The organism is Martinezella tropici (genome assembly GCF_008370325.1).
Taxonomy (GTDB): Bacteria; Pseudomonadota; Alphaproteobacteria; order Rhizobiales; family Rhizobiaceae; genus Rhizobium; species Rhizobium tropici_B.
On sequence record NZ_VNIP01000011.1, the window covers coordinates 55,829 to 284,782 of the forward strand.

At 60.1% G+C, this 228,954-nt stretch carries 214 protein-coding genes, 4 tRNA genes and 1 pseudogene (2 of these 219 only partly in view); 109 read left to right on the forward strand and 110 right to left on the reverse strand.

Translation table 11 applies throughout. The features are described 5' to 3' along the window. Nucleotides 1-121, forward strand: partial view of a L,D-transpeptidase family protein gene (locus tag FP026_RS21195; protein ID WP_149636583.1) — the 3' portion only. It extends 1,151 nt beyond the left edge of the window; only the last 121 of its 1,272 coding nucleotides appear in the window; its start codon lies beyond the left edge, outside the window; its stop codon occupies nt 119-121. Nucleotides 122-220: 99 nt separating this feature from the next. On the opposite strand, the gene dnaE is transcribed toward FP026_RS21195, so the two are convergent. Then, nucleotides 221-3,715, reverse strand: a complete 3,495-nt coding sequence (gene dnaE, locus FP026_RS21200) for a DNA polymerase III subunit alpha (RefSeq protein WP_149636584.1) — start codon at nt 3,713-3,715, stop codon at nt 221-223. A 360-nt stretch (nt 3,716-4,075) separates the two neighbouring features. Further along, entirely contained in the window at nt 4,076-4,282 is a 207-nt protein-coding gene (locus tag FP026_RS30860; RefSeq protein WP_348642324.1) for a hypothetical protein, read from the reverse strand. 38 nt (nt 4,283-4,320) lie between these two features. Between FP026_RS30860 and FP026_RS30865 the strand changes: the two genes are divergently transcribed. Together FP026_RS30865 and FP026_RS21210 are read left to right on the forward strand one after the other, a co-directional pair. Further along, nucleotides 4,321-4,665, forward strand: coding sequence for a hypothetical protein (locus FP026_RS30865; protein WP_348642325.1), 345 nt, complete (start codon nt 4,321-4,323; stop codon nt 4,663-4,665). 75 nt (nt 4,666-4,740) lie between these two features. Continuing rightward, nucleotides 4,741-5,208, forward strand: coding sequence for a DUF5680 domain-containing protein (locus FP026_RS21210; RefSeq protein WP_149636585.1), 468 nt, complete (start codon nt 4,741-4,743; stop codon nt 5,206-5,208). A gap of 101 nt (nt 5,209-5,309) precedes the next feature. On the opposite strand, the gene FP026_RS21215 is transcribed toward FP026_RS21210, so the two are convergent. From FP026_RS21215 to FP026_RS21340, 26 genes are all read right to left on the reverse strand, one after another. Next, nucleotides 5,310-5,993 carry an ABC transporter ATP-binding protein gene (locus tag FP026_RS21215; protein ID WP_149636586.1) on the reverse strand — a complete coding sequence of 228 codons (684 nt, stop codon included), beginning with the start codon at nt 5,991-5,993 and terminating at the stop codon, nt 5,310-5,312. A 14-nt stretch (nt 5,994-6,007) separates the two neighbouring features. Beyond that, on the reverse strand, nt 6,008-7,318 hold the full coding sequence (locus FP026_RS21220) for a lipoprotein-releasing ABC transporter permease subunit (protein ID WP_149636587.1): 1,311 nt from the start codon (nt 7,316-7,318) through the stop codon (nt 6,008-6,010). A gap of 27 nt (nt 7,319-7,345) precedes the next feature. Next, a complete protein-coding gene (gene proS / locus FP026_RS21225; protein ID WP_149636588.1) occupies nt 7,346-8,668 on the reverse strand; it encodes a proline--tRNA ligase in 1,323 nt (440 codons plus the stop codon). A 618-nt stretch (nt 8,669-9,286) separates the two neighbouring features. Further along, nucleotides 9,287-9,562: a DUF1467 family protein gene (locus tag FP026_RS21230; RefSeq protein ID WP_149636589.1), complete on the reverse strand. Its 276-nt coding sequence runs from the start codon at nt 9,560-9,562 to the stop codon at nt 9,287-9,289. A gap of 203 nt (nt 9,563-9,765) precedes the next feature. After that, on the reverse strand, nt 9,766-10,170 hold the full coding sequence (mce, locus tag FP026_RS21235; RefSeq protein WP_149636590.1) for a methylmalonyl-CoA epimerase: 405 nt from the start codon (nt 10,168-10,170) through the stop codon (nt 9,766-9,768). Between the two features lie 29 nt (nt 10,171-10,199). Then, the gene (locus FP026_RS21240; RefSeq protein ID WP_149636591.1) at nt 10,200-11,873 is read right to left on the reverse strand and encodes a ribonuclease J; all 1,674 of its coding nucleotides are present in this window, start codon (nt 11,871-11,873) and stop codon (nt 10,200-10,202) included. A gap of 14 nt (nt 11,874-11,887) precedes the next feature. Next, the gene (locus FP026_RS21245) at nt 11,888-12,652 is read right to left on the reverse strand and encodes a biotin--[acetyl-CoA-carboxylase] ligase (protein ID WP_149636592.1); all 765 of its coding nucleotides are present in this window, start codon (nt 12,650-12,652) and stop codon (nt 11,888-11,890) included. Beyond that, nucleotides 12,652-14,094 carry an NADH-quinone oxidoreductase subunit NuoN gene (gene nuoN / locus FP026_RS21250; RefSeq protein WP_149636593.1) on the reverse strand — a complete coding sequence of 481 codons (1,443 nt, stop codon included), beginning with the start codon at nt 14,092-14,094 and terminating at the stop codon, nt 12,652-12,654. The genes FP026_RS21245 and nuoN overlap by 1 nt, the downstream gene beginning before the upstream one ends. A gap of 18 nt (nt 14,095-14,112) precedes the next feature. Continuing rightward, nucleotides 14,113-15,624: an NADH-quinone oxidoreductase subunit M gene (locus tag FP026_RS21255; protein WP_149636594.1), complete on the reverse strand. Its 1,512-nt coding sequence runs from the start codon at nt 15,622-15,624 to the stop codon at nt 14,113-14,115. Continuing rightward, on the reverse strand, nt 15,624-17,618 hold the full coding sequence (gene nuoL / locus FP026_RS21260) for an NADH-quinone oxidoreductase subunit L (protein WP_149636595.1): 1,995 nt from the start codon (nt 17,616-17,618) through the stop codon (nt 15,624-15,626). Before nuoL ends, FP026_RS21255 begins: the two co-directional genes overlap by 1 nt. Nucleotides 17,619-17,625: 7 nt before the next feature. Then, nucleotides 17,626-17,934 (reverse strand): NADH-quinone oxidoreductase subunit NuoK, encoded by a 309-nt coding sequence (gene nuoK / locus FP026_RS21265; RefSeq protein WP_034507513.1) that lies wholly within the window; start codon nt 17,932-17,934, stop codon nt 17,626-17,628. A gap of 31 nt (nt 17,935-17,965) precedes the next feature. Further along, nucleotides 17,966-18,580, reverse strand: coding sequence for an NADH-quinone oxidoreductase subunit J (locus FP026_RS21270; protein WP_149636596.1), 615 nt, complete (start codon nt 18,578-18,580; stop codon nt 17,966-17,968). A gap of 148 nt (nt 18,581-18,728) precedes the next feature. After that, nucleotides 18,729-19,220: an NADH-quinone oxidoreductase subunit NuoI gene (nuoI, locus tag FP026_RS21275; RefSeq protein ID WP_149636597.1), complete on the reverse strand. Its 492-nt coding sequence runs from the start codon at nt 19,218-19,220 to the stop codon at nt 18,729-18,731. 39 nt (nt 19,221-19,259) lie between these two features. Continuing rightward, a complete protein-coding gene (gene nuoH / locus FP026_RS21280; protein WP_092710914.1) occupies nt 19,260-20,303 on the reverse strand; it encodes an NADH-quinone oxidoreductase subunit NuoH in 1,044 nt (347 codons plus the stop codon). Nucleotides 20,304-20,315: 12 nt separating this feature from the next. After that, nucleotides 20,316-22,397 (reverse strand): NADH-quinone oxidoreductase subunit NuoG, encoded by a 2,082-nt coding sequence (nuoG, locus tag FP026_RS21285; RefSeq protein ID WP_149636598.1) that lies wholly within the window; start codon nt 22,395-22,397, stop codon nt 20,316-20,318. Between the two features lie 241 nt (nt 22,398-22,638). Next, nucleotides 22,639-23,394, reverse strand: a complete 756-nt coding sequence (locus FP026_RS21290) for a 5' DNA nuclease (RefSeq protein ID WP_432444139.1) — start codon at nt 23,392-23,394, stop codon at nt 22,639-22,641. 6 nt (nt 23,395-23,400) lie between these two features. Continuing rightward, on the reverse strand, nt 23,401-24,705 hold the full coding sequence (nuoF, locus tag FP026_RS21295) for an NADH-quinone oxidoreductase subunit NuoF (protein ID WP_149636600.1): 1,305 nt from the start codon (nt 24,703-24,705) through the stop codon (nt 23,401-23,403). Nucleotides 24,706-24,715: 10 nt separating this feature from the next. Further along, nucleotides 24,716-25,852, reverse strand: a complete 1,137-nt coding sequence (locus FP026_RS21300) for an NADH-quinone oxidoreductase subunit E (RefSeq protein WP_149636601.1) — start codon at nt 25,850-25,852, stop codon at nt 24,716-24,718. A gap of 15 nt (nt 25,853-25,867) precedes the next feature. After that, nucleotides 25,868-26,185: a hypothetical protein gene (locus FP026_RS21305; RefSeq protein ID WP_149636602.1), complete on the reverse strand. Its 318-nt coding sequence runs from the start codon at nt 26,183-26,185 to the stop codon at nt 25,868-25,870. After that, nucleotides 26,185-27,375 (reverse strand): NADH-quinone oxidoreductase subunit D, encoded by a 1,191-nt coding sequence (locus tag FP026_RS21310; RefSeq protein ID WP_149636603.1) that lies wholly within the window; start codon nt 27,373-27,375, stop codon nt 26,185-26,187. Before FP026_RS21310 ends, FP026_RS21305 begins: the two co-directional genes overlap by 1 nt. A gap of 60 nt (nt 27,376-27,435) precedes the next feature. Continuing rightward, entirely contained in the window at nt 27,436-27,831 is a 396-nt protein-coding gene (locus tag FP026_RS21315) for a four helix bundle protein (RefSeq protein WP_281408612.1), read from the reverse strand. 30 nt (nt 27,832-27,861) lie between these two features. Then, on the reverse strand, nt 27,862-28,464 hold the full coding sequence (locus tag FP026_RS21320; protein WP_149636605.1) for an NADH-quinone oxidoreductase subunit C: 603 nt from the start codon (nt 28,462-28,464) through the stop codon (nt 27,862-27,864). A 17-nt stretch (nt 28,465-28,481) separates the two neighbouring features. Continuing rightward, nucleotides 28,482-29,063: a NuoB/complex I 20 kDa subunit family protein gene (locus FP026_RS21325; RefSeq protein WP_015339504.1), complete on the reverse strand. Its 582-nt coding sequence runs from the start codon at nt 29,061-29,063 to the stop codon at nt 28,482-28,484. Then, nucleotides 29,054-29,419 (reverse strand): NADH-quinone oxidoreductase subunit A, encoded by a 366-nt coding sequence (locus FP026_RS21330; protein WP_112344271.1) that lies wholly within the window; start codon nt 29,417-29,419, stop codon nt 29,054-29,056. The genes FP026_RS21325 and FP026_RS21330 overlap by 10 nt, the downstream gene beginning before the upstream one ends. A 258-nt stretch (nt 29,420-29,677) precedes the next feature. Continuing rightward, nucleotides 29,678-29,754: transfer RNA gene (locus FP026_RS21335), tRNA-Asp, on the reverse strand. A 50-nt stretch (nt 29,755-29,804) separates the two neighbouring features. Next, nucleotides 29,805-29,881 (reverse strand) — tRNA-Asp (locus FP026_RS21340). 392 nt (nt 29,882-30,273) lie between these two features. On the opposite strand from FP026_RS21340, the gene FP026_RS21345 reads away from it, so the two are divergent. Continuing rightward, nucleotides 30,274-30,349 (forward strand) — tRNA-Val (locus tag FP026_RS21345). 346 nt (nt 30,350-30,695) lie between these two features. Here the strand turns inward: FP026_RS21345 and FP026_RS21350 are convergent. The 8 genes and pseudogenes from FP026_RS21350 to FP026_RS21385 form a co-directional block, all read right to left on the reverse strand. Next, nucleotides 30,696-31,994, reverse strand: coding sequence for a capsule biosynthesis protein (locus FP026_RS21350; protein WP_149636606.1), 1,299 nt, complete (start codon nt 31,992-31,994; stop codon nt 30,696-30,698). After that, nucleotides 31,994-33,571: an LTA synthase family protein gene (locus FP026_RS21355; protein ID WP_149636607.1), complete on the reverse strand. Its 1,578-nt coding sequence runs from the start codon at nt 33,569-33,571 to the stop codon at nt 31,994-31,996. The genes FP026_RS21350 and FP026_RS21355 overlap by 1 nt, the downstream gene beginning before the upstream one ends. 132 nt (nt 33,572-33,703) lie before the next feature. Continuing rightward, entirely contained in the window at nt 33,704-34,558 is an 855-nt protein-coding gene (locus FP026_RS21360) for an SDR family oxidoreductase (protein ID WP_149636608.1), read from the reverse strand. 18 nt (nt 34,559-34,576) lie between these two features. After that, the gene (locus FP026_RS21365; RefSeq protein WP_149637167.1) at nt 34,577-35,995 is read right to left on the reverse strand and encodes an aminotransferase class I/II-fold pyridoxal phosphate-dependent enzyme; all 1,419 of its coding nucleotides are present in this window, start codon (nt 35,993-35,995) and stop codon (nt 34,577-34,579) included. Between the two features lie 2 nt (nt 35,996-35,997). Continuing rightward, a complete protein-coding gene (locus FP026_RS21370) occupies nt 35,998-43,461 on the reverse strand; it encodes a type I polyketide synthase (RefSeq protein WP_149636609.1) in 7,464 nt (2,487 codons plus the stop codon). Nucleotides 43,462-43,804: 343 nt separating this feature from the next. Continuing rightward, nucleotides 43,805-44,017 (reverse strand): annotated as a pseudogene (locus tag FP026_RS21375) (polysaccharide biosynthesis/export family protein); the annotation flags it as partial. A 32-nt stretch (nt 44,018-44,049) separates the two neighbouring features. Then, entirely contained in the window at nt 44,050-47,505 is a 3,456-nt protein-coding gene (locus FP026_RS21380) for an ATP-binding protein (RefSeq protein ID WP_149636610.1), read from the reverse strand. Beyond that, the gene (locus FP026_RS21385; protein WP_149636611.1) at nt 47,505-48,740 is read right to left on the reverse strand and encodes a metallophosphoesterase family protein; all 1,236 of its coding nucleotides are present in this window, start codon (nt 48,738-48,740) and stop codon (nt 47,505-47,507) included. Before FP026_RS21385 ends, FP026_RS21380 begins: the two co-directional genes overlap by 1 nt. A gap of 224 nt (nt 48,741-48,964) precedes the next feature. Here FP026_RS21385 and FP026_RS21390 point away from each other — a divergent pair, with 224 nt between their 5' ends. Together FP026_RS21390 and FP026_RS21395 are read left to right on the forward strand one after the other, a co-directional pair. Then, nucleotides 48,965-49,951 carry an aldo/keto reductase gene (locus FP026_RS21390; protein ID WP_149636612.1) on the forward strand — a complete coding sequence of 329 codons (987 nt, stop codon included), beginning with the start codon at nt 48,965-48,967 and terminating at the stop codon, nt 49,949-49,951. 147 nt (nt 49,952-50,098) lie between these two features. Beyond that, nucleotides 50,099-50,836, forward strand: a complete 738-nt coding sequence (locus FP026_RS21395; protein ID WP_149636613.1) for an SDR family oxidoreductase — start codon at nt 50,099-50,101, stop codon at nt 50,834-50,836. A gap of 176 nt (nt 50,837-51,012) precedes the next feature. Here FP026_RS21395 and FP026_RS21400 read toward each other — a convergent pair whose 3' ends face one another. Beyond that, nucleotides 51,013-51,591: a flavodoxin family protein gene (locus tag FP026_RS21400; RefSeq protein WP_188112649.1), complete on the reverse strand. Its 579-nt coding sequence runs from the start codon at nt 51,589-51,591 to the stop codon at nt 51,013-51,015. 182 nt (nt 51,592-51,773) lie between these two features. Further along, nucleotides 51,774-52,124, reverse strand: coding sequence for a DoxX family protein (locus tag FP026_RS21405; RefSeq protein ID WP_246665404.1), 351 nt, complete (start codon nt 52,122-52,124; stop codon nt 51,774-51,776). 154 nt (nt 52,125-52,278) lie between these two features. Between FP026_RS21405 and FP026_RS21410 the strand changes: the two genes are divergently transcribed. Next, nucleotides 52,279-52,851, forward strand: a complete 573-nt coding sequence (locus tag FP026_RS21410) for a TetR/AcrR family transcriptional regulator (RefSeq protein ID WP_149636616.1) — start codon at nt 52,279-52,281, stop codon at nt 52,849-52,851. 207 nt (nt 52,852-53,058) lie between these two features. Here FP026_RS21410 and hupB read toward each other — a convergent pair whose 3' ends face one another. The 4 genes from hupB to clpP all read right to left on the reverse strand — a co-directional run bounded on the left by hupB (nt 53,059) and on the right by clpP (nt 58,580). After that, complete coding sequence (gene hupB / locus FP026_RS21415) at nt 53,059-53,334, reverse strand: DNA-binding protein HupB (protein WP_149636617.1); 276 nt, start codon at nt 53,332-53,334, stop codon at nt 53,059-53,061. A gap of 200 nt (nt 53,335-53,534) precedes the next feature. Beyond that, entirely contained in the window at nt 53,535-55,955 is a 2,421-nt protein-coding gene (gene lon, locus FP026_RS21420; RefSeq protein ID WP_112344191.1) for an endopeptidase La, read from the reverse strand. Between the two features lie 420 nt (nt 55,956-56,375). Further along, nucleotides 56,376-57,653 carry an ATP-dependent Clp protease ATP-binding subunit ClpX gene (gene clpX / locus FP026_RS21425; protein ID WP_037153527.1) on the reverse strand — a complete coding sequence of 426 codons (1,278 nt, stop codon included), beginning with the start codon at nt 57,651-57,653 and terminating at the stop codon, nt 56,376-56,378. A 294-nt stretch (nt 57,654-57,947) separates the two neighbouring features. Continuing rightward, the gene (gene clpP / locus FP026_RS21430) at nt 57,948-58,580 is read right to left on the reverse strand and encodes an ATP-dependent Clp endopeptidase proteolytic subunit ClpP (RefSeq protein ID WP_149636618.1); all 633 of its coding nucleotides are present in this window, start codon (nt 58,578-58,580) and stop codon (nt 57,948-57,950) included. A gap of 412 nt (nt 58,581-58,992) precedes the next feature. Here clpP and FP026_RS21435 point away from each other — a divergent pair, with 412 nt between their 5' ends. Further along, entirely contained in the window at nt 58,993-60,237 is a 1,245-nt protein-coding gene (locus FP026_RS21435) for a GGDEF domain-containing protein (protein WP_246665423.1), read from the forward strand. A gap of 198 nt (nt 60,238-60,435) precedes the next feature. Here the strand turns inward: FP026_RS21435 and pstB are convergent, their stop codons facing one another. From pstB to FP026_RS21460, 5 genes are all read right to left on the reverse strand, one after another. Then, a complete protein-coding gene (gene pstB, locus FP026_RS21440) occupies nt 60,436-61,272 on the reverse strand; it encodes a phosphate ABC transporter ATP-binding protein PstB (protein ID WP_149636620.1) in 837 nt (278 codons plus the stop codon). Nucleotides 61,273-61,301: 29 nt separating this feature from the next. Then, on the reverse strand, nt 61,302-62,156 hold the full coding sequence (pstA, locus tag FP026_RS21445) for a phosphate ABC transporter permease PstA (RefSeq protein WP_149636621.1): 855 nt from the start codon (nt 62,154-62,156) through the stop codon (nt 61,302-61,304). A 10-nt stretch (nt 62,157-62,166) separates the two neighbouring features. Next, nucleotides 62,167-63,138, reverse strand: coding sequence for a phosphate ABC transporter permease subunit PstC (gene pstC, locus FP026_RS21450; RefSeq protein ID WP_149636622.1), 972 nt, complete (start codon nt 63,136-63,138; stop codon nt 62,167-62,169). Between the two features lie 76 nt (nt 63,139-63,214). Next, the gene (gene pstS / locus FP026_RS21455) at nt 63,215-64,186 is read right to left on the reverse strand and encodes a phosphate ABC transporter substrate-binding protein PstS (protein WP_246665424.1); all 972 of its coding nucleotides are present in this window, start codon (nt 64,184-64,186) and stop codon (nt 63,215-63,217) included. Between the two features lie 314 nt (nt 64,187-64,500). Next, on the reverse strand, nt 64,501-64,845 hold the full coding sequence (locus FP026_RS21460) for a cupin domain-containing protein (protein ID WP_149636624.1): 345 nt from the start codon (nt 64,843-64,845) through the stop codon (nt 64,501-64,503). A gap of 202 nt (nt 64,846-65,047) precedes the next feature. Here FP026_RS21460 and FP026_RS21465 point away from each other — a divergent pair, with 202 nt between their 5' ends. Further along, nucleotides 65,048-65,596, forward strand: coding sequence for a phosphatase PAP2 family protein (locus tag FP026_RS21465; RefSeq protein WP_149636625.1), 549 nt, complete (start codon nt 65,048-65,050; stop codon nt 65,594-65,596). 152 nt (nt 65,597-65,748) lie between these two features. Here FP026_RS21465 and FP026_RS21470 read toward each other — a convergent pair whose 3' ends face one another. Both FP026_RS21470 and FP026_RS21475 read right to left on the reverse strand, forming a co-directional pair. Continuing rightward, complete coding sequence (locus tag FP026_RS21470; RefSeq protein ID WP_149636626.1) at nt 65,749-67,032, reverse strand: O-acetylhomoserine aminocarboxypropyltransferase; 1,284 nt, start codon at nt 67,030-67,032, stop codon at nt 65,749-65,751. Nucleotides 67,033-67,202: 170 nt separating this feature from the next. Then, nucleotides 67,203-67,631, reverse strand: a complete 429-nt coding sequence (locus FP026_RS21475) for a CoA-binding protein (protein ID WP_149636627.1) — start codon at nt 67,629-67,631, stop codon at nt 67,203-67,205. Nucleotides 67,632-67,742: 111 nt separating this feature from the next. Here FP026_RS21475 and FP026_RS21480 point away from each other — a divergent pair, with 111 nt between their 5' ends. The 9 genes from FP026_RS21480 (at nt 67,743) to FP026_RS21520 (ending at nt 75,513) form a co-directional block, all read left to right on the forward strand. Next, nucleotides 67,743-68,069: a hypothetical protein gene (locus FP026_RS21480; protein WP_149636628.1), complete on the forward strand. Its 327-nt coding sequence runs from the start codon at nt 67,743-67,745 to the stop codon at nt 68,067-68,069. Between the two features lie 846 nt (nt 68,070-68,915). Then, on the forward strand, nt 68,916-69,758 hold the full coding sequence (locus FP026_RS21485; protein WP_149636629.1) for an EamA family transporter: 843 nt from the start codon (nt 68,916-68,918) through the stop codon (nt 69,756-69,758). Nucleotides 69,759-69,989: 231 nt separating this feature from the next. Beyond that, nucleotides 69,990-70,454 (forward strand): 50S ribosomal protein L13, encoded by a 465-nt coding sequence (rplM, locus tag FP026_RS21490; protein ID WP_004122374.1) that lies wholly within the window; start codon nt 69,990-69,992, stop codon nt 70,452-70,454. A gap of 2 nt (nt 70,455-70,456) precedes the next feature. Then, entirely contained in the window at nt 70,457-70,924 is a 468-nt protein-coding gene (rpsI, locus tag FP026_RS21495; RefSeq protein WP_112344181.1) for a 30S ribosomal protein S9, read from the forward strand. Nucleotides 70,925-71,064: 140 nt separating this feature from the next. Then, nucleotides 71,065-71,328, forward strand: coding sequence for a hypothetical protein (locus tag FP026_RS21500; protein WP_149636630.1), 264 nt, complete (start codon nt 71,065-71,067; stop codon nt 71,326-71,328). A gap of 66 nt (nt 71,329-71,394) precedes the next feature. Further along, on the forward strand, nt 71,395-71,772 hold the full coding sequence (locus FP026_RS21505; protein ID WP_149636631.1) for an antibiotic biosynthesis monooxygenase family protein: 378 nt from the start codon (nt 71,395-71,397) through the stop codon (nt 71,770-71,772). Continuing rightward, nucleotides 71,753-72,706: an agmatinase gene (gene speB / locus FP026_RS21510; protein WP_149636632.1), complete on the forward strand. Its 954-nt coding sequence runs from the start codon at nt 71,753-71,755 to the stop codon at nt 72,704-72,706. Before FP026_RS21505 ends, speB begins: the two co-directional genes overlap by 20 nt. Nucleotides 72,707-72,843: 137 nt before the next feature. Next, nucleotides 72,844-73,776, forward strand: coding sequence for an N-acetyl-gamma-glutamyl-phosphate reductase (gene argC / locus FP026_RS21515; RefSeq protein WP_149636633.1), 933 nt, complete (start codon nt 72,844-72,846; stop codon nt 73,774-73,776). 426 nt (nt 73,777-74,202) lie between these two features. Continuing rightward, nucleotides 74,203-75,513: a DUF2778 domain-containing protein gene (locus FP026_RS21520; RefSeq protein ID WP_149636634.1), complete on the forward strand. Its 1,311-nt coding sequence runs from the start codon at nt 74,203-74,205 to the stop codon at nt 75,511-75,513. A gap of 22 nt (nt 75,514-75,535) precedes the next feature. Here the strand turns inward: FP026_RS21520 and FP026_RS21525 are convergent, their stop codons facing one another. After that, nucleotides 75,536-76,639 carry a COX15/CtaA family protein gene (locus FP026_RS21525; RefSeq protein WP_149636635.1) on the reverse strand — a complete coding sequence of 368 codons (1,104 nt, stop codon included), beginning with the start codon at nt 76,637-76,639 and terminating at the stop codon, nt 75,536-75,538. Nucleotides 76,640-76,752: 113 nt separating this feature from the next. On the opposite strand from FP026_RS21525, the gene FP026_RS21530 reads away from it, so the two are divergent. Further along, nucleotides 76,753-76,962 (forward strand): DUF2842 domain-containing protein, encoded by a 210-nt coding sequence (locus FP026_RS21530; RefSeq protein WP_047627098.1) that lies wholly within the window; start codon nt 76,753-76,755, stop codon nt 76,960-76,962. A 135-nt stretch (nt 76,963-77,097) separates the two neighbouring features. After that, nucleotides 77,098-78,354, forward strand: a complete 1,257-nt coding sequence (locus tag FP026_RS21535) for a GNAT family N-acetyltransferase (RefSeq protein WP_149636636.1) — start codon at nt 77,098-77,100, stop codon at nt 78,352-78,354. On the opposite strand, the gene FP026_RS21540 is transcribed toward FP026_RS21535, so the two are convergent. Then, complete coding sequence (locus FP026_RS21540) at nt 78,355-80,598, reverse strand: exopolysaccharide transport family protein (RefSeq protein WP_149636637.1); 2,244 nt, start codon at nt 80,596-80,598, stop codon at nt 78,355-78,357. It abuts the gene before it with no gap. A gap of 191 nt (nt 80,599-80,789) precedes the next feature. Between FP026_RS21540 and FP026_RS21545 the strand changes: the two genes are divergently transcribed. The 6 genes from FP026_RS21545 (at nt 80,790) to FP026_RS21570 (ending at nt 87,005) form a co-directional block, all read left to right on the forward strand. Continuing rightward, a complete protein-coding gene (locus tag FP026_RS21545) occupies nt 80,790-81,365 on the forward strand; it encodes a polysaccharide biosynthesis/export family protein (RefSeq protein WP_112344270.1) in 576 nt (191 codons plus the stop codon). A 12-nt stretch (nt 81,366-81,377) separates the two neighbouring features. Continuing rightward, on the forward strand, nt 81,378-82,523 hold the full coding sequence (locus FP026_RS21550; protein ID WP_149636638.1) for a glycosyltransferase family 4 protein: 1,146 nt from the start codon (nt 81,378-81,380) through the stop codon (nt 82,521-82,523). 76 nt (nt 82,524-82,599) lie between these two features. After that, nucleotides 82,600-84,159 carry an undecaprenyl-phosphate glucose phosphotransferase gene (locus FP026_RS21555; protein ID WP_149636639.1) on the forward strand — a complete coding sequence of 520 codons (1,560 nt, stop codon included), beginning with the start codon at nt 82,600-82,602 and terminating at the stop codon, nt 84,157-84,159. After that, nucleotides 84,156-85,418: an O-antigen ligase family protein gene (locus FP026_RS21560; RefSeq protein ID WP_149636640.1), complete on the forward strand. Its 1,263-nt coding sequence runs from the start codon at nt 84,156-84,158 to the stop codon at nt 85,416-85,418. The genes FP026_RS21555 and FP026_RS21560 overlap by 4 nt, the downstream gene beginning before the upstream one ends. After that, nucleotides 85,415-86,650: a glycosyltransferase family 4 protein gene (locus FP026_RS21565; protein ID WP_149636641.1), complete on the forward strand. Its 1,236-nt coding sequence runs from the start codon at nt 85,415-85,417 to the stop codon at nt 86,648-86,650. Before FP026_RS21560 ends, FP026_RS21565 begins: the two co-directional genes overlap by 4 nt. A 64-nt stretch (nt 86,651-86,714) precedes the next feature. Continuing rightward, nucleotides 86,715-87,005: a helix-turn-helix domain-containing protein gene (locus tag FP026_RS21570; RefSeq protein WP_149636642.1), complete on the forward strand. Its 291-nt coding sequence runs from the start codon at nt 86,715-86,717 to the stop codon at nt 87,003-87,005. Between the two features lie 74 nt (nt 87,006-87,079). Here FP026_RS21570 and FP026_RS21575 read toward each other — a convergent pair whose 3' ends face one another. Together FP026_RS21575 and FP026_RS21580 are read right to left on the reverse strand one after the other, a co-directional pair. Then, nucleotides 87,080-88,102 carry an extracellular catalytic domain type 1 short-chain-length polyhydroxyalkanoate depolymerase gene (locus FP026_RS21575; protein WP_246665405.1) on the reverse strand — a complete coding sequence of 341 codons (1,023 nt, stop codon included), beginning with the start codon at nt 88,100-88,102 and terminating at the stop codon, nt 87,080-87,082. Nucleotides 88,103-88,327: 225 nt separating this feature from the next. Further along, on the reverse strand, nt 88,328-88,540 hold the full coding sequence (locus FP026_RS21580) for a hypothetical protein (RefSeq protein ID WP_112344167.1): 213 nt from the start codon (nt 88,538-88,540) through the stop codon (nt 88,328-88,330). Nucleotides 88,541-88,781: 241 nt separating this feature from the next. Between FP026_RS21580 and FP026_RS21585 the strand changes: the two genes are divergently transcribed. Continuing rightward, nucleotides 88,782-89,174, forward strand: coding sequence for a hypothetical protein (locus FP026_RS21585; protein ID WP_188112651.1), 393 nt, complete (start codon nt 88,782-88,784; stop codon nt 89,172-89,174). Between the two features lie 91 nt (nt 89,175-89,265). Continuing rightward, nucleotides 89,266-89,964, forward strand: a complete 699-nt coding sequence (locus FP026_RS21590; protein WP_149636643.1) for a thermonuclease family protein — start codon at nt 89,266-89,268, stop codon at nt 89,962-89,964. 38 nt (nt 89,965-90,002) lie between these two features. On the opposite strand, the gene FP026_RS21595 is transcribed toward FP026_RS21590, so the two are convergent. Beyond that, nucleotides 90,003-90,079, reverse strand: a tRNA-Pro gene (locus FP026_RS21595). A gap of 87 nt (nt 90,080-90,166) precedes the next feature. Further along, on the reverse strand, nt 90,167-90,571 hold the full coding sequence (locus FP026_RS21600) for a BA14K family protein (protein ID WP_149636644.1): 405 nt from the start codon (nt 90,569-90,571) through the stop codon (nt 90,167-90,169). A 174-nt stretch (nt 90,572-90,745) separates the two neighbouring features. On the opposite strand from FP026_RS21600, the gene FP026_RS21605 reads away from it, so the two are divergent. Beyond that, nucleotides 90,746-91,003: a hypothetical protein gene (locus FP026_RS21605; protein WP_149636645.1), complete on the forward strand. Its 258-nt coding sequence runs from the start codon at nt 90,746-90,748 to the stop codon at nt 91,001-91,003. Between the two features lie 174 nt (nt 91,004-91,177). Here FP026_RS21605 and FP026_RS21610 read toward each other — a convergent pair whose 3' ends face one another. The 8 genes from FP026_RS21610 to FP026_RS21645 all read right to left on the reverse strand — a co-directional run bounded on the left by FP026_RS21610 (nt 91,178) and on the right by FP026_RS21645 (nt 97,750). Continuing rightward, nucleotides 91,178-91,504 (reverse strand): hypothetical protein, encoded by a 327-nt coding sequence (locus tag FP026_RS21610; RefSeq protein WP_149636646.1) that lies wholly within the window; start codon nt 91,502-91,504, stop codon nt 91,178-91,180. Between the two features lie 250 nt (nt 91,505-91,754). Further along, nucleotides 91,755-92,861, reverse strand: a complete 1,107-nt coding sequence (locus tag FP026_RS21615; RefSeq protein WP_149636647.1) for a porin — start codon at nt 92,859-92,861, stop codon at nt 91,755-91,757. Nucleotides 92,862-93,206: 345 nt separating this feature from the next. Then, nucleotides 93,207-93,746 carry a MerR family transcriptional regulator gene (locus tag FP026_RS21620; RefSeq protein WP_188112652.1) on the reverse strand — a complete coding sequence of 180 codons (540 nt, stop codon included), beginning with the start codon at nt 93,744-93,746 and terminating at the stop codon, nt 93,207-93,209. A gap of 236 nt (nt 93,747-93,982) precedes the next feature. Further along, complete coding sequence (locus tag FP026_RS21625) at nt 93,983-94,321, reverse strand: integration host factor subunit alpha (protein WP_112344160.1); 339 nt, start codon at nt 94,319-94,321, stop codon at nt 93,983-93,985. Nucleotides 94,322-94,428: 107 nt separating this feature from the next. After that, complete coding sequence (locus tag FP026_RS21630; RefSeq protein ID WP_149636649.1) at nt 94,429-95,400, reverse strand: beta-ketoacyl-ACP synthase III; 972 nt, start codon at nt 95,398-95,400, stop codon at nt 94,429-94,431. Between the two features lie 19 nt (nt 95,401-95,419). Beyond that, nucleotides 95,420-96,466: a phosphate acyltransferase PlsX gene (gene plsX, locus FP026_RS21635; protein ID WP_149636650.1), complete on the reverse strand. Its 1,047-nt coding sequence runs from the start codon at nt 96,464-96,466 to the stop codon at nt 95,420-95,422. 101 nt (nt 96,467-96,567) lie between these two features. Further along, nucleotides 96,568-97,125, reverse strand: coding sequence for a YceD family protein (locus tag FP026_RS21640; RefSeq protein WP_149636651.1), 558 nt, complete (start codon nt 97,123-97,125; stop codon nt 96,568-96,570). Between the two features lie 10 nt (nt 97,126-97,135). Continuing rightward, on the reverse strand, nt 97,136-97,750 hold the full coding sequence (locus FP026_RS21645; RefSeq protein ID WP_188112667.1) for a ubiquinol-cytochrome C chaperone family protein: 615 nt from the start codon (nt 97,748-97,750) through the stop codon (nt 97,136-97,138). Nucleotides 97,751-97,972: 222 nt separating this feature from the next. Between FP026_RS21645 and FP026_RS21650 the strand changes: the two genes are divergently transcribed. Further along, on the forward strand, nt 97,973-98,482 hold the full coding sequence (locus FP026_RS21650) for an outer membrane protein assembly factor BamE (RefSeq protein WP_112344155.1): 510 nt from the start codon (nt 97,973-97,975) through the stop codon (nt 98,480-98,482). A 92-nt stretch (nt 98,483-98,574) separates the two neighbouring features. Here FP026_RS21650 and FP026_RS21655 read toward each other — a convergent pair whose 3' ends face one another. The 3 genes from FP026_RS21655 to FP026_RS21665 all read right to left on the reverse strand — a co-directional run bounded on the left by FP026_RS21655 (nt 98,575) and on the right by FP026_RS21665 (nt 101,902). After that, a complete protein-coding gene (locus FP026_RS21655; protein WP_149636653.1) occupies nt 98,575-100,713 on the reverse strand; it encodes a sodium-translocating pyrophosphatase in 2,139 nt (712 codons plus the stop codon). A gap of 247 nt (nt 100,714-100,960) precedes the next feature. Then, complete coding sequence (gene nusB / locus FP026_RS21660) at nt 100,961-101,443, reverse strand: transcription antitermination factor NusB (RefSeq protein ID WP_149636654.1); 483 nt, start codon at nt 101,441-101,443, stop codon at nt 100,961-100,963. A gap of 3 nt (nt 101,444-101,446) precedes the next feature. Next, entirely contained in the window at nt 101,447-101,902 is a 456-nt protein-coding gene (locus FP026_RS21665; RefSeq protein WP_075852228.1) for a 6,7-dimethyl-8-ribityllumazine synthase, read from the reverse strand. 196 nt (nt 101,903-102,098) lie between these two features. Here FP026_RS21665 and FP026_RS21670 point away from each other — a divergent pair, with 196 nt between their 5' ends. The 3 genes from FP026_RS21670 to FP026_RS21680 are packed head-to-tail and all read left to right on the forward strand — an operon-like array spanning nt 102,099 to nt 103,669. Next, nucleotides 102,099-102,608 carry a cupin domain-containing protein gene (locus FP026_RS21670; RefSeq protein WP_149636655.1) on the forward strand — a complete coding sequence of 170 codons (510 nt, stop codon included), beginning with the start codon at nt 102,099-102,101 and terminating at the stop codon, nt 102,606-102,608. Between the two features lie 40 nt (nt 102,609-102,648). Continuing rightward, nucleotides 102,649-103,167, forward strand: coding sequence for a GNAT family N-acetyltransferase (locus tag FP026_RS21675; protein ID WP_149636656.1), 519 nt, complete (start codon nt 102,649-102,651; stop codon nt 103,165-103,167). Nucleotides 103,168-103,186: 19 nt separating this feature from the next. Beyond that, on the forward strand, nt 103,187-103,669 hold the full coding sequence (locus FP026_RS21680) for a GNAT family N-acetyltransferase (protein WP_149636657.1): 483 nt from the start codon (nt 103,187-103,189) through the stop codon (nt 103,667-103,669). Between the two features lie 150 nt (nt 103,670-103,819). Here the strand turns inward: FP026_RS21680 and FP026_RS21685 are convergent, their stop codons facing one another. From FP026_RS21685 to FP026_RS21715, 7 genes are all read right to left on the reverse strand, one after another. Then, nucleotides 103,820-104,440, reverse strand: a complete 621-nt coding sequence (locus FP026_RS21685) for a riboflavin synthase (RefSeq protein ID WP_149636658.1) — start codon at nt 104,438-104,440, stop codon at nt 103,820-103,822. Further along, the gene (gene ribD, locus FP026_RS21690; protein ID WP_149636659.1) at nt 104,440-105,549 is read right to left on the reverse strand and encodes a bifunctional diaminohydroxyphosphoribosylaminopyrimidine deaminase/5-amino-6-(5-phosphoribosylamino)uracil reductase RibD; all 1,110 of its coding nucleotides are present in this window, start codon (nt 105,547-105,549) and stop codon (nt 104,440-104,442) included. Before ribD ends, FP026_RS21685 begins: the two co-directional genes overlap by 1 nt. Nucleotides 105,550-105,551: 2 nt before the next feature. Further along, nucleotides 105,552-106,028 (reverse strand): transcriptional regulator NrdR, encoded by a 477-nt coding sequence (gene nrdR, locus FP026_RS21695; protein ID WP_120663528.1) that lies wholly within the window; start codon nt 106,026-106,028, stop codon nt 105,552-105,554. A 9-nt stretch (nt 106,029-106,037) separates the two neighbouring features. Next, nucleotides 106,038-107,336, reverse strand: a complete 1,299-nt coding sequence (glyA, locus tag FP026_RS21700) for a serine hydroxymethyltransferase (RefSeq protein ID WP_149636660.1) — start codon at nt 107,334-107,336, stop codon at nt 106,038-106,040. A gap of 272 nt (nt 107,337-107,608) precedes the next feature. Beyond that, nucleotides 107,609-108,922 (reverse strand): L,D-transpeptidase family protein, encoded by a 1,314-nt coding sequence (locus FP026_RS21705; RefSeq protein WP_149636661.1) that lies wholly within the window; start codon nt 108,920-108,922, stop codon nt 107,609-107,611. A gap of 546 nt (nt 108,923-109,468) precedes the next feature. Then, nucleotides 109,469-109,984 (reverse strand): transcriptional regulator LdtR, encoded by a 516-nt coding sequence (gene ldtR, locus FP026_RS21710; protein WP_149637170.1) that lies wholly within the window; start codon nt 109,982-109,984, stop codon nt 109,469-109,471. Between the two features lie 133 nt (nt 109,985-110,117). Continuing rightward, nucleotides 110,118-110,558 (reverse strand): DUF6163 family protein, encoded by a 441-nt coding sequence (locus tag FP026_RS21715; protein ID WP_149636662.1) that lies wholly within the window; start codon nt 110,556-110,558, stop codon nt 110,118-110,120. Between the two features lie 149 nt (nt 110,559-110,707). Here FP026_RS21715 and hemB point away from each other — a divergent pair, with 149 nt between their 5' ends. The 6 genes from hemB (at nt 110,708) to FP026_RS21745 (ending at nt 114,776) form a co-directional block, all read left to right on the forward strand. Then, nucleotides 110,708-111,721 carry a porphobilinogen synthase gene (hemB, locus tag FP026_RS21720; RefSeq protein ID WP_149636663.1) on the forward strand — a complete coding sequence of 338 codons (1,014 nt, stop codon included), beginning with the start codon at nt 110,708-110,710 and terminating at the stop codon, nt 111,719-111,721. A 77-nt stretch (nt 111,722-111,798) separates the two neighbouring features. Continuing rightward, complete coding sequence (locus tag FP026_RS21725) at nt 111,799-112,257, forward strand: RDD family protein (RefSeq protein ID WP_149636664.1); 459 nt, start codon at nt 111,799-111,801, stop codon at nt 112,255-112,257. Nucleotides 112,258-112,439: 182 nt separating this feature from the next. Continuing rightward, nucleotides 112,440-113,219, forward strand: a complete 780-nt coding sequence (locus FP026_RS21730; RefSeq protein WP_149636665.1) for an arginyltransferase — start codon at nt 112,440-112,442, stop codon at nt 113,217-113,219. Beyond that, nucleotides 113,220-114,116, forward strand: coding sequence for a DMT family transporter (locus FP026_RS21735; protein ID WP_149636666.1), 897 nt, complete (start codon nt 113,220-113,222; stop codon nt 114,114-114,116). Between the two features lie 49 nt (nt 114,117-114,165). Then, nucleotides 114,166-114,387, forward strand: coding sequence for an AbrB/MazE/SpoVT family DNA-binding domain-containing protein (locus FP026_RS21740; protein WP_149636667.1), 222 nt, complete (start codon nt 114,166-114,168; stop codon nt 114,385-114,387). Beyond that, a complete protein-coding gene (locus FP026_RS21745) occupies nt 114,384-114,776 on the forward strand; it encodes a type II toxin-antitoxin system death-on-curing family toxin (RefSeq protein WP_149636668.1) in 393 nt (130 codons plus the stop codon). Before FP026_RS21740 ends, FP026_RS21745 begins: the two co-directional genes overlap by 4 nt. 103 nt (nt 114,777-114,879) lie before the next feature. Here the strand turns inward: FP026_RS21745 and parC are convergent, their stop codons facing one another. Further along, a complete protein-coding gene (gene parC / locus FP026_RS21750) occupies nt 114,880-117,138 on the reverse strand; it encodes a DNA topoisomerase IV subunit A (protein WP_149636669.1) in 2,259 nt (752 codons plus the stop codon). 231 nt (nt 117,139-117,369) lie between these two features. On the opposite strand from parC, the gene FP026_RS21755 reads away from it, so the two are divergent. Continuing rightward, a complete protein-coding gene (locus FP026_RS21755; protein ID WP_149636670.1) occupies nt 117,370-118,557 on the forward strand; it encodes a hypothetical protein in 1,188 nt (395 codons plus the stop codon). Between the two features lie 378 nt (nt 118,558-118,935). Here the strand turns inward: FP026_RS21755 and FP026_RS21760 are convergent, their stop codons facing one another. Next, on the reverse strand, nt 118,936-119,601 hold the full coding sequence (locus FP026_RS21760; RefSeq protein WP_188112653.1) for a TetR/AcrR family transcriptional regulator: 666 nt from the start codon (nt 119,599-119,601) through the stop codon (nt 118,936-118,938). A 66-nt stretch (nt 119,602-119,667) separates the two neighbouring features. Here FP026_RS21760 and FP026_RS21765 point away from each other — a divergent pair, with 66 nt between their 5' ends. Beyond that, a complete protein-coding gene (locus tag FP026_RS21765; protein ID WP_149636671.1) occupies nt 119,668-120,837 on the forward strand; it encodes a serine hydrolase domain-containing protein in 1,170 nt (389 codons plus the stop codon). A gap of 180 nt (nt 120,838-121,017) precedes the next feature. Here the strand turns inward: FP026_RS21765 and aspS are convergent, their stop codons facing one another. Continuing rightward, nucleotides 121,018-122,808, reverse strand: coding sequence for an aspartate--tRNA ligase (gene aspS, locus FP026_RS21770; RefSeq protein WP_149636672.1), 1,791 nt, complete (start codon nt 122,806-122,808; stop codon nt 121,018-121,020). 646 nt (nt 122,809-123,454) lie between these two features. Here aspS and FP026_RS21775 point away from each other — a divergent pair. The 4 genes from FP026_RS21775 (at nt 123,455) to FP026_RS21790 (ending at nt 128,927) form a co-directional block, all read left to right on the forward strand. After that, a complete protein-coding gene (locus FP026_RS21775; RefSeq protein ID WP_149636673.1) occupies nt 123,455-124,846 on the forward strand; it encodes a multicopper oxidase family protein in 1,392 nt (463 codons plus the stop codon). 170 nt (nt 124,847-125,016) lie between these two features. Next, nucleotides 125,017-126,162, forward strand: coding sequence for a ribonuclease D (gene rnd / locus FP026_RS21780; protein ID WP_149636674.1), 1,146 nt, complete (start codon nt 125,017-125,019; stop codon nt 126,160-126,162). Nucleotides 126,163-126,352: 190 nt separating this feature from the next. Beyond that, complete coding sequence (locus FP026_RS21785) at nt 126,353-127,405, forward strand: adenylate/guanylate cyclase domain-containing protein (protein WP_149636675.1); 1,053 nt, start codon at nt 126,353-126,355, stop codon at nt 127,403-127,405. Between the two features lie 163 nt (nt 127,406-127,568). After that, nucleotides 127,569-128,927 carry an esterase-like activity of phytase family protein gene (locus FP026_RS21790; protein ID WP_149636676.1) on the forward strand — a complete coding sequence of 453 codons (1,359 nt, stop codon included), beginning with the start codon at nt 127,569-127,571 and terminating at the stop codon, nt 128,925-128,927. A gap of 50 nt (nt 128,928-128,977) precedes the next feature. On the opposite strand, the gene ppx is transcribed toward FP026_RS21790, so the two are convergent. The 4 genes from ppx to FP026_RS21810 all read right to left on the reverse strand — a co-directional run bounded on the left by ppx (nt 128,978) and on the right by FP026_RS21810 (nt 134,633). Continuing rightward, nucleotides 128,978-130,498, reverse strand: coding sequence for an exopolyphosphatase (gene ppx / locus FP026_RS21795; RefSeq protein WP_149636677.1), 1,521 nt, complete (start codon nt 130,496-130,498; stop codon nt 128,978-128,980). Nucleotides 130,499-130,509: 11 nt separating this feature from the next. Next, nucleotides 130,510-132,711, reverse strand: coding sequence for an RNA degradosome polyphosphate kinase (locus FP026_RS21800; RefSeq protein ID WP_149636678.1), 2,202 nt, complete (start codon nt 132,709-132,711; stop codon nt 130,510-130,512). Between the two features lie 75 nt (nt 132,712-132,786). Further along, entirely contained in the window at nt 132,787-133,500 is a 714-nt protein-coding gene (gene hdaA / locus FP026_RS21805) for a DnaA regulatory inactivator HdaA (protein WP_149636679.1), read from the reverse strand. A gap of 2 nt (nt 133,501-133,502) precedes the next feature. Beyond that, nucleotides 133,503-134,633, reverse strand: a complete 1,131-nt coding sequence (locus FP026_RS21810) for an AI-2E family transporter (RefSeq protein ID WP_149636680.1) — start codon at nt 134,631-134,633, stop codon at nt 133,503-133,505. A gap of 222 nt (nt 134,634-134,855) precedes the next feature. On the opposite strand from FP026_RS21810, the gene purM reads away from it, so the two are divergent. Beyond that, on the forward strand, nt 134,856-135,929 hold the full coding sequence (gene purM / locus FP026_RS21815) for a phosphoribosylformylglycinamidine cyclo-ligase (RefSeq protein WP_149636681.1): 1,074 nt from the start codon (nt 134,856-134,858) through the stop codon (nt 135,927-135,929). After that, complete coding sequence (gene purN / locus FP026_RS21820; RefSeq protein ID WP_149636682.1) at nt 135,926-136,597, forward strand: phosphoribosylglycinamide formyltransferase; 672 nt, start codon at nt 135,926-135,928, stop codon at nt 136,595-136,597. Before purM ends, purN begins: the two co-directional genes overlap by 4 nt. A gap of 53 nt (nt 136,598-136,650) precedes the next feature. Here purN and FP026_RS21825 read toward each other — a convergent pair whose 3' ends face one another. The 3 genes from FP026_RS21825 to FP026_RS21835 form a co-directional block, all read right to left on the reverse strand. Then, nucleotides 136,651-137,820 carry an alpha-D-ribose 1-methylphosphonate 5-triphosphate diphosphatase gene (locus FP026_RS21825; RefSeq protein ID WP_149636683.1) on the reverse strand — a complete coding sequence of 390 codons (1,170 nt, stop codon included), beginning with the start codon at nt 137,818-137,820 and terminating at the stop codon, nt 136,651-136,653. Between the two features lie 150 nt (nt 137,821-137,970). Next, a complete protein-coding gene (locus tag FP026_RS21830) occupies nt 137,971-138,564 on the reverse strand; it encodes an NUDIX domain-containing protein (RefSeq protein ID WP_149636684.1) in 594 nt (197 codons plus the stop codon). After that, nucleotides 138,561-140,684, reverse strand: a complete 2,124-nt coding sequence (locus FP026_RS21835; RefSeq protein WP_246665406.1) for a molybdopterin-containing oxidoreductase family protein — start codon at nt 140,682-140,684, stop codon at nt 138,561-138,563. Before FP026_RS21835 ends, FP026_RS21830 begins: the two co-directional genes overlap by 4 nt. 81 nt (nt 140,685-140,765) lie before the next feature. On the opposite strand from FP026_RS21835, the gene FP026_RS21840 reads away from it, so the two are divergent. Together FP026_RS21840 and FP026_RS21845 are read left to right on the forward strand one after the other, a co-directional pair. Next, entirely contained in the window at nt 140,766-141,617 is an 852-nt protein-coding gene (locus FP026_RS21840) for a 23S rRNA (adenine(2030)-N(6))-methyltransferase RlmJ (protein WP_149636686.1), read from the forward strand. Nucleotides 141,618-141,646: 29 nt separating this feature from the next. Continuing rightward, on the forward strand, nt 141,647-142,240 hold the full coding sequence (locus FP026_RS21845) for a glutathione S-transferase (RefSeq protein WP_149636687.1): 594 nt from the start codon (nt 141,647-141,649) through the stop codon (nt 142,238-142,240). An 11-nt stretch (nt 142,241-142,251) separates the two neighbouring features. On the opposite strand, the gene FP026_RS21850 is transcribed toward FP026_RS21845, so the two are convergent. Further along, nucleotides 142,252-143,154, reverse strand: coding sequence for a LysR family transcriptional regulator (locus FP026_RS21850; RefSeq protein ID WP_149636688.1), 903 nt, complete (start codon nt 143,152-143,154; stop codon nt 142,252-142,254). Between the two features lie 123 nt (nt 143,155-143,277). Between FP026_RS21850 and FP026_RS21855 the strand changes: the two genes are divergently transcribed. After that, entirely contained in the window at nt 143,278-144,120 is an 843-nt protein-coding gene (locus FP026_RS21855) for an oxidoreductase (RefSeq protein ID WP_149636689.1), read from the forward strand. Nucleotides 144,121-144,194: 74 nt separating this feature from the next. Here FP026_RS21855 and FP026_RS21860 read toward each other — a convergent pair whose 3' ends face one another. Continuing rightward, a complete protein-coding gene (locus FP026_RS21860) occupies nt 144,195-144,827 on the reverse strand; it encodes an outer membrane protein (RefSeq protein ID WP_149636690.1) in 633 nt (210 codons plus the stop codon). A 364-nt stretch (nt 144,828-145,191) separates the two neighbouring features. Between FP026_RS21860 and FP026_RS21865 the strand changes: the two genes are divergently transcribed. The 5 genes from FP026_RS21865 to FP026_RS21885 all read left to right on the forward strand — a co-directional run bounded on the left by FP026_RS21865 (nt 145,192) and on the right by FP026_RS21885 (nt 149,653). After that, nucleotides 145,192-145,959 carry an SDR family oxidoreductase gene (locus FP026_RS21865; RefSeq protein WP_149636691.1) on the forward strand — a complete coding sequence of 256 codons (768 nt, stop codon included), beginning with the start codon at nt 145,192-145,194 and terminating at the stop codon, nt 145,957-145,959. Then, nucleotides 145,956-147,995 carry an excinuclease ABC subunit UvrC gene (gene uvrC, locus FP026_RS21870; protein WP_149636692.1) on the forward strand — a complete coding sequence of 680 codons (2,040 nt, stop codon included), beginning with the start codon at nt 145,956-145,958 and terminating at the stop codon, nt 147,993-147,995. The genes FP026_RS21865 and uvrC overlap by 4 nt, the downstream gene beginning before the upstream one ends. A gap of 211 nt (nt 147,996-148,206) precedes the next feature. Continuing rightward, on the forward strand, nt 148,207-148,794 hold the full coding sequence (pgsA, locus tag FP026_RS21875) for a CDP-diacylglycerol--glycerol-3-phosphate 3-phosphatidyltransferase (RefSeq protein ID WP_149636693.1): 588 nt from the start codon (nt 148,207-148,209) through the stop codon (nt 148,792-148,794). Then, nucleotides 148,794-149,048 carry a molybdopterin converting factor subunit 1 gene (gene moaD, locus FP026_RS21880; RefSeq protein ID WP_149637172.1) on the forward strand — a complete coding sequence of 85 codons (255 nt, stop codon included), beginning with the start codon at nt 148,794-148,796 and terminating at the stop codon, nt 149,046-149,048. Before pgsA ends, moaD begins: the two co-directional genes overlap by 1 nt. 140 nt (nt 149,049-149,188) lie before the next feature. After that, entirely contained in the window at nt 149,189-149,653 is a 465-nt protein-coding gene (locus FP026_RS21885; protein WP_149636694.1) for a molybdenum cofactor biosynthesis protein MoaE, read from the forward strand. Between the two features lie 6 nt (nt 149,654-149,659). Here the strand turns inward: FP026_RS21885 and FP026_RS21890 are convergent, their stop codons facing one another. After that, nucleotides 149,660-150,556 carry a branched-chain amino acid ABC transporter permease gene (locus tag FP026_RS21890; protein WP_149636695.1) on the reverse strand — a complete coding sequence of 299 codons (897 nt, stop codon included), beginning with the start codon at nt 150,554-150,556 and terminating at the stop codon, nt 149,660-149,662. A 67-nt stretch (nt 150,557-150,623) separates the two neighbouring features. Here FP026_RS21890 and FP026_RS21895 point away from each other — a divergent pair, with 67 nt between their 5' ends. Both FP026_RS21895 and FP026_RS21900 read left to right on the forward strand, forming a co-directional pair. Then, on the forward strand, nt 150,624-151,172 hold the full coding sequence (locus FP026_RS21895; protein ID WP_149636696.1) for a CGNR zinc finger domain-containing protein: 549 nt from the start codon (nt 150,624-150,626) through the stop codon (nt 151,170-151,172). Continuing rightward, on the forward strand, nt 151,169-151,678 hold the full coding sequence (locus FP026_RS21900; protein ID WP_149636697.1) for a hypothetical protein: 510 nt from the start codon (nt 151,169-151,171) through the stop codon (nt 151,676-151,678). The genes FP026_RS21895 and FP026_RS21900 overlap by 4 nt, the downstream gene beginning before the upstream one ends. A gap of 73 nt (nt 151,679-151,751) precedes the next feature. Here FP026_RS21900 and ndk read toward each other — a convergent pair whose 3' ends face one another. Continuing rightward, a complete protein-coding gene (gene ndk, locus FP026_RS21905) occupies nt 151,752-152,174 on the reverse strand; it encodes a nucleoside-diphosphate kinase (RefSeq protein WP_149636698.1) in 423 nt (140 codons plus the stop codon). Nucleotides 152,175-152,364: 190 nt separating this feature from the next. On the opposite strand from ndk, the gene FP026_RS21910 reads away from it, so the two are divergent. From FP026_RS21910 to FP026_RS21930, 5 genes are all read left to right on the forward strand, one after another. Then, on the forward strand, nt 152,365-152,874 hold the full coding sequence (locus FP026_RS21910; protein WP_149636699.1) for a DinB family protein: 510 nt from the start codon (nt 152,365-152,367) through the stop codon (nt 152,872-152,874). 156 nt (nt 152,875-153,030) lie between these two features. Continuing rightward, entirely contained in the window at nt 153,031-153,531 is a 501-nt protein-coding gene (locus FP026_RS21915; RefSeq protein ID WP_149636700.1) for a hypothetical protein, read from the forward strand. A 49-nt stretch (nt 153,532-153,580) separates the two neighbouring features. Further along, the gene (locus FP026_RS21920; RefSeq protein ID WP_149636701.1) at nt 153,581-155,470 is read left to right on the forward strand and encodes an ABC-F family ATP-binding cassette domain-containing protein; all 1,890 of its coding nucleotides are present in this window, start codon (nt 153,581-153,583) and stop codon (nt 155,468-155,470) included. Between the two features lie 105 nt (nt 155,471-155,575). Next, nucleotides 155,576-156,466, forward strand: a complete 891-nt coding sequence (locus FP026_RS21925; RefSeq protein ID WP_149636702.1) for a polysaccharide deacetylase family protein — start codon at nt 155,576-155,578, stop codon at nt 156,464-156,466. A gap of 153 nt (nt 156,467-156,619) precedes the next feature. Continuing rightward, nucleotides 156,620-157,729, forward strand: a complete 1,110-nt coding sequence (locus FP026_RS21930; RefSeq protein ID WP_149636703.1) for a TRAP transporter substrate-binding protein — start codon at nt 156,620-156,622, stop codon at nt 157,727-157,729. Nucleotides 157,730-157,820: 91 nt separating this feature from the next. On the opposite strand, the gene FP026_RS21935 is transcribed toward FP026_RS21930, so the two are convergent. Together FP026_RS21935 and FP026_RS21940 are read right to left on the reverse strand one after the other, a co-directional pair. Continuing rightward, nucleotides 157,821-159,587: a TRAP transporter large permease gene (locus tag FP026_RS21935; RefSeq protein WP_149636704.1), complete on the reverse strand. Its 1,767-nt coding sequence runs from the start codon at nt 159,585-159,587 to the stop codon at nt 157,821-157,823. Then, nucleotides 159,587-160,162 (reverse strand): TRAP transporter small permease subunit, encoded by a 576-nt coding sequence (locus tag FP026_RS21940; RefSeq protein ID WP_149636705.1) that lies wholly within the window; start codon nt 160,160-160,162, stop codon nt 159,587-159,589. Before FP026_RS21940 ends, FP026_RS21935 begins: the two co-directional genes overlap by 1 nt. A gap of 230 nt (nt 160,163-160,392) precedes the next feature. Between FP026_RS21940 and FP026_RS21945 the strand changes: the two genes are divergently transcribed. Both FP026_RS21945 and FP026_RS21950 read left to right on the forward strand, forming a co-directional pair. Further along, a complete protein-coding gene (locus FP026_RS21945; protein WP_149636706.1) occupies nt 160,393-161,316 on the forward strand; it encodes a Gfo/Idh/MocA family protein in 924 nt (307 codons plus the stop codon). 75 nt (nt 161,317-161,391) lie between these two features. Next, nucleotides 161,392-161,937, forward strand: a complete 546-nt coding sequence (locus tag FP026_RS21950) for a GrpB family protein (protein WP_149636707.1) — start codon at nt 161,392-161,394, stop codon at nt 161,935-161,937. An 88-nt stretch (nt 161,938-162,025) separates the two neighbouring features. Here FP026_RS21950 and FP026_RS21955 read toward each other — a convergent pair whose 3' ends face one another. Further along, nucleotides 162,026-162,475 carry a DNA polymerase III subunit chi gene (locus tag FP026_RS21955; protein WP_149636708.1) on the reverse strand — a complete coding sequence of 150 codons (450 nt, stop codon included), beginning with the start codon at nt 162,473-162,475 and terminating at the stop codon, nt 162,026-162,028. Between the two features lie 134 nt (nt 162,476-162,609). Next, nucleotides 162,610-164,106, reverse strand: a complete 1,497-nt coding sequence (locus FP026_RS21960; protein ID WP_149636709.1) for a leucyl aminopeptidase — start codon at nt 164,104-164,106, stop codon at nt 162,610-162,612. 208 nt (nt 164,107-164,314) lie between these two features. On the opposite strand from FP026_RS21960, the gene FP026_RS21965 reads away from it, so the two are divergent. From FP026_RS21965 to rsmA, 7 genes are all read left to right on the forward strand, one after another. After that, complete coding sequence (locus FP026_RS21965; RefSeq protein WP_149636710.1) at nt 164,315-165,097, forward strand: phosphatase PAP2 family protein; 783 nt, start codon at nt 164,315-164,317, stop codon at nt 165,095-165,097. Nucleotides 165,098-165,199: 102 nt separating this feature from the next. Further along, nucleotides 165,200-166,381 (forward strand): LPS export ABC transporter permease LptF, encoded by a 1,182-nt coding sequence (gene lptF / locus FP026_RS21970; protein ID WP_149636711.1) that lies wholly within the window; start codon nt 165,200-165,202, stop codon nt 166,379-166,381. Then, nucleotides 166,378-167,463 (forward strand): LPS export ABC transporter permease LptG, encoded by a 1,086-nt coding sequence (lptG, locus tag FP026_RS21975; protein WP_149636712.1) that lies wholly within the window; start codon nt 166,378-166,380, stop codon nt 167,461-167,463. The genes lptF and lptG overlap by 4 nt, the downstream gene beginning before the upstream one ends. Continuing rightward, complete coding sequence (locus tag FP026_RS21980) at nt 167,464-169,857, forward strand: LPS-assembly protein LptD (RefSeq protein WP_149636713.1); 2,394 nt, start codon at nt 167,464-167,466, stop codon at nt 169,855-169,857. Nucleotides 169,858-170,063: 206 nt separating this feature from the next. Continuing rightward, nucleotides 170,064-171,008, forward strand: coding sequence for a peptidylprolyl isomerase (locus tag FP026_RS21985; RefSeq protein ID WP_149636714.1), 945 nt, complete (start codon nt 170,064-170,066; stop codon nt 171,006-171,008). Between the two features lie 6 nt (nt 171,009-171,014). Continuing rightward, nucleotides 171,015-172,040 carry a 4-hydroxythreonine-4-phosphate dehydrogenase PdxA gene (pdxA, locus tag FP026_RS21990; protein ID WP_149636715.1) on the forward strand — a complete coding sequence of 342 codons (1,026 nt, stop codon included), beginning with the start codon at nt 171,015-171,017 and terminating at the stop codon, nt 172,038-172,040. Further along, nucleotides 172,040-172,867 carry a 16S rRNA (adenine(1518)-N(6)/adenine(1519)-N(6))-dimethyltransferase RsmA gene (gene rsmA / locus FP026_RS21995; RefSeq protein ID WP_149636716.1) on the forward strand — a complete coding sequence of 276 codons (828 nt, stop codon included), beginning with the start codon at nt 172,040-172,042 and terminating at the stop codon, nt 172,865-172,867. The genes pdxA and rsmA overlap by 1 nt, the downstream gene beginning before the upstream one ends. Nucleotides 172,868-172,910: 43 nt before the next feature. On the opposite strand, the gene gmk is transcribed toward rsmA, so the two are convergent. The 7 genes from gmk to fabD form a co-directional block, all read right to left on the reverse strand. Then, a complete protein-coding gene (gene gmk / locus FP026_RS22000; RefSeq protein ID WP_113347447.1) occupies nt 172,911-173,573 on the reverse strand; it encodes a guanylate kinase in 663 nt (220 codons plus the stop codon). A gap of 3 nt (nt 173,574-173,576) precedes the next feature. Then, complete coding sequence (locus FP026_RS22005; protein WP_149636717.1) at nt 173,577-174,464, reverse strand: YicC/YloC family endoribonuclease; 888 nt, start codon at nt 174,462-174,464, stop codon at nt 173,577-173,579. Nucleotides 174,465-174,574: 110 nt separating this feature from the next. Next, complete coding sequence (gene mltG / locus FP026_RS22010; protein ID WP_149636718.1) at nt 174,575-175,789, reverse strand: endolytic transglycosylase MltG; 1,215 nt, start codon at nt 175,787-175,789, stop codon at nt 174,575-174,577. A gap of 211 nt (nt 175,790-176,000) precedes the next feature. Continuing rightward, nucleotides 176,001-177,263, reverse strand: a complete 1,263-nt coding sequence (fabF, locus tag FP026_RS22015) for a beta-ketoacyl-ACP synthase II (protein ID WP_149636719.1) — start codon at nt 177,261-177,263, stop codon at nt 176,001-176,003. Nucleotides 177,264-177,377: 114 nt separating this feature from the next. Beyond that, nucleotides 177,378-177,614: an acyl carrier protein gene (locus FP026_RS22020; protein WP_004122114.1), complete on the reverse strand. Its 237-nt coding sequence runs from the start codon at nt 177,612-177,614 to the stop codon at nt 177,378-177,380. Between the two features lie 288 nt (nt 177,615-177,902). Further along, on the reverse strand, nt 177,903-178,640 hold the full coding sequence (fabG, locus tag FP026_RS22025) for a 3-oxoacyl-[acyl-carrier-protein] reductase (protein WP_149636720.1): 738 nt from the start codon (nt 178,638-178,640) through the stop codon (nt 177,903-177,905). A gap of 24 nt (nt 178,641-178,664) precedes the next feature. Continuing rightward, complete coding sequence (fabD, locus tag FP026_RS22030) at nt 178,665-179,609, reverse strand: ACP S-malonyltransferase (protein WP_149636721.1); 945 nt, start codon at nt 179,607-179,609, stop codon at nt 178,665-178,667. A gap of 194 nt (nt 179,610-179,803) precedes the next feature. Between fabD and FP026_RS22035 the strand changes: the two genes are divergently transcribed. Together FP026_RS22035 and FP026_RS22040 are read left to right on the forward strand one after the other, a co-directional pair. Continuing rightward, nucleotides 179,804-180,847 (forward strand): aldo/keto reductase, encoded by a 1,044-nt coding sequence (locus FP026_RS22035; RefSeq protein ID WP_149636722.1) that lies wholly within the window; start codon nt 179,804-179,806, stop codon nt 180,845-180,847. 135 nt (nt 180,848-180,982) lie between these two features. Then, nucleotides 180,983-181,471: an AAA family ATPase gene (locus FP026_RS22040; protein ID WP_149636723.1), complete on the forward strand. Its 489-nt coding sequence runs from the start codon at nt 180,983-180,985 to the stop codon at nt 181,469-181,471. Between the two features lie 43 nt (nt 181,472-181,514). Here FP026_RS22040 and FP026_RS22045 read toward each other — a convergent pair whose 3' ends face one another. Then, nucleotides 181,515-182,261 carry a histidine phosphatase family protein gene (locus FP026_RS22045; RefSeq protein WP_149636724.1) on the reverse strand — a complete coding sequence of 249 codons (747 nt, stop codon included), beginning with the start codon at nt 182,259-182,261 and terminating at the stop codon, nt 181,515-181,517. A 388-nt stretch (nt 182,262-182,649) separates the two neighbouring features. On the opposite strand from FP026_RS22045, the gene rpsF reads away from it, so the two are divergent. The 4 genes from rpsF (at nt 182,650) to rplI (ending at nt 185,099) form a co-directional block, all read left to right on the forward strand. Next, nucleotides 182,650-183,096: a 30S ribosomal protein S6 gene (gene rpsF, locus FP026_RS22050; protein WP_149636725.1), complete on the forward strand. Its 447-nt coding sequence runs from the start codon at nt 182,650-182,652 to the stop codon at nt 183,094-183,096. A 13-nt stretch (nt 183,097-183,109) separates the two neighbouring features. Beyond that, nucleotides 183,110-183,358, forward strand: coding sequence for a 30S ribosomal protein S18 (gene rpsR / locus FP026_RS22055; RefSeq protein ID WP_004122103.1), 249 nt, complete (start codon nt 183,110-183,112; stop codon nt 183,356-183,358). 164 nt (nt 183,359-183,522) lie between these two features. Continuing rightward, a complete protein-coding gene (locus FP026_RS22060; protein ID WP_149636726.1) occupies nt 183,523-184,500 on the forward strand; it encodes a DUF2232 domain-containing protein in 978 nt (325 codons plus the stop codon). 20 nt (nt 184,501-184,520) lie between these two features. Then, nucleotides 184,521-185,099, forward strand: a complete 579-nt coding sequence (gene rplI, locus FP026_RS22065; RefSeq protein ID WP_149636727.1) for a 50S ribosomal protein L9 — start codon at nt 184,521-184,523, stop codon at nt 185,097-185,099. 96 nt (nt 185,100-185,195) lie between these two features. Here the strand turns inward: rplI and FP026_RS22070 are convergent, their stop codons facing one another. Genes FP026_RS22070 through FP026_RS22080 form a run of 3 tightly spaced genes read right to left on the reverse strand, consistent with a single transcriptional unit; the run spans nt 185,196 to nt 188,379 of the window. Beyond that, nucleotides 185,196-186,263 carry an HlyD family secretion protein gene (locus tag FP026_RS22070; protein WP_149636728.1) on the reverse strand — a complete coding sequence of 356 codons (1,068 nt, stop codon included), beginning with the start codon at nt 186,261-186,263 and terminating at the stop codon, nt 185,196-185,198. A 17-nt stretch (nt 186,264-186,280) separates the two neighbouring features. Next, nucleotides 186,281-187,927, reverse strand: a complete 1,647-nt coding sequence (locus tag FP026_RS22075; protein WP_149636729.1) for an MFS transporter — start codon at nt 187,925-187,927, stop codon at nt 186,281-186,283. Nucleotides 187,928-187,935: 8 nt separating this feature from the next. Next, nucleotides 187,936-188,379, reverse strand: a complete 444-nt coding sequence (locus tag FP026_RS22080; protein ID WP_149636730.1) for a MarR family winged helix-turn-helix transcriptional regulator — start codon at nt 188,377-188,379, stop codon at nt 187,936-187,938. Between the two features lie 348 nt (nt 188,380-188,727). Here FP026_RS22080 and FP026_RS22085 point away from each other — a divergent pair, with 348 nt between their 5' ends. Beyond that, nucleotides 188,728-190,224: a replicative DNA helicase gene (locus FP026_RS22085; RefSeq protein WP_149636731.1), complete on the forward strand. Its 1,497-nt coding sequence runs from the start codon at nt 188,728-188,730 to the stop codon at nt 190,222-190,224. Between the two features lie 113 nt (nt 190,225-190,337). After that, on the forward strand, nt 190,338-191,501 hold the full coding sequence (gene alr / locus FP026_RS22090; protein WP_149636732.1) for an alanine racemase: 1,164 nt from the start codon (nt 190,338-190,340) through the stop codon (nt 191,499-191,501). A 23-nt stretch (nt 191,502-191,524) separates the two neighbouring features. Here the strand turns inward: alr and FP026_RS22095 are convergent, their stop codons facing one another. Continuing rightward, entirely contained in the window at nt 191,525-192,160 is a 636-nt protein-coding gene (locus tag FP026_RS22095; protein WP_149636733.1) for a LysE family translocator, read from the reverse strand. A gap of 154 nt (nt 192,161-192,314) precedes the next feature. Between FP026_RS22095 and radA the strand changes: the two genes are divergently transcribed. From radA to rarD, 12 genes are all read left to right on the forward strand, one after another. Then, nucleotides 192,315-193,718: a DNA repair protein RadA gene (gene radA / locus FP026_RS22100; RefSeq protein ID WP_149636734.1), complete on the forward strand. Its 1,404-nt coding sequence runs from the start codon at nt 192,315-192,317 to the stop codon at nt 193,716-193,718. 91 nt (nt 193,719-193,809) lie between these two features. Further along, entirely contained in the window at nt 193,810-194,433 is a 624-nt protein-coding gene (locus FP026_RS22105; RefSeq protein ID WP_149636735.1) for a CvpA family protein, read from the forward strand. A 164-nt stretch (nt 194,434-194,597) separates the two neighbouring features. Further along, on the forward strand, nt 194,598-196,082 hold the full coding sequence (gene purF, locus FP026_RS22110) for an amidophosphoribosyltransferase (protein ID WP_149636736.1): 1,485 nt from the start codon (nt 194,598-194,600) through the stop codon (nt 196,080-196,082). A 67-nt stretch (nt 196,083-196,149) separates the two neighbouring features. Then, the gene (locus FP026_RS22115; protein ID WP_149636737.1) at nt 196,150-196,890 is read left to right on the forward strand and encodes an SDR family NAD(P)-dependent oxidoreductase; all 741 of its coding nucleotides are present in this window, start codon (nt 196,150-196,152) and stop codon (nt 196,888-196,890) included. Nucleotides 196,891-197,114: 224 nt separating this feature from the next. Further along, entirely contained in the window at nt 197,115-198,506 is a 1,392-nt protein-coding gene (gene cysS, locus FP026_RS22120; RefSeq protein ID WP_149636738.1) for a cysteine--tRNA ligase, read from the forward strand. Nucleotides 198,507-198,754: 248 nt separating this feature from the next. Further along, nucleotides 198,755-199,075, forward strand: coding sequence for an endonuclease domain-containing protein (locus tag FP026_RS22125; RefSeq protein WP_246665407.1), 321 nt, complete (start codon nt 198,755-198,757; stop codon nt 199,073-199,075). Further along, complete coding sequence (locus FP026_RS22130; protein ID WP_149636739.1) at nt 199,072-199,554, forward strand: GFA family protein; 483 nt, start codon at nt 199,072-199,074, stop codon at nt 199,552-199,554. The genes FP026_RS22125 and FP026_RS22130 overlap by 4 nt, the downstream gene beginning before the upstream one ends. Next, nucleotides 199,551-200,042: a GFA family protein gene (locus FP026_RS22135; RefSeq protein WP_246665408.1), complete on the forward strand. Its 492-nt coding sequence runs from the start codon at nt 199,551-199,553 to the stop codon at nt 200,040-200,042. The genes FP026_RS22130 and FP026_RS22135 overlap by 4 nt, the downstream gene beginning before the upstream one ends. Next, on the forward strand, nt 200,035-200,511 hold the full coding sequence (locus FP026_RS22140; protein WP_149636741.1) for a GFA family protein: 477 nt from the start codon (nt 200,035-200,037) through the stop codon (nt 200,509-200,511). The genes FP026_RS22135 and FP026_RS22140 overlap by 8 nt, the downstream gene beginning before the upstream one ends. Continuing rightward, complete coding sequence (gene pip, locus FP026_RS22145) at nt 200,508-201,467, forward strand: prolyl aminopeptidase (protein ID WP_149636742.1); 960 nt, start codon at nt 200,508-200,510, stop codon at nt 201,465-201,467. The genes FP026_RS22140 and pip overlap by 4 nt, the downstream gene beginning before the upstream one ends. Nucleotides 201,468-201,595: 128 nt before the next feature. Beyond that, entirely contained in the window at nt 201,596-203,212 is a 1,617-nt protein-coding gene (gene cimA, locus FP026_RS22150) for a citramalate synthase (RefSeq protein ID WP_149636743.1), read from the forward strand. Nucleotides 203,213-203,320: 108 nt separating this feature from the next. Further along, a complete protein-coding gene (rarD, locus tag FP026_RS22155; RefSeq protein ID WP_149636744.1) occupies nt 203,321-204,232 on the forward strand; it encodes an EamA family transporter RarD in 912 nt (303 codons plus the stop codon). Between the two features lie 28 nt (nt 204,233-204,260). Here the strand turns inward: rarD and FP026_RS22160 are convergent, their stop codons facing one another. Continuing rightward, nucleotides 204,261-204,884 (reverse strand): TIGR00730 family Rossman fold protein, encoded by a 624-nt coding sequence (locus FP026_RS22160; RefSeq protein ID WP_149636745.1) that lies wholly within the window; start codon nt 204,882-204,884, stop codon nt 204,261-204,263. Between the two features lie 155 nt (nt 204,885-205,039). On the opposite strand from FP026_RS22160, the gene FP026_RS22165 reads away from it, so the two are divergent. From FP026_RS22165 to FP026_RS30300, 6 genes are all read left to right on the forward strand, one after another. Further along, nucleotides 205,040-207,088, forward strand: a complete 2,049-nt coding sequence (locus FP026_RS22165; RefSeq protein ID WP_149636746.1) for a LysM peptidoglycan-binding domain-containing protein — start codon at nt 205,040-205,042, stop codon at nt 207,086-207,088. A gap of 200 nt (nt 207,089-207,288) precedes the next feature. Further along, nucleotides 207,289-209,175 (forward strand): ABCB family ABC transporter ATP-binding protein/permease, encoded by a 1,887-nt coding sequence (locus tag FP026_RS22170; RefSeq protein WP_149636747.1) that lies wholly within the window; start codon nt 207,289-207,291, stop codon nt 209,173-209,175. A gap of 129 nt (nt 209,176-209,304) precedes the next feature. After that, a complete protein-coding gene (locus FP026_RS22175; protein ID WP_149636748.1) occupies nt 209,305-210,003 on the forward strand; it encodes an acid phosphatase in 699 nt (232 codons plus the stop codon). A 411-nt stretch (nt 210,004-210,414) separates the two neighbouring features. Continuing rightward, a complete protein-coding gene (locus FP026_RS22180; RefSeq protein ID WP_113250699.1) occupies nt 210,415-211,113 on the forward strand; it encodes a phosphatidylserine decarboxylase in 699 nt (232 codons plus the stop codon). 122 nt (nt 211,114-211,235) lie between these two features. Further along, nucleotides 211,236-212,096: a CDP-diacylglycerol--serine O-phosphatidyltransferase gene (pssA, locus tag FP026_RS22185; protein ID WP_149636749.1), complete on the forward strand. Its 861-nt coding sequence runs from the start codon at nt 211,236-211,238 to the stop codon at nt 212,094-212,096. Between the two features lie 314 nt (nt 212,097-212,410). Beyond that, complete coding sequence (locus FP026_RS30300) at nt 212,411-212,551, forward strand: hypothetical protein (protein WP_188112654.1); 141 nt, start codon at nt 212,411-212,413, stop codon at nt 212,549-212,551. A 78-nt stretch (nt 212,552-212,629) separates the two neighbouring features. Here FP026_RS30300 and FP026_RS22190 read toward each other — a convergent pair whose 3' ends face one another. Beyond that, the gene (locus tag FP026_RS22190; RefSeq protein ID WP_149636750.1) at nt 212,630-213,394 is read right to left on the reverse strand and encodes an SOS response-associated peptidase; all 765 of its coding nucleotides are present in this window, start codon (nt 213,392-213,394) and stop codon (nt 212,630-212,632) included. A 37-nt stretch (nt 213,395-213,431) separates the two neighbouring features. Continuing rightward, nucleotides 213,432-213,752, reverse strand: a complete 321-nt coding sequence (locus FP026_RS22195) for a YnfA family protein (protein WP_149636751.1) — start codon at nt 213,750-213,752, stop codon at nt 213,432-213,434. 160 nt (nt 213,753-213,912) lie between these two features. Between FP026_RS22195 and FP026_RS22200 the strand changes: the two genes are divergently transcribed. From FP026_RS22200 to FP026_RS22230, 7 genes are all read left to right on the forward strand, one after another. Further along, nucleotides 213,913-214,332: an NUDIX hydrolase gene (locus FP026_RS22200; RefSeq protein ID WP_149636752.1), complete on the forward strand. Its 420-nt coding sequence runs from the start codon at nt 213,913-213,915 to the stop codon at nt 214,330-214,332. Nucleotides 214,333-214,426: 94 nt separating this feature from the next. Then, nucleotides 214,427-214,861, forward strand: coding sequence for a TIGR02301 family protein (locus FP026_RS22205; RefSeq protein ID WP_149636753.1), 435 nt, complete (start codon nt 214,427-214,429; stop codon nt 214,859-214,861). Between the two features lie 104 nt (nt 214,862-214,965). Then, nucleotides 214,966-215,223, forward strand: a complete 258-nt coding sequence (locus tag FP026_RS22210) for a hypothetical protein (protein WP_068385602.1) — start codon at nt 214,966-214,968, stop codon at nt 215,221-215,223. Nucleotides 215,224-215,239: 16 nt separating this feature from the next. Continuing rightward, a complete protein-coding gene (locus FP026_RS22215) occupies nt 215,240-216,001 on the forward strand; it encodes a hypothetical protein (protein ID WP_149636754.1) in 762 nt (253 codons plus the stop codon). Nucleotides 216,002-216,074: 73 nt separating this feature from the next. Beyond that, nucleotides 216,075-216,914: a YgfZ/GcvT domain-containing protein gene (locus FP026_RS22220; RefSeq protein WP_149636755.1), complete on the forward strand. Its 840-nt coding sequence runs from the start codon at nt 216,075-216,077 to the stop codon at nt 216,912-216,914. Continuing rightward, nucleotides 216,911-217,528: a YfbR-like 5'-deoxynucleotidase gene (locus tag FP026_RS22225; protein ID WP_149636756.1), complete on the forward strand. Its 618-nt coding sequence runs from the start codon at nt 216,911-216,913 to the stop codon at nt 217,526-217,528. Before FP026_RS22220 ends, FP026_RS22225 begins: the two co-directional genes overlap by 4 nt. After that, on the forward strand, nt 217,525-218,043 hold the full coding sequence (locus FP026_RS22230) for a tyrosine phosphatase family protein (RefSeq protein ID WP_149636757.1): 519 nt from the start codon (nt 217,525-217,527) through the stop codon (nt 218,041-218,043). Before FP026_RS22225 ends, FP026_RS22230 begins: the two co-directional genes overlap by 4 nt. A gap of 116 nt (nt 218,044-218,159) precedes the next feature. Here the strand turns inward: FP026_RS22230 and FP026_RS22235 are convergent, their stop codons facing one another. Continuing rightward, a complete protein-coding gene (locus tag FP026_RS22235) occupies nt 218,160-218,672 on the reverse strand; it encodes a superoxide dismutase family protein (protein WP_149636758.1) in 513 nt (170 codons plus the stop codon). A 150-nt stretch (nt 218,673-218,822) separates the two neighbouring features. Continuing rightward, the gene (locus FP026_RS22240; protein ID WP_149636759.1) at nt 218,823-219,164 is read right to left on the reverse strand and encodes a hypothetical protein; all 342 of its coding nucleotides are present in this window, start codon (nt 219,162-219,164) and stop codon (nt 218,823-218,825) included. Nucleotides 219,165-219,455: 291 nt separating this feature from the next. Between FP026_RS22240 and FP026_RS22245 the strand changes: the two genes are divergently transcribed. From FP026_RS22245 to FP026_RS22265, 5 genes are all read left to right on the forward strand, one after another. After that, nucleotides 219,456-222,212, forward strand: a complete 2,757-nt coding sequence (locus FP026_RS22245; protein WP_432444140.1) for a DUF2339 domain-containing protein — start codon at nt 219,456-219,458, stop codon at nt 222,210-222,212. 70 nt (nt 222,213-222,282) lie between these two features. Continuing rightward, nucleotides 222,283-222,936, forward strand: coding sequence for an HD domain-containing protein (locus FP026_RS22250; RefSeq protein ID WP_432444141.1), 654 nt, complete (start codon nt 222,283-222,285; stop codon nt 222,934-222,936). A gap of 9 nt (nt 222,937-222,945) precedes the next feature. Continuing rightward, nucleotides 222,946-223,794, forward strand: coding sequence for an MOSC domain-containing protein (locus FP026_RS22255; protein ID WP_149636761.1), 849 nt, complete (start codon nt 222,946-222,948; stop codon nt 223,792-223,794). Nucleotides 223,795-223,916: 122 nt separating this feature from the next. Continuing rightward, a complete protein-coding gene (locus FP026_RS22260; protein WP_149636762.1) occupies nt 223,917-227,162 on the forward strand; it encodes an adenylate/guanylate cyclase domain-containing protein in 3,246 nt (1,081 codons plus the stop codon). A 73-nt stretch (nt 227,163-227,235) separates the two neighbouring features. Further along, nucleotides 227,236-227,916: a peroxiredoxin-like family protein gene (locus tag FP026_RS22265; protein WP_149636763.1), complete on the forward strand. Its 681-nt coding sequence runs from the start codon at nt 227,236-227,238 to the stop codon at nt 227,914-227,916. Between the two features lie 73 nt (nt 227,917-227,989). On the opposite strand, the gene recO is transcribed toward FP026_RS22265, so the two are convergent. Together recO and FP026_RS22275 are read right to left on the reverse strand one after the other, a co-directional pair. Continuing rightward, nucleotides 227,990-228,769 carry a DNA repair protein RecO gene (recO, locus tag FP026_RS22270; protein WP_149636764.1) on the reverse strand — a complete coding sequence of 260 codons (780 nt, stop codon included), beginning with the start codon at nt 228,767-228,769 and terminating at the stop codon, nt 227,990-227,992. A 58-nt stretch (nt 228,770-228,827) separates the two neighbouring features. Next, nucleotides 228,828-228,954, reverse strand: partial view of a response regulator gene (locus tag FP026_RS22275; RefSeq protein WP_246665409.1) — the final stretch only. It continues 383 nt past the right edge of the window; 127 of the gene's 510 nt are visible here — the last part of the coding sequence; its start codon lies beyond the right edge, outside the window; it ends in the stop codon at nt 228,828-228,830.

A 228,954-nucleotide genomic window follows, 5' to 3' on the forward strand; every position in this document is an offset into this window, starting at 1 on the left:
GGATCTGCTGACATCAGGTTCTTCGCTGACGATATCCGACACCGGCGTTGGACCGGAAACCGGCAACGGCACCGATTTCATTACCATCACCAACAATGGCGCGCTGGGCAAGAAGGGCTAGGAGCACTTCCGCTTTTCCTCGCCTCGCGGAAGCGCTCTATCCTTTTGTTTTTACGCAATTCCAGACGGAAAACCGCTATGCAGTTTTGCGGGAATTGCTTTAAACCAGCTCCACATCGATCACGCCCGGCGCCGTACGCAAAGCGGCGGCGATTTCCGGCGTGATGCGATATTTCTCGGGCAGCGCCACCTCGACCTCGCGCAATCCTTCCTCCTTGATGACGATGAAGGAAACGAGGCCGTCGCCCCTGGCGTTCAGATGCGCGGCAACGGCCTTCAGCGGCCCGGCATCGCGGACATAGACGCGCAACGCCTTCTGCATCTGCAGCGACTTCTCCTCCAGCGACTGCGCCGTCTGCAGGCGCAGGCTGATACCTTCCGGACGCTCATCCGCCTGGGCTGTGATGACGAAGGATTTTCCAACTTCGAGCACATCGCGATATTGGTTGAGCGTCTCCGAGAAGAGCACGGCTTCGAACTGGCCCGACGCATCGGAGAAGACGAAGATACCCATCTTGTTGCCGGTGCGGGTCTTGCGCTCCTGCTTCGAGATCACCGTGCCGGCCAAACGTCCGTTGCTGGCGCCCTGTTTCACCGCGGCGGAGAAATCGGCAAAGGGCTGTACCCGCATCTTGTCGAGCACGCTCTTGTAGGTGTCGAGCGGATGTGCCGTCAGATAGAAGCCGAGCACCTGGAATTCGCGCAGCAGCCGCTCCGAGGCGAGCCAAGGCGTATAGGGCGGGAACACGATCTTTTCCGGGCCGGAGGCTGCGCTTCCGAACATGTCGTGCTGGCCGCTGCGCTTGTTTTCCTGCGCCACCTGGGCATAACCCATGATGCGGTCGATACCGGCGATCAGCTGCGCGCGATCGATCTCGAAACAGTCGAAGGCGCCGGCACAGATCAGGCTTTCCAGAACGCGGCGGTTGATCTGCTTGGGATCTATACGCAGGCAGAAATCCTCGATGCCGGCAAAGGGCTGATCGCCGCGCACCTCGACAATATGATCAACGGCGGATTCGCCGACGCCCTTGATGGCGGCCAGCGCATAATAGATGCGGTTGTCGCCGGTCTCGAAATGGCGGAACGAGGTCTGCACGGAGGGCGCGATGACCTCGATGCCGAGGCGCTTGGCATCCTGGCGGAAGTCGTTGACCTTCTCGGTATTGGACATATCGAGCGTCATCGACGCTGCGAGGAACTCCACCGGATAGTGCGCCTTCATATAGGCGGTCTGGTAGGAGACAATGGCGTAGGCTGCGGCGTGCGATTTGTTGAAGCCGTAATTGGCGAACTTGGCGAGCAGATCGAAGATCACGTCGGCCTGCCCCTTCGACACGCCATTCTTGATGGCGCCATCGACGAAGCGCTCGCGCTGCTGGTCCATCTCCGCCTTGATCTTCTTACCCATGGCTCGGCGCAGAAGATCGGCTTCGCCGAGCGAATAGCCGGAAAGCACCTGGGCGACCTGCATCACCTGCTCCTGGTAGACGATGACGCCTTGCGTCTCCTTCAGGAGGTAATCGATCTTCGGGTGGATCGACTCGATCTCCTCCTCGCCATGCTTGCGGGCATTATAGACCGGAATGTTCTCCATCGGGCCGGGTCGATAAAGCGCAACCAGCGCGATGATGTCCTCGATGCAGTCCGGGCGCATGCCGATCAGCGCCTTGCGCATACCCGCACTTTCCACCTGGAACACGCCGACCGTCTCGCCGCGCGAGAGCATGTCGTAGGTCGTCTTGTCGTCAAGCGGAATACTGGCGAGATCGATCGAGATGCCGCGCTTGGCGACGAAATCGACGGCAGTCTTCAGGACGGTCAGGGTTTTCAAGCCGAGAAAGTCGAACTTCACCAGGCCGGCCTGCTCTACCCATTTCATGTTGAACTGGGTCACCGGCATGTCGGAACGCGGGTCGCGATACATCGGGACCAGCTTCGAAAGCGGGCGGTCGCCGATGACGATACCGGCGGCGTGTGTCGAGGCGTGACGATAGAGGCCTTCGATCTTCTGGGCGATGTCGAGAAGACGGGCGACGACCGGCTCCTTGTCCGCCTCCTCCTGCAGGCGCGGCTCCTCTTCGATCGCCTTGCTCAGCGGCGTCGGATTGGCCGGATTATTCGGCACGAGCTTGCAGATCTTGTCGACCTGGCCATAGGGCATTTCCAACACGCGGCCGACGTCGCGAAGCGCGGCGCGCGCCTGCAGCGAACCGAACGTGATGATCTGCGCCACCTGCTCACGGCCATATTTGGCCTGCACGTAGCGGATCACCTCTTCACGCCGGTCCTGGCAGAAGTCGATATCGAAGTCCGGCATCGAGACGCGTTCCGGATTGAGGAAGCGCTCGAACAGCAGCGAGAAGCGCAGCGGGTCGACGTCGGTAATCGTCAGCGCATAGGCGACCAGCGAGCCCGCGCCCGAACCACGGCCCGGGCCGACCGGGATATCGTGCCGCTTGGCCCATTTGATGAAGTCGGCAACGATCAGGAAGTAGCCGGGGAACTTCATGCGCTCGATGACGCTGAGTTCGAATTCCAGCCGCTCGCGATATTCTTTTTCCTCGTAGCCCGGCGCCATGCCGAGCGAAGCGAGACGCTGGTCAAGCCCCTCGACCGCCTGGGCGCGCAGCTCCGCCGACTCGGCGCGCTCGGCCTCCTCCGCATCATCGGTAGCGCCGGTGAAACGCGGCAGGATCGGCTTACGCGTGTTCAGAATGAAGGAGCAGCGGCGGGCGATCTCGACCGTATTCTCCAGCGCCTCCGGAAGGTTGGCGAAAAGCTTCGCCATGTCGGCGCGGCTCTTGAGATAATGATCCGGCGTCAGGCGGAACCGCGTATCGTCCGAGACGATGGCGTTATGAGCCACCGCCATCAGCGCGTCGTGGGCGTCGTAATCGTCACGCGTCGGGAAAAAGGCCTCGTTGGTCGCGACCAGCGGAATCTCATGCTCGTAGGCCATCGCGATCATCTTCTGCTCGTGGCGGCGATCATAGGTGCCATGGCGCTGCAATTCGAGATAGAGCCGATCGCCGAACAGGCGTTTCAGGGTCAGCAGACGGGAGAGCGCCTGCGCGGCATGCCCCTCCTTCTGCGCCATATCGATCGGCCCGCTCAACGAGCCGGTCAGCGCGATCATGCCTTCCGTGCCGATCTCTTCCAGCCATGAGCTGGTGATGTGAACGGCGCTGTTGCCTTCGCCGCCGAGATAGGCACGGCTGACGAGATCGACGAGACGCTCATAGCCCCGCTCCGTGGTGGCAAGCAGCACGATGGACGGCAGCTTGGCGAGCGCCTGCTGCGGTCCGCGCTTCTCGCTCTCGCCGCCATCTTCCATGTCGATCGATACCTGGCAGCCGATGATCGGCTGCAGACCTTCGTCCATCGCCTTCTGCGAGAATTCGAGGGCAACAAAAAGATTGTTGGTATCGGTAATCGCGATGGCAGGCTGGCTGTCACCGGCTGCCTTGGCCAATATCTTCTTGAGCGGCAGTGCGCCCTCTAACAGGGAATAGGCGGAATGAACCCTGAGGTGCACGAATTCCGGCGTCTCGCTGGCCAATGCCGCCGCACCGCTGCCACCCATATCCGCCATCTCGAACCCTTCCGCATGCCCAACTGAATCAGCGATATTCTCAGCATTGCGGATCATAAAGTCCAGAAGATGCTCCCATCAAATATGGGAACAGCATGTGCAAACGGGGGATAAACTTACATCGCCATCATGATGAGGGAAAAGCTGGCAACGAACATGACGATGGAGGTGAATGCTGCAACGTCTCGAATGATATCGGTCATTTACGCGCTCCTTACTCGTTATGTTTCTTTTTTGTTCTATTTTTGTTCGAGAGTCAATAGGAGCATCAATAAATTTCATCACACGACTTTTTCGTTCTCCGATCGACGCCGGGAGTGCCCGGTGCTATTGAGATCGAACAGGGAGACGACGATGAAATCACTTGCCTGCGCTCTCATTCTGCTTTCGCTCACAACCACGGTCCGAGCCGAAGACACCGTCGTTCCGGGCCGCATCATCGACGCCGTGATCGGCGACTGGAACAAGGACGGCAAACCGGATCTCGCCCTTCTGGTAGCGGCCGCCTCGGACGATCAGGCCGACAATCCGATCGGCATCCATATCTACCTGCGCGATGACGAACATTCCTTGCTGAAGCTCGCCGCAAGCGCTCCGAATAAAACATGGGGCAGCGTCGAGCCCGGTGGATCGTCGGCCAGGAACCCTCGATTTCGGCTTTGCCGAACGGTTCGATCGCGATCGCCTCGCAAAACGACGCCATCGGCCGCGATCGCTGGAGCCTGACACTGACGCTCGCCTATCGCAACAATGACTTCGTGGTGGCCGGCTATACCTACGACTCCCGCGATACGCTCGAACCGGGCAGCGACCACAGCTGTGACTATAACGTTTTGGCCGGCAAGGTGACAAAGGATGGCAGGACGCTAAAGGCGGAAGCCAAGACCGTAAGTATCCAAAACTGGCAAGACGATTTCGGCCAGAAGGTCTGCGAAAGCGGTCAGCGCTAGCGTATGTTCTCTTTTTGTTCTTTACAAATCTCGCATTGAATGGCATCGTGCCCGCTCACCAAAATGGAGAGGGTCATGCCGGATATTGCCGAGCTGAACGATTTTATTGTCATGGCCAAAGCGGAGACCTATGTCGGCGATGGCGAGAGGCTGCCGTCCTGCCGTAGTGGCTCGCATGACATCGGCTACGCAAGCGGCCGTTGGCGCTATCTCGACAGCTATTTCGGCGGCACGGACTTCTCAGGACAGGAACTGGTCTGGCATGACGACGAGCCAGTCTGGGCTATGAACTATTTCGGCCATATCATCGAGCCCGACCTGATCGACGGCAGGCGCGCCGGCATGGTGATCAAGGCGGCGCTGTTGCGCCTCTATCTCGATGAAAAGCGCTTTCTTGGCGGCTTCGAATTCGAGCACGCCTATGGTCGCTATATCGACCACAGCACTGGCGGCTGCGACCATTTCATCGGCCATGAGGCGATCACGGTCGGGGAGCGCAAGGCTTATGAGCTGGATTATCGCGGCGGTTTGATCGTCCCTTAAAGCCGTTCAGCCTTTCACGGAGGCTCTGAACCGCTTTGTTGTCTCGCAATTCCGGACGGAAAACCGCGCAGCACTTTTCCTGGAATTGCTCCAACGAGCGATCAGACCTCGACTACTTTTCCTTCGCTCAGCGTGACGCGGCGATCCATGCGGGCGGCGAGTTCGTGATTGTGCGTGGCGATCAAGGCCGCAAGGCCCGATTGGCGCACCAGCGCTTCCAACGCATCGAAGACGTAATGCGCGGTCGCCGGATCGAGGTTGCCGGTGGGCTCATCCGCCAGCAGCACCAGTGGCGCATTGGCAACGGCGCGGGCGATTGCGACACGCTGCTGCTCGCCACCGGACAGCTCGGCCGGGCGGTGATCGGCGCGGTGACCGATGCGCATATAGTCGAGAAGCTGGGCCGCCCGCTCGCTCGCATCCTTGCGCGAAAGGCCGGAAATGAGCTGCGGCATCATGATGTTCTCGAGTGCCGAGAATTCGGGCAGCAGGTGATGGAACTGATAGACGAAGCCGATCTCGCTGCGACGCACGGCCGTGCGCTTGTCGTCGGACAAGGCTTCGCAAGCCTGGCCATTGACGACCACCTCGCCGTCATCCGGGTGCTCGAGCAGACCGGCTACATGCAGCAGTGTCGATTTGCCTGTTCCGGAAGGCGCAACCAGCGCGACGATCTCGCCGCTGCGCAAGGTAAAATCGGCCCCCTTCAGGATCGACAGCCGCGTCTCACCCTGCCCGTAATGACGCTCCACGCCCGAAAGCTGGAGAACGACGTTGCGTTTCATCAAATGCGGATTCCTTATTCGTAGCGCAGCGCCTGCACCGGATCGAGCCGCGAGGCACGCCAGGCCGGAAAGATCGTAGCAAGGAAGGAAAGCGTGAGCGCCATCACCACAACCGAGACGGTCTCGCCAAGATTCATCTGGGCCGGCAATTTGCTGAGGAAATAGACTTCCGGGTTGAAGATCACGGTGCCCGAAATCCAGGAAAAGAACTGACGGATGGACTCGATGTTCAGGCAGACCAAAACGCCGAGGATCACACCCGCAAGCGTGCCGACGACGCCGATGGCCGCGCCCGTCATGAAAAAGATACGCATGATAGCGCCTGATGTCGCACCCATGGTGCGCAGAATGGCGATATCGCTGCCCTTGTCCTTCACGAGCATGATCAGGCCGGAAATGATGTTCAGGGCGGCGACGAGGACGATCAGCGTCAGGATCATGAACATGGTGTTGCGCTCGACCTGCAACGCTGAGAAGAAGGTGGCGTTGACCTGCCGCCAGTCGGTGAGGAAGATCTGCCGCCCGGCGGCTTCCTCGATCTTCGGCCGCAGCTGATCGACATCATCGGGATTGGTGATGAAGAGCTCGATCTTTTCGACGATGCCTTCGGCATTGAAGAAGACCTGCGCCTCCTCCAGGGGCATGAAGACGACCGAAGAATCATATTCCGACATGCCGACTTCGAAGATACCAGAAATCGTGTATGCCTTGACGCGCGGATTGACGCCGAAGGGTGTGACATCGCCGTCCGGCGCCGTAAGCGTGATCTGATCACCGACCGTCAGACCCAATTGCCGCGCAAGACGGCTGCCGACCAGCACGCCCTGCCCGGACGCGAAGCCGACCATATCGCCGGAGACAACGTGATCGGAGACCGACTTGAGCTTCGTCAGGTCTTCCGAGCGGATGCCGCGCACCAGTGCACCGGTGCCCGAGCCACCGCGTCCGGAAGCAAGCGTCTCGCCCTCGACCAACGGCAAGGCCATGGTGACGCCGGGTACGACGGAAAACTTCTTTGCCAGCTCGGCATAATCATTCAGCGGCGAATCGATGGGCTGTACAACGACATGGCCGTTGAAGCCGAGAATCTGCTTGAAGAGTTCGGCGCGGAAACCGTTCATGACAGCCATGACGATGATCAGCGCCGCAACGCCCAGCATGATGCCGACCAGCGAGAAGCCGGCAATGACCGAAATCGAGGCCTCCTTGCGCCGGGAGCGAAGATAGCGCCAGGCGACGAGCCGTTCGAATCCGGAAAACGGGCGAGACGATGGGCCGGCCTTGAACGAATTTTCCTGCTGTTCCACTGCCGCGCTCACCGCCATTCGCCTTCCATCCTATTTTATCGTCAATCAGCCGGCCAGCCGCTTGATTGCCGCCTCGACCGTCATCGTCTCGCGAGCACCGGTCTTGCGGTCCTTCACTTCCACTTCGCCGCCCGCGATTGAACGCGGCCCGACGATGATCTGTACCGGCACGCCAATCAGATCGGCGGTCGCGAACTTCGTTCCGGCGCGCTCGTCGCGATCATCGTAGAGCACGTCCTTGCCGGCCTTCGACAGCGCGGCATAGACCGTTTCGCAAGCCTCATCACAAGCCTGATCGCCGGCCTTCATGTTGATCACCACGACATCGAACGGCGCGACCGAATCCGGCCAGATGATTCCGTTCTCATCATGCGATGCTTCGATGATGGCGGGAACAAGGCGCGTCGGGCCGATACCGTAAGATCCCATGTGGACGGCATGCTCCTTCCCGTCCGGACCCTGCACCTTAGCACCCATCGGCTCTGAATATTTCGTACCGAAATAGAAGATATGACCGACCTCGATACCGCGTGCAGACAGACGCTCGCCTTCCGGAATGGCGTTGAAGGCGGCTTCATCGTGCATTTCCGATGTGGCTGCATAGAGCGAGGTCCACTTGTCGAAGATGCCCTTCAGGCCGGCAACATCATCGAAATTCGTATCTTCGCCGGGAATGTCGAAATTGACAAAATCTTTGTGGCAGAAGACTTCGGACTCGCCAGTATCGGCAAGGATGATGAATTCGTGGCTGAGATTGCCGCCGATCGGGCCGGTATCCGCACGCATCGGAATTGCCCTAAGGCCGAGACGATTGAAGGTGCGCAGATAGGCCGCGAACATCTTATTGTAAGATTGAACGGCGCCTTCCTGCGTCAAATCGAAGGAATAAGCATCCTTCATCATGAATTCACGCGAGCGCATCGTGCCGAAACGCGGACGGATCTCGTCGCGGAACTTCAGCTGAATATGATAGAGGTTCAGCGGCAGATCCTTGTAGGACTTGACCGACGACCGGAAGATGTCGGTGATCATCTCCTCATTGGTCGGGCCGTAGAGCATCGGCCGATCCTGCCGGTCCCTGATGCGCAGCATCTCCTTGCCATAAGCGTCATAACGGCCGCTTTCCTGCCAAAGCTCGGCCGACTGCAGCGTCGGCATCGACAGCTCGATGGCGCCGGAACGGTTCTGTTCTTCGCGGATAATCGCATTGACCTTGTCGAGCACACGCTTGCCCAGTGGCAGCCAGGAATAGATGCCCTGCGACTGCTGCCGGATCATGCCGGTCCGCAGCATAAGCCGATGGGAAACAATTTCAGCCTCTTTAGGGTTTTCCTTCAGAATGGGCATGAAGTAACGAGACAGACGCATGACGCTTGTTCCAGATGGTTTGACGTTCCGCTCGCTGCGGAATCGTTAGAAAATTATGTACTGGAGGCAGTTCATAACTGCTTCGGCGTTGGAAAGAAACCCGCATTCTGCAATAGAAGAATTTGGCAAACGCCCGGAAATGCAGGCGATAAGGCCTATTTCCGATGTTTCGAAAAAGCGCACATTTATAAGGATTTACGACGGAAATCCGTCAACAGAAAAATTCTGCGCGACTGTAGCAAAAAAGCAAAAAAAAGGATGACAAAGCTCAATCTTTGAGCTAATTTTAGCTCACAAAAGAGGCAAGAAGGCTAAATTCTTGCCGTTTCGCGGTCAAGTCTTGGGAGGATCAGATCTTAGGCGCGCTCGTTCGCTGCCCCGGTAACGGATAAGGATCACGCGATACTTTAAAACAAGGCTTATAGCCTTGTTTTTTTTGCTTTCTCAGCCCGATCTTCTATCGATCAGCCTTTCCAGCGGGAAAGCTTTTCCCCAGCTCTTCAGCCAAAATACGACAGCCGCACCCGGGATTCTTTGCTCCACTCACATGACAGGCGTGTGACGGATTGATGGCGATTGCAGGGCACGCGACGCCGTATTCTCTACTATTTCTATAGATCACTTATAGCTTGGAACGATCTGCGGAATGGAATCTATACTCAGTCCGAAGTAATGCGAGGCGACATACCAGGCGCCATAGATGAGAGCCGACACCAGCGTCGTGACGAGAACGACCCGCCAGGCCCGAAACTTCGTCGGGGCGCTTTCGACAGTACCGAGAACCACATGCTCATCCTCGGCCTGGGTGCGCAGGCCAAACGGCAGGACGGCAAAGAGCGTAATCCACCAGATAACGAAATAAACAGCGAAACTGGCGATGATCTGCTGGGCCATTATGCTCCCTTCGAGACGTATCTACCCGTCTCCTCCTCTTCCAAGCTGCTTATAGGGACAAAGTAGTCGTCTTTCAAAGCGCCGATCAGCGCTCTACTGCACAATTCCTTCGATCGGAATCGATTTAAGGATAAAATTATGCAGCAGATCTAAAGCGTTACAACGACCTTTGCGCGTCAAATATGACGCGCGGCGCTGTTATGTCACACCTGCTCAAGCTCGATGAGCGTACCGAAGAAATCCTTCGGATGCAGGAAGAGCACCGGCTTGCCATGCGCGCCGATTTTGGGCTCCCCATTTCCCAGCACGCGCGCGCCCTGGGCGATCAGCTGGTCGCGAGCCGCCAGAATATCGTCAACCTCATAGCAGATATGATGCATGCCGCCATCGGGGTTCTTCGCGAGAAACGCAGCGATCGGCGACGCCTCGCCCAGCGGTTCCAGCAATTCGACTTTGCTATTCGGCAACTCGACGAAAACGACGGTCACTCCATGCTCGGGCAGCGCCTGCGGCGCAGACACCGTCGCGCCCAGCGTGTCGCGATAGACCCTGCAGGCCTTTTCTATATCCGGAACGGCGAGCGCGACATGATTGATGCGTCCAAGCATGGATCCCTCCTCCCGATCGGACCGCGAGGCTAGCTGCCGGTGCGCGTGATGAACACGGTCACGAGAGGCTTCTTGCCCCAACCCTGGTTGGCAGCCGCGCGCACGGCACGGCGAGTGGCCTCCTGCAGCAGGCCCAGATCCTTACGGCGAGCCCGGGGAATGCTCTCGATGGCACTGACGATGGCGTCGAAGAGCGTATCCTCCATCTCCTCGCCTTCATCATCATAGGCCGGCAGGCCGATCGGCACGAGATCCGGATCGCCGACAATGTCATAACGGGCATCGAGCACGACATTGACGGCGACATGGCCGACATAGGAAAGCTTCTTGCGCTCGCCGATGCCCATTTCGTCGAAATCACCGATCAGTATGCCATCCTTGAAGATGCGTCCATGCGGCGCTTCGCCGATCACCTCGACCGGACCGGGCGCAAGACGCACGACATCGCCGTTGCGCACGCGCGGCACGGTGGCAATGCCGCTCTGCTCGGCCAGTTCCTTATGTGCGGTCAGATGCGTCGCCTCGCCATGCACCGGGATGACGACCTTCGGACGCGTCCACTCATACATCTTCTGCAGTTCGTTGCGCCTGGGGTGGCCGGAGACGTGCACCAGCGCTTCCGCGTCCGTCACCACATGCACGCCCTGTTCGATCAAGCCGTTCTTGATGTCCTGGATCGCCTTCTCATTGCCGGGAATGGCACGCGAGGAGAAGACGACGATATCGCCCGATGCCAATGCGACATTGCGCATTTCGTCGCGCGAAAGTTTCGCCAGTGCGGCGCGCGGTTCGCCCTGGCTGCCGGTCAGGATCACCACCACCTTGTCGCGCGGGATATAGCCATATTCGTCTTCCGCGATGAACGGCTTGATGCCTTCCATGATGCCGATATCGCGGGCGACGTCGACAACGCGCTTCAGCGAGCTGCCGAGCAACAGTATTTCGCGGCCGGCGGCTTCGGCGGCCTCGGCAATGGTGCGGATACGGCCGACATTCGACGAGAAAGTCGTGATCGCCACCCTGCCCTCGGCGTCTTCGATGATCTTGCGCAGGCTTTCGGAGACGTCCTTCTCCGAAGGCGAAACGCCATCGCGCAGAGCATTGGTGGAATCGCACATCAGCGCCAACACGCCCTCATCGCCGAGCTGGCGGAAGCGGGTCTCGTCGGTCAGCGGCCCGAGCGACGGCTCATGATCGATCTTCCAGTCGCCGGTATGGATGACATTGCCGAGCGGCGTGCGGATCATCAGCGACATCGGCTCGGGGATCGAATGGTTGACGGCCACGCCTTCGATCTCGAAGGGGCCAACATTGATGCGATCGCCGGCCTTGAAGAGCGTCACGGGGATCTCGCCCATCGACTTCTCATAGTCACGCTTGGCTTCGAGAAGCCCGGCGGTGAAGGCGGACGCGTAGATCGGAACATTCAGGCCCGGCCAAAGATCGTTCAGCGCGCCGTAGTGATCCTCGTGCGCATGGGTGATAATGATGCCCTTGAGGTTCTTGCGTTCCTTGGCGAGGAAACGGATATCCGGCAGGACGAGATCGACACCAGGCAAATCCGGCCCCGGGAATGTCACGCCGCAATCGACCATGATCCACTGACGCTGTTCCGCCGGGCCATAGCCGTACAACGCGAGATTCATGCCGATCTCGCCGACGCCGCCGAGGGGCAGAAACACCAGTTCGTCTTGCTTCGCCATCTGATCCCCAACCATCATCTAAAGAAAACATCGCCCGCGGCGATCGGCATGATCCTGCCGTCCCCGGTCTCGAGCAGCAACAAGCCATTATCATCGATTCCCGAGAAATGGCCCGAAATCGAGCGATCCGGCAAGTTCACCGTGATCTTCTCCCCTATGCCGCATGCGACCTCGCGCCAGCGGGCCGTGATCTCGCGAATGCCCTTGCCGCGGCTCCAGACATCGAGCGCTTTGGACATAGCGGCATAAAGATGGGCAAACAGCTCATCCGGCGAAACCATCGAGCCTTGCTGTCTCAGGCAGGTGACGGGATACATCGGGTTTTCGGGCATGACGGCAATATTGATGCCAATGCCGATGACGAGCGCATAGCGGCCGCCGGGCAAGGCCTCGCCTTCGATCAGGATGCCGCAGGTCTTCTTGCGGCCTATCAGGATATCGTTCGGCCACTTGATCTCGACCGGCTCGGCAGCCAACGGCAGCACGCTGCGAACAGCCTGATGCACCGCGACCGCGACCGCAAGCGGCAGCGAGCCGAGGCGGTCCATGGGAGCGGGATCGATCAAGAGGAGAGATGCGTAGAGATTGCCGGCTTCCGACACCCAGGGGCGACCGCGGCGGCCGCGTCCACCCGTCTGGCGCTCGGCGGTCACCCAAAGGTTCCCAGGGTCGCCTGCGCGCACCCGTTCGAGGCAGACGCTGTTTGTGGACGAAGTCTCTTGAAGGGCATCATGCCGGAAGTCGGCGAGCGACTTCCGGCTGTTCATGTCAGACGCCATCAAAACAGCGTCGCGGCGGCCAGATCGGCAGCCCCGCCGATTGCGCCGCCGAAGAAGACATAGGTGATGACGAACAGGCCGGAGAGACCGAAGACGAGGCGCAGCGAACCGGCCGTGCGCGTGAACTCGTCCGTGGCTTCATCGAACCACATCACCTTGATGACGCGCAGGTAGTAGTAGGCGCCGACAACGGAGGCCAGAACGCCGATGATGGCGAGCGCATAGAGATGCGCCTGGATAGCCGCGACGAAGACGAAATACTTTCCGAAGAAGCCTGCGAGCGGCGGAATGCCGGCCAGCGAGAACATCAGCGCCGTCAGCACGACCGCCATGAAGGGGTTGGTCGTCGAAAGGCCGGCGAGATCGTCGACGTTCTCGACCTGACGGCCATCCTTGCGGCGCATCGCCATGATGATGGCGAAGGAGCCGAGCGTCATGACCATGTAGATGACCATATAGAGCATGACGCCGGAGACGCCGGTCTTGGTGCCGGCGGCGAGGCCGACGAGCGCATAGCCCATGTGACCGATCGACGAATAGGCCATCAGTCGCTTGAAATTGCGCTGACCGATCGCGGCGAAGGAACCGAGCAGCATCGAGGCGATCGAGATGAACACGATGATCTGCTGCCAGTCGGCAAGCACCGGATGGAAGGCAGTGACGACGATGCGCGTCAGGATCGCCATGGCGGCAACCTTGGGTGCCGCCGCGAAGAAGGCGGTGACCGGGGTCGGCGCACCTTCATAGACATCGGGCGTCCACATATGGAACGGCACGGCGGAGATCTTGAACGCCAGACCGGCAAGAACGAAGACCAGACCGAAGACGAGGCCGAGCGACCGGGTCTCGGAGCTGAGCGCCGTCGCGATGGCATCGAAGGTCGTATGACCGGTGAAGCCGTAGACCAGTGACATGCCGTAGAGCAGCATACCCGACGACAGCGCGCCGAGAACGAAATACTTCAGGCCGGCTTCGGTCGACTTGACGCTGTCGCGATTGATGGCGGCGACGACGTAGAGGGCCAGCGACTGCAGTTCCAGCGACAGGTAGAGCGATATCAGATCGTGTGCCGAGATCATCAGCAAGATGCCGAGGGTCGCCAGCAGAAGGAGCACCGGAAACTCGAAGCGATCGAGCTGTTGCTCGCGCGCCTGCCCCATGCTCATGAACATGGCGACGATCGAGCCGACCAGTGCGACGATCTTCATGAAGCGGGAGAAGCCGTCGGCGAGATAGGCGCCGCCATAGGCCAAGCCCTCGCCCGGAACGAAGATGATCCAGAGACCGGCCACCGCGAGAAGCGCGATGGCAAGACCGGTAACCGTGGGTCCCGACCGCTCGCCCGAAAAGACGCCGATCATGAGCAGCACAAGCGCACCGACCGCGAGGATGAGCTCCGGAATGGAAAGATGCAGGCTTGCAAGAATTGTGTCAGCAGTCATGTCGAATAAGTCCCGTCATCAATTCATCGACAGCGCAACATTCTGCGCAGCGTGCAGGGCAGCGGTATAATTGTTCACCAGCAGATCCACCGAAGCCGCCGTGGCATCGAAGATCGGAGCCGGATAGACACCAAAGAGGATCGTGAGCGCGATCAGCGGATAGAGGATCAGCTGTTCACGCGGCGACAGGTCCAGAAGCTTCTTCAGGTTTTCCTTCTCCAGCGCGCCGAAAATGACGCGGCGGTAGAGCCAGAGCGCATAGGCGGCTGACAGGATCACGCCGGTCGCGGCGAAGAGCGCAACCCAGGTATTGGCGCGGAAAACGCCGATCAAGGTCAGGAATTCGCCGATGAAGCCGGAGGTGCCGGGCAGGCCGACATTGGCCATGGTGAAAACCATCATGGCAACGGCATATTTCGGCATGTTGTTGACCAGGCCGCCATAGGCCGCGATCTCGCGGGTATGGGTGCGGTCGTAGATCACGCCGACGCAGAGGAAGAGCGCGCCCGAGACGATGCCGTGCGACAGCATCTGGAAGATGGCACCCTGGACGCCCTGCTGGTTGGCCGCGAAGATACCCATGGTCACGTAACCCATATGGGCGACAGACGAATAGGCGATCAGTTTCTTGATATCATCCTGCATCATCGCGACCAGGGAGGTGTAGATGATGGCGATGACCGAAAGCGCGAAGACGAGCGGCGCGAAATATTCCGAAGCGTTCGGGAACATGCCGAGCGAGAAACGGATGAGACCGTAGCCGCCGAGCTTCAGGAGGATGCCTGCCAGGATGACCGAGCCGGCCGTCGGCGCCTGAACGTGCGCGTCTGGAAGCCAGGTATGGACCGGCCACATCGGCATCTTCACCGCGAATGAGGCGAAGAAGGCGAGCCATAGCCATGTCTGCATCTGCGGCGGGAACTTGTAGGCAAGCAGCGTCGGGATATCGGTCGTGCCGGACTGCCAATACATCGCCATGATGGCGAGCAGCATCAGCACGGAGCCGAGCAGCGTATAAAGGAAGAACTTGTAGCTGGCGTAGACGCGATCCTTGCCGCCCCAGACGCCTATGATCAGGAACATCGGAATGAGGCCGGCTTCGAAGAAGACGTAGAACAGCACGATATCCAGCGACGTGAACACGCCGACCATCATCGTCTCGAGGACGAGGAAGGCGATCATATAGTCCTTCAGCCGCTTTTCGACCGAGAGCCAGCTTGCCAGCACGCAGAAGGGCATCAGGAAGGTCGAGAGGATGACGAACAGCATGGAAATGCCGTCGACGCCCATGTGATAGCTGATGCCGCCGGTCAGCCACTCATGCTTCTCGATCAGCTGGAAGCCAGGATTGGCATTGTCGAACCAGATCCAGACGAACAGCGACACGATGAAAGTGACGATGGTCGTCGCCAGCGAGATGTTCAAGATATTCCGGCGGCCGTTGGCCCCGTTCTCCTGCGTGAACAGCAGAAGAAGGACACCGACCAGCGGCAGAAACGTGACCGTTGAAAGAATAGGCCAATCGGTCATCAGAGGGAACTCCCGAGCATCATCCAGGTAACGAGGGCGGCAATGCCGAGCAGCATCGCGAACGCATAGTGATAGAGGTAGCCGGTCTGCAGGCGCACGACGCGGTTGGTGACATCGACGACGCGCGCGGCGATGCCGTTCGGGCCGATGGTGTCGATGACCCCGATGTCGCCCTTCTTCCAGAGGAAGCGGCCAAGCGCCTTGGCGGAGCGGACGAAGAGGAAGTCATAGATCTCGTCGAAGTACCACTTGTTCAAGAGGAACTCGTAGAGCACGCGCTGCTGCTGGGCGAGACGGCGCGGCGTTTCCGGCGACTGGATGTAGAAATACCAGGCGGTGACGAGGCCGAGGAGCATGGCGATGAAGGGGCTGAGCTCAACCCACAGAGGCGCATATTCCATCTCTTCGAGGATCTTGTTGTCCGGGAGCGTGAACAGCGCATGCTTCCAGAATTCCTCATAGGCATGACCGACGAAATCGGCATTGAAATACATGCCGGCGAAGACGGCGCCGATCGCCAGCAGGTAAAGCGGGATCAGCATGACATTCGGCGATTCATGCACGTGGTGCATGACCTCGTGCGACGCGCGGGGCTTGCCGAAGAATGTCATGAAGATCAGGCGCCAGGAGTAGAAGCTGGTGAACATCGCGGCGATGACGAGCAGCGTAAAGGCGAAGCCAGCGGCTGCATTGTGCGAGGCGAAGGCCGCCAGGATAATCGCATCCTTCGAGATGAAGCCGGCAAAGCCGATATGGGTCAACGGGATGCCGACGCCGGTGATTGCCAAGGTGCCGACGATCATCATCCAGAAGGTCTTCTGGATATGTGGACGCAGCCCACCCATATGACGCATGTCCTGCTCGCCGTCGACGGCATGGATGACCGAGCCGGCGCAGAGGAAGAGCAGCGCCTTGAAGAAGGCGTGCGTGAAGAGATGGAAGATCGCAGCACCGTAAGCGCCGACGCCGAGGGCGACGAACATGTAGCCGAGCTGCGAACAGGTCGAATAGGCGATGACGCGCTTGATGTCGTTCTGCACGAGGCCGACGGTTGCGGCGAAGAAGGCCGTGATCGCGCCGATGATGGTGACGACGGTCAGCGCATCCTGCGACAATTCGAAGATCGGCGACATGCGGGCGACGAGGAAGACGCCGGCGGTGACCATGGTTGCGGCATGGATGAGTGCGGAGACCGGCGTCGGGCCTTCCATGGCGTCCGGCAACCAGGTGTGCAGCAGGAATTGCGCCGACTTACCCATCGCGCCCATGAAGAGCAGCAGGCAGACGGCCGTCAGAGCATGGCCGCGATCGAGATGCATGCCGAGGAAATTGAGCACGATATCGCCCGGCTGACCGCCCTGCCCTCCGGCAAAGCTCTGGGCGTTGCCGAAGATGACATCGAAATTGATCGAGCCGAACAGGACGAAGACGCCGGCAATGCCGAGCACGAAACCGAAGTCGCCGACACGATTGACGATGAAGGCCTTGATCGCCGCCGCGGAGGCAGACGGCTTCTTGAACCAGAAGCCGATCAGCAGATAGGAGGCCAGACCGACGCCTTCCCAGCCGAAGAACATCTGGGCGAGGTTGTCGGAGGTCACCAGCATGAGCATGGCGAAGGTGAAAAGCGAGAGATAGGCGAAGAAGCGCGGACGATGCGGATCGTGATGCATGTATCCGATCGAATAGACGTGAACCAGGGTCGAAACCGAATTCACGACGATCAGCATCACCGATGTCAGCGTGTCGACGCGCAGCGACCAGGAGGCGTCGATGCCGCCGGACTGGATCCAGCGCAGCACTTCGACCTTGATGGCGCCGTCCGTATGCCCGAGAGCCACGGTGAAAAAGACGACCCAGGAAAGAACCGCGGCGACGATCATCAGGCCGGTGGTAACATATTCCGAAGCCTTGGCGCCGATCGCGCGGCCGAAAAGGCCGGCGATGATCGCGCCGATCAAGGGAAGAAAGACGATAGCCTTATATAAAAACATAGCTGTATCAGCCCTTCATCATGTTGACGTCTTCGACGGCGATGGAACCGCGGTTACGGTAGAAGACGACGAGAATTGCAAGACCGATGGCAGCCTCGGCGGCGGCGACAGTCAAAATGAACAGAGCAAAAACCTGGCCGACGATGTCGTTGAGGAACGACGAGAAGGCGACCATGTTGATGTTGACGGCGAGCAATATGAGCTCGACGGACATCAGGATGATGATGACGTTCTTGCGGTTGAGAAAGATACCGAAAACGCCGAGCACGAAGAGGATGGCGCTGACCGTGAGGTAATGGGAAAGTCCAATGACCATGTTCTTGTTCCTTTGATCCTCGTGCCTCGTCTCAGACGCCCTGCCCCGGCTTGACCTTGACCACCTCGACGGCGGTCGCGGGCGTGCGGGCGACCTGTTGGGCAATATTCTGACGCTTGATATTCGTGCGATGCTTCAGCGTCAGCACGATCGCGCCAATCATCGCGACCAGCAGAACCAGGCCAGCGATCTCGAAGAAATAGACGTAGTTGGTATAAAGCACATCGCCGAGGGCGGCGGTATTCGTCCGGGTCGCCGGCGCCGGGATCGGCATGGCGACGGATTTGGCGATCGTGGGCGAAATCACGCTGCCGCCGATGACGACGATCAGCTCGGCGGCGAGGATGATGCCGATCAGCGCTCCGATCGGAGCATATTCCAGAATGCCGGCTCTCAGCTCGGAGAAGTCGATGTCGAGCATCATGACGACGAAGAGGAAGAGAACCGCCACGGCGCCGACATAAACGACCAGCAGGATCATCGCCAGAAATTCAGCCCCCATCAGCAGGAAGAGGCCGGCCGCGTTGAAGAATACCAGGATGAGGAACAGGACCGAATGGACCGGATTCCGCGCCGAGATGACCATGAACGCCGACGCCACAGCGACAAAGGCGAAGATATAGAAAAAAAGAGCCTGCAGACCCATGTTGGTGCCTTTTTCGTCTTCCCCCGGGCAGCCGGGAGTTTCCCTGCCCGATGGAGCTTAACCGGACGATACGTCCGGCAAAGCCCCGGTCTAGATTCAACCGCGACGGCGACAATCGGTCGCCCGTCACGGCATATTCAAAGCTCGCTCAGCGGTACGGCGAATCCATCGCGATGTTGCGCGCGATTTCGCGTTCCCAGCGGTCGCCGTTGTCCAGGAGCCGCGTCTTGTCGAAGTAGAGTTCTTCGCGGGTCTCGGTGGCGAATTCGAAGTTCGGCCCTTCGACGATGGCGTCGACCGGGCATGCCTCCTGGCAGAAGCCGCAATAGATGCACTTCACCATGTCGATGTCGTAACGCACCGTGCGACGAGTACCGTCGTTGCGGCGCGGCCCGGCCTCGATGGTGATGGCCTGGGCAGGACAGATGGCCTCGCAGAGTTTGCAGGCGATGCAGCGCTCTTCGCCGTTCGGATAACGGCGCAGTGCATGTTCGCCGCGGAAGCGCGGGCTGACCGGTCCCTTTTCGAAGGGGTAGTTGATCGTCGCCTTCTGCTTGAAGAAGTAACGCATCGACAAGAAGAATGCGCCGACGAATTCCTTGAGGAACAGCGAGCTGACGGCGTTGGACAAACCGGCCATCTTAACCTCCAAAACTGCCAGAAGCGGGGAAAGACATCATCACGCCCATCCCGTCAGCTTCAGCACGAATGCAACGATAACGACCATGGCGAGCGACAGCGGCAGGAAAACCTTCCAGCCAAGACGCATGAGCTGGTCGTAGCGGTAGCGCGGCACGAAGGCCTTGACCATCGCGAACATGAAGAAAACCAGGCACGACTTCAGCAGGAACCAGATGATGCCCGGAACCCAGTTCAGGATCCAGATATCGACCGGAGGCAGCCAGCCGCCGAGGAAAAGGATCGTCGTCAGCGAGCACATCAGGACGACGGCCGCATATTCGCCGAGCATGAACATCATGTAGGGCGAAGACCCGTATTCGACCATGAAGCCGGCAACCAGCTCCGATTCCGCTTCCGGAAGGTCGAAAGGCGGACGGTTCGTTTCAGCCAGCGCCGAAATGAAGAATACGATGAACATCGGGAACAGCGACAGCCAGTGCCAGTCGAGGAACGAGGCCGGCAGGCCGAGCTTGGTGCCGAGGCCGGTCTGCTGCGAGAGCACGATATCCGTCAGGTTCAGCGAACCGACGCAGAGCAGAACGGTGACGATGACGAGGCCGATGGAGACTTCGTAGGATACCATTTGTGCGGCCGAACGAAGCGCTCCGAGGAACGGATACTTCGAGTTCGAAGCCCAGCCGCCCATGATGATGCCGTAAACTTCCAGCGACGAGATCGCCAGAATGTAGAGAATGCCGACATTGATATCGGCGACGACCCAGTTCTGCGCCACCGGCACAACGGCCCAGGTGGAGAGCGCCAGCACCACGGAAACCAGCGGCGCGAGAAGGAACACGGTCTTGTTGGCGCCAGCCGGGATGATCGGCTCCTTGAACATGAACTTGAGCAGGTCGGCGAAGGACTGGAACAGGCCGAAGGGGCCCACGACGTTCGGGCCGCGGCGCAGCTGGACGGCAGCCCAGATCTTGCGGTCGGCAAGCAGGATGTAGGCGATGAAAACCAACAGGCAGACCAGGAGCAGCAGGGACTGGCCGATCATGATCAGCGCCGGCCAGAGATAGGTCGAAACGAATGAATCCATAGTCCTCTGCCCTTACTCTGCCGCAACGCGGAAATTGTTGCGGGCCAATGCTGAGCACTCGGCCATGACAGCCGATGCGCGCGTTATCGGGTTCGTCAAATAGAAGTCTTTGATCGGCGAAGCAAATGCCGATTTGCCCATTGCGCCGGCTTTTTTCGCAAGTGCGGCAATTTGGGCGCTATCAGCTTCGGCAATCTCGTCGATGCCGGCGAAATGCGGGAAGGCTGCATAGAGCTTCGCACGCAATTCCCTCAGCGAATCAAAGGGAAGCTTCTTGCCGAGGACGTCGGAAAGGGCGCGGACGATGGCCCAGTCCTCGCGAGCGTCGCCCGGTGCGAAACCGGCGCGATTGCCCATCTGGACACGACCTTCGGTGTTGACCCAGGTGCCCGACTTTTCGGTGTAGGCGGCGGCCGGAAGGATCACGTCGGCACTCTGTGCGCCGTTGTCGCCATGCGAGCCAATATAGACCGTGAACTTCGCGCCCTTGCGGCTGAAGTCGAGCTCATCGGCGCCCAGCAGGAAGAGGACGTCCATCGACGACAGCATGGCAGCGGCATTGACGCCCTTTGCGCCCGGCACGAAGCCGAGGTCGAGGCCGCCGACGCGCGAGGCTGCGGTGTGCAGCACGGCAAAGCCGTTCCAGCCGTCCTTGATGACGCCAACGGCAGCGGCGAGCTTGGCGGCATTCGCCAGCACTTCGGCACCGTCGTCGCGGATGAGAGCGCCCTGACCGATGATGATCATCGGCTTTTCGGCATTCTTCAGAACGTTGGCGAAGCTGTGCGAACCGCTGACGATATCCGCCAGCGTATCCGGGCCGGCGCCGAGATAGTCGTAGGAATAGCGAAGGTCGGCGGCTTCGCCGATCACGCCGATCGGGAACTTGCCGCGGCGCCAGCGCTTGCGGATGCGCGAATTCATGACGGCAGCCTCAAAGCGCGGATTGGCGCCGACAATCAACAACGCATCGGCGGCTTCAATACCCTGGATGCTAGGGTTGAAGATGTAGCTTGCGCGGCCGAGCGACGGATCAAGCGCCGTCCCGTCCTGGCGACAGTCGAGATTTTCCGATCCAAGCGATTTCAGCAATTCGCCGAGAGCATACATTTCCTCGACTGACGCAAGATCGCCGGCGATGGCGCCGATCTTGTCGCCGCCGGTGGCAGAAACGGCCGACTTGATGGCGGCGAATGCCTCACCCCAGCTTGCCGCCTGCAGGCGACCATCCTTGCGGACATAGGGCTTGTCGAGGCGCTGGGTCTTCAGGCCGTCCCAGATGAAGCGGGTCTTGTCGGAGATCCACTCTTCGTTGATCTGCTCATTGACGCGGGGCAGGACGCGCATGACTTCGCGGCCACGCGTATCGACGCGGATGGCGGAACCGAGCGCGTCCATGACGTCGATCGATTCGGTCTTGTTCAGTTCCCACGGACGAGCCGTGAAGGCAAAGGGCTTCGAGGTCAGCGCGCCGACCGGGCAAAGGTCAACGACGTTGCCCTGCAGCTCGGAGGTCATCGCATGCTCGAGATAGGTGGTGATTTCAGCATCTTCACCGCGGCCGATGAGGCCGAGTTCGGAAATGCCGGCAACTTCCGTCGTGAAGCGGACGCAGCGCGTGCAGTGAATGCAGCGGTTCATCACGGTCTTGACGAGCGGGCCGATATACTTGTCTTCGACGGCGCGCTTATCTTCCTGATAGCGCGAACTGTCGATACCGAAAGCCATGGCCTGGTCCTGCAGGTCGCATTCGCCGCCCTGGTCGCAGATCGGGCAATCCAGCGGGTGGTTGATCAGCAGGAATTCCATTACGCCTTCGCGGGCCTTCTTGACCATCGGCGTGTTGGTGAAGACTTCGGGAAGCTCGCCGTTCGGGCCGCCGCGGATATCGCGCACGCCCATGGCGCAGGATGCCTGCGGCTTCGGCGGGCCGCCCTTCACCTCGACGAGGCACATGCGGCAATTGCCGGCCACCGACAGTCGTTCATGGAAGCAGAAGCGCGGGACTTCGGCGCCGGCTTCCTCGCACGCCTGGATAAGCGTGTAGTGATCCGGAACTTCGATCTCTTTACCGTCAATCTTCAGTTTAGCCATCGTCCACTCAGTCCTATGTCACGTCTCCAGCCCGATCTGGCCGCAGACAATTTCATGATCGCAGACCGGATTGCCATCGGGACGGCTCAACGCCTGATGGTACCGGCTCGCTCACAGTAAGCTTTGCCAAGCCTTGTCCCCGCAAGACCAGCTTTGCGATCGAAACATCGCGGACATCTCCGCAATCACTCAACCGCGTTCGTTCACCCTCCCCGGCCGCCGGATGCAGCCGAGGAAAAACTCAATTCCGCCCCTTCGGCAGCAGCGCCTTCGCCTGGCCGAACCAATCGTCGCGCCGGATGCGGCCATCGAAGCCGAGCTCCGCGTCGATCCGCTCGATATCGGCATCGCTCCAGGCGGCGATATCGGCGAAGCGCTTGATGCCGCGTTCGTTCAGCACCTGCTCCAGCTTCGGACCTATGCCCGAAATACGCTTGAGATCGTCAGCCTTCACTGTGGCCTTGCGGTTGCGCGCGGCAGCCGGCTTGGCGACAACCGGTGCCGCCACTTCGACCTTGGCCCTGCTCGTGGCTGGGCCTTTGCTCTTGGCAGGCGCCGTCACGATCGTTGCGGCAACCGGCTTCGGTTCCGCCTGCTTTGCCACTGCAGGCTTCGGCTTGGCAACCACCGGCTTCGAAACAACCGGTTTGGCAGCAGGCGATGCCTTGACCGGCTTTGCCTCCCCTGCCTCTTCTTTCCTTGCCACCGGCTTGGCAGCGGCAAGGACATCATTCTCTTTGCCCGGCTCGGCGGCACGCTTGCTTGCCGCCTCGACCGCACCTTGAAACGCACCGAAGAACGCGCCAGCGATCTGCGATGTAACGCCGAAGCCTATGGCTGCAGCAGCGGCAAACGCCGCCGCCGGATGTGCCATCAGCGGATGGATCGGCATGGCTGGCGAATTCCGCAGCATATCGGCGGCGACGCGACTGAAATCGGCCGATGCTTGATCGGTCGCTCCGCTTCCCTGCCTGATATCCTTGGTCCTCGCCATCATCGCTCCTTACTCGGCTGCTTCCAGCACCGCGCCGTGGCTCGTCGCATTGGCGGTGTATTGGTCGATGCGCTTTTCGATCTCCGGACGGAAATTGCGGATCAGACCCTGCACCGGCCATGCGGCTGCGTCACCGAGCGCACAGATAGTATGGCCTTCGATCTGCTTCGTCACCTGGAACAGCATGTCGATCTCGCGCTTCTGCGCGTTGCCGCGTGCCATGCGCTCAAGAACGCGCCACATCCAGCCCGTGCCCTCGCGGCACGGCGTACACTGGCCGCAGCTCTCATGCTTGAAGAAGGCAGAGATGCGAGCAATCGCCTTGATGATGTCGGTCGACTTGTCCATGACGATCGCCGCAGCCGTGCCGAAGGACGACTTGACCTCGCGCAGGCCGTCGAAATCCATCGGGCAGTCGATGATGTCAGCTGCCGGAACGACCGGGCACGACGCACCGCCGGGAATGACGGCAAGCAGGTTGTCCCAGCCGCCGCGAATACCGCCGCCATGCTTTTCGACCAGCTCGCGGAAGGTGATGCCCATCGTCTCCTCGACCGTGCAAGGACGGTTGACGTGACCGGAGAGCATGAACAGCTTCGTGCCGACATTGTTTGGACGGCCGAAGGAGGAGAACCAACCGGCGCCACGACGCAGGATCGTCGGGGCAACGGCGATGGATTCAACGTTGTTGACGGTCGTCGGGCAGCCGTAGAGGCCCATATTGGCCGGGAACGGCGGCTTCAGGCGCGGCTGGCCCTTCTTGCCTTCCAGGCTTTCGAGAAGTGCGGTTTCCTCGCCACAGATGTAAGCGCCGGCGCCGTGATGAACGTAAACATCAAAGTCCCAGCCGAGCTTATTGTTTTTGCCGAGCAATCCAGCATCGTAGCATTCGTCGATCGCCGCCTGCAGCGCTTCGCGCTCGCGCATGTATTCGCCGCGAACGTAGATGTAGGCGGCGTTTGCACCCATGGCGAAACCGGCGATGACGCAGCCTTCGATCAGCGTATGCGGATCGTGGCGCATGATGTCGCGGTCCTTGCAGGTGCCCGGCTCGGATTCGTCGGCGTTGACGACGAGATAGTGTGGGCGCCCGTCGCTTTCCTTAGGCATGAAGGACCACTTCAGGCCCGTCGGGAAGCCTGCGCCGCCACGGCCGCGAAGGCCGGAAGCCTTCATCTCGTTGATGATCCAGTCACGACCCTTTTCGAGGATTTGCTTCGTGCCGTCCCAATGGCCGCGCGACATCGCGCCCTTCAGAGACTTATCCTTGAGGCCGTAGATATTGGTAAAGATGCGATCCTGATCCTGTAACATGCTTCACCTCTTACCGCGGCTTCTTGCCGAAGACCTTGATATATTCCGCTTCGCCACCCTTAGCGAGTGCCTTAGCCTGCTTGATCCAATCGTCACGTTCGATGCGGCCCCTGAAATTCAGGTAGCCATCGACCCATTCGCGCTCGGCCTTCTTCCAGCTCGCGACCTGCGCGAAGGTGAAGATGCCGATTTCATGCAGGATCGACTCGATCTTCGGACCGACGCCGGAAATCAACTGCAGATCATCCAGCTGCGCCGGCTTTTCGATCGCGGCGGGACGATCCTTGTCCGTCAGCAACGGCTTCGGGGCGCTGCCGGCCTTTTCCGATACAGCTGCAGAGGCTGCCGTTCCCGAAAGCGGCTGCGTTTCAGTAGCCTTGGCGTTCTTGGCTGCTTCCTTCGGCGCCGTTGCCGGCGTCTTCAGGCTCTGATTGGTTTCGGCATCCGTGCTCTTGGCACGACCTGCCTCGGACGGCGGGATCGAAACGGCCTCGGCAGCCGCCTTGGCCTTGCCTGCAGCGCTCCTTGTCTTCGCCTCATCCGACAGCAAACTCGTCAGACCACCTTCGGGAGCGGAGAAAACGCGGTCGATCTGCGGGCCGGTCGGGACTTCGCTGCCCTTGCCTGCGGCGAATGCATCGATGATCTCTTCGAGACGTGCCGGCGTCAGATCCTCATAGGTATCCTTACCGATCACCACCATCGGCGCGTTGACGCAGGCGCCCTGACATTCGACCTCTTCCCACGAAAGCGTGCCATCGGCATTACGCTCGAAAGCGTGGTCATGGATCCGGCTCTTGCAGACCTTGATCAGCCCTTCGGCGCCGCGCAGCATGCAAGGCGTCGTACCGCAAACCTGGACGTGGGCGCGGGTGCCGACCGGATGCAGCTGGAACTGCGTGTAGAAGGTCGCGACCTCAAGCGCGCGGATATAGGCCATGTCGAGCATGTCCGCTATCGTTTCGATAGCGGCCTTGGTGACCCAGCCTTCCTGCTCCTGCGCACGCATCATCAGCGGAATGATCGCGGACTGCTGGCGACCATCGGGATATTTCTTGATCGTCTTTTCAGCCCAGACCGTATTCTCCGCATTGAAGGCGAAGGCGGCAGGCTGGAATTGATCTTCGGCAAGTCGACGAACGGACATCTTTCACGCCTTATCTCAGTTTAAGGACCCACACCGCGTATTCGTCAGAGACGAGAATTCGCAGGCATAGGCCGACTGGTCTTTCTGCATAAACACAACAAACTTGCCGCCGTTCGGCACAGCGGCCTTGATTTGGTAACCTCGGGAAAGGAGGTCGGCGATCGTGGAAGCCCCGCTCGCCTGTACCTCATTTCCGCCTTTCGCAGACTTCCCGCCGATCGCGGTCGAACCCTGCATATTGATGTTCGGCAGGGCCTGTGTATTGCCCGTCTGCTGCGCAGAAGCGCCACTGGCAAACAGGATCACAGGAATAGCAACCTGCCAGGCTCGCATCAGCGATCCACCTCACCGAACACGATATCGAGCGAACCAAGCACGGCGGCGACGTCGGCGAGCTGATGGCCGCGGCACATGAAGTCCATGGCCTGCAGATGCGCATAGCCCGGCGCACGGATCTTGCAGCGATAAGGCTTGTTGGAGCCGTCGGAGACGAGATAGACGCCGAACTCGCCCTTCGGCGCCTCGACAGCCGCGTAAACCTCGCCGGCCGGAACGTGATAACCTTCGGTGTAGAGCTTGAAGTGGTGGATCAGCGCTTCCATCGAGCGCTTCATCTCGCCGCGCTTCGGCGGTACGACCTTGCCGTCGAGCGAGGAGACCGGTCCGACCCTGGCATCACCCAGCAGGCGATTGACGCACTGCTTCATGATGCGGATGGATTCGCGCATTTCGATCATGCGGATGAGGTAACGGTCGTAGCAATCGCCGTTCTTGCCGATGGGGATGTCGAATTCGAGATCGGAATAGCATTCATAGGGCTGCGCCTTGCGCAGGTCCCAGGCAGCACCGGAGCCGCGAACCATCACGCCCGAGAAGCCCCAGGCCCAACAGTCTTCCAGCGAGACCACGCCGATATCGACGTTGCGCTGCTTGAAGATGCGGTTGCCGGTCAGAAGGTCGTCGATATCGTCGAGTGCCTTCAAGAAGGGATCACACCAGTCACCGATATCCTGAACGAGCTTTTCCGGCAGATCCTGGTGAACGCCGCCCGGACGAACATAGGCAGCGTGCATACGCGAGCCGGAGGCGCGCTCGTAGAAGACCATCAGCTTTTCGCGCTCTTCGAAGCCCCAGAGCGGCGGCGTCAGCGCGCCGACGTCCATGGCTTGCGTGGTGACGTTCAGCAGATGCGACAGGATACGGCCGATTTCCGAGTAAAGCACGCGGATCAGCTGGCCGCGGATCGGGATATCGATGCCCAGCAGCTTTTCGACGGCCAGCGCGTAGGCATGTTCCTGGTTCATCGGCGCCACGTAGTCGAGGCGGTCGAAATAAGGAACGGCCTGAAGATAGGTCTTCGTCTCGATCAGCTTTTCCGTGCCGCGATGCAGCAGGCCGATATGGGGATCGACGCGTTCCACAATTTCGCCGTCCAATTCGAGGACAAGACGCAAAACGCCGTGCGCAGCCGGATGCTGCGGACCGAAATTGATGTTGAAGTTGCGAACGTTATGTTCTGTCATTGCAATGCGCTCCGCTTATTGCAGGCATTAGCCGGTAGGCAATAGGCAATAGTGTAATCGTTAACTTTCATATCCAGGTCGCTCGTCTTGCAATCGGCGCATGAGAGACCGTAGCATCTTTCCGATTTCATCACTCGTGGACATCGCCGGCCTAACTTGCTCAAAGGCTACGATGCCTATCCGCGTGGAAAGTATCAGATGCGTCTCCAATTCCTTCAGTGAACCTTGTGCGATCTTCAAGTGATGGACGTAAGCCCCTGTGGCCTCTCGCCCATAACCTTCCGCAATGTTTGCTGCGATCGATACGGATGCTCGCCTTATCTGCGAAACCAAACCGTAAATCTCTTCCTTCGGAAATTCCTTAGTAAGAGCGTAACATTCAACCGCAAGATCCATGGCGCGTTGCCACACCGTAAGGTCCTGATAGGAATTAATTGCCGTTTGCCATTCTCCTATTGCCTATTGGCTAATGCCTATTGCCTCAGCTTACTGCTTCGCTTTTTCGTCGCCCGGCAGCACGTAATCCGTGCCTTCCCAAGGAGATAAAAAGTCGAAGTTACGGAATTCCTGCTTCAGTTCCACAGGCTCATAGACGACGCGCTTGGCGGCGTCGTCATAGCGAACCTCGACAAAACCGGTCGTCGGGAAGTCCTTGCGTAGCGGGTGACCTTCGAAACCGTAGTCGGTCAGGATACGGCGCAGATCCGGGTGTCCGGTGAAAAGAACGCCGTACATGTCCCAGGTTTCGCGCTCGAACCAATCGGCGCCGGGATAAAGGCCACAAGCAGAGGGAATAGGCTGGTCCTCGCCGACAGGAACCTTGACGCGGATGCGCAGGTTCTTCTTCGGCGACAGAAGATGGTAGACGACATCGAAGCGCTCGGCGCGCTGCGGCCAGTCGACGCCACAAATATCCGTTATGTTGACGAAACCGCACTTGGCATCGTCACGCAGGAAAGTCAGCAGGGCGATAACGTTTTCGGCCGTCGTCGTCACATTCAATTCGCCGTACTTGATCTCGCTCGATGAGATCAGAGCGCCGCGAACTTCCGTTAGATAAGCCGCGAGCTCGTTCAGGGCTTCACTCATGATACCTGTCCCCTGCCTTACCGTTCGATCGTGCCGGTGCGCCGGATCTTCTTCTGCAGCAGAAGCACGCCGTAAAGCAGCGCCTCCGCCGTGGGAGGACAGCCCGGAATGTAAATGTCGATCGGCACCACACGGTCGCAGCCGCGCACGACGGAATAGGAATAGTGATAATAGCCGCCGCCGTTAGCGCAGGAGCCCATCGAGATGACGTAACGCGGCTCGGGCATCTGGTCGTAGACCTTGCGCAGAGCGGGCGCCATCTTGTTGGTGAGCGTGCCGGCGACGATCATGACGTCGGATTGGCGCGGCGAGGCACGCGGCGCAAAGCCGAAGCGCTCGACGTCGTAACGCGGCATCGAAACCTGCATCATTTCGACAGCGCAGCAAGCAAGACCAAAAGTCATCCACATCAGGGAGCCGGTGCGGGCCCAATTGATCAGCTCATCGGTGGAGGTGACCAGAAAGCCCTTGTCGGCGAGCTCGTTGTTGATCTCGCCGAAGAACGGATCGTTGCTGCCAACAGGCCTGCCGGTCGCAGGATCGATGATCCCCTTCGGCTGCGGCGCCACGAGCGTCGTGTTGCTTGGGGCTACTCCCATTCCAGGGCTCCCTTCTTCCATTCATAAATAAAGCCGATGGTCAGCACCAGCAGGAACACCATCATCGACCAGAATCCGAACCAGCCGATCGCGCCGAAGGAGACCGCCCACGGGAAGAGGAAGGCGACTTCCAGATCGAAAATGATGAAGAGAATCGATACCAGGTAGAAGCGGATATCGAACTTCATACGGGCGTCATCGAATGCATTGAAGCCGCATTCATAGGCCGATAGCTTCTCGGAATCAGGTGCCTTGAAAGCGACAGCAAACGGCGTGATCAACAGCGCCAGGCCAATCACCAGGGCAATACCAATGAAAATCGCTATCGGAATATAGGAACTGAGCAGTCCAGTCATCATGTCCATCCCTGCTTGCGATCAGCGCCGGGGCGGCGCCTTTGAGCAAATGCCCAGCAAGCGAAAGAGCGTTGCAACAAAGCCGTGGTTAGCGCAGGCGGAGCGCGCGCGCAAGCCTTTTGAATCTGTCGTTCGGGGTCCTATCGAGCGGTAGATATCAATATGTTGCGACGACAACGCGACAAATTGGCGCAAACGCGAAAAGGCTCGTTCGCAATCGCAATAAATTGACGTTTGATTGTAATGGCTTGGAGAGAATGGCGCGAGTGACGGGGCTCGAACCCGCGACCTCCGGCGTGACAGGCCGGCACTCTAACCGACTGAGCTACACCCGCGCATTGCTTGGCCTTTCGGCGCGGTGCCAGATCCGGAATTTACCTTGAAATGGCGCGAGTGACGGGGCTCGAACCCGCGACCTCCGGCGTGACAGGCCGGCACTCTAACCGACTGAGCTACACCCGCATTTCATTTCAAGCATTCCGGATGCTTTCGCACCCATCAAAGCGGCCCTCGCCGTTCGATGAGCGGCTAACTACGGGGTTCGTGTTGGGGTGTCAAGCAGGTTTGAATACAAATCGATGACAGAGTGTGAATTGTTATCGACAAGCCTGCCCATAATTTTCCGTTCCGCCAATTTGGCATGGCAGGTTCCCGCCTCACGCATTTCATCGGCACATGATATGCATCGTATCGATCAGTATGTCTTCACATTTGTGCATGGGGATGACGAGTAGTCAAAGATGCGCAAAATCCAAAAAAATCAAAAAATCTTCACAAACACTCTTGCGGTTTTTCCCCGTTCCGCATAGATCACGGCCACCGAACGCGGCGGGCCAATAACCCGCTTTGCTGAAGGGCGATTAGCTCAGTTGGTAGAGCGCCTCGTTTACACCGAGGATGTCGGGAGTTCGAGTCTCTCATCGCCCACCATTCTTTCCCGAATTCAATCAGCGAATTTTCAGGTTGGAACGATGTTTTTCGTTCCCGAACTGCGGTTTTGCGCGTTCGGTCAAGTGCAGCTCAATAATTGCCGAAAATAACGACCGCCAGAAGCACTGCGGAAACAAGTACAAGGGCTGCGATGATCATCAGCAGCTCCTTCAGCATGAACCTTTCCATCTTGCTGTCATCCATGATGTTTGCTCCCGGCAAACCGTTATTCGCTTTCCTGGCGTCGAATCGTTGCGCCAAGTTCAGCTCCAGTCCACATGTAAGTCGCCGTATTGTCAATTTCAGGGTCGAAGACCTTCAGGCGACCGGTTCCTTTTCGTCACGCTCACGGCACACGAATCTTCGATGGCCGTTGCCGCGGCGGCGGGTCGACATAACCATCAGGCAGATTGACGGTCCGTGACAGCAATCTCTCGGCAATTTCAGCGGCGGCGGCACGCGCGCCCTCCTCCGAGCAGAAATTGCCGCGCACCTGTATGGCAGCGGCAAGCAGCCTAAAGAATGCGTCGCGCAGCTCCGGCAATGGCGGCCTCGGCTCATCCCAGAATCGATCCAAATCCCCCCGGTCGCTCAGGCCCTCTATGTCGTAAATCGCCGCCCCGAGCGCTTTGGCTGGCTTGCCAGCCCGCAGCGCCGAAAATGCCGCCGTGGAATTGACTGTTATCAGCCCCTCGCTGGCGGCCACCAGCCGGTCGAGATTGCCGCCATCCATGAAATGGATACGAGAAGACAGTCCGAAGAAAGCGCTGATGCCGTCGATATAGGCCTTCCAGTCCACAAGCCCGTTGTCGAGCGGATGCAGTTTCAGGACGAGATGCATTTCCGGCGCAGCATTTTCCGCAAAAGAGCGAAGAATCAGCCTGATGGCATCCCGCTGCTGATGAAAGGGCGAGTGCGCCCGCAATTGAAAATCGGTCTGAAGCTGCAATGGATAAACGAAGAAGCGCTTGCCGCTGGCGAGCAGCTGCTCGATCACGCCCTCCGCTTCGCGCGATCTTCTGCCGCTTGAGGGAAGTCTCCTCAACCACCCGGCATATTCCATAAGCGGGTGATAGAGCCCATGACGCCGATAGCCGGGATAGAGAAACCATAGAAAGACGGTCGGCAGATAATAGACGAGATCGTAGAGCGCTTCGGCGAGGAACGTCTGGCTGTAGCGGCGTGTCCAGTCCGGATCGGGCAGATTGGACGCCGCTTTAAGGATGTAGGCAGGGTCATTCGGAAAATGCGAATTGGAGGAGAGCCCGTCGCGCTCCAGCGTCACCCGGTCCGGCCGCAAATATCCCATCTCAACGACGGTGATGCTGACACCCAGCCGGCGCGCCTCCTCGATGGCGACCTTATGATAGGGACGCTCTTCGCCGTGCAGCACCATATCGGTGACATTTTCGGCCTCGATTCGCCGCCGGACATAGGCGCGCCAGCCAGCAAAATTGCCGCGATAATTGAAGGCGCTGCGCCAGCGCCACGAAATCCAGTCGCCGGCATTGAGGTTGATGCGAATGCAGCGGCCACCCGCCATTTCCAGGATTCCGGCGATCTCGACGAAGAGCGGCGAGGATGGCCCCTGCAGGAACAGGAACGTGCCCGGGGTATCGCCCCCTTTCCCCTGCCCGTCGGCCATTACTCCGGCACCTCGGCGCGAAGGCCCGCATAATGCAGCAATGCGCCGATCAGGTTCCACGGCGCCTCTTCCCGCGGTGGCTGCGGCTTTTGCGAATGGGCTCGCGCACGGCCAAGGGGAACGATGGCATAATCGGTGCGCGGATCCGGGAACGGGTCGGCGAAGGCCTTCAGCAGGGGCGCGTGATCGCCATAGAAAAGAAGCCACACCGGGCGATCCAGCCTATCGAGATGATGGGCAAGATTGCCGAGCGCGTGATCGGCGCGCATCAGCAGCTCGCCATAAATATCCACGGGATTGACCAGATCTCCGCAACGGCCCGGCTCCCAGGGGCCGTGATTCGCCATAGATGCGACAAAGACGAAATTCTTGCTGGTGCCATCGTCGTCAATCGTCCGAATCACACTCTTCGTCAGTGAGAGATCGCTGACATAGGGGCCATCGCGGTCCGGATTGTGATCGAATTCGTCCAGCATCATCATTCGGTCGAAGCCGAGCTGCGGCAATGCCTTGTGACGCAGGAAGAAGGTCTTGTCGTAAGGATGAATGAACTGCGTCTTCCAGCCCGCCTTTTTGAGCCGCGCCGGCCAGACGACATCCTTGTAATGACTAGCGCGCAGATAGGGATAGCTGGCATCGATATGCACATTTTCGGGCAGCAGCCCGCTCAAGACAGCAAATTCCGTTCGCAGCGTGTAGCCTCCCTCGAAAACGCTGGTCATGCGACCCCATTGCGAGGCCCGCTCACGCAGGCGATCGAGATTCGGAAGTTTGATGTTTTCGACGCCGAAATGCCTGAGGTCGATGAAGGATTCGGATTGCCAGACGACAATGAGCGGCTCGTCCTCGCCGTGATCCCAAAGCTCCTGAAGCGCCGAGATGAAGCGGCCGGACAATTCCGAGACGATTGCCTCGCGCCGGACACCAACCCAGATGACGAAATGAAAGACGACGGAAGCGAAGGTACCGAACCTCACGGTATCGATCTTGACATCGACCTTGCCCAAGAATTTCTGCGTGAAACGGCAGACCGGTTCGCTGATAACCCTGCTGAGCAAGGCAAGCCAGGGCACGAATGCGACGGCGAGCATCAGGAGAATCCACAGCAAGCCGTCGGATGCTGGCAGTACCGATGGCTCTAGGTACATATAGAGGCCGCTGAGGCCGAATACGTAAGCGAAGGCAATCACCCAGAAGACGATGTTCAGCGACGTCGCGTAGAAGATCTCCTTGTATTTGAAGACATCGACCACCAGCGCAATGTCCGAAAATACCAAGGGCTCCCGGATGAATTCGAATTTCGCCCGCGAAATTCCCGAGAAAATGACAAAGAAGCTGATCACCGCCTGCGTGCTGTAGATGGGACGCCAGGAAATCGCGAAGAAGGCGGCATAGATCAATGCGATGACCGGAATTCTCGCCGCCCAATCGCAAGCCAGGCGCCGCCAGCTTCTTGCCGTGCGGTTCTGCGCATTAACAGCCATCGGCATCGCAAATGGATCGGTCAAGAATACGACGACGCAGGAAAACACAAAGCAGGCGAGCGTCAAAAGAACTGGAAAATCATGCAGCTTCAAGATTGTGCCATCCAAATGCCCGCTGCCTGCCGCAGCGTTTTCCAAATCCGTGGGGAACGGATCGCCAATTCCCTGCTCTGCCTTCTCTTGCCGACGCGCGACTGACAACGCGGCATCGACGATTGCTTCGTATTACTTATCACGATCAAAGCCTTGCTCGGCCGTATCGGCAAGACCAGGATATGCATCCTGCCCAAATATTTTTCGCGTTTTGCGCGAAAGCCACCATTTCAGCAGTGGTTTTATCAGCGGCCCGAAATAGGCAAGCGCGGTCAGCGACAATCCGAAGTGGATTTTCGCCTGTCCCCGATCCAGCCCGCGAACGATTCTTGCGGCCACCGCCTCGGCGCTCCAAGGCTTGACGGCCCCCATCAACATTTCCGCCTCGCGCGGTCTGAGGGAGATTTCGCGTCGGTATTGCGGCGTCAGCGTATCGGGCGGAAAGCAGATGGAAACGTATACGCCGGTGGCGGCCGCCTCGGTGCTCAAGGCTTCGGCAAAACCGGCCAGTGCCGATTTCGATGCACAGTAGGCGGTATAGCCGAAGATGCCGATCAGAGCGGCACCCGAGGAGATCATCATGATCCGGCCGCTGCGCCGCCGCTTCATGCCCTTGTAGACTGCGCGAACGGCATTCGCCGTTCCGAGAAAATTGATAGCGATCTGCTCATCGAAAACCGATACCGGCATCGCGTCGAAGGCTTGGGGCTCGACGATACCAGCCGAAGCGATGAGGATATCGCAGGGGCCGAAGGACGCCTCGCAAAGCTCCACCGTCCGCGCGGTCTCCGCGGCTGAGGCGACGTCCACGGAACATATCCGGATAAGGGCGTCGTCGACGCCTTGAAGCGATGCAATCTCGGCTCGCGCCTCCTCGAGGCGCCCGGGATGACGGGCAAGAAGCGAAACGCGATCCCCCCTGGCCGCATAAAGTTTCGCTATCGCCAGACCAATTCCGCTCGAACCTCCCGTGACGATAACATGCATGAGTCAATCGTCCTGAATTTACGATCCGGCTGGGACCAGGCCCATCGGCAGCAATTGCATCATCTTGTCCATATCGAGCGATGCGAGACCGAAATTCCGGTCCAGCAAACTCTTCAGTTTTTCTGCCGTAAGCGCGACCGCGCGCCGGATTTGCTCTTCGGTATGGTTACAGGTGATGAAGAAGCGAAGCCGCGCCATGCCTTCGGGCACCGCCGGATGGATGATCGGCAGGACATTGATGCCTTCGGCCAGCAGATCGTTCGAAAGCTGCGCTGCCCGAAGCGAATCGCCGACGATGACGGGCACGACCGAGTGACCCGCACTGAGGCCGGTATCGAGGCCTGCCGCCCTCGCCTCTTCGAGGAACAGCCGACCGTTGCACCCGAGGCGTTCGGTTCGCTCAGGCTCGGATCGCAGGATATCCAGACCGGCGATGGCGGCGGCGGCAAGAACGGGCGAGAGCCCGACGCTGTAAACAAAGCCGCCGGCTTCCGCTTTCAGAATATCGGCAAGTGCACTGCTGCCGGCGATATAGCCGCCGCAGCTCGAGGTCGTCTTTGAAAGCGTACCCATCCAGATATCGACGTCCCGGGGATCGAGGCCGAAATGCTCGAAAGTGCCACGACCCGTCTTGCCGAGAATGCCGAGCGCATGCGCCTCATCGACCATCAGCCAGAAACCGTAACGCGCCTTCAGCTCCAGCAGAGCTGGCAGATCGGCGATATCGCCATCCATCGAATAGATTCCTTCGACGATGACCAGGATGCGGCGAAAATCGGATGACAGCGTCTTCAGGATGTTCTCGAGGCTGTCGGCGTCGTTATGCTGAAAAAGCCGGCGTGCCGCACCCGACAGCTTGATGCCAGCGAGCGCGCTGTTGTGAATGAATTCGTCATGGATCACCAGATCCTGCGGCCCCATGAGACAGCCGATCGCCGCGACATTGGTCAGATAGCCGCTGACGAAGCAGACGGCGGCGTCGACACCATAGACCGCGGCAAGCTTTCGTTCCAATTCCACATGCCCCGGCCGCTCACCTGCGACCAGGCGGCTCGCCGAAGCTGAAATGCCGAAACGATCGATCGCCTGCTTGGCGCTTGCAGCGACATGCGGATCGGTATTGGTCGCCAGATAATCATAGGAGGCGAAATTGATGAACTCGCGCCCGCCAATGCGCGTGGTTGCACCAGCTGCTGCATCGTGCGAGCGATAGAAGGGGTTGGCAACACCGAGCAATTCACCGGCGATGCGCTGCGTTGCGACGCGCTTGTACTCCGGCAAGTCTTCGAAACGCGCTGCCTGGCGTTGCTGTGCCGGCGGCTGCCTGTTCAAGCGCTCGGCACGGTTACGCCCGGAGGATTCGCCAACGCGCCGCATCTGCTCCAGCAGCTTGCTCTTCTTCTGCTCCGCCGGGCTGCCATCATTGGCATCATGCATCGTCACTGAGCGGCCCTTTTTTCCTGTTCCGCGGCATGGCTGCGCGCCAGCCGCTCGACTATCTGGTCATTGCCCGCGGCGTCACCCTTCACATCGTCACCGTTGCGATTCATGACGCGATCACGCAAACGGCTGACGACGTCGCCGACCGTCGTGCCCTCGCCGACACCGCTCAAAGGAATGTCGAAACCGGTCTTTTGCTGGAAGCTCATGCCGAGTTCCATCGCCATCAGGCTATCGAGGCCGATATCCTTCAAAATCTTGTCGGGCGTCACGGTATCTTGGGTGACGCGGAGGATCGCGGCAATTTCCGCAGCAACAAGCCCATGTAGGGCAGCTTGGGCCTCCTCTTCCGATTTGCCGCTGATCAACTCCCTTAGATCGATGCTGTCTCCCTCGCTCAGGGCCTGATGGCTGCCCGTATGCCGCATCAGCGGTTCGAAGAGCGAGCGGCCGGCGATCGGCAACAGGCGAACGGCATTCCAGTCGATCTCGCCGATCATGACGGCTGCGGCATCGACGGCGCCGGTGTCGGCCAGAATATAGCGCTCGACCTGTTCCAGCGCGTCGCGCGCCTTCAATGCGGCCTTACCTAGCCGCTTGGACAAGAGATCATTGACCTCGCCGTTGCGCGCAAGGAAACCCTTGTCGGCGATGGCGCCGAAGCCGACGGCGAGAGCCGGCTTGCCGGCGGCGCGACGCGCGCGGGCCAGGCCTTCCAGATAGCCGTTTGCCATCACGTAATTGGCCTGCCCCGGATTGCCGAGCATGGTCGTTGCCGAGGAGAAAAGAAGAAAGAGTTCAAGCTCGTCGCCCCGCGTCAAACGATCGAGAGTTCCGGCGCCGCGCATCTTGACCTCGAGAATGGGGCGATTGCGCTCCGGCGTCAGATTGGCAAGAAGCGCATCATCGAGAACCATGGCGGCGTGAACAACGCCCTTCAGCGCTCCTTCGGCGCGAAGAGCGGCCAGCAGCGTTTCGACCGCGGTTGCATCGGTAATGTCGCAGGCATGCAGCGTCGCCACGACGCCGCGCTTTGCCCAATCGGCCATTGCCTTCCTGGTTTCCGTGTCGGCAATGCCTCGCCGCGAGCATAAGGCTATGCGGCGCGCGCCCCTGGAGACGAGCCAATCGGCAGCGGAAAGTCCAAAGCCGCCGATGCCGCCCGCAACCAGGAAAATGCCCCTGGCATCGAAGCGCAAAGGTTTCGCCGAAGCCCGCAAGACGCTATCGACATCCGGAATGGGTGGCCGCACGACGATCTTGCCGATATGGCCGGCATTCTGCATCAAGCGGAATGCGTTGCCGATCTCGTCATGGGCGAAGGCGCGATATGGCAGCGGCGTCAGCTTTTCCTCCGCGAAGAGCTGTCCGATCTCGGTGAAAATACGCCGCGTAAGATCGGGCGCATTGGCCAGGAGCTGATCCGCATCGATGCCGAAATAGCTGACATTGCGCCGGAAAGGGCGCAGGCCGATCTTGCGGTCGGCATAATAGTCGCGCTTGCCCAGTTCCAGGAAACGACCGAAGGGTTTGACCAGCTCGATGCTTCGCTCCATCGCTTCGGAAAAAAGCGAGTTGAGAACGAGATCCACACCCTGGCCACCGGTAAGGAGCCGCACGCCCGAGACGAAATCCAAAGAGCGGGAATCGAGCACATGATCGGCGCCAAGCATTTCAAGGAAGCCGCGCTTCTCGACCGTACCGGCCGTGGCGATCACCCTCGCACCTCTATGCTTGGCGATCTGGAGTGCTGCAAGACCAACGCCGCCGGCAGCTCCATGGATCAGAATGGTTTCACCCGGCTGAATGCGTCCGAGCTCGACCATCGCGTAATAGGCTGTCAGAAAAGCAACCGGCACCGTCGCAGCAGCAGTGGCTTTCATTCGCTCCGGCAGCTTGGTGACGCCGTCGCGCCGGACCCGAACATGGGTCGAGAACGCAGCCGGCCCGATGCCCATAACCGTGTCGCCGGGCTGGAGATCATCAACTGCATCGCCCACAGCCAAAATTCTACCCGCGAATTCCATGCCGATCGTGGCGCCGGCGAAGCCATCTTCCAAGGCCTCTTCGGGCAGGAGACCCATTGCCCACATGACATCCCGGAAGTTGAGGCCTGTGGCTTCGACGGAAACGACGACCTCGCCTTGATCAGGCACGGGAAGGCTGGTTTCTTCCCAGGCCACGCTATCCAGGCGACCGCCGACATGCTGCCGGATCGTTGCCGTCTCGAAATCCTGCCGGCTCGCTTCGATGGTGCCGAAAGGACCGGCAGCAGCTCTGATTTCGCGGATTTTTCCGGTCAGGCGATCCAGAAACCACTCTCTGTTCTCCGTCTCCGCCGCCATCAGGGCGTCGATGACCATAACAGTCCGCTTGTCATCCGCATCGGCATCCAGCAGATGCACATCGAAGGCATCATATTCGTTTTGCAGGACACGTCCGAAGGCCCAAAAGCCGGCATTGGCCTCATCGACAGAACCGGCCGCCAGCGGGGAACCGCCCGGTGCAACGACGATCAGCCGGCACTTTGCGCCATCGCTTTTCCGCGACAATAGATTCGCCAATTCGGCGAAGGCCGACAGACGGGACAGCGAGAGTTCCGTTACCTCGCCAGACTTCCTGCTTGCGAGATACACGATCCGACGAGTATCGCAATCGATAGCACCAAGGACGTCGGCAAGATTTGCAGGCGATGCGCCGAGATCGATGATCGCCATCCTCTTATCGAGTTTGGCCAGGCCGTTCCTGCCTTGCTCCGACAGGATCAGGATCGGCTCGGCGGCTTCAGCGGTGCTCGACGCTTCCGGCCGTCGTTCAGAGAAGGCCGACACTGCTATCAGGGAACCTTCGGGGAAAGTCAGTTCGCGGATCCGAGGCTCGGCAAAGCCAAGTGTTTCCAGCAGATCCTCGATCTGTTGCGGTGTACCGAGCCGTCCGACCGGGAATTCCGGCGATTGGCTATCGGAAAACCAGCCTTCGGACAGGCCGAAGACGAAATCATTGAAGGCGCTCGGTGCCCGGTCGGCCAGCAACAATTGCCCGCCGCCGGCGGCGACCGTCCGGAGAATCCGCTTGATGTCGTCGTTGTCGCGCATCAGATGCTGGCTCTGATCGCCGGACGCGACGACGATGTCGGCATTGGTGCGATCCGGCAGCCTGGCGGGGTCCGTCACGATGACATGCGCATCGCGCTCGAAAGCGATCTCCAGCGCGCGGCGGGCGTGCTCGCGCGGTTCGGCGATGAGAAGGCATGCGCCAGCGGCGGAGGCGGCGGCCGCCAGCTTTCGGCTGAAAACGGCAGACACGGAACCGATCTCAAGAATGTGCTCGATCAACCCGGCATTGGCTTTGATAGCGGACGCCAGTGCCTCCGCAAGCAGGGAAAGCCGCCTTTCGCTCAAAGGAGAGTGAAGAAGCATATGTTCCAGGGTCGCCCCGCCCGAAATGCTTGCGCCTCGGTTCGCTGGCTCCTGCTCCACGACATGCGGGCGGATCATCGCCAAATGCTCGAGTGTCTCGCGATGGGCATTGCTTACGAGAACAGCCTCAGCCACGCGCCCGGCGTCCTCGCGATAGATTTCCTGCAGCAATTCAGCCAGCGGAGGCAATGTCGGCTCTCGCGGGATCTCCCATTTGCCGTCCCTCGCTGCCGCTATGCCGGCGTCCTCGAGAATATAGAGGCAATTGACGAGAAACGACCTGAATTCGGAAGCGCCGGGAAGGCTGGAGAATACGACGCTGCCCTTACGATCGGCTACGGTCAGCGCTATGTCGTGGCAGGCACGATAGACTGCCGCGTCGAGAAGAAGGCTCGCATTGTTGAGCGCATGGTTTCCTTCGAAGCTCGACTGCGGTGAAATCCGCAATGCACCGGTGCCGGCTTCGTCTCTGCCGGCAAAAATGGCCGATGGCACGCTCTCATAGTGAAACGCAACGGACTCCAGCGTTGCCCGGCGGCGCAGCTGCGTGCGGCGGAAGCGGCAATCATCGAGAACCGCAATCGGCCTGCCGCCCGCGTCGAACAAGGCGAAGCGCGCCTTGACCGAATTTGCGCTGAACCGGTCGATCTCGATCCGTGCTTTGACAATCGATCTTCCCCTGCCGAAAGCCTTCACGGTGCCGAAGTGAACGGGAATATAGGGCGCGCCGGCCTCATCGCCGGAAAACTGATCGAACAATGCGACGAGACCGTGAAATGCGGCGTCGACCGACATGGGGTTGAGATTGTAAGTCCCAAAAGGATGCGCAGGCACCGCCGGCGGCTTCAGATCCACCTCGATGAGATCTTGGCCGAAAGCGACCGCCTTTGCCAGAAGCTGGAAATGCGGGCCATAATGCAATCCGAAACGCTCCGCGGTTTCATAGGTCACTTCGGAGGTCAGAACGGATTTGCGATCCCTGCCCGAACGTTCGGCAGGCTCGCTACTCCCCTCGCCGCTTACGGGCTTGCGGCAACGCCCGACGGCATGCACCGTCCATTCGTCATGGCTAAAGCGTTCACGCGACCGGATCTCAATGTCTCCGGTCTCGGGTGACAGGATGGTCGAAAGCTCGACCATGCGATCCTGGGACAATTCGAGCGGCCGGATGATTTCGAGATTGCCGATCTCAACCTCATCCGTCCCGTAATATTGCTGTGCTGCGGTGACGGCGATTTCGACGAAGCCGCTGCCCGGCATGATTGCCTTGCCGTCGACCACATGCTCCGCAAGATCCGGAAAAAGACGAGCGTCGAGATGGTTCTTCCAATTCGAACCATTGGGGTCGGTCCGCCAGCCGAGCAGCGTATGATCATTTTTTCGGTCGCGACCGAAGATATCGATCTCGTCAGCTGTCGGTTGCGTGCGCAATTCCAGCGGCTCGAACGGCAGGGACGGCAGCTTGACGAACGCGTTGCGCGTGGCGCTGCCGCGTGCCCGCAGCGCCGGCGCACCGTTGGCGACCGCCCGCGCGAATGATTGTGAAACCGGATCATGACTGGCAACGGGAGCTTCACGCAGCAAGGTCGGTATGGCAATGACCTGAACGGAAGACTGCTTGGCGATCTCCGCCACATAATTGGACAGGATCGGGCGTGGCGAAATTTCGATGAAGAGATTGCATCCCATCGCCATGGCCGTCTGACAGCCGGCCTTGAAGAGCACGGGATCGCGAACATTGCGCCACCAGTATTGCGTATCCAGCAGCCGCCCGTCGCGCAGTTCGCCGGTCACGGTCGAAATGAAGGTCCCTGCCCCGCTATCCGGCGCCAGATCGGGCAGATCGGTCAGAAAGGCATCCCTGGCACGATCGATGATCGGGTGATGGAACGGATAGTTGATATCGAGGACGTGCGCGACGATCTGGGATTTGCGCGCCGCATCTCTGAACGCTTCCACCTCGTCGGCCGGGCCGGAGATCGTTACCGAATTCGACGCATTGATCGCCGCAATACAGATGTTGTCGAGGCCATGGGACTTCGCAAAGGCCAAGGCGGCATCCTCGCCCAGTACAACGGCGGCCATCTTGCCTTCGCCGGCAAGAAGATCCTGATGCAGCGAGCGCTTGGCGACGATTGCGACCGCCTCGGCAGCCGTCAGCGCCTTAGCGGCATAGGCCGCGGCAATTTCGCCGACCGAATGGCCGAGGACAGCATCCGGCCTGACGCCCATCGACCACAGGCAGTCCGAGAGAGACGCCTGGATCGCGAACAACAGAGGTTGCGCAATCTTGGTGTCGGCAAGCCGTGCGGAAAGATCGGTAGCAACCAGAACATCCGTCAGCTTCTCGCCGAGATAATATTCGAAAAGGGCGCTGAAGGACTGGAAGCATTGCCGGAAATGGCGGTTCTCCTCATAGGCGCCAACGCCCATACCGGCCCATTGAGACCCATTGCCGGAAAAGACGAAGGCGATCTTGGCAGCTTGCGCCGGCGCCTCGCCCGCCTCGCCGACCGATGTTTTGCCGGACAGGTGCGCGTCGATCGCGGCGAGTACCGCCGCACTATCCTTGGCACGGGCCGCAAAGCGATGACGCATGGGTTCGCGATTGGCGGCGGCGGAAGCGACGATCTGCCGAGCTTCTCTGGGCTCGACGCTTTCAAGGCTCGCCTTGTATTTCACGAGCAACTTCGAAAGCGCGGAAGCCGTATGAGCGCTCGCCGCAAAAACCACTCCTTCGCCTTTGATTTGCGGCTCGGGCGGCGCAACCGGATCAGGATCACTGATGACGACGTGCGCGTTCGTACCGCCGAAGCCGAAGGAGTTGATGCCCGCAAAACGCGGTTGCTTCGCAGGGAGGAGTTCGATCGCAGACGTATTGACGCGGACGTTCAAGCCCTCGAAATCGATCGCCTCGTTCGGGCGGTCGAAATGCAGGGAAGCCGGGAGGAAATTATGCTCCAGTGCGATGATCGCCTTCAGCAGTCCAAACAGGCCTGATGCGGGTTCGGTATGGCCGATATTGGTCTTGATCGACCCGATCGGCACCGGCGCCCGCCGGTTGCGCCCTACGACCTCGCCGATCGCCCAGATTTCGGCGGGGTCGCCGACCTTCGTTCCCGTTCCATGCCCTTCGATGAAGGCAATGCGATTGACATCGATCCCGCGCCCTTCGTAGATCGACTGCAGCAAGGCTGCCTGCGCCTCTCGCGACGGCATGGAGATGCCGTTGGTCCGCCCCGAGGAATTGACGCCGACGGCATGGATCCTGGCATAGCTGCGGTCCTTCTCGCGCAGCGCGACATCCGTCCGGCGTAAGACGATCGCCGCGCCGCCTTCAGCCCGAACATAACCGCGTCCATCCTCGGCATAGGCGCGGCAGAGGCCCTCCGGCGACAGCATGCGCGCCTGTGCGAAGCCAACGAAGGACATCGGGTGGAGCAGGACATTGATGCCGCCAACGATTGCGGTATCGATCTCGCCGCTCTCCAGCGCCCTCACCGCCTGGTCGAGCGCAACCAGCGACGACGAGCAGGCCGTGTCGATCGTCATGCTCGGCCCGCGCAGGCCGAATATGTGCGAGATGCGATTGGAAACGATCGAAAGCGTATTGCCCGTCATGAAATACGGGCTACCCGAGGCCGGATCTTCGAGCGTCAGGTTGCCATGCTCAAGGGAGGATGCACCGACATAAACGCCGACCCGCTGCCCCTCGAAACCGTCAATCGGTAGATTTGCATCTTCCAAAGCCCGCCAAACGACATTGAGAAGGATGCGCTGCTGCGGATCCATCTGCATCGCTTCGCGCTGGGAGAGGCCGAAAACAGCAGGGTCGAAGGCGTAGATATTGTCGAGAACGCCGGCCGCATATGTGTAGGTCTTGCCCGGGACGCCTACAGCCGGATGCCAAAAGCGCGCAAGGTCCCAACGCTCTTCAGGTATACGGCTTATCGTACAACGCCCTTCCTTGAGGACAAGCTGCAATTCTTCAATCGAATCCGCCCCAGGGGCAACGCTTGCCCGCCCGATAATTTCAACCGTCATGATCTCTCAGCAATATTCTACGAAGTACACCAAGCTGGCCAATTTCAATATCAACTGTCCACATCATCATTATCTATGGTTGTCATTGATAAAAAATCTGCGTGTACAACCAATATGCGGCAGTGCAGCAACCGATGCAATATGAGATCTCTCAGCCCTCAATCCACGTAGAAAATCGCAGCCTTTGTTCGCGTCCACTGCAATTATTTCCGTCATTCAGTTCGCGACGAATCCCGCCCCTTCACAAGGCATGATCCGTCACGATCATACAGATGTCGGCACTCGCCGATGAATAGAGGCACAAGCAGCCGTCGTCAGAGCTGCAAAAGCCTCCATCGCCCGGCTATTGTCCCAGATTAGCCGCCGTCGCCGCCCCTTGCGAGGCGATACCCAATGGCGTGCCGATAAGGTTCAAGAATTTTCGAATATCAACCGAGGGATGACGCGAGACATAGATGACGTCGCGGCTCTTGACCGGGAAGGTCTGTCCAACGATCAGGCTATCGGGATTGGACATGTCAAACCGGTAGACGATCGGGTAGCGTCCCCTGGCATCGATGCCATAGCGCGATCTGCAGGTCATCTCGATCAGAGCTGGATCAGATCGAGATCTCTGCCGATCTCGCTTTTGGCGATATCGACGACGCTCATCTCGTGCGTGAAGAGGATCGTCTGGAAACGGTCGGCCGTTGCGGCAAGAACCTGCAGCCCGGCGCGGGCGCGCTCGTCGTCGAAGGTCTGGAAGATGTCGTCGACGATCAGCGGCGCCGGCTCGTTGCGGGCGGAATAATCTTCGAGAAATGCCAGCCGCAGGGCAAGATAGAGCTGATCGCCGGTGCCTTCGCTCAGGCCATCCAGTGGCACGCGTTCGCCTGCGGCGCGTTCCGCCAGCAGCTGCAGCGCATCACTTTCATCGTGGGCTTCGACGAGACGGGCAAAACGGCCGCCGGTCAGCTGCGAGAACAGCTCGCCCGCCCGCCTGATGACGGGATCGGCCTGCTTTTCGCGATAGGCCTCCATCGAGCCCGCCAGCATGCGGGCCGCAATCTTCAACACGACCCATTGCCGCGCGAGATCCTTTGCCTCCTGCTCGGCCGAAAGCTTTTCGAAAACTGCATATTCGGCACTTACGCCCGTTTCCAAGGCCTGCCGCTGGCGGCGGTTCTCCGCCAGCCGTGCCGAAAGCTCTCCATGCATGGCGAACTGCCGCTGGTCTTCCTCGGTCAATCGCTCGATTTCGAGATCGGCGGCGACGCGTTCGAAGCCGGCAAGCTCGGCCCGAAGATCGCCTTCGGCCTTGCCATCGGCCTGCTGGCGGAAACGATCGCGGCTTTCGACGAGCCGTTCAGTCAGCCGCAGACGTTCACGCAGCCGCGACAGCAAAGCCGGCAGATCTTCCACGCCGCCGAGATCGGCAGTCAGATGATCGAGATCCGCCGCGATGGCAGCAAGTGCCGCCTCCTGGCGGACTACGTGCCCTTCCCCACGCTGCTGTTCCTCTTCCAGGCTGTCGCGTTTCTTCAGTTCGCCGCGCATGGCGTTGACGCGGGTGTGCAGCGCCTCGGCGGCGGCGTCCGGTGGCAGATGGTCCAGCTCATAGCCGCTATTGGCTGCAAGGGTCGCCAGTCGCCGCTCGAAATCCGCCATGTCGCGCCGCATGCCATTGACGCGGCGCAGGCGGTTTTCGCGCTCCGCCAGGACATCGGGCAGCTCCTGCCATGCCTTCAGGGCGGCATTCGCCATATCCAGCGTCGTATCGGATGGCAGGCCAAGAAGTGCGATGGCCTTGCCGAAAGCCTCGCGCCAGTCGGTGTGCTGCCGTTCCAATATCCGCTGCTGGTCCTCGAATCGCGCCAGCCGGTCACGCGCCGCGCCGATCTCCCCTTCCCGCGTGCGGCTTTCGCTCCAGCGTTCCGAAAGAAGACGCAGATGCTTGCGTAGGCCTTCAGCAATCGCGGCCGGTGGAAGGCGCCCGCTCTTATAGCCGGTCGCCTCGACGATATCCTGCAAGGCGGGCAAGACGCGGCCTTCCGCCAACGCATTCTCCTCCCGTTCGTCCCGCAGATCCCGCAATGCCTTGCGCTCGCGTCGTAGCAGTTCCACTCCGCGTCGCCATTCCAGCATCGTCGATGGATAGAGGGCATCAATGCCGCAGGGTTCAAAAAGCGCTGCGAAGGTCGCCTGGGCATCCTTCAGGGCCTTCTCGCAGCTCTTCAGCCGACCAGAGGCCTCTTCGCGCTCCTGCAGCAGGCGTGTTTGACGAAGGCGATAATCAGCATGGCGTGCGACACGATCCGCATCGCTCAGGGCCGCATCGGCCAGGCGATCGGCCTCGGCAACACCGACGGTCAGCGCCGCAAGCACCTTGGCTTCCGGGCCTACGCCGTCCGTCCACCTTTGCTGGATGGAGGTCCATTGCGCATCACGGCTCGCGCGCGCGGCGATGATCTGTTCGCGGGTGACGATCGGCCCGGTGCGCTCTGCGTCCGCGAGCGTTCGTTCTATCTCGGCCAGTTGCTCGTCATGGTTCTGCAGCTTGCCGGCAGCATCGCGTGCCTTCGATCGCACAGCGTCGATGACATCGCGATGCCCAGTAATCTCCGTCGTTTCCGGCAGCGGCACGGAGAAAAGCGCGTCAATGTCACTAACCGGTGGCTGCAGTCGTCCGGCTGCTTCCTTGAGATCGGATTCGATGCGGCGTATCTGCGTGTCCAGCCCGTCAATACGGCTCAAGGCCGAGAGATCGCTGCCCAGCGCCTCGAGCTGATCGATGTAGGGCCGCGGATCGATGAGCCGGCCCGCAAGGCTATCCTTCTCAAGCGCAGCAAGCTGCCGGCGCTCGCTCTCGGATTGCTCGGCAAGGGATTGCATCTGCCGCGCGAGCTGCCTGCCCTCATCCACCAGCTCGGACAGGCGCGCACGGTCGACATCGCTCGGCTGCTGCCGTTCCAGCTCTGCTTCGGCAAGACCGAGACGACGGGCAAGCTGCGAAAGCGTCGTGTCATAACCGGCAAGCTCCTGATCGACGCGCGGCAGATCGTGACGCTGGGCCCGGTAGTTGCCGGTATCGGCAAAGAGCTGGGTGATATCGCCCGACATCTGCAACAGCGCTTCATCGACCTGGATGCGCGACAGGTCTTCCTCGGCGCGCAGAACGGCTTGCCGAGCTCGGCGCAGTTCCTCCTCGCTCGCTTGTTTATCGCGCAATCTCTGTTCAAGCGTATCGGCGAAGCCTTCCGGTATGGCGGAAAGGTCGGACAGTCCGTCGAGCCCGAGGGTTTCCGCGTCGATTTCGGCGAGCAAGGGCTGCAAGGTCTTCAGCCTCTTGAGCCGGTCCAGTGCTTCTCGCGTGCCGCGACGTTCCGCCTGCAGGCGGTCCAGTTCCGTCTCCAGCTCGGCCGCTTCGGCAAGGAGCTTCTTCCAGTCGCCGGACTTCAGCTCATTGTCCCGCTCCGCCTTGCGGGCATCTTCGTAGCGGTCGATGGCTTGGTAGAAACCGCGATCCTTCGAGCGTCTGGCCGCATAGATGCCGTCAGCCTCCGCCTCCAGCGACTGGCGTAGCCGGGACAGGCCGGTCAGGCCGGAAGCAGCCGAAAACAGCAGGCTGCCGATCTCGCCGCCGCTGCGCAGCATGGCGGTCGCACCCTGCCGCAGCCTTTGGGAGTCGAGACCGAAGGCGCGCTCGAAGACATCGCGGCTCAAATTGCCGAGGAAAGGCGAAAGCGCATCCTCGGCGAACGGCGTCTCCTTGTCATCAGGAGCCAGAAGCGTTCCCTTCCGGCCGCGGCGGCGACGGAAGCTTAAGCGTGCTCCGTCGCGCGCATTGATATCGGCTCCGATCCGCAAAGCTCCGGGTTCGTGCAGGAAACTCTGCTCGGCGGCGGTCGGGAAGCCGAAAAGAAGATCGGAGATTGCGCTCAGGGCCGAGGATTTACCCGCCTCGTTCGGACCATAGATCACGTGCAGCCGCGCACCGGGGCGAAAATCGAGCATGCGATCGGTGAGCGCGCCATAGCGGAGAATATCGAGCCGCGTAAAGCGCATCAGCCCGCCCCCTGCCCGCGCGCCAGCAGCAATTGCCGCGCCTCCTCGATGAGGGTGTCCACGCTGTCATCCAGCGGCATATCAGTTGCGCCGAGGCCACCCGGCAGACGCACGGCAATCTCGTCGATCAGCCGGCCGGCTTCCGCGGCAATATCGGCATCGCCGGCATGTTCGGCCAGCAGTTGGCGCAGATCGAGCGCGCCGTCCGCATCCGCCGCTTTCTCCGACGGCGGCTCCAGCCGCAATTCCAGCTTTTCCAGCCAGATATCCTCATGCACGCGGTGGCAGGCGGCTTCCACCTCGTCGCGCCATTGCTGGCGATTGGCGGCCATTGCGCCGTGTAGCAGCGTCACGCCAGAAAGCCGGACGCGCAACGCGGTCATACGCCCTGCCATCTCATCGGCAAAGGGTTGCACCGCCTGTTCCACATGGCGCAGGATCGCCGCCTGATCGTCATCAGGACTGACGACGATATCGACTTGCGCAAAGCGCGCCTCGTCAACGATCAGTCGCTCGTGGTCGATCCGCCCGTCTTCAACGGTCACCAGCACCGCACCCTTGGCACCGCGCTCGCGGATATTGCGACCCTGCAGATTGCCCGGAAAGATGACGATTGGATCCTGCGCCACCACTTCATAGTCGTGCACATGACCGAGCGCCCAGTAGTCATAGCCGCGCGAGCGCAGGTCATCGACGGAGCATGGCGCATAGGGCGCATGCGGCTCGCGGCCGGTGAGCGAGGTATGAAGAATGCCGATGTTGAACCAGCCGGAGACAGGTGCGGGATAGGAAATCGCCAGATTGTCGTTAGCGGAGCGTTCGGCAAAGCCTTGGCCATGCAGCGCCACCTGCAGCGCCTCCAGCCTGACGCTGCCGGGCTTGCCGGTCGGAAACTCATGGACGTTTGACGGCAGGGTGATGGTCTTGGTGATGACGCTTGCCGCATCGTGATTGCCACGCAGCAGATAGACCGGAATATCAGCCCGCTCCAGCCGCGCCATCTCGCGATTGAAGAACAGGCCGATCTTGTTGTCCTTCCAATCGCCGTCATAGACATCGCCGGCAATCACGAAGAAATCGACACGCCTTTCGATCGCCAGCCCCACCAACGTCGAGAAGGCCTTGCGACTGGCTTCGACGAAGACCGCGGCGACGGCGGCATCCTTTAGAGCCAGACCCTGAAAGGGGCTGCCAAGGTGCAGATCGGCGGCATGAATGAAGCTGAAAGAGGGCATGGGCTCCGATAGCAGTCAGATATCCGGTCTTTCCCTTGTAAGGAAACGGAGACGCGATGAATACCGCGTGGACTACTTCATCCAATGGTTTCGCAAGCCAGGCCGAGTTTGTCATGTTTCTCAGTCACGCGATTGCGATCTTCGATCGCCAATCCGCGCTGGTGACCCTGTCGGACGGCTGCTACTGCCCTATCATCTTGCGAACAAGAGAGAGGAGACATTTCATGAGACATCATGCTTTCGGACGGACGCCCTTTATCGTGACCGATGTCGGTTTCGGCGCCTGGCAGATCGGCGGCGCATGGGGTGATGTCAGCGAGGCCGATGGCCGCGCGGCGCTGAATGCCGCTCTCGATGCCGGCATGACCTTCATCGATACCGCCGACGTCTATGGCGATGGCCGCTCGGAAAAGATCATCGCTGACGTCCTGAAGGCACGTGGCGGCGAGCGCCCGATGGTGGCAACAAAGGCCGGCCGCCGGCTGAACCCGCATGTGGCCGACGGCTATACCAAGGCCAATCTGGAAGGCTTCATCGATCGCAGCCTGAAGAATCTCGGCGTCGAGAGCCTTGACCTGGTGCAGCTTCACTGCCCGCCGACCGAAGTTCTCTATCGACCCGAAGTTTTCGCCGGTCTCGACGATCTGCAGAAGGCCGGAAAAATTAAGGGATATGGCGTCAGCGTCGCACTGGTCGAGGAGGCGCTGAAGGCGATCGAATATCCGGGCGTACTCAGCATCCAGATTATCTACAACATCTTCCGCCAGCGTCCCGACCACCTGTTCTTCAAGGAGGCAAAACGCAGGAACGTGGCCGTCATCGCCCGCGTTCCCCTCGCCTCCGGCCTGCTCTCCGGCAAGATCACCCGTGACACGCAGTTTGCCAGCGACGACCACCGCAGCTTCAACCGTCATGGCGAGGCGTTCGATGTCGGCGAGACCTTTGCCGGCGTTCCCTTTGAAGTCGGCCTCCAGGCGGTTGAAGAAGTGCGCAAGCTGGTTCCGGCCGGCGCGAGCATGGCAGCCTTCGCCCTGCGCTGGATTCTCATGAACGAAGCCGTCACCGTCGTCATTCCCGGCGCCCGCAATGCCGAACAGGCAAAGGCCAACGCAACTGCAGCCGATCTCGCGCCGCTTTCGGCCGACGTCATGGCGGCGACGCGCGAAATCTACGAGCGGTTGATCGCGCCGCACGTCCATCATCGCTGGTAACAGCCCTGCGTGAAATGGGTAGCCGGAATGCCCTTCCGGCTACTTTGGGAGTCTTTTGACAAGCGCAGCGGCGACATCAGTATACAGTTGCCTAAGCCGGAAGATATTGAGGAAAACGGCCCGAACCGAGCCTAGAGGAGAAATGTCATGAAAGTAGCGCTAGTAACGGGTGCCTCGCGCGGTCTTGGCGCGGTGATCGCCTTGCAGCTTGCTGAGGCAGGCTGGGCCGTCGCCGTCAATTATGCGAGCGACACACAGGGCGCCGAAAAGGTTGTCGAGACCATCAGGCAGCGCGGCGGGCAGGCATTTGCCACCCGGTTCAGCGTGATCGACAAGGACCAGCTTGTGGACGGGCTGGAAAAGATCAGGGCATCGCTCGGACCTGTCGACCTCATCGTCAACAATGCGACCGGCCCTCAGCCGGAAATGCCGTTGATGGAGCAATCCTGGCGGACTTACCTCGACCAACTCGAATTCTTCGTCAAGGCGCCGCTGGAGCTGCTTCAGGCGGTGCTGCCGGACTGGCGGGCACGCAAATCCGGCCGCGTCATCAACATCGGTTCTGAGATCGCGGAACTCGGCAATCCGAATTTCGGCAATTATGCCTCCGCCAAAGGAGCCATGCTATCGATGACGCGCTCCTGGGCGAGAGAGCTGGCCCCGGAAGGAATCACGGTCAATCTCGTTGCGCCCGGCTGGATCCCGGTCGAGCGTCATGCCGGCGCTTCGCAAGAAGCAAGGGACGGCTATCTCGCACACACGCCGCTGGCCCATTTCGGCAGGCCCGAAGATATTGCCGATGCCGTCGTCTTTCTCGCCTCGAGCAAGGCAGACTTCATCACCGGCCAGAAGCTCGCGGTCAATGGCGGCCGCACATTGCTCTAACATCACCAGGCGGTGAAAACGGGTCGATGGTGTAGCCGGGCGAGCAGAGCGAGCGACCGCCGTTTATTTCGTGTTTCCTGACACTGCCATGCGCGGGTCGGCTCATCATGTTGTAAGCGAATTGCTCTGCTCGCCGGAGTCACCTGTCTTTCACATGCTGGGGCCAGGACACGGCATCAGGCGCCTTGAGCCGACGCGAACCGCTGCGCAACTCGCGCTACGCGCTCGCCGTAAGCACGAGCAGTTTCCAGGTCGCCGATCGACATTTCACTCGGGGCTGCGTCGGCATCGCATTGCGCCATTGGCGCAATGTATGATCCCATCCTGTTTGCATCATCGCGCTTCGAAGCCTTCACGTTCGCCGGCTTCACCCCCAAACTGACCCAAAGACCTCCGTGCTGCCCCGCCAGAAGAACGAAGTATTCGAGCGTATTGAGCTTGTCGCCGTTCAAACTGGCGCTGTTGGTGAAGCCTCCGAAAACCTTGTCCTGCCATTTGCTGGTGAACCAAGCCTTCGAGGACGTGTCGGCGAACTTCTTAAACTGCCAGCTCGGGCCGCCCATGTAAGTTGGCGATCCGAAGATGATGGCGTCGGCGGCGTCCAATGCGACCCATCCGTCATCGGAAAGGTTGCCATCCGCATCGATGGCGCAAAGTAACGCGCCCGCCCCCTCCGCTATGGCTTCCGCCATCCGCTGGGTGTGGCCGTAGCCGGAATGATAGACGACGACTGTGTTTGCCGTGCGATTTGACATGATGGTTTTGGCCTCCTTCTGGCCATTGCTTTGCGCTGTCCGGAAGCGAGGTCGCTCCGACTGGCGTCTTCTTCTTGGTGGATTGATGACAGGGGGTGGACGACACCCGACGCCCTGGCGTGGGGACCTTTTCCGGCCAGCTATGCGCAGGCCTTCATCTGGATGGCACTGTTGCCAGATATTCAGACTTGGCCGCTGACACCCGCCAGTGCCAGCAGCAACAGGAACACGAAAGGTGGCGGAAGCTCTCGATAATTCCGGATACGGAGAATGGCCGCGATCGCGGCGAGCATGATGCAGGCGCCCAACGCAACCCCGATATATCGGGTGCCGGCTGTGACCAAAAGTACCGCGGTTACGAGCTCAAAGGCAGCCGTGACCCAGCACCACCAGAAAGGAAATCGAAGTCCCACGAAGCCCGCGCGGATCTTCGGATGTCCACTCGCGTTGACGACAGCGCCAACGAGAAACGCCCCGGCGGCCAGCCATACGAGGATGGTATCGAGTGACGTTGTGCCTGTGAAAAGTTTCATAGGAAGACTCATTGATATTCTCTTCGCTGATGCCCCTGACGCATGAAGCATAATAGCGATATTATTTAATATAGCGACGCTAGTTTGTCAATCGACGTTCCTTTTGATAGTTTCGCAGCAGGAAAATCGCGCCACGCAGATTGAGGACACAGGGGTGGGTATCAGCGAACGCAAGACTCGAGAACGAGGCGAACGCGAACGCAGGATCGTCGTCGCTGCGAGGACGATCGCGGAACGCGACGGCTGGGCTTCCGTCACGATCCGGCGTCTCGCCGAGGAGATAGAATACAGCCAGCCGGTTCTCTATTCGCATTTTGAAAATCGCGATCAGATCGTCGGAGCGGTCGCACTCGAAGGCTTCGGCGAATTGGCTGCGATGCTCCGCGCCGCGATTCGGCCATCGTCCACGTCAAAGGAGCGAGTGGAAGACGTCGCAGCCGCCTATCTTGATTTCGCTTTCGATCGCCCTGCGATGTACGAGGCGATGTTCGTCCTGCCGACTGGTCTCCGCTTCGCCAGATCCGACACGCCAGCCCAACTTCGTGATGCTTTCGGAGCCATGGCGGCGGTGATTGTGCCGTTCCGCGAGGATGCGGATACCGCTACCGAAACTTTCTGGGCGGCACTTCACGGTCTGGCGGAGCTTGAACGTCACGGCAGGATAAGACCCGCTTTTCGGGCTCAACGTATCACGCTCATTACGCAGATGGTGTCGGGTCAACCCTGAGAGCGGGTCTTGCGATTAACCTGATCTCGCATGAGTGACCTGGAAACGCGGGATAAGGCGAAAGGGCATAAGCCTCGGAGTGGCTGCCTCGGGCCGAAAGCAGCCACGGTGGCATTTGCTGCATGAGGCCATAAAAAAGGGCCCGCAAAAGCGGGCCCCAATCTTGTCCACCCACAAGGCAAAAGCCTCGCGGCGGGTGAAAACGAATTAGCTGTTGACCGAGTCCTTCAGGCCCTTGCCGGGCGTGAACTTCGGTACGTTACGAGCAGGAATATCGACCTCAGCGCCGGTGGACGGGTTACGGCCCTTCGTGGCTGCACGGTGGGAAACGGTGAAGCTGCCGAAACCAGCGAGGCGAATGTCGCCGCCATTCTTCAGTTCAGCCTGGACAGTATCGAAAACAGCGTCAACAGCGGAAGCAGCGTCAGCCTTCGTGATACCGGCCTTCTCGGCCACTGCGGACACGAGCTCATTCTTGTTCATGTTTCCACCCCTTTCTTTGGTATGAAACGACTTATCAATAAGCGGGGCGCAAATAGAATGCTCTTACCCGCCGCAACCCCAAAAGCCCTGCAAATCAAGGAAAAGCAAGCGCCGCCATGCGCTTTTCACAAAAAAAGACCGGCAAAATTGCCGGTCTTTTCGCCTTTTGGATCAATTCGACAGAATTGAGGCGAAGAGCCTCAATGAGCGATGGTCGAACCGACTTCGTCAACGCCTTCAACTGTAGCAATTACAGGCGTTTCCACGGTGCCATCCCACTCGATCGGCTCGGGCCGGCGAACAAGCGCGTGCTTGATCACCTCACCCATGCGCGACACGGGGATGATTTCCATGCTGTTCTTCACGTTGTCCGGAATCTCCGCCAGATCCTTGGCGTTTTCTTCCGGGATCAGCACCTTCTTGATCCCGCCGCGCAGTGCTGCCAGCAGCTTTTCCTTCAGGCCGCCGATCGGCAGCACGCGGCCGCGCAGCGTGATTTCACCCGTCATGGCCACATCCTTGGAAACCGGGATGCCGGTCATGATCGAGACGATCGCGGTTGCCATGGCAACACCAGCCGACGGACCATCCTTGGGTGTCGCGCCTTCCGGCAAATGCACGTGGATGTCGCTCTTGTCGAAGCGCGGCGGTTCGATGCCGAAATCGACGGCGCGCGAACGAACGTAAGATGCCGCCGCCGAAATCGATTCCTTCATGACTTCCTTCAGGTTGCCGGTGACCGTCATGCGGCCCTTGCCCGGCATCATCACGCCTTCGATCGTCAGCAGCTCGCCGCCGACCTCCGTCCAGGCGAGACCGGTCACGACACCGACCTGATCCTCGCGCTCGGCTTCGCCATGGCGGAAGCGCGGAACGCCCAGATATTCGTCGATATTCGCAGCGGTGATCGCAACGGACTTGGTCTTGCCCTTGATGATCTCGGTGACCGCCTTGCGGGCGAGCTTCATCAATTCGCGCTCGAAGTTACGCACACCGGCTTCGCGGGTGTACTGCTGGCTGATCGCCATCAGGGCGTCGTCGCTGACCGAGAATTCATTCGGCTGCAGCGCATGTTCCTTGATAGCCTTCGGCAGCAGGTGCCGCTTGGCGATTTCGCGCTTCTCGTCTTCGGTATAGCCGGCGATACGAATGATCTCCATGCGGTCCATCAGGGGCGCCGGGATATTCAGCGTGTTCGCCGTCGTGATGAACATCACGTCCGACAGGTCATATTCGACTTCCAGGTAGTGATCCATGAAGGTCGAGTTCTGCGCCGGGTCCAGCACTTCCAGCAGGGCCGAAGACGGATCGCCGCGATAATCCTGGCCAAGCTTGTCGATTTCGTCGAGCAGGAAGAGCGGGTTGGACTTCTTGGCCTTCTTCATCGACTGGATGACCTTACCGGGCATCGAGCCGATATAGGTGCGACGATGACCGCGGATCTCGGCTTCGTCGCGAACGCCGCCAAGCGCCATACGGACGTACTCGCGGCCGGTCGCCTTGGCGATCGACTGGGCAAGCGAGGTCTTGCCGACGCCCGGAGGGCCTACGAGGCACAGGATCGGGCCTTTGATCTTCGTCGCGCGAGCCTGGACGGCCAGATATTCGACGATACGCTCCTTGACCTTCTCCAGGCCGAAATGATCCGCTTCGAGGATCTTCTCGGCATTGTTCAGATCGGCCTTGATCTTCGACTTCTTGTGCCAGGGGATACCCAGCAGCCAGTCGAGATAATTGCGCACGACGGTGGCTTCCGCCGACATCGGGCTCATCTGACGCAGCTTCTTCAGCTCCGCATCGGCCTTTTCCTTGGCTTCCTTGGAAAGCTTGGTCTTGGAGATGCGCTCTTCCAGTTCGGCCATCTCGTCGCGGCCTTCCTCGCCGTCGCCGAGCTCCTTCTGGATCGCCTTCATCTGCTCGTTCAGGTAATATTCGCGCTGCGTCTTCTCCATCTGGCGCTTGACGCGCGAGCGGATGCGCTTTTCCACCTGCAGAACCGAAATCTCGCCTTCCATGAAGCCGAGCGCCTTTTCAAGGCGAGCCTTGACGCTGGTGGTTTCCAGCATTTCCTGCTTTTCGGTGATCTTGATCGACAGATGCGAGGCGACAGTGTCGGCCAGCTTCGAATAATCGTCGATCTGGCTGGCGGCGCCAACCACTTCCGGCGAGATCTTCTTGTTGAGCTTCACGTAGCTTTCGAATTCCGAAACGACGGAGCGGCTCAGCGCTTCCAGCTCGACCTGGTCTTCCTCCGGTTCGTGCAGGACATGGCCGAGGGCTTCATAGAAGTCTTCACGGCCGGTATATTCGTCGATCTCCGCGCGCGCACGGCCTTCGACAAGCACCTTCACGGTGCCGTCTGGCAGTTTCAGCAGCTGCAGAACGTTGGCAACGGTACCGACCTTGTGGATGGCGTCCGGCGCGGGATCATCATCGCTGGCATTGATCTGGGTGACCAGCATGATCTGCTTGTCCGAACCCATGACCTCTTCGAGCGCCCGAATGGATTTCTCCCGTCCGACGAACAAAGGCACGATCATGTGGGGGAAAACCACGATGTCGCGCAACGGCAAAACCGGATAGGCAATGCTCTCGTGTGCCGCAGACGTTTTCTTACTCATCTTATTTCCTTTCCGTCGTCCCGTTCCCGGGCTCTCTGCCGGCTGGGAGGGATTAGCCGGCTCTCTCACTTGGTAAACAAGTGGAGCTTCACATTACCTATTTCAAGTCATGCAGGACGCGCCGCCGTCAGATGGCAGCCCCGCTTATTCACGAGGAGGAACGCAACAACAAACACCGAAGCCCGGCAACGCAAACAAACGCCGGCGAAGCGGAATCCGAAGAAAAACACCGGGCTCATGCCCAACTCGCCAGATGCTCCAGAATCATTCCATGATGGCTGCAGCAGGAGCTCTTCACAACCGGTTTCGACCGCGTTCCCATAAGCTTATCCAAGACTTTATCAGCAAACTGCAGGATTTTTCAAACAGAAAGGGGCCCGTCGACGACGAGCCCCTGATTCGTGATCGCTAATGCAGGCGTCAGGCCGTTGCGTTGGCCTTTTCTTCCTGCCGATCGGCATAGATGTAGAGCGGGCGGGCAGAGCCACGGACCACTTCCTCGGAAATGACCACTTCGCGCACGCCTTCCAGCGCCGGCAGCTCGAACATGGTGTCGAGCAGGATCTTCTCCATGATGGAGCGCAGGCCGCGAGCGCCCGTCTTGCGGACGATCGCCCTGCGGGCGATCTCACGCAGCGCATCCTCGTGGAATGTCAGCTCGACGTCTTCCATCTCGAACAGGCGCTGGTACTGCTTGACGAGCGCGTTCTTCGGCTCCGACAGGATCTGGATCAGTGCATCCTCGTCCAGGTCTTCGAGCGTCGCCAGCACCGGCAGACGGCCGATGAATTCCGGGATCAGGCCGAACTTCACCAGATCTTCCGGCTCCAGCTCGCGCAGCACTTCGCCGACACGACGATCATCCGGCGCTTTGACCGTGGCGCCGAAGCCGATCGAGGTCTTCTCGCCGCGGGCGGAGATGATCTTGTCGAGGCCCGCGAAAGCGCCGCCGCAGATGAAGAGAATGTTGGTCGTGTCCACCTGCAGGAATTCCTGCTGCGGATGCTTGCGGCCGCCCTGCGGGGGAACCGAAGCCACCGTGCCTTCCATGATCTTCAGGAGCGCCTGCTGCACGCCCTCGCCCGAGACGTCGCGCGTGATCGACGGATTGTCCGACTTGCGGGAAATCTTGTCGACCTCGTCGATGTAAACGATGCCGCGCTGTGCGCGCTCGACGTTGTAGTCGGCAGCCTGCAGCAGCTTGAGGATGATGTTTTCGACGTCTTCGCCGACGTAACCTGCTTCGGTCAGCGTCGTCGCATCGGCCATGGTGAAGGGAACGTCGATGATGCGCGCGAGCGTCTGAGCAAGATAGGTCTTGCCGCAGCCGGTCGGGCCGACGAGCATGATGTTCGACTTCGCCAGCTCGACGTCACCATTCTTCGATGCGTGTGCGAGACGCTTGTAATGGTTATGAACGGCAACGGAGAGGATCTTCTTCGCCTGCCGCTGGCCGATGACGTATTCGTCGAGAACCTTGATGATGTCCTGCGGAGTCGGAACGCCGTCACGGGACTTGACCATCGAGGATTTGTTTTCCTCGCGGATGATGTCCATGCATAGCTCGACGCACTCGTCGCAGATGAAGACGGTCGGTCCGGCAATCAGCTTCCGGACTTCATGCTGGCTCTTACCGCAGAACGAACAATAAAGCGTGTTCTTGGAGTCGCCGCCGTTGCTGCCGCTGACTTTGCTCATATCACTTTCCTTCCAGCACGCCGCCAATTTCCAGATTGGAACGCGGTCCACTCAATGCGCCCGCCGGACCTGCCCCTCGTTTGCAGATCGCGGCGCCCTTCAGGGTACTGAACGCAGACCAGTCAACGACCGGAACTGCGTGGCAACGATCCCCCTTCGAATGCCGAATGCCATGTCACAAAAACGCTACATAGCATGAATCTTACTATTACCGCGTTCCGCTCCACATTAAACCCCTATTCGATCACAAATGGGATAGAACTGTGGCGTGGAAGTCACCGCCTCGTGGATAAATCACAAGGCGCTTTCACCTTCTATTTCGGTACGCGACGTCAGCACCTTGTCGATAAGACCCCATTCCTTGGCCTCGTCGGAGGACATGAAATGGTCACGATCGAGCGTCTGTTCAACCTCTTCGTAGGTCCGACCGCAATGCTTGACATAAACTTCGTTCAGGCGGCGCTTCATCTTGATGATGTCGCGCGCGTGGCGCTCGATATCCGAAGCCTGGCCCTGGAAACCGCCCGAGGGCTGGTGAACCATGATGCGCGAATTCGGCGTTGCGAAACGCATGTCCTTGTCGCCGGCCGCAAGCAGCAGCGAGCCCATGGACGCGGCCTGGCCGATGCAGAGCGTCGAAACGGCCGGCTTGATGAATTGCATCGTGTCGTAGATCGCCATGCCGGCGGTCACGACACCACCCGGCGAATTGATGTAAAGCGCGATTTCCTTCTTCGGGTTTTCGGCCTCGAGAAAGAGAAGCTGGGCGCACACCAACGTCGCCATGTGGTCCTCAACCGGCCCGGTCAGGAAAATGATGCGTTCCTTCAGCAGTCGGGAATAGATGTCGTAAGACCGTTCCCCACGGTTGGTCTGCTCAACAACCATCGGCACCAGAGCCATAGCTGTATCGACTGGATTTCTCATGTGCGTCCTTTATCAAACTTGCCCCGGCGACGGAAACGCCGGGAATCGGAGTAAAAATCCTTTACTCCTACATAGAGTGTCCCTGCCCTTCACTTCAAGACGCGCAAAAGCATATCGTCAAAAAGCAGTAACGCCTGCGGAGACGTTGACAAGGCATTTCTAAACACCCTGCCCGGAATGCCAAGACGCCATGGCGCCGCGCCATCGGCTGCCCACTGCATTTCCCGGCCGCAAGGTGAAGGAAGCATGAAAGCCCATGGCGATCCGACGGAGATCGGAGACACAAGCAAAATTTACCAACTCATTTAATGAACTTACCATCTTATTCAGCAAGGATGGGCCAATCGCGAGAATCGTTGCACATCTGCGCCAACGGTCCGAAAGCAGCGGAGAAACACCCATCGTGCTGAACATGACCACGGGTCTGACCATCTGGTGCTCGGAAGCCATCACCCTGGCGACCGTACTGCTTTTCGCCTGGAGGCACGATCGCAAATCCCCCGCCTATCTGATCTGGGCCATCGGGTTTACCGTCAGCGCAGCCGGATTCGCGCTGGTGGCGGCTCGCGGCGTCGTTCCCGACATCTGGTCGATCCAGATCGGCAATGCGGTGGCGCTGCTCGGCGAAAGCGCATGGATCGCCGGGTTCCGGTTGATGGACAGGCGCAAACTGGAATGGTCCGCACTCCTGCCGCCCGTCATCTGGGTGATCGGTGTCAGCCTGCCCTGGGTCGGCGGCAATTTCGCCAATCGCGTCATTGTCTACGATCTTGCCGGTGCCGTCGGCGCGACCTTGCTCGCCTTTGCCGTCCATCCGGCCGATGGCCGTCGCGAGCCGGCGCGCGGGCAGCTCGGCATCGTCTTCGTGGGGCTCGCCTGCTTCTGTTTCGGCTCGGCTCTCTGGATGGTGCTTGTCTCCCCCTCGCTGGAAGAGGCCATGATCTATCGCGGCTACATGGCGCTCGGCTACGGGCTGCTCATCATCGTCGCCATCGTTCTGAACGGCAAGTTGTTGATGGAGCGCGCCGAGCGTCGCTGGCGGGCGATTTCCATCACCGACGCGCTGACGGGAGTTCTGAACCGGCGCGGGCTTCAGGAAAGCTATGAGATCCTTGCCCGAGAAGGACAGCAACGGCCCCAGAAACTCGCCGCGCTGTTGTTCGACCTCGACCACTTCAAGAAGATCAACGATCGCCACGGCCATCAGACGGGCGATGCCGTTCTGACCGAATTTGCCCGCATCGCCCGGCAGTTCGTGCCGCGCGGCGGTGCGTTCGGCCGAATGGGCGGAGAGGAATTCGTCGCCTTCGTTCCCATAGATGATCAATCCCAGGCGGAAGCGTTGGCGGAAACCATCCGCGCCGATTTCTGCCGTGTGCCGCTGCTTGCGGGGCGCACGCTGGTGCCGGCAACCGTCAGCATCGGCGTTTCAATCATGCCGCGCGACGGCGTCAGCTGGGATCGCCTGGTCTCGTTTGCGGATCGCGCGCTCTATGCCGCAAAGCGTGCCGGCCGCAACTGCACCATCGTCTTCAATGAAATGGAAACTGCGAAGGAGGCGGAAGCAGCGCCAGGCGTGGACGACGGCGAGCTTGTGCCGACGCTCGACGATCAGATCCATGCGCTGAGGCGCATGGGCACGATCGCAAGAATGTGACCGGCCTATCCGGAGCGGTTCATCCGATGGGCTTTTGGAGCATTTCCAGGAAAGTACTCAGCGGTTTTCCGTCCGGAACGCGAAAATGCCCAGGCGTGACCACATCGCGCCACCATCCGGCAAAACAACTATCCTCAAACACAAAAGGCGCGCTTCGAAAGCGCGCCTTCGCAAATTATGCGGCAATCTTCGTTCGTATCAGCCGTAGCGACCGGTGATGTAGTCTTCCGTGCGTTTGACCTTCGGCGCCTGGAAGATCTGCTCGGTCGCGCCATATTCGATCAGCTCACCAAGATACATAAAGGCGGTGCTGTCGGAAATACGGCTTGCCTGCTGCATGTTATGCGTGACGATAACGATCGTGAAATCGCCCTTCAGCTGCGACACAAGTTCTTCGACCTTGGCGGTCGAGATCGGGTCGAGAGCCGAGGTCGGCTCGTCGAGCAGCAGGACTTCGGGGCGAATGGCAATGGCGCGAGCAATACAGAGGCGCTGCTGCTGGCCGCCGGAAAGGCCAAGGCCGCTCTGGTGCAGCTTGTCCTTTACTTCGCTCCACAGTGCCGTTTCCGTGAGCGCCGCTTCGACGCGGACGTCCATCTCCGCCTTGGAAATCTTCTCATAGAGGCGGATGCCGAAAGCGACGTTTTCATAGATCGACATCGGGAATGGCGTGGGCTTCTGGAACACCATGCCGATCTTGGCGCGCAAATCGTTCAGATCGACGTCCTTGGTGAGAATATTGCGGCCGTCCAGCAGGATCTCGCCCGCAACCGTCTGGCCCGGATAGAGATCATACATCCGGTTGAAAGTGCGCAGCAGCGTGGACTTGCCGCAACCCGACGGGCCGATGAAGGCGGTGACCGCATTTTTGCGGATGTTCATATTCACACTCTTCAGAACGCGATGGCCGTTCTGATAGGTGAAATCGAGATTCTTCACCTCAAGTTTCGCGAGCGTACCGAGATCCGACTGGGAAACGGCGTCTTTCCCCGGCTGTGCGTTGACGCTCTGGAAATTGTTGTCGCTCATGTTCATGGTCTCATTCCTATCGTTCGGCGGCTGCGTCACTGGTGGCGGCGCCCACTCAAGATACGGGCAAGGATGTTGAGGGCAAGGATGGCAACGGTGATGATCAGCGCGCCGGCCCAGGCCAGTTGTTTGAGATCCTCGCCTGCATCGGCGGCGAGCGTGTTGATGGCAACCGGCAGCGTGGCGATTGGACCGGTCAGGCCTGCATTCATGAATTTGCTATAACCGGCCGTGAAGAGAAGTGGCGCGGTTTCGCCGCTGATACGGGCGATGGCCAACAGGATGCCGGTGAGGATGCCCGTCCAGGCGGAGCGGTAAATCACCATCATCATGGACTTCCAGCGCGGCGCGCCGAGTGCCGCGGTCGCCTCGCGAAGCGCATTTGGCACCAGCAACAGCATATCCTGCGTCGTGCGGTTGACGACCGGAAGAGCGATCAGCGCCAGCGCGAGGATGCCGGCGATAGCGGAATTGCCGTGCATGGGCACGACCACGGCGCCGTAGACGAACACGCCGACGATGATCGAGGGTGCGGACAGCAAGATGTCGTTGATGAACTTGGCAGCTTCGGCAAGCTTGGTGCCGTTGGCATATTCCACCAGATAGGTGGCTGCGAGAATGCCGATCGGAGCGGCAATCACAATGGCGAGGCCGGTTACCAGCACGGTGCCGTAGATCGCGTTGATCAAGCCACCGCGCGAGCCCTGGGCCGGGATCGACATAGTGAACACGTCGAGGCTAAGCGCCGTTACACCGCGATAAAGCAGGGTCACAAGGATCACGCTGAGAAAGAATATGCCAAGGATGGCCGCCAGGAAGGACAAGGCCATCATCACCCGGTTCTTCACATAGCGCCTCGATACGAGATTCTGACGAATTGCATTTTCCATGGTTTTTTCCTCAGAGCGCCTCGCCGCGGCCGATCATCCACCTCGCCACTGCAAGCACGCAGAAGGAAAGGACGAACAGGAGCAAGCCCAGCGCGATCAGGCTCGACAATTGCAGACCGTCGGCGTCGCCGAAGTTGTTCGCGATCTGGGCGGAAATGGTGGTGGACGGCGAGATGATCGACGATTGCAGACGGCTCACCGAACCAACGACGAAGGTAACGGCCATGGTTTCGCCAAGCGCACGGCCGAGGCCGAGCATGATACCGCCGACGAGGCCGCGACGTGTATAGGGGATCAGGATGTGACGAGCCACTTCCCATGTCGTCATGCCCATGCCGTAAGCGGATTCACGCAACATCGGCGGCACGGTGCTGAACACGTCGCGGGAGATCGCGGTGATGAACGGCAGGATCATGACTGCGAGCACGAGGCTTGCCGTCAACAGGCCGACGCCCGGCGCCGGCGGCTGGAACAGCAGGCCGATCAACGGCACCTGGCCGACCGTCATGATGAGGAAAGGCAGAATATAGGTCTGCATCAGCGGCACGAGAATGAAGAGACCGACGATGCCGTAGATGATGGAGGGAACGCCAGCCAGAAGCTCGATAGCCGTGCTGATCGGACGGCGCAGGCTGCCGGGGCAAAGTTCCGTGAGAAAGATGGCGATGCCGATGCCCAAGGGAATGGCAATCAGCATGGCGATGAGTGAACTCACCAGCGTACCGACCACGGCAGGCACGGCGCCATAGATATCGACCGGAGCGCTCCACTTGGTGCCCCAGAGGAACGAAAACCCAAAGGTCTCGAAGGTCGGCAAGGCATCGATGACAAGAACCACGAGGATTGCCAGCAGCAGCAGCACGACGAGAATAGCCGAGCCAAGCGTCATCAAATAGAAAATCCGATCCTGTATCCGGAATTTTCTGGTCGCGGCGGAGGTATTCACAGCCTGGAGGCCAGCCATCTGAGTTGCGTCAGCCATCGATTTCCCCTTGTCCTGTCACGAAAGGCGGACAGGGCAATACCCTGTCCGCCGCAACTCTTTCATTCAGCACAAATTACTTCGTGCCAAAGTCCTTCTTCCAGGACTTCTCGACAACCTCGGCAACATTTTCCGGGATCGCGAGATACGACAGGGCGGTCGCGTCCTTCTGACCGTGCTCGTAGGACCACTTGAAGAACTTCAGCGCTTCTTCGTTCTTAGCAGCATCGGCCGGCTTCTTGTAGAGCAGAACCCAGGTCGAGGCTGCAATCGGCCAGCTCTTTTCGCCCGGCTGATTGGTGATGATCAGGTTGAAGTTCTTGGCATTGGCCCAATCGGCGTTGGAAGCAGCAGCCTTGAACGTCTCCAGGCTCGGCTCGATAACCTTGCCGGCGGCGTTCTTCATCTTCGCGAAACCGATGTGGTTGGCGACGACGTATGAATATTCAACGTAGGAGATCGAACCAGCCGTCTGGTTGACAGTGGTGGAAACGCCTTCGGAACCCTTGGCACCGAAGCCGACCGGCCATTCAACTGCCGTGTTCGAACCAACCTTTTCCTTCCACTCCGGCGAAACCTTCGCCAGGTAATCGGTGAAGTTGAAGGTCGTGCCCGAGCTGTCGGCGCGATAAACAACGGAGATCGGCGTGGAAGGCAGCTTCACGTCGGCGTTAAGCGCCTTGATGGCAGCATCGTCCCACTTGGTGATCTTGCCGAGGAAGATGTCGGCCAGCGTCTTGCCGTCGAGAACGAGTTCGCCCGGCTTTACGCCTTCAATGTTATAGGAGACGACGATGCCACCGGAGATCATCGGGAACTGGGCAATGCCATTCTTCTCGAGGTCAGCGTCGCTCATCGGCTTGTCCGAAGCGCCAAATACGATGGTCTTGTCGAGAAGCTGCTTGATGCCGGCGCCCGAACCGACCGACTGGTAGTTGACGACATTGTTCGTCGCAGCCTTGTAGCCTTCGGCCCACTTGGACAGAACCGGAGCGATGAAGCTCGAGCCGGCGCCCGTGATGTCGGCAGCCGAGGCCGAAACGGACATAGCCGCGATGAAGCCTGCAGTCAGGCAAAGCGAACGAAATTTCTGATTCAACATGATTGAACTCACTTCCCAGAGTGATGAAAGGATGGCGAGCAGGAGCTGAGCACGGAGTATCCCATCGGTTAAGAACCCCACCCCAATCTCCTGGCGACAGTGATGGCTCTAATGCCGCATTGTTTCAGTTTGATGACAGTTTAATGAAGCGGCAGTGACACAACCTGTGGCAATCATCGTGGCCACTGCGGAACCACATGGAACGGGCTGCTCCGGGCGGCAGGCGAACGCGAACTTCATGTTTTGATTCAACGACGTCGTCAGAGACGGATCACATAATCCTTGCGAGTCGTTTCAATGACTTCCCAGGTCCCCTTGAAGCCCGGCTTCAAGATAAGGCGGTCGCCTGCACGCAGATGAAAGACTTCGCCGTCGTCTGCTGTCACAATGGAATAGCCGGAGAGGATATGGAAGTACTCCCATTCGTCATAGACGATCCTCCATTTGCCCGGTGTCGCTTCCCAGATACCGGCATAAAGGCCCCCATCGGCCTCGTCGAGGTTCCAGGTTTGGAAGGCTGGTGCTCCCGAAACGAGACGATCCGCTGCGGGCGCACCCGTTTCCGGTTCGACGCCGCCGATGTCCACTGCCAGATAGGTCGTCACGAATGTCTCCTTGGCTTATGTGGCTCTCCGCGAGCTCAATGACATGCGAACCCAAAAAGCACATCATCCTGACGTGCCACCCCTTATCAGGTTCCTGCCTTTCAGGGAAACGTCAGAAAACAATGCCCTAGTGCGCTTCGTTAATTTGGCTCGACCATCTCAATCGGGCCGAAATCGTAATCGCAGTTCAGAAGGAGCCAGCATGTATGAACTAGATGCCGTTATGACAGAGTGGATCAATGGCATAGCCGGAAACCCGATAGTCGACCGCCTGATGATCCTAATCTCGGCATACGGCGTTCCCTTGTTGATCGCTCTTGTCGCTGTCCAATGGTGGGTCGGAGAACGTCGACCGGAAACCCGACACGCACTCGTTGCTGCGGGCCTGACCTTCGTCGTCGGTCTCGGTATCAACCAGGTCATCCTGCTTTTTGTCAGTCGCGTTCGCCCGTATGATGCCGAAGTTACCAAGCTACTTGTAAATCGCAGCAATGACCCGTCCTTTCCCTCCGACCACGCGACGGCCGTGTTCGCAATCGCTGCCGCTTTTACGCTTCAACGCATGCCAGGGCAGAGCCTCTTCTTCCTACTCGGCGCGATCCTCGTATCCTTCTCGCGAGTCTACATCGGCACGCATTATGTCAGTGACGTTATGGGCGGGGTGCTTACCGCCGTTTTCGCGGCGATCCTGGTCAAGACGCTCTATCGTCCTGAAACCCGGCTGGATCGCTTCGTAACCGGCATCCTATAGGGTCAGATTTGAAGAGGACCCATGAGAATTGTCGAGGCCATATCTGCGAGCGCCCTGCTTTCAGGGTTTTTTCGGCGGCCCACTCAATAAAACCTAATAAAAAAGTTGTCGAAGATACCGACGTAGGTGTCAAAGGTATGTGACGAACCACATCAGACTTTCGCCAACGCCTGCTCCAGATCGGCAATGATGTCCTTGACGTCCTCGATGCCAACGGACAGACGCACCACGTCAGCGCCGGCGCCGGCAGCGACTTTCTGCTCGTCGGTCAGCTGCTTGTGCGTCGTCGATGCGGGGTGAATGACCAAGGACTTGGTGTCGCCGATATTGGCGAGATGCGAGAAAAGTTCCAGTCCCTCCACCAGCCCCTTGCCTGCTTCATAGCCACCCTTCAAACCGAAGGTGAAGACAGATCCCGCCCCTTTCGGCGAGTAGCGCTGCTGCAAGGCATGGTTCGGGTCCTCCTCCAGACCGGCATAATTGACCCAGGCTACCTTCTCCTGCCCCTTCAGCCAGCGCGCGACGGCAAGGGCATTGTCGGAGTGGCGCTGCATGCGCAACGGCAGCGTCTCGATCCCCGTGAGAATCAGAAAGGCGTTGAACGGCGAAATTGCCGGCCCCAGGTCGCGCAGGCCGAGGACGCGGCAGGCGATCGCGAAAGCGAAATTGCCGAAGGTCGCATGCAGCACGATGCCGTTATATTCCGGCCGCGGCGAGGACAGCATCGGATAATTGCCCGAGGCGGACCAATCGAACGTACCGCCGTCGACAATGATGCCGCCCATGGAATTGCCGTGGCCGCCGAGGAATTTCGTCAGCGAATGCACGACGATATCAGCACCATGCTCCAACGGCCGGATGAAATAGGGGCTTGCCATGGTGTTGTCGACGATCAGCGGCAAGCCGTGCTTATGCGCGATAGCTGCGATTGCGGCAATGTCGACGAAGGTGCCGCCCGGATTGGCCAGGCTTTCGATGAAGACGGCGCGGGTGCGCCCGTCGATCTGCGCCTCGAAGGTGGCGGGATCCGCGGGATCGGCCCAGCGCACCCGCCAGTCGAAGTTCTTGAAGGATTGACCGAACTGATTGACCGAACCGCCGTAAAGCCGTTTAGCGGCGACGAAATTGTCGCCCGGCTGCATGATGGTGTGGAAGACCAGCAACTGAGCCGCGTGGCCCGATGCAACCGCAAGCGCTGCCGTTCCGCCTTCGAGAGCCGCCACCCGCTCTTCGAGCACGGCCTGCGTCGGGTTCATGATGCGGGTATAGATATTGCCGAACTGCTGCAATCCGAACAGCGCGGCGGCGTGATCCGCATCCTGAAAAACAAAGGATGTCGTCTGATAGATCGGCGTCGCGCGGGCACCGGTCGTTGGATCCGGCTGGGCGCCTGCATGGATTGCCAGCGTGTCAAAACCAGGATTGTTCGTCGGCATGATCTTCCCTCCCACCGAAATCTATTGCGATGGGAGGATCATAGCGGCCGGGACATGAAAGTTAACCGCGAACTTTGCCGTGCTTTTCGGCTCGCGGAAAAAAACTTGCCATATTTCAGTGAGTTCGCGCGATAATCGGCCGAATGCCAGCCGTCACGCTTCGCCCCCGATCAGGCAACTAGGCGCGGATATTCGATGGCCGGGCAACGATCCATCACGACCCTGAGGCCCGCAGCCTCGGCTCTCGCCGCCGCCGCGTCGTCGCGCACGCCGAGCTGTCCCCAGATGACCGGGGGCCGGGGATCGATCATGATGGCTTCCTCGACGACGGACCGGAGATATTCGGGCGCCCGAAAAACATCGACCATATCAACGGGTTCGGGAATGTCAGAAAGATGCGCGTAGACCCATTGCCCTAGGATTTCCTTGCCGGCCTGCCCTGGATTGATGGGGATGACGCGATAGCCTCTGTTCAAAAGATAGGCCATCACGCCGTTGCTCGGGCGAGCAGGATTGGGCGAAGCGCCAACAAGCGCAATGGTCCTTACCGATAGAAGGATATCGGCGATGTAAGAATCATCATAATTGTCGTGGTTCATCACGAAGCCTCCCACTTCGATCACACTTGCGTTTTCTCGCAGATATGGAAACCGCAGCGACCATATCCACGTATATACTGTATTATAACAACTTCAGGGAGGATTGCTCCGATGAAAAAAATCGCGCTGCTGGGCCTGGCAATTGCTTCCGCCGCCACCCCGGCTCTCGCCATTTCTCGATATAATTCCATGTCCATGACCTGCGCCGAAGCGAGGGCCGTGATCAACCGCGAGCGCGCGGTCATCATGCGCTATCCGGCCAGAAGGACACCCAACATGACGCTTTATGACCGGTATGTCGCAAACGCCGACTCATGCGATGTCGGCTACTACGCCTATCAGGATTACCTTCCCACCAAGGACCGAGCCTCCTGCCCTGTCTATACATGCCGGCCGGCCACCGATCTCGATGACGACGAATTGATTTTCCGACGCTGATCGCCATGCGCTACCGCTGGTTATCGAAGACGCTCCAGCCGCCCGATACGACTAGTGATTGTCCGAGGGGGCGTGCTATCGACATAGCGGCCGTGCGCATCATGTCGCGCGCTTGCATTCAAAGCTGTCTTCAAAGCGCTTGCATAGATTTTCCGGAGGCCGCGGAGTTGCGTTCGCAGGAAATGCAATCTTTGTTCTCTATTTATTCGCATATAAATTAGAAATGCCTCATGAAGGCGCGCTTGAAATGAGAACCGATTGCGAACATGAAAAATATGATATTTCATAAATTCTCCACAGAATAATTTTCGCAATCACGCGGAAATATACCCGATGCTCCAGCGGATTTGCCGTTTCTATACTTGAGATATGGTTCGTTTATCAGCGCAGAACCCGCCAGCCGCAGCGACTTCAAATTGAAATATTTCTCACTATTTGCAGAATTATCCACTATATTCGACGACCCGGCTGCCGTTATGCACGCCCTTTACCAGCGACTTTCAGCCACCTGGCTCTCCCGTGATCCGCTTCAGGCTTTCCGCCGACAAAGCGCGCCGTCGTTTTTTAGTAAGTGATGTCTAATGCTACTCACGCGTTCACAGGACATGCGATATTTGTTCGCGCTTCATACCCTAATAAATTAGCCATTTATAATGCGCGAAAGCGGGATTTGGAACATAGAAAGAACCCCTCCAAACGCCAGCTGCTCGAATTTGGCCAAATGAGACAAGTCTTTATAACAGAGTATATTTCGTTGCTTTTTGATGTATTGCGGATCATATGAAAGCCTGACTCCCACAAAATGCCAAGCATCCGCGCCCGATCCGACAATCTTCGAGGTTTTTTGTGTCTTTCGACGTTATCGCGCTCGTCCTTTTCGGCGCCTTGCTGCATGCGACATGGAATGCGATCATCAAGGCCGGGACCGATAAATCGCTCGATGCGGCACTGGTCTCGGCCGGCGGCGCGGTTGCAGCCCTCCCCTTGCTGCCGTTCCTTCCCCTGCCGGCCGCTCCAGCCTGGCCGTTCATCGGCGCTTCGGCCATCCTGCAATTTGCCTATTTCCAACTTGTCGCCGCCGCCTATCGCGCCGGAGACATCGGACTCGTCTATCCGCTGATGCGCGGCGTGGCGCCGCTCATCATCGTCTCGACCAGCAGCTTCATCCTCAAGGAAACGCTTTCGGGCGGCGCACTGATCGGCACGATGACGATCTGCGCCGGCATATTGACGCTGGCCTTCGAGGCGCGAAAGGGTGGCCGCCGGGCCATCATTCTTGCGCTTGCCAACGCCGTCGTCATCGCGACCTATACCTACGTCGACGGTATCGGCGCGCGGATTTCAGGCAATTCCATCTCCTATACGCTGTGGATGGCGCTTCTGCCGCCGGTCCTTCTATTCGCCTGGGCGTTCTCACGACGGGGCATCAGTGCAGTCGCCGCCCACATCCGCTATAACTGGTGGCGCGGGCTTATCGGCGGTGGCGGCTCAATCGCCTCGTACGGCCTGGCATTGTGGGCGATGACGAAGGCGCCAGTGGCGATGGTTGCCGCCTTGCGCGAGTCGTCGATCCTCTTTGCGCTGGTCATATCCGTCGTCGTCTTGAAGGAGCGATCCAGCATCTGGCGCTATATTGCCGGCGCAATTATCGCCGCCGGAGTGCTGATTTTACGGCTGGGCCGAGAATAAAATATGTGGTTTTATTATACCACATAGACAACCTATTGATTTTTATATATATTTTTTGCGCCCCTCCAATTCGTCGATATTGACCCACGCGCTTAATCGCTCTATAAGCCGCCGCAGATTGCAGCCTTTCCGGGCTGCTTTCTTTTTGGCACGCATCCATGCGCGTCAAACCAAGCAACAAGAAACGCCCAGACGCCTCCGGGCCAAGGGTCCCAATAGAGAGTATGCAACATGGCAACCTTCTCCCAGAAGCCTGCAGAGGTGGAGAAGAAGTGGGTTCTCATCGACGCCGAAGGGCTTGTCGTTGGCCGTCTCGCTTCTATCATCGCAATGCGTCTGCGCGGCAAGCATAAGGCTACCTTCACGCCGCACGTCGACGACGGCGACAACGTCATCGTCATCAATGCCGACAAGGTCGTCTTCACCGGCAAGAAGTACGAAGACAAGGTTTACTACTGGCACACCGGTTATGCCGGCGGCATCAAGGAGCGTACGGCTCGCCAGATCATCGAAGGCCGCTTCCCGGAGCGCGTCGTTGAGAAGGCCGTCGAGCGCATGGTTCCCCGCGGCCCGCTCGGCCGTCGCCAGATGAAGAACCTGCGTGTCTACGCCGGATCGAACCATCCCCACGAAGCCCAGCAGCCCGTCGTTCTCGACGTCGCCAAGCTGAACAAGAAGAACGTAAGGAGCGCCTGATAATGGCTGATCTCTCTTCCCTGAAGGATCTCGGCACGGCATCGGAAGCTGCTGCTCCGGTTCACGTCCGCAAGGTCGACTCGTTCGGCCGCTCCTACGCGACCGGCAAGCGCAAGGACGCTGTCGCCCGCGTATGGGTCAAGGCCGGCTCCGGCAAGATCATCGTCAACGGCAAGGACTACACGGCTTATTTCGCCCGTCCGGTTCTGCAGATGATCCTGCGCCAGCCGATCGTCGCTGCTGCCCGTGACGGCCAATTCGACATCATCGCAACCGTTGCCGGCGGCGGTCTTTCCGGCCAGGCCGGTGCCGTTCGTCACGGCCTGTCCAAGGCGCTGACCTACTTCGAACCGGGCCTGCGCTCGGTCCTGAAGAAGGGCGGCTTCCTGACCCGCGACAGCCGCGTCGTCGAACGCAAGAAGTACGGCCGTGCAAAGGCACGTCGTTCGTTCCAGTTCTCCAAGCGTTAATCGCTTACTCGAGATCGGACATCGGAAAGGCCGGGTTTTCCCGGCCTTTTTCTTTTGTAATCTTCCGAAAAGATGCGATTCCGCCAAGGCAAAAGGCGTGTTTTGTGGCAAAGTCCGACCACAAGCATCGGGGGAATTCCATGCATAGATTCATCTTTTCGCTTCTGCTCTTGATCGTCGGCGTCTCGCCCGCTCTTTGCGACGACGCCAAACCGGCCGAGCCGGCCGAAAGGGTGGTGGATATGCAGAGCATGAAGGATTTTCTTCAGACGAACCCGGATTGCCGCGAATTCAACGATAGCTGCTCCTATTGTGTCGTGACCGACGGACAGGCCAACTGCTCGACGCCGCAGATCGCCTGCGTGAAAAAGGCGTATCAATGCACGGCGGGATCGGGCAAATAGCTGCCGAACCCCATCGGCTTGCGATTCCAGGCCGAACCTCGAAATTCGACAGCTCCGGAGAGCACCATGAGCTCCAGCAAATCATCTCGTTTCGCGGCCACTCCCGAGCCGCCCTATTACATCGTAACCTTTGCTTCGATCCGAACGGAAGGAGACAATGGTTATGGCGCCATGGGAGAGCGCATGGAAGCGTTGGCGCTGGCGCAAGACGGCTGTCTTGGGCTTGAAAGCGCGAGGGGCGGCGATGGCTTCGGCATCACCAACTCTTTCTGGCGCGACGAAGCAAGCATCCTTGCCTGGAAGAACGTGGTGTCGCATCTGGCCGCGCAAAAACTCGGGCGCGAGCGCTGGTACGAACAATACAAAGTTCGCATAGGACGAGTAGAGCGTGCCTATGATTTTCAAGTGAGCAAAGGAGACGGCCTTGCCGAGCACGTCGATTGACCACGCCTTTACCGCGACCAGCCTGACGTCTACCGCGAGCGATCCGACGTTCGCCGGCGCGCTCTCCTTCATGCGCCGCCGTTTTACCAAATCGCTTGATGGCGCCGATGCAGTCGTGTGGGGTATTCCCTTCGATGCCGCGACCTCCAACCGGCCGGGAACGCGCTTCGGTCCGCAGGCAATCCGTCGTGCTTCGGCTATCTTCGACAATGATCCGCAATATCCCTTCAACCGCGATCTTTTCGCAGAGATGGCCGTCATCGACTATGGCGACTGCCTGCTTGACTATGGCAATCATCAGGATACGCCGGCAGCGATCGAGCGGCAGGCAAGGACGATCCTCGACAGCGGCGCCTTCCTGCTGACGCTCGGCGGTGATCACTTCATCACCTGGCCGCTGCTGAAGGCGCATGCCGCCAAGCACGGGCCGCTGGCTCTGGTGCAGTTCGACGCCCATCAGGACACCTGGTTCGACGATGGCGGACGCATCGATCACGGTTCCTTCGTTGCCCGCGCCGTGCGCGATGGGCTGATCGATCCGGACCGCTCCCTCCAGATCGGCATCCGCACGCATGCGCCGGAGGATTTCGGCATCCAGATTCTCTATGGGCATCAGCTGGAGGAGATGAGCGCCGCCGATATCGCTTCGACGATCATCTCCCATACCAAGGGCGCGCCGACTTACCTGACCTTCGACATCGACTGCCTCGACCCTGCCTATGCGCCGGGCACGGGAACGCCGGTGGCCGGTGGCCCCTCCAGCGCCAAGATCCTGTCGGTGCTGCAGAGACTGCATCAGCTCGACATCAGGGGCGCCGATATCGTCGAAGTGTCGCCCGCCTATGATCACGCCGACATCACCGCCATTGCGGGCGCGACCGTGGCGATGTATATGCTCGGTCTCCACGCCGAACGACGTGCGAGCGGTCGCTGACGCTCGATTTCGGGATATGCGCGACGGTTTTCGAAGACCGTCATGCTGCCTTCGAAGCGGCCGTTATGAAATTGAATCAACTGCATGGCAAACTGAGTCCGGAAACACTCTCAACCTATTGAAAGAGCAGGAATAAGATGGCACCGAAGATTTTCATCGATGGCGAACACGGCACCACGGGCTTGCAGATCCGCACGCGCATGGCCGACCGCCGCGATGTCGAGCTTCTGTCCATTCCGGAAGCGGAACGGCGCAATGCCGCCATGCGCGAGGACATGCTGAACAGCGCCGACATCGCCATTCTCTGCCTGCCCGACGATGCGTCGAAGGAAGCGGTAAAGATGGTGGCGGCTAACAACAATGTTCGCGTCATCGACACCTCGACGGCCTTCCGTATCCATCCCGACTGGGCCTATGGCTTTGCGGAAATGGACAAGGATCAGGGTAACCGGATCAAGTCTTCGCGCTTCGTCGCCAATCCCGGCTGCTATCCGACGGGTGCGATCGGCCTCATCCGACCGCTGCGTGCCGCGGGTATCATCCCGGCAGGTTATCCCGTCACGGTCAACGCCGTTTCGGGCTATACCGGCGGCGGCAAGCAGATGATCGCGCAGATGGAAAATCCGGATCATCCGGATGCGATTACCGCGCCGCACTTCCTCTACGGCCTGCCGCTCACCCACAAGCACGTGCCCGAGATGACGACGCATGGTCTGCTCGACCGGGCACCGATCTTTTCGCCCTCCGTCGGACGTTTCCCCCAAGGCATGATCGTGCAGGTGCCGCTGCATCTCGGCGATCTGGCCGAGGGCGTAACGCTCGAAAGCATCCATGCTGCGCTGTCGGCCCATTATGCCGGCCAGGATATCGTTCAGGTCGTCTCGCTTGAGGAAAGCCGCGCCCTGCCCCGCGTCAATGCCGTCGAGCTCGCCGGCCAGGACACGATGAAGCTCTTCGTCTTCGGCACGCCGGGCGGCGAGCAGGCCAACCTGGTGGCGCTGCTCGACAATCTCGGCAAGGGCGCTTCGGGCGCCGCCGTGCAGAACATGGATCTGATGCTCGGCGCCTAAACCGCCCAACGCAGGTAAAACTCTACCAGCCCGGCCCGTCCTCCGCGAAGGTTCGACAAGGCCGGGCTTTCTTGTGCCGGCAATTGCCTATTCGCGATTTCGCGCGCGCAAATCCGCTCAGCCTTATTTCCGCCTTCTCGCTAAATTAGCTGGCACCGCACGGAAATGTGATTGGCCATGAGGCGCCGCGACCAATTGTCGGGCGGATTTGCTCTTTAACGGCTTCACTGACCGAGTGAGTGGCGTTCAAAGTATCCCTTTTTTAAATGAATATCTGCGAATGAACCATCGTAAAGGAATTGGTTACCATAATTCGGCATGCTTCCAGACAGTCGGCAAGTCGGCGGCCGGACGCGGCTTTCGCGTTAGGGCGCTTGTGCGTTTTTGAGCCGGCGTGGTGTCTGTGTAGTTTGGATAACGAGTATCATGGCGTTTGCGACCGAGACCTTCGGTAACTTCAATTCGCGTTCCGGCTACGCCCCGCGATCGAAAAAATCCTTCCGCATCCGTCCCGGTACCTTGGCCACCGGCGTTGCCGTAACGGCCTTCGCCTGGATCACCGCGACGCTGATGACAACGCAATCCATGGTGCTGTCCCTTCCCGGGGCGGCGGCTTCGACCGACAATTTCCTGGCGCCGCGTGCCTCGGCTTTCATTGTCCCGCAGAATCATGTGCTGCGTCCCACCCGTCTCGCCGCCCAGACGACATCGCTGCATGGGCAGAGCCGCTTCGGCAGCATGGCGGACGCAGAAGTTCAAGCGAAAGCCGCCGGCGCGAATTCGGTTCGCTTGAAACTGGCGAATGCTCTGGCGCAGCAGACCTCCGAGATCAAGCAGGCGCAAAACGCCGCGGCCAGCATCAAAGGCGGCCGTATCGAAGTGGCCGCTGCCCCGCCGGAGGCGATCGACCATCTGCGCAAGGTAATCGCCATAAACTTCGCTACTGCTGTGCAGCAGCTGAACCAGATGAAATATGCCGCTGCCCTGATACCCGCTGCGAGCCCCGCAAACACGGCCGCGCGGCCGGCTGCCATTGCCGCGGCAGCGCCCGAGGTGAGCCTGCCTGCCATTGCCGAAGCGAAACCATTGCCTGCCAAGGACGCCGACATTGCCGTGGCCGAAGCCGTGCTCAACGTCATTCCGGTGGCCCGCCCTGACCCCGAAACACCCGTGCAGCGCGCCGGCGCCACCGCCGCCATCGCCAGGGCAACAGGCGACGATACCGCCGCTCAGCCGCCGTCGCGCGTGATGGCCTATGCGGACCCGGACGACAGCTCCGTGCGCAAGACGAAGCCCTTCATCAACCCCTTTGCCGCAATCAGCCCGGGCCAAGGTACCGCGATCTACGATATCGAGGCAAAGACCGTCTACCTGCCGAGCGGCGAACGCCTCGAGGCGCATTCCGGCCTCGGCCACATGCGTGATAATCCCCGCTATGTCGACCGCAAAAACACCGGCCCGACGCCACCTGAAACTTATAGCCTGACATATAGGGAAAGCTTGTTCCATGGCGTGCAGGCGCTGCGCCTGACACCCGCAAGCGGCGCCCGCGTCTATGGCCGCGACGGCTTGCTGGCTCACACATATATGCTCAGAGGAGGCCGCGCCGAATCGAATGGCTGCGTGGTCTTTAAGGATTACAGCCGCTTCCTCGCTGCCTTCAAGCGCGGCGAAATCAAGCGGTTGAAAGTCGTCTCGCGAGTGTCGTCAGCGGCAAGCGTTGCCTCGGCGCGCTAAAAGTATCGAGGCGTGATACGCCTCAATTTCTCACGACGATCGACGTCTGGCGCGGTAGTTCGCCATAGAAACCGCGCCAATTGGCAATGGCGAAACCAAAGACGATCAAGGCACCTGCCTGATGCGCAAGAGCCAGATCCAGCGGCACATGCAGCAGCAGCGTCGAGATGCCGAGGATCGCCTGGATCAGCACCAGCACGAACACGACGACGGAGCGGCGCGCATGCGTCGTTTGCGGCGCTGCCTGTAGTGAGATGATCATGTTGAAGGCGACAACGATGAACAGCGCATAGGCGCCGAGGCGGTGGACGAACTGGACCGTCTTCGGATTCTCGAAGAAATTGATCCAGCCCGGCGACTGTATAAAGAGGTCTCCCGGCACGACGGCGCCGTCCATCAGCGGCCAGGTATTGTAGGAAAGGCCGGCATCGAGGCCGGCGACGAGCGCGCCGAGATAGATCTGAAACAGCGCCATGAAGGCGATGAGACCGGCAAGCGTCGCCGAATAACGCGTCGGCGGCGGCTCATTCGAATGCGGCGACAAGGCGCGCATGAACCACATGCAGGCGGCAAAGATCAGACAGGCGGTGACGAGATGGGTGGCCAGGCGGTATTGGCTGACATCGGTGCGCGCTTCCAGGCCTGAGGAGACCATCCACCAGCCGATTGCTCCCTGAAGGCCGCCGAGCACGAAAATGCCGGCCAGCGGCAGCCAGAGTTTCCGTTCGACGCGGCCGGTCAGGACGAAGAACAGCAACGGCAAGCCGAAGATGATGCCGATAGTGCGCGCCAGCAGACGATGCGCCCACTCCCACCAGAATATGGTCTTGAACTGATCGACCGTCATATCCTTGTTCAGGACCTGGAATTGCGGGATGCGTTTGTAGAGGGTGAACTCCTCTTCCCATTCCTGTGCGTTCAGCGGCGGGATGACGCCGTGGATCGGCTGCCATTGCGTGATCGACAGGCCTGAATTGGTAAGGCGCGTCGCGCCGCCCACCAGCACGAGGCCGAACAGAACCAGAAGCACGCAGGCAAGCCAGATGCGGATGGCGCGGCGATTGCGGTCCTGACGGGCTACTTCCTTCAAAATAGCCTGTTCGGTCGTAAAATTAGTGGCGGCCATGGCTTCTCCCTTCGATCAGGCTGTTGATTTGCCCGATAGGGGCGTGCAAAACAAGTCCCGGGAGTTTGCGGCATGCCGTCGCGGCATGTCGTCGTAAAGAGGAGAAAAATCCCGTGCCGCTTCGCCTGCGTAAATTCATCGGCATGATCTTGCTTGTGCTGTTGGTTGCAATCTATGCGATCGTTGCCATGATCGTTGCAGTGCGAACGCTCGCGGATCAACCCGGCTGGGTTCATTTCCTGTATTTCTTTTTCAGCGGCATCATCTGGGTATTGCCGGCAATGGGCATCATCAAGTGGATGGCCGGCCCGCGCCCGCAATGAGGCTCGCCCGCGTACGATTTACACAAGGCTAACCCTGATCCGCGCCTTCTGGCGCGTACATGTCCCATCTTAAGCCAAAAATAAGCCGTTGCCCGCCAGACTGCTTTCGAATACCGCCGGAGCGGAGAAGATCGGATGCAGACCCAGATGCGAGATATCGCCGGCATGCCGCCCGCCGAGGCAGCGGATGGGGGCATTGCATCCAGTCGGATGGAGCCGGCCAGAGCCGACCATCTCCGGGTTGACATCTTCGACAGCATGGCACCGCTCGAAGCGGAATGGCGCATGCTGGAGCAAGACAATCTCGCCTCACTGCACCAGAGCTATGATTGGTGCACGGCCTGGGTCGAAAGCTATCAGCATCCTCTCGCCATCGTTCGGGGCTCCATCGGAGATCGTCCAGCCTTCATCCTGCCGTTGGAGATTATTCGCAGCCGTGGAATAAGGCGGGCGGAATTCATCGGAGGCCGTCACAGCAACATCAATACCGGCCTGTTTTCATCCGAGCTTCTCGCGAATGGAAAATTGACCTCCGCCCAGGCGTCAGGCATCGCGACTGCTTTGCGCGGCAGGGCGGATCTCGCCATCCTGCGCAATATACCTTTCGAATGGCGTGGCCGCCCCAGCCCGCTCGCCTCCCTCCCCGCCGTCGAAAACCAGAACCATGCCTTCCAGATGCCTTTTCTTGGCAGTTTCGAAGCAAGCCTGAAGCAGGTGAACGCCAAGCGGCGGCGCAAGAAGTTCAAGCATCAAAGCAGGATTCTCGACGCCAAGGGCGGCTACGAATATGTGATTGCCGACCCCGATAAACAGGACGCTCTCCTGGACCTGTTCTTCCGCCAGAAGGCGATCCGCTTCCGCGATGCCGGCTTGCCTGACGTCTTCGACGACGCTCCGACCAAAAGGGCGCTGCACGCGCTGCTGCACCCGCGCGGAAACAACACGTCCGACGTGACGCTGCAGATGCACGCGCTGCGCCTCAAGGGCGAGCATGAGGGGCACATCCCGGCGATCGCAGCCCTCTCCCGAAAGGGAGATCACGTCATCTGCCAGTTCGCCTCCATCGACGAGACGTTGGTTGCCGAGGCGAGCCCCGGCGAATTGCTGTTCTGGCTGATGATCGAGCGGCTGCATCGCGAAGGCGCCGCCCTCTTCGATTTCGGCATCGGCGACCAGATCTACAAGCGCTCCTGGTGCCCGATGGAAACCGTGCAGCATGATCTGCTCCTGCCGATCTCGGGCCTGGGCCTTCTGGCCGCAACGGCACAACGGAGCATGACGCGCACGAAAACGGCGATCAAATCCAATCGAAAGCTCTATGCCTTTATCCAGCGAATGCGGACACGCCGCGGTGCCGACGCAACGCCAGCGGGCGAGACCGACGGGGACTGATCAGGCGGCGTCGCGGCGCGTATCGGGATCATGCTCCTCGCGCCATCCGGACATCAGGATGATGTGTTCATAGCCCGCCTTCTGGAATTCCGTCATCGCGACCATGAATTGGCCCTCTTCGGGCTCCGGCATGGAAAGGATGATTTCCGTGTCCTTGCTGCGCGTCAGCCGCGCGACACCGGAAACTTCGGCCGCGCCGCATTCCACCAGAACGATGTCATAGGCCGAACCGAGCGCATCCAAGATCAGCGACAGGCGGTCGGCGCCGCGCATGGCGCGGGCGAGGTCGCTCATGCCTTGCGGCACGAGATGGGCGTCCGACAGCCGATCCGGATGGATCGTGTCACCAAAGGCCGCTTCGCCGCAAAGCAGATCCGTCACGCCGGCAAGCTCTCCATGTTCGGCCATCAGCCTGGAGGGGCATCCCGAACCGGTCATGTCGACCAGCACGACACGGCTTCCCGCATCGGCGAGGGTCCGCGCCAGCATCACCGTCGCGGTGGATCCGTCGTCACCGGTCGGAGATATGGCGATAGCCAGCCGCGATCCGTTGTCGATCAAATAATCGGCGACGGATTGGATGGAGAAATCCTCTTCTTCCTCCACCGCATGATCTTCGCTCTTCGGTTCATCTGCCCCATCAATGGCGGGATCCGCAACCTGGACCGGGGTTTCCTCCACCGGAACCGAAAGCAGGCTCGCGTGCATCGCGCCGCGATTTGCCCTGACAGCGGCGCGAGCCGGCATCACTTCGATATTGGCTGGGGTATCGGTTGGGTTGTCAGCTTGGGCCTGCTCAGGCGTTTCGACCGAGGCGGCCGCTTCCTTGCGCGCAGGACCGATGGGCCGCAATGCCCGGCCGCTGAACAGCTCCGCGAGCATGATGACGATGGCAGTCAGGATGAAAGTCGCCAAGGTTGCGACGACGATGATGGGACCGACCTTCGGAAACGACGGATCGACCGGTTCGACAGCGGTGGAGACTACGCGGGCATCGGCGGGGCTCGAATTCTTGTCGGCGCGCGAGGTGGCCTCGCGATAGCGTGAGAGATAGGTTTCGAGCAGTTGCCGCTCGGCCGTAGCCTCGCGTTCCAGCGCGTTCAGGCCGACCTCGTCCTCCCCTGCCCGCGCGCTGTCGGCTTTCAGCGTGTTCGATTGCGCCAATAGCTGCTGTTCGCGCAGCTGCGACACCTTTGCCTCATTTTCGATGCTGGCCAGAATTTTCTGGGTCTCGCGATTGATCTGCTGTCGGATATCGGCAAGCTGCGCGCGCAGGCTCTTCAGGCGAGGATGACCGTCCATCAGTGTCGTGGACAGATCCGAGATCTGCGATTCCAAGCCGGATTCCGTCGCCTTTAGCCGTTGTATGGTCAGCGACCCGGAGACGTCGGCGAGCGTGTCGGTGGAGCGGCCGCTGGACAATGCGCTGCGCACGGATTGCGCCCGCGCCTCGGCATTGGCGCGATCGCCGCGCACCTGGGCGAGCTGCGTGGAAATATCCGCAAGCTGCTGCGTGGCGAAATTGCTGTTTTGGCTGGTCTGAAGAAGGCCGTTGGCGGAGCGATAATCCGCGACCTTCTTTTCGGCCTCGCTGACCTTCTCGCGCAGCTTGGCGATCTCCGGCTCCAGCCAGCGTGTCGCCTCGCTGTTGGAATCGAGTTTGGCGCCGCTCTGCATCGACAGATAGACCTGCGCCATCGCATTCGGGACGCTGGCCGCAAGATCCGGATCGCGGGAGGTGAAGCTTATGCCGATCACGCGCGAACTGTTGATCTGGTAAACCTGCAGGCGGCTGTTGAAGGCATCCAACATCCGCTCTTCCGGCGCCTTGTCGGCGGCGGGGCGCTTCAGGTGCAGCTTGACGAGAATATCGGAGAGCGCGGAGCCGTTGCTGCCGGCAGCGAATTCTGTGCGATCGTAGAGCTTGAGATTGGTAATGACCTGCTTGACCAGATCCGCCGATTGCAGGATCTGCACCTGGCTGGCAATATTGAGCTCGTCCAGCAAAGGCGCGGAACTGGAGTCGTTGTTAGCCGTGGTCGTCGCAAATGCCGGCGCGCGCTGCTCTATCAGAATACGCGCCTCGCTGCGATATTCCGGTGAAACGAACTTCGCGAAGACGAAAGCCAGACAGGCCCCTGCCAGCGTAATGGCAAAGACGCGCAACCGCCGCTGCCACACGGCGCGGAAGAGCTGCGCGAGATCGATGTCCACATCCTGCTGGGTGTTGTTGACACCGGACATATACAAGAACTCCGTAATAGAAAGCCAGAATTAATCGTAAACGACTATGGTAACCCAAGCGTTAATAGTATTTCTCAAGCGTTATTTTTAGCTTCACTAATTTTTGCCGGAATTTCTTTCGCTCTTTACCGACCGTTAACCCTAACGGATTGATAACGACGACAGTGTTTTCCCTTTCTTATGAGCGCGAAATGCCCTTCGCAAAGCCAAAGATCTTCCTGGCACTTGGCGTGGCAGCCGTGAGCGCCGCGCTTACCGGCTGCAATACCTATCAGCCTGCGCCGAAAGCCTTCAATGAGGCTACTATTCAGCCCTATGCGCTTGATAGCGGCGACCGGCTGCGCGTGACTGTGTTCGACCAGCCGGGATTGACCAATACCTATACGATCGACCAGGCCGGCTACATTGCCTTCCCGCTGATCGGCCAGGTGCCTGCCCGCGGCAGGACCTTGCAGCAACTCTCCGGCCAGATCGCGCAGAAGCTCCGCCAGGGCTATATCCGCGATCCCGACGTAACCATCGATATCGACCGCTATCGCTCGGTCTATATCATGGGCGAAGTCGGTCAGCCCGGCCAATATTCCTACGTGCCTGGCATGACGATCCAAAACGCCATTGCGGTTGCCGGCGGCTTCACGAGCCGAGCCAACCAATCCAATGCCGATGTCACCCGCAAGATCAACGGTCATGTCATGACGGGACGGGTCGGTATTTCGGACCCGGTGCTGGCAGGTGACACGATCTATGTCAGAGAGCGGTTGTTCTAACCGCACCCGCTCATGGCCAGACCACTTCGAATCCTCCATTGCTTCAGATCGCCGGTCGGCGGCATTTTCCGTCATGTCCGCGATCTGGTGGAAGAGCAGAGCAAGGCGGGACACCAGGTCGGCATCCTCTGCGACAGCCTCACGGGCGGCGACCATGAGGACCGCCTGTTCAGCGACATCGCGCCCTTTCTGGCGCTTGGCGTGATCCGGCTGCCGATCCGGCGGCAGATCAGCCTGTCGGATACTGCGACGCTTTGGAGCAGTTACAAGGAAATCAGAAGTTTGCGGCCGGACGTGCTGCATGGGCATGGCGCCAAGGGCGGCCTGCTTGCGCGCGTTCTCGGCTCGATCCTGCGGGTCAACAGGTATCGCGTAGCCCGCCTCTATACCGCGCATGGCGGCAGCCTCCACTTTCCCCGCGCCTCGCTGCAGGGCATGCTGGTGCATAGTATGGAGCGCATGCTGGAGTTCCTGACCGACGGGCTGATCTTCATCTGTGATTTCGAACGGCGCACCTACGAGAGGAAGATCGGCAAGCCGCGCACCCGCTCAGTCATGATCTACAACGGCATCAGCGACCGGGATTTCCGCAGTGTGCCGACACGATCGGACTCGGTGCATTTCGTCTACATCGGCATGCTGCGGGACCTCAAAGGTCCCGATCTGTTCGTGGATGCCTTTGCGAGGACCGAGAGACGGATCGGCAGGCCGCTTTCGGCATTGATGATCGGCGACGGGCCGGACAGGGAAAAGTATCAGAGGATGATGACCGAGCGCGGCCTCGGCCATCGCATCGGCATGCTTCCGGCCATGCGCGTTCAGGAGGCCTTTACCGTGTCTCAGAACGTCATCGTTCCCTCCCGCGCCGAAGCCATGCCCTATATCGTCCTGGAGGCGCTTGCCGCCGGAAAGACCGTCATTGCCTCGCGCGTCGGCGGTATTCCGGAAGCGCTTGGCGAAAACAGCCCGGCGCTCGCCAAGCCGGAGGACGCAGACGACCTGTCGCGCGTGATGGCCAAGGCGATAAGCGAGCCGGAGTTTGGCCGCCGCAACATGCCCCATATCGAGACAATCCGTTTAAACTTTTCGGCCTCGGCCATGGCGCGGGATACTCTGCGCCTGTATCAAAATATACTTGGCATGGACGCCAACGCTTAGAATACAAGCTAGTGTTGTAAGTGTTTCTTAGCTGATACCTGATAGGCATTTTCCGGTAACGACCGGATAAATTGCCATGAACACTACTGAGAAGTCCGAGCAATTTAACTTGGACAATATTCGCAAGCAGGTTTCGGAAATCCGCACTCGCGATGCAGAAGAGCCGCGCAGCGACCATCCGAGCAGCTTGAATGCCTATGCCCGGCAAATCGCCGAACAGTTTCACGAAACCAATCAGTCTCCAGCGATCATAGTGGGGCAGTACCGGCTGTTCGAATTCCTGTCATTGCTTGCGCTGGGGCTTGCAACCCTCTTTTTCGGAACGGCGCCGGACGATCATCCATTCGTGTCGAAGGCTGCGGTGACCATCGCGCTCAGCGGTCTTGCCATCGTGTTTCTGCAGATCGCCGACGCCTATCAGATACAGATATTGCGCGCGCCGCATCACTTCCTGCACCGCATTCTCGGATCGTGGGCTGCTGCATTTGCGGTCATGGCCATCGCGCTTATCCCGTTCGACATCAACAATATCTATTCGTTTCACCTTCTCGGCCTGTGGCTCGCGGTGGGTGCGGGTTTCCTGCTCATCGCCCGGCTGCTTTTCGCTTACGGCATTCGCAATTGGGCCCGCAACGGCATCATGGAAAGACGCGCCGTGATCATCGGCGGCGGCGAACCCGCCAAGGAACTCATCCGCGCCCTCGAACACCAACCCGACAACGACATCCGCATCTGCGGCATCTTCGATGATCGCGGCGAAAAGCGTTCACCCGTCATGGTCGCCGGCTATCCCAAGCTGGGGACAGTGGGAGAACTCGTCGAATTTGCCCGTCTCGTGCGCGTCGACATGCTGATCATCGCGCTTCCGATCAGCGCCGAAGAGCGCATCCTGCAATTGCTCAAGATGCTGTGGGTGCTGCCCGTCGACATTCGCCTGGCGGCACATGCCAACAAGCTGCGCTTCCGCCCACGCGCCTATTCGCATGTCGGCGCCGTGCCGATGCTCGACATCTTCAACAAGCCGATTCGTGATTGGGACGGCGTTGCCAAGCGCATCTTCGACATCTTCTTCAGCTTGGTGGCACTCGCTTTGCTCTGGCCGGTGATGCTCGGTGCCGCGATCGCCGTGAAGGCAACCTCGAAGGGGCCGGTCTTCTTCATGCAGAAGCGCCACGGCTTCAACAACGAAATCATCAAGGTCTTCAAATTCCGCTCCATGTATACGCATATGAGCGATCCGACGGCGCGCAACGCCGTGACGAAGAACGATCCCCGCGTCACCCCCGTCGGACGCTTCATCCGCAAGACATCGATCGACGAGCTGCCGCAGCTTTTCAACGTGCTGCTCGGCAGCCTCTCTCTCGTCGGCCCACGGCCGCATGCGGTGCTTGCCGCCAGCCATAACCGCACCTATGCGGATGTCGTCGAAGGCTATTTCGCGCGCCATCGCGTCAAGCCCGGCGTGACCGGCTGGGCGCAGATCAACGGCTGGCGCGGCGAGATCGACAGCGACGACAAGATCAAGTTCCGCACGGCCTATGATCTCTACTATATCGAGAACTGGTCGCTGCTGTTCGATCTGAAGATCCTGTTCCTGACGCCGTTCCGTCTGCTCAATACGGAAAACGCCTATTGAGCGCGATCGACCTCCCATCGTCCGGCGTCGCCCAGCCGCAGCTTGCCGCAATGCGGCTGGTCGGTACTGCGAGCGTCGCTGTCGGCGTGTTTCTCTCCGGCTTCGTGATCGCGGAGCCGGCGCCCTATGAGCTGTGGCTCGCCTTTCTCATCGGCATATGGTTCATCCTCGGGTTGAAGATATCACGGAGCATCGCGCCGCTTCTGGCCCTGTTCCTGGCATTCAACGTCGGCGGCATGCTCTCGATCACGCAGATGCATGATCTTACCGCCGGCAACCATCTGGACGGTCCGATCTATATCGCCGTATCCACCTTTCTTGCCCTGAGCTCCGTCTTTTATGCGGCCATCGTCGAGGATAGCGAAAGACGGCTGAAGCTGATCTTCAACACCTGGGTGGCGGCGGCGCTGATCACAGCGAGCCTCGGCATTCTCGGTTATTTCCATGCCGTGCCGGGTTTCGACATCTTCACCCGCTACGACCGCGCCATGGGCGCCTTTCAGGACCCGAACGTCTTTGGTCCCTATCTGGTGACACCGAGCATCTACCTCATGCATGGTCTTCTGATCGGCGACCTGAAGAAGGCTCCGATCAAGGGCATCTGCCTCTTCGTCCTCGCCTTCGGCATCTTCCTCTCCTTCTCCCGCGCGGCCTGGGCGCTGTTCGCATTCGCCTCGATGATGCTGATCTTCTGCATGCTGCTGAAACATCGCAGCAATAGGTTCCGGCTGCGCATCCTGGTCATGTCGCTGACCGCGATTATCCTGATGGTCGTCCTGCTCATCGTCGCGCTGCAGTTTCCGCAGGTCAGCGACCTGTTTTCCACGCGCACGCAGCTCGTGCAAAGCTATGACGGCGGACATCTCGGCCGCTTCGAACGCCACAGCATCGGCTTCATGATGTCGATGGAACGGCCGCTCGGCATAGGACCGCTGGTCTTCGGCCAGATCTTTCGCGAGGACGAGCACAATACCTGGCTCAAGACGCTGACCACCTACGGCTGGCTCGGCTTTTTCTGCTGGGTCAGCATGATCTGCTGGACCATCTATATCGGCTTCCGCAACCTCCTGAGGGAACGGCCCTGGCAGCCCTTCGTGATGATCGCCTGGATCGTCATTCTCGGCCATGTCGGCATCGGCAATGTCATCGACACCGACCATTGGCGCCATCTTTACATGTTGATCGGCATCGTCTGGGGCTGCGGCGTTCTCGAGCAAAAGTACCAGCGTAGCTTGAGCAGAAGGGAAGCCGCGCCTTGAATATCCGCACCAACGTCAAGCGTCTGTCGCTGCTGCAGGCCCTCGAACCGAGCGGCGGCGGCTCCGGGCGGCATTTTCTCGATCTGTGCCGGGCGATGCAACATCGCGGCCATTCGGTGACGGCCATCTATTCGCCGGTGCGCGCCGAAACCGCCTTTGTGACGGAGTTGGAGAACATCGGTCTGGATCATGTCATTCCGCTCGACATGCGGCGCGCGCCAGGCCCTTGGGATCTCTTGGCCTGGTGGCAGCTTCGCAAGATCGCGGCGACATACGGGCCTTTCGATCTGATCCACGGCCACAGTTCGAAAGCCGGCGCGCTGACGCGTCTGCGGCTACCCGGACGGCATGTACCGGTCCTTTATACGCCGCATGCCTTCCGCACCATGGACCCGACGCTCGGCGCCAAGGGACGGCTGATCTATGGCGGCATCGAGCGCTTTCTCGGCACCTGGCTGACGGATCGCCTAGTCTGCGTTTCGCAGGACGAATATAATCATGCCGTCTCACTCGGCATTCCCGAAGCGCGCCTAAGCGTCGTTGTCAACGGCGTCAACGCGCCTCCCCTCAGCCAGCGCGCAGCCATCCGCAAGAAATACGGCATCCCGCAGGGCGCCCTTCTCTTTGGCTTCGTCGGCCGGATGACCCGCCAGAAGGCGCCAGAGCGCCTTGTGGGCGCCTTCGCGCGAATAGCCGCAGACATACCGCAAGCCCATCTTTTGATGATCGGGATCGGCGAGCTGGCCGAGAGCGTCAGGGAGAGGATCAAAGCCGCAGGCCTCGAAGACCGCGCCCGGCTCGACGGTAGCGTGCCGGGCGTGACCGCCATCGACGCCTTCGACGCCGTCGTCATGCCGAGCCGTTATGAGGCGATGTCCTACGTGATGCTGGAGGCTGCAGCCGCCGGCAAGCCGCTGCTGCTCGCCGATGTCGGTGGCGCGCGCACGGTGCTGGAACATGGCAAGAACGGCTATATCGTCCCGAACAGCGACGACCCGGAAGCATTGGCAGCCGCGATGGCGCGTCTTGCCGATCCGATGCTGCTTGCAAAGCTCACCGCCGAAGCACGCCGCCGCAAGGATGACTATACCCTGGCCGGCATGGCCGACGCGACCGAGAAAATCTATCATGATCTGCTCGGTCGCCCCCTCCCCGCGCCATTGGTATTGGAGGGAAGTGCCAGCTTGCTGGATACGGTGGAAGGCCGAAGGAAGAGCGCGGCCGCTCTTTAAGCTCCCGCGTGATTTTTATTCGAAGCCAGTTCCGCTTTTGGAGCCGATGCGATAGACTTAACCCATGATTACTTCAGCGCAATTACGCGGCGCGCGCGCCATGCTCGGACTGACGGTGGAAGCGCTTGCCAACGAAAGCAAGCTTCCGGTTTCGACGATCGAGGCACTGGAAACGGACGGCGCCTCGAGCGATTTCAAGGCACTTTCCACAGTTCGCTCCATCCTGGAAAATCACGGCGTCGTCTTCCTCGCCGGCGGCAGCGACGGCACTGGTGGTCCCGGGATACGATTCAAGCATTGGTCTGAGAATGACGGCATCCGGCCGGAAAACCTGAATGCCACCAATGACGACTAAAGCGCATCGCGATCTCTAGGATCTGTCATGGCGCTTTGGACGCCGATCTCTCGCATGCCGTTTATGCGGCGCATTCAGGCCGCCAGCTTCCAGCTTTTGACGAGCTCTTCCGGCGCCGATAGCGCGGCGGGCAGGATGAAGCGCTCGGTGTCGTTGGCAGGCTCCCAGCCCTCGACGGCAGAGCCGACAGGCAGGCCATGGCCGAAATCGTTCAGCGTCACGAGTTCCAGGATCATATTGCCGTAGTCATCGCGCCATTCGCGGCGCTCGCCGCCGTCGAAAAGGCGCAGCCGGCCCTTGGTGCGCGGGCGCTCATGCGCGGCAAGCCACTGCGCCACGGATGCCTCCGCATTGGCAAAGGACACGACCTCATCCTCATCTCCATGCCATATGGAGACCGCAGGATAGCGGGCAGCTTCGGGCGAGACTTCGCGAACGAGTTCGCCCCATTTTTCACCCGTCTTGGCCGAGCCTCGCCTCATGACGTCAAACGCCGACATGGCATCGCGGGCGGCACCGAAAGGCAAACCGCCGATGATGGCGCCTGCTGCAAACAGCTCCGGATAGGTTGCCAGCAACGCAGCCGACAGGGCGCCGCCTGCTGACAGGCCCATGACGAAAATCCTGCTGTCATCGATGTCATGCAGCCGGCGGCTGAAATCGATCATTTCGCGGATTGAGCCGAGTTCGCCGCGGTCGCGCGTTACCATGCTCGGACGAAACCAGTTGAAACACAGATTGGGATTGTTCGACATCTTCTGCTCGGCATAAAGCACGGCAAAGCCGTACGAGCGCGCCAGTGCGGTCCAGCCGCTGGCGCGATCGAAATCCTCGGCATTCTGGTGACAGCCATGCAGAACAACGACGAGCGGCATCGGTCCCTTGACACCCGGTGGCACGTATTCGAGCATGCGCAGGTCGCCAGGATTGCGGCCGAACCATAGGACTTCCGTCAGCCGCTGCGGCGCGGGTCGCGTGGACACGCGACGGCGCGATGGCTTCGACAGCGGCTGCGTCATCGGAAACTTGAGCTGAGGCAGCTCGACGGAATCGACAAGCAAGCGGCGAAGCCGGCTCGGAACTTTAAAATTCATCATGGACCTTTCTATCCACGCCAACTGCGGTCGGTTTTTTCTTCCGCTGCAAGCTGGCGCGCACTGTTCCTTTCCAGGAGCAGTGACAATCGAGAAATCGAATCTCTTTGTGCAACGCAGCAAATATAGGGAGGCAGGTCCGTTTCGAACAGGCACAAAGCATCATTGCTGCTATGTGAAATCAGCTTAAATCGATTAGATCGTTGGCCATAAAAAAACGCGGTTGTGTCAGAAATAAGCCCTGGCGAGCGCAAGCAGTTTTGCGTCGTCCTTCACGCCCTGGCGGTAAAGTTGTATGATCAACGCCCCGAGACGTTCGGCCTCCGGGCTGCGGGAGTTCATGCCACGATCCTTGCAAACCGTGTCCAGCACCTTCTCCAAGCGATCGAGATCGTCTGAAAACAGGGGCAAATCCCGCGGATGAATAGGAGTTTCCAACATTCGTGCATCTCGTCATCTTTCGGGCAGAAGCACGCTGAACCTCGCCGTCACCCGCTCTATATCCGACGATCAGAGCAGACTATGCGCTTTGCGCGAAGTCTTGGCAAGGAAGCATTTCGGCAATCACGCCCGTCTGATTCGCAGACATGACGGTAATTTTCCTAAGAGTACAATTTTAAGTTACCACATCACGAAGCCTTTATCCGCATCTGCGAAAAAGGGGAAAAACGGATGGAAGTTGATGAACAAATTTTTGATTTCGGCTGCCCTTGGCATGGCGCTTTTCGGCACGACGCTGCCGGCCCTTGCACAGAATTTTCAGAACCTTCCCTTGCGCAATCCCCACCAACAGCCGGAGGGATACATTTCCGTTCAATCCGGAATATCGATCTCCTATCCGGTGGCGGACGGCGATAGTGAGGAGCAGCAGGAAAAGGCCTTGAAATCCTTCTACAAGATCGCGGCGAGCAGCTGCGCGACCCTGCTCGATACCATCGCCGACGCCTGTGAGATCAGCGCCATGTCGAGCAATAGCTCCGTCAACAATCTCGACAACCGCGGCGCGAGGCTTTCCATCAACGGACAGGTGACAATGTCGGTGAAACTCAAGCCGGCGGCAGCAGCCGCGAAGTAGCCTTTCCCATCTCAGTTCGCAAATCCGGTCCAAGCCAACGGATCGGTAAGAAATGGCAGCGATAATCCCCTCGCAATTGAGGGATGATACCATGGCAAAAGCGAAACGGCGCACGCGACGCAAACCGCAATCCAAGGCGGGCAATTCGATGTGGCTATGGGGCGGCGTCGGCCTGGCAACCGTGGCCGGCATCTATGTCTATCAGCATCGTAACGAAATGCCGTCCATGCTTGCCCATGCCGGCGCGGTCGCCAGCATGCCGCATATGGCCCGGGAAGCGCCGGTGCCAGCGGCCAAGCCGCAAACCAAGACTGCCGTGATCGCTCCCGAGCCGCGCGCGGCGGCATCGGCCCTGCCCGTACCACCCGCCGCCATTCCCGTGGCATTGCCGGTCAGCAGAATACCGATCGAACGGCCCGTCCCCAGCCTGCGACCTCAGACTGGTAGCCGTTTCGTGATTTGCGGCCCCGGTTCCGGAACGAATTGCGTGGTCGACGGCAATACCTTCTGGCAGAACGGCGTCAGGATTCAGCTGGCCGATATCGACGTGCCGGATGCGGATGCCGCGCGCTGCCCTGGCGAGAGGCAGAGGGCCGTGACCGCGAAACTGCGCCTGCAGGCCATTCTCAATGACGGGACCTTCGTGCTTTCCGGCAGCAACCGCCCCGACGACCGGAATGGCGGCAAGCTGCGCATCGCCATGCGCGCCGGCCGCTCGATCGGCGACCAGATGGTCTCCGAAGGCCTTGCGCGCCGCTGGACCGGCCAAGCGCCGTCCTGGTGCGGCTGATTTTTCTGGAAATTCGATTGGGAGTTCAAGGAGATAAATGGTCGGGGCGACTGGACTCGAACCAGCGACCCCTTGACCCCCAGTCAAGTGCGCTACCGGGCTGCGCTACGCCCCGACCTGCCGAAACGGCTTGTTTCGTTTAGAGTTTAGAGTTTCCCGACGCAAGCGAAAAGTAACGGCTTGCTCAGAAAAAGTTGCGCGCTCAGCGGCACTCCCGCCTTAGCCTATAGCTCGGCTGATAGGTATTGTCCGAGGCGCGATAGGAGCGATAGCGGCTGGCGCAGGCGCGGGCATGACCGTCATCGTAATAGCCCTGTGCGCGCTGCCCGCTGAAGAGCGTGCCGGTTACGAAGGACTTGAAGAGCACGCCACTGTCCGAATTATCGTCATAATAACTATCATTACCATGCAGCCTATGGCCGCTGCCCCACCGGTTGTGGTGATGCCAATGGCCGTGGCCATGATCATGCACCTGGATAATATCCGATTGTACAGGTGCGGGCACGGATAAGGCCGGCATGGTAATGGCGCCGGCCGGCATGGCGACACCGGCTGCCAGCAAAAGGCCAAAGCCCGCGGCTGTTATCGACCTGGCGATCGTAAACATATGCGACTCCTTCGAAATCCGGCGACAGCATCATGCACTTCTGCGTGAAAACCTTGCTGCCGGGCATGCCGTGATTATTTGTATATAGTGATTTGGAGCCACACTCATAGATGCCCCTCCGTCTTTTTGTGCGATGGTTTTCAGGGGATACGAAGCGAGCGGAAAGTTAAGGCCATGAAACCTGTTATAATGCTTATGCTGTGCGCACCGTTGCTTGCCGCATGCACGACAAGCGAACCGCTGCAGCCCATTCCCGGCAGCATCACCTATGGCGGTCAACCGCATATGAAGTTGACGCAATCGCCTCCCGGCTCGCAATTTCAGCATCATTTCACCAACCAGTGGGGCGAGGATGTCGTGGAAACCTACATCATCCAACCCGACCGGAGCCTGAAACTCTCCAACCGCCAGGTGATGAGCCCGCCATTCTGACGGCCAGAACGGTTCAGCGTTTCATGGAATCGCTGAACCGCTCCACTCTTTGCTTTACGCAATTCCGGACGGAAAACCGCTGTGCACCTTTCCTGGAATTGCTATGGTTGCTCATGAAACGAAAACTCCGCCGGTGTGAGCCGACGGAGGACGAATAGCTGGCGACGGCTAAGCTTACCAGCAGCGATAGCAGCGACGGTAATAAGGCCGGCCGTAATAGCCGCGATGGTTATGGTCGCTGACGGCGGCGCCGACGAGAACGCCGCCGATGATCCCGGCAGCGGCAAGCCCGGCAGCCTGATTTTCAGCCTGCTGCGCCTGGACGCGGTTGGCCTGATAGGTCGCGCCGACGCAGCGATTGTAGCGCTGCGTGCCGGGGCGGAGCCCCTGCGATTGACACGTCATTTCGGCACTCATCGCAGATTCCTGCGGCGTCTGGCAGCTCGACAGAATGGTAGTAATGGCGACGAGACTCGCGGCCACGGTGGCACGTATACGCATATTCCCTCCGGCAATTTTAGATATAGTCCCGATGGCGGGGAATACAGCCAATGGTAAGCTTTAGCAAGCAAGAGTCGTACGCATAGTACCCGAAAGCCTGCGAAAGCGCCCGAAAGCACTCGCGAAGATAGTATTTTGCTTAACAACTCAATAGGATAAAGCCGAAAATGAAGAAGGCCCCGTCAAAGAACAGGGCCTTCCGCATTCAGCCGGCGTATATACGCCGGTGGTGGAGATCACTCATCCCGGATTAGAAATTCCGCTCGAAGCGGAGAATGCCGGCAACCGTGTCGTTATTGATGAAATCGTAGTGCATGTAAGTCACTTCAGGCTCCACCAGGAAATCCTTGACCGGGTGGAACTTCAGATTAGTGGTCGCTTCGAAGATCTTGGACTCGGTGTAGGCGAGCTGCAGGTTCCACTTCAGTTTGTCATTGATCGGCACGCCGACACCACCCCAGACAGCCCAGTCGCCCCAGCCGCACTTGCCGGCGTTGACTGAACCGCTCGACGTCGTGCAAGCGGAAATGTCCTGGTTCGTGCCGGCATATTTGTTGAGCTTGTCGCCATCGGTGTTCCAGCCGCCCATCAGGAAGGCTTCCACGCCGCCGAACTTGGCGTCGATACGAGCCTTGATCGCACCCTCTTCGACGATCGAGTCGTAGCCGCCGACGATCTTGAAGCCCCAGTTCCCGGCCTTGTAGCCAGCGCCGGCAACGACATCGGGAGCGTAATGGTTGGACTTGTCGTCCGTCCACCATCCCGCGCCATAAGATGCCTCGCCATCGGAGGCGGAGTAGCTGTCTTCGAGCGAGATCACAGCCGTGAAGCCATTGCCTGCGTCGTAGTTGTAGGTCAGCTGGTTGAGTTCGTATGGACCGTCATAGATCGCGTCGTCGTTGATGACATCGCCGGCATAGCCGGCATAGAGGTTGAACTGCGAGTCGAGCTTGCCAACCGTGAAGCCAGCAAGGCTGATATTGGCGAACAGGAGCTTGGAGGAGGTCGCGCCACCATCGTTCCATTCCCAGCGGAAGATGGTGTTGGTCTTCAGCGGGCCGTATTCGGTGTCGGTCGCCGTATCGACATCGAGTTCCACGCGCTCGTGCCAGAGCGTTCCGACCCTGCTGCGCGGATTGTAAGCGTCATACCACTCACCTTCGGTGCGGACTTTGCCACCGATCTTCAGGCAGGTTTCGGTGCCGGGAATATAGAAATAGCCTGTTCCGTACGCATCACAGATACGAACATATTCAAGCGGTTCGGGTTCGGCGGCGACAATAGCGTCAGCGGCATGGGCGGCGCTCGCTGCAGCGATGGCAGCGGCGGAGCCAAGAAGAAGGCTCTTGATGTTCATGGTGTCTCCATTCGACTATCCATCAGGGATGGAGTCTCCCGGCAGACAACAACGTGCCCCTCCATAGCCTGACTGGCTGTTCCCCTCACACAGGGCGAAGCAAAGAAGCTTCGCCGTCAAACTGAACCTGTGGTACTACCACGGCAAGTTAATAAGGCTTACGAACTAATTGTCAGGACGCAGAAGAGTAGCGGACGTGACAAAATTATCACGATCATTTATGCGGCCAATGAAGTTATGATCCTTGCGTAGCCGGGGAGCGCGCAAGTCACGACTTTTAGCTGTCGCTGCGCCTCACGGGAACGAAAAGCATCTTTACGTGATCTGCATGCCGGCGGGATGCAGTTATCGCACCTGATCGAGCAGACGCTTGCATTCCAAAAGATCGTAGAGCGTTTCCTGCAGCAGGGCGCGATCTTCCTTGCCGACACTGGATTTGCCGATGGAAACATCCGGCATGCCATCGTCGCCGCTCACGAAGTTGAAGAAACGACGGCTGATCGGCGCCTTGACGCGGCCGACGATCTGATCTTCCTCGGTATTGCCGGAACTGACGCGGGGCTCGACGGTGGCAGGCTCCTGTGCGGCGGCAAGCGCCTCGACGCTGGCAAGATCGCCATGACCGACCGCAATGACAAACTTGTTGCCGTTGGTCTTCAGAAGCTTCTGAACACCCTTGATCGTATAGCCGTGGTCATAGAGCAGATGGCGGATGCCATTCAGCAGGTCGACATCCTCGGGGCGATAGTAGCGCCTGCCGCCACCGCGCTTCATCGGTTTGATCTGCGGAAACCGGGTTTCCCAGAACCGTAGGACATGCTGCGGCAGATCAAGGTCTTCCGCGACTTCGCTGATCGTGCGAAATGCATCCGGGCTCTTGTCCATCATCTTACTCCTACAGGGCGCAGGCGGCGCCATTCGGGCCGGATCACGCAAGGGGAGGTATGGGTATCCGTGCCTTCCTGCGATGCGACTCACCATATTTCAACGGTTTGGCGGCGGAAATTCAAGTCATCTCTTCAGCCGCTGCACAGGCAAGCACCAAAATGTAGGCAACAGCGCATCAAAAAGGCCGCAGAACAAGGCATGCGGCCGATATCGATACGAATCTCTGGGACGGATCAGGAGGCAGGATTTGCCGGCTTGGTCTTCGCCTTGCGGCTTGCGTGCGCTTTCAGGATGCGGGTCTTGAGGACATTCGATGCCTTGAAGGTCATGACCCGCCGCGGCGAGATCGGCACTTCCTCGCCGGTCTTCGGATTGCGCCCGATACGCTCATTCTTGTCACGTACCTGAAAAGTCGCGAACGAGGAGAGTTTCACGGTTTCGCCACGCACGATGGCGTTGCAAATTTCATCGATCACGGTCTCGACGAGCTCAGCCGACTCCGTTCGGGAGAGACCGACTTTCCGGAATACCGACTCCGCCAAGTCTGCGCGCGTCACTGTCTTGCCCGTCATAGCTCCCCGCCCATATCAATGCGTAATCTTCTTCAAGCCTTGCGAGACTATTGCCCTTGCGCCGCACGGTCAAGCTCTTGTTCGGAACGGCTTTTAGAGATATGGCGCTACCAACGCAGCAGCACCGCTCCCCAGGTGAAGCCGCCGCCCATGGCCTCCAGCATCACCAGATCGCCTTTCTTGATTCGACCGTCACCGGCCGCAACCGCGAGCGCAAGAGGGATCGATGCCGCCGATGTGTTGCCATGAAGGTCGACGGTGACCACAACTTTCTCGGGAGCAATTCCCAGCTTCTTGGCCGAGCCATCGATGATGCGGCGATTGGCCTGATGCGGCACCAACCAATCCAGATCATCAGGCGTGGTGCCCGTCGCATCGAAAGCGGCCTGGATGACGTCGGTAATCATGCCGACGGCGTGCTTGAACACTTCACGGCCCGCCATGTGCAGCACACCGACCGTGCCTGTCGTGGAAGGACCGCCATCGACATAGAGCTTGTCCTTGTGCGCACCATCGGAGCGCAGGCTTGCCGTGAGCACGCCGCGATCGGTCGTGGCGCCACCCCCCTCGCCTGCCTCCAGGATCAACGCGCCGGCGCCGTCTCCGAAAAGAACGCAGGTCGTGCGGTCGGTCCAATTGAGGATGCGGGAAAACGTCTCGGCGCCGATGACGAGGACGCGCTTGGCAAGGCCACAGCGAATATAGGCGTCAGCCGTCGTCACCGCATAGACGAAGCCGGTGCAGACGGCCTGTACGTCGAAGGCGAAGCCGTGATGCATGCCGAGCCGGTTCTGGATATTCACCGCCGTTGCCGGAAAGGTATTGTCCGGCGTCGAGGTGGCGACGATGATCAGATCGAGATCATCCGGCGTCAAACCGGCGTTGGCGAGGGCGGCGCGTGCCGCCTGCTCGCCCAGGGACGCCGTCGTTTCGCCTTCACCGGCGATATGGCGCTGGCGGATGCCCGAGCGCTGGACAATCCAATCGTCGCTGGTGTCGACGATCTGCTCCATCTCGGCATTGGTCATGACGCGTTTGGGGAGCGCTGCCCCAAAACCGCGAACTATTGAACGGATCATTCTGCGTGTACCCCGTCGCTCATGCCGCTTCCGGCCCGATCGGGGGCAGCCGTTTGGCATGATATTTCTTCAAATCGTTTTCGATTTTCTGCGTGAGACCATTCTTGGCCATATCGTAGCCGACATCGACGGCGGCAGCGAAGGCTTCGGCATTCGCGCCGCCGTGGCTCTTGATGACGATGCCGTTGAGGCCTAGGAAGACGCCGCCATTGACCTTGCTGGGATCGAGCTTTTCACGCAGCAGGTCGAAAGCACCCTTGGCAAAGACGTAGCCGATGCGCGCGAGTAGCGTGCGTGACATGGCCGCGCGCAAATAGGCGGCGATCTGCTTTGCCGTGCCTTCCGCCGCCTTCAGCGCGATATTGCCGGAAAAACCTTCCGTGACGACGACGTCGACGGTGCCCTTGCCGATATCGTCACCCTCGACGAAGCCCGAATATTCGAGTGATTCGAGATTGGCTTCGCGGATCAGGCGGCCGGCATCCTTGACGTCTTCCTGGCCCTTGATTTCCTCGACGCCGACATTCAGCAAGCCGACGGTCGGGCGCTCGATCTCGAAGAGCGCACGGGCCATGGCGCCGCCCATCAGGGCGAAATCGAGCAGCTGCTGTGCATCCGCGCCAATGGTGGCGCCCACATCGAGCACGATGCTTTCCCCGCGCAGTGTCGGCCAGATCGCGGCGATCGCCGGACGCTCGATATTGGCCATGGTGCGCAAACAGAATTTTGCCATCGCCATCAGCGCGCCGGTGTTGCCGGCGGATACGACCACATCGGCCTCGCCCACCTTCACGGCTTCGATCGAACGCCACATGCTGGAAACGTAACGGCCGCGGCGCAATGCCTGGCTCGGCTTCTCATCCATGCTGATGGCGACATCGCACTCGTGAAAGACGGATTTTTCCCGAAGCTTTGGATATTTGGAGAGGACCGCTTCGCAGCGATCCTTCTGTCCGTACATGATGAACGTGATATCGGGATGCCTATCCAGCGCCTTGGCCGCGCCGGGAACAACAACCTCTGGGCCGAAGTCGCCACCCATTAGGTCAAGAGAAATTCTGATCACGCGTCCCTAGTCCTTTTTCTCCGCCAGCTTGGCGAATTTGGCGTCAAAATACCGTTTTCTCCCCCGGTTACAACTGAATTGTGCTCAATTGCCAAGGAGGTCTATTCCTTTTTCCAATCTTTCAGAACGGCGAACGGCGAAGGCTTCTTGTCATCTTCGCCCGTGTCTTCAATGTGCGTGTCGAACTCGACTCCAGGCTTGCGTGGATAGGGATCGATGGCAAGAGCCGCGAATTCCGCGACCACCGCACCGGCGTCGATCGTATCGCCCGTAAAGGTCTCCGGAAGGTCCGGACCGTCGGGATCTAGTACCATTTCGCCCGCATCCATAGAGGGCGCACGCGCCAGCTTGGAGTCCTCGGGCACAAAAATATGCTCGAAATCTTCGTCGATCTCGGATTCGACCGGCTCCAGCGTCACCACGCAGGCCTGAACGATCTTCGCCCTGACATTACCCTTGATGCGGACGCCGTCGCGCTTCCAGCGCGAGATCTTGAGATCGGCATCGAGCTTGCCCACCGAAAGCACATCCCAAAGGGCTGCAAGCCCGGCAAGTTCGCGGTCATCCGCCTCGATGTGCACGTCCACCGGGTTGGCGGAAATATGGCCGACCTTCACCGGATAGGAAAATGGGGTTTCGTCTGAATCATGTCTTTTCATTTTTCTTCTCCTAACCGAGCTGCCGGTCGAGTTTGGGCGGTTGCGGCAGCGTCGCGGATCCCGTGGCGATCTGCTCTTCGGTTACCGCCGCCAGATGCGCTTCCGCCGTCAGCATCCAGCCAGCCAGCTCGGCCATGGAAGCCGCCGCCTGCTCCGCCTTGGGATAGATGTTGCGCTGTAGTGCCGTGGCAAGCGCCGCGCGATCATTGCCATCCATGGCCGCCGCATAGCTTTCAAGCCGCCCATAGAACATGCCGGCCAGTTTCTTCATGCGTTTCGGCACGCTGTTGTCGCCTATCCCAAGTTCGCGGATCGAATAATCGATATCTTCGAAAAACGCATCCACGATTTCCTGTGCGAGTTCCTGGCCGCTGGTTGTCGACGACCGCGTGCGGCGGAAGAACAAGATCATCATCACGGACAGCAGTTCGAAGCGCCCCATCACCGTATCTGGCACGTCATAGTCGGTATAGAAAACCGGCTGCCGCGCCATGGTTGTCAGGACCTCATACTGTCTGACGACGATGATCTGATTGTGATTTCTTTTGCGGAAGAGCCCAAAAATCATGAGAATCCCGGAATTGGCTCCTTCAGAGCGCGCCGTTTTTGCTTGGCCGTGTTGCATCCACGCAAAAGCTGGTTTACCGAAGCAGGCGCGAATTGCAATGCCGTTTGTGCCCGCTTCGAGGCTCCTGCCCTTACCGTCGTCACGTTGTGCATGATCGGTGACGAAGAGTGCCGAACAACGTCTTTGTGCCTTTTCCAATCGCGGAAAGGCCACAATGATGTGCACAGCAAGGTCATACCGGCCGCTCGGCCATCGGATTGATTCATTAGGGGAGATGAGATGTCGTTGACCAGACGGTATTTCAAGTCTGACATTACTTTCAGCAGCGGTGCCGCCATCGCCCTGGTGATTGCGACTTTGGGACTTTCAGGTTGCAAGACCAGCGAGGTCATGAACAACGGCTACATCTTTGATCCGCAGTCGCTCGCGCTTGCGCCGGTCGGCTCCAGCCGTGAGCAGGTTCTGCTCTCGCTCGGCACGCCGTCGACCACCGCGACTTTCGACGGCGAGGTCTTCTATTATATCTCCCAGAAGCGCACCCGCGCCGTTGCCTTCATGAAGCCGAAGCTGGTCGACCAGAATATTCTGGCGATCTATTTCGACAAGGACGGCGTCGTGAAGCAGGAAGCCAACTATACGCTGAAGGACGGCAAGGTCTTCGACATGATCAGCCGTACGACGCCGACCGGCGGCCGCGATATCACCTTCCTGCAGCAGATCCTGCAAGGCAGCGGCAACGGCGTCAACGGCGCGAGGAACTTCCTCAACAACCTCAACCCGGGCCAATAAGCCGGGGAGCCCTTCAAAGAAAAACCCGCGAGGCAAACGCCCCGCGGGTTTTCATTATGCATTCGGTTTGCTTTCTTTAGTCTTCTCCGGGCTTAACCGGCGAGAATGGCGAGCAGAAGCAGAGCCACGATATTCGTGATCTTGATCGCCGGATTGACAGCCGGACCTGCGGTGTCCTTGTAGGGATCGCCGACGGTATCACCCGTGACCGACGCCTTATGGGCTTCAGAGCCTTTCATATGACGCGTGCCATCCTTGTCGACGAAGCCATCCTCGAAGCTCTTCTTGGCATTGTCCCATGCACCGCCGCCCGACGTCATCGAAATGGCGACAAAGAGCCCGTTGATGATCACGCCGAGCAACGATGCGCCAAGAGCTGCGAAAGCCGACGCCTTGGAGCCGGAGAGCAGCAGGACGCCGAAATAGACGACCACCGGAGCCAGCACCGGCAAGAGCGACGGAATGATCATCTCGCGAATGGCGGCCTTGGTCAGGAGATCGACGGCGCGGCCGTAATCCGGACGTTCCGTGCCCTGCATGATGCCAGGTTTCTCGCGAAACTGCCGGCGCACCTCCTCCACGATCGAGCCGGCCGCCCGGCCGACGGCCGTCATGGCGATGCCGCCGAAGAGATAGGGGATGAGGCCGCCGAACAGCAGGCCGGCGACGACGTAAGGATTTGAGAGCTCGAACGAGATCGTGCCCACATTGGCGAAATACGGGAACTTGTCACCGTGAGCCGCAAAATATTGCAGGTCGTTCGAATAGGCCGCGAACAGCACCAGCGCGCCGAGACCGGCCGAACCGATGGCGTAGCCCTTGGTGACGGCCTTGGTGGTGTTGCCGACCGCATCCAGGGCATCGGTGGATTTGCGCACCTCCGGCGGAAGATGCGACATTTCCGCAATGCCGCCGGCATTGTCGGTGACGGGGCCGAAGGCATCGAGTGCGACGATCATGCCGGCAAGGCCGAGCATGGCGGTAACCGCGATGCCGGTGCCGAAAAGGCCGCCAAGCTGATAGGTAGCGATGATGCCGCCGACGATAACGATTGCCGGCAATGCTGTCGATTCGAGCGAGACGGCAAGCCCCTGGATGACATTGGTGCCGTGACCGGTCACCGAAGCCTGGGCGATGGAATTGACCGGCCGCTTGTTCGTGCCGGTATAATATTCAGTGATGACGACGATCAGCGCCGTGACGATCAGGCCGATGATGCCGCAAGCGAATAGCCTTGTGCCGGTGATGTCGAACCCGGCGACGGTGCCGATGGAGCCCCAGCCGATGGTCAACGAGGTGGCCGCAGCCAGGCCGATGATCGACAGGACGCCGGTTGCGATGAGGCCCTTGTAGAGAGCGCCCATGATCGAGCCGTTGGCACCGAGCTTCACGAAGAAGGTGCCAATGATCGAGGTGATGATGCAGGCGCCGCAGATCGCAAGCGGATAGATCATGACGGAGCCGAGGAGCGGCGAACCGGCGAAGAAGATCGAGGCGAGAACCATGGTGGCGACGACCGAGACCGCATAGGTCTCGAACAGGTCGGCCGCCATGCCGGCGCAATCGCCGACATTGTCGCCGACATTGTCTGCAATGGTGGCGGGATTGCGCGGGTCATCCTCCGGAATACCGGCTTCAACCTTGCCGACGAGGTCGCCGCCGACGTCGGCGCCCTTGGTGAAGATACCGCCGCCGAGACGGGCGAAGATCGAAATCAGCGAGGCGCCGAAGCCGAGCGCCACCAGCGCGTCGATGACATCGCGCGAGCCGGCTTCATGGCCGAGAATGCCGGTCAGGACGTAGAAGTAGATGGAGACGCCGAGCAGGGCGAGGCCCGCGACCAGCATGCCGGTAATGGCGCCCGACTTGAAGGCGATATCGAGGCCCGCCGACAGGCTCTGCGACGAGGCCTGCGCGGTGCGGACGTTGGCGCGTACGGAGACATGCATGCCGATGAAGCCTGCGGCGCCTGAGAGGATTGCGCCGATCAGGAAGCCGAAAGCGGCCTCGGACGACAAAAGGAGCCAGGCCGCGATGAAAACGATGATCCCGACGATGGCGATGGTTCTATATTGGCGCGCCAGATAGGCTTGCGCTCCTTCACGAATATATCCGGCAATCTCCTGCATGCGTGCATTGCCCTGATCGGCAGCGAGCACCGACCGGGTTGCCCATACGGCGTAGATCACCGAGAGCAGTCCGCATGCGATCACTCCTAAAAGAATCGACATTTCGCTTTTTCCCTCCAAAAAAGCCGGCGGTTCACTCCTCCGCCGGCCGCCTGCGACAACGCCCAGCCCCTTCCTCCAGGGGCCGACCAATGTGCAGTTGCGAGATTGCTGTCGGGATAACGTCGCGTCAAGACCGCCCGCGGGTAAAATACCCGCAGAAGGTTCAAAAGAATATTCGAAGGTGAAATCAGGCGCGAACGAAGGAAACGAAAGTGACCGGCGTTACGATTTGCACGCTCGGCGGACCTTATTTCTTGGCTTCTCCGCGAACCTGCTTGGCGATTCGGTCGAGCACCGCATTGACGAGCTTGGGCTCGTCCTCCTCGAAAAAGGCGTGAGCGATCTCGACATATTCGGTGACGATGACCGGAACCGGCACGTCCTTACGGTCGAGAAGCTCGAATGTGCCGGCGCGCAAGATGGCGCGCACGGTGCTGTCGAGACGCGACAACGCCCAGTCGTCCTGAAGCGCCGAGCCGATCAGCGGATCGAGCTTGGTTTGATCGCGCACGACGCCTGCTACGATGGAGCGGAACCAGGAGGCATCAGCCTTCAGATAGGTCTCTCCGTCCAGTTCCTGCCCGAGACGATGGGCCTCGTATTCAGCCACCACCTCGAGAACGCCGGTTCCGCCGATATCCATCTGATAGAGCGCCTGCACCGCCGCAAGGCGCGCTGCGCCTCGCTGGTTCGCGGGTTTTGCCGGTCGCTCGTTATCCTGATTGCTCATGAATTATGCACCCAACTTCTCTTTCAGCGCGATCATGGTCAGCGCCGCGCGAGCGGCAAAGCCGCCCTTGTCCTTGTCCGAACGGCGGGCGCGAGCCCAGGCCTGCTCATCGTTCTCGACCGTCAGGATGCCGTTGCCGATTGCGAGGGATTCGCTGACGGCCAGATCCATCAGCGCTCGCGAGGATTCATTCGCGACGATATCGAAATGATAGGTCTCGCCGCGGATGACCATGCCGAGAGCTACATAGCCGTCATAGACCACATTACCATTGTCGCCGCCATCGAGCGCCATGGCAATTGCCGCCGGGATCTCCAGCGCACCGGGAACGGTGACGATATCATAGGTCGCGCCAGCCTCATCGAGAGCAGCCTTGGCGCCGTCGAGCAGCGCATCGGCCATATCGTCATAGAAGCGGGCTTCGACGATAAGGATATGGGCATTGGAAGAGCTGGTCATACATCACCTGAGGATTGAGAGGGCGCGGCACCTTGTCAGGGCGGGTCAAACCACGGCGGGCCTCGCTTGGCAAGTGTTTTTAATGGCCGGTGCCAATTCCGACCCTATTTGGAAATCACCGGCGCGACGCGAAAATTGTGGCTTCCGCCAACGCAACCGCTTCGATAATAATTCAAAGCCTGCAAAGGGGAGGTTCATGACAAAGAAATCCGCACCCGCCGTCAATATCGGCGAGCTCGAGCTAGAGCATTGGCAACAGGGCAGCTTCTTTGCCGGCAGCGACACCTCCTTCGGGGCGATGCTCGGCCTGAAGAATCTTGGGATCAGCTATAACGAAGTGCCGCCCGGCAAATCTGGCTGTCCGTTTCACAACCATCATGTCGAGGAAGAACTCTTCGTCATTCTCGACGGCGAAGGCGAATATCGCTTCGGCGACCAGCGTATCGCAGTCAGCAAGGGCGATGTGCTGGGCGCCCCCGCCGGCGGCCCTGAGACGGCGCATCAGCTGATCAATACTGGCCCCGGCGTGCTGATCTATCTCGCCATTTCCACCAAGGCACGGACGGAAATCGTCGAATATCCCGATTCCGGCAAGTTCCTGGCGAAGACCAACAACAACGGCAAGGCGACGTTCCGTACGATCGGCCGCGCTGCCGCCGGCAACCTCGATTACTGGGACGGCGAACCCGGCGCCTCGAACGACTAAGAACCATCAAAGACAGAGTTCAGCAAAGCTCCGTACCTCCATGACCCATATTCCGACGCTCACGACCGATCGCCTGCTGCTCCGCGGCCATAGACTCGATGATTTCGAAGAATTCCTCGGCCTCTGGAAACACGAGGAGATCGTTCGCTTTATCGGCGGCGAAATGCCGACACGCGAACAGGTCTGGGCCCGCCTCCTGCGCTATGCCGGCCTATGGCATCATCTCGGCTTCGGCTTCTTTGCCGTCGAGGAACGCCAAAGCGGCAAGCTGATAGGCGAAGTCGGTTTTCTCGATCTGCACCGTGACATGACGCCAATGACGGAAGGCACGCTGGAAGCCGGCTGGGGCATTACGCCGCCAATGCAGGGCAAGGGCTATGCGACGGAAGCCATGAACGCAGCGATTGCCTGGGCGGACAGCCAGTTCGCAGGCCGCCGCATGACCTGCATCGTGGACCTGGAGAACGTACCGTCATTGCGGGTTGCCGAGAAGATCGGCTTCCGGCGCATCGGCGAAGTAACGTTCAAGGACAGGTGCAACGCCATATTCGAGCGCTAGGCGTTGCGGGGTGACTATCATGCCGGTTTCGCAGGATAGGTTTTCGATCAAACCTTACGAACCAAGCGACGTCCAAGCCACGATCGACATTTTCCTGAGGGCCATTCGCGAGGTCGCGTCGAAAGATTACAGCCCGGCTGAGATCGCCGCCTGGGCGAAGGTCGACGATGCCGAGGTCTGGGCGCAGTATCGAGCGAGCCGGCCGACCTGGCTTGCGGTGGTTGGTGCCACCCCCATCGGCTTTGCCGATCTGAAATCGGATGGTTGCCTCGACATGATGTTCGTTTCGCCCGATTACCAGGGAAAGGGCGTCGCCAGCCTATTGCTTGCAACGGTCGAAAGAGCCGCGCGCGAACAGGGCCTTCAGCGGATTTTCACCGAGGCGAGCCTGACCGCCCGCCCCTTTTTCGAGCGCAAGGGCTTTGTCGTCGTGGCCGCGCAGCGGGTAGAAAAGCGCGGCCAGATATTGTCGAACTTCCTGATGGAAAAAGTGCTCGCGTAAGCTGCCGAGACCCCGATCGAAACTTCCCTGCGGCGAGCCCGTGAAACTTAGAGCATTTCCGCTTTTCTTCGAATCGCGAAAACGCTCTATCTTCTTGTTTCCCAACGCATTCCGGACGGAAAACCGCTGCGCACTTTTCCTGGAAATGCTCTAGGCTTCGCGGACGACCGGGAATTCCGCCAGCCGGGCGGCGTAGCGGGCCATGGTGTCGACTTCGAAATTGACGAAGTCGCCGGCCTTGCGCTCTCCCCAGGTCGTGACCTCGAGCGAATGGCGGATCAGGAGCACGTCGAATTCAGTCCCATCGACAGCATTGACGGTCAGCGAGGTGCCATCGAGCGCAACCGACCCCTTCGGCGCCACGAACCTGGCGAGATGTTCCGGCGCGCGCAGGCGGAAACGGGTCGCGTCACCTTCGGCCGTGACCGAGAGGATTTCCGCCTTACCGTCGATATGGCCGGAAACGATGTGGCCGCCGAGTTCATCTCCGATCTTGAGGGAGCGTTCGAGGTTGATCCTGGCTCCGGTTTCCCAGGTGCCGATGGTCGTCAGGCGCAGGGCTTCTTCCCATGCCTCGACCTCGAACCAGCGTCCGTTACTGCCCTCTTCCGGCAGGCCGGTGACCGTCAGGCAGACGCCGGCATGCGAAATCGAGGCGCCCATGTCGATCGTCGCCGGATCGTAATTGGTGGCAACGCGCAGCTTGATGCCTTCCTTCAAGGGAGAAATGGATTCAACCGTGCCGACATCGGTGACAATTCCGGTAAACATCAAAAACCTCTTTCAAATTCGTCGCAGCGATCATCGCCGAAGCGGCTTTCGCCGATATGCATGAAACTTGCTGGGATATTGGATTTGAGGACGGGCGATTCAATACCGCGCTTGCCGATATGGGAAGGCCCCTGGAAGAGCAGGATGCGGTCGACCAGGTCAGCGGCGAGGAAACGCCGCGCCGTCTTCGCGCCGCCCTCCACCAGCAGGGACGAGATGCCGCGCGTACCCAGGGCCTCCAACAACTCTCCCGGTTCACCCAAATTCGACTGCAATACTTCGACGCCGGCGGCATCGAGGGCTGCGCGGCGCGCCATAAAGGCGTTGTCGGTATTGTCGTCGAAGGACGGCGGGTTGGCGGCAACGGCAATAACCGGATATTGCCGCGCCGTCCTTACCAGCTTGCCGCCGAGCGGCAGCTGAAGATTTTCGTCGATGACGATGCGCAACGGCGAGCGGTCTTCCAGGCCGGGAAGCCGACAGGTCAATTCCGGATCGTCTGATATCGCGGTGCCGATACCGACGAGAATGGCGTCGCTTTCGGCCCGCAGCATCTGCACCTGTGCCCGCGAGATGTCGCCGGTGATGCGTACCTGCCCCTCGCCCATCTTGCCGATCATGCCATCGGCGGAAATGGCAAGCTTGAGAGTCACATAGGGGCGGTTTCTCGTCTGGCGCATGAGATAGCCTGCCAGAGCCCGCCTGCCCTCCGTTTCCAGAATGCCGGCATCGACCTCGATGCCGGCTTCGCGCAGCATGTTGATGCCGCGCCCGGAAACGCGCTGATCGGGATCGGTAACGCTGATGACGACACGCGCCACGCCATAGGCAATCAACGCCTCTGCGCAGGGCGGCGTCCTGCCATAGTGGGAACAGGGCTCGAGCGACACATAGGCGGTGGCACCTCGTGCCGCCTCGCCCGCCTCGGCCAGAGCCTGAGGCTCGGCATGCGGGCGACCGCCCAGCGCTGTTACGGCGCTGCCCAAAACGACGCCATCCTTGACGATGACGCAGCCGACGGATGGGTTCGTGGAGGTCAGTCCAAGATGCCGGCGCGACAGACGGATGGCCGCGGCCATGAAACGCTCGTCCTCGGGTCGCGGCGCCATGGTCAGGGATCCAGCGGATCGCGGGCGATCTTCGCGTTGATCTCTTCGATCACATGCTCGAAATCTTCCGCATGCGAAAAATCACGATAGACGGAGGCATAGCGTACGAAGGCGACGTCATCGAGGCTCTTCAGCGCCTCCAGCACCTGCAGACCGATCTGCTCGGAGCTGATTTCGGTCTCGCCGGAGCTTTCAAGGCGACGGACGATGCCGGAAACGGCGCGCTCGATGCGGTCGCGGTCGACCGGGCGTTTGCGCAGCGCGATCTCGAAAGAGCGCACCAGCTTGTCGCGATCGAACAGCACCTTGCGACCGGTCTTCTTGATGACCATCAGTTCGCGCAGTTGCACGCGCTCGAAGGTGGTGAAGCGGCCGCCGCAATCCGGACAAATGCGCCGACGGCGGATGGACGTATTGTCCTCCGCCGGGCGCGAGTCCTTGACCTGGGTGTCTTCTGAGCCGCAGTAAGGGCAGCGCATGCGCTCTCCTTAGCCCATATAGCCGTACATCGGGAAGCGGTCGGTGAGCTTGACCACTTTCTCGCGTACGGCGGCTTCGACAGCGGCATTGCCTTCGTCGGAATTGGCGACCTTCAGGCCATCGAGCACTTCGATGATCAGATTGCCGATTTCCCGGAATTCGGCTTCCTTGAAGCCGCGCGTCGTGCCGGCCGGCGTGCCGAGGCGGACGCCGGAGGTGACGAAGGGCTTCTCTGGGTCGAAGGGAATGCCGTTCTTGTTGCAGGTGACATAAGCGCGGCCGAGTGCGGCTTCCGCGCGCTTGCCGGTGGCGTTCTTCTTGCGCAGGTCGACCAGCATCAGGTGGTTGTCGGTGCCGCCGGAGACGACGTCGACACCGCCGGAGATCAGCGTTTCGGCGAGCGCCTTGGCGTTCTTGACGATCTGAGCCGCGTAGTCCTTGAACTCCGGCTGCAGCGCTTCACCGAGGGCAACGGCCTTGGCGGCGATGACATGCATCAGCGGGCCACCCTGGAGACCCGGGAAGACGGCCGAATTGAACTTCTTCGCCAGATCCTCGTCATTGGTGAGGATCATGCCGCCGCGCGGGCCGCGGAGCGACTTGTGCGTGGTCGTGGTGGCGACATGGCAATGCGGGAACGGCGACGGATGCTGGCCGCCGGCAACAAGACCGGCGATATGCGCCATGTCGACCATCAGATAGGCGCCGACGCTGTCGGCGATCTCGCGGAAACGCTTCCAGTCCCAGATGCGGGAATAGGCCGTGCCGCCGGCGATGATCAGCTTCGGCTTGGTTCCCTCAGCCTTGCGCTGCACTTCGTCCATGTCGAGCAGGTTGTCGCCTTCGCGCACGCCGTAGGACACGACGTTGAACCACTTGCCGGACATGTTAACCGGCGAACCATGCGTCAGGTGGCCACCCGAATTGAGGTCGAGGCCCATGAAGGTGTCGCCCGGCTGCAGCAGCGCGAGAAAGACGGCCTGGTTCATCTGCGAACCGGAATTCGGCTGGACGTTGGCGAAGTTGACGCCGAACAGTTTCTTGGCGCGCTCGATAGCGAGCTCTTCGGCGATATCGACGAACTGGCAGCCGCCATAATAGCGCTTGCCCGGATAACCTTCGGCGTACTTGTTCGTCATGATCGAACCTTGCGCTTCCAGAACGGCGCGCGAGACGATGTTTTCCGAGGCGATCAGCTCGATTTCGTGGCGCTGACGACCCAGTTCCTTACCGATCGCACCAAAGATTTCCGGATCGGTATCGGCAAGCGAGCGATTGAAGAAGGGTTCGGTGGACGCATTGGTCATCGTGAAAGCTCCTGAACGGGCCGGAACGGCAATGCAGACGGTATTAGCGTTAGGGTCGCCGGAGAGCAATACGACCAGCGACATTTGCGCGCATAATCCCGAAATCGAGCACGATTTCGGAAAAGATTATGCGCTATTTCAAAGCGTTACTGCGTCCTTTGCGCGTCCAAAGACGCGCGGTGCAGTAAGCATTCTGCGCAGCACGGCGCCGGCCAATGAAAAAGCCGCGTCCAGGGACGCGGCTTCCATAAGAATTGCAACCAGGCGGCCGATTATTGAACCGGCTGCTCCATGCCCTGGGTCGTATTGAGCGCCAACTGGGAGTTGCCGTCGAGATTATAGATGTCATCGCGGAACTGGACGATGCCGTCGCGGGCGCTCCAAGCCGAAATATAGACGAAATAGACAGGCACTTCCGACGCCAAGGTGATCGGCGTATTGACGCGGGTGGAGATGACCTGCTCCATGTGCTGACGCGGCCAGCCGGGCGTTTCGGCCAACAGCCAGGTCGCCAGGTCGCGCACGTTCTGAACGCGAACGCAGCCCGAGCTGTCGAAACGCATCAGCTTGTTGAACAGGCCCTGCTCGGGCGTATCGTGCATGTATTCGTTGTTGGGGTTGTGGAAGTTGATCTTCGTGGACGCCATGGCGTTGGTCTTGCCCGGGTCCTGACGGAACATCAGGTCTGGCGCCTTGTCCGAATTCCAGTCGATCGTCTCGGGCGCTACTTCCTGGCCCTTGCCGTCGATAAGGCGAATGTTGTTCTTCGTCAGGTAGGTCGGGTCCTTGCGCATCAAGGGCACGATGTCCTTGATGACGATGGAGCGCGGTGCCGTCCAATACGGGTTGAGGATGACCTCGTAGATCTTTGAATTGATGATATGCGTCGGCCGTGATTCCCGGCCGACGATCGCCTGGTGGCGCAGCGCCACCTGACCATCCTCGACGGCTTCGACACGTGTCGCCGGGATGTTGACCATGACGTGACGACGGCCGAGGTCGGATGGGAACGTCTGTAGGCGAACAAGATTGGTGTTCAGCTGCTGCAGGCGGACATTGGCGGGGATGTTCATCGCCTTCAGCGTGAAATCGCCCATGACGCCATCCGCCGGCAGTCCGTGACGGGCCTGGAAACGCTTGACCGCACCGTCGACGTAGGAATCGAAGGCAGCGGAGATACCAGCCTCGCGCGGCAGGTCACCGGTAATCATCAAATGCTGGCGCAGCGACTGTACGGCCGGATCGGTCGCGCCGAGCTGCAGAGGCTGCTGGCTTGTCGGATTGATCTGCGGCCATCCGCCGTTGGCGGCAATGTTCTGATATTGCGCGATCGCCTGCTGAATATTCGATACGGAATCTGGCCCGAGGATCGGCGCGTTCGACTGGACGGCGGCGGCGGTGCGCGCCGCAGCCTTGGCGTCGAACTGATCGTCCCAATTGCCGCGGGAGCGATCATTGATCAACGCCTCGAGCGGAGTCGCGTTTTGCGCGAGGGCCGGAGCGGCCAGTGCGGCAGCGCCAAGAGTTGCAGCCGACCGCAGGAAAGAGCGGCGCGAAAAGGGTCCAATTCCGTTTTTCTTCGACATATCCTAACCGTTCAACGCTGCGATCCAAATCATGCGCAGCCTAGAGAGGAAGCAGTAAATAGCGCAGCTCGCGCCAAGTAACGCCGCTCAGTATCAATCAGCACCCTTAAAGCACCATCAAAAACTTCGCCACGAACTATCACAATATTGCGAAGCGAAGACCTTTGGGCCGTAAGATCGAAATTCGAGAGCGCTGCTTGCCGTCCGTTTCCGCTGTCATAGCAATATGGCCAATTCGTGTCGCCCGGCATGGAACTTGCCTTACCGCGCGACGCGGAAATAAAAGCCAAACTGCATTTGCTAAAATACCACAGCTGCGGGTGGTTCATAGCCTGTCTTGAACCGGCGTCAATGGCGCACGCATCTTGCAGGTCAGATGTGACATAAAGCGAGGGACGCGCGTGGCAAAAAACGCACAATTATAGCGTCGCAACGCATTCAAGCCGGACAGCAGGGCAAGCCGGACACGCAGGGCAAGCCGGACACGCAGGGAACGTGTCCAGCTTGTATTTACTGGAAGGTCTTATGATCAATCGGCACCGTTACTTACATGCGGTAAGCGATGCTGTCGTTCCAGAAGCGGTCGAGGCGCTGCAGCAGCTTGTTCATCTGAGTGAATTCGTCGGTGCCGATGCCGCCGACCTTGTCGATCGAGCCGATATGGCGCTCATAGAGCTTGGCGACGGTTTCGGCGATGTCCTGGCCCGTTTCCGTCAGGCTGATGCGGACCGAGCGGCGGTCGATGCGCGAGCGCTGATGGTTGATAAAGCCGAGGTCGACCAGCTTCTTGACGTTGTAGGAAACGTTGGAGCCGAGGTAGAAGCCGCGGGAGCGCAGCTCGCCGGCCGTCAGCTCGGAATTGCCGATGTTGAAGAGGAGAAGCGCCTGGACGGCGTTGACGTCGTCGCGACCCTGACGGTCGAACTCGTCCTTGATAACATCGAGCAGGCGGCGGTGCAGACGCTCGACCAGGTGAAGGGATTCCATGTAGAGAGCCCGGATGTCGTCAACCTGCTGACCCTGAGCGTTTGCAACTGCCTGCGGCTTGATTTTCGTGTTCATCATAACTTGGCCTCACTCTGTTTTGTTTGGCGGTGTCGTTTTCTTCCCGCCTTGAGTGAGACCCTATCGAATACACATAAAATTCTACTTAAACTGCAGGCTTAACAGCACCTTACCGCGAAGTCTTGGTGTCTCAGGGTAAATCAACCATTACCTGCTGCCGACGACGCCGACGTTTTTCCTGCCACAGCAGGACGCGGAAAAGACAATAGATCACCGCGACGCAGGCATGCAAGATCATGATCAGGGGGTTAGAGCCGAATATCTCCGGCCAGGCTCCATACATCAATCCCTGCCCGCCTGCGGCGAGCACCCACATGACCGGCCCCCAGGAGACGGTGAGCCATAAGCCGAGGGCGGCTACCGGAAAAACCACGGCGAGCCCCGCACCCGCAACCTTCCACGGCAGGGCCAGCAGATCGAACCGCGCATGGCCATCCAGCGAGTAGCCGACCAGCATCGCCCAATATTGCAGGCCGAGCCAGAAACAGGCGATCGCGATCAGCCGCAGGAACAGCACGAACAGGATGTCCGTCAGCGTATTCTTGGGTACGGTCGAAGAATCAGGTTCCATGCGCGAACAATACGTAGGAGGCATCGGCCTCGCCAGAATATAATGGCTGCGGCCTTTCACCTGGTTTTGAATCCTGGGGACAGCGTGATAGGTACGCGGCCTATATCTATATAGAGTGCCATAAATAGACGAAGAAGGATGGCGGCATCATGGAGAACAAGACGCATCTCGTTGACGAGATCACCGGGCATCGCCGCATGCGACGCAACCGCAAGGCCGATTGGACGCGCCGCCTGGTACAGGAAAACCGGCTGACGGTCGATGATCTGATCTGGCCGATCTTCCTGATCCCCGGCACCGGCATCCTCGAGCCGATCCCCGCAATGCCCGGCGTCAACCGCATGACGGTGGACAAGGCCGTGGAAGCCGCGAAGGAAGCAGCCGATCTCGGCATTCCGGCGCTTGCCACCTTCCCGAACATCGAAATGGAGCTGCGCGACGAGACCGGCTCCAACAGCCTCGAGAAGAACAATCTCATCAATCTTGCCACTGCCGCCATCAAGAAGGCCGTTCCGAATATCGGCGTCATCACCGATGTCGCCCTCGACCCCTTCACCAGCCACGGCCATGACGGCATCCTGCGCGGCAATGAGATCGTCAACGATGAAACCGTCGAGCAGGTGGCGCTGGCCGCCGTCTATCAGGCGGATGCGGGTGCCGATATCATCGCGCCTTCGGAAATGATGGACGGGCGCATCGGCGCGATCCGCCAGGCGCTCGACGCCGCCGGCCACCAGAATGTCGGCATCATGAGCTATGCGACGAAATTCAGCTCGGCCTTCTACGGTCCCTATCGCGAGGCGATTTCGACCGGCGGCCTGCTGAAGGGCGACAAGAAGACCTATTACATCGATCCGGCCAACGGCACCGAAGCCGTGCGCGACGCCACGCTCGACGTCGAGGAAGGTGCCGACATGCTGATGGTCAAGCCCGGTCTGCCCTATCTCGACATCTGTTGGCGGCTGAAGGAAGCCTTCGGCCTTCCGACCTTCGCCTATCAGGTCTCTGGCGAATACGCGATGATCAAGGCCGCGGCCGCCAACGGCTGGATCGACGGCGAGAGGGTGATGCTCGAAACCCTGCTCGCCTTCAAGCGCGCCGGCTGCGACGGTATCCTCACCTATTTCGCCATGGATGTTGCAAAGCATCTCGCGCGAAAATAGCTCCGCACCATTCGCTTATTGTATTTGCCGGACCTGATACCATATGTTCGGCAAATGTTTCCCCAAGGAGGAAAGCAATGAGCCTGAACCCCAGCCCACTCTATGCAGCACCGGATGACTGGCGCGCCTATAGTGGCGTGCTGAGCCGGCGCATCTTCGCATTCATCGTCGATTACCTCATCGTCGCGCTGCTCTGCATTCCGGCGGCCGTCGTGCTGTTTTTCGTTTCGATCCTGACGCTGGGGCTTGGCTTCATCCTCTATCCCGCCCTCTTCGTCATCGTAGCCGGATTGTATTTCGGCTGGACGCTCGGCGGCCCTTATCAGGCTTCGCTCGGCATGCGCGCCATGGGCCTCACCATGGTCCGCGTCGACGGCCGCCGGATGGATTTCCTGACGGCGATCGTCCATCTGGCACTGTTCTGGATCCTGAACTCCGTCTTGACGCCGCTGATCCTGCTGGTAGGCCTCTTCACCGATCGCAGCCGGCTTGTGCACGACCTGCTGCTCGGCACGGTCATCGCCCGCACCGCCTGAAACACGTATGTCACGATGTCAAATAAACGATCCCTCGCGGGGCAAACGACCCGCGATGTGGCATCCGAATGCATTATGAATTAGGAAACTTCGATCTTTAGCGAAGGACGTAGTTGACGTTTTCTAAACTTGGGCCATGCTTGTAAAAAACGGGTGCCGAAAGAAAGGGCAATCAACGGCAGATGAACACGCAGTCGACGCCTTCTCCGCAGTTTTATCTGACGGCACCGGCCTCCTGCCCGTACCTGCCGAACGAGATGGAGCGCAAGGTCTTCACGCATCTCGTCGGCCCGCGCGCGGCCGAGATGAACGATATCCTGACCCAGGGCGGCTTCAGGCGCTCGCAGAACATAGCCTATCGGCCTGCCTGCGAAGCATGCCGCGCCTGCGTGTCGGTCCGCATCCTTGCCCAGGAATTCGAGCCCACCCGCTCGATGCGGCGCATTCTGGCAGCCAACAGCGACGTCATCGCCACCGAATTTCCCGCCCAGCCTTCAAGCGAGCAATATTCACTCTTCCGCCGCTATCTCGACTATCGGCACCAGCACGGCGGCATGTCCGACATGACGGTGCTCGACTATGCGATCATGGTCGAGGATACGCATGTGAATACGCGCATCATCGAATATCGCCGCCGCGAGGAAGGCTCGGGGCTGGAACAGCGCCCGAAAGGCGAATTGCTGGCGGCGGCCCTGACCGACGTCATGAGCGATGGGCTGTCGATGGTCTATTCCTACTTCAATCCCGATCTCGACGCGCGATCGCTCGGCACCTTCATGATCCTCGATCATATCAAGCGGACGAAGGCGCTCGGCTTGCCGCATATCTACCTCGGCTATTGGGTCAAAGGCTCGCGCAAGATGGACTACAAGACGCGCTTTCAGCCGCAGGAACATCTGACCCCGCGCGGCTGGGAGCGTTTCGATCCCGCCACTGACGGCGATAAAGACACCTTCCGCTGAATGTTCTCTCGTCTTTCGGATCATCAAAAGGGCCTGCTGCTGACGACGCTCGGCGGGCTTGCCCTATCGATGGATATACCGCTGATCCGGCTTTCCAGCGGCGAGGTTTGGTCGGTGCTGTCGGCGCGCAGCCTTGCGACCATCGTCGTGGCGCTTGCCGCACTTTTCGTCATCCGCCGTGTTACGGGTTCGCTGCGAAGCGTGCTGCCAGGTTGGCTCGGACTTCCCGTCGGCTTCTTCTACGGACTGACGACCATCGCCTTTCTCCTTGCCGTCTATTACACGACGGCGGCGAATGTGGTGTTCATCATCGCGCTAAACCCGATGTTCACCGCGCTTCTCTCCTGGATCTTCCTCAAGGAGCGCCCTGCCCTTTCCACCTTCATGACCATGGCCGTGATGATCGTCGGAGTCGGCCTCATCGTTGGTGACGGCATGGAAGGTGGTCATCTCTTGGGCGATGCACTCTCCGTACTCGCATCGTTTTCCATCGCCTGCGCCATCACCATCAGCCGCGCTTCGGGCCGGGATATGGGCTTCGCTTCCTTGCTGGCCGCCGTCATCCCGGCTGCCGTCGGGCTCTATCACATTGCGCCCTCCGGTTTTTCCATCGAACATCCCGGCTGGATCCTCTTCGACGGAGCCGTGCTGATGCCGCTTTCCTTCTGGTGCCTTGCGACGGGCACGCGCTTTCTCTCGGCACCGGAAGTGGCCATGTTCTATCTGCTGGAAACGATTCTCGCGCCCATCTGGGTCTGGCTGATCTTCTTCGAGGCACCCACCAACATGACGCTCGCCGGCGGCGCCGTCCTGATTCTGGCTCTGGCCGCTCATTCGCTTTGGCAGGCGCGGGTGAAAGCCAGAGCAGCAATCACCGCGCAGAGCCTAGCGCATTGAAATAGTCCTCTTCCAATGTTATAACCAGGTTGTCACATTGGAGCTGAACATGAACGTCACCATCCGCAAGATCGGCAATTCCGAGGGCGTCATTATTCCGAAGGAGGTCCTTCACAGGCTCGGACTGAAGAACGGCGATGCGCTGGAGATCCGAGAAGTGAACGGCAATATCGAACTGGTTCCTGAGCGTGCCGATCTTACCGAGCAACTGCGCGCGGCAAGACTTGGCATGCAGAAATATCGCAGCGCCCTGCGCGAACTCGCAAAATGAATGACTATAAATGGCTGTCCCGTGAAGCTGTTGAGATCACGCATGAGGAGCAGATCGCCGAACATGGTGGCTTATCAGGCTTAAAAGATGAGAACGCTCTGGAGGCAGCGCTGGCGCGTCCACTGAACAAGGCTGCGTATGGCGAAAATGACATATTCGCTCTCGCCGCTGCATATCTTTATGGCTTGGTACGGAACCATCCTTTTTCCGACGGGAATAAAAGAACTGGATACCTCGCAGCTTTCACATTTCTCTACATCAACGGCTATCTGATTGAAGCGGACGATGGGATGATCGTGACGTTTGTATTAGGTGTGGCCGCCGGAGAAATTGATGAAATAGGTGCTAAGCACTTCCTCAAAGACTTCAGCATCCCACTAGCCGGGTGACGACTATTCCGTCTGCGGCACCCGGCCCTTCGCTAAAGCTTATGGCGTTCGTCACCGCAATCGGTCCGCCGGACCGATTGCTTGGTCTCAGTCCGACCGCTCCTCACCCAGAAAACCGGCCGCTTCTGGGGAAACCCTTCGGCACGGCTCGGCCGGCGCCGGCGCGATCACCCAGCCATTCCACCAACTCGTCCTTGGACTTGGTGAAGGTACGACCGGCACTGTCTTCCCAGGTCAGGCCGTCGGCAATCACGAAGCACCTGATATCCGAAATGCCGCCATCCTTGTATTTCTGAAGGCGGACGCCCTTGCCGCGCGACATTTCCGGCACCTGAGAAAGCGGGAAGATGATCATCTTGCGGTTCTCGCCGACCACGGCGACATGATCACCGGAAACCGGCACGAGAAGCTTCGTCTCGTCCGGATAGGAGACGTTCATGATCTGCTTGCCCTTGCGGGTATTGGCGACAAGCTCCGCCTCGGGCACGATGAAGCCGTTGCCCACCGTCGATGCGATCATCTGCTTGCGCTGGGGATCGTGGACGAAGGCGGTCAGCACGTCCTGATCGTTCTCCATGTCGATCATGATGCGCAGCGGTTCTCCGTGGCCGCGGCCGCCGGGCAGCTTGTCGCCGCCGAGCGTATAGGCCTTGCCGCCGGTCGTAATGATCAGGATCTTGTCCGTCGTCTGCGCCGGGAAGGCAACCTTCAGTCCGTCGCCCTCCTTGAAGGTCAGCGACGAGGTATCGGAAATATGGCCCTTGAGGGCGCGGATCCAGCCTTTTTCCGAGACGACGACGGTGATCGGTTCTTTCTCGATCATCGCCTGCTGGATGGCGGCATCGTCGGCCTCGGGCGCCTCGGCAAACTGTGTGCGGCGGCGGCCGATATCGGTCGCCTTGGCGAATTTCTTCTTCACCTCGCCGATTTCCCAGGAAACCGTTTGCCACTGCTTTTCTTCCGAGGCGAGCAATGCCTCGATGTCGGTCTTCTCCTTAGTCAGGCCGTCGAATTCCTTGCGGATCTCGAACTCTTCCAGCTTGCGCAAGGAGCGCAGCCGCATATTGAGGATCGCCTCGACCTGATTGTCCGTGAGGCCGAACCGCTCCATCATCACGGGCTTCGGCTCATCCTCCTCGCGGATGATGGCGATGACCTCATCGATGTTGAGATAGGCAACCAGCAGGCCGCCGAGGATTTCGAGGCGCTTTTCGATTGCCGCCAGGCGGAAGCGCGAACGGCGCAGCAGGACTTCGCGGCGATGGTCCAGCCATTCCTTCAGTACCTCGTTCAGCGCCATGACCTTGGGAATGCGGCCCATGGACAGGACGTTCATGTTGAGCGGGAAACGGCTTTCCAGCTCCGTCAGCTTGAACATCGATTCCATCAGGATCGTCGCATCGACGGTGCGGCTCTTCGGAACGAGAACGACGCGGATGTCCTCAGCGGATTCGTCGCGGATGTCCTCAAGCAGCGGCAGTTTGCGCGCCAGCAACAGTTCAGCGATCTTTTCGATCAGCCGCGATTTCTGCACCTGGAACGGAATTTCCGTGACGACGATCTGGTAGCCGCCGCGACCGAGATCCTCGATCTCCCATTTGGAGCGGACGCGAAAGCCGCCGCGGCCCGTCTTGTAGCTTTCGATAATGCTCTGGCGATCGTCGATGATGATGCCGCCGGTCGGGAAATCCGGACCGGGTATATAGAGTTCCACGAGCTTCTCGACAGTGGCATCGCGATCCTTGATCAGATGCAGCGCGGCGTCGCAGAGCTCGTGGGCATTGTGCGACGGAATGGAGGTCGCCATGCCGACGGCGATGCCAGAGGAACCGTTGGCGAGCAGGTTGGGGAAAGCGCCGGGCAGAACGATCGGCTCGGAATTCGACTCGTCGTAGGTATCGCGAAAATCGACCGCATCCTGATCGATCCCTTCGAGCAGCAGTTCGGAAACCGCCGTCATCTTGGATTCGGTGTAACGCATCGCAGCCGGGCTATCGCCGTCGATATTGCCGAAATTGCCCTGGCCGTTGACCAGCGTGTAACGCTGCGAAAAATCCTGCGCGAGACGCGCCAATGCGTCATAGATCGACTGGTCGCCATGCGGATGATAGTTACCCATCACCTCGCCGACGATCTTGGCGCATTTGCGGAAGGCGGCATTGGGGCGAAGACCCATCTCGCTCATCGCATAGACGATGCGGCGATGCACCGGCTTCAACCCGTCGCGGACGTCGGGAAGCGCGCGTTGCGTAATGGTCGACAGAGCATAGGCCAGATAGCGCTCTTCGAGCGCGGCCTTCAGGTCGACCGGAACGATATTGTCGTCGCCGTCACCGGGCGGCGGTGTCAGATTTTTTCCCATGGCCCTTGACTATCGGAGATGGCGATTCCCGGCAAGAAATCAGCGGAAAGCACCTGTGGATGAAGGCATTTCGGCCATCCTGCGAGATGGCCACCGATACATTTTTGCTGCACTCGCGCGCTACATTCATTGTCATTGGATTTTCAGAGAAAGATCAATATAAGTCGGCGCAGTACACGCGCAATATGTACACCCCCGCCGATACTACCGGCTCAACGAGGAAACGCCATAATGACTTTCTATCGGACCACGCGGCTGATGCTCTGCAGCGCTGTCATCCTGTCTTTCGCCAATTCGGCCTTCGCCCTCGACGGCAACGACCTGCTGAAAAAGATCAACGACATCTACGGCCAGCAGGGCGCTTCGATTGCCGCTGGGGGTATCGATGTCGACGGTAGCACCGTGACGCTGAAGGGTGCAAGCTTCAAGACGGCCGACATGGGCGAGGCCATCCCGCTCGGTGACATCACCATGGATGGCGTCGAGGAAAGCAATGGCGGCTACACGATCGAAGAAATCGACTTCGCGGATGTCGATTTCAACAAGGATGGCGCAGCCGTTTCCGCCAGCGACCTCAAGCTGAGCGGCGTCGAAATCCCGGCTGACGCCACCAAGGGCGACCTCGCCTCGCTGCTCTACTACAAGAGCGCCCATGCCGGTGAAATCTCCGTCACCAAGGACGGCGCAGAAGTGTTCTCGATCGCGGGCGCCGATGCGACGATGAACAAGCGCGGCGACAAGTCGGGTCTCGACTTCGACGCAAAGATCAATGGTGTCAAAGCCGATCTCAGCAAGGTCGACGACCAGAAGTCCAAGGAAGCGATCGAAGCGCTCAAGCTGCAGCAGATCGATGGCACGATCGCGATGAAGGGCAGCTGGGAGATCGGTCCCGGCACGATCGACATCACCGAATATTCCTTTGACTTCAAGGATATCGGCAAGCTGAACCTCGCCTTCAGCATTTCCGGCTACACGCCCGCTTTTGCGAAGTCGCTGCAGGACGCGCTCAAGACGGTTCGCTCCAATCCGAATCAGCAGGAAGCGCAACAGTCGGCTGGCCTCGCCATGCTGGGCCTCCTCCAGCAGCTGACCTTCAACAGCGCTGCGATTCGCTTCGACGATGCCTCGATCACAGCGCGCGCGCTCGATTTCGCCGGCAAGCAGCAGGGCGTCACGGGCAAGCAGCTGGCCGACACGCTGAAGGCGATGACGCCGATCATGATGGCGCAGCTCAATATTCCGGAACTGCAGAATGCGGTTTCGACTGCCGTCAACACCTATCTCGACAATCCGAAGAGCCTGACCGTCACCGCCGCTCCCGGCAAGCCGGTGCCGGTGCCGATGATCATCGGTGCCGCCATGGGTGCACCGCAGACGATCCCGCAGGTCATCGGCCTCAAGGTTTCCTCGAACGACTGACCCGTCGTTCGTTCCCGATGCCATTCAGAAACCCGGCGATCTCTATCTCCGGGTTTTTCTTTGCCATTACTTAGGGCTGAAACCCCAGCCGATACTTCTCGAGAGATTCAGACGTTACATTGTTACTGCCTATTATCTGAACTATCCCGTTCCTTGTTACCTTGCTCGCGTATATTCCAGTCCGAGCCACTGAAGAGCTTATTAAGCCGGCCGGACGCTAGGAACCCGAAAACAAATACAAGAACGAATCCGAGCCAATCGCTTGGGTACATCCACAATATAAAAGACGCAATCACGGCATAGGCCAGGAGATATACCCTTACGTTTCTCGCCTGTTTCAATGTATCGACGATATGGGGCTTCTTATTCTTTTCTATATCATTGCTCATTCCTGTTGCCCTTAATAGTAACCCTGTTCAGTGCATCGATCGCATGAGACATCAGGGCAAGCAATTCGTTTGTGGTCGCGCCGTCGCGAGCCTGAACGGACATGCCCTGCACGATTGCGCCCAGAAAACGAGCAAGCGAGCGAGCCTCGACATCCGGCCGCATATCACCTTCCGCAATACCGCGCTCGATCCGGGCGGTGAAGATATCCAGCGTCTGCAGGCGCATCGATGCCACGTGATGGGCGATCGGTTCGTTTTCCTCGGCGCAGTTCAGGACCGCCGTCGATATCATGCAGCCTTTCGGGTGTTCCGGCGCCGTGAAGATCTTGGCGGAATTCGTCAGAAAGTGCTCGAAGGCGCTCACCGTATCCACCTTGTCCTGAAAGGGATTGCCGGGTTCCGGCCTGGGCATGCGCCGATATTGATCGAGCGTCTCGCGATAGAGCTCGGCCTTCGAACCGAAGGCGGCATAGAGGCTTTGGGGCGTGATGCCCATAGCTGCCGTCAGATCGGCAATGGAGGAGCCGTCATAGCCATGCTTCCAGAACGTGTCGCGCGCTGCGGCGAGAACCGTCTCGCGATCGAAGGCGGGCGGGCGTCCACGCTTGCGCGGCGAAGAATTTTCCATCTCTTCCTTATTTTTCACAATGGTCACTCTAGAATTATTTCCCGATTTGGTTTATTCAGGAATGGTCATTGTGATTATAGAAGGTTTTGCCCCATGAGTCTTCCCCTGGAAAATTCCGCTCGTACGAACGACGGCAGCCTTGCTGAAGGCGTCGATATCGCAATTGATTCCGCCTTGTCGGACAAGAGGCTGGTCGGAGCGGTGGTCCTCATCGCCCGCGATGGGGAGCTGGTCTATCGCCGCGCCGCCGGTCTGGCGGATCGGGAGAACAGTGTGGCTATGCGGGAGGATGCCATCTTCCGGCTTGCTTCCGTCACCAAGCCGATCGTCACTATTACCGCCATGCGGCTTGTCGAACAGGGCCGCATCGGCCTTGAAGATCCGATCACCAAATGGCTGCCGGATTTCAGGCCGCGTCTGCCGGATGGCGGCGAGGCGGTGATCCGCATTCGGCATCTGCTGTCCCACACATCCGGCTTGGGCTACGCGTTCTCAGGTAACGAAAATGATCCCTACAACCGCGCCGGCGTGTCGGACGGGCTCGACCAACCCGGCCTGCCGCTTGCGGAAAACCTGCGCCGCCTTGGGAGCGCTCCCCTGCGTTTCGCACCCGGCGAAGGCTGGGAATACTCGCTCGCGATGGACGTCCTCGGCGGCGTCATCGAGAAGGAAACCGGCGGCTCTCTCGGCGGTGCGGTTGCGGAGCTTGTCATGAAGCCGCTCGGCCTCTCCGATACCGCCTTCTCCGTCCGTGACCGCAACCGCCTTGCTGCCGCCTATATCAATGGTGCATCGGAACCACAGCGGATGGGGGATGAGGCGCTGGCCCCGATCCTCGATGGCACGATCCGCTTTGCGCCGGACAGGATATTCGATCCAAGTTCCTACCAGTCCGGCGGCGCGGGCATGGCCGGAACGGCCAGTGACATCCTTGCGATCCTCGAAACCGTGCGCAGGGGCGGCTCACCGCTGCTGTCTGCCGAGACCGTGAAGACGATGATGGCTGATCAGGCGGGCGGCCATATGCACGCGCAGCAAGCCGGCTTCGGTTTCGGCTATGGCTGGTCCGTCGTCATCGATCCCGTTGCGGCACAGGTCCCCTTCTCCATCGGCACGATCAAATGGGGTGGCGTCTACGGCCACAGCTGGTTCGTCGATCCGGAGAAACGGCTGACAGTCGTTGCGCTTACCAACACGACGCTCGAGGGCATGTGGGGACAGTTCACCATCAATCTTCGCGATGCGATCTACGCCGCTATCTAAAGCGTGTCGCGATCTTTCAGATTCGCTTCCCACGCTTTAGGTCTTTGATTTTGCGCATGTCGTTGTCGCAAAACCGCTGCACACTTTTGCGCGACATGCTCTAGCTGGTATTAGCATGCCAAACAAAAACCCGGCGATTTCGGTCGCCGGGTTTTGCATTTCATTAGGCCTGTAAAAGCCTCAGTCTTTCTTGACCGGCGGCACCGGGCGGATGGCTAGTTCGCGCAGCTGCGTCGGCGTTGCGGCCGAGGGAGCGCCCATCAGCAGATCCTGTGCCTGCTGGTTCATCGGGAACAGCGAGATCTCGCGCAGATTCTTGGCGCCGACCAGCAGCATGACGATACGGTCGATACCGAAGGCAGCGCCGCCGTGCGGAGGCGCGCCGTATTGGAAGGCGCGGTAAAGGCCGCCGAAACGCTCTTCGACATCGGCCTGGCTGAGGCCGACCTTTTCGAAGGCGGCGACCATCGTCTCCGGCGATTGGTTACGGATCGAGCCCGAAGCGATTTCGAAGCCGTTGCAGACGGCATCGTACTGAAACGCCTTGATCGTTAGCGGATCCTGGTTCTGCAGCGCTTCGAGGCCGCCTTGCGGCATCGAGAACGGGTTGTGCGCGAAATCGACCTTCTTCTCTTCTTCGCTCCATTCGAAGAACGGGAAGTCGACGATCCAGCAAAGCTCGAAACGATCGCGGTCGACCAGGTTCAGCTCCTCGCCGGCCCTGGTGCGGGCCTCGCCGGCAAACTTATAGAACTTGTCCGGATCGCCAGCGACGAAGAAGCAGGCATCGCCGTCACCGAGGCCGAGCTGGGTGCGGATCGCATCGGTGCGCTCCTCGCCGATGTTCTTGGCAAGCGGGCCGGCGCCTTCGAGCTTCTCGCCTTCCTTGCGCCAGAAAATATAGCCGAGGCCCGGCTGGCCCTGGCTCTGCGCCCAGGCGTTCATGCGGTCGCAGAAAGCTCTGGAGCCGCCGGTTTTGGCCGGGATCGCCCAGACCTGAACCTTCGGGTTCGAGGCAATCATGTTGGCAAAGACCTTGAAGCCGGATCCGGCGAAATGGTCGGTTACCGCTTCCATGACGATCGGGTTGCGCAGGTCCGGCTTGTCGGAGCCGTACTTGCGGATGGCTTCGTCATAGGGGATGCGCGGCCATTCCTTGGTGACCGGCTTGCCGTCTGCAAACTCTTCGAACACCTGGGTCATCAACGGGCCCATGGTGTTCCAGACGTCTTCCTGCGTCACGAAGCTCATTTCGAGGTCGAGCTGATAGAATTCGCCCGGCAGACGATCGGCGCGCGGGTCTTCGTCGCGGAAGCAGGGCGCGATCTGGAAATAGCGGTCGAAGCCGGCGACCATTAGTAGTTGCTTATACTGCTGCGGCGCCTGCGGCAGAGCGTAAAAGGTGCCGGGATGGATGCGGCTCGGCACCAGGAAGTCGCGCGCGCCTTCCGGAGACGAGGCCGTCAGGATCGGGGTCGTGTATTCGGTGAAGCCGACTTCGCCCATATGGCGGCGCATGGAGGAGATAACCTGCGTGCGCTTGACGATGTTCCGATGCAGCGTTTCGCGGCGCAGATCAAGGAAGCGATACTTCAGGCGAACGTCTTCCGGATAGTCCGGCTCGCCGAAGACCGGCAGCGGCAGCTCCTTGGCGGCCGACAGAACTTCGATCTCCTGAGCGTAAAGCTCGATCTCGCCAGTCGGCATGCTCTTGTTGATCGTGTCTTCGGTACGCGCCTTCACTAGGCCGTCGATGCGGATGACCCATTCGCCGCGAACGGTTTCGGCGAGCTTGAAGGCCGGAGAATCCGGATCGGCAACGACCTGGGTAATGCCGTAGTGATCGCGCAGGTCGATGAACAACACGCCGCCATGATCTCGGACGCGATGAACCCAGCCGGAGATACGGACGGTCGAACCGACGTCGGACTTGCGCAGGGCGGCGCATGTGTGGCTGCGATAGCGATGCATAATTATATATCCTGGACTTGGCGGGCGGCGGCGAAAGGACACGCAAACCCCTCGCCCGCCGACGAGAAAATCGGGCGGAAAAGCGCATGGTGCGCCCGATTTGTCAAGGCTCGAACGATTGCCTTATCTCGCCCTTGGCGGGCGAGAAAGCAATTTCTTACATTTAGCCGCAAGGCTAAGTGTTAGAAATTGCAAGAGAGGGGAAGGCAGGGACACGCAGAGCTCTTGAACTAGATTGAACAAGAAGCGGCCCCCCACTCTTGCAATTTCAATGACTTAGAAATTGCGCCAAGCTTCAGAATGCATTGGAGCTCCCGTTTCGCAATTCCTAAGCCAATGAAATTGCTTTCTCGCCCGCCAGGGGCGAAATAGACCCGCGCACGCCTCATCCATCAGTTCATTCTCCAGTGTTTTTCAACTCGGCGAGGATTGTAGCCGGTCTGGAACGTCGCGACGCATGGTGCCTCCTCTTTCAGCCACTCCCAAGCAAAGAACATACAGCTCGATTGATATCCAGCAGGACGAACATCCCCATATCGACATCCGCAAGTAGCCGCTGCGGCAGTTTGGCTGCCTCGATGCTATTGCTGAACATCGAAGTCAACTTTAAACAGGCATCCATAGATCTTCGCCTTCGGAGCATGACATGCCGATCCTCACCCGCCGCAATCTCCTGAAAGCTTCAGCCGTTGCCGGAGCCTATGGCGTTGGTCTCGGCATCGCCGGAAGGCTTACGGGCAAGGCGGCGGCAGCCGAGCCGCTCACGCTGAAGACAGCCAAAATCGAGACCAACTTGACAAATGGCGGCCTCACCAAGAACGTGCTGACCTATGGCGAGGCCGGCATGCCGCCGGTCGTGCGCATGAGAAAGGGCGAAGCCTTCGCGGCCCGGCTCATCAACGGTATAGACGATCCGACGACCATCCACTGGCACGGCATCCGCCTTCCGAACACCATGGACGGCGTGCCGTTCCTCACCCAGCCCTATGTCTATACCGGCGATCATTTCGACTACGCCTTTACACCGCCGGATGCCGGCACCTTCTGGTATCATCCGCATTGCAACACGCTGGAGCAGATGGGCCACGGCATGACTGGTGTCATCGTGGTGGAAAATCCCAAGGATCCGCCATTCGATTCGGAAGTAGTGCTCAATCTGCGCGATTGGCGCTTGGGGGGAGACGGACAGTTCATCGCCCAGTTCCGTCCCCGCGATGCGGCCAAATCCGGCACCTATGGCACAGTCCGGACCGCGAACTGGCAGCAGCAGCCGCAATATGATGCCCCTTCCGGCGGGCTTGTGCGTCTGCGCATCGCAATTACCGACGTCACGCGCATCTATTCCTTCCGCATGGACGGCGCGGAGGCGACCGTGATCGCGATCGACGGCAATCCCGTGCCGCAACGCTTTCCGCTGGATCTATTGCAGCTCGGGCCGGGACAGCGGCTGGAGCTCGCCGTGCGCATGCCGGACAGCGAGGGTTCGGTCGTCAAGCTCGAGGATATCAAGGGCACCGATCCAAAAGTGCTGGCAACGCTGCGGGCGGTTGGCAGCTCCCTGAAGCGCGATGTCCGCGATCTGGCGCCGCTGGAAGATAATCCCGTGCAGAAGGCCGATCTTGGCGCGGCAACACATATCCCGCTCATCCTCAGCGCCACGGCGGAAAACACGGCCGACAACAGCATCTGCGGCTCGCTCGGCTACAGCTTCTGGGCGATCAACAGGGTGCCGTGGCCTGGCGACACCCCCGATCCGACTGCGCCGCTCGCCGAACTGAAGCTCGGCAAGAGCTATGTCATCGACATGGAAAATGTCACCCCGCACAGTCATCCGATCCATCTACACGGAATGAGCTTCACGGTTCTGTCCTCCTCGACGCGGCAAGTACAGCCTTTTGTGTCAGACACCTATCTGATCCAGCCGGATGAAAAGGTTCAGCTCGCCTTCGTTGCCGACAATCCCGGCGACTGGCTGCTGCATTGCCATATCATCGAGCATCAGAAGACGGGCATGACCAGCTACGTGCGTGTGGCGTAGGCAGCAGCAAACGGTGCTGGCCCGAGGCCGGTTTCGAGCAAAGCGTCATCCGCTTCCATTAATTTCAGCCAAAAGCGAAATGCGGCAAGGCTTTGCCCGCGAAAGTATTGACATATTCGGCTGAAAGGAGAAGGAAGTTAAACAACTATTTTACCGATGAATGTGTTGAGATGATCGAAACTACCGCCCAATTGGAGGCGGCCTGCCAAGAGCTGGCCAAGTCGGAATTCATTACCATCGATACGGAGTTCCTGCGAGAAACGACCTTCTGGCCGGAACTGTGTTTGATACAAATGGCAAGCCCAACAACCGAAGTGCTGGTGGATCCACTGGCCAAGGGTCTGGATCTGGCGCCGTTTTTCGAACTGATGGCCAATCCTTCGGTACTGAAGGTATTCCACGCCGCGCGCCAGGATATCGAAATCATTTTCCATCGCGGCAACCTCATTCCGCATCCGATCTTCGATACCCAGGTCGCGGCGATGGTCTGCGGCTTCGGCGATTCGGTTTCGTACGATCAGCTCGTCAGCCGCATCAAGAACGTCCATATCGACAAATCCTCACGCTTCACCGATTGGAGCCGACGTCCCCTCTCGGAAAAGCAGCTGGACTATGCGCTCGCCGATGTCACCCATTTGCGCGACGTCTATCTTTCGCTCGACGAGCAGCTGAAGCGCGAGGGACGCGCCTCCTGGCTGCAGGAGGAAATGGCAATCCTCGAAGCGCGCGAAACCTACGATCTGCATCCCGACGACGCCTGGCAGCGACTGAAGATGCGGCTGCGCAAGCCGCAAGAGCTCGCGGTTCTGAAATATGTGGCCGCGTGGCGCGAACGTGAAGCACGCGCCCGCAACGTGCCACGCGCCCGCGTGCTGAAGGATGACGCGATCTATGAGATCGCCCAGCAGCAGCCGAAGGACAGCGAGGCGCTTGCGCGGCTGCGTACCGTCCCGAAAGGCTGGGAGCGTTCGGCGGCCGGCGCGGCAGTGATCGAGGCAATCAATGCGGCGCTGGCATTGCCGAAATCGGAGATGCCGCATCCACCACGCCATCAGCAGGCACCCGAAGGCACGGCCGCCGCCTCGGAACTGCTGAAAGTGCTGCTGAAGCTCATCGCCGAAAAGCATGGCGTCGCGCCGAAAGTGATCGCCAACAGCGACGATCTCGACAAGATCGCCGCCGAAGGAGAGAAGGCCGACGTGGCGGCCATGACCGGCTGGCGGCGCGATCTTTTCGGTGAGACGGCCCTGCAGCTGATCCAAGGCCAGGTGGCTCTGCGTTTCGTCGGCAAGCGGATCGAGACGGTCGCCCTCTAGCGACGACATTATCCTTCCCCGATCCCTTGTAATTGCGTATGATTCGGGAAGCGATATGGCGGCTGCAATCACGATTGCGCCGCAAATCTCGTGGAATGAACGTCTGATGTAATCGTTCTATTCGATGACGTTCGGTTTGCCGGCGCAATTCCGCGTCGATGACAGGCGTCACTTCTCGGCGGAAAAATGAATGGGCGTTTTCCATTCGATACGCAACTGGATCCTGATATCGCTGTTCGTCGCTTCGACAGGCGTCATTTACGGCAAAATCTTCTTTCCGGAATCTCCGATATATATCGGCGGAATCTTCGCGCTGTTCTGCGGCATGCCGCTGCTCGCCTTCGAGCGCCGCATGATCCTGCCGCGGCTGAACGACTGGATGCACAGGCTGCCAACGCCGGCCTTCATCCTTTCGGCTCTCGTCGTCGATTTCCTGCTGATGAGCGTCGGCTATGCCACCGCAGGCAGCTCTATGAAATTGCTGGGCCTGGTCAAAGCATCATGGGAGGACCTGACGGTACTGAAGATAGACGTCTACATCTATGCCGTCCTGGTGACCGCCATCGTCATTTTCATCGGCCGCGTGCGGGAATTGCTCGGCCGCGACGTCTTCTCCAGCCTGTTGACCGGCCGTTACCGCAACCCGGTGCAGGAGGAGCGTGTATTTCTTTTCGTCGATCTCGTCGGCTCCACTGCCTTTGCCGAGGAACACGGCGACTTGAAAACGCAGGAATTCCTCGGCGCGGTATTCGGCGCCATGGCCGAGCCGGTGCGCCGGCACAAGGGCGCGATCGACGACTATATCGGCGACGCTGCTATCATCACCTGGCCGCTCCAGCGGGGCGTCAAGAATGCCAATTGCGTGCGCTGCGTCTTCAATATCCTCGACGATATCGAAAAGAACGCCGAGACTTGGCTGAAATCTTACGGCAGAGTGCCGCGTCTTAGAGCTGCTCTCCATGGCGGCAGCATCGTGACGGGCGAAATCGGCGTCGACCACCACAAGATCGCCTATTTCGGCGACACGGTGAATACGACGGCAAGGCTGGAGTCACTCTGCAAAACGCTGGAGCGCCAGGTGCTGATTTCCAGCGAGCTTGCCAGACGCATGGAGCTTCCGGAAGCGATCATCAAGGAAGAGCTCGGCGAACATGCCGTTCGCGGCCGCGATCAGCACCTTGGCGTCATCGCCCTTCATACGCAGGATCGAGAGGCGCTGAAGACGGTTCGCGGTAGATCGTAAGCAGTGCAAATCTTGGGATGTGCATCGATAATACTACTCGCCCAAGCTTCACATCTCATGGGTTGTCCACAGTCACCAAAACTTCACCTGAGCGTTAATTCGCCGACATGGCTCGCCTGTTAAGCGGGATTGTTTCGCCACTCCTCGCCAACAAGGTGACATGATGACCCGAATTCTTTCAGCCTCCACGGCGCTCTTCATTTTGCTTGCCGCCTCGGCCCAGGCCGACGAGCAGCAATTCAAGGCAAAGCTAGCCGGACAGGCCATTCTGCCGGCCAATACCGTCACTGCCGCTCCTGCCGATGCGCCCGACTTCCTGAAAACGTCAGGCAAGTTCACCACGCCGGATCGCAAGCGCACCGACGCGCTCGGCACCGTGCCGGGCAAGGACGGCGCCCGCGTCACCGACCTCAAGCTGCCCTTCGCCGGCCAGCCGATCCAGGGCTTCTCCGGCATCAGGACCATGCCCGACGGCACGTTCTGGACGCTCTCCGACAACGGCTTCGGCTCCAAGCAGAACTCCAGCGATGCGATGCTCTTCCTGCATCAGCTGAAATTCAACTGGGATAACGGCAAGGTCGAGGTCGTCAAGAACCTGTTCCTCTCCGATCCGAATAAAAAAGCCCCCTTCCCGATCGTGCTCGAAGGCGCCGACAAGCGTTATCTGACCGGCGCCGATTTCGATATCGAATCGGTCCAGCCGGTTGCCGACGGCTTCTGGATCGGCGACGAGTTTGGCCCCTATCTTTTGAAGTTCGATACGAACGGCCAGCTGGCGGACGTCTTCCCGACGACACTCGACGGCAAGCCGGTCATGTCTCCCGACAATGCCCTGCTGCAGCTGCCCGGCAACCCCACGCAGAAAATGCCGGCTTTCAACCTGAAGCGCTCGGGCGGCTTCGAGGGCCTCGCCATGTCGAAGGACGGCTCCAAGCTCTACGGTCTGCTGGAAGGCCCGATCTACAAGGATGACGGCCAGATGGAGAGCGTCGATGGCAAGACGGCCATCCGCGTCATCGAATTCGACGTCGCCTCGAAGAGCTGGACGGGCCGCAGCTGGCTCTATCCTTTCGCGGACAAGGGTGTGTCGATCGGCGATTTCAACATGCTCGACGAAACGACGGCCCTCGTCATCGAACGCGACAACGGCGCCGGCACGAAGGATAAGGCTTGCGCCGATCCCAAGCAGCCGAAGCCGGATTGCTTCGAGGCTCCGGCCGAGCTGAAGCGCGTCTACAAGATCGAGTTCAGCGACGCCAATGTCGGCAAATCCGTTCGCAAGATCGGCTATATCGACCTGCTGCGTATCGAGGACCCGGATCACAAGCGCCGCCAGGGCGGCGGCGAAGGCTTCTACGACATGCCTTTCGTCACCATCGAGAATGTCGACCGCGTCGATGCCACGCATATCATCATCGGCAATGACAACAACCTGCCCTTCTCGGCAGGCCGCGCCGTCGACAAGGCGGACGATAACGAGTTCAGCCTTCTCGAAGTCGGTGATTTCCTGAACGCGAAGTAAGTAGCGACGAAACAGCCTCTCCCTGGTTTGTGGGGAGAGGCTTCAAAACGCTATTCGAAGCAGAAGGCCAGACGGCGGTTCGTCAGCTTGCCGAGTTGCTGCAGGCGCCCGTCCAGCCTCTCGCCGGCAAAATCGTGATATTCTGCGGGAACGACGAATTCGAGATCCAAATCCGGATTTGTCGAGCGGCGAAACGACAGGTTGCGGACGATGCCGGGCATCGACGCCGAGAAGAGATAGACGACGCGCAAGAGGCCGCCGAGCAGCTTGGCCCGCTCGAGGTAGAGCGGGGTGGCGATCGTCGCCAGCGGTTCTGTCTCCCCGTCGTCGTTCAATCCCTCGAAACGATAGTAGTTGGCAAGCGCGATGAAGGCGCGGCCCGCATGGGTGATGCCGACGAAGGACGTATGGGCGATGATGTTCAGCGCCTGCAGGCCGCGATAATCCGGATGCGCGCGCCAGCTGATGTCGGCAAGCAGACATGCGGCCTGGCGATAGCGGCTTTCCTCGTCGGTCTCGGTGATGCCGAAAAACGGCAGCATCCGCCCCGTCCACTCCGCCAGCTCGCGGGCATGTTCCGGCGAACGCGCACGCAGGATGGCAAGCTCGCCGGCTGCGGTGAGCAGCGGATCGCTGTTGCGCTCGGCCTCGGTCAACAGGGAATAGAGATAACCTTCGCGCACGCCTTGGGCGGAGAAGGAGATCACGGAGGGCTTCATCGCGGCCAGCACCTCGCGCATGGCAACCGCGCCGAAGGGCAGCAGCGAACGGCGATGCTTGGAAACCGCCTGCAGTGCCGGGTCCTTCGAATCCTTCGATTCGACGATCTGATCGAGAAAGCGGATCATTTCGTCGAGCGGTACTTCATAGCCCTGCATCATGTGCAGCGGATATTTGCGGATTTCCATGTGCAGCTTGGCTACGCTTCGCCATGTGCCGCCGACCGCATAGAAAGTGCGGCCCTCGCCCTTGCTCAATAGCTTGGCCGTCTTGACATGCTTGCGCGCGAAGCTGCGTGCCTTTTCGATCGAGCCGCCGGCATATTCGGATAGGCGCAGGCCACCGAGCGGCAGCGTGATGCCCTTGCCGATGTCCCGGTCCTTGATGTCGATCAGCTCCAGCGAGCCGCCGCCGAGATCGCCGGCGATCCCGTCCGGATGGAAGAAGCCGCTGACGATGCCGAGGGCGGAGAAGCGCGCCTCCTCCTCACCGGACAGCACACGCACCTTGCGCTGCAGGATGGCCTCAGCCTGATGGATGAAATGCGGGCCATTGCTGGCCTCGCGCGCAGCTGCCGTTGCGAGCACATAAATGGTGGACGCGCGCGCCTGATCGGAGAGCGCCTTGAAGCGATGCAGTGCGGCCAATGCCCGCGCCACGCTTTCCTCATCCATCTTGCCGGTCAGCGCTATACCCTTGCCGAGGCCGCATAGCACTTTCTCGTTGAAAAGGATGGTCGGAGACCGCGAATGGCCTTCATAGACGACAAGACGGACCGAGTTCGACCCGATATCGACAACGGAGACAGGGGCAATACCCGGAAGGCGCCCCTGGGCTTCAGATTCAACCATGAAGGTCCATTTTATTTGTTGCGGCCCGACAGCAGTCCAGCGATGAGTTTCGGTGCACTGGATTTCAAGGCTTCACCACGACCCGACAGGCTGGGGTTGGTCATGAAATACTGCTGCGCATTAAATGGCTCTTTTCCCTGGCGCACTTCCATGCGCCGTGAAGTCCCGTCCGGCAATATCTCGTAGCTTTGCTGATTGTCAATGATATTGCCCAGCATGATCTGTGAAAGCACCTGCTCATGCACGGTCTTGTTGGTCAGCGGCACGAGGGTTTCAACGCGGCGATCGAGGTTTCTCGGCATCATGTCGGCAGAGCCGATATAGACCAGCGCCTTGTCCGATGGCAGGCCCTGACCGTTGCCGAAGCAGAAGATGCGGCTGTGCTCGAGGAAGCGGCCGATGATCGACTTGACGCGGATATTTTCCGATAGACCCGGCACCTGCGGACGCAGGCAGCAAATGCCGCGCACCACCAGATCGATCTCGACGCCAGCATTGCTGGCGCGATAGAGCGCGTCGATGATGTCGGGATCGACAAGCGAGTTCATCTTCATCCAGATCGCGGCCGGATGGCCGTTCCTGGCGTGCTCGATCTCGCCCTCGATATGCTGCAGGATGCGCTGCCGCAGTGTATAGGGCGAGACCGCGATCTTCATGTCGTGCTCCGGCTCGCCGTAGCCGGTGATGAAGTTGAAGATATTCGCCATGTCGTGGGCGATCTTCGGATCGCAGGTGAAGTAGGACAGGTCGGTGTAGATCTTGGCGGTGACCGGATGGTAGTTGCCGGTGCCGAGGTGGCAATAGGTGCGCAGCTTGCCGTCCTCGCGACGCACGACCATCGACATCTTCGAATGGGTCTTGAGTTCGATGAAGCCGAAGACGACCTGCACGCCGGCGCGCTCCAGATCGCGCGCCCAGCGGATGTTTGCCTCTTCATCGAACCGGGCCTTCAGTTCCACCAGGGCCGTAACCGACTTGCCGAGATCGGCCGCATCGATCAGCGCGCGGACGATCGGGCTGTCGTTCGAGGTACGGTAGAGCGTCTGCTTTATCGCCAGAACGTCAGGATCGCGCGCAGCCTGGAGAAGGAACTGGACCACCACGTCGAAGGACTCGTAGGGGTGGTGGACGACCATGTCCTTTTCTCGGATCGCGGCGAAACAATCGCCGGCATGTTCGCGGACGCGCTCAGGAAATCGGGCATTATAGGGCTCGAAGCGAAGATCGTCCCGCGGAGCCTTGCAGATTTCCGACAGCGTGTTGAGCGCAAGCAGGCCGGGCAGAACCGCGATGCGGTTTCCCGGTACGTTGAGCGATTCCACCACGAACTGGCGAAGCTCGAGCGGCATTTCGGAATCGGTCTCGATGCGGATCACGGAACCGCGGCGGCGGCGCTTCAGCGCGGTTTCGAAGAAGCGCACCAGATCTTCGGCTTCTTCCTCGACTTCGATATCGCTGTCTCGAATGATGCGGAACGTACCCGAGCCCTGCACCTCATATCCGGGATAGAGCCGGTGGATGAAGATGTTCACCACATCTTCAAGCGTGATGTAGCGGATGACGTTGCTTGCATCCGGCAGGCGCACGAAGCGATCGAGCGCCGGCGGCAGGCGCAGCAGCGCCGTCATGGGTTCGCGGCCGTTCATGCTCTTCAGCTGCAGCGCGATCGAGAAACCCAGGTTCGGGATGAACGGGAAAGGATGGGCCGGGTCGATGGAGAGCGGCGTCAGGACCGGGAAGATCGCCTGTTCGAACTCGGTGTGGAGCCATTGACGGTCGGCATCGGAAAGCGCAGCCGGACGGACGATCAGAATATCTTCCTTGGCAAGATATTGCTGCAGGACGGCAAGCGAAGCCTGCTGCTCCATCTGCAGATTGTCGATCTCGCGCAGGATGTCATCGAGCTGTTCGGCGGGTGTCTTGCCGTCGGGCGTGCGAACCAGGATCTTCTGGCGGACCTGGCCTTCGAGGCCGGCGACACGCACCATGAAGAATTCATCGAGGTTGGCGGCGGAAATGGAGAGAAAACGAACGCGCTCCAGCAGCGGATGGGCGGTGTTCAGCGTCTCCTCAAGGACGCGGCGATTGAACTGCAGCCAGGAAAATTCGCGGTTGATGAAACGCTCGGGGCTGGTCAGCAGCTCGCTGACGGGAGGTGCGGCCTCCGGGGTTTCCTGGTTGGCATCCTGTTGTTCCGTGAGTGCCGAGTCCATGTTCCACCTACCCTCTTTCCAATCTTGTGCCACGTATATCAGTTTGACGACGGAACTGTGACAGTCGGTGTCAGCTCAATCCGGCTGACCCGAATTGCCCAGTTCGTTCAACACCTCGGCGGCCAGCAGGCGCGTGATCCTTGTGCCTCGCCCAAGTGCCAGCCGGTCCAGCCTGTCGACGATCATCTGCGCCGCGTTGAGTGAACGCTCCATACGGTTGACGATATAAAGGACGAGTTTGTCATCGATATAAAGCTGGCGGTCGGCGAAGAGCTTGACGATCACCTGCGACAGCAATTCCTCGTCCGGTTCGCCGATCTCAACCACCGTTGCCGCTTTCAGGCGGGAGCGCAGATCGGGCAGCGTCACCGGCCAGGACATCGGCCAGAGCCGGCTCGTCATCAAAAGACTGGTGCCATTTTCGCGAACGCTGTTGATGACATGGAACAGCTCGGTATCGTCAAAGCCAAGACGATCCACATCCTCGAAGATGACGGGGCCGTTCGCCGCTGCAACTGCGGCATCGGAGCCGGCCACGGGATGAATGTGGACGGCGCCGCACCGTTCGGCCCAGATGCTCGCGAGATGCGATTTTCCCGAGCCAACAGGACCCGCCAGGATGACGACCGGCGACTGCCACTTCGGCCAAGAGTCGACGATCTTCACCGCCGCGCTCAACGGATCGGCAACGAGCAGGTCGTCACGCCCGTTTGCGGGATCGTGCGTAAAGGCCAAGGCTAGCTGTTCGGCGGCCTTGCGCCTCAGATCAGCGTTCTTTGCGTCGGTCATGTCTAGCTGTTCTCGGGCTTGCCGGCCTTGGCTCTGCGCGCCTTGCCTGCTTCCGAGCGTCCGTAATAAAGATCGCTCTGAAGGTACCGCGAAAGGGCGAAGCGGACAAGAACGCCGCATGCGGCAGCCGCTGGGACCGCAATCAGCAGCCCGACGAAACCGAAAAGCGCGCCGAAGGCAAAAAGGGCGAACATCAGCCAAACCGGATGCAGGCCGACACTTTCGCCGACGAGCTTCGGCTGCAACACGTTGCCTTCGAGGAATTGGCCGGTGAAGAAAACGGCGACCGTCAGGCCGACCCAGAGATAGTCGGGCCAGAACTGAACCAGGGCGACGCCGACCGCCAGGATGAGGCCGACCAGTGAGCCGACATAGGGAATGAAGCTGATCATGCCGGCAAAGAGGCCGATCAGGAGGCCGAAGTTCAAGCCGACCAGCGACAGGCCGACGCCATAATACACACCGAGAATGATGCAGAGCGAGCCCTGGCCCCGGATGAAGCCGGCGATCGCCTGATCGATCTCGCGAGCGATCTGGCGGACGGTGGCGACATGGTCGCGCGGTGTCCAGTCGTCCACCTTGGCGATCATTCGATCCCAATCGAGCAGGATGTAGAAGGCGACGACCGGCGTGACGACCATCAGCGAGATGATATTGACCAGCGCCTTGCCGGAGCTCCAGATCTGCGCAAACAGGCCGCCGACGAAGCTCAGACCCTCGGACATGATGCTCGAGAAATTGTCTTTGATCGCGCCGAGCTGATTGCGGATCCAGTCCGGCAGCACCATCGTCTGCGCCTTGGCGATCAGCTGCTGCACTTGCTGCACATAGGTCGGTATATGCTGAATGAAATCGTTGAACTGGTTGATGATGATCGGGATGAAAATCGTCAGGGCCAGCGCAAAAATCAGCACGAAGGAAACGAGGATCACCACCGTCGCCATCAGGCGGCTGAGGCCGATCCGCTCCAACCGGTCGGCGACCGGATCGAGGAAATAGGCGACCGCCATGCCGGCAATGAATGGCAGCAGGATCGTGCTGAAGATGTAGACGAAGCCGATGAAGACGACGAGCACGATCACCCAGAACGTGACTTGACGCTTGAGGCTCGCCCCGCTGACCTTTTGCTCCATCGTCTTCCCCGTTACTCCGCGCCCGTTTGCCGTGTGCTTAGGACATAGGATGATGCCGCAATTATGGTCAAGCCTGAGGCCGGAAATCCACCTCGGGCAATGGGAAGCGGGGAAAATCAAGGGGGATGCAGCGCTTCCGCCTTGCATAAAGGCCCCTATCATGCAATGGCGACCCGATCAAAGCCCTGTCATAATGGATGGGCGGCCATCGGAGGCGGAAGCATGAGCCAGTCTGGAAAAAACGGTCTGACCTATAGCGACGCGGGCGTCGATATCGACGCCGGCAACCTGCTGGTCGAAAAGATCAAGCCTGCCGTCCGTTCGACGCGCCGGCCGGGTGCCGATGGCGAGATCGGTGGCTTCGGCGGCCTGTTCGACCTCAAGGCTGCCGGCTTTACCGATCCGGTGCTGGTCGCCGCCAATGACGGCGTCGGCACCAAGCTCAAGATCGCGATCGACGCCGACTATCATGATACCGTCGGCATCGACCTGGTCGCCATGTGCGTCAACGATCTCGTCGTCCAGGGCGCCGAGCCGCTGTTCTTCCTCGATTACTTCGCCACCGGCAAGCTCGATCCAGACCAGGGCGCGGCGATCGTCGGCGGCATTGCTGCCGGCTGCCGCGATGCAGGCTGCGCGCTGATTGGCGGCGAGACGGCGGAGATGCCGGGCATGTATTCCCACGGCGACTACGATCTGGCAGGCTTTGCCGTCGGTGCGGCCGAACGCGGCCAGCTGCTGCCCTCGGGCGACATTGCCGAGGGCGATATCATTCTCGGCCTCGCCTCGTCAGGCGTTCACTCCAACGGCTTTTCACTGGTGCGCAAGATCGTCGAGCTTTCCGGCCTCGGCTGGGATGCGCCGGCTCCCTTTGCCGAAGGCAAGGCACTCGGCGAAGCATTGCTGACGCCGACGCGCATCTATGTGAAGCCGTTGCTCAAGGCCATCCGCGAAACCCATGCCCTCAAGGCACTCGCCCACATCACCGGCGGCGGTTTCCCCGAGAATATTCCGCGCGTACTGCCGAAGCATCTCGCCGCCGAAATCGATCTTGCCGCCGTCAAGGTGCCGCCGGTCTTCTCGTGGCTTGCCAAGACGGGCGGCGTCGAGGCCAAGGAAATGCTGCGCACCTTCAATTGCGGCATCGGCATGATCGTCGTCGTTGCTCAAGAAAACGTCGACGCAGTAAAGGCCGCGCTCGAGGCTGAAGGCGAAGCTGTCGTTACGCTCGGCCGCATGATCGCTCGCGAAGAAGGCGCACACGGCACCGTCTACAAGGGCACGCTGGCTCTATGACCACGCCGCGCAAACGCGTCGTCGTCTTCATCTCCGGCGGCGGCTCCAACATGCTGGCTCTTCTGAAAGCCACGAAAGCGGCCGACTATCCGGCTGAGATCGTCGGCGTCATCTCCGACAAAGCGGAGGCCGGCGGACTGGCAAAGGCCGCCGCGGAGGGCATCGCGACCTTCGCTTTCGTGCGCAAGGAGTTTGCCAGCAAGGAAGCCCATGAAGAGGCGATCCTTTCGCAACTGGAAGCCCTCTCCCCCGACATCATCTGCCTTGCCGGCTATATGCGGCTGCTCTCCGGCCGCTTCATCCAGGCCTACGAGGGCCGGATCATCAATATCCATCCTTCGCTGCTGCCGCTTTTCCCCGGCCTGCACACGCACCAGCGCGCCATCGACGCCGGCATGCGCATCGCGGGCTGCACCGTGCATTTCGTCACCGAATGCATGGATGAAGGCCCGGTCGTCGGCCAGGCGGCCGTGCCCGTGCTGAGCGACGATACCGCAAACAGCCTTGCCGCCCGCGTGCTGACGGTCGAGCATCAGCTCTATCCGCAATCGCTGCGGCTGATGGCGGAAGGCAAGGTCAGGATGGAAGGTGGCAAGGCCGTTAGCCTCGGCAAAACATCTGCTGTCGATGGACGGCAGATTTTATCACTGCTTGGGGATGCGGGTTAAAACAGGGACCTATAGCGTCAAAGCCCCCTCATCCGCCGTTCAATCGTCTTTCCTCAAGCCGCCATTGCCATCAGCGGGTGCAGCGTGCCGTCGCTATAGACGATACGGCCGCCGCGGAAGGTGGCGCGGATGCGGTGGACCGCACCGGGCTCGACGGCCACCAGATCGGCAAGCTGGCCGACGGCGATTTCGCCGCGACCCATCAGACCGGCCGAACGGGCAGCGTTGGACGTTGCCATCGCAACGGCGGCCGGCAGACCGCCTGCAACCACATCGGCGATCTTGAAGATCGCCGGCACGAAGGCAGCTGGGTGATAATCGGCAGCAATGATGCCGAGAAGACCGGAGCGAGCCGCATCCAGGGCACTGAGATTGCCGGACATGGACTGGCCGCGCAGCGCGTTCGGCGCGCCCATCAGCGTCCAGAGACCACGGCGGCAGGCTTCTTCGGCGGCCGGTCCGGTCACCGGGAACTCGCTGATCGTCACGCCGAGTTCGTGCATCGCGGCGACCTTTTCGGCACTGTCGTCGTCATGCGAGGCGAGCGACAGATTGTGCTTCAGAGCAAGTCCAACCACGTCATGCAGCTTGCGCTCAATGTCTGGGTCCTGGCGCTGCGCAATACGCTTTGCGACGACCTCTTCTGCCGCTTCGCGCGACATGGAGCGGCGCTCGGACATGCTGTGGATATAGCTTTCGATGTCATTATACTGCCCCTGCCCCGGCGTGTGATCGGTCAGGGAGACCATATCGACGGAGCCTTCTTCCAGCAGCCGCTCCAAGGTCGGAGCCGCGCCGAGATTGGTGATTTCGTAGCGCGCATGGACGCGATGGTCGATCAGCAGCTCGTCACGCAAGCTGCCGATGCCACGGATGACTGCCGAGGTGGTTTCGAGCGAGCGGACGTGACCATAGACGCTTTCGGTCGCGAAGGAGAGCGCGGCGAAGGCCGTGGTGACGCCGGCCGCCGCCAGCTTCTTGTCGAGCTCGTGAATGCCGAAATCGATCGGCATCATCGCATTCGGCCGCGGCGCAATCTCGCGCTCCACCATGTCGCAGTGCAGGTCGACGAAGCCCGGCATCAGCAAACGGCCGCCGCCGTCAAAGGTCGGCTGTTCCACCGGCTCCGAGCGGATTTCGGCAATCACGCCATCCTCGATGCGTACCGCGCCCTTTTCGACGACTTCATTGGGAAGAACGAGCGTGAAATTGCTGAGCCACATCGGCTTTCTCCTGAAACAGCGTCTATGATCGAAGGAGGCGCGGAAACATTCGAATGTTTCCGGCCAGCACGCCCCGGTAAGCTCGATTCATGACACTGTGATGAACACGGAGAACAGAGTTACCGCGAAGCTTCCCGCCCGTTCGGCCGCCTACCTCAAGCTTGCAACATTCAAAACCGCCCATTGCAGCAGCATGATCGTCTTGGCGTCATAGATATCGCCCTTCTCGATCATCGCCATCGCATCGGACAGGCGAACTTCCAGGACTTCGATATCCTCGTGCTCTTCCGCAAGCCCGCCGCCATCGGCGACACGGTCGGACGTATCGATCACAGCGGCGAAGAAATGGATGATTTCGGTCACGGATCCCGGCGAAGTCATCGCCTTGAACAGGAAACGGACATCGCGCACGCGAAAGCCGGTTTCTTCTATGGCTTCTCGGCGGATCGCCGCTTCCGGATCGTCGCCATCGAGCAGACCAGCGGGCACCTCGATCATTCTCTCCGGCAGGCCGACAAGCTGCGACGGCAGGCGATACTGCCGGACGAGCACCACCGTTTCATGGCTGGGATCGTAGAGCAGGATGCAGGCGGCAGGCGTGCGATGATAGACTTCGCGCTTCAGCCGATGCTTTTCGCCCTGTGAATCCGTGTAATCGACCTCAAAAGTGCTGAGCCGCGTCCATTGGTCCGCCAGCGTCTTCTCGCTGACGATTTCGGCTTTCGCCTTGTCAAATTTACTCATGCCACGTCCTTGCGAAGCCATACCTTGTTGTCGTGGACAGCCGCGCCGCCATAGGGCGCGACCGGATCGGCGCCGGTGAGCACATTGATGCCCTCGCCGTCGATATGGGCCTTGTTCGGCCAAAGCCCCTCGGCGATCAGCACGCCCGGTTTCACTTCCGTCGTCACGCGTGCATGTAGGCGGATGTCGCCGCGGCCATTACCGATGCGGACCAACTCCCCATGGATGATCTCGAGTGCTTCGGCATCGGCCGGATTGACCATCACCTCGGGACGGCCTTCTTTCTGCCGCGACGTCTTCGTCTCCGCGAAACTCGAATTCAGGAAATTGCGCGATGGCGAGGTCGCAAGCCGGAACGGATGCTCGGGATCGGCCACCTCGATGACATCGACCTGATCCGGAAACTCCGGCAGCTCGATATGGGGGCCGAGCAATCCGATCGACGCGGGCGGGCGGTTCGGCGCTGGCTGGTTGACCCAATCCGGACGGAAGCGGAACTTGCCGTCGGGATGGGCGAAACCATTGATAAAATGCGCATCCTCGAAGTCAGGCTGGCGGTCAAACCATTTGTGTTCGAGGAAATAATCGTAATCCGGCAGGCCGCTCCTGGACAGAACCCTGTCGATCATCTCGCGGGCGGAGAAGCCGAAGCCGGGGCAATCCGCAACGCCGAGGCGCTTGGCGAGCTCCTCGATCACGAAAAGGTTGCTGCGAACGGTCGGCGGCGGCTCGACAAGCTTCGGGCCGAGAAGGATGTGGTTCTGCCCGCCGGCACGGTAGATGTCGTCATGCTCGACGAACATGGTGGCGGGAATGACGATATCGGCCATCTCGGCGGTATCGGTCATGAACTGCTCGTGTACGGCGACGAAGAGGTCGGAGCGGGCAAAGCCGCACTTCACCAGCCGCTGCTCGGGCGCGATGTTCACCGGATTGGTGTTCTGGATCAGCATCGCGGTCACCGGGCCGCGATGACGTAGTGCCACGGCATCGCCGGTCAAGGCGCGGCCGATCTGCGACTGATCGATCATGCGGATATCCATATCCTTCATGGCGCGGCCGGTCAGTTCGCTCGCATCCATGCGGAAGATATCGCTGTTCGAATGAAACGCACCGCCGCCCTCATATTGCCAGGAGCCGAGAACGGTGGCGACCGATGCGGCCGCATGCATGGCAATCGCGCCGTTGCGCTGGCGGGTAAAGCCATAGCCGAGCCGGAAGTAGCTCTTCTTCGTCGTTCCCACGAGCTTGGCGAAGGCTTCGATTTCTTCAACCGAGAGGCCGGTGATGGCCGCGGCCCATGCCGGGGTCTTCGACTTCAGATGCTCTTCAAGCCCGGCGGGGTCGTCGGCATATTTGGCCATATAGGCGCGGTCGGCATAGCCGTCGCGAAAGGCGATGTGCATGACCGCGCAGGCAAGGGCTGCATCCGTGCCCGGCTTGACGATCAGCGCCATATCGGCCTGCTTCATCGTCGGATTGTCGTAGATATCGATGACGACGATCTTGGCGCCGCGTTCCTTACGCGACTTCACCGCATGGGTCATGACGTTGACCTGGGTCGCCACGGCATTCGTGCCCCAGATAACGACGCAATCCGTGCGGCCCATTTCGCGGGGATCGGGACCACGCAGCACGCCGGTCGCCATGGTGAAGCCGGTCCAGGCCGGATTGGTGCAGATCGACGAGAAGAAACCGGAATAGCGCTTGGCATGGCGCAGCCGCTCGATGGAATCGCGCTGCACCCAGCCCATGGTGCCGGCATAGAAATAGGGCCATATCGCCTCACTGCCGTCCCTGGCTTCGGCCTTGACGAAGGCATCGGCGATCTCGTCGAGTGCATCGTCCCAGGAAAGCTCCTGCCAACGTCCCTCGCCCTTGGCACCGGCGCGACGCAGCGGCTTCATCAGCCGATCGGGGTGATAGAGCCGCTCGGCGTAGCGGGCGACCTTGGCGCAGATGACGCCGGACGTGTAGGAATGGTCATTGGCGCCGCGAACGCGGCCGATCCTGCCGTCTTCAGTCAGATCGACCTCCAGCGCGCAGGTGGAGGGACAGTCGTGCGGACAGGCGGTGTGGCCGATGCGCGATTTGGCCTGGATGGGGGTCGCAATGTTCATGATGTTTGTATATTTCAAGCAATGTCCGGCCACTAGAGACAATCCGGCCCATCTCAACAATTCATGCGGACTTCACCGACAATGAACTATCGGCACATCTATCACGCGGGCAATTTTGCCGATGTCTTGAAACACGCGGTCCTCGCGCGCCTCGTCCGCTACATGCAGAACAAGGATAAGGCCTTCCGCGTCCTCGACACGCATGCCGGCATCGGGCTTTACGATCTTTCCTCCGAGGAAGCGCAGAAGACCGGCGAGTGGCGCGATGGCATCGGCAGGGTGCTGGAGGCGGAGCTCGTGCCGCAAGTGGCCGAGCTGCTGGAGCCCTATCTTGCCGTCATCCGCGAGCTGAACCCTGAAGGTGGGCTAAGGCTCTATCCCGGCTCGCCGAAACTTGCCCGCATGCTGTTCCGTCCGCAGGACCGGCTTTCGGCGATGGAGCTGCATCCGGACGATTTCCAGCGGCTGCACCGGCTGTTCGAAGGCGATCACCACGCCCGCATCACCGAACTCGACGGCTGGCTGGCGCTCGGCGCGCATCTGCCGCCGAAGGAGAAGCGCGGCATCGTGCTCGTCGACCCGCCTTTCGAAGAGGAAGGCGAATATGAGCGGCTGATCGACGGCCTTGCAAAGGCCTGGCGCCGGTTTCCCGGCGGCACCTATTGCCTCTGGTATCCGATCAAGAAGGACGCGCCGATCAAACCGTTTCACGAAGCGCTGCAGGCGTTGGAAATTCCGAAAATGCTCTGCGCCGAGCTGATCGTCAAAAGCGATCGCGGTTTCACCGGGCTTACCGGATCCGGCCTCATCGTCGTCAACCCGCCCTTCACGCTGAAGGACGAGCTGCATGCACTCCTGCCTGCACTGAAGGACATGCTGGCGCAGGACCGTTTCGCCTCGCAGCGCGCCTTCTGGCTGCGCGGCGAACATTGAATTTGCTCCACATACCCACAGGTGATTTCATGAGACTTCTTTGCTCGTCCACCTCCCCCTTCTCCAGCAAGGTGCGCATGGCCGCTCGCCATCTCGGCATCAAGCTTGAGGAAATCCACGTCGATACGAATGCCGGTCCGACACTACTCATCGACAACAACCCGCTCGGCAAGATCCCGACCTTGCTGACCGGCGACGGCGAAGCCATCTTCGACAGCCGCGCCATCATGCATTATTTCGATCGCCGCGAGGGCGGGCTCTATCCTTCGAAAAAGAGCAAGCGCACCGAAATCGAGGTCCTGGAAGCGCTGATCGACGGCACCAATGAGTGCCTTCTGTCGATCGTCTACGAGCGTCGCCTTCGCGAACCCGAGAAACAGCATCAGCCCTGGATCGACCGGCAGTGGACGAAGGTCAGCCGCGCCCTCACCCATCTCGACGCCGAACCGCCGAAGATCGGCAAGAAGCTGCATGCGGGGCATTTCGCGCTTGCCGCCCTCGTCGGCTATCTGCAACTCCGCTTTGAGGGGCAATGGGAGGCGGATCATGCGGGATTGATCGACTGGGCGCACAAGTTCGAGAAGCATTTCCCCGATTTTCCGGCGATGAAGCCGCAAGTCTGACACCATCAGGCTCAGCTCTGGCGTACACCGTCGGCCTTCACGAAATCGACGAAGGCGCGCAAAGCCGTCGGCAGCTGACGGCGGCTCGGATAATAGAGGAAGAAGCCGGGATAATAGGGGCACCAGTCCTCCAGCACGCGGATCAACCGGCCATCCTCCAAAGCCGGCAACGCGTAATCTTCAAACAGGAAGGCAAGACCGGAGCCATTGACGGCGGCATCCAGCATGATGTCGAGATCACCAAGCGTTAGCGGCCCCTGTACGTCGATCTCCAGCTCGATGCCCCGGCGCTCGAACTCCCAGCGATAATAGGTGCCGCTCGCGAAACGATAGCGGATGCAGGGATGATCTTTCAGATCATGGGGCGTGACCGGTTTGGGGAAACGCTGAAAATGCTCGGGCGAGCCGACGATTGCCGTCCTCTGGCGGCGACCGATGGCAACCGCGATCATATCAGCGGCGATTCTCTCGCCGAAGCGTATGCCGGCGTCGAAACCGGCTGAGACCGTGTCCACGAGCGCATCGTCCACCACGATTTCCACTTCGATGGCGGGGTAAGCTCTCAGGAACCGTGACACGATCGGCAGCAGCACCATCCTGGCGGCAGGGCGCGGGGCGTTGATGCGCAGCTTGCCATAGGGCTGGCCGCGGAATTTATCGAGGTCCTCCAGCGCATCGTCAATATCGAGGAAGGCCGGGCGGATGCGATCGAACAGGCGTTCGCCAGCTTCCGTCAGCCCGACGCCACGGGTGGTGCGATTGACCAACCGCACGTCCAATCGCTCCTCGATCGCCCGCAATGAATGGCTGAGCGCGGACGCTGTCACGCCAAGTTCCACCGCCGCCTTGCGAAAGCTGCGGTGTTGGGCAATCGCCAGGAAAATCGCCAGATCGGTCGAACGGATGCGTCGCATTGATGAGAATTTCTCAGCACTTCATGAAAGAGAAAGTAGATTATCTCAACGATGCCATCAAGCTACCTTTCTCCTGCAAACGAATTCCACTCACGGAATTACCGACCCACAAAGGAGAAAATCATGCGCGTTTGGTTCATTACGGGTGCATCCCGCGGCTTCGGCGCCCTCATCGCCCAGGAAGCCCTCACCGCCGGCGACGCCGTCGTTGCCACGGCCCGCAACCCCACCGGCCTGGCGGAGAAGTTCGGCAACCACGCGAATCTTCTGCCCGTCGCCCTCGACGTTTCGAACGAGACGCAGGCCCATGAGGCAGCCGCCGCGGCCGTCAAGCGCTTCGGCAAGATCGATATCCTGGTCAACAATGCCGGCTACGGGCTGCTGGGTGCCGTGGAAGAGGCAACCGCCGAGGAAATCGAAAGACTCTATGCGACCAACGTCTTCGGCCTGCTGAAGGTGACGCGCGCCATCCTGCCGCATATGCGCCTGCAGCGCTCGGGCCATGTGATCAACATGTCCTCGGTCGGCGGCTACCAGAGCTTCGCCGGTTGGGGCGTCTATTGCTCGACAAAATTCGCCGTCGAAGGCCTGTCCGAGGCGATGGCGGCGGAACTGCAGCCGCTCGGCATCAAGGTGACCGTCGTGGAACCCGGTTTCTTCCGGACCGATTTCCTTGACGAAAGCTCGCTCGCTGTCAGCCCGAGCTCGATTGCCGACTATAAGGACACGCCGGCGGGGGCGATGCGTGATTTCGCCGCCGGCCATAATCACGGCCAGCCCGGCGATCCCGCACGGCTTGCAAAGTCGATGATCACGCTTGCGCATTCGGCCAACCCGCCGCTGCGCATGCCTTTCGGCTCTGATACGGTCGGCGCGATCGAGACCAAGAATGAATATGTCGCCAGAGAACTGGCCGACTGGCGCGAACTGGCTGTCTCGACGGATTTTCCGAAGGACGTCGCGTAAACGGTCAGCACCGTGAAACGGAAAAAGCCGGGGCGCAAACCCCGGCTTTTTCGTCAGACTATGCCGTCAAATGATTAGAACTTGACGCCGATACCGACCTTGACGCTCTGCTCGTCGTAACCGCGAGAGAACCGACCGGAGTCGAGGTCGAAGTTCTTCTTGCCGTAATCCGTGTAGCGGTACTCGAGACGAGCCGTGATGTTGTTGGTGATGAAGGTTTCAGCACCTGCACCGACCGTGTAGCCAACAGCCGTCTTGCTGTCGGACGAGGTAGCGTCTTCGAGCTTGTTCTGGCCGAGTGCCAGACCGGCCGTGCCGTACAGCATGAACGGGTTGAAGTCGTAACCGATGCGGCCGCGAACCGAGCCATTGACGCCGTTCTTCGCTGTCAGACCGTTGCGGGTGCTGTCAATGCCGGAATAGCCGAGGTCTGCTTCAATGCCGTATACGATCTGGCCTTGCTGCCAGTTGTAGCCGGTGAAGGCCTGGCCGCCGAAGCCATAGCCGTTGCCGTTGCGGGTGAAGTGACCCTTGTTCCAGTCGCCTGCACCACCGATGTAGAAGCCAGACCAGTTGTTAACGACCGGAGCTGCTTCCTGAGCGACGGGCGGCTGCGGGATCTGCTCGACAGCGTCAGCAGCCTGAGCTGCGGTGTAACCGCCGAGAGCGACGGCGGAGACCATGAGGGTCGTGATAAGAGTACGCATACTTTTCTCCTTTCAGTCCCGTGTGCCCCGCTTACTGTCCTTGACTTCGAAGCGCCACGAGCAATTAAAAAACATCCCTCCCGGATCGAGGTTGAAATTGGAATGCAAATGAGGAATTGGAAGAGCTAAAATATGATATCATTGTGGCACAGACATGGCTGAATTTCGATGTTGCTTCATCGCAACAGAGGGTTTGTTAACCATAACCAATGGTTAAAGCGTGTATACTTATTTTAATCTAAATATATCTCAAGCTTTACATAAGAAACCTCAAAGAGCGTCATTTGCTCATGCATCTTTTCATATGGTGTATCGACGCCCTATATGAGCGTCGATTGGATAACGACGAGCAAAAGGCAGTCTCTTGAGACAGGAAAAACTACGCACGGCGTTGATAACAGGCGCTTCCAAAAGAATAGGCAGGGCAATTGCCGAGGATTTGTCGGCTAGCGGCTTTGCGGTAGCGCTGCACGCCAACCAATCCCTTGCCGAGGCGACGGGAATTGTGGCGAAATTGCAGCAAATGGGCCGAAAGGCAATTGCGATCAAGGCCGATCTGCAAAATTTGGCCGAGACGTCAACCCTTGTCGAAAGGGCCGCCGACGCTCTTGGCCCGCTCGATCTCCTGGTCAACAACGCCTCTGCTTTCCTTGGCGATTCCGCCGATCGTTTCGATGCGGAAGCCTTCGAGGCGCATTTTGCGGTGCATGTTCGCGCGCCTTCAATCCTGGCGGCCGATTTCGTGCGGCAGCTTCCCGAGCCGCATCCGGGGCTGATCGTCAATATGGTCGACCAGCGGGTCTGGGCGCTCAATCCGCGCTTCTATTCCTATACGCTGTCGAAGGCAGCGCTTTGGACGGCGACACAGACGATGGCGCAGACCTTTGCTCCCCGCATCCGCGTCAATGCGATCGGCCCTGGACCGACGGTGCGCAGCGTGCGGCAGAGCGAAGAGGACTTTCAAGCGCAGATCGACGGCCTCATATTAAAGGCGGCGCCGGGGCTCGAAGAATTCGGCCGGACCATCCGCTTTCTTTTTGACACGCCCTCGATCACGGGCCAAATGATAGCGCTCGATGGCGGCCAGCACCTTGCCTGGGAAACGCCAGACGTGTCGGAGAGTGCGGAATGAACGGAAGAAAGCTGCCCGATGGCGGCATTCTCTACGACGAATCAGACGATATCGAAGACGACATCGAGGTGGAGGGCGATGCCGCCGCCACTCCTGTTGCGCCCATCGACTGGAATGAAGGCGGCAGGAACGAGACCGGGCTTCGCGGCGCCGAGCTGATTGCCGAATTCGTCAAGCGGCTGCCGAACAATCCGGGCGTCTACCGCATGTTCAATGAAGGTGGTGACGTGCTCTACGTGGGCAAGGCACGCAGCCTGAAGAAGCGCGTCTCCAACTATGCCTTGGGCAAGGTGCATTCCAACCGCATCGCCCGCATGGTGCGCGAAACCGCCAATATGGAATTCGTCACCACGCGCACGGAGACGGAAGCGCTGCTGCTGGAAGCGAATCTCATCAAGCGCTTGCGTCCGCGCTTCAACGTCCTGCTGCGCGACGACAAATCCTTCCCCTATATTCTGATCACCGGCGATCATCGTGCACCGGCGATCTTCAAGCATCGCGGTGCCCGCGCCCGCAAGGGCGAGTATTTCGGCCCCTTCGCTTCGGCCGGCGCCGTCGGCCGCACGATCAATTCGCTGCAGCGTGCCTTCCTCATCCGCACCTGTACCGACAGCGTTTTCGAGACGCGCACGCGGCCCTGTCTGCTCTACCAGATCAAGCGCTGTTCCGGGCCTTGCACACACGAGATCAGCGATGCGGGCTACGGCGAACTGGTCCAAGAGGCGAAGGACTTCCTTTCGGGCAAAAGCCAGAACGTCAAGGCGCATATGGCCGAGGCGATGAACGCGGCCGCCGAGGATCTGGATTTCGAGCGCGCCGCCATTTTCCGCGATCGACTTGCCGCGCTCTCGCATGTGCAGAGCCATCAGGGCATCAATCCGGCCGGCGTCGAGGAAGCCGATGTCTTTGCGATCCATCACGAAGGCGGCATTTCCTGCATCCAGGTCTTCTTCTTCCGCACCGGCCAGAACTGGGGCAACCGCGCCTATTTCCCGAAAGCCGATCCCTCGCTCTCGGGCGCCGAGGTGCTGAACGCCTTCCTGGCGCAGTTTTATGACGACAAGCCGGTGCCGCGGCAGATCCTGCTGTCGGAGACGGTCGAGGAAATCGAGCTGCTGGCGGCTGCCCTCAGCGAGAAGGCCGGTCACAAGGTTACGATCCTCGTGCCGCAGCGCGGCGAGAAGCGCGATCTGGTCGAGCATGTCATCGCCAATGCCCGCGAGGCACACGGCCGCAAGCTCGCGGAAACCGCGTCGCAATCGCGGCTGCTCGAAGGCTTCAAGGAGACGTTTAAGCTTCCCTACGTGCCGCAGCGCATCGAGATCTACGACAACTCCCATATCATGGGCACGAATGCGGTCGGCGGCATGGTCGTCGCCGGGCCGGAAGGCTTCGTGAAAAACCAGTACCGCAAGTTCAACATCAAATCGACCGACATCACGCCGGGCGACGATTTCGGCATGATGCGCGAGGTCATGACTCGCCGTTTCTCCCGGCTCCTGAAGGAAGAAGGAAAGCCCGACCGCAGCGGCGTGACTGACGCGACCGTGGATGCCGCTGATCGCCCCTTCCCCGCCTGGCCCGATATCATCCTCATCGACGGCGGTCAGGGGCAGATGACGGCGGTGCGCACTATTCTCGAGGAACTCGGGATTACCGACAGCGTCATTGCCATCGGCGTTGCCAAGGGCGTCGACCGCGATGCCGGGCGCGAACGCTTCTTCGCCCCTTCCCGCGAAAGTTTCACGCTGCCGCCGCGCGATCCCGTGCTCTATTTCATCCAGCGCCTGCGCGACGAAGCGCACCGCTTCGCCATCGGCTCGCATCGGGCGCGGCGCAAGAAAGAGATGGTCAAAAACCCGCTGGACGAGATCGGCGGCATCGGCCCTTCGCGCAAGCGGGCGCTGCTGCAGCATTTCGGCACCGCCAAGGCCGTTTCGCGCGCCGCCCTCTCGGATCTGATGGCAGTGGAAGGCATCTCCGAAGCTGTCGCGCGGCAGGTCTACAACCATTTTCACGAGGACGCCGCGAAATAGAAAAAGCTGGTCGCAAATTCCACGCAATAGCGGTGAAAAAACAGAAACAATATTGACGATAAGGTAGCCAAACCATCATCTAGGATTTGATCCCAAAAAGTGCGAAGCGGTTTTTGGAGAAGATCGAGATCATCAAAAGCCCGGAGCACGATGAGACCCGAAACGGAAACTCATCGCGCTCTGCCGAGATAACCGAAACGAAACGATTTCCATGGCTTCGCGCGCTTACAGCATCCCCAATCTGCTCACCTACGGCCGCATTCTCTGCGTACCCCTGATCGTTCTTTGCTTCTTCATCGAAGGTAAGCTGGAAGGTTCCGATTTCGCGCGCTGGGTCGCGCTCTGGATCTTTATCATTGCGTCGCTCACCGATTTCCTCGACGGTTATCTCGCACGCATATGGAACCAGACCTCGAATATCGGCCGCATGCTGGATCCGATCGCCGACAAGCTGCTGGTCTCGGCGATCCTGCTGCTGGTCGCCGCCGACGGCACTATCGCCGGCTGGTCGCTCTGGGCCGCCATCATCATCCTTTGCCGCGAAATTCTGGTCTCCGGTCTGCGTGAATATCTGGCGGCGCTGAAAGTCAGCGTCCCCGTGACGCGCATCGCGAAATGGAAGACGACGGCCCAGCTTGTCGCCATCGCCTTCCTTCTGGCTGGGCCGGCGGGCGACAAGGTGCTACCCTATACGACGGAAATGGGCATCGTCCTGCTCTGGGTCGCAGCCCTGCTGACCATCTACACCGGCTATGATTATTTCCGGGCCGGGCTGAAGCACGTGGTGGATGAGGAATGATGACGAAGCTCGTCTATTTCGCCTGGGTGCGTGAGCGGATCGGCAAAGCGGAAGAAGAAATTTCCCTTCCCGCCGAGGTCGTCACCGTCGGCGATCTCCTGAGTCATTTGAAGGGCTTGGGGGAAGAATACGAGGCGGCACTTCAATTCCCCGAGGCGATCCGTGTTGCCATAAATATGGAGCATGCCGATCACGATGAGCCCATCGCCGGTGCACGGGAGATCGGGCTCTTTCCGCCGATGACCGGAGGGTGAGGAGCGGTCGGGCAACGCCCGAGCAATCGATCCAGTGAATCGATTGCAGCGACGAACGCACCTTCGACGGGCTCAGGATGCCAAAGCGAAGGGCCGAGCGATTCCTCAAACTGTTTGAGAAGGCGATCAAGGAAATTGCGATGATTTCACCATTCGTCAAAGTTCAACGCGAGGATTTCGATCTCCAGGCGGAGATCGATCGGCTGACGAATGAACGGCGCGACATCGGCGCGGTGGTGACGTTCTCCGGGCTTTGCCGCGACGAAGGCGGAGCGCTCGGTGCCCTCGAACTCGAGCATTATCCCGGCATGGCGGAAGCGGAGATCAGCCGCATCGCCAAGCTTGCCATTGAGCGCTTCGAACTTCTCGGCCTGACCGCCATCCATCGCTATGGCAAGATTGCGCCCGGCGAGAACATCGTGCTCGTCATTGCCGCAGCGCCGCATCGGCAGGCCGCCTTCGACGGCGCCAATTTCGTCATGGATTTTCTGAAGACCTCCGCGCCCTTCTGGAAGAAGGAGCACGGCAGCGACGGTACGGAAGGCGACTGGGTTTCCGCCAAGGATGCCGACGATGCGGCGCGCGACAAATGGGCGGGCAAATAAATAGGTTTAAGGTACGACCCGCTCGCGGCGGCTCAAGACCAGCAGTAGCACGAGCAGCGAGAAGATGACGAAGTCGCGCCACAGGAACGGGCCGTAGGCACCCCACATTGTCTCGGTGAGGCCAAGGAGTGCCGCTCCGCCCGCCGACTTCAGCGGCTCGGAATAGCCGCCGACCGCCGCAATCATCAGCACCTTGAGCCCGAACATCAGCCCTGCCCCGAAATCCATGGTTCCATAGTAAGAAGTAGCCAGCAGGCCGCAAATGGTCGCGACGAGTGCGGAGGCGACATAGGCGAGCAGGAAAACACGGTTGGCGCTGGCGCCGCAAAGTTCAGCGGCGAGAGCATCGTCGGTCACAGCCCTCCAGATGCGCCCCCATCCCGTGCATTTCAGGACATAGGCGCCTGCGAGGATGACGAGGATCATCAACGCCGTGTTGAGTAACTGGATTTCTGTGAGCGTTACGTGGAAATCGCCGCTATCCCAGAAGACGATCGCGCCGTTCAGGAAAGGTGGCAGCCAGATGCCACGCGTGTTGGAGGCCAGCCGGGCGGTTTCCATCAGGATGATCATCATGCCGAGTGCTGCGACAATGATGGTATTCGGGGACTTTCGCGACAGCGGCAGCATGATCACGCGGCCGACGAGAAGGCTGGCGCCGAGCGTATAGCCGGCCGCGATCACGGCACCGAAAGCAAAGGCGGCCGGTAGGATCAGATACATTCTCGTATAGCCGACATCGGTAAAGAGCACGAGCATCTGGCCGGCAAAGGCGAACAGCGCGCCGTAGGTGATATCGGCCCGCTTCATAACCCCGAACGCAATGGAATAACCGAAGGCCAGCGCCGCATAGAGTGCAGCGAGCGGAACGGCATTCGCCAATTGCTGCAGAAGATAGGCCATTCATTCCCTCCGAGGAACAGGCAAATAGTAACTGGCAAAATGAATTTTACCAGTTATAATTTTCCCCATGAGCTTTACCTGGACCCCACATCGTTTTTCCGGTGGCGCGCTCGCGCTCGATGTCGCCAACAGCGTTGTCCTGCGCCATGACGACGAGCGCCGGATCGACCGTTTCGAAGCGCATGGACAGATGGAGAGCTTTCCGAAGGCCGCTGCCAATTTCTGCGCCGAACGGACGCTCTTCGGCGATATCCTGCCGGTGAAACGGGAGAACCGAGCCGATTTCATCTCATTGCGCGATATGATCGATCGATACTTTCGGGCGCGCATCCTCGGCGAGGCCGCGGACCTATTTCTGGCCGATCTTCTCGCCGCCTTGGCGAGGGTCTTGCGGCAAGCCTCGGCCAATGGGCTCGATGCCGCGACCGTGCACTCGACGCTGCGGCTCATCGCCATGCCCGATCCCGAGCGGATGAAGATCTGCCGTAACTGCGGCTGGCTCTTCATCGACCGCAGTAAGAACAAGAGCCGCGCCTGGTGCGACATGGCGGTCTGCGGCAACCGCGCCAAGGCAAGCCGGCACTACCGGCGCAAGAAGGAGGAAACTGCGCCATGACAATGCGAAACATCATGCTGACGACATTAATCGCCGGCCTTGCGCTGGCCAGCTGTCAGAGGAAAGACGACGAAGGTCCAACCCAGCTTACCGGCCGCCTCTTCGTGTTCAATTACCGCGTGGCGAGCGCGACCTACATGATCACGCTGAAGAAGATCGCCCCGATCCCCGAGGGAACGACGGCGGTTGCAGAGTTCGAAAATCCCGCGGGCGGCGATCCGCTTGTCGTCAACCAGAAGATCTATACATTCTGGGACAAGATCACGCTGGAAAGTCCTGACCTGCACTGCGTGCGCAAGGACCGCCCCTATTCCGTTTCGATCAAACTCGTGGATGCCAGCACCAAGACGATCCAGACGATCAAGACCGAAGTCAAATCCGACCTCGACCAGACGGTGCTGCCGACGAAGCCGCTCGTCGTCGGGCCGGTCTATACAGCCAATCCGGATGTGTTCAAGGGCGATGGCAGCGCCGACTACGGGCATGATGCCGCTTGTCCGGCATGAAAAAGCCGGGATACGAGGTCCCGGCTTTCATGAATCATTTCAAATCGTTCAGCAACAGAGCTGAGAGGCCGATTCAGCCGACGATTTCGGTTTCGGAGAACCAGTAAGCGATTTCGACGGCAGCCGTTTCCGGAGCGTCGGAGCCGTGAACGGAGTTTTCGCCAATCGAAAGGGCGAAGATCTTGCGGATCGTGCCTTCGTCAGCGTTGGCCGGGTTGGTCGCGCCCATGATTTCGCGGTTCTTCAGGATGGCGTTTTCGCCTTCCAGTACCTGGACGATGGTCGGGCCGGAGGTCATGCCTTCGACGAGTTCGCCGAAGAACGGGCGCTCCTTGTGAACGGCGTAGAAGCCCTCGGCTTCGCGCTTGCTCATCCAGACGCGCTTGGAGGCGATGACGCGCAGGCCATTGTCTTCAAAAACCTTGGTGATGGCGCCGGTCAGGTTGCGCTTCGTCGCATCCGGCTTGATCATCGAGAAAGTACGTTCAATCGCCATGGGTCCATTCCTTGTAATCAGAGAAAAGTGGGCGGTGTTTACCTGCCTCAAAGCCCGAAAACAAGGGGGATCGGCCAATTTCACGCCGCTGTCATAGTCCGAGCATCCGATTCGCAATCGGCCGATGGCACTGCGACGGTTTATTTGCAAACTTGACGGCAACATCGCTGCATCATTGAGGAGAGGTCATATGCTCAAACATTTCAGGATGCTTGCCGACTACAATCGTTGGGCCAATGTACAGGTTTACAATGCCGCCGCCGAACTCAGTGATGCCGAATTCAATGAAGACCGCGGCGCCTTCTTCGGCTCGCTCCACGGAACGCTAAATCATCTGCTGGTAGCGGACCGGCTGTGGATGCACCGTTTTAACGGCACTGGCGGGGTGCCGGCGTCACTCGATACCGTCCTACATGACACGCTTAGAGGACTTTACAGCTTACGGGAGGCCGAAGATCGAAATATCATCACTTGGATGGAAACGCTCGATGCCGACGCACTTGCCGTCGACATTACCTATACCTCGATCCTGCGCCCGGGCGCCATCACCGTTCCCCTCCATGCGGCTGTATTACATATGTTCAACCACCACACTCATCACCGCGGCCAATGCCACATGATCCTGACCTCGATGGGCAAGTCGTCTCTGGTGCTGGACCTCCTGCATTTCCTGCGCAGCGAAGGACGGCACTGGATGTAGCCAAGAGGAGAACCGTCGTTTCCCGTCTTCGCCCAGGCGTTGATCACATGCCTCATTTTGTTGCGCTGCGGCGAGGATCGGCTGTTTTGTTCATGTTCCCTTAACCTGCGAACCTGCAGATTGATGAGATATATCAGCTCACGGTCAAAGGCAGGCATGAAGAACTCGCAGACAAGCGTTTCGGCATATTCCATCGATGACGATGAAACGGAAACCGAGCTCGAGGTTATCGGTCGCTTCATGACGCGGCTGAAGGTGAAGAACCTGCCGCGCAACTATCAGCTCTTCTATGAAGCGCTCTATGGCCAGGACTGCTCTCTTGCCGAAGAGATCGAAGCGCTTGGGCCTCTTCCCCCGCAAAGCGGGCTCGACGAGATCGGCCTGAAGCATCGTCTGGTGAGCCATTGCGGGCTGGTGGCGCGCAAATCGGAAAGCGATGCCGCCGAAATGCTGCGCGAAGTTGCCGATCAACTCGCCAAGGGGCTGTTGAAGAAGCAGCGCTTCGCCTGCGAGATCGAAGCAACCCCGCATGCCAATGCTGCTCTCGACAGCCTCAATGCCTCGCTCAGCAACCTCATGCTCTACGAAACGGAGCTGACCGAGCGGCTGCGCGACTGCGCGAACCTCTCGAAATCCTCGCAAAAGGCTGGCGCCTAAGCGCCTTCCCACTCTTGCCTTCGGCGTCGAGTTCGGCCAAAACCGCGCCATGATTTCGATTTCAGACCTTTCCGCCCGCATTGCCGGCCGCCTTCTCATCGACCATGCCAACGTGACGCTTCCGGCGGGCACGAAGGCGGGTCTTGTCGGCAAGAACGGTGCCGGCAAGTCCACGCTGTTCAGGATCATCACCGGCGATCTCGCCGCCGAAAGCGGCTCCGTCTCGATCCCGCGCAATGCCCGCATCGGCCAGGTGGCACAGGAGGCTCCCGGCACGGAGGATCCGCTGATCGACATCGTGCTTTCTGCCGACAAGGAGCGCTCCGCTCTGCTCGCGGAGGCCGAGACGGCGACCGATCCGCATCGCATAGCCGATATCCAGACCCGGCTCGCCGATATCGGCGCGCATTCGGCCGAAGCGCGCGCCGCCAGCATCCTGGCCGGCCTCGGCTTCGACCACGAAGCGCAGAAGCGCCCAGCCTCCTCCTTCTCGGGCGGCTGGCGCATGCGCGTCGCCCTTGCGGCCGTCTTGTTTTCCGAGCCGGATCTGCTGCTACTCGACGAACCGACGAACTATCTCGACCTTGAAGGCACGCTCTGGCTCGAGGACTATATTCGCCGCTACCCGCACACGGTCATCATCATCTCGCACGACCGCGACCTGTTGAACACGGCGGTCAATTCCATCGTCCATCTGGACCAGAAGAAGCTCACCTTCTATCGCGGCTCCTACGATCAGTTCGAGCGGCAGAAGGCCGAGGCGGACGAGCTGCAGATGAAGGCGAAGGCGAAGAACGACGCCGCGCGCAAGCACCTGCAGAGCTTTATCGACCGCTTCAAGGCTAAGGCATCGAAGGCGCGGCAGGCACAATCGCGCGTCAAGGCGCTGGAACGGATGGGCACGGTCGCGGCCGTCATCGAAGACCATGTGATGGGCTTCAGCTTTCCGGAACCGGAAAAGCAGCCCGCTTCGCCGATCATCGCGATCAGCGGCGGTGCCGTCGGCTACGAGCCGGAAAAGCCGATCCTCAAGCGTCTGAACCTGCGCATCGATGCCGACGACCGTATTGCCCTGCTCGGCTCGAACGGCAACGGCAAATCGACTTTCGCGAAATTCATTTCCGGCCGGCTCGATGCGGAAGGCGGTGACGTCAAGCTGGCGCCGAACCTGAAGATCGGCTTCTTCGCCCAGCACCAGCTTGACGACCTCATCCCCAACCAAACCGCTGTCGAGCATGTCCGCCGCCGCATGCCCGAAACGCCGGAAGCCAAGGTACGTGCGCGCGTTGCGCAGATGGGCCTAGCGACGGAGAAAATGGATACGCAGGTTAAGGATCTCTCGGGCGGCGAGAAGGCGCGGCTGCTGATGGGCCTTGCCGCCTTCGACGCGCCGAATCTGCTGATCCTCGACGAACCGACGAACCATCTCGATATCGACAGCCGCAATGCGTTGATCCAGGCGCTGAACGATTATTCCGGCGCCGTCATCCTGATCTCGCACGACCGCCATCTGATCGAAGCCACCGTCGACCGGCTCTGGCTGGTGCGCGACGGCACGGTCACGACCTTCGACGGCGACTTGGAAGAATATCGCAGCCTCGTCGTCGCCAGTCCGAAGTCGAAGGACGAGAAGGCCAAGACGAACGGCGTCGACGATTCCGTTTCCAAGGCGGATCAGCGCAAGCTCAACGCCGATCGGCGCGCGTCGCTTGCGCCGCTCAAGAAGAAGATCAATGAAATCGAATCCTTGACCGGCAAGCTTGAGAAATTGATTCAGGCACTTGATGCGGAACTTGCGGACCCGGCCCTCTACGAAAAGGCACCGGCAAAGGCTGCGGAAAAGGCAAAACAGCGCTCCGATGCCGCTGAAAAGCTCGCCGCGGCCGAGGAGCAATGGCTGGAACTTTCATCGGAATACGAAAGCGGCATGGCCGGCTGAAGCGCATCGCGATCTTAACCGTCTCGCAGCCGATCCTAACTGATCATTAACCATAACCGCAGAAAATACGCTCAACTTTCATAGACATATTGTTGAGCGATTCTGATGAACTACCGTGTTTTGTTGGCTGGCCTTGCCGTGTCCCTGGCTTTGGGAGGATGTGCCACGAAGCCCGCCAATGAAGCATCGCTCAAGAGCAGCTATGCCGCCGAGGAGCCGCGTCACAAGCCGCTGAAAGCCAATGATCGCGTCGAGATGGAGCCGAAAAAATGGCTCGTCGCCGATCTCGAAACCCGCGCAGCGGTGGACGCCAGCGGACCACACGATCTTGCCGGCCGCACACTGGAAGTCTCCTCGCTCAAGGACATCAGGCTCGCCGACAAGGAAGTCATCCTGACCTTCGACGATGGCCCCGCGCCCGGCAAAACGGACCGCATTCTCGCAACGCTCGACAGGTTTGGCGTCAAGGCCGCTTTCATGATGGTCGGAGAAATGGCGCAGGCGCATCCGGCAACCGCGCGCGAGGTTCTCGCCCATGGCGACGCGATCGGCAGCCATACATTCCGTCATCCCGATCTCGACAAGATGACCTTCGACGCGGCGATGACCGAGATCGCCCGCGGCAAGGACGCCGTCACCAAGGCGATCGGTACGGATGTCCCCTTCTTTCGCTTCCCCTACCTCGCCGATTCCAAGCGCCTGCGCACCGCGATTGCCGCCCGGGACATGATCGTCATGGACGTGGATATCGACAGCAAGGACTATTTCACCTCGACGCCCCTTTCAGTGGTGGATCGCACCATGAAGCAGCTCTATCAGCGCGGCCGCGGCATCGTCCTGATGCACGATATCCACCAGCGCACGGTCAGAATGCTGCCGGTTCTTTTGAGCCGCCTCGAGAAAGAGGGCTTTAAGGTCGTCACGCTGAAATACAAGCGTACTCCGGCCCCGGCGACCAACCTGGTTGCCCAGGCCGATACCAAAATGGTGCGCTGAAGGGGCCTTGCATAGGAGCGCAGCCTCGAACACCTAGATCAATGGTTGCGCAATGTTCAGATACGCTTGAAACGCGCCGAGCGGCATGGTTAGTTGCGGCGTGATCACGAAGAGCGGGCCAGCCCGCCCGCTCGTATCCGGGGGGAGTAACATATGGATCGTCGTTCATTTCTGAGGAAAGCCGGCGTCGCCGGCGCCGGCTCGGTTGCAGCTGCTGCAACCCTTGCCGCTCCGGCCATTGCCCAGAGCAATCCGAAGATCAATTGGCGCCTGACGTCATCGTTTCCGAAGTCGCTGGATACGATCTATGGCGGCGGCGAAGTGCTGTCGAAATACGTGTCTGAAGCCACAGACGGCAATTTCAACATTCAGGTGTTTGCGGCCGGCGAAATCGTGCCAGGTCTGCAGGCAGCCGATGCGACCTCGGCTGGCACAGTCGAGGCCTGCCATTCGGTCTCCTATTATTATTGGGGCAAGGATCCGGTCTGGGCCCTGGGGGCGGCCGTTCCCTTCGCGCTCAACGCGCGTGGCATGAACGCCTGGCAATATCACGGCGGCGGCATCGACATGTTCAACGAATTCCTGGCGACGCAAGGATTGATCGGCTTCCCGGCCGGCAATACGGGCGTGCAGATGGGTGGCTGGTTCCGCAAGGAAATCAATACGGTCGCCGATCTCAAGGGCTTGAAGATGCGTATCGGCGGCTTTGCCGGCAAAGTGGTCGAACGCCTCGGCGTCGTGCCGCAGCAGATTGCCGGCGGCGACATCTACCCGGCACTGGAAAAAGGCACGATCGATGCCGCCGAATGGGTCGGCCCCTATGACGACGAAAAGCTCGGCTTCTACAAAGTGGCGCCCTATTACTACTATCCCGGCTGGTGGGAAGGCGGTCCGACCGTGCATGTCATGTTCAACAAGGCGGCCTATGAGGGCCTGCCGAAGGCCTATCAGTCTCTGTTGCGCACGGCCGCGCAAGCGACCGATGCCAACATGCTGCAGAAATACGACTACCTGAACCCGGCCGCCATCAAGCGCGTCGTCGCCGAAGGCGCGAAGCTCAGGCCGTTCAGCACCGAGATCATGAATGCCTGCTTCGACAAGGCCAACGAGGTCTATGCGGAAATGGAAGCTAACAACCCGACCTTCAAGAAGATTTGGGAATCGATCAAGGGCTTCCGCGGCCAGCACTATCTCTATACCCAGGTCGCCGAATACAGCTACGACGTCTACATGATGACGCTGCAGCGCGCCGGAAAGATCTGACCGGCTCGCGGTTTTAAGACAGACAACCCCGGAGCGACGCTCCGGGGTTTTTTATTGCGCTCCGATCAAGACAAAACGAAGCGTATCCTGCTCAATTGAAAGACGGCGGCTGGCTGAGATCGTTGGCAGGCGGGTTCTGCTGCCCGCCACCCTGGTCGGCTGGCTTACGGTCAAGCGGATTGCCGCCCGGAGGCTGGAGGCCTGGCAGGCCGAGGCCGCCACCATTGTCCTGGCCAGGAGCGCCGAAACCGGGAACCTCGATCTTGATCGTGTTGGGATCAACGCCCGCGCCGGCGCCCTTGTAATGCATGACCATCTGAGGAAACATGATGGTCAGCGCCACCATCAGGACCTGGATACCCACGAAAGGCACCGAGCCCCAATAGATCTGCCCCGTCGTGACGGGCGCGATCTGCTTACCTGTCACTCTGTCGAGATAAGGTACGCGCGCTGCCACCGAGCGGAGATAGAACAGCGCGAAGCCGAACGGTGGATGCATGAAGCTCGTCTGCATATTGACGCCGAGGAGCACGCCGAACCAGATCAGGTCGATGCCGAGCTTGTCGGCGGCAGGCGCCAGCAGCGGCACGATGATGAAGGCGAGCTCGAAGAAATCCAGGAAGAAGGCCAGAAAGAAGACGAGCGCGTTAACGGCAATCAGGAAGCCGACTTCGCCACCGGGCAGCGACACCAGCAGATGCTCGACCCAGACATGGCCGTTGACGCCGTAGAAGGTCAGCGAAAAGACGCGCGAACCGATCAGGATGAACAGCACGAAGGCCGAAAGCCGCGTCGTGGACGTCAGCGCCGAGCGGATGACGTCCATGGTCAGCCTGCCTTTGGCCGCAGCCATCGCGAGCGCGCCGACCGCCCCCATCGCGCCGCCTTCCGTCGGCGTCGCGATGCCGAGGAAGATCGTGCCGAGCACTAGGAAGATCAGAGCGAGCGGCGGGATGAGGACGATGATGACCTGCTGTGCCAGCCTGGACATCAGATTGATTTTCATCCCCTTGTCCAGAACAGCAACCGCGTAGATGAAGGCAACACCGACTGTGGCGCCGAGAATATCGGCATTCTCGCCGTAGGTTGGTGTCAGGTAAACATGCGCGGCATAGGCAACGCCGGCGCAGATCAAGAGTGCGATGAAAAGCGACGTGACGCCGGAGCCGAGCGACCGGGCCTCCTTCGGCAAGGCGGGCATGGAGTTCGGCCTGACGATCGTCATGATCAGCACATAGGCCATGTAAATGCCCGTCAGCACCAAGCCGGGAATGAGCGCGCCGGCATACATGTCACCGACTGAACGGCCGAGCTGGTCGGCAAGGACGATCAAGACAAGCGATGGCGGAATGATCTGCGCAAGCGTTCCTGAGGCTGCGATGACGCCGGAGGCAACACGCCTGTCATAGCCGTAGCGCAGCATGATCGGCAGCGAGATCAGCCCCATGGCGATAACGGAGGCCGCTACGACGCCGGTGGTGGCGGCGAGCAGCGCACCGACGAAAATCACCGCGTAGGCGAGACCGCCACGGATAGGCCCGAAAAGCTGGCCGACCGTGTCGAGCAGGTCTTCAGCCATGCCGGACCGTTCCAGCACGATGCCCATGAAGGTAAAGAACGGGATTGCCAGCAGCGTATCGTTGGACATGACGCCCCAGAAGCGATCCGGCAGGGCGTTAAGAAGCGGCCAGGAGAGATGGATGGTGCCGCCCGAATAGGGCGCGAGCTCGACGCCGATCCAGAAGAACAGCAGCCCGTTCGCGGCAAGCGCGAAAGCGACGGGATAACCCAGGAGCAAGAAGACGATCAGCGAGGCGAACATGATGGGCGCCATGTTCACAGCAATGAATTCGATCATCAGCGTGCCTCCTCTGCCGGGGTTTCGACATCAAGGGGCGCATGTGTCGGCACATAGGGGGTCGGGTCGTCCATATCGCCGTGCATGACTGCGATCTTCTTGATGATCTCGGAGACCCCCTGCAATGCCAGCAGGAAAAAGCCGGCCAGCAGCAGCGCCTTGCCAGGCCAGATGATCAGGCCGCCGGCGCTGGAGGAAACCTCTCCCGACAGGAAGGAGGTACGGACATAGGGAACGAGGTCATAGACCATCAGGAGTGCGAAGGGCATGAGGAACAGACAATGGCCGAGCAAGTCGATCCAGTGCTGCACCCGGCGCGGCAAGGAGCCGTAGACGATATCGATGCGGATATGTTCGTTCTGGCGGAGCGTGAAGGCGGCGGCGAGCAGGAAGGCGGCGCCGAACAGATACCACTGCGCTTCCAGCCATGCATTGGACGAAGTGTTGAAGACCTTACGAACGATGGCATTTCCGGCGCTGACCAGGACAGCGACCAGGATGAGCCATGAGACCGATTTTCCAATGATTTCGGTCACATAGTCAACGAATCGGCTGAAGCCGAGCAATGCTTTCATGATTTCCCCCCGCAGCGATTCTTTACCGAAGCTCTTTTTGCTGCACGGAGCTAGAGTGCCGATTTCAAACGGTGAATCAAGAGCCGGTGCGGGTTTTCCAAACGTGATGGCAGTCGGATACAATGTTCGTGCATCGGATCCAGTTGTCGCATTTGCGATTTGCCGCCCTTGCCCACATGCGGCATTCTGCTAAAGATCGCATCAATAATCATACTAATCGAGAGACACTCATGTCCCCCATCAACCTCGCTATCGTCGGTGTCGGCAAGATCGTCCGCGACCAGCATCTTCCCTCCATTGCGAACAACGCGGATTTCAAATTGATCGCGACGGCGAGCCGCCACGGCACCGTAGAAGGCATCCCGTCCTTCACGACCATCGACGCCATGCTCGATGCCGTACCGGCGGTCGATGCGGTGTCGCTCTGCATGCCGCCGCAATATCGCTATGAAGCCGCCTACAAGGCGCTGTCGGCCGGCAAGCATGTTTTCCTGGAAAAGCCACCGGGCGCGACGCTCAGCGAAGTGGCCGATCTCGAAAACCTGGCAAAGACCAAGGGCGTCTCGCTCTTCGCAAGCTGGCATTCGCGCTATGCGCCGGCAGTGGAGGCTGCAAAGAGCTTCCTCGCCAGCACCAATATCCGCAGCGCTCACGTGATCTGGAAGGAAGATGTCCGTCACTGGCATCCGAACCAGGAATGGATATGGCAGGCCGGCGGGCTCGGCGTCTTCGATCCCGGCATCAATGCGCTGTCGATCGTGACCCACATCCTGCCGCCGCTCTTCCTCACCGGCGCGACGCTCGAGTTCCCGGAAAACCGGGATTCGCCGATTGCCGCCGATCTGCACTTCAAGAGCGGTCAGGGCCTTCCGGTTCATGCCGAATTCGACTGGCGCCAGACCGGCAAGCAGAGCTGGGATATCGTTGCCGAAACCGATGTCGGCCAGATGGTTCTAGCAGAAGGCGGCTCCAAGCTGTCGGTCAATGGCGAGCTGAAATTCTCCGCGCCTGAAGCCGAATATCCTTCGCTCTATCGCCGCTTTGCCGAGATCGTCAAAGCCGGCACTTCCGACGTCGACGTTTCGCCGCTGCGCCACGTCGCCGATGCCTTCATGCTCGGCAAGCGCAAATTCGTCGAAGCATTTTACGATTGATGGCCTTTACCCGATGGAGACAACGCGCCCCGCAACATGCTAGCGTGGCGCATTATCTTCATCGGGGAGTTGCCGATGGCAACGGAAAATGTGCAACCTTTCGGGCTCGGCGTCGGCAATAAATCGGTCAAGCTTGCTGAGCCAAACCAGAGCTGGCGCGAGGCCTATTTGTTGGAGGAAGCTGCCATTCGCAGCGCGCTTGGAGACCTTGCTGTCGATGTACAGCATTTCGGCAGCACCTCCATTCCCGAAATCAAGGCCAAGCCCATCATCGACATAGCCGTCGGTGTTCGGCGCTTCGAGGATGGCCTTGCCTGTGTCGAGCCGATGGCATCGATCGGCTATGTCTATGCCGGCAGCAATATCGTTGCGGACGATCATATTTTCGGTCGTGATATCGAAGGGGATACCCGCACGCATCTGGTGCATGTGGTCGAGCATGGCGGCCAGAATTGGCGCCAGTTCATCCTCTTCCGGGATCGAATGCGCACGCGTCCGGACCTCGCACATGCCTATGAGGCGCTGAAGGTCGAGCTTGCGGCAAAGTATGCCAATGATCGCGCAGCCTATACCGCCGCCAAGAAGGACTTCATCCAAAAGATCCTGGCGGAAGGCGACTAGAGCACTTCCGCTTTTCTTCGAATCGCGAAAACGCTCTATCCTGTTGTTTCCAAACGCATTCCGGACGGAAAACCGCTGCGCAGTTTTACTAAGCCTTCTTTTCCCAACGGCCATCCTGCGTCTGCTGCCAGTAAGTGAGGTTATGCCCCTCGCCTTTCAACCGCTTCCATTGCGCGCGCGCGCTTTCCAGCTGCTCCTGATCATAGCCGTCGAACATCAGCACGACGCGCTGGTACGTTCCGACATCCGTAGCCTCGGCGCCATCGATGAAAAAGCGCACCGTCGCGTTATTGGCATTGTCGGAGGAGACGGTGAGAAGCACCGGCTGCCTGTCCACCATCTCGCCTTCATCCGTGCCATGTGGCAGGAAACTGTCTTCGCGATAGGTCCAAAGATGGGAATCGAGGAGATCGCGGCGCGCCGGCTCGCGCATCTGCACGGCGACCTGCCAGCCGCGCTCGACACTTTTGTCGATCAACGGCGGCAGGGCGTCTTCGAGCTTCGATTCCGTCAGATGATAGAAGAGAACGTCGGTCATGCCGTCCCTTCTAGAGCAATTCCAGGAAAAGTGCGAAGCGGTTTTCCGTTCGGAATTGCGTCGCAACAAAAGGATAGAGCCTTTTCGCTTTTCTTCGAATCGCGAAAAGGCTCCATCTCACAAAACCCGGCTGGTCACGATTCGTAGTTGGCGCGGACCAGCTGATCGAGCAGGCGCACGCCGAAACCGGAACCCCAGGACTGGTTGATCTCGTCCTGGACCGAACCCATCGCCGTGCCGGCGATATCGAGATGCGCCCACGGCGTTTCACCGACGAAGCGCTTGAGGAACTGGGCGGCGGTGATCGAGCCGGCGTGGCGGCCGCCGGTGTTCTTCATGTCAGCGAACTTGCTGTCGATCATCTTGTCGTAGTCCTTGCCGAGCGGCATGCGCCACAGGCGCTCATCGGTCACGAGGCCCGCCGCGGTCAGCTCGCCCGCCAGCTTGTCGTCGTTGCAGAATAGGCCGGCCTGCAGGTTGCCGAGGGCGACGAGGATGGCGCCGGTCAGCGTCGCCAGGTTGATCATGAACTGCGGCTTGAAGCGGTCGTTCGTGTACCAGAGCGCATCGCAGAGAACGAGCCGCCCCTCGGCATCCGTGTTGATGATCTCGATCGTCTGGCCGGACATGGAGGTGACGATATCGCCGGGGCGCTGGGCATTGCCGTCGGGCATGTTCTCGACCAGGCCGATGACGCCGATGGCGTTGACCTTGGCTTCGCGGGCGGCAAGCGTGTGCATGAGGCCGGTGACGGCCGCCGCCCCGCCCATATCGCCCTTCATCTCTTCCATGCCGGCGGCGGGCTTGATGGAAATGCCGCCAGTGTCGAAGACGACCCCCTTGCCGATGAAGGCGACCGGCTTCTCCTTCGCCTTGCCGCCCTTCCATTGCATGACCACCAGGCGCGGCGGCCGGACAGAACCCTGCGCGACGCCGAGTAGAGCGGCCATGCCGAGCCGGCGCATCTCGCGCTCCGTCAGAATCTCGATCTCGACGCCAAGCTTTTCCAGCTCCTTGGCCTTGGCCGCGAATTCCACGGGGCCGAGGACATTCGGCGGCTCGTTGACGAGATCGCGCGCAAGGAGGACGCCGCCCGCGACGGCTTCGGAGGTTGCGTAAAGTTTCTTGGCAGCCGCGGCCTCCTGGGTGACGATCGTGACCTTCACCGCCTTGCGGGAGCCGTTCTTTTCGTCATCGTCACCCTTCTTCGTCTTATATGTATCGAAGCTATAGGCGCGCAGGAGCATGCCCAGGGCAAAATCGGCGGCTTCTCTGGCTCCGACATCGACTGCCGGCGCGTCCAGGAAGATGGTGACTTTCTCCACGTTGCGGATCTTTGCCGCGGCACTCCCGCCAAGCCTCAGCCAGTCATGCGCAGCCAGGTCCCTGGCCTTGCCGGTGCCGATGACGATGATCCGATCGACGGGCGAGGCCTCGGGAGCGATGATATCCAACGCGCTCAACGCCTTGCTCTTGAAGCCGGCCACGGGCGCGGCCCGGGCGAAAACATTGCCCGGATCGGCGCTCTCAGCGCCTGCCGGCAACTCGCTGTCCGTGCCTTTCAGGAGAATGGCCAGACCGCCGCTGAGGCGAGCCGACTTGGCGAAGGAAATCTCGAATTTCACAGACATTTCTGCTCCGATAAACATGCGTCGTAATAGAAGAACTTTGCACAACCATCATTCTAGGTTTGTCTAGGGAACACAAGCGTTTGGCAAAGCATTCGCTAAAGAAGCCCGTTCGGCGGCTTCAAATCTCTGTCATGTAGAGCAGCTAGGCTACACGCAATGGTGTTTTAGCCGCGCTGGGGGTGGCCCGATCTTTTGCCGGAAAGCCGTCTTGATCATAGATTTCAACAGTTTCAATCGCGCAGACCGCTTCCCTGAGATTCTGCGGCCGCGCACGGCGGGCGATGCCTTCATCGGCCTCTTCTGTCTCTGGTGGGCACTGCTTGGCCTCTTCTCGGTTTTTCCACAGATCGATCTCGCCGTCGCGAACATGTTTTTCCTGCCGCAGCAGTGTCTTGCAAGCACGCGCCCGGGTCAGATATGCGGCATCTTCCCCTATAATGCCGACACGCATATGCGGCTGTTGCGGGAGATATTCTTTCAGCTCCCCTACATCGTGGCCGCCGTCCTTGCCTGGATGCTGTTCCGGTGCTGGCAGCATCACGGAGCGACCTTCAACAGGCTGCGGGCGCGCAATCTGAAGATCGCGCTCGGGTCGCTGCTGATCGGTCCGGTGCTGATCGTCAATCTCTGGCTGAAGGCTTTTTCGGGGCGCCCGCGCCCGAGGCAGACCGACCTCTTCGGCGGCACGCTCGATTTCGTCCAAGCGGGTTCCTTCGCGGGAAAATGCGCCAGCAACTGTTCGTTCATCTCGGGCGAAGCAGCGGCTGCCGGCTGGCTGTTCTGCCTGATCTTCATCATCCCGCAGCCATACCGATCGGCCGCCGCCTTGCCGATCGCAGCAGTCTCGATCCTCATTCCCGCGCTTCGGGTGGCTTTTGGCGGGCATTACCTCTCCGATGCCGTGCTCGGCTGGCTCTCATCGCTTGTCATATTTGCCGCGCTGCTGGCATTATCCCAAACGACACACGACAGAAGAATCTCGGAAAATTAACGATTTTTTTTCGAGTTGGTTGTCGCCAAAAAAACTTAAACAGCGTAGATGAGGGTGAATCTCTGCCGGCTCGCACGGCAGCTGTTGCGTTTAAGGGCCGGCATGAAGTTATTCGAGACATATATCGTACGGCGTGTCGGTATGATGTTCCTGGTAGCCCTGCTGCCGGTGCTCGCCATCATCTGGACGACCCAGGTGCTGCAGCGCATCAATCTGGTGACGGATAGCGGCCAATCGATGGGCTCGTTCGCAAAGCTTGCGACGCTCATTCTGCCGACGATTATTCCGATCGTTCTGCCCTTCGCGTTGGTCATCGGCATCACGCAGACGCTGACGGCAATGAACAGCGATTCGGAGCTGACCGTCATGGAGGCGGCAGGCGCGAAACGCAGCATCATCATCCGTCCGATCATGATTCTCGCCATCGCCATCAGCGCGTTTTCCTTCTTCGTCGACAACTCGGTCGAGCCAAGGGCCCGCGTCGCTGCGCGCCAGATGGTGGCCGAAGCCTATGCCGACCTTCTTTCCACCGTGATCGAAGAGAAGAATTTCCGGCGCATCGAAGATGGACTCTATGTACAGATTTCGCAGCGCATGTCGGGGCGCATCCTCAAAGGGCTGTTCGTGGTCGATTCCCGCGATCCCGCCTTCGATCTCATCTATTATGCGAAGGAAGGCGCCGTCGATCCGAGCGGTACCTCGCTGCTGATGAAAGATGGCGAGGTGCATCGCAAGACGCCCGACGGCAACGTCTCGGTTATCAAGTTCGATTCCTATTCCTTCGACCTCTCCGACATGACCCAGAGCCGCGGCCAGGCGAATTTGCGCGCCAGCGATCGCAGCCTCGGCTTCCTCTTCAATCCGGATCCGAACGATCCGGATTACAAGACAAGACCAGGCAGCTATCGGGCCGAGCTGCATCGGCGCCTCAACGAATGGGCCCTGCCCGCGATATTCGCGCTTATATCCCTGGTGATTGCCGGCGATGCCCGCTCCCATCGCGAGGCGCGGCTGCACCCGATGGTGTCGGCCTTGACGATAGCCTTCGCACTGCGCTGGGCCGACTTCTACGCGGCCAATCAGATCGATAATTCGCCTCGCTTCGTCGGCATTCTCTACGCCATCAACATCATCGCCGCCGCTATTGCGATCGCGCTGCTGATGCGTAACCGGAAGATGTCGATGCCGGTATCGATCCGAAACCGCCTCAGCAACTGGCGGCAACGGGTTCAGGATCGCATGCCGGCGGCGCCGGGCGGCGGCTCCAACGGGAGCGGCGCATGATTTTCGGCACGCTCGGGCGTTATTTCTTCACGCGTTACATCGTGACGACGTTCTGGTTCTTCCTGGGCGTCATCTCGATCGTCTATCTTGTCGACTTCAGCGAAACCGCCGGGCGGTTGGCCGGATTGCCCGGCTATACGGTCTCGCTCGGTCTGGTGATGACAGCAGTCCGATTGCCGTTCATTCTGCAGCAGACGGTGCCGTTCATCTCGCTCTTCGTCGGCATGACGGTGTTGATCGCGCTCAATCGTCGCCGCGAACTGGTTATTGCGCGCGCGGCCGGCATCTCCGTCTGGCAGTTCATGACGCCGTTCATCGTGGGCGCCTTTTTCGTGGGATTGCTGACCATGCTCGCCCTCAATCCGGTCGCTGCATGGGGGCAACGTCAGGCGGAAACGATGGAAGCCGACCTGCGCGGCGACCCTTCCTATCACAACAAGCTTTCGATCCCGTGGCTGCGTCAATCGAATGGCAAGGACGATACGATCATCGGCGCCAAGGCCATTCTGGACAATGGAACGACGCTGATGGGCGTCGTCTTTATCCACTTCGATTCACAGGGAAATATCGTCCTGCGGCAGGACGCGCAGTCGGCAAAATTGGAAGATGGTTACTGGCTTCTTAACAATGTCGTCGAGCGGCGGCCGGGCGAAATACCGGATCATAAGAGTTCGGTACAGGTTCGTACGAATCTGAAACAGGATTTCGTTTCGCAGCGGCTGGCACAGCCGGAAACCATTGCTTTTTATGATCTTTCTAATCGAATAAAGATCGCGCGCTCCTTCGGCATATCGACCAACGCACTTGAGACACAATTTCATTCGCTGCTATCGCAACCATTCCTTCTCATAGCAATGACGTTGATCGCAGCAACCGTGTCCCTAAAATTCAGTAGATTCAACCAATCGCGCTCCGTGATTCTGGGTGGAATCCTCTCCGGCTTCGTGCTTTATGTTGTCACCGTGCTTGTAAAGGCATTCGGGAGCAGCGGAGTGGTTCCTCCCTACGTGGCGACATGGATACCCGTGATCGTCGCATTGGCATTCGGAGCAACGATCCTGCTTCATCAGGAGGACGGCTAAGTGGCGGCAGGCAACCGCGAGAGTATTAAAAAGATTGTGGCTGCCCTCGTTACGGGCACGGCTGCATGCGCATATGTTATGAGCCCGGTCGTAGTTTACGCCCAGGCCAACAACAATAATAACAGCGGTGCCGGCACTGTTACCTCACCTATCAAGGTGAAGGTGCCGGAGGGCGCAAAGCTGGTCCTTTCGTCCAACGAACTGGTCTATAACAAGGATACGCAGATCGTCACCGCAAGCGGTGCGGTCCAGATCAACTATGGCAGCTACAAAATGGTTGCCCAGAAGGTTGAGTATAATCAGAAATCCGGGCGAATGACAGCTCTCGGCAATGTCGAGCTGATCACTCCGGACGGTAACCGCATGTACGGTGACAAAATGGACGTCACCGACAGCTTTTCCGATGGCTTCGTGAATGCGCTGCGCATCGAAATGCCTGATAATACCCGCATGGTCGCCGAAAAGGGCGAGCGGGTCGGCGGCAACCAGCTGATTCTGACGAAGGGGGTTTACACCGCCTGCATGGCCTGCTCCGAGCAAGGCCGGGCTCCGCTGTGGCAGGTCAAGGCCCAGCGCGTCGTCCAAAACGGCGTCACGCATACCGTGCGTCTGGAACATGCCCGCTTCGAACTGTTCGGCCAGCCAATCGCCTATATTCCGTGGATCGAGGTTCCGGACAATACGGTCAAGCGGAAATCCGGCTTCCTGTTTCCGTCGGTGAGCGTTTCGGAGCGTCTCGGCGTCGGCGTAAGGGTTCCCTATTACTACGTCATTTCGCCGAGCATGGATGCGACGATCACCGCAACCGGCTTTACCAACCAGGGCCTTTTGCTCGAAGGCGAGTTCCGCCAGCGTTTCGAAAATGGCACGCATATCCTGCGGGTTGCCGGCATCAATCAGATGAATCCGGACGCCTTCGCTGCCGGTACGACTGATGCCGAGCACAAAACTCGCGGCATGATCAACTCCAAGGCCGATTTCAGGATCAATCCTCGCTGGACTTTCGGCTGGGATGTCATGGCCCAAAGCGATAACAATTTCTCGCGTACCTATGGTCTGGATGGGCTCAACCAAAGCACCCATACCAACCAAGCCTATTTGACCGGCATCGGAAAGCGCAATTTCTTCGATATGCGCGCCTTCTATTATAACGTGCAGGACACAGACAATAACGCCACGGCACAAAAGCAGCAGGCCTATGTCTATCCGAGTATCGACTATCACTATGTCGATCCGAAATCGGTCTATGGCGGCGAGCTGTCAGCAACGATGAACTTCACGCACCTGTCGCGTGAGAAGACATCCGCACTCGACAACGTATTCAATCTTGGCGACGCCAACTTGAACGACCGTTTCCTCGGCCTCTCTGGCGACTATACGCGCTTCAGCACTGAACTGCAGTGGCAACGTACCTTTACGACCGATGAAGGCCTTGTGCTGACGCCATTGGCGGCGGCGCGCGGTGACGTCTATGGTCTGGACATGAATTCGCCCAACTCCTTCGGCGCATCGTTCAGCTATCCAGGCAATTACGACACCAGCGATTATGCCGCCCGTGGCATGGTCACCGCCGGCCTCGAGGCCAAGTACCCATTCCTGATCACGACAAGCAACAGTACGCATGTGTTCGAGCCGATCGCGCAGATCTATGTGCGGCCGGACGAGCAGCTTGCTGGCCGCTTGCCGAATGAGGATGCGCAGAGCTTCGTTTTCGACGCGACCAACCTGTTCGATCGCGACAAGTTCTCGGGCTTCGACCGCATAGAGGGCGGCACGCGCGCCAACATTGGCTGGCGCTATACCGCCAGCTTCGACAGTGGCTACAAGCTGCAGCATATCTTCGGGCAATCCTACCAGCTCGCGGGACGCAATTCATTTGCGCAAACGGATCTGGCGGGTGTCGGTTCGGAATCCGGACTTGAAACGACTCGTTCCGACTACGTCACTATGTTCGGCTTGACGACGCCGCAGGGCATCTCGCTGTCGACCTCCTATCGCTTCGACGAAAAGGACTTCGCCTTCCGCCGCGGTGATACAGCCGTCGGCTTCGCGAATGATGTATTCCAGACGTCCTTGATCTACACGCATATTTCCGCACAGCCGCAATATGGTTTCACCAGCAATCAGGATGAAATCCAATCGCGCGCGCAGATCAAGTTCAAGGAATATTGGTCCGTCTTCGGCACGATGAGCTATGATCTCAATAGCAATGAGATCACCCGCCAGGGCGTCGGTCTTTCATACGAGGATGAATGCACGATCTTCACCGTGTCATTCCTAGACAAGAAGGATACGACAGCCAGCTCGGCAAGCAATTGGTCGATCGGCGCTCGCCTGACCTTCCGCACGTTGGGCGACGTCAATCTCGGTAGCGTCCAGGACGCAACGTTCTGATATGGATCGAAGTTACAAGGAGCCGGCTTAATCGCCGGCTCTTTTGCGTTGAAACGGCTCGCTATTCGCGGTGTCATTGTTTCGCCGCAAGGATTTTGCAATTCATCGCGCTTGATGTAGACATGTGGCGCAAAGTTGCCGTATTGCGCCAAGGCGCACCAATACGGCGCAAGGCCGGCAGAAAGACCTTTGGGAAGGGGTAGTTGATGTTTTCTGGAAAGACAGCGATGCGTGCTCTATTGTTCGGAGCAGCAGCTTTGGTTATGGCGAGCTTCACCGTGCCGAGCAGCGATGTCGCTTTCGCGGCCAGCGAGGTAAAAGTCCTCGTTAACAGTCAGGTGATCACATCCGGCGACATTGCCAAGCGCGTCGCTTTCCTCAAGCTGCAACGCCAGAAGGGCGACCTCAGCAAGGTCGCCAAGGAACAACTTGTCGACGAAACGCTGAAGCGTGCGGAAATCTCCCGCCTGCGCATGTCCGTTTCGACCACTGATGTCGACGCCGCCTTTGGACGCTTCGCTTCCAGCAACAAGATGTCGCCGGCTCAGCTCAGTCAGATTCTTGACAAGGCCGGGGTTGGCGTCGACCACTTCAAGTCCTACATCGCCGTTTCCATGAGCTGGCCCCGCGTTGTCAACGCACGCTTCGGCGCGAGAAGCCGTATGTCGAATGACGATCTCGTGTCGCGCATGACCGAGAACAAGACGAAGCCGGTCACAACGGAATATTTCCTGAAGCAGATCGTTTTCGTCGTGCCGACCGCGAAGCGGAATGCCATCCTGAACAAGCGCAAGGCCGAGGCTGAAGCATCGCGTTCCAAATTCCCCGGCTGTGACCAGGCAAAGGTTTTCGCCGCAACCATGCACGATGTCTCCGTTCAGGATCTTGGTCGGGTGCTCGCACCGGAAGTTCCGGAAATGTGGAAGCCGCTGCTGGAGAAGGCTTCCGGCAACACGACCTCTCCTATCATAACCGACCGAGGCGTCGAATATGTCGCCATCTGCTCCCAGCGTCAGGTGAACGATGACGTCGCCGCCGCCGCCGTGTTCCGCGCTGAAGATATCGGCAAGGATAAGGCCGGAGGCGTCAGCGCCAACGACAAGAAATACGTGGATGAACTGCGCTCCAAGGCGCAGATCGTCTATCGCTGATTGACGATGCCGCCGCGCTCCTCCCTCCCCCTTGCGCTCACGCAGGGGGATCCGGCTGGCATAGGCCCCGACATTACGCTCGCCGCCTGGCTGCGCCGCGGCGAGCTCGATCTGCCTCCCTTCCTGTTTCTCGGCGACGCCGGCATTCTAGCTGCGCGCGCTTCGCAGCTCGGCTTGACCGTGCCCCTGAAGGTCGCCGACCCGGTGACCGCCCGCGGCATCTTCCGGGATGCGCTGCCGGTCCTGCTGATCGAGGCCGGAATAGGCGTCAATGCCGGCGAACCGCATGTCGCCACCGCCAAAGGCACGATTGCAGCCATAGAAATGGCCGTGTCGCTGAGCATGGGTGGTCAGACCTCCGCTGTCGTCACCAATCCGATTGCCAAATCGGTGCTCTATAACGCCGGTTTCGGCTTTCCAGGCCATACCGAATTCCTCGCGGATCTCGCGACGCGCGCGACCGGAAAACCGGTCATGCCGGTCATGCTGCTCGCCGGTCCGAAGCTCCGAGCCATCCCCGTCACCATCCATATTCCTCTGAAGGATGTGCCGCAGGTGCTGACCTGCGAGCTGATCGTCGAGACCTGCCGGATCACCGACCATGATCTGCGCCACCGCTTCGGTATTTCCAAGCCACGCCTCGCGGTTGCCGGTCTCAATCCGCATGCCGGCGAAAATGGCGCGCTTGGCAAGGAGGACGATGAGATCGTCCGTCCCGCGATCGAGATCCTTCGCGGCGAGGGCATCGACGCTTTTGGTCCCCTGCCCGCCGACACGATGTTCCACGACGAGGCCCGGCGGCGCTATGACGTCGCCGTCTGCATGTATCACGATCAAGCACTGATCCCGGCCAAGGCGCTCGGCTTCGACGATTCCGTCAATGTCACGCTTGGCTTGCCCTTCGTCCGCACTTCCCCGGACCACGGCACTGCATTCGGTATCGCCGGCAAGGGCATCGCCAAGGAAGACAGCCTTGTCGCAGCCCTCAGATTGGCGAGCGAAATCAGCGGCAAGACCGGAAGCGCTCGCTGATGGCCGCACTGGATGGTTTGCCACCCCTTCGCGATGTGATCCAGCGTCACGGCCTCGACGCGCGCAAGGCGCTCGGCCAGAACTTTCTTCTCGACCTCAATCTGACACAGAAGGTCGCCAGAACGGCCGGATCGCTGGAAGGCGTAACCGTCTTCGAAGTCGGTCCCGGCCCGGGCGGCCTGACGCGGGCCATCCTGGCGCTCGGCGCTGCCAAGGTCATCGCCGTCGAGCGCGATGCACGCTGCCTGCCGGCGCTGGCGGAAATCTCAGATCACTATCCCGGCCGGCTTGAGGTGACCGAGGGCGATGCGCTAAAGACCGATTTTACGGCTCTTGCGCCCGAAGGACCTATCAAGATCATAGCCAACCTGCCTTATAATGTCGGCACCCAGCTTCTGGTCAATTGGCTTCTGCCGGCGCAGTGGCCGCCCTTCTGGCAATCCCTGACCTTGATGTTTCAGAAGGAAGTCGGCCAGCGGATCGTTGCGCAGGAGGATGACGACCATTATGGCCGGCTTGGCGTGCTCTGCGGCTGGCGGACGGAAGCTCGCATGGCCTTCGACGTGCCTCCACAGGCCTTCACGCCGCCGCCGAAGGTAACCTCCACGGTGGTGCATCTGACGCCGAGGGAAAACCCGATCCCATGCGATGTCGGCAAACTCGAAAAGGTAACGCAGGCGGCCTTCGGCCAGCGTCGGAAGATGCTGCGCCAGAGCCTGAAGCCGATCGGCGGCGAGGCGCTTTTGCTGAAGGCGGAGATCGATCCGCAGCGCCGTGCCGAAACGCTTTCCGTTGAAGAATTCTGCCGATTGGCGAACTGCCTTTGATCGGGTCCGAGTTTCCGACCGGGATCAGAGCTTCCGATCGGGATCAGAGCTTCGGCGTCTCTTCCAGCAGGTCGCGAACGAAATCGAACATGCCATGCCGCCGGTCGCGGCGCAGGCGCTCGGCCTTGACGATGGACTGGACGGCGTTGAAGGCCAGGGTGAGATCGTCGTTGACGATGACATAGTCATATTCGCGCCAATGGGCGATTTCGGCGCGGGAATTGGCAAGACGCCTGGCGATCACCTCTTCGGAATCCTCGGCGCGGCGATGCAGGCGCGATTGCAGCTCGGTCATGGTCGGCGGCAGCACGAAGATGGAAACGACGTCGGCCGGCATCTTCTCCTGCAGCTGCTGGGCGCCCTGCCAGTCGATATCGAAAAGCATGTCGCGGCCTTCGGCCATCGCCACCTCTACCGGCTCGCGCGGCGTGCCGTAGAAATTGCCATGCACCTCGGCCCATTCCAGCAGCGAGTCGGAATCGCGAAGACGCTCGAACTCACGCTGCGAGACGAAATGATAATGCACGCCTTCGATCTCGCTCGGCCGCCGCTGTCGGGTCGTAACGCTGACAGAAAGGCTGACTTCGCCATCTTTTTCCAGCAGGTTACGCGCGATCGTCGACTTGCCCGCTCCGGATGGCGAGGAGATGGCAAGCATCAGCCCCCGGCGGGCGATCGGAATGGATGTGGATGTCGCCGGCTTCATGGCCTACTCCAAATTCTGGACCTGTTCGCGGAACTGGTCGATAACCACCTTCAGCTCGATGCCGGCGGCGGTAACCGCCGCTGCATTCGACTTCGAACAGATAGTATTCGATTCCCGGTTAAATTCCTGTGCAAGAAAATCGAGCTTGCGGCCGACAGGCCCGCCCTTGGAAATAAGATCGCGTGCCGCGGCCACATGCGCCTTCAGGCGATCGATTTCCTCGCGCAGGTCCGCCTTGGTCGCAAGAAGGGCGGCTTCGGCATGCAGCCTGTCACGGTCGAGGCCCGACGAACCTTCCAATAGCATCGAAACCTGCGTCGCCAGTCTCGCGGCAATCTCCTGCGGCGAGCGGGACGGATCGCGCTCGACGGTCGATGTCAGCGCCTCGATGGTTGCGACCTGGCCAAGCAGAATCTTGCCGAGCGCCTCGCCCTCTTGCCGGCGCATGTCACGCAGATCGCCAAGCGCGGTTTCAAGGCCCGCCATGATATGGGCATCGCGCGCGGCAAGCGCCTCTTCGTCTTCCACAGCTTCCTTGAACTCCACCAGACCGCGCACGGTCATCAGGCTCTCCAGCCGTAGCGGCGCCGGATCGACGATGCCGGTAAGCTGATCGCGCAGCGCCAGGACCGCCGTCAGCGCTTCCTGGTTCACGACAACCTCGACGCGGCTCTCCTCGACCGACAGTGACAGGCTGACCTGCAGGTTGCCACGCGATAGCCGGTCGGCGATCGACTTGCGGATATCGGCCTCCAGACGTTCGAGGCCGGGCGGCAGGCGCAAACGGATATCCAACCCCTTGCCGTTCACGGAGCGCAGCTCCCATGCCCAGCGAGCGCGACCGCTGGTTCCCTCACGCCGGGCAAAGCCGGTCATGGATTGCAATGCCATGCAAGCCTCCGATGGTTCCTATCCCCAATTCGCCGAAAATCTTCGCATTATGGGTCGATGTAAAGTGAATCCGCGCCGTGCGTCTTATGGAGGCTACGGCGCGGCAAAGATCAGTTGGTCTTTTTCTTTTGCTGGGCACCCGAGCCGGGGGCTACAGCCGCGTCGTCCGGCTGGCCGTCCACGGCAATGGTGCTAGGGTCTTCGCCCTTTTCGGCAACGAGCTTGCGCCAGCGCCGGACATTGGCATTGTGCTCATCCAGCGTGGCGGCGAAGACATGGCCGCCGGTGCCGTCGGCCACGAAATAGAGATCCTGCGACTTCCAGGGGTTGGCGATGGCTTCCAAGGCATCCTTGCCCGGATTTGCGATCGGCGTCGGCGGCAGACCCTTGATAAGGTAGGTGTTGTAAGGCGTGTCCTTCTTCAGATCGGACTGATAGATGGGACGATCGGACGGCTTTCCTTCGCCGCCGAAGAGACCGTAGATGACCGTCGGATCCGACTGCAGGCGCATGCCCTTGCCGAGGCGGTTGAGGAAGACTGAGGCGACATGGGCGCGCTCGTCGGCAAGGCCGGTCTCCTTCTCCACGATGGAGGCGAGCGTGACGAAATCCTGCTTGCTTGCCAGCTGCACGCTTGCGTCACGCTTTTCCCAGACCTGGTCGACCAGCTTCGTCTGCGCTGCCGCCATCTGCTGGATGATTTCCGCACGTTTGGTGCCGCGCGTGAATTTATAGGTATCCGGCCGCAGGCTGCCTTCCGGCGGCAGCGCCGACGGCAGATCGCCTTCCAGCACGACATCAGCCTGCAGCTTGTTGAACATCTGCCGCACAGTCAGTCCCTCCGGCAAAGTGACCGAATAAAGGATCGACTTGCCCGACTTCAACAGTTCCATGATGTCCTTCATGGAGGCGCCAGCCTTGATCTCGTATTCGCCGGCGCGAAGGGTCTCGCCATCATGCAGATAGGTGGTCGTCAGCCAGCGGAAGATGCGCTCGTTGGTAATGATGTTGTTGGATTCCAGGCGATTGGCGATCTCGCTGAGGCCTGCGCCATTGCGCACGATAAAATTCGTATTGGTCGTCAGCGGGCCGGGGCTTTGATAGGCCGAAAACGCATAATAGGCCCCTCCAACCGCGACAACGGCGACGAAAACCGCCAGCGTCATCAGGAAGTTCAGGAAGATGACCATCTGGCTGCGAGCCTTGCGCGAGCGCTTCGGCGGATCCGGAACACGCTCCGGACGCAGGGCTTCATTGGCCGATTTCGGGATAATCGGCCCTTTCTGCCCGTTCGGAGTTCCGTTGCTCTGGTTCGTATCGCTCACCGGCAATCCCTTCCTTTTTGTGATTGCCTGCTCTTTGGCCAAGCAATGCGGCAAAAAACAGGTTCAGAAGATAAGGCGAAACCCGCCGGGTCCCGACTTCGACCGATCAGACATCGCCACGAGGCATCCGCGGCTTACGGACGCACGGCAATATTCAAGACGGGGCGCATGCTTGCCGAAAACGCTCCCGCTTCAAAGTTACGTGCCGTTATTATGCCTCATATCGGCGCAGGACAAGCGACGCATTCGTGCCGCCGAAGCCAAAGGAGTTCGACAGAGCGACATTGATCTCGCGCTTGCGGGCCTTGTGCGGGACGAGATCGATAGCGGTCTCGCGTTCCGGATTATCCAGATTGAGCGTCGGCGGGGCAATATTGTCGCGAATGGCAAGCGTGGCGAAGATCGCTTCGATCGCGCCGGCTGCCCCCAGGAGATGGCCGGTCGCCGATTTGGTCGATGACATCGAGATCTTCGACGCGGCATTGCCGACCAGCCGCTCGACCGCACCGAGCTCGATCGTATCGGCCATGGTCGAGGTGCCGTGGGCATTGATGTAGTCGACATCCGCCGGCGTCAGACCTGCGCGCTTCAGCGCCGAGGTCATGCAGCGCAACGCACCTTCGCCATCCTCGGAGGGAGCAGTGATGTGATGAGCGTCGCCGGAAAGACCGTAACCGACGACTTCGGCGTAGATCTTGGCGCCGCGCGCCTTGGCATGTTCCAACTCCTCGAGAACGACGATGCCGGCGCCCTCGCCCATGACGAAGCCGTCACGGTCGCGATCATAGGGACGCGAGGCCTTCTGCGGCGTATCGTTATAATCCGTCGACAACGCCTTGCAGGCCGCAAAGCCGGCAAGCGAGATACGGCAGACCGGAGCCTCGGCGCCGCCGGCGACCATGACATCGGCATCGCCGAGCATGATCAGGCGAGCCGCATCGCCGATGGCGTGCGCACCGGTGGAGCATGCAGTAACGACAGCATGGTTCGGGCCGCGCAGCTTGTGGCGGATCGAAACCTGGCCGGAAACAAGATTGATGAGGCGACCCGGGATGAAGAAAGGCGAGATGCGGCGCGGACCCTTGTCGCGCAGCGTGTAGCCAGCTTCGACAATGCCCTCGAGGCCGCCGATGCCGGAGCCGATCATGACGCCCGTGGCGATCTGATCCTCATCCGTTGCCGGGTGCCAATTGGCGTCGGTCAGCGCCATGTCGGCGGCTGCCATGCCATAGATGATGAAGGGATCGACCTTGCGCTGTTCCTTCGGCTCCATCCAATCGTCAGCATTGAACGTGCCGTCGGTGCCGTCGCCGACGGGAATGCGGCAGGCGATTTTAGCCGGGAGATCTTCGACCTCGAATTCGGTCACGAGGCGCGCACCGTTGTGCCCAGCGAGCAAACGCGTCCAGGACACCTCCGTGCCACAGCCCAAAGGTGATACCATGCCGGTACCCGTGATAACGACACGTCTCATCGCCCGCAGACCCCCGTCTTTTTATAATGATATGCGTATAAACATGCTTCGGCCGGCTTCGCCGGACGAAATAGGGCGGACTCTTCAGCCCGCCCATTCAAAAAGCACAAAAGATTAGGCCTGGGCCTTTTCAATGAACTTTACCGCGTCGCCGACCGTCAGGATCGAGTCAGCAGCGTCGTCGGGGATTTCAACGCCGAATTCTTCTTCGAAGGCCATGACCAGTTCGACGGTGTCGAGCGAGTCCGCACCCAGATCGTCGATGAAGCTTGCGCTTTCAACAACCTTGTCGGCGTCAACGCCAAGATGATCAACAACAATTTTCTTTACGCGTTCTGCGATATCGCTCATGTCGGTTTCCTCGACCTTATGTCCTGATGAGAATGCCTTGTGACATCCCTACCCAAATTCAAACCTGCAGCATCTGTCCTGACGCCGCTGGCAAACCCGTTCAACCCGGCATTGAGATCCGGTCCGGCGCCTTCAAAGCGGCCCAGTCCGTCTGCATTTTCCGGACGACTGTTCACAGTCATGGCCCGCTTAACACGGTTTAAGTCCGTCGCAAAGCCAGAAAATAGCCGGCTCCGGGTTGCTCAACATGCTATTGGAGGGAAAGTTCCCTCCAATGAGCAATTCCCTTTAGATCATCGCCATGCCGCCGTTGACATGGATCGTCTGGCCCGTGACGTAGCTGGCTTCAGACGAGGCAAGATAGGCGACGGCCGAGGCGACTTCCTCGCCCGTGCCCATGCGCCTCATGGGAATGGCGCCCATGATGGCTTCCTTCTGCTTATCGTTCAGCTTGCCCGTCATCGCGCTTTCGATGAAGCCTGGGGCGACGCAGTTGACCGTCACGTTGCGGCTCGCGATTTCCTGCGCCAGCGACTTGGTGAAGCCGATCATGCCGGCCTTGGAGGCGCAGTAGTTCGCCTGTCCGGGGTTACCGGTGACGCCGACGACGGAGGTGATGTTGATAATGCGGCCATAGCGGCGGCGCATCATCGGATGGGTCAGCTCACGGGTCAGGCGGAAGACGGCGGTGAGATTGACTTCCAGCACGCTGTCCCAATCCTCGTCGCTCATGCGCACGAACAGGCCGTCCCTAGTGATGCCGGCGTTGTTGACGAGGATATCGACGCCGCCGAGTTCCTCTTCCGCCTTGGCGCCCAGCGCCTTCACCTCGTCGCGATCCGAAAGGTTCGCCGGGAAGATCTTGACACGATCGCCGAGTTCAGAGGCCAGCGCCTCCAGCTTTTCGACGCGCGTGCCGTGCAGGCCGACGATCGCACCCTGCTTGTGCAGGAGCCGGGCAATTTCTTCACCGATGCCGCCGGATGCGCCGGTTACCAGGGCCTTGCGGCCGGTCAAATCAAGCATGTGTGTCCCTCGTTTCCTAATCTATCAGCCGAGCAATGCGGCAAGCGCCGTGTCGATATCAGCGGCATTGTTGACGGCAATGCCGTTGACCGATTTATCTATACGACGAGCGAGGCCCGTCAGCACCTTGCCGGCGCCAATTTCATACAATGTTGTCACATTGTTGGCCGCGAACCATTCCACCGTCTCGCGCCAGCGCACCTGACCGGTAACCTGCTCAACGAGAAGCTTGGAGATCTCGTCCGCATCCGTGACCGGAGCGGCCCGGACATTGGCGATGACAGGCACGACCGGATTGGCCTTGGCGACGCCGGCAAGCGCCTCGCGCATCGCTTCGGCCGCCGGGGCCATCAAGACTGAATGGAAGGGTGCGGAGACCGGCAGGAGGATCGCGCGCTTGGCGCCCTTGGCGGTCGCAAGCTCCGCGGCCTTCTCGACCGGTGCTTTCTCGCCGGAAATGACGATCTGGCCGCCGCCATTGTCGTTGGCGATCTGGCAAGCGCCGAGCGCCGAGGCTTCGGCACAGACGGCGACGACATCGGCATGTTCAAGCCCGATGATCGCGGCCATAGCGCCGACGCCAACGGGGACTGCCGCCTGCATGGCGTTGCCGCGGATGCGCAGCAGACGCGCGGTATCGGCAAGGGAGAAGGTGCCGGCGGCACAGAGCGCGGAATATTCGCCGAGCGAATGACCGGCGACATAGGCCACCTTGCTCTTCAGATCGAGGCCGCGAGCCTGCAGCACCCGGATGACGGCAAGCGACACGGCCATCAGTGCCGGCTGCGCATTGGCAGTCAGGGTTAGCTTGTCTTCCGGACCGGTGAAGATGACGTCGGAGAGCTTTTCACCGAGCGCTTCATCGACTTCCTCGAAGACGGCGCGCGCCTCGGCGAAATTGTCGGCAAGGTCCTTGCCCATGCCGACGGCCTGGCTGCCCTGGCCGGGAAATGTGAAAGCAACAGTCATTATAAAGCGTCCTTTTGGGGGTCGTTTTGCTTCCCAATGACATTGTTTGCGCCGGAGTCAATAGCGCAAGCCCTTTCGCCAACGGCTTTTGCGGCTGCGAAACGCAATGATTTTTTCCTTGCGCTCGCTCGGTTCGCGCCTAAATTCTCACGATCCTCTTCATTTCAGCGTCCTCCCATCTCCAAGGTTCTCCCATGAAATATAAGAATTTAGGCCGTACCGATATTTCCGTTTCGCAGATTTGCCTGGGCACGATGACCTGGGGCACGCAGAACAGCGAAGCCGAAGCGCACGAGCAGATGGACTATGCGGTCCAGAAGGGTATCAATTTCTTCGATACCGCCGAAATGTATCCGACGACGCCGGTCGGGCCGGAAACCCAGGGACGCACGGAAGAGTATATCGGCAGCTGGTTCGAGAAGACCGGCAAGCGCAAGGATATCGTGCTCGCCACAAAAGTCGCCGGGCCGGGCCGCGAATATCTGCGCGGCGGACAGGGCGCTGACGCCGCCAATATCCGCGCGGCGATCGATGCCAGCCTAAAGCGGCTGAAGACCGATTATATCGACCTCTACCAGGTCCATTGGCCGAACCGCGGCCATTTCCACTTCCGCCAGAACTGGCGCTACAACCCTTTCAACCAGGATCGCGAAAAGGTGGTTGCCAATATCACCGAGATCCTGGAGACGATGGGCGAGCTCATAAAGGCCGGCAAGATCCGCGCCATCGGCCTGTCGAACGAGACGACCTGGGGCATCCAGAAATATCTGACGATTTCCGAGCAGAAGAGCCTGCCACGCGTTGCCATCACGCAGAACGAGTACAATCTGCTCTACCGGCATTTCGACCTCGATCTGGCCGAGCTGTCGCATCACGAGGATGTCGGGCTGCTCGCCTATTCGCCGCTCGCCGGCGGCATTCTCAGCGGCAAATATGTCGGCGGCGTGCGGCCGGCCGGCTCGCGCGGCTCGATCAACCTCGACATCGGCGGCCGCCTGCAGCCGCTGCAGGAGCCGCCGGTAAAAGCCTATCTCGAAATCGCCGCCAAGTACGGCATCGATCCTTCGAAGCTGGCGCTCGCCTATTGCTTCACCAAGCCCTTCATAGCCTCCGTCATTATCGGCGCCACGACGATGCCGCAGCTCGAGACCGATATCGCTTCAGCTTATGCGACGCTGCCGGAAGAGGCATTGGCCGAGATCGAGCAGGTGCACCGGAAATATCCGATGCCGATGTGAGGTCCCAGAGCGCCGAATTCGCTAACGGATACCATCGAGCCTTCGGCCAATCAGGCGCCACCCGCCGTCGTCGGCGGGATGGCCCTGCAGCTGCGAACGCTAGAGCCAGCAACTCGTCTATCCGAGAGCAATGGGATGGGTATCAGAAACTATTTGATCGAAGGCGTTTCCGGCACCGGCAAGACATCGGTCTGCCGCGAGCTGCAACGGCGCGGTTTCCATGCCATCAATGGTGATACCGAGTTGGCTTATCAGAGCGATCCCAAAACGGGGGAACCCCTGACTGGACTTGCCCACGAGTACCATATTTGGAACGTGGACAAGGTCAAAGCACTGGTGGCCGACCAAAGCCATGCTGCGTCGTTCTTCTGCGGCGGCTCCAGGAATTTCCCTAGCTTTATCCATCTGTTCGATCAGGTTTTTGTTCTCGAGGTCGATCTTGACACCTTGACCCGACGGCTTGCCCAGAGGCCGGAAACCGAGTGGGGTGGAAAGCCCGCCGAACGGCAGTTCATCGAGCGGTTGCACACCACGAAAGAAGATGTCCCAACAAACGGCGTCGTCATCGATGCGACTGCGCCGCTTGAACATGTCGTAAGCGAGATTCTGGAAAAATGCAGCTAGGCCGCATCTACTGAAAGAAGAGCGGAAAGCCGCCTGCCGATCTCTATTGCTCAGCCTTCGGCGCAATCGTCAGTTCCGAACCATAGGCCTCGCGCAACTCTTCCTGCCCCTTTACCCGGTCCACGGACTTATGAAGCAGGATCGAGCGATAGCCTTCAGAACTCTGCCCCTCGATCAGGGTGACATCAGCGTTTCCCGGATTGTCCGAATGCTCGAACCAATCGACCGGATGATGCAGGAAGTTCATCTCGAAGGCCCGGTTGGTGACGCCGTGGCCGACGATAATGACATTGTTCCTGCCGTTTTCGGCGTCGTGCATGACGGTCTGCAGGAACAGGCGGACACGCTGGGCAACATCGGCGCGGCTCTCGCCATCCGGCGGCCGCGCATAGAACTTGCCGTTGTTGTTGCGCAGCCTTGCCCATTTCTCGAACTCATCGGGAAACTTCCGCCTCTGCTCGGCATGGTCGTAGATTTCGGTGAAGAGCCCAAAATCCTGCTCGCGCAGCAGGTAATCCTCTCTCACATCCTCGATCAGATCTGTCGGCAGGATCTCCAGCAGGGCATCCTTGCTCTGCCGCGTCCTCAGGAAGGGAGAATACCAGACGTTCAGCTTGCGCAATTCAGCTGATGGTAGCCCTTTCAGATAGGCTGATATCGCCTGGCCTGCCTGAAGCACCTGCCGATGTCCCCATTCGGTCAGCGGAACATTGTGATCGCCGAACTGCCGATAGGCCCGGTCATCGATATTGCCGAGGGATTCGCCGTGCCGAACGAGAAAGATGCGCATGAACAATCCGTATTGCTGCAATTCGCCTCGCATCATATGGGAGTGCGCGGCGGGTGCAACGCTGCGACAGGCGGGGCTCACGATTTGGCGGGAGAATCGAGGCCGACCCCAGGCAAAGCGGCATAATTTCGCTCGTACCCTTGCCTTTCCGAGAAAAATCCGTATAAGCCGCCCTGTTCGCAACCCGGTCTTCTGGCTGGTGGCTGAACGGAGGGCCGGTTTCCGCAAGGGAATCGTTCGGAACGGAAGCGTTCCAGCCTCCCGTGTCTCCGCTCTCGACCGTCTCGGAAACGCTTTTCTTGCTTGGGTTTACCCTCTCAGGAGCAGTCGTTGAGGCTTAGCCGCCGAATATCGGGTTCAGACCAACGCAAGAAAGGCAAAGCTATCCATGGCTCTTTACGAACATGTATTCCTTGCCCGGCAGGATATTTCCGCTCAGCAGGTCGACGCCCTCGTAGAACAGTACAAGGGTGTCATCGAAGCTCACGGCGGTAAAGTCGGGCGTATCGAAAACTGGGGCCTCAAGTCCCTCACCTACCGCATCAAGAAGAACCGCAAGGCTCATTACGCCCTGATGGACATCGATGCTCCGGCCGCTGCGATCCAGGAAATGGAACGCCAGATGCGCATCAGCGAAGACGTCCTGCGCTACATGACGATCGCTGTCGAGAAGCACGAAGAAGGCCCGTCGGCCATGATGCAGAAGCGCGACCGTGACGACCGCCCGCGCCGCGATGGCGACCGTCCGGAGCGCAGCTTCGGCGATCGTGGTCCGCGCCCGGATCGTGGTGACCGCGAAGACCGTCCGCGCCGTCCGCGCGAAGACCGCGTATAAGGAGATTTGAGAGATGTCTGAAGTTTCTTCCGCACCGGTCCGCCGTCCGTTCCATCGCCGCCGCAAGACCTGCCCGTTCTCGGGTGCCAATGCGCCGCGCATCGACTATAAGGACGTTCGTCTCCTGCAGCGCTACATTTCCGAGCGCGGCAAGATCGTTCCGTCCCGCATCACGGCCGTTTCCCAGAAGAAGCAGCGCGAACTCGCCCAGGCGATCAAGCGCGCCCGTTTCCTCGGCCTGCTGCCCTACGTCGTCGCTTAATAGCGCCGGACGCAGAATGAATTAGAGGGAAGGCAGCAATGCCTTCCCTTCTCCCTTCCGCGATGGGCGCGGATCGGAACCTTCAAACCCCATGTTGGGGACGGCTTTCACGCCCGAGTGGCGAAAGCATCCTCTAACTGCTCGATACGAAGCAGGACAGCGACGTGAAGAAGTTGAACGCAAAAGAGCTTGGCATCGGCGCACTCGCCGGTCTGACCGCCGCCCTACTCGTGTATGGCGCGACGGTGCAGCCATTGCTGTTCATCCTGTTCGGCGCGCTTTCCGCTCTCCCGATCCTGATCGTCGGCCTCGGCTGGGGCAACATGGCCGTCATCGCTGCCGTCGTCGTTGCCGGGGTTGTAGGCACGATCGCGCAGTCGGTCTATTTCGGGCTGTTCGTCGTCCTGCTGGCGCTGATCCCGGCATGGCTCAGCCATCTTGCCAATTTGGCGCGTCCCGCCTCCGAGCTTGGAGGACCGGATAACCTGATGGCATGGTATCCGCTCTCCGACATCATGCTGCACCTGTGCGGCCTCGCCGCCGTCGTCATCATCGTCGCCGGCGCGGTCATGGGCTACAATGCCGATCTCGTCGGCCAGGTCGTCGATCTCTACGTCAAGGCCGTGAACGAGCAGCAGCCGGCGTTACCGCTCGATCCCATAGCGATCCAGAAGACCAAGAGCCTCATGCTCTACGCGATCCCCGTCGCCTGGGGCATGATCTGGGTGATGATGCTGCTCGCCGCCTATTATGTCGCGACCCGCATCGTCGCCGCTTCGAGCCGCAATCTGCGTCCGCGCGAGGATATTCCCTCGGCGCTGCGTATGAACCGCAATGCGATCTTCGTCTTTCTCGTGGCGATCGTCGCCATCTTCTTCGGCGGCGTCCTGGCCCTCATCGCCGCCTCCGTGCTCGGTGCTTTCGGCGCGGGCTTCATCGTTTCCGGCTTTGCATCGCTGCATTACCGGACGCGCGGCAAGGACTGGCGCATCCCCGTGCTGGTCATCTGCTACCTGATGTCCTTCCTGCTGACGCTGCCGCTCATCATCGTTCTCGTTCTCGGCCTCTACGATATCCGCAAGGCGATATCGCTGACCCCGAATAAGAATGCCGATACACCCAAACAAGACACGAAAATCTGACATCGAAAGGAACAAGAACAATGGAAGTCATTCTCCTCGAACGCATCTCCAAGCTCGGCCAGATGGGCGAAGTGGTCAAGGTTCGCGACGGCTTTGCCCGTAACTACCTGCTGCCGCTCGGCAAGGCGCTGCGCGCCAACGCCGCCAACAAGGCCCGTTTCGACGCCGAGCGCGCAACGCTCGAAGCCCGCAACCTCGAGCGCAAAAGCGAAGCCCAGAAGGTTGCCGACGTTCTCGGCGGCAAGTCCTTCATCGTCGTTCGCTCGGCTGGCGAAACCGGCCAGCTCTACGGTTCGGTCGCCGCTCGTGACGTCGTCGAAATCCTCGCCGCCGAAGGCTTCAACGTCGGCCGCAGCCAGGTTCACATGAACACGCCGATCAAGGCCATCGGCCTGCACGATGTCACGATCGGGCTTCACGCTGAAGTCGAAATCACGGTCGAGCTCAACGTTGCCCGTTCCGCTGAAGAAGCAGAGCGCCAGGCCAAGGGCGAAACCCTCACCTCCGCCGACGCCATCTACGGCGTTGACGAAGACGCGCTGCGTCCGGAAGACTTCTTCGATCCGGAAGCCGATGGCAACGCTGAAGACGAAGCTTGATCTTCAAGCCTTCTCAAGATTGCGAATGAAAGAAAGCCTGGGTCATTCGGCCCAGGCTTTTTTGTTTGCCTGTCAGTTATGAAGCGGCTGTTTCAGTCAGTCATCGGCCTTGGGCTCCGGCAACGGAGCCGAATCCTTGTCGATCGAGACGACAACGGACATGCCGGGCGCCAGCTGATCCGCCAGGGGCTGCCCATCCTCGATCTTGACCCTGACCCCGATACGCTGGGCGACCTTGGTGAAATTGCCCGTGGCATTGTCGGGCCTGATGACGGCGAATTCGGAACCCGCTGCCGGAGAGAAGCGCTGGATGCGACCCTTGATCTCGCGATGCCCGAGCGCATCGATGGAGATCGTGGCGGGCTGATCGAGCTTCATGCCATCGAGCTGCGTCTCCTTGAAATTGGCGATGACCCAGACATCCTTCGGCACCAGCCCCATGAGCTGTGTACCGGGTGTCACATATTGGCCGAGGCGCACGCCGACCTCGCCGACGCGACCATCCTGCGGCGCCCTGATCGTCGTATTGTCCAGATCGATATCGGCAAGCTGCACGGCAGCCTCAGCGCCGCTGACACCGGCTTCGAGCGAGGCGCGGTTGACGATAATCGTCGTCAGGTTCTGCTGGGAGACGTCGAGAGCGGCTTCTGCCTGATTGACCGAGGCCTCCGCCTGCTGCAGCGTCGCCTGCGCCTGTTCGGCATCGCTTGTCGTCGACACGCCTCTCGAGACCAGCGTCTTCACGCGATCGGCTGCAAGCTGGGCGCGCTTCAAGGCAGCATTGGCGCTGTCGATCTGCGCCTGGCTTGAAACGATGCCGGCCTTCGCGGCCTGCTCCTGCTGTTGTGAATTGGCGAGCGCCGCCTTCTGTCCGGCAAGGGTGGCGCGTGCCTGCGCCACCTTCTGCTTGTAGATGCGGTCGTCGATCTGGGCGAGCACATCGCCGTCCTTGACGAGCTTGTAGTCCTTGATCGGCACGTCGGTAATATAGCCGCTGACCTGGGGGCTGATCGTCGTGACATAGCCTTTGACATAGGCGTCGTCGGTGGTTTCGACAGAGGTTTTGAATGGCGGCAGATGCCAGGCATAGAGCACCAGCATGACGCCGCCGATGCCGGCGAGAACCGCGATGACTTCGATGGGGGAGCGAACGAGCCTCGACATGGAGCTATTTCATATCCTCATGGGTTAGATGTCATGACCTCAGCCCGACCTTCGGCCAGGCGAGCCCTGACGAAGCGGAAGAAGACATGGATTGAGAGGCCGGCAAGCGACAGAAAGGCGATGACGGCGGCAGTGAAGAAGGCATCTCCATAGGCGAGCATATTGGCCTCGCGACTGACCTGCGCACCCAGCAGCGCCATCCCCTCTCCCTTCAGGAGCGCGCTATCCCCGATCACCTTGCCATAGGAGGATGAAAGCCGGCTGACGCGATCAGCCACATGCGGATCGGTCAGAAGCACGCGCTCGGTCAGCACGGCGGAATGGAACTTCTCGCGAATGGTGATCAGCGTGCCGTAGAAGGCCGAGCCAATGAGGCCGCCGATGCTCTGCGTGAAGGTGAAGACGACGAAGAAGGTCACCAAATAGGGCGGGCCTTTGCCGAAGGCCGCCTTGAAGCCCTGCGACATGGACGGCGGCAGGAACAGGGCCGCGCCGGCGGCAACCAGCGCCTGGCTGAAATACATCTGCTCGGGGCGGGTCAGGTTCGTCACCTGCGAATCCATCAGCGAACCCACTCCCATCAGGATCAGCGCAACGAACTGGATCTGCCACGTGAAGCCATAGTTCATGAACACAGTGCAGATGAGACCGCCGATGATCGAGAAGGCGAGGATGATCCAATAGAGCAAGGCCAGCTGGTCGTAGAGCAGGCCGATGGCATTCTGATAGAAGGTCATGATGACGGAGGTCTGCTCGGCGGCGACGAGGCGGAAGATCAGGAGGATCGCCGTCAGGTGCAGGATTTCCGGCTGCAGCAACCAGCGAACGTCGATGAGGGGCGTCGACCGCCTGAGGTCGAGGACGATCGCGGCGGTGATCGACGCAATGCCGGCCGCCAGCACGACGCCAAGCCAGGGCACCTCCAGCCACCAATAGAGACGCCCGACCGAAAGCACGACCGCCAGACAGCCAAATCCGATTGCGACAAGCAGGTAGCTGAAGATATCGCCCAGCACGATGACCTTGACGCGCGGGGGCGGCGTCAGCGGCAGGAGATAGATGATCGGCATGACCAGCAGCGCCAGCGCCATCTCGAGCGTATAGAGGCCACGCCATTCGCCATAGTCGAGCAACGAAGGCGACACCAAACGGGTGATGGGGGCGGCCAGCAGCGTGTTCGTCATCGCCAGGCTGACACCAACGGTCAATTTCTTCGCCGGCCCGAAGGCTTCGAGCATATAGAGGAAGCCGAGCGTCGAGAGCGGCGCGCCGGCGATGCCGCTTAAAAAACGGACGACGATCGCCGAATGCAAGTCGGAAACGAAAAGATTGAGCAGCGAGGCAAGCACGAAGCCGAGAATACTGACCTCGGCGAAATTGCGCACGCCGTATTGCAGGCGGATCTTTACGAGCGCGATGGCTAGGCTGACATTGGGCGCCATGTAGGCGGCGGAAAGCCATGCGGATTCAGTGGTCGTTGCCGCGATGGTTCCCTGGATCTGGGTCAGATTGGCGAAAGCGAGATTGAGACCCAGGCCCTGGGTCAGAAAGAACATGACGGATGCCGCAATATAGAGCGGCACTTTCCAGCCCGGCATAGGCGGTGGAGCGGGTGGGACGGCGTTGGCTTCCGCGTTGGCGACCAGGCCTGGATCACCGCTCATGCACTACCTCATGATTTGCCCACATTCTGGAGGTTGGCCGTCATGGCACGGATAACTTTGAGCGCCATGCCGACATCCTCGTCCGAAATGCCTTCCAAGATATCCGCGCGCACACCGGTGGCAAGAGCCTCTACCTCGGCGGCGACGAGTTTTCCAGCTTCGGTCATGAAGATCTGCTTGGCGCGGCGATCGGACTGGGCGGCACGGCGCTCGACGAAGTTCTGCGCCTCCATGGCGTCGAGGATGCGCACGAGCGTCGGCGTTTCAAGCTCCAGCTCGTCGGCAAGTTCCCGTTGGTTGATCCCGTCCCGACGGGAGAGCTTGCGAAAAACTCTGGCGCGGGAAAGAGTCATGCCGCGTTCGCGAACGAGCGCATCAAAGGCCGCCCTCAGCTTGCGATTGAAGGCAAAAAGGTCGTCGAAAAGCTCGTTTCTTGATGGCGTACCCGGCATTATTGCAACTTTATACTATTAGCATCCTACTCTATTCAAAGGAAATAGCCGGATTTTCGCAGCTTTTCAAGCATGATAGCCACAGCGGTTGATGCGCGTGACGAAAGACCCGGCTAAAATAACCCTATGAATGGAATGCATAAGTGATTCGTGTGTCGATCCTTACGTTGCAAAGTGGCGACAAGGGATTTTTTACGTGGCGGAAACTTGTCCCTGTGGACGAGTAGAACAACGTTGATAGCCAAGACCGATTTATTCCGTTCGCTCCGCCCCGCACATTTGCTTGGTTGACCATGACATCGGATCGTCGCAAACCAATCGACACCCTAAAGTACGAAGAGATGGAAAATGAACGAAGCTGCGCGCAAGCTCGCCGCCATTGCTCCCGCCGACCAGCACTATCGCGAAGCGCCCAACAATATCGAAGCGGAACAGGCTCTTCTCGGCGCCATCCTCGTCAATAACGATGCCTACTATCGCGTCTCCGACTTTCTGAAGCCCATCCATCTCTACGAGCCGCTGCACCGGAAGATCTTCGAGGTCGCGGGCGACATCATCCGCATGGGCAAGACCGCCAATCCGGTCACCATCAAGAACTTCCTGCCGGCGGAGGAAAAGGTCGGCGACATGACGGTCGCGCAATATCTCGCGCGTCTCGCCGTCGAAGCCGTGTCGATCATCAATGCGGAAGACTATGGCCGCGCCATCTACGACCTGGCGCTGCGCCGGGCGCTGATCACCATCGGCGAAGACATGGTCAATATTGCCTACGACGCACCGCTCGACATGCCCCCGCAGACCCAGATCGAGGATACCGAGCGCCGGCTGTTCGAACTCGCCGAAAACGGCCGCTACGACGGCGGCTTCCAGTCGTTCAACGACGCTGTGGCGCTCGCGATCGACATGGCGGCCGTCGCCAAAGAGCGCGATGGTGGTCTTTCGGGTATATCCACGGGCATTCATTCGCTCGACAGCAAGATGGGTGGCCTGCAGCGCTCCGACTTGATCATCCTTGCCGGCCGTCCCGGCATGGGCAAGACCTCGCTTGCCACCAACATCGCCTATAACATCGCCGCCTCCTTCGAAGGCGAGGTGCAGGCGGACGGTTCCACCAAGGCGAAGAATGGCGGCGTCGTCGGCTTCTACTCGCTGGAAATGTCGTCAGAACAGCTCGCAACCCGTATCATCTCCGAGCAGACGGAAGTCTCCTCGTCGAAGATTCGCCGCGGCGACATCAACGATGCGGATTTCGAGAAACTGGTGGCATGCTCGATGATGATGCAGAAGGTGCCGCTCTACATCGACCAGACCGGCGGTATCTCCATCGCGCAGCTTGCCGCCCGCGCCCGGCGTCTCAAGCGTCAGCGCGGCCTCGACGTTCTGGTCGTCGACTACGTGCAGCTCATGACCGGCTCCAAGAAGGCGGGGGAAAACCGCGTCCAGGAAATCACCGAAATCACCACGGGCCTGAAGGCTCTCGGCAAGGAGCTGAACGTTCCGATCGTCGCGCTCTCCCAGCTCTCGCGCGCCGTCGAAAGCCGCGAAGACAAGCGGCCGCAGCTCTCCGACCTGCGCGAATCCGGCTCGATCGAGCAGGACGCCGACGTGGTGCTCTTCGTGTTCCGTGAGGAATATTACGTGAAGAATGCCGAGCCACGCGACGTGAACGATCCGAAATACGCGGAATGGGAAGCACAGTTCGAGCGCGTGAAGGGCACGGCCGACGTCATCATCGCCAAGCAGCGCCACGGACCGACGGGCACGGTGCGGCTCGCCTTCCAGTCGGAATTCACTCGTTTTGCCGATCTCGCCGATTCCTCCTTCATTCAATATGAGGAACACTGAGGCTGGCGCTTTGCGGCGCACATGTGCGCCGCAGCGCTTTTTCTTTTCATCAATGACCAGTATTCTGGCCGGAGCCAAATCACCTCCGGCCATTTCCTATTTCAGGCGGCTCCATGACAGATATTTTCAATGACGATGATGCTTTCGCTTCCGCTGGCCTGCGGCTGACGGTGGATCTCGGCGCACTCGTCGAAAACTGGCGCGACCTGGCTCGCCGTTCGGGCAGGGCTCGCACGTCGGCGGTCGTCAAGGCCGATGCATACGGGCTGGGGATCGAGGACATCGGCGAAACGCTTTACGCTGCCGGCGCGCGCGATTTTTTCGTCGCCACTGCGGACGAAGGCGCGACATTGCGGCTCTATGCTCCGGAAGCGCGCATCTTCGTTTTGAGCGGCATCTGGCCGGGAATGGAACGCCGGTTTTTCGAGAACGACCTCGTGCCCGTCATCGCTTCGGAGGAACAGTTGACCTTCTGGATGGCGGTGCTATCGGAGTATGGCGACTATCCTTGCGCGCTGCAGGTCGACACCGGCTTCAACAGGCTCGGGCTGCCGATGGATGATGCGATCGCGCTTGCCGACGACGTTTCCCGTCCGGCAAGCTTTGCGCCGGTTCTCGTGATGAGCCATCTCGCCTGCGGCGACGATCCATCCAATGCGATGAACAAGCAGCAGCTCGAGGCCTTCCGCAAGGTCAGCGCCGCCTTCGAAGGTATCGAGGCGAGCCTCGCCAATTCGGCCGGTATCTTTCTCGGATCGGACTATCACTTCGATCTCACCCGCCCTGGCATCGCCACATATGGTGGCGAGGCTGTTCCCGGCATAGCCAATCCGATGCGCTCTGTGGCGACGGCGGAAGCGCGGATCATCCAGACCCGCTCCGTCAAATCAGGCGAAACCGTGGGGTATGGCCGCGCCCTGCAATTGACCCGCGACAGCCGGCTGGCGATCGTCTCGGCAGGCTATGCCGACGGCTACATGCGCAGCCAGTCGAGCGGGGGCGTGCCGCTGCGCCAGGCCGGCATCCCAGGCGGTCATGGCTTCATCGCAGGCCACAAGGTGCCCGTTGCCGGCCGCATCACCATGGACCTCACCATCTTCGATGTCACCGACCTGCCGGAAAACCTGGCCAGAGCCGGTGACTATGTCGAGCTTTTCGGCAGCAACATTTCGGTCGACGAAGCCGCGAGGGCGGGAGGCACGATCGGCTACGAGATGCTGACCAGCATGGGACTGCGGCACGAGCGCCGGTATATCTCGGAAGAGATCGAGGAATAGCCCCAGCTATTTCTCAAAGTGCGTCAGCGCGCACTGATCGCCAGCCGGACACCAAGAGCCACGAACAGCGTGCCGAGACCACGGTCGAGCCACAGGCCGAGGCTGCGATTGCGCCGGAGGGCTTCGCTCAGCCGGCCGCCCAGCAGGATGAGCGGCGGCTCGATGAAGGCGGCGACGACAATGATCAGGCTGCCATGCAGCAAGAGCTGCGCCCAGACCGGACCGGCATTTTCGACGACGAATTGCGGCAGGAACGCCAGAAAGAAGATCGCGACCTTCGGGTTGAGCAGCGAGACCATGATGCCCTGCCGATAGATGCGGCTAAGGGACAAAGTCTTGCCCGCCTCCTTGATCCAGGCCCCCTCGCCCTTGGAGCGCAGCGCCTGGATGCCGAGCCAAATCAAATAGGCCGCACCGACCCATTTAACCGTCGAGAAGGCCAGCGCGGAAGCGGCTAGAATCGCCGAAAGGCCGGCGGCCGCCATCAGCACGTGCAGGCACGCGCCGCTCCAGATCCCGAAGAGGGCCGCAAAGCCGGAGCGCATGCCGCTTCTGATCGTATGACCGAGAATGAAGGCGATATCAGGCCCCGGCGAGAGGTTGAGAAGCGTTGCAGCGGTTAGAAACCCGATCCAGTGCGCAAGAGAATAGTCGAACATCGGTGATCATCCACAAAAACCCGGCATAAAGGCTCGCACGATCACCGTTGATACGGAAATCATTAGTTTTGATAGGCGGGGAAAGACATTATCTGACAGCCGATCGCGATTCGTCGCGAAAAGCAACGCATTCGAAGTTTGAGAACAGCATCCGATGGCTAAAGCCCGCACACAATTCATCTGCCAGAACTGCGGCACGGTCCACAATCGCTGGGCCGGCAAGTGCGACAGCTGCGGCGCATGGAACACCATCGTCGAGGAGGATCCGTTGGGCGGGATCGGCGGCGGCCCGGCCAAGACGCCGCGGAAGGGCAAGCCCGTGACGCTGACGACGCTTTCCGGCGAGATCGAGGAAGCGCCGCGCATCCATACCGGCATATCCGAGCTCGACCGCGCGACAGGCGGCGGCTTCGTGCGCGGCTCGGCCGTTCTGGTCGGCGGCGATCCCGGCATCGGCAAATCCACGCTATTGATGCAGGCGGCTGCCGCACTCGCCCGGCAAGGACACAAGATCGTCTATGTGTCCGGCGAAGAGGCCGTGGCGCAGGTTCGCCTGCGCGCCCAGCGGCTGAAGGCGGCCGACACGGAAGTGCTGCTGGCGGCCGAAACCAATGTCGAGGATATTCTGGCGACGCTTTCCGAGGGCAAGCGGCCGGATCTCGTCATCATCGATTCCATCCAGACGCTGTGGAGCGAGCTTGCCGAATCCGCGCCCGGCACCGTCACGCAGGTGCGTACCGGCGTGCAGGCGATGATCCGCTTCGCAAAGCAGACGGGAACTGCGATGGTGCTGGTCGGCCACGTCACGAAAGACGGCCAGATCGCCGGACCGCGCGTCGTCGAGCATATGGTGGATGCCGTCCTCTATTTCGAAGGCGATCGCGGCCATCATTACCGCATCCTGCGTACGGTGAAGAACCGTTTCGGTCCCACAGACGAGATCGGCGTGTTCGAAATGTCCGACGCCGGCCTGCGCGACGTGCCCAACCCATCCGAACTCTTTCTCGGCGAACGCAACGAAAAGTCGCCGGGTGCGGCCGTCTTCGCCGGCATCGAGGGCACGCGCCCGGTGCTGGTCGAAGTGCAGGCCTTAGTCGCGCCGACATCGCTCGGCACGCCGCGCCGCGCCATCGTCGGCTGGGATTCGGCGCGTCTTTCGATGATTCTCGCCGTTCTGGAAGCGCATTGCGGCGTACGGCTCGGCCAGCATGATGTTTATCTCAATATTGCCGGCGGTTATCGCATTTCCGAGCCGGCTGCGGACCTTGCCGTCGCTTCTGCACTGGTTTCCTCCTTGGCCGGTCTTGCCCTGCCCGCCGATTGCGTCTATTTCGGCGAAGTCAGCCTGTCGGGCGCCGTCCGGCCGGTTGCGCACACCGCCCAGCGCCTCAAGGAAGCCGAGAAGCTGGGATTTTCCGGGGCCGTCCTGCCTGCCGCTTCCGCCGACCTGCCGAAGGTCAACGGCGGACGCTGGAGCGAGATCGACAGCCTGCCGGATCTGGTGGCGCGCATTGCTGGATCGAAGGGCGCGCTCAAACGCGCGGAAGACGAAGACTGAGCCTTACTTCAGCCGTTCTTGGCGAAGAAGAGGCTCATGATTGAGGCCGATGCCAACCATGAGGTTTGGCAAGTCTTGAAGTGGATTATAGATGCCCATTACGATTTTCGACGGTATTGTTATCGGCGTTCTTCTCTTCTCCGCCGTTCTGGCCATGGTGCGCGGTTTTTCGCGCGAAATCTTATCGATCGTCAGCTGGGGCGGCTCCGCGGTCGCCGCCTACTATCTTTATCCGCTGCTCGTTCCCTATGCCCTGCAATACAAGGCCGATACCAAGATCGCGACGATCGCCTCGGCCGCCGTCATTTTCCTGCTGGCGCTGATCATCATTTCCTTCATCACCATCCGGATTGCCGATTTCATCATCGACAGCCGCATCGGCGCGCTCGACCGGACGCTCGGCTTCCTCTTCGGCGCGGCCCGCGGCCTGCTCCTGATGGTTGTCGTTGTCGCCTTCTGGAACTGGCTGGTGGCTCCAGCCGCCCGCCCGGACTGGGTCAACAACGCCAAGTCCAAGCCCTTCCTGGATTCTATGGTCGAAAAGCTGAAGTCGGCGCTTCCCGAAAATGTCCAGGCCATGCTGCCGCCGGAGATCATCAACAAGATCGCGCCGAACCAGGAGCAACAGCAGCAGCGGCAGGGAGGTGGCGACAACGCCGCGCCGAACGATACAGCGCCGTCGGATGACGCGCCCGCGCCGCAGACAAACAATTGACGGTGCGTTTACAGGCTTGACCTGCCGCCCGAGAATCGCCATTTGAGCGGCGTGACAATAGAAGATCCGGCCCGATATTTTTTCCGGCCGGATTTTAAGCTATTTTAATGGTCACTCGTGACGCCGCCCCGATCCGCCCACGTTGAGAGCAAAGGCCCGCAGCCATGAACCATTCCGTTTCCTTCGAGGACGATATCGACGGCGACACGCTGCATGAAGAATGCGGCGTCTTCGGCATTCTGGGACATCCGGATGCTGCAACGCTGACGGCTCTCGGCCTGCACGCCCTGCAGCATCGCGGCCAGGAGGCGGCCGGCATCGTTTCCTTCGACGGTCAGCGCTTCCATTCCGAGCGACGGATGGGTCTCGTCGGCGATCATTACACCGATCCCGCGACGCTTGCCCGCCTGCCCGGCGACCGCTCCATGGGCCATGTGCGCTACTCGACGACGGGCGAGACGATCCTGCGCAACGTGCAGCCGCTGTTTGCCGAGCTTGAAGTCGGCGGCATCGCGATTGCCCATAACGGCAATTTCACCAATGGCCTGACCATGCGCCGCCAACTGATCGCCGACGGCGCGATCTGTCAGTCGACCTCGGACACGGAAGTCGTCCTGCATCTCATCGCCCGCTCCAAGCAGGCCTCCTCCTCCGACCGCTTCATTGATGCCATCAGGCAGATGGAAGGCGGCTATTCGATGCTCGCCATGACGCGCACGAAGCTGATCGCCGCCCGAGACCCCATCGGCATTCGGCCGCTGGTCATGGGTGAACTCGACGGCAAGCCGATCTTCTGCTCGGAAACCTGCGCGCTGGACATCATCGGTGCGAAATACGTCCGCGACGTTGAAAACGGCGAGGTCGTCATCTGCGAGATCCAGCCCGACGGCTCGATCACCATCGATGCCCGCAAGCCCGACGCTCCGAAGCCCGAGCGGCTCTGCCTGTTCGAATATGTCTATTTCGCCCGCCCCGATTCCGTCGTCGGCGGCCGCAACGTCTATGTTGCGCGCAAGAACATGGGCATCAATCTCGCCAAGGAAGCTCCCATCGAGGCCGATGTCGTCGTGCCGGTGCCGGACGGCGGCACGCCGGCGGCGATCGGCTATGCGCAGGAAAGCGGCATTCCCTTCGAACTCGGCATCATCCGCAACCACTATGTCGGGCGCACCTTCATCGAGCCGACGCAGCAGATCCGCGCCTTCGGCGTCAAGCTCAAGCATTCCGCCAACCGCGCCATTATCGAGGGCAAGCGGGTCGTGCTGGTAGATGATTCCATCGTGCGCGGTACGACATCGGTGAAGATCGTGCAGATGATCCGCGATGCCGGCGCACGCGAGGTGCATATCCGCGTCGCCAGCCCGATGATCTTTCATCCGGACTTCTACGGCATCGACACGCCGGACGCCGACAAGCTGCTCGCCAACCAGTACAGCAGCCTGAAAGCCATGTGCGATTTCATCGGCGCGGATTCGCTGGAATTCCTGTCGATCGACGGCCTTTATCGTGCCGTCGGTGGCAAGCCGCGCGACAATGCACAGCCGCAGTTCACCGATCATTATTTCACCGGCGATTATCCGACCCGCCTGCTCGACAAGGAAAGCACCAGCAATGTCCGCAAGCTTTCCGTTCTTGCCAGCAACGGCTGAGCTAAGCCAGAGTTGACAGGGGCATTCCTGCCCCTTTTTCTCTTCCACGCATTCGGATCAGGACAGCATGAGCGTCAATCTCAAGGATAAGATCGCCCTCGTCACGGGCGCATCGCGCGGCATCGGTTATTTCACGGCGCTGGAATTGGCCAAGGCCGGCGCGCATGTGATCGCCTGCGCCCGCACCGTCGGCGGACTTGAGGAGCTGGACGACGCCATCAAGGCCGCGGGCGGTTCGGCAACGCTGGTGCCCTTCGATCTCGCCGACATGAATGCCATCGACGCACTCGGCGGCTCGATCTTCGAACGCTGGGGCAAGCTCGACATTCTCGTCGCCAATGCTGGCGTGCTCGGCGTCATCTCGCCCATCGGCCATGTCGAGGCCAAGGTGTTCGAGAAGGTGATGACCATCAACGTCACTGCCACCTGGCGGCTGATCCGCTCGGTCGAACCGCTGCTGATGCGTTCCGATGCGGGCCGCGCGGTCATCCTGTCGTCGGCTGCCGCCCATCGCTGCCGGCCTTTCTGGGGTCCCTATTCCGCATCCAAGGCCGCCGTCGAGGCGCTGGCGCGGACCTGGGCCGGGGAAACGCAGAGTACGCCGCTGCGCATCACCAGCATAGATCCCGGCGCCACCCGCACAGCCATGCGCGCCCAGGCGATGCCCGGCGAAGATCCGGATACGCTGCCGCATCCGCGAGAGGTCGCCCAGGCGATCTTGCCGTTCACCGGCCCCGACGTCACCGAGACCGGCAAGCTCTTCATCGTGCGCGAGAACAAGCTCGTCGACTATCGGATGCCGGAATAAAAAACAGCCTTTCTCCGTACGGGAGGGGCTTTCTGCCCACTTGACCAAATTCATCCGGCGCGCGATAAAGCCGCCCATGAAAACGGTTATCTGCATTATCTGCCGGAAGATTATTCGCTAGCGTTTCGCTGGCCTGGCCGTTTTCGTCTCCCAAAATCCAAGATGACAAACGTCCGGCCTGCCGGTGACGGTATTTTTTCGGATTTGTGCCTTGGGAGAGTGATATGGCCGCTGAGCCGCAACTGAAGTTCTACAACACGCTGACGCGCGAAAAGGTCGATTTCCAGCCGATCGACCGCAACAACGTCCGCATGTATGTCTGCGGTCCCACCGTCTATGATTTCGCCCATATCGGCAATGCCCGCCCGGCCATCGTCTTCGATGTGCTGTTCCGGCTGCTGCGGTATACATATGGCAATAGCCATGTCACCTATGTCCGCAACATCACCGATCTCGACGACAAGATCAACGCGCGCGCGCTGCGCGATCAACCTGGCCTGCCGCTGAACGAGGCGATTCGGCTGGTGACGGAAAAGACCGAGCGGCAGTATCGCGAGGATACCACGGCTCTCGGCTGCCTCGAGCCGACGGTGCAGCCGCGGGCGACCGACAGTATCGCTGAGATGATTGTGATCATCGAGACGCTGATCGCCAAGGGCCATGCCTACCGGGCTGCCGGCGAGGTGCTGTTCGACACCAAATCGATGGCCGATTACGGCCAGCTTTCGAAGCGCAATCTCGACGAACAGCAGGCAGGCGCCCGCGTGGCGGTCGACGCGCACAAGAAAAGCCCCGGCGATTTCGTGCTGTGGAAGCTGTCCGACGAGAACGAACCCGGCTGGGAAAGCCCCTGGGGCCGTGGCCGTCCGGGCTGGCATATCGAGTGCTCAGCCATGAGCGGACGCTATCTCGGCGACGTCTTCGACATTCACGGTGGCGGTCTCGATCTGATCTTCCCGCATCATGAAAACGAAATCGCCCAATCGCGTTGCGCGCACGGCACGCATGCCATGGCTAATGTCTGGATACACAACGGCTTCGTGCAGGTCGAAGGCCGCAAGATGTCGAAATCGGAAGGCAATTTCGTTACCATCTACGAGCTGCTGCAGACAGACAAGCTCGGCGGCCGGACATGGCCGGGCGAGGTGCTCAGGCTTGCCATGCTGATGACGCATTATCGCGAGCCGATCGACTTCTCCGTCAAGCGCCTAGAGGAAGCCGAGCGGCTGATCGCCAGATGGCCGGCGACGGATGCCAGCGGTGCTGCGCCGGATCCGACTGTTCTTGCCGCCCTCGGGGACGACCTCAACACGGTTGCCGCCATCCAGGCGCTGCATGCGCTGGCACAGGCCGCCAATGCCGATGCGAGCGTTTTGCCCGTCTTCGCGGCCAGCGCCGACCTTCTCGGCCTGCTGCCGAAGAAGACGGAGGTGGACGAAGCCGTGGTTGCCGAGATCGAGGCCAAGGTGCGTCAGCGGCTGGAACTGCTGAAGGCGAAGAACTTCGCCGAGGCCGATAAGCTTCGCGAGGAGCTTGCGGCAAGAGGTGTTCAGCTCAAGGATGGGAAGGATGCGGTGACGGGTGAGCGGACCACGACTTGGGAGATCAAGCGGTGAGCTTTGTTACCCCCCTCTGTCACGTTCGTGACATCTCCCCCACAAGGGGGGAGATTGGGGGGAGTTTGCCGCGCGTCTTCCCAAAACCAAAGAACTTAGTTTCCGCAGCTTCGTTCTTCGTTTGCACCGAGCAAGTGCCACGGGTTAACGATCTCCCCCCTTGTGGGGGAGATGTCCCGACAGGGACAGAGGGGGGTATTTTGCCGCACACTCCAGTCCCACCGAAGGTCCGCACTAATGCCCGCCGCATGCGCAAGGTCATGACCGACGCGGAACTTCGGCTGTGGAATGAACTCCGTGCACATCGCCTCATGGGCCTCGGCTTCCGCCGCCAGTTGCCCATCGCCGGCTACATCGTCGATTTCGCCTGCGCTTCAGAGAAGCTCATTGTCGAAGTCGATGGCTCGCAGCACAGCAATGACCGTGATCAGATCTACGATCAAATTCGCACCCGACGCCTCGAAGCTGACGGTTGGACCGTCCTGCGCTTCTGGAATGACGACATCCTCAAAGACGTAGACAATGTCTGCATGCATATTCTCATCGTCGCCGGAAAGGATAAAGCATGACCGTCTCGACCTATACCGGCGGCTGTCAGTGCGGTGCGGTTCGCTTCCGGGTGCGGGGTGAGCTGAAGGACGCGTCGATCTGCCATTGCCGTATGTGCCAGAAGGCCTTCGGCGCCTATTATGCGCCACTGGTCTCGACGCGTAGTGCCGAACTCACATGGACGCGCGGCGAAAGGAAGCTGTTCCAGTCGTCCAACCATGTGAAGCGCAGCTTTTGCGGGGATTGCGGCACGCCGCTGACCTATGAGGCGCCTGATGGCATTGCCGTGGCCGCCGGCGCCTTCGATGACCCTTCGAAGCTGCCGCCTGTCGTGCAATATGGCACGGAAGCCAAGATCGGCTTCGTCGACCGCCTGCATCTGCTGCCCGGATACTCGACGGAGGAAGACGCGGCGCAAGCGCCCTTCGTGGTGAACATCGTGTCCAACCAGCATCCCGATCACGATACGGCGGTATGGCCACCGGAGAGCGGCAAATGACGATGGTGACGAGTTATAGCGGTGGATGCCAATGCGGGGCGGTTCGCTATCGCGCCACCGGCGCCCTCGGCTATCCGCATCTCTGCCATTGCCGCATGTGCCAGAAAGCATCCGGCAATTACGCCCTGCCACTGGGGAACGCGAAACGTGCTGATTTCGAGCTGACGCGTGGCGAACCCTCATGGTTTCATTCGTCGGATCTTGTGCGTCGCGGCTTTTGCGGTACCTGCGGTACACCATTGTTCTATGATGTGCCCGGCACGGATTCCATCAATGTGACACTTGGTTCATTGGATGAGCCGGCGGCGGTCCAACCCGTCGCGCAATCGAACCGCGCGGCAAAGATGCCCTGGTTCCATGCGCTCGATGTGCTGCCGATGGAACCAGACGAGGATAGCTCAGATCGCGCGATATCGATCAAGCGCTCCAATCATCAACATCCCGATCACGATACCTCAAGCTGGCCAGAGGAGAAGCGCCATGAGTGAAGCTACCAGAAGCGGAGGATGCCAATGCGGCGCGGTGCGGTTCCGCATTCGCGGCGAGCTCGGGCGTCCATCGATCTGCCATTGCCGCATGTGCCAGAAGCAGTTCGGCAGCTTCTTCTCCGCCCTGGTGACCGCACCAGACGATGGCCTGGAATGGACGCGCGGCGAACCGAGCTACTTCCAGTCTTCCGTCAATATCGACCGCGGCTTCTGCAAGAACTGCGGCACGCCGCTGACCTACCGTCATCCCGGCGGCCTCGAAATCGCCATCGGCGCCTTCGACGAGCGCGACGATCTTGCACCGCAGATCCAGGTCAACCACGCCTATCGCCTGCCCTGGGTGGAGACTATCTTCGAAAAGCCCGTCCATCAGGATCCGGACTTCTACTCGCGGCAGGAGCAGATCATTTCCTTCCAGCATCCCGATCATGACACCGATGTCTGGCCGGCGGAGGGGCTGAAAATATGACCGAGATACTGCGCACGCCTTATCCGGAAATCGAGCCCTATGCTTCCGGCCATCTCGATGTCGGAGACGGTCATGTGATCTATTGGGAACGCGTGGGAACGCCAGGCGCCAAGCCCGCCGTCTTCCTGCATGGCGGCCCTGGCGGCGGCATCTCGCCGAGCCACCGCCGCGTGTTCGATCCGGCGTTTTACGATGTGACCCTGTTCGACCAGCGCGGCTGCGGGCGCTCGACGCCGCATGCCGGCCTGGAAGCCAACACCACCTGGCATCTGGTCGATGATATCGAGCGGCTGCGGGAAATGGCCGGTGCCGAGAAATGGCTGGTTTTCGGCGGCTCCTGGGGTTCGACGCTGGCGCTCGCCTATTCCGAAACGCATCCGGAGCGGGTTTCCGAACTGGTCGTGCGTGGCATCTACACGCTGACGAGAGCCGAGCTCGACTGGTATTATCAGTTCGGCGTCTCGGAGATGTTCCCCGACAAATGGGAGCGCTTCATCGCCCCTATCCCGCCGGAAGAGCGGCATGAGATGATGGCCGCCTACCATCGGCTGCTGACGCATCCCGACAAGGCCGCCCGCCTGGAGGCCGCCAAGGCATGGTCGATCTGGGAAGGCGAGACGATCACTCTCCTGCCGGAGCCCACCGTCAGCGCCCAGTTCGAGGATGCGGAATATGCGCATGCCTTCGCGCGCATCGAGAACCACTTCTTCGTCAATGCCGGCTGGCTTGAAGAGGGCCAGCTGCTGCGCGACGCTTACAAGCTGAAGGACATTCCCGGCGTCATCGTTCATGGACGCTACGACATGCCCTGCCCGGCACGCTATGCCTGGGCATTGCACAAGGCCTGGCCGAAAGCGGAGTTTCATCTGATCGAGGGCGCGGGCCATGCCTCGTCGGAACCGGGTATTCTCGACCAACTGATCCGCGCAACGGACAAGTTTGCTGGGAAAGCATAGGCCAAGCAAAGCCCCTTCGCCCCGTGTAAACGGGGAGAAGGTGGACTCGAACGGTTTAGCAAAGCGAAACCGAAAGAGGACGGATGAGGGCACCCCAGGATCAAAACCGGTTCGCCGGAGGAAACAGTATGACACGCGAAAAAATCTATCTCTTCGACACGACGCTCCGCGACGGGCAGCAGACCCCCGGCATCGATTTCTCGGTCGAGGACAAGATTGCCATCGCGACCATGCTGGATGAATTCGGCCTGGATTATATCGAAGGTGGCTATCCTGGCGCCAACCCGACCGATACCGCTTTCTTCAACGAGAAACGCACGAATTCCGCCTCCTTCGTCGCCTTCGGCATGACGAAACGCGCCGGCGTCTCTGCCTCCAATGATCCGGGCCTCGCCAGCCTCCTGCAGGCGAAGTCCGATGCGATCTGCTTCGTGGCCAAGAGCTGGGACTACCATGTCAAAGTGGCGCTCGGCTGTACCAACGAGGAAAATCTCGAGAGCATCGCCGAGAGCGTCAAGGCGGCCGTCAACGCCGGCAAGGAAGCTCTGGTCGATTGCGAGCATTTCTTCGACGGTTATAAGGCCAATCCGAGCTATGCGCTTGCCTGCGCGAAGACGGCCTATGACGCCGGAGCGCGCTGGGTCGTCCTCTGCGACACCAATGGCGGCACACAGCCGCCAGAGATCCGCGCCATCGTCGAGGCCGTCATCGCTTGCGGCGTTCCCGGCCACTGTCTTGGCATCCATGCCCATAACGACACCGGACAAGCGGTTGCCAATTCGCTTGCGGCGATCGAAGCCGGCGTCCGCCAGATCCAGGGCACCTTGAATGGCATCGGCGAGCGCTGCGGCAATGCCAACCTGATCACGCTGATCCCGACGCTGGCGCTGAAGAGAGCCTATAGCGAGCGTTTCGAAACCACGATCGATGCGGAGCGGCTCGTCGGGCTGACCCGCCTTTCGCACGCCTTCGACGAACTGCTCAATCGCTCCCCGGACCATCAATCGCCCTATGTCGGCGCATCCGCCTTCGCGACCAAAGCGGGCATCCACGCTTCGGCGCTGCTGAAGGATCCGCGCACCTACGAGCATGTGCCGCCGGAAAGCGTCGGCAACTTCCGCAAGGTCATGGTATCCGATCAGGGGGGCAAGTCGAACTTCATCAACGCCCTGAAGCGGCGCGGCATCGAGGTCGGCAAGGACGACCCGAAGCTCGACCGGCTGATCCAGATCGTCAAGGAGCGCGAAGCGACGGGCTATGCTTACGAAGGAGCCGATGCAAGCTTCGAGCTGCTGGCGCGCCGCACGCTCGGCACCATCCCGGAATTCTTCGCGATCGACGGATTCCGCGTCATGGTCGAGCGCCGCTTCGATTCCCACGGCCGGGTAAAGATCGTCTCGGAAGCGGTGGTCAAGGTCATCATCGACGGCGAGATCATCATGTCGGTGGCCGAGGGCGACGGCCCGGTCAACGCGCTCGACCTGGCACTGCGCAAGAATTTCGGCAAGTACCAGCATGAGATCGACGATCTGGAGCTGGCCGATTTCAAGGTGCGTATCCTCAATGGCGGCACGGGAGCCATAACCCGCGTTCTGATCGAATCCACCGACAGCAGCGGCGTGCGCTGGTGGACGGTCGGCGTGTCCGAAAACATCATCGACGCCTCATTCCAGGCGCTGATGGATTCCGTCATCTACAAGCTGATGAAGAACCGGCATATGGCTGGCAGAATAGCGGCGGAGTGATCCGCCGCTCATCAAAAAGCTTGACGATGTCGTCAAGGAAATGAATTGGCCACACAGCATGCGTTGGAGTAATCCCGTCTCAAATAATAGTGAAAGACGGGAAAATTCATGGCAACCGATGCGGTCCAAGCGGAAATCAAGAACAGCGACAGCGCCCGGGGTTTCGGCTTCGCGCTGACGGCCTACCTCGTCTGGAGCGTCCTGCCGCTCTATATGAAGGCGCTGGCGCATATCCCGGCTTTCGAGGTCATCGCCCATCGCATCGTCTGGTCGGTTCCCGTCGCCGGCATCGTGCTACTGGCGCTGGGACGCCTGGGTGATGTGAAGGCGGCGTTTCGCAATCCGCGGACAATCGCCATGGCGTCGCTGACGGCGACGCTCGTCACCATCAACTGGGGAACCTATGTCTGGGCGATCGGCGCCGGACATTCGCTCGACGCTGCCCTTGGCTATTTCATCAATCCGCTGTTCAGCATCGCGCTCGGTGCCATCCTGCTCAAGGAAAAGCTGGCACCGACGCAGATCGTCGCGATCGGCCTGGCGGCGATAGCCGTCATCATCCTGACCATCAAGGCCGGCACCCTGCCCTGGGTCGCGCTGTCGCTGACCTTTTCCTGGGGCTTTTACGCCTTTTTCCGCAAGACGCTGCCCGTCGGTGCCAATCAGGGGTTCTTCATCGAGGTGCTGCTGCTCTGCATTCCGGCAACGCTTTACATTTTCTATCTGGAAGCACGCGGCGAAGGCCATTTCTACCAGACAGGCCTGGCGGACACCGCACTTCTGCTGGGCTGCGGGCTGGTAACGGCGCTGCCGCTGATGATCTTCGCCAACGGTGCGAAGCTTCTGAGGATGTCGACGATCGGCATCATGCAGTACATCGTACCGACGATGGTTTTTCTGATTGCCGTCTTCCTGTTCAAGGAACCCTTCGGCACAACGCAGCTCATCGCATTCTCGCTCATCTGGGCCGGTCTCATACTCTATAGCTGGTCGATGCTGCGTCAGAGCAGAGGCCGCTAACGGTGCTATATGGTTAGCAAATCACGAATCAGAGCTTGGAAATAACGGCCTCTTCACCGCCGCGGTCGCCATGCGTCTCGGCGGCGTGCTTTCGGATGGCCGGGACGATATCGGCGATCTTGTCGATGACCAGCGGCTGGACGCGGTGGGCGGTGTGGACGAAGCCCTCTTCCGTCATATGGCGGATAAGCTCCATCATCGGATCCCAGAAACCGTTGATATTGGCAAAGACCATCGGCTTTTCGTGACGGCCAAGCTGGCCCCAGGTCATGATCTCGACGATCTCTTCCAGCGTGCCGATACCGCCCGGCAATGCCACGAAGGCATCGGCACGCTCGAACATGCCATGTTTGCGCGCATGCATATCAGGGGTTATGATGAGTTCGTCGAGCTGACCGAGCGAATGGCGCGTCGCTTCCATGTCGACGAGGAATTCCGGGATGATGCCGGTGACCTGACCGCCATGCGACAGGACACCGCTTGCGACGGCGCCCATGATGCCTTTCGTTCCGCCGCCATAGATCAGGCGCAGGCCGTTTTCGGCAATGCTTTTGCCCAGCTCGCGGCCGGCAGCCATATGGGAGGGATCTCGCCCCGGCCGTGAGCCGCAATAAACGCAAATGGATCTAATTGGCGCAGAATCGTCAGTCATGGTTCCAAACAACTATGCTGCAGATGCTCAGTCAAGATTTTTCAAAGGAAAACTTGTGTCGGGACATGCGAAAATGGCTGAGAAAGCTTGTAAAAGCAGGCGAAATCGCTAGCAATTTTAGGAGTTGCGACGACTTCGCCGCGTGGAGATGAATGATGATGAAGAACCGTGCCGGTTGGCTGGCTCTGTTGGTGTTGGCAATTGCGACCCTGTTGATGGTCTTTTTCGTGATGCCACGCATCAACGGCGACAAGAACCCGATCGGCAGCGCCGTCAATCAGGCCGGCGACGCGGTGAAGAATACGATCGAGGAAAACGCGCAGAAGGCCGGTGAGGCCGCGAACAAGGCCACGCAGAATGCCGCATCGAGCGCCGTCAACACCGCGGATCTTGCCAAGAAGCTCACCGACCTGACGGGGGCTGCCACGGCCTCGCTTACCGATCTCAAGGCACTGTTCAAGGATGGCGCCACCCCGGCCCAGGACGTCTTTGCTGCTGCAAAGACGAAGGCGATCACCGCGCTGCAGTCGATTGTCGGTTTTTCCCTTCCGCAAGGCATCGACGCGACAACGACGGGGCTCATCAAGAAGGTACAGGACGGGGCGGCCAAGGCGCTCGCTATCACCCAATCTCTCTCCGACAACGCAGCCGAAGCCGGCGGCGCAATCGACAAGGCAATGGCGGCACTGACCGGCCAGACAGCACCCGGGACAGACGCGGCTGCAAAATCTGGGGTACCGTCATTCGACGTGCTGCGTGTGGAGCCGGATGGTTCCACCGTTATTGCCGGCTCGGCCGAGCCGAACGCGAAACTGGAGATCGTCGACGGGGAAAAAGTGGTCACCACGACCAATGTCGGTCCCAGTGGCGATTTTGTCGCCGTCCTCGACAACCCGCTGCCGCCCGGCGACCATGAGTTGATGCTGCGTGCCACAGGCAAGGATGGCAAGGTTGCCACCTCCGAGGAAGTCGCAACCGTCTCCGTGCCGAAGGACGATTCGACACAGCTTCTCGCCATGGTCTCCAAGCCGGGCGCCGCAAGCCGCATCATCACCGCTCCCTCGGTCAAGCAAGGTCGCGTGACATCGGCCGAGCAGAATACGCCGGCTGCGCAGCCGCAGACCAAGGCAACGGACGGTGCTACGACGACGACAGATGCCAAGCCGCAGCAGGACGGCGCAGTTGTCGCATCCGCCAATCCCGCGGCCGGCACGACAGCGCCGCCGACGGCTGCAGGCCCGGACGTCGTGGTCAACGCCGTCGAAATCGAAAACGACCATATCTTCGTTGCCGGCAGCGCGAAGCCGTACGCCAAGGTGCGCGCCTATGCCGACGATAAGCTCATCGGCGAGAATGTTGCGGAAGCAGACGGCCATTTCGTCGTCGACGGACCGATGCCGCTTGCCGTTGGCGACCACAAGATCCGCGTCGACGTGCTCGGCGGAGCGGGCAAGGTCATCGTTCGCGCCAGTGTCAACTTCACGCGGCCGGAAGGCAACCAGGTAACGGTGGCGGCCCAGACGCCGGCTGCTGCCAATGGTCAGGGCCAAGCGCCCGCCAAGAGCATGGTACCGCTCGACGAAGGCGAACTCGCCAAGCTCAAAGAAGGCGCCGGCAAGGCCTTCGCACTGCTCAAGGGCCTGTTTACCGACGGCAAGCAGCCAAATGTGGAACAGCTCGCCGCGGCTCGCTCCGGCACGGAAATCGCCCTGAAATCGCTTTCGGAATTTCGTCCGTCCATCAATGCCACCGCAGACCTGAAGACGGCCGCGGCCGACACCGCGAGGTCTGCGGCCAAGGCACTGGGCGCATTGGAGCTTCTGCCGAAGGATGCGAAATCGGTCGGCGCGGCGCTGCCGGGCCTTGAACAGCTTGTAGCAGCCGTTACCGCTCCCGCTCAGACGCCACCGGCACAGCCGAACGTGGAGGTTTCTTCCAGCGAAAGCGGCCCGAAAACACTGGAACAGGCACCGCTTTCGCAGGACACCAATGCCGTCATCATCCGTCGCGGAGATACGCTCTGGCAGATCTCCCGCCGCATCTATGGTGCCGGCGTACGCTATACGACCATCTATCTGGCGAACGAGGAAAAGATCAACAATCCGGACCGAATCCTGCCCGGCCAGGTCTTCGGGCTACCGAAGGATGCACTGCCGAATGCCGAGGAGCTTCATCGCAAGCGGCTGTCCGGCGAACATCTCTAGGTCATCCAGCGGAACCATCGTCATCGGCCAAGCGCCTCCCGCGCCTGGCCGATGCTTTAATGCGTCATAAAAATAGTGTAAGCGTCGCGCGACCTTCATCGCCTTCGCCGAACGGCCTTACCCCCGCATGCGAAGGTTTCACAGCCAGCCGCGCAATGGTTGCCGCGCCAGGCTGTTCCAATCATTCGCCGGAGACGGGCATGGCTGACCGCAATAAAACAATATCGGCGGATTCCAGCAATCCGATGAACACGATCGTCAATCTCTGGCCCTATATGTGGCCGAGCGGGCGGATGGATCTGAAGATGCGCGTCGTCTGGGCGACGGTCTTCCTGTTGGTCTCCAAATTCTTCCTGCTGCTGGTTCCCTATTTCTTCAAATGGTCCGTCGATGCGCTGAACCGCAAGCTCGACATGCAGGGCATCCTGCCGGCCTTCATGGTCGGCGCCATCGCTTTGATCGTTGCCACCAACCTGACGCGCCTGATCCAGCTCGGCCTCAACCAGTTGCGCGACGCGCTGTTTGCGAGCGTCGGCCAGTATGCGGTGCGCCAGCTCGCCTACAAGACATTCGTCCACATGCACGAACTGTCGCTGCGCTTCCATCTGGAGCGAAAGACCGGCGGCCTCTCGCGCATCATCGAACGCGGCACAAAAGGCATCGAGACCATTGTGCGCTTCACCATCCTCAACACGTTCCCGACCTTCATCGAGTTCCTGCTGACGGCCATCATCTTCTGGCGCGGCTACGGCTTCTCCTATCTCGCCGTGACGGCGGTGACCGTCTGGCTCTACATCTGGTTCACCGTAAGGGCGAGCGACTGGCGCATCTCCATCCGCCGGACGATGAACGACAGCGACACGGACGCCAATACGAAGGCGATCGATTCGCTCCTCAACTTCGAAACCGTCAAATATTTCGGCAACGAGGAGATGGAAGCCAGGCGCTTCGATCAGTCGATGGCGCGCTATGAGAAGGCCGCCACCAGCGTCTGGACATCGCTCGGCTGGCTGAACTTCGGCCAGGGCGTGATCTTCGGCCTCGGCACCACCGTCATGTTGGTTATTTCCGGCTGGTCGGTTCTGAACGGTCACCAGACGGTCGGCGACTTCGTGTTCATCAATGCCATGCTGCTGCAGCTCTCGGTGCCACTGAATTTCATCGGCTTCGTCTATCGCGAGATACGCCAAGGCCTGACCGATATCGAGGAGATGTTCGATCTGCTCGAAGTCAGGCCCGAGGTGGTCGATGCAGCCGGCGCCAAGGAACTCGTGATCGGCCATGGCGCGATCTCGTTCAAGGACGTGCATTTTGCCTATGATCCCGCAAGGCCGATCCTGAAGGGCATTTCCTTCGAGGTGCCCGCCGGCAAGACTGTCGCCGTGGTCGGGCCTTCGGGTGCCGGAAAATCGACGCTGTCGCGCCTGCTCTACCGCTTCTACGATGTGCAAAGCGGCTCAATCACAATCGATGGTCAGGACCTGCGCACCGTGACGCAGAAAAGCCTGCGCAAGGTCATCGGCATGGTGCCGCAGGATACCGTGCTCTTCAACGACACCATCGCCTACAACATCCGCTATGGACGGCCGGGCGCGAGCGAGGCGGAGGTGACAGCGGCAGCCGAGATCGCCCAGATCGGCGAGTTCATCCGCAACCTGCCCGAAGGTTTCGATACGAAAGTCGGGGAGCGCGGCCTCAAGCTGTCGGGTGGCGAGAAACAGCGCGTCGCGATTGCCCGCACCATTCTCAAGGCGCCGCCGGTCCTGATCCTCGATGAGGCGACCTCGGCGCTCGACACGACGACAGAGCGCGAAATACAAGCCGCCCTCGACGTCGTCTCGAAGAACCGCACGACATTGGTCATCGCACACCGCCTTTCGACGGTGATCGGCGCGGACGAGATCATCGTGCTGAAAAACGGCATGATCGCCGAGCGCGGCACGCATGCGGATCTCCTGGCGCAGAATGGGCTCTATGCTTCCATGTGGAACCGTCAGCGCGAGGCAACGCAGGCCGAGGAGCATCTGAAGCAGGTGCGCGAAAACGACGATCTCGGCGTTATCGACCGGCTGGCACCTGCAAGCTGAAGCAATCCCGCAAAGATTGCCACAAGCGGCTCCGGCGGGGAACGACACGCGAGTTATACACGGATCGTTGTCACGAGGCTGAGATGGCAGCTTGCTAGGTACGAGGGTCCTTTCAACGGAGCCCCCAAAATGCGTACTTTTGCCAAAGCTTTAAGCCTGTTGCTCGTCGTCGGCCTCGCCTCGCCGGTTTTCGCCGAGGACGCCAAGCCGTTCGCCGATGCCAAGGAGATCAATCTCATCGATCTGTTGCCGCCGCCACCCGCCAATGATTCCGCGCGGATGAAGGCGGAGCTCGGCGAAATCCTGACGATCCAGGTGACCCGCACGCCGGAAATGGCGGCTCGCGCCGTGGCCGATGCCGAAGAGAACGTCTGGCGCTTTTCCGACGTCATCGACAATCCGAAGTTCACCAAGGAAAACCTGCCGAAGTTCTCGGCCTTCTTCGATCGCGTCGTCGAGACCGAAGGCGCCGTCGTCGATCCAGCCAAGGATGTCTGGAAACGCCCGCGCCCGCATCTCTACAGCGATCTGGTCAAGCCGATCGTACCGCTCTCCAAGTCCGGCTCCTATCCATCCGGCCACGCCACGGTCGGCACGCTGATGGGCATCGTGCTTTCGAACATGGTGCCGCAGAAGCGCGCCGTCATCATGGCGCGTGCCTGGGAATATGGCCATAACCGCATCGTCGGCGGCATCCACTATGCCTCCGACATCGAAGCCGCCCGTATTGCAGGCACGGTCATCGCCGAAACCATCATGACGCATGACGACTATAAGAGCGAATATGAAGGCGCCAAGGCGGAGCTACGCGCCGCCCTCGGGCTCTGATTTCGGCTTGGAGCGGTTCAGCTTTCCACGGAAACTCTGAACCGCTCTATCTCTTTGTTGCCTGGCATTTCCGGACGGAAAGGCGCGGCGCACTTTTCCTGGAATTGCTCTGATCGCCATCAACGAAAAGGCCGCCGTTTTCGCCGGCGGCCTTTTCGTTGCATCTGACGCGAGTTTTCACGGGGCAACTCTTTTCAACACCGGGGATCGTTGGCATCTTGGCGCAGCGCGGATTGCGCTGGGGGCGAGCGTGCGAGAGCATTGCCCATGACAGCGTTTGCCTGTAGTCACGCTCGACTGGTAATCAGAGCAAGACTGCGTATCTTATTCGCATTCTTTTGACCGGCATGATCTCTTCCCGTGACCGCGATCCGGTTTTTGGTGAAGGTGCCCTAACGGAGTAGGCCATAGATGAGCTTATTGAACAGCGTACGCAACGTTATCGTTCCGGTACACAAGGAGGGCTATCCCTTCGTTGCAGGTTTCTTCGTCGCGTCGCTCGTGCTCGGCTGGATCTTCAAGCCGCTCTTCTGGATCGGCCTGATCCTCACGCTCTGGTGCGCCTACTTCTTCCGCGATCCCGAGCGCATGACGCCGCAGGACGACGATCTTGCGATATCGCCGGCCGACGGCAAGGTTTCCGGGGTGCAGATGGTGACGCCGCCGGCGGAACTCGATCTCGGCACCCAGCCGATGCTGCGCATCTCGATCTTCATGAACGTCTTCGACTGCCATGTGAACCGTTCGCCGATGCGCGGCCGCATCACCAGCATCGCCTATCGCCAGGGCAGTTTCCTCAATGCCGAACTCGACAAGGCCAGCGAACAGAACGAGCGCAACGGTCTCGTCATCGAAACCAAGCATGGCCAGATCGGCGTCGTGCAGATCGCCGGCCTCGTCGCCCGCCGCATTCTCTGCTTCGTCAACCCGAACGAGCCGCTGGATGCCGGCGAGCGCATCGGCCTGATCCGCTTCGGCTCCCGCCTCGATATCTTCCTGCCCGAAGGTGCTTCGGCGCGCGTTGCCGTCGGCCAACGGGCGATTGCCGGCGAAACCGTTATTGCCGAATTCGGCTCGGCAAAGGGCGCAACCCTTAGCCGCCGCAGCTGAACCCTGGAGCATTTCCGCTTTAAACCGAATTACGGAAATGCCCCATATCATTGTTTTCACGTAATTCCGGACGGAAACCTGCTTCGCAGTCTTGCTGGAATTGCTCTAGGAACACGAACGAGATGAAGACGCCTTTTCCGCCTTTCGAGCCGCATGGGCCCAATGACGAAGCGCGTGGACCGCGCCTTCGGGAAATCCCGCTGCGGCTGATCGTGCCGAACATGATCACCGTTCTGGCGATCTGCGCGGGTCTGACAGGCATTCGTCTCGCTTTCGAGAACCGCTACGAGCTTGCCGTCGTTGCCGTGCTGGTCGCCGCCTTCCTCGACGGTGTCGACGGGCGCGTGGCGCGGCTGATGAAGGCGACTTCGAAATTCGGCGCGCAGATGGATTCGCTCGCCGATATCGTCAATTTCGGCGTCGCTCCGGCGCTTGTCGTCTATGTCTTCCTGCTCGACCAGGCCCGCTCCCTCGGCTGGATTGCCGCGCTGATCTACACGATCGCCGCCGGCCTTCGCCTTGCCCGCTTCAACGTCATGGCCGAGCGCGAACATAAGGCCTCCTGGCAGTCGGAATATTTCGTCGGCGTGCCCGCACCCGCCGGCGCCATGCTGGTGCTGTTGCCGGTCTATCTCGGCTTTCTGGGTCTGACGCCGGACCGGACCTTCGCCTATTGGGGTGCGGCCTATACCGTTCTGATCGGCTTTCTTCTGGTCAGCCGCCTGCCTGTCTGGTCAGGCAAATCTGAAGGCAGCCGCATCAGGCGCGACCTGGTTCTACCGATCATGCTCGGGCTTGTCGTCTATGTCGCGATGCTGATGAGCTATACGTGGCATGTGATGGTGGTGACCGTCGTTGCCTATCTGCTCTCCCTACCCTTTGGCGCGCGGTCCTGGGCGAAGAAATACGGTACCTATACCATCAACGGCCCCGGCGATCCGGATGTCGACGATTCCAACGACGATATCGGTCGGCATATCTAGCCAAAACGCCACGAGCTCTTGACCGCGTCGCTCCGCTGCAACCGCAAGTCTGTAAGTTTCCCTTATCAAATCAGGGGCGTGGCGATAGGTCACGCATCAAATGGCGCGCGGCCTGAACCCCGCTTTTCGGCAAATTCAAACATTGCGGCAGTGCGGATTCTACACGAGGATTCGGCGCTAATCTCTCGAAATATGGTCGTTGTTTACAAAAGCTGATCGGAAAACGCCTTCGATTTGTCATGATTCTCGACAAAATAGCACTACTTGATGGTGAACCGCGAAATGCTCCGGGAGAGCATGGTGAGGAGTGAGACGTGACCCAGAAGAAAGACCAGGCGGCACAACCGCAAGCAAAGATCGACCCCAGTAAGCATTACCGCCCATTGGGCCTGAAAGCCGTTCTTGCTGCCCATCTGATGCTGAAGACCAAGCCTCTCAAGAAGAAGACCGCTTAACAGCACAGAACCCGAGCCCGCCGTCGGCCAATGCCGGCAGGCATCATTTCCGGTCGCTGGCCGCTAAATGGCGGCCGCTCAGAGAAGGCTAAGCTGGCCGTCTTCCGGATCCGCCTTCTTCGGCGGCTTCTTGACCGGATCGAGCGCTACCGGCGTCTGCAGGTCTGGCCCCATGTTGGCGACCTTGTTGACACGATCCGAAACCGGAATCGCTTCGAAAAAATCCTCCTGGACCGGCGTCATCAGATCGAGGACCTCACGCGGCTCCTGCGTCTTGCAATCGAGCCAGCGAGCGAAATCCTCCGGCTTGATGACGACGGGCATGCGGTCGTGGATGGACCGGATCGCGCTGTTTGCCGCTGTCGTCAGGATGGCGCCGGTATCGACCTCCGAACCATCGGCCGACGACCAGGTTTCCATCAGACCGGCAAAGGCGATGACGCCGCCGCTGCGCGGACGGATCCAATAGGCTTGCGGCTTCTCGCCGCTTTCCTTCGAAGGGCGATGCCATTCGTAAAAGCCGGATGCGGGAATGAGGATGCGGCGATGGCGCATGGCGGCGCGGAAGGACGCCTTGCCGATCGCCGTTTCCGCCCGCGCATTGATCAGCAGCGGAAACTCCTTGGGATCCTTGACCCAGGCCGGCGTAAAGCCCCAGCGCACGAGCAGGGCGCGGCGATCCGGCAGGTTGCTGCCCGGTACCTGTCTGTCGCCTGCGATGACGACGAGGATCGGCTGCGTCGGCGCGATGTTAAAGCGCGCCGGAAAACCATCATTCAGCAGGACGCCGAGCGCTTCTCCCACGTAGTCTGCCGTCGATGTCAAAGCGAAACGTCCGCACATGGGCTCTGTTTTGCACTCGAAACGCGGCGGGTCAAGCTCAGCCGCGAGGGCCGAAGAGAATGATCGCGGCGCCGGCAAGGCAAACGACGGCGCCTGATATATCCCACCGATCCGGCAGCCGCCCTTCGGCCAGCCAGAGCCAGAGAATGGAGGCAACGATATAGACGCCGCCATAAGCGGCAAAGGTGCGCCCGGCTGCCTCGCTCGGCACCAGTGCGAGCAACCAGGCAAAGAGTGCCAGCGAGACGAGGCCTGGCGCAAGCCACCAGACTGGTTTTGCCAGGCGAAGCCAGGCCCAGAAGGCGAAACAGCCGGCAATTTCGGCCAAGGCCGCAAAGGCATATAGTCCGTAAATCATCCCGATGATCGCCCGCACATTCGGCGCCTGCGACTCGCCACGCCTGTCGACGGCGAGTTAAGGGGCTTTCCCTAGGGACAGCAAGGGCGGTTTCCTGTAGAGGGTGTTCGTCGATCATCTCCCGTCATCATCCTCTCCTCATTCGAATGCGACGCGATCCATGACCTCCTCGCCCCGCCCCGCTTCCTCCGCCATCCTTGAGCGCAACGGCCGTTTCCTGCTGGTGCTGCGCAGCAATCCGCCGTCCGCCGATATGTATGCCTTTCCGGGCGGACGGGCCGAGGAAGGAGAAATGCCTGATGACGCGGCGCTGCGCGAATTCAGGGAGGAGACGGGCATAACCGCCCGCAACCCACGTCTGTTCGAGACCTATGACCTGCGTTCCCATGCAGCCGACGGAACGCTCACGAGCCATTTTCTGCTTTCGGTCTTCCTCGTCGATGCCGATGAGGATGCGGTTGCCGAGGCGGCCGACGACGCAGCCGCCATCGGCTGGTACACGCTGGAGGAGGTGCGCCGCCTGCCTGTTCCGGCCAGCGTGCTCGAATGCGTGGAACGACTTGCTGCAGCAGACGCATAGCTCGGCCCCGAAATTAACGATGCTGAGCGATATCGGCGTGGAAACCACCTAGCGCGCCTTGTTCCCGTCATGCTTGTCCGGTCAACATGGTTACATGATTCATAACAGCCTTGGCCGACCGCTTCTGATCTGCATCGCGCTCGCCGCAGCTTTTCCCGCTGCCGCACAGCCGGCGGCAGGCGCGCCGCCTGCTCAGGCGTCGGACGCGGAGAATACCGAACGGCCGACACCCTATGACGAGCAGCTTTCCCGGCTCGCCGAAATTCTCGGCTCGATCGACTATTTGCGCAATCTCTGCAGTCCGAAAAAGGAAGACGGATGGCGGGGCGATATGCAGCAATTGCTCGATACGGAGACCAAGGGTGAACAGAAACGCAAGGAAAAGCTGACGGCGGCTTTCAACCGTGGATATCGGTCCTTTGCATCGGTTTACACGAATTGCACGCCACAGGCTCTCGTGGCGGAAGAGCGATACCGTAACGAAGGTGCAACACTGGCGACAGAAATCACCGCCCGCTTTGGAAATTGACGATTTATTAACCTCTTTTCATAGCGAGCCGTGTCGTTTTGGGAAAAGGCTGATAAAGTTGTTAAGCAAGTGGTAAGGACATGAACGTCTTAAGGAAAGAATCAATGGAAACCAGCCTGAACGAAATCGACGACATGATCGTCCATGAAAAGATGCAGGCAGCGCTGGAATACCAGAATGAAGCTTGGGCCGACGGCATGGCTGACGGTATCGAGCCCGAAATCATCGCCGATGCGGCCATTGCCCATGCCATTCGCGAGACGATCCGCAATCAGGGCGAACAGGGCGCGGAAGCCTTGCTCGAATCGCTGCGTGAACGCATGCTGGCCGGTGAATTCTCTCCGAACCGTACCCTGCAATAACAATCAGAGATTGCTTATGCGTATCTTTCCGGGCAATGCGCTTTCCTGTTCCATTGCCTCGCTTGCTGCCGTGACCCTGCTTTTGGGCAGCACCGCCCTGCCGTTGCCGGCTCTTGCTTTTTCCCAGCTCAATCCTCCGGCGCCTCAGGCAAAGGGCGCAGCACGATCCACCCAGCAAAAGAACGAGAAGCCGATCGAGCAGGCGCTGGAGGCGCCGTCGAACAACAATGTTCTGCCGACGCCCGATCCGCTGATCAACAAGCAGGCAAGCCAGAGCAGCGGCGACGCTTCGAATGCAAACAAATCGGTCGAGTTCCTCTTCGACATCGATAAGGCGCCCGAGCCGGTAAAGAAGCTCCGTACGGCGATCGTGGAAGCTGCCGCTTCCGGCGATCTCGAGCGCCTGCGCCCGCTGATGAATGTCGGCGGCGGCCTCAAGCAGACGCAGGTCACCGCCGACGATCCCGGTGAAGACCCGATCAAGACCCTGCATGATCTTTCGGGCGATCCCGATGGCATCGAGATCCTGTCCATCCTGCTCGACATCATGTCGACCGGATTTGCCCATGTCGGCCAGGGAACGCCCGATGAGGTCTATGTCTGGCCCTATTTCGCCCAGAAGGACATCAAGACGCTCTCCACGCCGGAAAAGGTCGATCTGATGCGCATCGTCACGGCTGGGGACTATGCCGACATGCAGGAATTTGGCGGCTATAATTTCTATCGCGTCGGCATTACGCCGGACGGCCGCTGGAAATTCTTCACCTCGGGCGAATGATCCGGCCGGGGAACTTGCGGTTCCTCGCCGAAGGCCCTACCTCTGCGTGATAGGCCAAATCAGCGGATCCATCATGCCAGCCGTATTCCTGAGAGAGCGTTCCTTCATCCGCATTGCCGGCGCGGAGGCAGAAGCGTTCCTGCACAATCTCATCACCACCGATCTCGTCTCGCTCGGCGTACATGAAGCGCGCCCGGGTGCGCTGCTGACGCCGCAGGGCAAGATCCTGTTCGATTTCATGATCTGGCGGGATGGTGCCGCCTTTCTGGTGGAAACCGATGTCGCCCAACGGGAAAGCCTGCTGAAGCGGCTCACCATGTATCGGCTGCGCGCTAAAGTCGATTTCGGCTCAGAGGACGTTCAGGGCGTTACCGTCGCGTGGGGTGATGCAGTTGCGGACGGCCCCAAAGACAGCCGTTTCGCCAAGGCGGGCATCGCGCTGACGCGAAGGCCCGGCGAGCATGGAAACGACGCCGAGACCCTTTATGACGAACTGCGGATCGCCAACGGCATCGCCGTCTCGGGCCGCGATTTCGCGCTGCAGGATGCCTTCCCCCATGATGTGCTGATGGATCTCAACGGCAGCCTGGGCTTCCGCAAGGGCTGCTACGTCGGCCAGGAGGTTGTCTCCCGCATGCAGCATCGCGGCACGGCGCGTAGACGCGTCGTCATCGTCAAGGGCAATGCCGAGCTGCCGGCTCCCGGTACGGACCTGATCGTCGGCAGCAAGCCGATCGGCACGCTCGGTTCGACCGTCGGCCGCATGGGCCTTGCCATCGTTCGCATAGACCGTGCCGGCGAAGCCATTGCCGAGGGGACGCCGATACAGGCTGCCGGCGTGGAGGTCTCCGTGACGCTTCCAGCCTGGTCCGGCCTCTCCTTTCCCGAACGGTCCGACGAGGCCTCGGCATGACATCGGGCAGGACCGCGCGCGCCTGGCAGCGCATGCTTTCCGGGCGCAGGCTCGACCTGCTGGATCCCTCGCCGCTCGATGTCGAGATCGGCGACATTGCCCACGGGCTTGCCCGCGTCGCGCGCTGGAACGGGCAGACTTCCGGCGATCACGCCTTTTCGGTCGCGCAGCACAGCCTCGTGGTGGAAGCGATCTTTCGTCATACCAACCCGGCAACACCTGACGAACTGCTTGCCGCGCTGCTGCATGACGCTCCCGAATATGTGATTGGCGACATGATCTCGCCATTCAAGTCCGTTGTCGGCGGTGATTACAAGCTTGTGGAACAACGGCTGGAAGCTGCGATCTACCGTCGCTTTGCCCTGCCCCCGCATTGCGCGCCAAAGCTCAAGGAAAAGATCAAGAAGGCGGATACGATCTCGGCCTATTTCGAGGCGACGCTGCTTGCCGGCTTCACGCCCGAGGAAGCGCGCAAGTTCTTCGGCCAGCCGCGCGACATCACCCGCGAGATGCTGCCGATCGATCCCATGCCGGCGATCGAGGCACAGCGGCTGTTCCTCGAACGTTTCGAGGCGATCGAGGCCGAGCGCGCCGGCATGAGGATCGGCGCATGACCGCGATCATCGTGTCGCCGCTGGCGCGCATTGCCGAAATGGCCGTTCGGCATGGGGCATGCGAGATGATCAGCCTGATGGCGAAGGAGCACGCCTTTCACCGTCCCGCCGTCATCAAGGCGGATCGGCATCTGCTGCTCAACATGAACGATATCACCTTTGCCGGAACCGGCGATCTCGTCGCTCCGCAGGAAGCGCATGTTCGCGCCATCATCGATTTTGCCACCGGATGGGATCGTAGCGCACCCTTGCTCATCCATTGCTGGATGGGCATTTCACGCTCACCGGCGGCGGCGCTGATCGCGGCCCTGGCCATTCGCCCCGAGGAAGACGATCTCATGCTCGTGCGCCGCCTGCGCACAAGTTCACCATTCGCGACGCCGAATGCCCGGCTGATTGCGATCGGTGACGACCTGCTCGGACGCCAGGGGCGCCTGATCGCAGCGGTCAAGGAGATCGGCCGCGGCGCGGATGCGGACGGCAATGCGCCTTTCATGCTGTCGATGGCCACATAAGACGATAGAGCGGAGACTGGGTTTCGCAATCTCCATTGCATCCATGGCAGTCGGGTCTCACGATCAGGCAGCAACGCCATCCGTCTGATCCGGGTTCGGATCACGCATTTGCTGTCCTATTGAATGACGGCGCATGCCAGGCGCTTGCCGGCGCCGCCGACGGGTTGGCTGCGATAGTCGTCGGAGTCGGCATGGATCATCAGCGTGCGGCCGCGAATGCCGCTCTTGCCGTTCAGCGACACCATGCCGTTGAAGACCTGGGCGCGCAGCTTGCCATCCTCATCAACATATTGATTGGGCATGTCGCCGGCATGCGGCCCATTGGCCGCGAGGAAGCCATGCTCGGCCTTGGTGGGATTGAAATGGCTGCCAGCCGACTCGAAACCATGCGCATGGTCGCAATGGCTGTTTTCATGGATATGGAAGGCGACCCAGCGATTGGCTGGCAGGCCGGAGACCTCCATCTCGATCAACACGCCCTTCTTGCCTTCGGTCAAGGTTGCCCGCCCCGCTTGCTTGCCGTCGAGACCGACAAAATCGGCGGTCGCACTGTTTTCACTTTGGGTTTGCGCCGCGGCCGGCATGGCTGCTGCGAGTGCAAGAATTGTAATAATCGTCATCCGCTTCATGGAAAGACCCTCCCTGTTCAGCTTCGCGCTAGCCCAACGCGATGACAGGCACGAGTGTTCCGGCGATCGGGAAAATGAACTTACTTCAAAACGATAAGGCGACCTGCCGGCATCCGGCAGGTCGCCAATATCATTGGACAAAAGCGCTTGTCAGGCCGCTACGCTATCGACGTTATACTGACCGTAGGTGCTGTTGTAGGCATCCATCGGCGACAACAGGTCCAGATCGAAAGCAACGCTGGATTCCGGCGATTTGGCGGTGGAGGCCACATCGGCGCTCGGCAACTGCATGAGCTTGGCCATCAGGCCGCCCAATGCGCTGTTCGAACCATCCATGGCATTCCCTTCGGCATTATCCGTTTCGAGAATACCGGGACGCTCGTCTGCTTCGCGCTCCCCGCGGCTCAGGACGCCATCATCGTTCGAATCGAGGCGCGAGAGCGTGCCGCGATACGGATAAGCGCTGCCGGATACGGAAGAAACATGGGACATACAAACCTCCTTTGGTAGGAGCCGCCTCATGCGACGTCGTTTGCACGCAATACATTCAGGGTTAAACTACGAAATGCTCTTAAGCTGCTTCGCGCTGTCGGTAAAGACAAATTGTTAATGGGTATTAACCATAGTTTTTAAGCGGTAAATCCATGTTTCCTAATATCTCCTCTGCACCCTGGCGTGAGGATGTTGGGCATAATCCCCTGGAATCATAGGCGAATCTGACTATTCATCCTTACCGCGCGAGCTGTTTCGTATATTGTGCGACCGATCGCCCGTGGAGAGGATATGATGGAATTGCTACCGCTCGTCATCCTGATCGTCGGCATTCTGGTGCTGCGAGGCCACAACCTCAGGATAAAGCAGCTGGAAGCGCGCGTTCAGGAGCTGCAAAATGCCCTTGCCGGCAAGATGCTGACCGAGGATGGGGGCGAATCGATTCCTATGCAGCACTCGATGGTTCATGCTGTGGCGCAGCCTGGCGACGACGAGGGGCAAGCGATAATCGACGCTGGATCGGCCGCCGACATCGGGGAGCCCGCCGACGCGCGCAGCATCGCCGATACATTCGAGGAAGATCCCGCGCCCGTTGCTGGCCAGACACCCGTCCAGGCGAAGGAAAGCCTGGAGAGCACGATCGGCGCACGCTGGGCGGTCTGGGTCGGCGGCATCGCGCTGGCGTTCGGCGGCATCTTCATGGTCAAATATTCGATCGAAAGCGGCCTTCTCAGCCCCGGCGTCCGGCTCTCCCTTGCGGCGCTCTTCGGCCTTTTCCTGATTGCCGCGGGCGAAGTGATCCGCCGCCGCGTCGCACCGGTGCTGAACAACACCTTCCAGAATGCAATGATCCCCGGCGTGCTGACGGCAGCCGGCGTCGTCGCCCTGTTCGGCTCCACCTATGCGGCCCATGGCATCTATGGCTTCATCGGGCCGGCCACAGCCTTCACGCTGCTCGCTTTGATCTCGCTCGCCACACTCGGACTCTCGCTGTTGCATGGACAGGCACTGGCGGGTCTCGGCCTGCTTGCCTCGATGGTCACCCCAGCCCTGATCGCGTCGACCGCGCCGCGACCCTGGATCCTATTCGGTTACCTCGTTCTGACGTGGCTCGCAACCCTGCTTGCCTCGCGGCTGCGCCGATGGCTGATCGCACCATCCCTTGCCAACGCGCTGCTCAGCATCTGGCCCCTGCTCTACATCTCCAATAGCCGGGTTGTGGATCTCACGCCGGTTACGCTTTCGATGCTGGCCATGATCGGCGGCACCATCTTCCTCTGGCCGGGACGCTACCGGACCGCCGCGACAACGGCAGATGACGCGGCAGCTCAGACGGATGGCAATCCGCCACAGCCTCGCAGCGCCGGCGGCTGGGGCGCTTTCCTTGCCCGACCGCCGCTCGGCATGACGCTGACGGCAACGATTGGCGCCCTTACCGTGGCCCTCTGCTTGCTGGGTAACGGCCTTCTCTATGGATATCCGATCGTAGACACCGTGTTCATGTTCGCCGCGATCGTCGCGGCAGTGGCCGCCTTCGGCGCTGGCCGGCTGCATGCAGCCTGGGCGGCGATCCTCTCTGCCGTCGTCGCCATCGTCGGCGTATTCGGCCTCCTGACGAACTGGATCTATGGCCTCGAGCCCAGCATCGTCGACGCGCTGGCACGCATGCAAAGCATTGTGATCTACGAAGCGCTCGGCCTCGGGGCAATCTTCGTGTTGATCGGCACCTTCTTTTTGCGGCGCTTTGCCGAGGGCGAAAAACCCTTTGCCGCGCTGTGGAGCCTGATCATGACCGCCGTTCCGCTGGCGATCGCCACGATCAGCTTCGTCAACTTCGGCAACTGGACGCTCGACTGGCTGCATGGCCTTTATGGCATCGGGCTCGCTGTTGCGCTGATCGCGCTAGCCGAATGGCAATTTCGCCGCGAAGGCGAGGCGCAAGATCTGCCGACCAACATCCTCGCCGCCGGCTCTTTTGCCGCCGGCGTCTTTGCCCTTCACACGCTGACGCATCACGCCAACGCCACGATCCTCCTGCCGGTTCTCGGCATCGTCTATCTACTGGCGGGACGCCTGCGCGATTGGCCCGTTCTTCCGTGGACGATGGTTGCCGCGCTGATCATCACCATCGGGCGCATCGCCTGGCAGCCGACGATCGTCGATCCGGCGGAGCTCGGCACGACGCCGGTCTTCAACATGCTGCTCGCCGGCTACGGCATTCCGGCGGCCCTTGCCGCCTTTGCGGCCTTCATCATTCGTCACTCGCCAAGCCTGCGGCTGCGCAATGCCTTGCAAGCTCTTGCCTGCTTCCTCGTGCTGCTGACCATTGCCATCCTCGTGCGCCATGCGATGAACGGAGGGGTCCTGAACGACGCGGTTCCGACACTCGGCGAGCAATCGATCTACACGCTGCTGGCAATCGGCGCTTCCGCGACGCTGATGGCGCTCGATCTGAGCGCGGCAAGTCCGGTCTTCCGCTATGGCGGCATGGCGCTCGGCGTCATTTCAGTCGTCATGATCCTGACCTTGCATCTGCTGGGGTTGAACCCGTTCGTAACGGGCGAGAGCACAGGCCGGATCCCGCTCTTCAATCTGCTGCTGCTTGCCTATTTTTTGCCTGGCGTCGCCTATGGCGGACTGGCGCTCTATGCACGCAACCGACGGCCCCTGCCCTATGTCAGCATGCTGGCCGTCGCAGCATCCGTCATGGCCTTCGCATGGGCGACATTGTCGGTGCGCCGTTTCTGGCAGGGCGAATATATTCCCTTCTGGAACGGCTTCATCCAGGGCGAGCTCTATTCCTATTCCGTCGTCTGGCTGCTGATCGGCATTGCGCTTCTCGGGCTTGGCGCCCGCTTCGAGGCACGCAGCCTGCGCATCGCCTCGGCGGCACTGGTCTTCATCGCCGTCGTCAAGGCTTTCCTGATCGATATGGCAAACCTCGAAGGCTTCCTGCGGGCGCTATCCTTCATCGGCCTCGGCGCCGTATTGATCGGCATCGGCCTGTTCTATCAGAAGATCCTGACGCGCAAGAAAGCGGCGGAGTGATTGCCGCGAATCCTTCAACCCGATAGGACGAGGGAACCTGCCGACAGACCAATCCGGAGCGACTGCGAACATGGATACCGACAAGATGGCGCAGGCCTTTGCCCCGTTCGAGGCACTGGCTGCAGATCTCATTCCTCACGCCGCCGATGGCGACGACGGTTCGCACGATATCGCCCATATCCTGCGCGTCTTCCGCAACGCCATGGCCATTCAGGCCGAGGAAGGCGGCAACGCGCGGATACTCGCCGCCGCAGTCCTGTTGCATGATTGCGTTGCCGTCGAAAAGAACTCGCCGCATCGGGCACAGGCGTCGCGGCTTGCCGCCGAGAAGGCTTCGGGCGTTCTGCGGCAGCTTGGATGGGCCGACGAGGATATTGCGGCTGCGGCGCATGCAATCACCACGCATAGTTTTTCCGCCAACCTGCCGCCGGAAACGCTCGAAGCGAAGATCCTGCAGGATGCCGACCGGCTCGATGCGATCGGCATGGTCGGCGCTGCCCGGTGTTTCTACATTGCCGGGCGTCTCGGCTCCAGCCTGTACGACCCGTTCGACCCGCTGGCAAGCGAGCGGCCGCTGGACGACAAGCGCTTCGCCATTGACCATTTCGAGACAAAGCTGTTCAAACTGGCGGATGGATTCCAGACGGAGACCGGGGCCAGGTTTGCCGGAGCAAGGCATGACCGGCTGAAGACCGTGCTGGCAATGTTCATCGACGAAATCTGAGGGCTATCCATGCGCATCAGCGATCTTTTCATCTATCCCCTCAAGAGCGCGCGCGGCATCGCCATTCCGTCAGCCGCCATCGACGCTTTCGGTCTTGCGGGGGATCGTCGCGCCATGCTGGTCGACCTTTCGGGCCATTTCATCACCCAGCGCGAGCTGCAGGCGCTGGCCCGGATCGATATCCAACCGGCGCCTTCCTATATGCGCCTGAAGATGGAAGGCAAGACTGACATCATCGTGCCGCCGCCCCATCCCGACAATCGCATGGATATCGTCGTCTGGAAATCTAACGTCAGCGCCTCCGTTGCCGACGAGGAAACCAATAAGGCCCTGTCGGCCTGGCTGGATCGCGAGGTCAGGATGGTGTTCTTCGACAGGCTCGCGAAGCGCATCGCCAACCCGGAATGGGCGGGCGAGGATACGCCTGTTACGTTTTCCGATGGCTACCAGATTCTGGTCACCACCACCGGCTCGCTGAAGGCGCTCAACGCCAATCTTGCCGCTCACGGCGAAGGCGCCGTCGGCATGGAGCGTTTCCGTCCGAATATCGTCATCGATATCGATGAGGAATGGCCGGAGGATCGCTGGGCGGCAATCGAGATTGGCGGCATTCACCTCGATCTCGTCAAGCCCTGCTCGCGCTGCATCATGACGACGCAGGACCAGCAGACCGGCTCGCGCGACGTGCCGAACCCGATGCCAGCCATGGGCCGCATCCGCATGTCGGCCGACCGCCGCGTCCCCGGCCCGCTCTTCGGCTGGAACGCCGTGCCGCGTGGCGAAGGCTCGGTGAAGATCGGCGATACGGTGACCGTGCTCGAGGAGCGGCCAGAGGGGTGGGCTCTCAAGCGGCGATAGTCGTTCCACCGTTTGTTTAGCTTGCGGACCTAACGCAGCAGGCGCATGCTTATCGCTCGTTTTGAACCCGTCGGTTGCGACTAAGATGGCCGTGACGCGCGGGCTTGCGCGAGGTGCGTCCGATGGAGTGCGCCGGCTGCGGTTTCGATATTCAGAGCGGCTTTGCTTTCTGTCCACGATGCGGAGCAAGGCAGCCTATCTCTTGTGCCGCGTGCGGCTATCCCTGCCAGCCTGACTTTGCCTTCTGCCCTCGATGCGGCGCTGCGGTTTCCGACAAGGCCCAACCCGTTGCCAAGCCGGCCATCAAGACTGCGCCGGCGAAATCCGAGGACGATGCCGATCGGCGGCCGGTAACCGTGCTTTTTGCGGATCTCTGCGGCTTTACGACACTGAGCGAGCAGATCGACCCCGAAGTCATGCGGATGCTGCAGAACGAATTGTTCGAAGAGATGACCCAGGCAGTCGAGGCCTATGGCGGCTTCGTCGACAAGTTCGTCGGCGATGCGCTGCTGGCACTGTTCGGCGCGCCGGTTGCCCATGAAGACGATCCGGTGCGGGCACTGAATGCAGCACTCGACATGATCGAGCGGGCGACGCAGGTCGGCGAGCGCTGGCAACCGCGTGCCGGCGTGCCGCTGCGGCTGCATATCGGCATCAACAGCGGTCCCGTCGTCACCGGCGGCTTCGGTGCCGTCAGCACCAAATCCTATTCCGTGACAGGCGACACGGTGAATACCGCCCAACGGCTGCAATCCATGGCCGGCGAAAACGATATCCTTGTCGGACCGCTGACCTATCGCCTCACCCGCCATGCCTTCGCCTTTGATAATCTCGGCGCCCAAGCCTTACGCGGCAAAAGCGGCAATGTGCTTGTCCATCGGCTGACGGGACAGCTGGAGGCGCCGCACACGGCGCGCGGGCTCGAAAGTTTCGGCCTCCAGGCACCGATGATCGGACGGGATACGGAACTGTCGCGGCTTTTGACCTGCCTCGAACTTGCCTGCGGCGGTGCGGCACAACTTGTCCGCCTCATCGGCGAAGCGGGTATCGGCAAGTCACGGCTTGCCAGCGAGTTCATCGGCATTGCCGGCGATACGGCCCGCTTTCCCGGCCTCGCCATCCGCAAGGCGACCTGCTCTCCTCTCGGCGAACAGTCTTATGGGACGCTTGCCGCGGTCGTACGCAGCGCCTACGGCATCGGCGAGCGCGACAATCTCGACAGGATGCGACAATTGCTGGCGGCGGGATTCCGCGCGCTCGATCTCACGCAGGAGGATATCGACGGGCTTCTGCCGCTTTTCCTGCATGTTCTCGGCCTGGGTGACCCCGACGGAGCGTTGCGGCACATCGAGCCGGAGCAATTACGACGGCAGATCTTCTATGCGGTCCGCACCGTCTTCGAGCGGCGGCTGGCGCAAGGTCCCCTGCTTCTCGTCATCGAGGATCTGCATTGGGCCGATGCCGCCTCGCTGGAAGTGCTTCGCTTCATGATGGATCGGCTGGAACGCAGCCGACTGATGCTACTTGCGATCTACCGGCCGACATCGCAGATCGATCCGCTGGATTCCAATCGGGTCAGCGTCACGGTGCAGCGTCTCAGCCCACTCGTCGCAGCCGACGGACGGAAGTTGCTCGCCGCCTTTTTCGGCGAGAGCCATGGCAAGCTGCCGGTTGCGATGTGTCAGCGCATCCTCGATCGAGCCGGCGGCAATCCTCTCTTCATCGAAGAGATCCTTCGGGGATTGATCGACATGGGCAGGCTGCACAATGACGGTCAGCGCTGGCTAGTTGCGGCGGAAGACACGGATGTCGATATTCCGGTCAATCTGCAGGCCCTGCTGCTTGCCCGTGTCGATCGTCTGCCGCCGGAGATCAGACGGTTGGCGCAGGAGGCGGCGGTGGTCGGCCCGAAGTTCGACACCGCTCTGCTCCGCACCATCGCCACCGACCCGGCTGCCATCGACGCCGCATTGGACTATCTCTGCGACGCCAATATCGTCGAGGAATTACGCGGGCCGGATGCCGGTGCCTCACCCACCTATCGTTTCAGCCAGTCCCTGCTGCACGATGTCATCTACCATAATCTCCTGTTGCAGCGGCGCATGGAGCTTCATCACCGGATCGGCCGGGTTCTGGAGCGCCAATATGGCTCGGCGCCGGATCGGCCCGAGCATTTGACGCAGCTCGGCCATCACTTCAGCTTGACCACCGAGAAGGCCAAGGGAGCCACCTATCTGATGGCGGCGGGCGATCTGGCACGCATGACCTACGCCAATGACGATGCGATGCGACTCTACCGTCAGGCACTTGCCGCCTTCGCAGACGAGCGCGAGGTGACGTCGGAGCAATTGGCGCTTCTGGAGCGTCTTGCCGATCTCTGCGGTCCTGCCGGTCTCCGCGACGCTGCCCTGAACCATTATCAGCGAGCGCTTGCGATCCACCGCAAGAGAGACGATCGGATCGCTGCCGCGAGAATATTACGAAAAATCGGCCGACTGCACCTCGATGCGGGCCGCCGAGACCTAGCGGAGACGCATTGCGCCGAGGCCGAAGCCTTGATCGCTGCGATCGACGCACCGGTCGAACACGCGCATCTCCTGCAGGAGCGCGGCCATCTGGCCTTCCGCATGGGCGACCAGGCCGCGGCCGCCGAATGGGCGACGCAGGCCCTGCAACGGCTGGAAACGCTCCCCATCGACGGAACGACCGAGGTCGGACGGGAGGCGGCGCGCGCCATGGCCGAAGCGCTGAATACCAAGGGCGCGGCACTTGCGCGCCTCGGCCGCCGCCGCGATGCCGTGCAGGAAGTGGAGCGCAGCCTCACCGTTGCCGAAAAGGCCGATCTGCAAAGTGCTGCCTGTCGCGCCTATTCCAACCTCGGCGTACTCTACACCATCGTGGATCCGGCTCACGCCATCAAGATCTGCCGGCGCGGGCTTGAGGTCGCGACCCGCATCGGCGATCTCGGCTTCCAGGCGCGCCTTCTCGCCAATCTCGCCGTTTCCTGCTGTACCTTTACCGACCGCTGCGCCGCCGAAGGCGTGCCGGCGGCGGAGAAGGCGGTGGAAATCGATCGAGCGCTCGATCAGCGTGATCATCTCTCCGTACCGCTGATCGTCCTCGGACAGATTCATCAATGCCATGGGCAGCCGAAGCTAGCTCGTAAGTATTACGAGGAAGCCCTTGAGGTTGCGAAGGAAATTGATGAGCCGCAACTGCTTTTTCCGTGCTATGATGGTTTGGCGACACTGAGCCTTGAGCAAGACGACATGGACGAGGCGGAACGGTATTTCACGTTGGCACAGGATGTGTGCATCCGCCACAACCTCGATCCAGGCACGCTCGTCGTATTGCCGTTTCTCGACTGACCGTCTTCGTTATGACGGTCTCAGGAGATAGGTTGGGAGAACCGATTCAAACACATAAAGGGAGGAACGAAACATGCAGGAGAACCACACCGAAAGACCATTGCAGCCGGGAGATCGCGCGCCGAATGTCGTGCTGGATGCGATCACTCGCCAGGGCAAGATCGCCATCGACGATTTTCGCGGCCAGAGGCCGGTGCTTGTGGGATTGTTCCGAGGACTGCACTGTCCCTTCTGCCGCCGGCAGATCGCCGCGATGTCCGAACTCACCGGGGCTCTGCAGGAGAAAGGCATCGACAGCCTGACCGTCGTCAACACACCGATCGAACGCGCCCGGCTGTATTTCCGGTACCATCCGCTTCCCAACCTGCTGGCTGCTTCCGATCCGGAGCGGGTATCGCACAGGGCCTTCGGCCTGCCGAATGTGCAGTTCACCGAAGATGAGACAGACTGGCCGCGCAAGGTCGGTATGAATGCGGTGCGATCGATGCGCGTCGACATGCCGGGCGAACTTCCCCAGCCGATGGATCCGATGGCAGCGACAGAATTCCTCGACAAGGCGGACGGATATGAATTCACGCAGGACGACAAACAGATGATTGCCACCGGCGAAGGCCAGCTCGTCGGCGAATTCCTGCTCGATCGGGATGGCGTCATCCGTTGGTGTTTCACGGAAGTCGAAGAAGCCGGCCGTCATATGTTCGGCATTCCCGCCCCGCGAGAGGTGATGTCGGCGGCGTCGAACATGGCTGTTTGAAGCGAGCGGTCTTTCCGCTTGGAATCATGCCTTGAGCATGATCTTGCTTGCTACGCACTTACGGGATCATGCTCTATATTTTGGCGGCAGCGGCCGGCCGCTCCTGCGGTATTTCCAAGGATGCCGCATTCAATGCCTTCATCGCGGCCTGAATAAAGCCCTCGCGCGCCGCGGCGATCTCTATGCCGCGCGGTTCGTAGACATGGCGATGCAGGAAGAAGCCGGTCAGTCGAAAGGCCGCCGCGAGGCTCTCCGTATCCGCGGCGACCAAGGCTCCCGTCGATAGAAACGGCGGCAGCGCCAGCATCTTGTCCGCCCAAGGCATGCCGGCCGCACGGCAGACGGCACGCCCGCTCTTCGGCGAAACGAAAGCCAAGTCCTCACGCACGCCGGTTGCCGCGCATTCGGTCAGATCGAGGCCGAAGCCCAGATCGTTCAACACGGCAAGTTCAAAGCGCACGAAAAGCTCACCGGCATCGGCGGGATTCTGCAGGTTCTCGAGGATCACGTCGAGCGCATCGTAGAGATGCGGATGCGGGTCCCGCTCCGGCAGCAGCCGCAGCAAAGCGGCCATCGCCTGGACGCCATAGACGGCGGTCGCAGTCTCCATCAGCCGCGCGGCCCGGAGCGTAACCGGCTCCATGCGAAACTCGCCAAGATGCTCATGCAGCCTTGCCCGCCAGGTTACCTCGACGAGATTACCGGCCTGCAGCACCGGCTGCATGGCGCGCGAACGGCCTGATCGCACCAGCCCCATATGGCGCCCGCGGACACGCGTCATCACCTCGGCGATGACGCTGGTCTCGCCGAGGCGCTTGACGCCCAGGATGATTGCATGGTCCTGCCATTGCATTGGCCGGCTGCCCCGAAAGATTTTTGCGATTCGAGTTTAAGGCAAATGCCCGCCGCTGTCACATGGCATCGGAGCCGCCGGCCGCCAATGTCCGGACAAAGAGGCGCATGGATTGCTCATCGAAAGGTTTGTTCAAAAGCGGCACATGCCGCAGATCTGCCGGGAAATCGAGCGTGTCGGAATAA

Excerpts from the sequence above, each read along its gene's own strand:
- dnaE (WP_149636584.1), bottom strand. The coding sequence starts at position 3,715 with ATGGCGGATATGGGTGGCAGCGGTGCGGCGGCATTGGCCAGCGAGACG.
- FP026_RS30860 (WP_348642324.1), bottom strand. The coding sequence starts at position 4,282 with ATGTTCGTCATCGCGCAGGTAGATATGGATGCCGATCGGATTGTCGGC.
- FP026_RS30865 (WP_348642325.1), top strand. The coding sequence starts at position 4,321 with ATGGGGCAGCGTCGAGCCCGGTGGATCGTCGGCCAGGAACCCTCGATT.
- FP026_RS21210 (WP_149636585.1), top strand. The coding sequence starts at position 4,741 with ATGCCGGATATTGCCGAGCTGAACGATTTTATTGTCATGGCCAAAGCG.
- FP026_RS21215 (WP_149636586.1), bottom strand. The coding sequence starts at position 5,993 with ATGAAACGCAACGTCGTTCTCCAGCTTTCGGGCGTGGAGCGTCATTAC.
- FP026_RS21220 (WP_149636587.1), bottom strand. The coding sequence starts at position 7,318 with ATGGCGGTGAGCGCGGCAGTGGAACAGCAGGAAAATTCGTTCAAGGCC.
- proS (WP_149636588.1), bottom strand. The coding sequence starts at position 8,668 with ATGCGTCTGTCTCGTTACTTCATGCCCATTCTGAAGGAAAACCCTAAA.
- FP026_RS21230 (WP_149636589.1), bottom strand. The coding sequence starts at position 9,562 with ATGGCCCAGCAGATCATCGCCAGTTTCGCTGTTTATTTCGTTATCTGG.
- mce (WP_149636590.1), bottom strand. The coding sequence starts at position 10,170 with ATGCTTGGACGCATCAATCATGTCGCGCTCGCCGTTCCGGATATAGAA.
- FP026_RS21240 (WP_149636591.1), bottom strand. The coding sequence starts at position 11,873 with ATGGCGAAGCAAGACGAACTGGTGTTTCTGCCCCTCGGCGGCGTCGGC.
- FP026_RS21245 (WP_149636592.1), bottom strand. The coding sequence starts at position 12,652 with ATGGCGTCTGACATGAACAGCCGGAAGTCGCTCGCCGACTTCCGGCAT.
- nuoN (WP_149636593.1), bottom strand. The coding sequence starts at position 14,094 with ATGACTGCTGACACAATTCTTGCAAGCCTGCATCTTTCCATTCCGGAG.
- FP026_RS21255 (WP_149636594.1), bottom strand. The coding sequence starts at position 15,624 with ATGACCGATTGGCCTATTCTTTCAACGGTCACGTTTCTGCCGCTGGTC.
- nuoL (WP_149636595.1), bottom strand. The coding sequence starts at position 17,618 with ATGTTTTTATATAAGGCTATCGTCTTTCTTCCCTTGATCGGCGCGATC.
- nuoK (WP_034507513.1), bottom strand. The coding sequence starts at position 17,934 with ATGGTCATTGGACTTTCCCATTACCTCACGGTCAGCGCCATCCTCTTC.
- FP026_RS21270 (WP_149636596.1), bottom strand. The coding sequence starts at position 18,580 with ATGGGTCTGCAGGCTCTTTTTTTCTATATCTTCGCCTTTGTCGCTGTG.
- nuoI (WP_149636597.1), bottom strand. The coding sequence starts at position 19,220 with ATGGCCGGTTTGTCCAACGCCGTCAGCTCGCTGTTCCTCAAGGAATTC.
- nuoH (WP_092710914.1), bottom strand. The coding sequence starts at position 20,303 with ATGGATTCATTCGTTTCGACCTATCTCTGGCCGGCGCTGATCATGATC.
- nuoG (WP_149636598.1), bottom strand. The coding sequence starts at position 22,397 with ATGGCTAAACTGAAGATTGACGGTAAAGAGATCGAAGTTCCGGATCAC.
- FP026_RS21290 (WP_432444139.1), bottom strand. The coding sequence starts at position 23,394 with ATGATGGCGAGGACCAAGGATATCAGGCAGGGAAGCGGAGCGACCGAT.
- nuoF (WP_149636600.1), bottom strand. The coding sequence starts at position 24,705 with ATGTTACAGGATCAGGATCGCATCTTTACCAATATCTACGGCCTCAAG.
- FP026_RS21300 (WP_149636601.1), bottom strand. The coding sequence starts at position 25,852 with ATGTCCGTTCGTCGACTTGCCGAAGATCAATTCCAGCCTGCCGCCTTC.
- FP026_RS21305 (WP_149636602.1), bottom strand. The coding sequence starts at position 26,185 with ATGCGAGCCTGGCAGGTTGCTATTCCTGTGATCCTGTTTGCCAGTGGC.
- FP026_RS21310 (WP_149636603.1), bottom strand. The coding sequence starts at position 27,375 with ATGACAGAACATAACGTTCGCAACTTCAACATCAATTTCGGTCCGCAG.
- FP026_RS21320 (WP_149636605.1), bottom strand. The coding sequence starts at position 28,464 with ATGAGTGAAGCCCTGAACGAGCTCGCGGCTTATCTAACGGAAGTTCGC.
- FP026_RS21325 (WP_015339504.1), bottom strand. The coding sequence starts at position 29,063 with ATGGGAGTAGCCCCAAGCAACACGACGCTCGTGGCGCCGCAGCCGAAG.
- FP026_RS21330 (WP_112344271.1), bottom strand. The coding sequence starts at position 29,419 with ATGACTGGACTGCTCAGTTCCTATATTCCGATAGCGATTTTCATTGGT.
- FP026_RS21350 (WP_149636606.1), bottom strand. The coding sequence starts at position 31,994 with ATGGCCGACGGGCAGGGGAAAGGGGGCGATACCCCGGGCACGTTCCTG.
- FP026_RS21360 (WP_149636608.1), bottom strand. The coding sequence starts at position 34,558 with ATGCATGTTATCGTCACGGGAGGTTCGAGCGGAATTGGTCTGGCGATA.
- FP026_RS21365 (WP_149637167.1), bottom strand. The coding sequence starts at position 35,995 with ATGCATGATGCCAATGATGGCAGCCCGGCGGAGCAGAAGAAGAGCAAG.
- FP026_RS21370 (WP_149636609.1), bottom strand. The coding sequence starts at position 43,461 with ATGACGGTTGAAATTATCGGGCGGGCAAGCGTTGCCCCTGGGGCGGAT.
- FP026_RS21380 (WP_149636610.1), bottom strand. The coding sequence starts at position 47,505 with ATGCGCTTTACGCGGCTCGATATTCTCCGCTATGGCGCGCTCACCGAT.
- FP026_RS21385 (WP_149636611.1), bottom strand. The coding sequence starts at position 48,740 with ATGCCCTCTTTCAGCTTCATTCATGCCGCCGATCTGCACCTTGGCAGC.
- FP026_RS21390 (WP_149636612.1), top strand. The coding sequence starts at position 48,965 with ATGAGACATCATGCTTTCGGACGGACGCCCTTTATCGTGACCGATGTC.
- FP026_RS21395 (WP_149636613.1), top strand. The coding sequence starts at position 50,099 with ATGAAAGTAGCGCTAGTAACGGGTGCCTCGCGCGGTCTTGGCGCGGTG.
- FP026_RS21400 (WP_188112649.1), bottom strand. The coding sequence starts at position 51,591 with ATGTCAAATCGCACGGCAAACACAGTCGTCGTCTATCATTCCGGCTAC.
- FP026_RS21405 (WP_246665404.1), bottom strand. The coding sequence starts at position 52,124 with ATGAAACTTTTCACAGGCACAACGTCACTCGATACCATCCTCGTATGG.
- hupB (WP_149636617.1), bottom strand. The coding sequence starts at position 53,334 with ATGAACAAGAATGAGCTCGTGTCCGCAGTGGCCGAGAAGGCCGGTATC.
- lon (WP_112344191.1), bottom strand. The coding sequence starts at position 55,955 with ATGAGTAAGAAAACGTCTGCGGCACACGAGAGCATTGCCTATCCGGTT.
- clpX (WP_037153527.1), bottom strand. The coding sequence starts at position 57,653 with ATGAGCAAAGTCAGCGGCAGCAACGGCGGCGACTCCAAGAACACGCTT.
- clpP (WP_149636618.1), bottom strand. The coding sequence starts at position 58,580 with ATGAGAAATCCAGTCGATACAGCTATGGCTCTGGTGCCGATGGTTGTT.
- FP026_RS21435 (WP_246665423.1), top strand. The coding sequence starts at position 58,993 with ATGACCACGGGTCTGACCATCTGGTGCTCGGAAGCCATCACCCTGGCG.
- pstB (WP_149636620.1), bottom strand. The coding sequence starts at position 61,272 with ATGAACATGAGCGACAACAATTTCCAGAGCGTCAACGCACAGCCGGGG.
- pstA (WP_149636621.1), bottom strand. The coding sequence starts at position 62,156 with ATGGAAAATGCAATTCGTCAGAATCTCGTATCGAGGCGCTATGTGAAG.
- pstC (WP_149636622.1), bottom strand. The coding sequence starts at position 63,138 with ATGGCTGACGCAACTCAGATGGCTGGCCTCCAGGCTGTGAATACCTCC.
- pstS (WP_246665424.1), bottom strand. The coding sequence starts at position 64,186 with ATGTCCGTTTCGGCCTCGGCTGCCGACATCACGGGCGCCGGCTCGAGC.
- FP026_RS21465 (WP_149636625.1), top strand. The coding sequence starts at position 65,048 with ATGTATGAACTAGATGCCGTTATGACAGAGTGGATCAATGGCATAGCC.
- FP026_RS21470 (WP_149636626.1), bottom strand. The coding sequence starts at position 67,032 with ATGCCGACGAACAATCCTGGTTTTGACACGCTGGCAATCCATGCAGGC.
- FP026_RS21475 (WP_149636627.1), bottom strand. The coding sequence starts at position 67,631 with ATGAACCACGACAATTATGATGATTCTTACATCGCCGATATCCTTCTA.
- FP026_RS21480 (WP_149636628.1), top strand. The coding sequence starts at position 67,743 with ATGAAAAAAATCGCGCTGCTGGGCCTGGCAATTGCTTCCGCCGCCACC.
- rplM (WP_004122374.1), top strand. The coding sequence starts at position 69,990 with ATGGCAACCTTCTCCCAGAAGCCTGCAGAGGTGGAGAAGAAGTGGGTT.
- rpsI (WP_112344181.1), top strand. The coding sequence starts at position 70,457 with ATGGCTGATCTCTCTTCCCTGAAGGATCTCGGCACGGCATCGGAAGCT.
- FP026_RS21500 (WP_149636630.1), top strand. The coding sequence starts at position 71,065 with ATGCATAGATTCATCTTTTCGCTTCTGCTCTTGATCGTCGGCGTCTCG.
- FP026_RS21505 (WP_149636631.1), top strand. The coding sequence starts at position 71,395 with ATGAGCTCCAGCAAATCATCTCGTTTCGCGGCCACTCCCGAGCCGCCC.
- argC (WP_149636633.1), top strand. The coding sequence starts at position 72,844 with ATGGCACCGAAGATTTTCATCGATGGCGAACACGGCACCACGGGCTTG.
- FP026_RS21520 (WP_149636634.1), top strand. The coding sequence starts at position 74,203 with ATGGCGTTTGCGACCGAGACCTTCGGTAACTTCAATTCGCGTTCCGGC.
- FP026_RS21525 (WP_149636635.1), bottom strand. The coding sequence starts at position 76,639 with ATGGCCGCCACTAATTTTACGACCGAACAGGCTATTTTGAAGGAAGTA.
- FP026_RS21535 (WP_149636636.1), top strand. The coding sequence starts at position 77,098 with ATGCAGACCCAGATGCGAGATATCGCCGGCATGCCGCCCGCCGAGGCA.
- FP026_RS21540 (WP_149636637.1), bottom strand. The coding sequence starts at position 80,598 with ATGTCCGGTGTCAACAACACCCAGCAGGATGTGGACATCGATCTCGCG.
- FP026_RS21545 (WP_112344270.1), top strand. The coding sequence starts at position 80,790 with ATGCCCTTCGCAAAGCCAAAGATCTTCCTGGCACTTGGCGTGGCAGCC.
- FP026_RS21550 (WP_149636638.1), top strand. The coding sequence starts at position 81,378 with ATGGCCAGACCACTTCGAATCCTCCATTGCTTCAGATCGCCGGTCGGC.
- FP026_RS21555 (WP_149636639.1), top strand. The coding sequence starts at position 82,600 with ATGAACACTACTGAGAAGTCCGAGCAATTTAACTTGGACAATATTCGC.
- FP026_RS21570 (WP_149636642.1), top strand. The coding sequence starts at position 86,715 with ATGATTACTTCAGCGCAATTACGCGGCGCGCGCGCCATGCTCGGACTG.
- FP026_RS21575 (WP_246665405.1), bottom strand. The coding sequence starts at position 88,102 with ATGATGAATTTTAAAGTTCCGAGCCGGCTTCGCCGCTTGCTTGTCGAT.
- FP026_RS21580 (WP_112344167.1), bottom strand. The coding sequence starts at position 88,540 with ATGTTGGAAACTCCTATTCATCCGCGGGATTTGCCCCTGTTTTCAGAC.
- FP026_RS21585 (WP_188112651.1), top strand. The coding sequence starts at position 88,782 with ATGAACAAATTTTTGATTTCGGCTGCCCTTGGCATGGCGCTTTTCGGC.
- FP026_RS21590 (WP_149636643.1), top strand. The coding sequence starts at position 89,266 with ATGGCAAAAGCGAAACGGCGCACGCGACGCAAACCGCAATCCAAGGCG.
- FP026_RS21600 (WP_149636644.1), bottom strand. The coding sequence starts at position 90,571 with ATGTTTACGATCGCCAGGTCGATAACAGCCGCGGGCTTTGGCCTTTTG.
- FP026_RS21605 (WP_149636645.1), top strand. The coding sequence starts at position 90,746 with ATGAAACCTGTTATAATGCTTATGCTGTGCGCACCGTTGCTTGCCGCA.
- FP026_RS21610 (WP_149636646.1), bottom strand. The coding sequence starts at position 91,504 with ATGCGTATACGTGCCACCGTGGCCGCGAGTCTCGTCGCCATTACTACC.
- FP026_RS21615 (WP_149636647.1), bottom strand. The coding sequence starts at position 92,861 with ATGAACATCAAGAGCCTTCTTCTTGGCTCCGCCGCTGCCATCGCTGCA.
- FP026_RS21620 (WP_188112652.1), bottom strand. The coding sequence starts at position 93,746 with ATGGACAAGAGCCCGGATGCATTTCGCACGATCAGCGAAGTCGCGGAA.
- FP026_RS21625 (WP_112344160.1), bottom strand. The coding sequence starts at position 94,321 with ATGACGGGCAAGACAGTGACGCGCGCAGACTTGGCGGAGTCGGTATTC.
- FP026_RS21630 (WP_149636649.1), bottom strand. The coding sequence starts at position 95,400 with ATGATCCGTTCAATAGTTCGCGGTTTTGGGGCAGCGCTCCCCAAACGC.
- FP026_RS21640 (WP_149636651.1), bottom strand. The coding sequence starts at position 97,125 with ATGAAAAGACATGATTCAGACGAAACCCCATTTTCCTATCCGGTGAAG.
- FP026_RS21645 (WP_188112667.1), bottom strand. The coding sequence starts at position 97,750 with ATGCAACACGGCCAAGCAAAAACGGCGCGCTCTGAAGGAGCCAATTCC.
- FP026_RS21650 (WP_112344155.1), top strand. The coding sequence starts at position 97,973 with ATGTCGTTGACCAGACGGTATTTCAAGTCTGACATTACTTTCAGCAGC.
- FP026_RS21655 (WP_149636653.1), bottom strand. The coding sequence starts at position 100,713 with ATGTCGATTCTTTTAGGAGTGATCGCATGCGGACTGCTCTCGGTGATC.
- nusB (WP_149636654.1), bottom strand. The coding sequence starts at position 101,443 with ATGAGCAATCAGGATAACGAGCGACCGGCAAAACCCGCGAACCAGCGA.
- FP026_RS21665 (WP_075852228.1), bottom strand. The coding sequence starts at position 101,902 with ATGACCAGCTCTTCCAATGCCCATATCCTTATCGTCGAAGCCCGCTTC.
- FP026_RS21670 (WP_149636655.1), top strand. The coding sequence starts at position 102,099 with ATGACAAAGAAATCCGCACCCGCCGTCAATATCGGCGAGCTCGAGCTA.
- FP026_RS21675 (WP_149636656.1), top strand. The coding sequence starts at position 102,649 with ATGACCCATATTCCGACGCTCACGACCGATCGCCTGCTGCTCCGCGGC.
- FP026_RS21680 (WP_149636657.1), top strand. The coding sequence starts at position 103,187 with ATGCCGGTTTCGCAGGATAGGTTTTCGATCAAACCTTACGAACCAAGC.
- FP026_RS21685 (WP_149636658.1), bottom strand. The coding sequence starts at position 104,440 with ATGTTTACCGGAATTGTCACCGATGTCGGCACGGTTGAATCCATTTCT.
- ribD (WP_149636659.1), bottom strand. The coding sequence starts at position 105,549 with ATGGCGCCGCGACCCGAGGACGAGCGTTTCATGGCCGCGGCCATCCGT.
- nrdR (WP_120663528.1), bottom strand. The coding sequence starts at position 106,028 with ATGCGCTGCCCTTACTGCGGCTCAGAAGACACCCAGGTCAAGGACTCG.
- glyA (WP_149636660.1), bottom strand. The coding sequence starts at position 107,336 with ATGACCAATGCGTCCACCGAACCCTTCTTCAATCGCTCGCTTGCCGAT.
- FP026_RS21705 (WP_149636661.1), bottom strand. The coding sequence starts at position 108,922 with ATGTCGAAGAAAAACGGAATTGGACCCTTTTCGCGCCGCTCTTTCCTG.
- ldtR (WP_149637170.1), bottom strand. The coding sequence starts at position 109,984 with ATGAACACGAAAATCAAGCCGCAGGCAGTTGCAAACGCTCAGGGTCAG.
- FP026_RS21715 (WP_149636662.1), bottom strand. The coding sequence starts at position 110,558 with ATGGAACCTGATTCTTCGACCGTACCCAAGAATACGCTGACGGACATC.
- hemB (WP_149636663.1), top strand. The coding sequence starts at position 110,708 with ATGGAGAACAAGACGCATCTCGTTGACGAGATCACCGGGCATCGCCGC.
- FP026_RS21725 (WP_149636664.1), top strand. The coding sequence starts at position 111,799 with ATGAGCCTGAACCCCAGCCCACTCTATGCAGCACCGGATGACTGGCGC.
- FP026_RS21730 (WP_149636665.1), top strand. The coding sequence starts at position 112,440 with ATGAACACGCAGTCGACGCCTTCTCCGCAGTTTTATCTGACGGCACCG.
- FP026_RS21735 (WP_149636666.1), top strand. The coding sequence starts at position 113,220 with ATGTTCTCTCGTCTTTCGGATCATCAAAAGGGCCTGCTGCTGACGACG.
- FP026_RS21740 (WP_149636667.1), top strand. The coding sequence starts at position 114,166 with ATGAACGTCACCATCCGCAAGATCGGCAATTCCGAGGGCGTCATTATT.
- FP026_RS21745 (WP_149636668.1), top strand. The coding sequence starts at position 114,384 with ATGAATGACTATAAATGGCTGTCCCGTGAAGCTGTTGAGATCACGCAT.
- parC (WP_149636669.1), bottom strand. The coding sequence starts at position 117,138 with ATGGGAAAAAATCTGACACCGCCGCCCGGTGACGGCGACGACAATATC.
- FP026_RS21755 (WP_149636670.1), top strand. The coding sequence starts at position 117,370 with ATGACTTTCTATCGGACCACGCGGCTGATGCTCTGCAGCGCTGTCATC.
- FP026_RS21765 (WP_149636671.1), top strand. The coding sequence starts at position 119,668 with ATGAGTCTTCCCCTGGAAAATTCCGCTCGTACGAACGACGGCAGCCTT.
- aspS (WP_149636672.1), bottom strand. The coding sequence starts at position 122,808 with ATGCATCGCTATCGCAGCCACACATGCGCCGCCCTGCGCAAGTCCGAC.
- FP026_RS21775 (WP_149636673.1), top strand. The coding sequence starts at position 123,455 with ATGCCGATCCTCACCCGCCGCAATCTCCTGAAAGCTTCAGCCGTTGCC.
- rnd (WP_149636674.1), top strand. The coding sequence starts at position 125,017 with ATGATCGAAACTACCGCCCAATTGGAGGCGGCCTGCCAAGAGCTGGCC.
- FP026_RS21785 (WP_149636675.1), top strand. The coding sequence starts at position 126,353 with ATGGGCGTTTTCCATTCGATACGCAACTGGATCCTGATATCGCTGTTC.
- FP026_RS21790 (WP_149636676.1), top strand. The coding sequence starts at position 127,569 with ATGACCCGAATTCTTTCAGCCTCCACGGCGCTCTTCATTTTGCTTGCC.
- ppx (WP_149636677.1), bottom strand. The coding sequence starts at position 130,498 with ATGGTTGAATCTGAAGCCCAGGGGCGCCTTCCGGGTATTGCCCCTGTC.
- FP026_RS21800 (WP_149636678.1), bottom strand. The coding sequence starts at position 132,711 with ATGGACTCGGCACTCACGGAACAACAGGATGCCAACCAGGAAACCCCG.
- hdaA (WP_149636679.1), bottom strand. The coding sequence starts at position 133,500 with ATGACCGACGCAAAGAACGCTGATCTGAGGCGCAAGGCCGCCGAACAG.
- FP026_RS21810 (WP_149636680.1), bottom strand. The coding sequence starts at position 134,633 with ATGGAGCAAAAGGTCAGCGGGGCGAGCCTCAAGCGTCAAGTCACGTTC.
- purM (WP_149636681.1), top strand. The coding sequence starts at position 134,856 with ATGAGCCAGTCTGGAAAAAACGGTCTGACCTATAGCGACGCGGGCGTC.
- purN (WP_149636682.1), top strand. The coding sequence starts at position 135,926 with ATGACCACGCCGCGCAAACGCGTCGTCGTCTTCATCTCCGGCGGCGGC.
- FP026_RS21825 (WP_149636683.1), bottom strand. The coding sequence starts at position 137,820 with ATGTGGCTCAGCAATTTCACGCTCGTTCTTCCCAATGAAGTCGTCGAA.
- FP026_RS21830 (WP_149636684.1), bottom strand. The coding sequence starts at position 138,564 with ATGAGTAAATTTGACAAGGCGAAAGCCGAAATCGTCAGCGAGAAGACG.
- FP026_RS21835 (WP_246665406.1), bottom strand. The coding sequence starts at position 140,684 with ATGAACATTGCGACCCCCATCCAGGCCAAATCGCGCATCGGCCACACC.
- FP026_RS21840 (WP_149636686.1), top strand. The coding sequence starts at position 140,766 with ATGAACTATCGGCACATCTATCACGCGGGCAATTTTGCCGATGTCTTG.
- FP026_RS21845 (WP_149636687.1), top strand. The coding sequence starts at position 141,647 with ATGAGACTTCTTTGCTCGTCCACCTCCCCCTTCTCCAGCAAGGTGCGC.
- FP026_RS21850 (WP_149636688.1), bottom strand. The coding sequence starts at position 143,154 with ATGCGACGCATCCGTTCGACCGATCTGGCGATTTTCCTGGCGATTGCC.
- FP026_RS21855 (WP_149636689.1), top strand. The coding sequence starts at position 143,278 with ATGCGCGTTTGGTTCATTACGGGTGCATCCCGCGGCTTCGGCGCCCTC.
- FP026_RS21860 (WP_149636690.1), bottom strand. The coding sequence starts at position 144,827 with ATGCGTACTCTTATCACGACCCTCATGGTCTCCGCCGTCGCTCTCGGC.
- uvrC (WP_149636692.1), top strand. The coding sequence starts at position 145,956 with ATGAACGGAAGAAAGCTGCCCGATGGCGGCATTCTCTACGACGAATCA.
- pgsA (WP_149636693.1), top strand. The coding sequence starts at position 148,207 with ATGGCTTCGCGCGCTTACAGCATCCCCAATCTGCTCACCTACGGCCGC.
- moaD (WP_149637172.1), top strand. The coding sequence starts at position 148,794 with ATGACGAAGCTCGTCTATTTCGCCTGGGTGCGTGAGCGGATCGGCAAA.
- FP026_RS21885 (WP_149636694.1), top strand. The coding sequence starts at position 149,189 with ATGATTTCACCATTCGTCAAAGTTCAACGCGAGGATTTCGATCTCCAG.
- FP026_RS21890 (WP_149636695.1), bottom strand. The coding sequence starts at position 150,556 with ATGGCCTATCTTCTGCAGCAATTGGCGAATGCCGTTCCGCTCGCTGCA.
- FP026_RS21895 (WP_149636696.1), top strand. The coding sequence starts at position 150,624 with ATGAGCTTTACCTGGACCCCACATCGTTTTTCCGGTGGCGCGCTCGCG.
- FP026_RS21900 (WP_149636697.1), top strand. The coding sequence starts at position 151,169 with ATGACAATGCGAAACATCATGCTGACGACATTAATCGCCGGCCTTGCG.
- ndk (WP_149636698.1), bottom strand. The coding sequence starts at position 152,174 with ATGGCGATTGAACGTACTTTCTCGATGATCAAGCCGGATGCGACGAAG.
- FP026_RS21910 (WP_149636699.1), top strand. The coding sequence starts at position 152,365 with ATGCTCAAACATTTCAGGATGCTTGCCGACTACAATCGTTGGGCCAAT.
- FP026_RS21915 (WP_149636700.1), top strand. The coding sequence starts at position 153,031 with ATGAAGAACTCGCAGACAAGCGTTTCGGCATATTCCATCGATGACGAT.
- FP026_RS21920 (WP_149636701.1), top strand. The coding sequence starts at position 153,581 with ATGATTTCGATTTCAGACCTTTCCGCCCGCATTGCCGGCCGCCTTCTC.
- FP026_RS21925 (WP_149636702.1), top strand. The coding sequence starts at position 155,576 with ATGAACTACCGTGTTTTGTTGGCTGGCCTTGCCGTGTCCCTGGCTTTG.
- FP026_RS21930 (WP_149636703.1), top strand. The coding sequence starts at position 156,620 with ATGGATCGTCGTTCATTTCTGAGGAAAGCCGGCGTCGCCGGCGCCGGC.
- FP026_RS21935 (WP_149636704.1), bottom strand. The coding sequence starts at position 159,587 with ATGATCGAATTCATTGCTGTGAACATGGCGCCCATCATGTTCGCCTCG.
- FP026_RS21940 (WP_149636705.1), bottom strand. The coding sequence starts at position 160,162 with ATGAAAGCATTGCTCGGCTTCAGCCGATTCGTTGACTATGTGACCGAA.
- FP026_RS21945 (WP_149636706.1), top strand. The coding sequence starts at position 160,393 with ATGTCCCCCATCAACCTCGCTATCGTCGGTGTCGGCAAGATCGTCCGC.
- FP026_RS21950 (WP_149636707.1), top strand. The coding sequence starts at position 161,392 with ATGGCAACGGAAAATGTGCAACCTTTCGGGCTCGGCGTCGGCAATAAA.
- FP026_RS21955 (WP_149636708.1), bottom strand. The coding sequence starts at position 162,475 with ATGACCGACGTTCTCTTCTATCATCTGACGGAATCGAAGCTCGAAGAC.
- FP026_RS21960 (WP_149636709.1), bottom strand. The coding sequence starts at position 164,106 with ATGTCTGTGAAATTCGAGATTTCCTTCGCCAAGTCGGCTCGCCTCAGC.
- lptF (WP_149636711.1), top strand. The coding sequence starts at position 165,200 with ATGAAGTTATTCGAGACATATATCGTACGGCGTGTCGGTATGATGTTC.
- lptG (WP_149636712.1), top strand. The coding sequence starts at position 166,378 with ATGATTTTCGGCACGCTCGGGCGTTATTTCTTCACGCGTTACATCGTG.
- FP026_RS21985 (WP_149636714.1), top strand. The coding sequence starts at position 170,064 with ATGTTTTCTGGAAAGACAGCGATGCGTGCTCTATTGTTCGGAGCAGCA.
- pdxA (WP_149636715.1), top strand. The coding sequence starts at position 171,015 with ATGCCGCCGCGCTCCTCCCTCCCCCTTGCGCTCACGCAGGGGGATCCG.
- rsmA (WP_149636716.1), top strand. The coding sequence starts at position 172,040 with ATGGCCGCACTGGATGGTTTGCCACCCCTTCGCGATGTGATCCAGCGT.
- gmk (WP_113347447.1), bottom strand. The coding sequence starts at position 173,573 with ATGAAGCCGGCGACATCCACATCCATTCCGATCGCCCGCCGGGGGCTG.
- FP026_RS22005 (WP_149636717.1), bottom strand. The coding sequence starts at position 174,464 with ATGGCATTGCAATCCATGACCGGCTTTGCCCGGCGTGAGGGAACCAGC.
- fabF (WP_149636719.1), bottom strand. The coding sequence starts at position 177,263 with ATGAGACGTGTCGTTATCACGGGTACCGGCATGGTATCACCTTTGGGC.
- FP026_RS22020 (WP_004122114.1), bottom strand. The coding sequence starts at position 177,614 with ATGAGCGATATCGCAGAACGCGTAAAGAAAATTGTTGTTGATCATCTT.
- fabG (WP_149636720.1), bottom strand. The coding sequence starts at position 178,640 with ATGCTTGATTTGACCGGCCGCAAGGCCCTGGTAACCGGCGCATCCGGC.
- fabD (WP_149636721.1), bottom strand. The coding sequence starts at position 179,609 with ATGACTGTTGCTTTCACATTTCCCGGCCAGGGCAGCCAGGCCGTCGGC.
- FP026_RS22035 (WP_149636722.1), top strand. The coding sequence starts at position 179,804 with ATGAAATATAAGAATTTAGGCCGTACCGATATTTCCGTTTCGCAGATT.
- FP026_RS22040 (WP_149636723.1), top strand. The coding sequence starts at position 180,983 with ATGGGTATCAGAAACTATTTGATCGAAGGCGTTTCCGGCACCGGCAAG.
- FP026_RS22045 (WP_149636724.1), bottom strand. The coding sequence starts at position 182,261 with ATGCGCATCTTTCTCGTTCGGCACGGCGAATCCCTCGGCAATATCGAT.
- rpsF (WP_149636725.1), top strand. The coding sequence starts at position 182,650 with ATGGCTCTTTACGAACATGTATTCCTTGCCCGGCAGGATATTTCCGCT.
- rpsR (WP_004122103.1), top strand. The coding sequence starts at position 183,110 with ATGTCTGAAGTTTCTTCCGCACCGGTCCGCCGTCCGTTCCATCGCCGC.
- rplI (WP_149636727.1), top strand. The coding sequence starts at position 184,521 with ATGGAAGTCATTCTCCTCGAACGCATCTCCAAGCTCGGCCAGATGGGC.
- FP026_RS22070 (WP_149636728.1), bottom strand. The coding sequence starts at position 186,263 with ATGTCGAGGCTCGTTCGCTCCCCCATCGAAGTCATCGCGGTTCTCGCC.
- FP026_RS22075 (WP_149636729.1), bottom strand. The coding sequence starts at position 187,927 with ATGAGCGGTGATCCAGGCCTGGTCGCCAACGCGGAAGCCAACGCCGTC.
- FP026_RS22080 (WP_149636730.1), bottom strand. The coding sequence starts at position 188,379 with ATGCCGGGTACGCCATCAAGAAACGAGCTTTTCGACGACCTTTTTGCC.
- FP026_RS22085 (WP_149636731.1), top strand. The coding sequence starts at position 188,728 with ATGAACGAAGCTGCGCGCAAGCTCGCCGCCATTGCTCCCGCCGACCAG.
- alr (WP_149636732.1), top strand. The coding sequence starts at position 190,338 with ATGACAGATATTTTCAATGACGATGATGCTTTCGCTTCCGCTGGCCTG.
- FP026_RS22095 (WP_149636733.1), bottom strand. The coding sequence starts at position 192,160 with ATGTTCGACTATTCTCTTGCGCACTGGATCGGGTTTCTAACCGCTGCA.
- radA (WP_149636734.1), top strand. The coding sequence starts at position 192,315 with ATGGCTAAAGCCCGCACACAATTCATCTGCCAGAACTGCGGCACGGTC.
- FP026_RS22105 (WP_149636735.1), top strand. The coding sequence starts at position 193,810 with ATGCCCATTACGATTTTCGACGGTATTGTTATCGGCGTTCTTCTCTTC.
- purF (WP_149636736.1), top strand. The coding sequence starts at position 194,598 with ATGAACCATTCCGTTTCCTTCGAGGACGATATCGACGGCGACACGCTG.
- FP026_RS22115 (WP_149636737.1), top strand. The coding sequence starts at position 196,150 with ATGAGCGTCAATCTCAAGGATAAGATCGCCCTCGTCACGGGCGCATCG.
- cysS (WP_149636738.1), top strand. The coding sequence starts at position 197,115 with ATGGCCGCTGAGCCGCAACTGAAGTTCTACAACACGCTGACGCGCGAA.
- FP026_RS22125 (WP_246665407.1), top strand. The coding sequence starts at position 198,755 with ATGCGCAAGGTCATGACCGACGCGGAACTTCGGCTGTGGAATGAACTC.
- FP026_RS22130 (WP_149636739.1), top strand. The coding sequence starts at position 199,072 with ATGACCGTCTCGACCTATACCGGCGGCTGTCAGTGCGGTGCGGTTCGC.
- FP026_RS22135 (WP_246665408.1), top strand. The coding sequence starts at position 199,551 with ATGACGATGGTGACGAGTTATAGCGGTGGATGCCAATGCGGGGCGGTT.
- FP026_RS22140 (WP_149636741.1), top strand. The coding sequence starts at position 200,035 with ATGAGTGAAGCTACCAGAAGCGGAGGATGCCAATGCGGCGCGGTGCGG.
- pip (WP_149636742.1), top strand. The coding sequence starts at position 200,508 with ATGACCGAGATACTGCGCACGCCTTATCCGGAAATCGAGCCCTATGCT.
- cimA (WP_149636743.1), top strand. The coding sequence starts at position 201,596 with ATGACACGCGAAAAAATCTATCTCTTCGACACGACGCTCCGCGACGGG.
- rarD (WP_149636744.1), top strand. The coding sequence starts at position 203,321 with ATGGCAACCGATGCGGTCCAAGCGGAAATCAAGAACAGCGACAGCGCC.
- FP026_RS22160 (WP_149636745.1), bottom strand. The coding sequence starts at position 204,884 with ATGACTGACGATTCTGCGCCAATTAGATCCATTTGCGTTTATTGCGGC.
- FP026_RS22165 (WP_149636746.1), top strand. The coding sequence starts at position 205,040 with ATGATGAAGAACCGTGCCGGTTGGCTGGCTCTGTTGGTGTTGGCAATT.
- FP026_RS22170 (WP_149636747.1), top strand. The coding sequence starts at position 207,289 with ATGGCTGACCGCAATAAAACAATATCGGCGGATTCCAGCAATCCGATG.
- FP026_RS22175 (WP_149636748.1), top strand. The coding sequence starts at position 209,305 with ATGCGTACTTTTGCCAAAGCTTTAAGCCTGTTGCTCGTCGTCGGCCTC.
- FP026_RS22180 (WP_113250699.1), top strand. The coding sequence starts at position 210,415 with ATGAGCTTATTGAACAGCGTACGCAACGTTATCGTTCCGGTACACAAG.
- pssA (WP_149636749.1), top strand. The coding sequence starts at position 211,236 with ATGAAGACGCCTTTTCCGCCTTTCGAGCCGCATGGGCCCAATGACGAA.
- FP026_RS22190 (WP_149636750.1), bottom strand. The coding sequence starts at position 213,394 with ATGTGCGGACGTTTCGCTTTGACATCGACGGCAGACTACGTGGGAGAA.
- FP026_RS22195 (WP_149636751.1), bottom strand. The coding sequence starts at position 213,752 with ATGATTTACGGACTATATGCCTTTGCGGCCTTGGCCGAAATTGCCGGC.
- FP026_RS22200 (WP_149636752.1), top strand. The coding sequence starts at position 213,913 with ATGACCTCCTCGCCCCGCCCCGCTTCCTCCGCCATCCTTGAGCGCAAC.
- FP026_RS22205 (WP_149636753.1), top strand. The coding sequence starts at position 214,427 with ATGATTCATAACAGCCTTGGCCGACCGCTTCTGATCTGCATCGCGCTC.
- FP026_RS22210 (WP_068385602.1), top strand. The coding sequence starts at position 214,966 with ATGGAAACCAGCCTGAACGAAATCGACGACATGATCGTCCATGAAAAG.
- FP026_RS22215 (WP_149636754.1), top strand. The coding sequence starts at position 215,240 with ATGCGTATCTTTCCGGGCAATGCGCTTTCCTGTTCCATTGCCTCGCTT.
- FP026_RS22220 (WP_149636755.1), top strand. The coding sequence starts at position 216,075 with ATGCCAGCCGTATTCCTGAGAGAGCGTTCCTTCATCCGCATTGCCGGC.
- FP026_RS22225 (WP_149636756.1), top strand. The coding sequence starts at position 216,911 with ATGACATCGGGCAGGACCGCGCGCGCCTGGCAGCGCATGCTTTCCGGG.
- FP026_RS22230 (WP_149636757.1), top strand. The coding sequence starts at position 217,525 with ATGACCGCGATCATCGTGTCGCCGCTGGCGCGCATTGCCGAAATGGCC.
- FP026_RS22235 (WP_149636758.1), bottom strand. The coding sequence starts at position 218,672 with ATGAAGCGGATGACGATTATTACAATTCTTGCACTCGCAGCAGCCATG.
- FP026_RS22240 (WP_149636759.1), bottom strand. The coding sequence starts at position 219,164 with ATGTCCCATGTTTCTTCCGTATCCGGCAGCGCTTATCCGTATCGCGGC.
- FP026_RS22245 (WP_432444140.1), top strand. The coding sequence starts at position 219,456 with ATGATGGAATTGCTACCGCTCGTCATCCTGATCGTCGGCATTCTGGTG.
- FP026_RS22250 (WP_432444141.1), top strand. The coding sequence starts at position 222,283 with ATGGATACCGACAAGATGGCGCAGGCCTTTGCCCCGTTCGAGGCACTG.
- FP026_RS22255 (WP_149636761.1), top strand. The coding sequence starts at position 222,946 with ATGCGCATCAGCGATCTTTTCATCTATCCCCTCAAGAGCGCGCGCGGC.
- FP026_RS22260 (WP_149636762.1), top strand. The coding sequence starts at position 223,917 with ATGGAGTGCGCCGGCTGCGGTTTCGATATTCAGAGCGGCTTTGCTTTC.
- FP026_RS22265 (WP_149636763.1), top strand. The coding sequence starts at position 227,236 with ATGCAGGAGAACCACACCGAAAGACCATTGCAGCCGGGAGATCGCGCG.
- recO (WP_149636764.1), bottom strand. The coding sequence starts at position 228,769 with ATGCAATGGCAGGACCATGCAATCATCCTGGGCGTCAAGCGCCTCGGC.